The organism is Bradyrhizobium betae (genome assembly GCF_050632175.1).
Lineage (GTDB): Bacteria > Pseudomonadota > Alphaproteobacteria > Rhizobiales > Xanthobacteraceae > Bradyrhizobium > Bradyrhizobium betae_B.
Genome location: NZ_CP192576.1, coordinates 5,635,096 through 5,861,700, shown reverse-complemented (window position 1 = coordinate 5,861,700; position 226,605 = coordinate 5,635,096). Strand labels below are relative to the sequence as shown.

At 64.3% G+C, this 226,605-nt stretch carries 192 protein-coding genes, 1 tRNA gene and 30 pseudogenes (2 of these 223 cut by a window edge); 78 read left to right on the top strand and 145 right to left on the bottom strand.

All coding sequences use genetic code 11. The annotated features are described in order from the left end of the window. The 8 genes and pseudogenes from ACQ86E_RS28070 to ACQ86E_RS28035 all read right to left on the bottom strand — a co-directional run. Positions 1 to 591 carry the beginning of an NAD(P)/FAD-dependent oxidoreductase gene (locus ACQ86E_RS28070; RefSeq protein ID WP_431206578.1) on the bottom strand. Its footprint begins 630 nt before the window's first position, so the window shows 591 of its 1,221 coding nt (coding positions 1-591); it begins with the start codon at positions 589 to 591; its stop codon lies beyond the left edge, outside the window. Next, the gene (locus ACQ86E_RS28065) at positions 588 to 1,505 is read right to left on the bottom strand and encodes an SDR family NAD(P)-dependent oxidoreductase (protein WP_431202742.1); all 918 of its coding nucleotides are present in this window, start codon (positions 1,503 to 1,505) and stop codon (positions 588 to 590) included. The genes ACQ86E_RS28070 and ACQ86E_RS28065 overlap by 4 nt, the downstream gene beginning before the upstream one ends. 225 nt (positions 1,506 to 1,730) lie before the next feature. After that, the gene (locus ACQ86E_RS28060) at positions 1,731 to 2,207 is read right to left on the bottom strand and encodes a MaoC family dehydratase (RefSeq protein WP_431202741.1); all 477 of its coding nucleotides are present in this window, start codon (positions 2,205 to 2,207) and stop codon (positions 1,731 to 1,733) included. A gap of 6 nt (positions 2,208 to 2,213) precedes the next feature. Next, entirely contained in the window at positions 2,214 to 3,932 is a 1,719-nt protein-coding gene (locus tag ACQ86E_RS28055) for an AMP-binding protein (protein WP_431202740.1), read from the bottom strand. After that, positions 3,932 to 4,843, bottom strand: a pseudogene (gene mmsB, locus ACQ86E_RS28050) (3-hydroxyisobutyrate dehydrogenase); the annotation flags it as partial. The gene ACQ86E_RS28055 and the pseudogene mmsB, both read right to left, overlap by 1 nt. 10 nt (positions 4,844 to 4,853) lie before the next feature. After that, on the bottom strand, positions 4,854 to 5,921 hold the full coding sequence (locus tag ACQ86E_RS28045) for an enoyl-CoA hydratase/isomerase family protein (RefSeq protein ID WP_431202739.1): 1,068 nt from the start codon (positions 5,919 to 5,921) through the stop codon (positions 4,854 to 4,856). Further along, positions 5,918 to 7,062 (bottom strand): annotated as a pseudogene (locus ACQ86E_RS28040) (isobutyryl-CoA dehydrogenase). Before ACQ86E_RS28040 ends, ACQ86E_RS28045 begins: the two are co-directional and overlap by 4 nt. 151 nt (positions 7,063 to 7,213) lie before the next feature. Further along, complete coding sequence (locus tag ACQ86E_RS28035) at positions 7,214 to 8,710, bottom strand: CoA-acylating methylmalonate-semialdehyde dehydrogenase (protein ID WP_431202738.1); 1,497 nt, start codon at positions 8,708 to 8,710, stop codon at positions 7,214 to 7,216. Between the two features lie 102 nt (positions 8,711 to 8,812). On the opposite strand from ACQ86E_RS28035, the gene ACQ86E_RS28030 reads away from it, so the two are divergent. Beyond that, on the top strand, positions 8,813 to 9,721 hold the full coding sequence (locus ACQ86E_RS28030) for a LysR family transcriptional regulator (protein ID WP_431202737.1): 909 nt from the start codon (positions 8,813 to 8,815) through the stop codon (positions 9,719 to 9,721). Between the two features lie 112 nt (positions 9,722 to 9,833). On the opposite strand, the pseudogene ACQ86E_RS28025 reads toward ACQ86E_RS28030, so the two are convergent. Both ACQ86E_RS28025 and ACQ86E_RS28020 read right to left on the bottom strand, forming a co-directional pair. Further along, positions 9,834 to 10,454, bottom strand: a pseudogene (locus ACQ86E_RS28025) (TetR/AcrR family transcriptional regulator). A gap of 69 nt (positions 10,455 to 10,523) precedes the next feature. Continuing rightward, positions 10,524 to 11,054 (bottom strand): PaaI family thioesterase, encoded by a 531-nt coding sequence (locus tag ACQ86E_RS28020; protein WP_431202736.1) that lies wholly within the window; start codon positions 11,052 to 11,054, stop codon positions 10,524 to 10,526. 154 nt (positions 11,055 to 11,208) lie between these two features. On the opposite strand from ACQ86E_RS28020, the gene ACQ86E_RS28015 reads away from it, so the two are divergent. The 3 genes and pseudogenes from ACQ86E_RS28015 to ACQ86E_RS28005 all read left to right on the top strand — a co-directional run bounded on the left by ACQ86E_RS28015 (position 11,209) and on the right by ACQ86E_RS28005 (position 14,713). Continuing rightward, a complete protein-coding gene (locus ACQ86E_RS28015; RefSeq protein WP_431202735.1) occupies positions 11,209 to 11,979 on the top strand; it encodes an enoyl-CoA hydratase in 771 nt (256 codons plus the stop codon). A 130-nt stretch (positions 11,980 to 12,109) separates the two neighbouring features. Further along, positions 12,110 to 13,306 (top strand): acetyl-CoA C-acyltransferase, encoded by a 1,197-nt coding sequence (locus ACQ86E_RS28010; RefSeq protein ID WP_431202734.1) that lies wholly within the window; start codon positions 12,110 to 12,112, stop codon positions 13,304 to 13,306. A gap of 113 nt (positions 13,307 to 13,419) precedes the next feature. Then, positions 13,420 to 14,713, top strand: a pseudogene (locus tag ACQ86E_RS28005) (MFS transporter). 83 nt (positions 14,714 to 14,796) lie between these two features. Here the strand turns inward: ACQ86E_RS28005 and ACQ86E_RS28000 are convergent. Next, positions 14,797 to 15,291, bottom strand: a complete 495-nt coding sequence (locus tag ACQ86E_RS28000; protein WP_431202733.1) for a hypothetical protein — start codon at positions 15,289 to 15,291, stop codon at positions 14,797 to 14,799. Positions 15,292 to 15,420: 129 nt separating this feature from the next. Then, complete coding sequence (locus tag ACQ86E_RS27995) at positions 15,421 to 16,878, bottom strand: type II and III secretion system protein family protein (RefSeq protein WP_431202732.1); 1,458 nt, start codon at positions 16,876 to 16,878, stop codon at positions 15,421 to 15,423. A 498-nt stretch (positions 16,879 to 17,376) separates the two neighbouring features. Between ACQ86E_RS27995 and ACQ86E_RS27990 the strand changes: the two genes are divergently transcribed. From ACQ86E_RS27990 to ACQ86E_RS27970, 5 genes are all read left to right on the top strand, one after another. Continuing rightward, positions 17,377 to 20,181: an ATP-binding protein gene (locus tag ACQ86E_RS27990; protein ID WP_431202731.1), complete on the top strand. Its 2,805-nt coding sequence runs from the start codon at positions 17,377 to 17,379 to the stop codon at positions 20,179 to 20,181. A 152-nt stretch (positions 20,182 to 20,333) separates the two neighbouring features. Further along, a complete protein-coding gene (locus ACQ86E_RS27985; RefSeq protein ID WP_431202730.1) occupies positions 20,334 to 20,798 on the top strand; it encodes a (2Fe-2S)-binding protein in 465 nt (154 codons plus the stop codon). Between the two features lies 1 nt (position 20,799). After that, positions 20,800 to 20,955, top strand: a complete 156-nt coding sequence (locus tag ACQ86E_RS27980) for a hypothetical protein (protein WP_431202729.1) — start codon at positions 20,800 to 20,802, stop codon at positions 20,953 to 20,955. Beyond that, positions 20,952 to 23,054 (top strand): molybdopterin cofactor-binding domain-containing protein, encoded by a 2,103-nt coding sequence (locus tag ACQ86E_RS27975; protein WP_431202728.1) that lies wholly within the window; start codon positions 20,952 to 20,954, stop codon positions 23,052 to 23,054. The genes ACQ86E_RS27980 and ACQ86E_RS27975 overlap by 4 nt, the downstream gene beginning before the upstream one ends. A 168-nt stretch (positions 23,055 to 23,222) precedes the next feature. Beyond that, positions 23,223 to 23,696 carry a hypothetical protein gene (locus tag ACQ86E_RS27970; RefSeq protein ID WP_431202727.1) on the top strand — a complete coding sequence of 158 codons (474 nt, stop codon included), beginning with the start codon at positions 23,223 to 23,225 and terminating at the stop codon, positions 23,694 to 23,696. 306 nt (positions 23,697 to 24,002) lie between these two features. Here ACQ86E_RS27970 and ACQ86E_RS27965 read toward each other — a convergent pair whose 3' ends face one another. Together ACQ86E_RS27965 and ACQ86E_RS27960 are read right to left on the bottom strand one after the other, a co-directional pair. Continuing rightward, positions 24,003 to 25,562, bottom strand: coding sequence for an acyl-CoA carboxylase subunit beta (locus ACQ86E_RS27965; RefSeq protein WP_431202726.1), 1,560 nt, complete (start codon positions 25,560 to 25,562; stop codon positions 24,003 to 24,005). Continuing rightward, a pseudogene (locus tag ACQ86E_RS27960) lies at positions 25,492 to 26,467 on the bottom strand (IclR family transcriptional regulator). Before ACQ86E_RS27960 ends, ACQ86E_RS27965 begins: the two are co-directional and overlap by 71 nt. Positions 26,468 to 26,561: 94 nt before the next feature. Between ACQ86E_RS27960 and ACQ86E_RS27955 the strand changes: the two are divergent. The 4 genes from ACQ86E_RS27955 (at position 26,562) to glsA (ending at position 32,280) form a co-directional block, all read left to right on the top strand. Continuing rightward, positions 26,562 to 26,783: an acetyl-CoA carboxylase biotin carboxyl carrier protein subunit gene (locus tag ACQ86E_RS27955; RefSeq protein WP_431202725.1), complete on the top strand. Its 222-nt coding sequence runs from the start codon at positions 26,562 to 26,564 to the stop codon at positions 26,781 to 26,783. Positions 26,784 to 26,949: 166 nt separating this feature from the next. Further along, a complete protein-coding gene (locus ACQ86E_RS27950; RefSeq protein WP_431202724.1) occupies positions 26,950 to 28,116 on the top strand; it encodes a TAXI family TRAP transporter solute-binding subunit in 1,167 nt (388 codons plus the stop codon). 228 nt (positions 28,117 to 28,344) lie between these two features. Next, a complete protein-coding gene (locus tag ACQ86E_RS27945) occupies positions 28,345 to 30,417 on the top strand; it encodes a TRAP transporter permease (RefSeq protein WP_431202723.1) in 2,073 nt (690 codons plus the stop codon). 21 nt (positions 30,418 to 30,438) lie between these two features. After that, a complete protein-coding gene (gene glsA, locus ACQ86E_RS27940; RefSeq protein ID WP_431202722.1) occupies positions 30,439 to 32,280 on the top strand; it encodes a glutaminase A in 1,842 nt (613 codons plus the stop codon). 135 nt (positions 32,281 to 32,415) lie between these two features. On the opposite strand, the gene ACQ86E_RS27935 is transcribed toward glsA, so the two are convergent. From ACQ86E_RS27935 to ACQ86E_RS27870, 14 genes and pseudogenes are all read right to left on the bottom strand, one after another. Continuing rightward, positions 32,416 to 32,943, bottom strand: coding sequence for a carboxymuconolactone decarboxylase family protein (locus ACQ86E_RS27935; protein WP_431202721.1), 528 nt, complete (start codon positions 32,941 to 32,943; stop codon positions 32,416 to 32,418). A gap of 754 nt (positions 32,944 to 33,697) precedes the next feature. Next, on the bottom strand, positions 33,698 to 34,618 hold the full coding sequence (locus ACQ86E_RS27930) for a hypothetical protein (RefSeq protein ID WP_431202720.1): 921 nt from the start codon (positions 34,616 to 34,618) through the stop codon (positions 33,698 to 33,700). Positions 34,619 to 34,762: 144 nt separating this feature from the next. Continuing rightward, positions 34,763 to 35,137, bottom strand: coding sequence for a Zn-ribbon domain-containing OB-fold protein (locus ACQ86E_RS27925; protein ID WP_431202719.1), 375 nt, complete (start codon positions 35,135 to 35,137; stop codon positions 34,763 to 34,765). Then, positions 35,134 to 36,270 (bottom strand): thiolase family protein, encoded by a 1,137-nt coding sequence (locus ACQ86E_RS27920; protein ID WP_431202718.1) that lies wholly within the window; start codon positions 36,268 to 36,270, stop codon positions 35,134 to 35,136. Before ACQ86E_RS27920 ends, ACQ86E_RS27925 begins: the two co-directional genes overlap by 4 nt. Positions 36,271 to 36,276: 6 nt before the next feature. Continuing rightward, the gene (locus tag ACQ86E_RS27915; RefSeq protein ID WP_431202717.1) at positions 36,277 to 37,476 is read right to left on the bottom strand and encodes a CaiB/BaiF CoA transferase family protein; all 1,200 of its coding nucleotides are present in this window, start codon (positions 37,474 to 37,476) and stop codon (positions 36,277 to 36,279) included. 120 nt (positions 37,477 to 37,596) lie between these two features. After that, positions 37,597 to 37,803, bottom strand: a complete 207-nt coding sequence (locus tag ACQ86E_RS27910; RefSeq protein ID WP_431202716.1) for a hypothetical protein — start codon at positions 37,801 to 37,803, stop codon at positions 37,597 to 37,599. A 135-nt stretch (positions 37,804 to 37,938) separates the two neighbouring features. Next, positions 37,939 to 39,107: pseudogene (locus ACQ86E_RS27905) on the bottom strand (acetyl-CoA acetyltransferase). A gap of 67 nt (positions 39,108 to 39,174) precedes the next feature. Further along, complete coding sequence (gene eda, locus ACQ86E_RS27900) at positions 39,175 to 39,825, bottom strand: bifunctional 4-hydroxy-2-oxoglutarate aldolase/2-dehydro-3-deoxy-phosphogluconate aldolase (protein WP_431202715.1); 651 nt, start codon at positions 39,823 to 39,825, stop codon at positions 39,175 to 39,177. 36 nt (positions 39,826 to 39,861) lie between these two features. Further along, positions 39,862 to 40,854, bottom strand: a complete 993-nt coding sequence (locus ACQ86E_RS27895; protein WP_431202714.1) for a sugar kinase — start codon at positions 40,852 to 40,854, stop codon at positions 39,862 to 39,864. Between the two features lie 29 nt (positions 40,855 to 40,883). After that, on the bottom strand, positions 40,884 to 41,870 hold the full coding sequence (denD, locus tag ACQ86E_RS27890; protein WP_431202713.1) for a D-erythronate dehydrogenase: 987 nt from the start codon (positions 41,868 to 41,870) through the stop codon (positions 40,884 to 40,886). Positions 41,871 to 41,935: 65 nt separating this feature from the next. After that, positions 41,936 to 42,812: pseudogene (locus ACQ86E_RS27885) on the bottom strand (carbohydrate ABC transporter permease). A gap of 2 nt (positions 42,813 to 42,814) precedes the next feature. Next, entirely contained in the window at positions 42,815 to 43,762 is a 948-nt protein-coding gene (locus ACQ86E_RS27880) for a carbohydrate ABC transporter permease (RefSeq protein ID WP_151642203.1), read from the bottom strand. 66 nt (positions 43,763 to 43,828) lie between these two features. Further along, positions 43,829 to 45,142 carry an ABC transporter substrate-binding protein gene (locus ACQ86E_RS27875; protein ID WP_431202712.1) on the bottom strand — a complete coding sequence of 438 codons (1,314 nt, stop codon included), beginning with the start codon at positions 45,140 to 45,142 and terminating at the stop codon, positions 43,829 to 43,831. Between the two features lie 69 nt (positions 45,143 to 45,211). Continuing rightward, the gene (locus ACQ86E_RS27870) at positions 45,212 to 46,273 is read right to left on the bottom strand and encodes an ABC transporter ATP-binding protein (RefSeq protein WP_375309525.1); all 1,062 of its coding nucleotides are present in this window, start codon (positions 46,271 to 46,273) and stop codon (positions 45,212 to 45,214) included. Between the two features lie 202 nt (positions 46,274 to 46,475). Here ACQ86E_RS27870 and ACQ86E_RS27865 point away from each other — a divergent pair, with 202 nt between their 5' ends. The 4 genes from ACQ86E_RS27865 to ACQ86E_RS27850 all read left to right on the top strand — a co-directional run bounded on the left by ACQ86E_RS27865 (position 46,476) and on the right by ACQ86E_RS27850 (position 51,184). After that, positions 46,476 to 47,576: a LacI family DNA-binding transcriptional regulator gene (locus tag ACQ86E_RS27865; protein ID WP_431202711.1), complete on the top strand. Its 1,101-nt coding sequence runs from the start codon at positions 46,476 to 46,478 to the stop codon at positions 47,574 to 47,576. Between the two features lie 123 nt (positions 47,577 to 47,699). Then, entirely contained in the window at positions 47,700 to 49,529 is a 1,830-nt protein-coding gene (locus ACQ86E_RS27860) for an IlvD/Edd family dehydratase (RefSeq protein ID WP_431202710.1), read from the top strand. Between the two features lie 159 nt (positions 49,530 to 49,688). Next, a complete protein-coding gene (locus ACQ86E_RS27855) occupies positions 49,689 to 50,420 on the top strand; it encodes an SDR family oxidoreductase (protein ID WP_431202709.1) in 732 nt (243 codons plus the stop codon). A 17-nt stretch (positions 50,421 to 50,437) separates the two neighbouring features. Continuing rightward, complete coding sequence (locus tag ACQ86E_RS27850; RefSeq protein ID WP_431202708.1) at positions 50,438 to 51,184, top strand: SDR family NAD(P)-dependent oxidoreductase; 747 nt, start codon at positions 50,438 to 50,440, stop codon at positions 51,182 to 51,184. Between the two features lie 24 nt (positions 51,185 to 51,208). Here the strand turns inward: ACQ86E_RS27850 and ACQ86E_RS27845 are convergent, their stop codons facing one another. Continuing rightward, the gene (locus ACQ86E_RS27845) at positions 51,209 to 52,108 is read right to left on the bottom strand and encodes a DMT family transporter (RefSeq protein ID WP_431202707.1); all 900 of its coding nucleotides are present in this window, start codon (positions 52,106 to 52,108) and stop codon (positions 51,209 to 51,211) included. Between the two features lie 84 nt (positions 52,109 to 52,192). Between ACQ86E_RS27845 and ACQ86E_RS27840 the strand changes: the two genes are divergently transcribed. The 3 genes from ACQ86E_RS27840 to ACQ86E_RS27830 all read left to right on the top strand — a co-directional run bounded on the left by ACQ86E_RS27840 (position 52,193) and on the right by ACQ86E_RS27830 (position 54,312). Then, a complete protein-coding gene (locus tag ACQ86E_RS27840; protein ID WP_431202706.1) occupies positions 52,193 to 53,068 on the top strand; it encodes a LysR family transcriptional regulator in 876 nt (291 codons plus the stop codon). A 69-nt stretch (positions 53,069 to 53,137) separates the two neighbouring features. Then, positions 53,138 to 53,818, top strand: coding sequence for a site-2 protease family protein (locus ACQ86E_RS27835; RefSeq protein WP_431202705.1), 681 nt, complete (start codon positions 53,138 to 53,140; stop codon positions 53,816 to 53,818). 65 nt (positions 53,819 to 53,883) lie between these two features. Further along, a complete protein-coding gene (locus tag ACQ86E_RS27830; protein ID WP_431206577.1) occupies positions 53,884 to 54,312 on the top strand; it encodes a hypothetical protein in 429 nt (142 codons plus the stop codon). On the opposite strand, the gene ACQ86E_RS27825 is transcribed toward ACQ86E_RS27830, so the two are convergent. From ACQ86E_RS27825 to ACQ86E_RS27800, 6 genes and pseudogenes are all read right to left on the bottom strand, one after another. Further along, positions 54,300 to 55,094, bottom strand: coding sequence for a TonB family protein (locus ACQ86E_RS27825; protein ID WP_431202704.1), 795 nt, complete (start codon positions 55,092 to 55,094; stop codon positions 54,300 to 54,302). The two genes, ACQ86E_RS27830 and ACQ86E_RS27825, sit on opposite strands and share 13 nt — an antisense overlap. A 16-nt stretch (positions 55,095 to 55,110) precedes the next feature. Next, positions 55,111 to 55,581, bottom strand: a complete 471-nt coding sequence (gene exbD, locus ACQ86E_RS27820) for a TonB system transport protein ExbD (RefSeq protein ID WP_431202703.1) — start codon at positions 55,579 to 55,581, stop codon at positions 55,111 to 55,113. 3 nt (positions 55,582 to 55,584) lie between these two features. After that, a pseudogene (gene exbB / locus ACQ86E_RS27815) lies at positions 55,585 to 56,559 on the bottom strand (tonB-system energizer ExbB). Then, complete coding sequence (locus ACQ86E_RS27810; RefSeq protein WP_431202702.1) at positions 56,556 to 57,245, bottom strand: Fe2+-dependent dioxygenase; 690 nt, start codon at positions 57,243 to 57,245, stop codon at positions 56,556 to 56,558. The pseudogene exbB and the gene ACQ86E_RS27810 overlap by 4 nt, the downstream one beginning before the upstream one ends. A gap of 2 nt (positions 57,246 to 57,247) precedes the next feature. Beyond that, positions 57,248 to 59,659 carry a TonB-dependent receptor gene (locus ACQ86E_RS27805; RefSeq protein WP_431202701.1) on the bottom strand — a complete coding sequence of 804 codons (2,412 nt, stop codon included), beginning with the start codon at positions 59,657 to 59,659 and terminating at the stop codon, positions 57,248 to 57,250. A gap of 227 nt (positions 59,660 to 59,886) precedes the next feature. Then, entirely contained in the window at positions 59,887 to 60,126 is a 240-nt protein-coding gene (locus ACQ86E_RS27800) for a hypothetical protein (protein ID WP_063983861.1), read from the bottom strand. Positions 60,127 to 60,504: 378 nt separating this feature from the next. On the opposite strand from ACQ86E_RS27800, the gene ACQ86E_RS27795 reads away from it, so the two are divergent. The 3 genes from ACQ86E_RS27795 to ACQ86E_RS27785 all read left to right on the top strand — a co-directional run bounded on the left by ACQ86E_RS27795 (position 60,505) and on the right by ACQ86E_RS27785 (position 65,447). After that, complete coding sequence (locus ACQ86E_RS27795) at positions 60,505 to 61,677, top strand: efflux RND transporter periplasmic adaptor subunit (RefSeq protein ID WP_431202700.1); 1,173 nt, start codon at positions 60,505 to 60,507, stop codon at positions 61,675 to 61,677. Beyond that, positions 61,674 to 64,820, top strand: a complete 3,147-nt coding sequence (locus tag ACQ86E_RS27790; RefSeq protein ID WP_431202699.1) for a multidrug efflux RND transporter permease subunit — start codon at positions 61,674 to 61,676, stop codon at positions 64,818 to 64,820. Before ACQ86E_RS27795 ends, ACQ86E_RS27790 begins: the two co-directional genes overlap by 4 nt. A gap of 63 nt (positions 64,821 to 64,883) precedes the next feature. Beyond that, on the top strand, positions 64,884 to 65,447 hold the full coding sequence (locus ACQ86E_RS27785) for an invasion associated locus B family protein (protein WP_431202698.1): 564 nt from the start codon (positions 64,884 to 64,886) through the stop codon (positions 65,445 to 65,447). Between the two features lie 13 nt (positions 65,448 to 65,460). Here the strand turns inward: ACQ86E_RS27785 and ACQ86E_RS27780 are convergent. Next, a pseudogene (locus ACQ86E_RS27780) lies at positions 65,461 to 67,750 on the bottom strand (arylsulfatase). 107 nt (positions 67,751 to 67,857) lie between these two features. Between ACQ86E_RS27780 and ACQ86E_RS27775 the strand changes: the two are divergent. After that, positions 67,858 to 68,532 carry a TetR/AcrR family transcriptional regulator gene (locus ACQ86E_RS27775; RefSeq protein WP_431202697.1) on the top strand — a complete coding sequence of 225 codons (675 nt, stop codon included), beginning with the start codon at positions 67,858 to 67,860 and terminating at the stop codon, positions 68,530 to 68,532. Here the strand turns inward: ACQ86E_RS27775 and ACQ86E_RS27770 are convergent. The 6 genes and pseudogenes from ACQ86E_RS27770 to ACQ86E_RS27745 form a co-directional block, all read right to left on the bottom strand. Beyond that, positions 68,514 to 69,233, bottom strand: coding sequence for an ABC transporter ATP-binding protein (locus tag ACQ86E_RS27770; protein ID WP_431202696.1), 720 nt, complete (start codon positions 69,231 to 69,233; stop codon positions 68,514 to 68,516). The genes ACQ86E_RS27775 and ACQ86E_RS27770 overlap by 19 nt on opposite strands. Continuing rightward, the gene (locus ACQ86E_RS27765; protein ID WP_431202695.1) at positions 69,230 to 69,625 is read right to left on the bottom strand and encodes a hypothetical protein; all 396 of its coding nucleotides are present in this window, start codon (positions 69,623 to 69,625) and stop codon (positions 69,230 to 69,232) included. The genes ACQ86E_RS27770 and ACQ86E_RS27765 overlap by 4 nt, the downstream gene beginning before the upstream one ends. A gap of 60 nt (positions 69,626 to 69,685) precedes the next feature. Then, positions 69,686 to 69,998: pseudogene (locus tag ACQ86E_RS27760) on the bottom strand (ATP-binding cassette domain-containing protein); the annotation flags it as partial. After that, positions 69,988 to 70,959, bottom strand: a complete 972-nt coding sequence (locus ACQ86E_RS27755) for a branched-chain amino acid ABC transporter permease (RefSeq protein ID WP_431202694.1) — start codon at positions 70,957 to 70,959, stop codon at positions 69,988 to 69,990. The pseudogene ACQ86E_RS27760 and the gene ACQ86E_RS27755, both read right to left, overlap by 11 nt. Before the next feature lie 13 nt (positions 70,960 to 70,972). Beyond that, positions 70,973 to 71,836, bottom strand: a complete 864-nt coding sequence (locus ACQ86E_RS27750; RefSeq protein WP_431202693.1) for a branched-chain amino acid ABC transporter permease — start codon at positions 71,834 to 71,836, stop codon at positions 70,973 to 70,975. A gap of 67 nt (positions 71,837 to 71,903) precedes the next feature. Continuing rightward, positions 71,904 to 73,157 (bottom strand): ABC transporter substrate-binding protein, encoded by a 1,254-nt coding sequence (locus ACQ86E_RS27745; RefSeq protein WP_431202692.1) that lies wholly within the window; start codon positions 73,155 to 73,157, stop codon positions 71,904 to 71,906. Positions 73,158 to 73,357: 200 nt separating this feature from the next. Here ACQ86E_RS27745 and ACQ86E_RS27740 point away from each other — a divergent pair, with 200 nt between their 5' ends. Continuing rightward, positions 73,358 to 73,693, top strand: a complete 336-nt coding sequence (locus tag ACQ86E_RS27740; protein ID WP_431202691.1) for a hypothetical protein — start codon at positions 73,358 to 73,360, stop codon at positions 73,691 to 73,693. Between the two features lie 385 nt (positions 73,694 to 74,078). Here the strand turns inward: ACQ86E_RS27740 and ACQ86E_RS27735 are convergent, their stop codons facing one another. The 4 genes from ACQ86E_RS27735 to ACQ86E_RS27720 all read right to left on the bottom strand — a co-directional run bounded on the left by ACQ86E_RS27735 (position 74,079) and on the right by ACQ86E_RS27720 (position 75,532). After that, a complete protein-coding gene (locus ACQ86E_RS27735; protein ID WP_431202690.1) occupies positions 74,079 to 74,441 on the bottom strand; it encodes a DUF1428 domain-containing protein in 363 nt (120 codons plus the stop codon). Positions 74,442 to 74,609: 168 nt separating this feature from the next. After that, positions 74,610 to 74,683: transfer RNA gene (locus ACQ86E_RS27730), tRNA-Gln, on the bottom strand. A gap of 173 nt (positions 74,684 to 74,856) precedes the next feature. Then, positions 74,857 to 75,060, bottom strand: a complete 204-nt coding sequence (locus tag ACQ86E_RS27725; protein ID WP_431202689.1) for a hypothetical protein — start codon at positions 75,058 to 75,060, stop codon at positions 74,857 to 74,859. Between the two features lie 151 nt (positions 75,061 to 75,211). Continuing rightward, positions 75,212 to 75,532: a hypothetical protein gene (locus tag ACQ86E_RS27720; RefSeq protein ID WP_431202688.1), complete on the bottom strand. Its 321-nt coding sequence runs from the start codon at positions 75,530 to 75,532 to the stop codon at positions 75,212 to 75,214. 298 nt (positions 75,533 to 75,830) lie between these two features. Between ACQ86E_RS27720 and ACQ86E_RS27715 the strand changes: the two genes are divergently transcribed. From ACQ86E_RS27715 to ACQ86E_RS27690, 6 genes and pseudogenes are all read left to right on the top strand, one after another. Beyond that, positions 75,831 to 76,340, top strand: a complete 510-nt coding sequence (locus ACQ86E_RS27715; protein WP_431202687.1) for an AfsR/SARP family transcriptional regulator — start codon at positions 75,831 to 75,833, stop codon at positions 76,338 to 76,340. Next, entirely contained in the window at positions 76,306 to 76,485 is a 180-nt protein-coding gene (locus ACQ86E_RS27710; protein WP_431202686.1) for a hypothetical protein, read from the top strand. Before ACQ86E_RS27715 ends, ACQ86E_RS27710 begins: the two co-directional genes overlap by 35 nt. Further along, positions 76,482 to 76,691: pseudogene (locus ACQ86E_RS27705) on the top strand (hypothetical protein); the annotation flags it as partial. The gene ACQ86E_RS27710 and the pseudogene ACQ86E_RS27705, both read left to right, overlap by 4 nt. Beyond that, on the top strand, positions 76,692 to 78,032 hold the full coding sequence (locus ACQ86E_RS27700; RefSeq protein WP_431202685.1) for a tetratricopeptide repeat protein: 1,341 nt from the start codon (positions 76,692 to 76,694) through the stop codon (positions 78,030 to 78,032). Next, entirely contained in the window at positions 77,954 to 78,994 is a 1,041-nt protein-coding gene (locus ACQ86E_RS27695; protein ID WP_431202684.1) for a phosphatase PAP2 family protein, read from the top strand. The genes ACQ86E_RS27700 and ACQ86E_RS27695 overlap by 79 nt, the downstream gene beginning before the upstream one ends. Continuing rightward, the gene (locus ACQ86E_RS27690; RefSeq protein ID WP_431202683.1) at positions 78,981 to 79,964 is read left to right on the top strand and encodes a G1 family glutamic endopeptidase; all 984 of its coding nucleotides are present in this window, start codon (positions 78,981 to 78,983) and stop codon (positions 79,962 to 79,964) included. The genes ACQ86E_RS27695 and ACQ86E_RS27690 overlap by 14 nt, the downstream gene beginning before the upstream one ends. Before the next feature lie 28 nt (positions 79,965 to 79,992). Here the strand turns inward: ACQ86E_RS27690 and ACQ86E_RS27685 are convergent, their stop codons facing one another. The 5 genes from ACQ86E_RS27685 to ACQ86E_RS27665 all read right to left on the bottom strand — a co-directional run bounded on the left by ACQ86E_RS27685 (position 79,993) and on the right by ACQ86E_RS27665 (position 84,790). Next, on the bottom strand, positions 79,993 to 80,976 hold the full coding sequence (locus ACQ86E_RS27685) for an antibiotic biosynthesis monooxygenase (protein ID WP_431202682.1): 984 nt from the start codon (positions 80,974 to 80,976) through the stop codon (positions 79,993 to 79,995). 10 nt (positions 80,977 to 80,986) lie between these two features. Then, positions 80,987 to 82,384 (bottom strand): guanine deaminase, encoded by a 1,398-nt coding sequence (gene guaD / locus ACQ86E_RS27680; RefSeq protein WP_431202681.1) that lies wholly within the window; start codon positions 82,382 to 82,384, stop codon positions 80,987 to 80,989. Positions 82,385 to 82,398: 14 nt separating this feature from the next. Then, on the bottom strand, positions 82,399 to 83,616 hold the full coding sequence (locus ACQ86E_RS27675) for an MFS transporter (RefSeq protein WP_431202680.1): 1,218 nt from the start codon (positions 83,614 to 83,616) through the stop codon (positions 82,399 to 82,401). A 131-nt stretch (positions 83,617 to 83,747) separates the two neighbouring features. Beyond that, on the bottom strand, positions 83,748 to 83,993 hold the full coding sequence (locus ACQ86E_RS27670; RefSeq protein WP_431202679.1) for a hypothetical protein: 246 nt from the start codon (positions 83,991 to 83,993) through the stop codon (positions 83,748 to 83,750). A 23-nt stretch (positions 83,994 to 84,016) separates the two neighbouring features. Continuing rightward, entirely contained in the window at positions 84,017 to 84,790 is a 774-nt protein-coding gene (locus tag ACQ86E_RS27665; RefSeq protein ID WP_431206576.1) for an alpha/beta fold hydrolase, read from the bottom strand. Positions 84,791 to 84,935: 145 nt separating this feature from the next. On the opposite strand from ACQ86E_RS27665, the gene ACQ86E_RS27660 reads away from it, so the two are divergent. The 4 genes and pseudogenes from ACQ86E_RS27660 (at position 84,936) to ACQ86E_RS27645 (ending at position 89,358) form a co-directional block, all read left to right on the top strand. Beyond that, complete coding sequence (locus ACQ86E_RS27660) at positions 84,936 to 85,586, top strand: GntR family transcriptional regulator (protein ID WP_431202678.1); 651 nt, start codon at positions 84,936 to 84,938, stop codon at positions 85,584 to 85,586. After that, on the top strand, positions 85,583 to 87,112 hold the full coding sequence (locus ACQ86E_RS27655; RefSeq protein ID WP_431202677.1) for an aldehyde dehydrogenase: 1,530 nt from the start codon (positions 85,583 to 85,585) through the stop codon (positions 87,110 to 87,112). The genes ACQ86E_RS27660 and ACQ86E_RS27655 overlap by 4 nt, the downstream gene beginning before the upstream one ends. Before the next feature lie 74 nt (positions 87,113 to 87,186). After that, a pseudogene (locus ACQ86E_RS27650) lies at positions 87,187 to 88,555 on the top strand (MFS transporter). A gap of 217 nt (positions 88,556 to 88,772) precedes the next feature. Beyond that, positions 88,773 to 89,358 (top strand): annotated as a pseudogene (locus ACQ86E_RS27645) (DUF1349 domain-containing protein). A 32-nt stretch (positions 89,359 to 89,390) separates the two neighbouring features. Here the strand turns inward: ACQ86E_RS27645 and ACQ86E_RS27640 are convergent. Then, complete coding sequence (locus tag ACQ86E_RS27640; RefSeq protein WP_431202676.1) at positions 89,391 to 90,020, bottom strand: TetR/AcrR family transcriptional regulator; 630 nt, start codon at positions 90,018 to 90,020, stop codon at positions 89,391 to 89,393. A gap of 200 nt (positions 90,021 to 90,220) precedes the next feature. Here ACQ86E_RS27640 and ACQ86E_RS27635 point away from each other — a divergent pair. Then, positions 90,221 to 91,463 (top strand): annotated as a pseudogene (locus ACQ86E_RS27635) (efflux RND transporter periplasmic adaptor subunit). A gap of 146 nt (positions 91,464 to 91,609) precedes the next feature. Further along, positions 91,610 to 94,810, top strand: coding sequence for an efflux RND transporter permease subunit (locus tag ACQ86E_RS27630; protein WP_431202675.1), 3,201 nt, complete (start codon positions 91,610 to 91,612; stop codon positions 94,808 to 94,810). Here ACQ86E_RS27630 and ACQ86E_RS27625 read toward each other — a convergent pair. The 14 genes and pseudogenes from ACQ86E_RS27625 to ACQ86E_RS27560 all read right to left on the bottom strand — a co-directional run bounded on the left by ACQ86E_RS27625 (position 94,807) and on the right by ACQ86E_RS27560 (position 109,739). Beyond that, positions 94,807 to 95,535 (bottom strand): sulfite exporter TauE/SafE family protein, encoded by a 729-nt coding sequence (locus tag ACQ86E_RS27625; RefSeq protein WP_375314771.1) that lies wholly within the window; start codon positions 95,533 to 95,535, stop codon positions 94,807 to 94,809. The genes ACQ86E_RS27630 and ACQ86E_RS27625 overlap by 4 nt on opposite strands. A 188-nt stretch (positions 95,536 to 95,723) precedes the next feature. Then, a complete protein-coding gene (locus tag ACQ86E_RS27620; protein ID WP_431202674.1) occupies positions 95,724 to 95,981 on the bottom strand; it encodes a hypothetical protein in 258 nt (85 codons plus the stop codon). 235 nt (positions 95,982 to 96,216) lie between these two features. Then, positions 96,217 to 97,335, bottom strand: coding sequence for a helix-turn-helix transcriptional regulator (locus tag ACQ86E_RS27615; RefSeq protein WP_431202673.1), 1,119 nt, complete (start codon positions 97,333 to 97,335; stop codon positions 96,217 to 96,219). A gap of 110 nt (positions 97,336 to 97,445) precedes the next feature. Next, positions 97,446 to 98,564 carry a helix-turn-helix transcriptional regulator gene (locus ACQ86E_RS27610; RefSeq protein WP_431202672.1) on the bottom strand — a complete coding sequence of 373 codons (1,119 nt, stop codon included), beginning with the start codon at positions 98,562 to 98,564 and terminating at the stop codon, positions 97,446 to 97,448. Between the two features lie 143 nt (positions 98,565 to 98,707). Further along, positions 98,708 to 101,425: an autotransporter outer membrane beta-barrel domain-containing protein gene (locus tag ACQ86E_RS27605; protein ID WP_431202671.1), complete on the bottom strand. Its 2,718-nt coding sequence runs from the start codon at positions 101,423 to 101,425 to the stop codon at positions 98,708 to 98,710. A 339-nt stretch (positions 101,426 to 101,764) separates the two neighbouring features. Continuing rightward, the gene (locus ACQ86E_RS27600) at positions 101,765 to 102,013 is read right to left on the bottom strand and encodes a DUF6894 family protein (RefSeq protein ID WP_431202670.1); all 249 of its coding nucleotides are present in this window, start codon (positions 102,011 to 102,013) and stop codon (positions 101,765 to 101,767) included. Positions 102,014 to 102,057: 44 nt separating this feature from the next. Further along, the gene (locus ACQ86E_RS27595) at positions 102,058 to 102,474 is read right to left on the bottom strand and encodes a DUF3455 domain-containing protein (protein ID WP_431202669.1); all 417 of its coding nucleotides are present in this window, start codon (positions 102,472 to 102,474) and stop codon (positions 102,058 to 102,060) included. A gap of 190 nt (positions 102,475 to 102,664) precedes the next feature. After that, the gene (locus ACQ86E_RS27590) at positions 102,665 to 103,639 is read right to left on the bottom strand and encodes an AraC family transcriptional regulator (protein WP_431202668.1); all 975 of its coding nucleotides are present in this window, start codon (positions 103,637 to 103,639) and stop codon (positions 102,665 to 102,667) included. A gap of 228 nt (positions 103,640 to 103,867) precedes the next feature. Continuing rightward, positions 103,868 to 105,025: a LuxR C-terminal-related transcriptional regulator gene (locus ACQ86E_RS27585; RefSeq protein ID WP_431202667.1), complete on the bottom strand. Its 1,158-nt coding sequence runs from the start codon at positions 105,023 to 105,025 to the stop codon at positions 103,868 to 103,870. A gap of 392 nt (positions 105,026 to 105,417) precedes the next feature. After that, positions 105,418 to 105,885: a MaoC family dehydratase gene (locus tag ACQ86E_RS27580; RefSeq protein ID WP_431202666.1), complete on the bottom strand. Its 468-nt coding sequence runs from the start codon at positions 105,883 to 105,885 to the stop codon at positions 105,418 to 105,420. Positions 105,886 to 106,266: 381 nt separating this feature from the next. Then, positions 106,267 to 106,689, bottom strand: coding sequence for a hypothetical protein (locus ACQ86E_RS27575; RefSeq protein ID WP_431202665.1), 423 nt, complete (start codon positions 106,687 to 106,689; stop codon positions 106,267 to 106,269). A gap of 12 nt (positions 106,690 to 106,701) precedes the next feature. Next, positions 106,702 to 106,923, bottom strand: coding sequence for a hypothetical protein (locus ACQ86E_RS27570; protein ID WP_008137329.1), 222 nt, complete (start codon positions 106,921 to 106,923; stop codon positions 106,702 to 106,704). Positions 106,924 to 107,033: 110 nt separating this feature from the next. Continuing rightward, positions 107,034 to 107,849, bottom strand: coding sequence for a lytic murein transglycosylase (locus ACQ86E_RS27565; protein WP_431202664.1), 816 nt, complete (start codon positions 107,847 to 107,849; stop codon positions 107,034 to 107,036). Between the two features lie 35 nt (positions 107,850 to 107,884). Beyond that, positions 107,885 to 109,739: pseudogene (locus ACQ86E_RS27560) on the bottom strand (flavin-containing monooxygenase). 178 nt (positions 109,740 to 109,917) lie between these two features. Between ACQ86E_RS27560 and ACQ86E_RS27555 the strand changes: the two are divergent. Next, positions 109,918 to 111,543: a long-chain fatty acid--CoA ligase gene (locus ACQ86E_RS27555; RefSeq protein ID WP_431202663.1), complete on the top strand. Its 1,626-nt coding sequence runs from the start codon at positions 109,918 to 109,920 to the stop codon at positions 111,541 to 111,543. Positions 111,544 to 111,647: 104 nt separating this feature from the next. Next, a complete protein-coding gene (locus ACQ86E_RS27550) occupies positions 111,648 to 112,757 on the top strand; it encodes a glycoside hydrolase family 172 protein (RefSeq protein WP_431202662.1) in 1,110 nt (369 codons plus the stop codon). Positions 112,758 to 112,841: 84 nt separating this feature from the next. On the opposite strand, the gene ACQ86E_RS27545 is transcribed toward ACQ86E_RS27550, so the two are convergent. The 4 genes from ACQ86E_RS27545 to ACQ86E_RS27530 all read right to left on the bottom strand — a co-directional run bounded on the left by ACQ86E_RS27545 (position 112,842) and on the right by ACQ86E_RS27530 (position 115,523). Then, on the bottom strand, positions 112,842 to 113,198 hold the full coding sequence (locus ACQ86E_RS27545) for a porin (RefSeq protein ID WP_431202661.1): 357 nt from the start codon (positions 113,196 to 113,198) through the stop codon (positions 112,842 to 112,844). A 207-nt stretch (positions 113,199 to 113,405) separates the two neighbouring features. Next, complete coding sequence (locus ACQ86E_RS27540; protein ID WP_431202660.1) at positions 113,406 to 114,164, bottom strand: outer membrane protein; 759 nt, start codon at positions 114,162 to 114,164, stop codon at positions 113,406 to 113,408. Positions 114,165 to 114,217: 53 nt separating this feature from the next. Then, the gene (locus ACQ86E_RS27535; protein ID WP_431202659.1) at positions 114,218 to 114,745 is read right to left on the bottom strand and encodes a porin; all 528 of its coding nucleotides are present in this window, start codon (positions 114,743 to 114,745) and stop codon (positions 114,218 to 114,220) included. Between the two features lie 49 nt (positions 114,746 to 114,794). Continuing rightward, complete coding sequence (locus tag ACQ86E_RS27530) at positions 114,795 to 115,523, bottom strand: outer membrane protein (RefSeq protein WP_431202658.1); 729 nt, start codon at positions 115,521 to 115,523, stop codon at positions 114,795 to 114,797. 573 nt (positions 115,524 to 116,096) lie between these two features. Between ACQ86E_RS27530 and ACQ86E_RS27525 the strand changes: the two genes are divergently transcribed. Continuing rightward, on the top strand, positions 116,097 to 117,308 hold the full coding sequence (locus ACQ86E_RS27525) for an acyl-CoA dehydrogenase family protein (protein WP_431202657.1): 1,212 nt from the start codon (positions 116,097 to 116,099) through the stop codon (positions 117,306 to 117,308). A gap of 7 nt (positions 117,309 to 117,315) precedes the next feature. Here the strand turns inward: ACQ86E_RS27525 and ACQ86E_RS27520 are convergent, their stop codons facing one another. The 6 genes and pseudogenes from ACQ86E_RS27520 to ACQ86E_RS27495 form a co-directional block, all read right to left on the bottom strand. Next, a complete protein-coding gene (locus tag ACQ86E_RS27520; RefSeq protein ID WP_431202656.1) occupies positions 117,316 to 118,182 on the bottom strand; it encodes an efflux RND transporter periplasmic adaptor subunit in 867 nt (288 codons plus the stop codon). Then, the gene (locus ACQ86E_RS27515) at positions 118,179 to 118,385 is read right to left on the bottom strand and encodes a DUF1656 domain-containing protein (RefSeq protein WP_375309578.1); all 207 of its coding nucleotides are present in this window, start codon (positions 118,383 to 118,385) and stop codon (positions 118,179 to 118,181) included. Before ACQ86E_RS27515 ends, ACQ86E_RS27520 begins: the two co-directional genes overlap by 4 nt. Next, positions 118,382 to 120,434: pseudogene (locus ACQ86E_RS27510) on the bottom strand (FUSC family protein). Before ACQ86E_RS27510 ends, ACQ86E_RS27515 begins: the two are co-directional and overlap by 4 nt. 2 nt (positions 120,435 to 120,436) lie before the next feature. Next, the gene (locus tag ACQ86E_RS27505; protein WP_431202655.1) at positions 120,437 to 120,910 is read right to left on the bottom strand and encodes a MarR family winged helix-turn-helix transcriptional regulator; all 474 of its coding nucleotides are present in this window, start codon (positions 120,908 to 120,910) and stop codon (positions 120,437 to 120,439) included. 271 nt (positions 120,911 to 121,181) lie between these two features. After that, positions 121,182 to 122,091, bottom strand: a pseudogene (locus ACQ86E_RS27500) (amino acid ABC transporter substrate-binding protein). 172 nt (positions 122,092 to 122,263) lie between these two features. Next, positions 122,264 to 122,683 carry a nuclear transport factor 2 family protein gene (locus tag ACQ86E_RS27495; protein WP_431202654.1) on the bottom strand — a complete coding sequence of 140 codons (420 nt, stop codon included), beginning with the start codon at positions 122,681 to 122,683 and terminating at the stop codon, positions 122,264 to 122,266. Positions 122,684 to 122,834: 151 nt separating this feature from the next. On the opposite strand from ACQ86E_RS27495, the gene ACQ86E_RS27490 reads away from it, so the two are divergent. The 3 genes and pseudogenes from ACQ86E_RS27490 to ACQ86E_RS27480 all read left to right on the top strand — a co-directional run bounded on the left by ACQ86E_RS27490 (position 122,835) and on the right by ACQ86E_RS27480 (position 125,773). Further along, on the top strand, positions 122,835 to 124,076 hold the full coding sequence (locus tag ACQ86E_RS27490) for an amidohydrolase family protein (protein WP_431202653.1): 1,242 nt from the start codon (positions 122,835 to 122,837) through the stop codon (positions 124,074 to 124,076). Between the two features lie 31 nt (positions 124,077 to 124,107). Continuing rightward, positions 124,108 to 125,314 (top strand): annotated as a pseudogene (locus ACQ86E_RS27485) (amidohydrolase family protein). 141 nt (positions 125,315 to 125,455) lie between these two features. Beyond that, positions 125,456 to 125,773, top strand: coding sequence for a hypothetical protein (locus ACQ86E_RS27480; RefSeq protein WP_431202652.1), 318 nt, complete (start codon positions 125,456 to 125,458; stop codon positions 125,771 to 125,773). A gap of 13 nt (positions 125,774 to 125,786) precedes the next feature. Here the strand turns inward: ACQ86E_RS27480 and ACQ86E_RS27475 are convergent, their stop codons facing one another. The 6 genes and pseudogenes from ACQ86E_RS27475 to ACQ86E_RS27450 all read right to left on the bottom strand — a co-directional run bounded on the left by ACQ86E_RS27475 (position 125,787) and on the right by ACQ86E_RS27450 (position 130,648). After that, complete coding sequence (locus tag ACQ86E_RS27475) at positions 125,787 to 126,704, bottom strand: DUF1932 domain-containing protein (protein ID WP_431202651.1); 918 nt, start codon at positions 126,702 to 126,704, stop codon at positions 125,787 to 125,789. Continuing rightward, complete coding sequence (locus tag ACQ86E_RS27470) at positions 126,704 to 127,573, bottom strand: hypothetical protein (RefSeq protein WP_431202650.1); 870 nt, start codon at positions 127,571 to 127,573, stop codon at positions 126,704 to 126,706. Before ACQ86E_RS27470 ends, ACQ86E_RS27475 begins: the two co-directional genes overlap by 1 nt. 18 nt (positions 127,574 to 127,591) lie before the next feature. Next, positions 127,592 to 128,275, bottom strand: coding sequence for a 4-carboxy-4-hydroxy-2-oxoadipate aldolase/oxaloacetate decarboxylase (locus ACQ86E_RS27465; RefSeq protein WP_431202649.1), 684 nt, complete (start codon positions 128,273 to 128,275; stop codon positions 127,592 to 127,594). Beyond that, positions 128,272 to 128,985, bottom strand: coding sequence for a PIG-L deacetylase family protein (locus ACQ86E_RS27460; protein WP_011086622.1), 714 nt, complete (start codon positions 128,983 to 128,985; stop codon positions 128,272 to 128,274). Before ACQ86E_RS27460 ends, ACQ86E_RS27465 begins: the two co-directional genes overlap by 4 nt. A gap of 30 nt (positions 128,986 to 129,015) precedes the next feature. Continuing rightward, positions 129,016 to 129,907 (bottom strand): annotated as a pseudogene (locus tag ACQ86E_RS27455) (amidohydrolase family protein). Positions 129,908 to 129,937: 30 nt separating this feature from the next. Beyond that, positions 129,938 to 130,648 carry a TetR/AcrR family transcriptional regulator gene (locus tag ACQ86E_RS27450; protein ID WP_431202648.1) on the bottom strand — a complete coding sequence of 237 codons (711 nt, stop codon included), beginning with the start codon at positions 130,646 to 130,648 and terminating at the stop codon, positions 129,938 to 129,940. Between the two features lie 116 nt (positions 130,649 to 130,764). Between ACQ86E_RS27450 and ACQ86E_RS27445 the strand changes: the two genes are divergently transcribed. The 3 genes from ACQ86E_RS27445 to ACQ86E_RS27435 are packed head-to-tail and all read left to right on the top strand — an operon-like array spanning position 130,765 to position 132,930. Then, a complete protein-coding gene (locus tag ACQ86E_RS27445; RefSeq protein ID WP_431202647.1) occupies positions 130,765 to 131,742 on the top strand; it encodes a tripartite tricarboxylate transporter substrate binding protein in 978 nt (325 codons plus the stop codon). Then, the gene (locus tag ACQ86E_RS27440; RefSeq protein WP_431202646.1) at positions 131,739 to 132,104 is read left to right on the top strand and encodes a hypothetical protein; all 366 of its coding nucleotides are present in this window, start codon (positions 131,739 to 131,741) and stop codon (positions 132,102 to 132,104) included. Before ACQ86E_RS27445 ends, ACQ86E_RS27440 begins: the two co-directional genes overlap by 4 nt. Beyond that, positions 132,004 to 132,930: a PepSY domain-containing protein gene (locus tag ACQ86E_RS27435; protein WP_431202645.1), complete on the top strand. Its 927-nt coding sequence runs from the start codon at positions 132,004 to 132,006 to the stop codon at positions 132,928 to 132,930. Before ACQ86E_RS27440 ends, ACQ86E_RS27435 begins: the two co-directional genes overlap by 101 nt. A 15-nt stretch (positions 132,931 to 132,945) precedes the next feature. Here ACQ86E_RS27435 and ACQ86E_RS27430 read toward each other — a convergent pair whose 3' ends face one another. After that, positions 132,946 to 134,085: a mechanosensitive ion channel family protein gene (locus tag ACQ86E_RS27430; protein WP_431202644.1), complete on the bottom strand. Its 1,140-nt coding sequence runs from the start codon at positions 134,083 to 134,085 to the stop codon at positions 132,946 to 132,948. Positions 134,086 to 134,205: 120 nt separating this feature from the next. On the opposite strand from ACQ86E_RS27430, the gene ACQ86E_RS27425 reads away from it, so the two are divergent. Continuing rightward, positions 134,206 to 135,456 (top strand): DUF763 domain-containing protein, encoded by a 1,251-nt coding sequence (locus ACQ86E_RS27425; protein WP_431202643.1) that lies wholly within the window; start codon positions 134,206 to 134,208, stop codon positions 135,454 to 135,456. Here the strand turns inward: ACQ86E_RS27425 and ACQ86E_RS27420 are convergent. The 3 genes and pseudogenes from ACQ86E_RS27420 to ACQ86E_RS27410 all read right to left on the bottom strand — a co-directional run. Beyond that, positions 135,450 to 136,664: pseudogene (locus tag ACQ86E_RS27420) on the bottom strand (cytochrome P450); the annotation flags it as partial. The gene ACQ86E_RS27425 and the pseudogene ACQ86E_RS27420 overlap by 7 nt on opposite strands. A 98-nt stretch (positions 136,665 to 136,762) precedes the next feature. Continuing rightward, positions 136,763 to 137,089: a hypothetical protein gene (locus ACQ86E_RS27415; RefSeq protein ID WP_431202642.1), complete on the bottom strand. Its 327-nt coding sequence runs from the start codon at positions 137,087 to 137,089 to the stop codon at positions 136,763 to 136,765. A 105-nt stretch (positions 137,090 to 137,194) separates the two neighbouring features. Further along, positions 137,195 to 137,967: pseudogene (locus ACQ86E_RS27410) on the bottom strand (ferredoxin--NADP reductase). Positions 137,968 to 138,123: 156 nt separating this feature from the next. Between ACQ86E_RS27410 and ACQ86E_RS27405 the strand changes: the two are divergent. Together ACQ86E_RS27405 and ACQ86E_RS27400 are read left to right on the top strand one after the other, a co-directional pair. Continuing rightward, a complete protein-coding gene (locus tag ACQ86E_RS27405) occupies positions 138,124 to 139,320 on the top strand; it encodes an amidohydrolase family protein (RefSeq protein WP_015686884.1) in 1,197 nt (398 codons plus the stop codon). 126 nt (positions 139,321 to 139,446) lie between these two features. Then, positions 139,447 to 140,148: a hypothetical protein gene (locus ACQ86E_RS27400; RefSeq protein WP_431202641.1), complete on the top strand. Its 702-nt coding sequence runs from the start codon at positions 139,447 to 139,449 to the stop codon at positions 140,146 to 140,148. A gap of 4 nt (positions 140,149 to 140,152) precedes the next feature. Here ACQ86E_RS27400 and ACQ86E_RS27395 read toward each other — a convergent pair whose 3' ends face one another. From ACQ86E_RS27395 to ACQ86E_RS27355, 9 genes are all read right to left on the bottom strand, one after another. After that, positions 140,153 to 140,542, bottom strand: a complete 390-nt coding sequence (locus tag ACQ86E_RS27395; protein ID WP_431202640.1) for a hypothetical protein — start codon at positions 140,540 to 140,542, stop codon at positions 140,153 to 140,155. A gap of 41 nt (positions 140,543 to 140,583) precedes the next feature. Next, a complete protein-coding gene (locus tag ACQ86E_RS27390) occupies positions 140,584 to 141,051 on the bottom strand; it encodes a MarR family winged helix-turn-helix transcriptional regulator (protein WP_431202639.1) in 468 nt (155 codons plus the stop codon). Between the two features lie 25 nt (positions 141,052 to 141,076). Further along, a complete protein-coding gene (locus ACQ86E_RS27385) occupies positions 141,077 to 141,781 on the bottom strand; it encodes an ABC transporter ATP-binding protein (RefSeq protein WP_130362273.1) in 705 nt (234 codons plus the stop codon). Next, entirely contained in the window at positions 141,778 to 142,569 is a 792-nt protein-coding gene (locus ACQ86E_RS27380; RefSeq protein ID WP_431202638.1) for an ABC transporter ATP-binding protein, read from the bottom strand. The genes ACQ86E_RS27385 and ACQ86E_RS27380 overlap by 4 nt, the downstream gene beginning before the upstream one ends. After that, positions 142,566 to 144,455 (bottom strand): ABC transporter permease, encoded by a 1,890-nt coding sequence (locus ACQ86E_RS27375; RefSeq protein WP_431202637.1) that lies wholly within the window; start codon positions 144,453 to 144,455, stop codon positions 142,566 to 142,568. The genes ACQ86E_RS27380 and ACQ86E_RS27375 overlap by 4 nt, the downstream gene beginning before the upstream one ends. Positions 144,456 to 144,636: 181 nt before the next feature. Then, the gene (locus ACQ86E_RS27370) at positions 144,637 to 145,839 is read right to left on the bottom strand and encodes an ABC transporter substrate-binding protein (RefSeq protein WP_431202636.1); all 1,203 of its coding nucleotides are present in this window, start codon (positions 145,837 to 145,839) and stop codon (positions 144,637 to 144,639) included. Positions 145,840 to 145,871: 32 nt separating this feature from the next. Continuing rightward, positions 145,872 to 146,456 (bottom strand): amino acid synthesis family protein, encoded by a 585-nt coding sequence (locus ACQ86E_RS27365; RefSeq protein WP_431202635.1) that lies wholly within the window; start codon positions 146,454 to 146,456, stop codon positions 145,872 to 145,874. A 26-nt stretch (positions 146,457 to 146,482) separates the two neighbouring features. Beyond that, entirely contained in the window at positions 146,483 to 147,382 is a 900-nt protein-coding gene (locus ACQ86E_RS27360) for a UPF0280 family protein (RefSeq protein ID WP_431202634.1), read from the bottom strand. Beyond that, entirely contained in the window at positions 147,379 to 148,836 is a 1,458-nt protein-coding gene (locus ACQ86E_RS27355; RefSeq protein ID WP_431202633.1) for a 6-hydroxynicotinate reductase, read from the bottom strand. The genes ACQ86E_RS27360 and ACQ86E_RS27355 overlap by 4 nt, the downstream gene beginning before the upstream one ends. A 246-nt stretch (positions 148,837 to 149,082) precedes the next feature. On the opposite strand from ACQ86E_RS27355, the gene ACQ86E_RS27350 reads away from it, so the two are divergent. Both ACQ86E_RS27350 and ACQ86E_RS27345 read left to right on the top strand, forming a co-directional pair. After that, positions 149,083 to 149,565, top strand: a complete 483-nt coding sequence (locus tag ACQ86E_RS27350) for a (2Fe-2S)-binding protein (RefSeq protein ID WP_431202632.1) — start codon at positions 149,083 to 149,085, stop codon at positions 149,563 to 149,565. After that, positions 149,565 to 153,089, top strand: coding sequence for a molybdopterin cofactor-binding domain-containing protein (locus ACQ86E_RS27345; protein WP_431202631.1), 3,525 nt, complete (start codon positions 149,565 to 149,567; stop codon positions 153,087 to 153,089). Before ACQ86E_RS27350 ends, ACQ86E_RS27345 begins: the two co-directional genes overlap by 1 nt. 1 nt (position 153,090) lies before the next feature. Here ACQ86E_RS27345 and ACQ86E_RS27340 read toward each other — a convergent pair whose 3' ends face one another. Then, positions 153,091 to 154,059 (bottom strand): catechol 2,3-dioxygenase, encoded by a 969-nt coding sequence (locus tag ACQ86E_RS27340; RefSeq protein WP_431202630.1) that lies wholly within the window; start codon positions 154,057 to 154,059, stop codon positions 153,091 to 153,093. Positions 154,060 to 154,477: 418 nt separating this feature from the next. On the opposite strand from ACQ86E_RS27340, the pseudogene ACQ86E_RS27335 reads away from it, so the two are divergent. Continuing rightward, positions 154,478 to 156,233, top strand: a pseudogene (locus ACQ86E_RS27335) (ATP-binding protein). Positions 156,234 to 156,360: 127 nt separating this feature from the next. Further along, positions 156,361 to 156,942 carry a peroxidase-related enzyme gene (locus ACQ86E_RS27330; RefSeq protein ID WP_431202629.1) on the top strand — a complete coding sequence of 194 codons (582 nt, stop codon included), beginning with the start codon at positions 156,361 to 156,363 and terminating at the stop codon, positions 156,940 to 156,942. Between the two features lie 42 nt (positions 156,943 to 156,984). Here the strand turns inward: ACQ86E_RS27330 and ACQ86E_RS27325 are convergent, their stop codons facing one another. From ACQ86E_RS27325 to ACQ86E_RS27310, 4 genes are all read right to left on the bottom strand, one after another. After that, complete coding sequence (locus ACQ86E_RS27325; RefSeq protein WP_431202628.1) at positions 156,985 to 159,537, bottom strand: cation-translocating P-type ATPase; 2,553 nt, start codon at positions 159,535 to 159,537, stop codon at positions 156,985 to 156,987. Then, on the bottom strand, positions 159,534 to 159,701 hold the full coding sequence (locus tag ACQ86E_RS27320; RefSeq protein ID WP_168213610.1) for a hypothetical protein: 168 nt from the start codon (positions 159,699 to 159,701) through the stop codon (positions 159,534 to 159,536). Before ACQ86E_RS27320 ends, ACQ86E_RS27325 begins: the two co-directional genes overlap by 4 nt. 155 nt (positions 159,702 to 159,856) lie before the next feature. After that, complete coding sequence (locus tag ACQ86E_RS27315; protein ID WP_431202627.1) at positions 159,857 to 160,087, bottom strand: DUF6894 family protein; 231 nt, start codon at positions 160,085 to 160,087, stop codon at positions 159,857 to 159,859. Positions 160,088 to 160,096: 9 nt separating this feature from the next. Further along, positions 160,097 to 160,732, bottom strand: a complete 636-nt coding sequence (locus ACQ86E_RS27310) for a Crp/Fnr family transcriptional regulator (protein ID WP_431206575.1) — start codon at positions 160,730 to 160,732, stop codon at positions 160,097 to 160,099. A gap of 233 nt (positions 160,733 to 160,965) precedes the next feature. On the opposite strand from ACQ86E_RS27310, the gene ACQ86E_RS27305 reads away from it, so the two are divergent. Then, on the top strand, positions 160,966 to 161,169 hold the full coding sequence (locus tag ACQ86E_RS27305) for a hypothetical protein (RefSeq protein ID WP_431202626.1): 204 nt from the start codon (positions 160,966 to 160,968) through the stop codon (positions 161,167 to 161,169). 34 nt (positions 161,170 to 161,203) lie between these two features. Here the strand turns inward: ACQ86E_RS27305 and ACQ86E_RS27300 are convergent, their stop codons facing one another. After that, the gene (locus ACQ86E_RS27300; RefSeq protein ID WP_431202625.1) at positions 161,204 to 161,347 is read right to left on the bottom strand and encodes a hypothetical protein; all 144 of its coding nucleotides are present in this window, start codon (positions 161,345 to 161,347) and stop codon (positions 161,204 to 161,206) included. A 151-nt stretch (positions 161,348 to 161,498) separates the two neighbouring features. Then, positions 161,499 to 162,125 (bottom strand): ParB-like protein, encoded by a 627-nt coding sequence (locus ACQ86E_RS27295; protein ID WP_431202624.1) that lies wholly within the window; start codon positions 162,123 to 162,125, stop codon positions 161,499 to 161,501. A gap of 334 nt (positions 162,126 to 162,459) precedes the next feature. On the opposite strand from ACQ86E_RS27295, the gene ACQ86E_RS27290 reads away from it, so the two are divergent. The 6 genes and pseudogenes from ACQ86E_RS27290 (at position 162,460) to ACQ86E_RS27265 (ending at position 167,317) form a co-directional block, all read left to right on the top strand. Continuing rightward, a complete protein-coding gene (locus ACQ86E_RS27290) occupies positions 162,460 to 162,801 on the top strand; it encodes a hypothetical protein (protein ID WP_431202623.1) in 342 nt (113 codons plus the stop codon). Positions 162,802 to 163,024: 223 nt separating this feature from the next. Then, on the top strand, positions 163,025 to 163,312 hold the full coding sequence (locus ACQ86E_RS27285) for an acyl carrier protein (RefSeq protein ID WP_007592476.1): 288 nt from the start codon (positions 163,025 to 163,027) through the stop codon (positions 163,310 to 163,312). 10 nt (positions 163,313 to 163,322) lie between these two features. After that, complete coding sequence (locus ACQ86E_RS27280) at positions 163,323 to 163,793, top strand: 3-hydroxyacyl-ACP dehydratase FabZ family protein (RefSeq protein WP_431202622.1); 471 nt, start codon at positions 163,323 to 163,325, stop codon at positions 163,791 to 163,793. Then, positions 163,790 to 164,994 (top strand): annotated as a pseudogene (locus tag ACQ86E_RS27275) (beta-ketoacyl-ACP synthase). Before ACQ86E_RS27280 ends, ACQ86E_RS27275 begins: the two are co-directional and overlap by 4 nt. Before the next feature lie 100 nt (positions 164,995 to 165,094). Next, positions 165,095 to 166,373: pseudogene (locus ACQ86E_RS27270) on the top strand (beta-ketoacyl-ACP synthase). Between the two features lie 11 nt (positions 166,374 to 166,384). Beyond that, complete coding sequence (locus tag ACQ86E_RS27265; RefSeq protein ID WP_431202621.1) at positions 166,385 to 167,317, top strand: lipid A biosynthesis lauroyl acyltransferase; 933 nt, start codon at positions 166,385 to 166,387, stop codon at positions 167,315 to 167,317. A 40-nt stretch (positions 167,318 to 167,357) separates the two neighbouring features. Here ACQ86E_RS27265 and ACQ86E_RS27260 read toward each other — a convergent pair whose 3' ends face one another. Genes ACQ86E_RS27260 through ACQ86E_RS27220 form a run of 9 tightly spaced genes read right to left on the bottom strand, consistent with a single transcriptional unit; the run spans position 167,358 to position 176,024 of the window. After that, on the bottom strand, positions 167,358 to 167,849 hold the full coding sequence (locus ACQ86E_RS27260) for a GlcG/HbpS family heme-binding protein (RefSeq protein WP_431202620.1): 492 nt from the start codon (positions 167,847 to 167,849) through the stop codon (positions 167,358 to 167,360). Continuing rightward, positions 167,846 to 168,253, bottom strand: coding sequence for a hypothetical protein (locus ACQ86E_RS27255; protein WP_431202619.1), 408 nt, complete (start codon positions 168,251 to 168,253; stop codon positions 167,846 to 167,848). The genes ACQ86E_RS27260 and ACQ86E_RS27255 overlap by 4 nt, the downstream gene beginning before the upstream one ends. Further along, positions 168,250 to 169,044: an amidase family protein gene (locus ACQ86E_RS27250; RefSeq protein WP_431202618.1), complete on the bottom strand. Its 795-nt coding sequence runs from the start codon at positions 169,042 to 169,044 to the stop codon at positions 168,250 to 168,252. Before ACQ86E_RS27250 ends, ACQ86E_RS27255 begins: the two co-directional genes overlap by 4 nt. Before the next feature lie 55 nt (positions 169,045 to 169,099). Then, positions 169,100 to 170,713, bottom strand: coding sequence for an ABC transporter substrate-binding protein (locus ACQ86E_RS27245; RefSeq protein WP_431202617.1), 1,614 nt, complete (start codon positions 170,711 to 170,713; stop codon positions 169,100 to 169,102). A gap of 44 nt (positions 170,714 to 170,757) precedes the next feature. Further along, positions 170,758 to 172,212 (bottom strand): amidase, encoded by a 1,455-nt coding sequence (locus ACQ86E_RS27240; protein ID WP_431202616.1) that lies wholly within the window; start codon positions 172,210 to 172,212, stop codon positions 170,758 to 170,760. Further along, positions 172,202 to 173,194 carry an ABC transporter ATP-binding protein gene (locus ACQ86E_RS27235; protein WP_431202615.1) on the bottom strand — a complete coding sequence of 331 codons (993 nt, stop codon included), beginning with the start codon at positions 173,192 to 173,194 and terminating at the stop codon, positions 172,202 to 172,204. Before ACQ86E_RS27235 ends, ACQ86E_RS27240 begins: the two co-directional genes overlap by 11 nt. After that, positions 173,191 to 174,153: an ABC transporter ATP-binding protein gene (locus tag ACQ86E_RS27230; RefSeq protein WP_431202614.1), complete on the bottom strand. Its 963-nt coding sequence runs from the start codon at positions 174,151 to 174,153 to the stop codon at positions 173,191 to 173,193. The genes ACQ86E_RS27235 and ACQ86E_RS27230 overlap by 4 nt, the downstream gene beginning before the upstream one ends. Further along, positions 174,153 to 175,004, bottom strand: a complete 852-nt coding sequence (locus ACQ86E_RS27225; RefSeq protein WP_431202613.1) for an ABC transporter permease — start codon at positions 175,002 to 175,004, stop codon at positions 174,153 to 174,155. The genes ACQ86E_RS27230 and ACQ86E_RS27225 overlap by 1 nt, the downstream gene beginning before the upstream one ends. A gap of 3 nt (positions 175,005 to 175,007) precedes the next feature. Next, positions 175,008 to 176,024: an ABC transporter permease gene (locus tag ACQ86E_RS27220; protein ID WP_431206574.1), complete on the bottom strand. Its 1,017-nt coding sequence runs from the start codon at positions 176,022 to 176,024 to the stop codon at positions 175,008 to 175,010. Between ACQ86E_RS27220 and ACQ86E_RS27215 the strand changes: the two genes are divergently transcribed. After that, on the top strand, positions 175,963 to 176,220 hold the full coding sequence (locus ACQ86E_RS27215; protein ID WP_431202612.1) for a hypothetical protein: 258 nt from the start codon (positions 175,963 to 175,965) through the stop codon (positions 176,218 to 176,220). The genes ACQ86E_RS27220 and ACQ86E_RS27215 overlap by 62 nt on opposite strands. Before the next feature lie 109 nt (positions 176,221 to 176,329). Here the strand turns inward: ACQ86E_RS27215 and ACQ86E_RS27210 are convergent, their stop codons facing one another. The 9 genes from ACQ86E_RS27210 to ACQ86E_RS27170 form a co-directional block, all read right to left on the bottom strand. After that, complete coding sequence (locus ACQ86E_RS27210) at positions 176,330 to 176,905, bottom strand: cupin domain-containing protein (protein WP_431202611.1); 576 nt, start codon at positions 176,903 to 176,905, stop codon at positions 176,330 to 176,332. A 151-nt stretch (positions 176,906 to 177,056) separates the two neighbouring features. Further along, on the bottom strand, positions 177,057 to 178,181 hold the full coding sequence (locus ACQ86E_RS27205) for a polyamine ABC transporter substrate-binding protein (RefSeq protein ID WP_431202610.1): 1,125 nt from the start codon (positions 178,179 to 178,181) through the stop codon (positions 177,057 to 177,059). A 6-nt stretch (positions 178,182 to 178,187) separates the two neighbouring features. After that, positions 178,188 to 179,369 (bottom strand): aminotransferase, encoded by a 1,182-nt coding sequence (locus tag ACQ86E_RS27200; RefSeq protein ID WP_431202609.1) that lies wholly within the window; start codon positions 179,367 to 179,369, stop codon positions 178,188 to 178,190. Positions 179,370 to 179,376: 7 nt separating this feature from the next. Then, positions 179,377 to 179,703: a rhodanese-like domain-containing protein gene (locus tag ACQ86E_RS27195; protein WP_375309634.1), complete on the bottom strand. Its 327-nt coding sequence runs from the start codon at positions 179,701 to 179,703 to the stop codon at positions 179,377 to 179,379. A gap of 396 nt (positions 179,704 to 180,099) precedes the next feature. After that, a complete protein-coding gene (locus tag ACQ86E_RS27190) occupies positions 180,100 to 180,960 on the bottom strand; it encodes a prohibitin family protein (protein WP_431202608.1) in 861 nt (286 codons plus the stop codon). Further along, positions 180,957 to 181,772 (bottom strand): ATP-binding cassette domain-containing protein, encoded by an 816-nt coding sequence (locus ACQ86E_RS27185; protein WP_431202607.1) that lies wholly within the window; start codon positions 181,770 to 181,772, stop codon positions 180,957 to 180,959. The genes ACQ86E_RS27190 and ACQ86E_RS27185 overlap by 4 nt, the downstream gene beginning before the upstream one ends. Then, a complete protein-coding gene (locus ACQ86E_RS27180) occupies positions 181,769 to 182,668 on the bottom strand; it encodes a hypothetical protein (protein WP_431202606.1) in 900 nt (299 codons plus the stop codon). The genes ACQ86E_RS27185 and ACQ86E_RS27180 overlap by 4 nt, the downstream gene beginning before the upstream one ends. 12 nt (positions 182,669 to 182,680) lie before the next feature. Continuing rightward, positions 182,681 to 182,845, bottom strand: coding sequence for a hypothetical protein (locus ACQ86E_RS27175; protein ID WP_431202605.1), 165 nt, complete (start codon positions 182,843 to 182,845; stop codon positions 182,681 to 182,683). A 9-nt stretch (positions 182,846 to 182,854) separates the two neighbouring features. Then, a complete protein-coding gene (locus tag ACQ86E_RS27170) occupies positions 182,855 to 183,358 on the bottom strand; it encodes a YcjF family protein (protein ID WP_431202604.1) in 504 nt (167 codons plus the stop codon). Between the two features lie 239 nt (positions 183,359 to 183,597). On the opposite strand from ACQ86E_RS27170, the gene ACQ86E_RS27165 reads away from it, so the two are divergent. From ACQ86E_RS27165 to ACQ86E_RS27155, 3 genes are read left to right on the top strand one after another with little or no spacing between them, the layout of a single operon-like run. Then, entirely contained in the window at positions 183,598 to 183,918 is a 321-nt protein-coding gene (locus tag ACQ86E_RS27165) for an acyl carrier protein (protein ID WP_431202603.1), read from the top strand. Positions 183,919 to 183,935: 17 nt separating this feature from the next. After that, the gene (locus tag ACQ86E_RS27160; RefSeq protein WP_431202602.1) at positions 183,936 to 184,286 is read left to right on the top strand and encodes a nuclear transport factor 2 family protein; all 351 of its coding nucleotides are present in this window, start codon (positions 183,936 to 183,938) and stop codon (positions 184,284 to 184,286) included. Then, positions 184,283 to 185,575 (top strand): cytochrome P450, encoded by a 1,293-nt coding sequence (locus ACQ86E_RS27155; protein WP_431202601.1) that lies wholly within the window; start codon positions 184,283 to 184,285, stop codon positions 185,573 to 185,575. The genes ACQ86E_RS27160 and ACQ86E_RS27155 overlap by 4 nt, the downstream gene beginning before the upstream one ends. 72 nt (positions 185,576 to 185,647) lie before the next feature. Here ACQ86E_RS27155 and ACQ86E_RS27150 read toward each other — a convergent pair whose 3' ends face one another. From ACQ86E_RS27150 to ACQ86E_RS27125, 6 genes and pseudogenes are all read right to left on the bottom strand, one after another. After that, entirely contained in the window at positions 185,648 to 189,484 is a 3,837-nt protein-coding gene (locus tag ACQ86E_RS27150; protein WP_431202600.1) for an amino acid adenylation domain-containing protein, read from the bottom strand. Positions 189,485 to 189,522: 38 nt separating this feature from the next. Next, the gene (locus tag ACQ86E_RS27145; RefSeq protein WP_431202599.1) at positions 189,523 to 189,750 is read right to left on the bottom strand and encodes an MbtH family NRPS accessory protein; all 228 of its coding nucleotides are present in this window, start codon (positions 189,748 to 189,750) and stop codon (positions 189,523 to 189,525) included. Positions 189,751 to 189,906: 156 nt separating this feature from the next. Beyond that, positions 189,907 to 191,833, bottom strand: a pseudogene (locus ACQ86E_RS27140) (potassium transporter Kup). Positions 191,834 to 191,971: 138 nt separating this feature from the next. Then, the gene (locus ACQ86E_RS27135) at positions 191,972 to 193,870 is read right to left on the bottom strand and encodes a potassium transporter Kup (protein ID WP_431202598.1); all 1,899 of its coding nucleotides are present in this window, start codon (positions 193,868 to 193,870) and stop codon (positions 191,972 to 191,974) included. Between the two features lie 173 nt (positions 193,871 to 194,043). Then, positions 194,044 to 194,870, bottom strand: a pseudogene (locus tag ACQ86E_RS27130) (flagellar motor protein MotB). A gap of 23 nt (positions 194,871 to 194,893) precedes the next feature. Further along, positions 194,894 to 195,667 (bottom strand): motility protein A, encoded by a 774-nt coding sequence (locus ACQ86E_RS27125; RefSeq protein ID WP_015686922.1) that lies wholly within the window; start codon positions 195,665 to 195,667, stop codon positions 194,894 to 194,896. A gap of 333 nt (positions 195,668 to 196,000) precedes the next feature. Between ACQ86E_RS27125 and ACQ86E_RS27120 the strand changes: the two genes are divergently transcribed. After that, positions 196,001 to 196,291, top strand: coding sequence for a hypothetical protein (locus ACQ86E_RS27120; RefSeq protein WP_431202597.1), 291 nt, complete (start codon positions 196,001 to 196,003; stop codon positions 196,289 to 196,291). A gap of 4 nt (positions 196,292 to 196,295) precedes the next feature. Here ACQ86E_RS27120 and ACQ86E_RS27115 read toward each other — a convergent pair whose 3' ends face one another. The 4 genes and pseudogenes from ACQ86E_RS27115 to ACQ86E_RS27100 all read right to left on the bottom strand — a co-directional run bounded on the left by ACQ86E_RS27115 (position 196,296) and on the right by ACQ86E_RS27100 (position 200,843). After that, a complete protein-coding gene (locus tag ACQ86E_RS27115; protein WP_431202596.1) occupies positions 196,296 to 197,015 on the bottom strand; it encodes an RraA family protein in 720 nt (239 codons plus the stop codon). Positions 197,016 to 197,136: 121 nt separating this feature from the next. Beyond that, a pseudogene (locus ACQ86E_RS27110) lies at positions 197,137 to 198,020 on the bottom strand (CDP-alcohol phosphatidyltransferase family protein). Between the two features lie 87 nt (positions 198,021 to 198,107). Then, positions 198,108 to 198,806, bottom strand: coding sequence for a phosphatidylserine decarboxylase (locus tag ACQ86E_RS27105; protein ID WP_431202595.1), 699 nt, complete (start codon positions 198,804 to 198,806; stop codon positions 198,108 to 198,110). An 81-nt stretch (positions 198,807 to 198,887) separates the two neighbouring features. Then, positions 198,888 to 200,843, bottom strand: a complete 1,956-nt coding sequence (locus tag ACQ86E_RS27100; protein ID WP_431202594.1) for an ABCB family ABC transporter ATP-binding protein/permease — start codon at positions 200,841 to 200,843, stop codon at positions 198,888 to 198,890. A 200-nt stretch (positions 200,844 to 201,043) separates the two neighbouring features. Between ACQ86E_RS27100 and ACQ86E_RS27095 the strand changes: the two genes are divergently transcribed. Further along, the gene (locus ACQ86E_RS27095) at positions 201,044 to 201,649 is read left to right on the top strand and encodes a TIGR00730 family Rossman fold protein (protein ID WP_431202593.1); all 606 of its coding nucleotides are present in this window, start codon (positions 201,044 to 201,046) and stop codon (positions 201,647 to 201,649) included. A gap of 4 nt (positions 201,650 to 201,653) precedes the next feature. On the opposite strand, the gene ACQ86E_RS27090 is transcribed toward ACQ86E_RS27095, so the two are convergent. From ACQ86E_RS27090 to cysS, 4 genes are all read right to left on the bottom strand, one after another. Beyond that, entirely contained in the window at positions 201,654 to 202,031 is a 378-nt protein-coding gene (locus ACQ86E_RS27090) for a VOC family protein (protein ID WP_431202592.1), read from the bottom strand. Positions 202,032 to 202,167: 136 nt separating this feature from the next. Next, positions 202,168 to 203,766, bottom strand: coding sequence for a citramalate synthase (cimA, locus tag ACQ86E_RS27085; RefSeq protein ID WP_431202591.1), 1,599 nt, complete (start codon positions 203,764 to 203,766; stop codon positions 202,168 to 202,170). Further along, positions 203,763 to 204,254, bottom strand: coding sequence for a GNAT family N-acetyltransferase (locus ACQ86E_RS27080; RefSeq protein ID WP_431202590.1), 492 nt, complete (start codon positions 204,252 to 204,254; stop codon positions 203,763 to 203,765). Before ACQ86E_RS27080 ends, cimA begins: the two co-directional genes overlap by 4 nt. A gap of 115 nt (positions 204,255 to 204,369) precedes the next feature. Next, positions 204,370 to 205,752, bottom strand: a complete 1,383-nt coding sequence (cysS, locus tag ACQ86E_RS27075; RefSeq protein WP_431202589.1) for a cysteine--tRNA ligase — start codon at positions 205,750 to 205,752, stop codon at positions 204,370 to 204,372. 292 nt (positions 205,753 to 206,044) lie between these two features. Here cysS and ACQ86E_RS27070 point away from each other — a divergent pair, with 292 nt between their 5' ends. Continuing rightward, positions 206,045 to 206,350 carry a hypothetical protein gene (locus ACQ86E_RS27070; RefSeq protein WP_143846241.1) on the top strand — a complete coding sequence of 102 codons (306 nt, stop codon included), beginning with the start codon at positions 206,045 to 206,047 and terminating at the stop codon, positions 206,348 to 206,350. Between the two features lie 130 nt (positions 206,351 to 206,480). Further along, the gene (locus ACQ86E_RS27065; protein ID WP_431202588.1) at positions 206,481 to 207,668 is read left to right on the top strand and encodes a DUF2865 domain-containing protein; all 1,188 of its coding nucleotides are present in this window, start codon (positions 206,481 to 206,483) and stop codon (positions 207,666 to 207,668) included. Positions 207,669 to 207,863: 195 nt separating this feature from the next. On the opposite strand, the pseudogene ACQ86E_RS27060 reads toward ACQ86E_RS27065, so the two are convergent. The 3 genes and pseudogenes from ACQ86E_RS27060 to ACQ86E_RS27050 form a co-directional block, all read right to left on the bottom strand. Next, positions 207,864 to 209,622, bottom strand: a pseudogene (locus ACQ86E_RS27060) (NAD+ synthase). Positions 209,623 to 209,657: 35 nt separating this feature from the next. Next, the gene (locus tag ACQ86E_RS27055; protein ID WP_431202587.1) at positions 209,658 to 210,011 is read right to left on the bottom strand and encodes a diacylglycerol kinase; all 354 of its coding nucleotides are present in this window, start codon (positions 210,009 to 210,011) and stop codon (positions 209,658 to 209,660) included. Positions 210,012 to 210,015: 4 nt separating this feature from the next. Then, positions 210,016 to 211,404 carry a class II 3-deoxy-7-phosphoheptulonate synthase gene (locus ACQ86E_RS27050; protein ID WP_431202586.1) on the bottom strand — a complete coding sequence of 463 codons (1,389 nt, stop codon included), beginning with the start codon at positions 211,402 to 211,404 and terminating at the stop codon, positions 210,016 to 210,018. A gap of 180 nt (positions 211,405 to 211,584) precedes the next feature. Here ACQ86E_RS27050 and ACQ86E_RS27045 point away from each other — a divergent pair, with 180 nt between their 5' ends. Continuing rightward, entirely contained in the window at positions 211,585 to 212,481 is an 897-nt protein-coding gene (locus ACQ86E_RS27045) for an alpha/beta hydrolase family protein (RefSeq protein ID WP_431202585.1), read from the top strand. A gap of 2 nt (positions 212,482 to 212,483) precedes the next feature. Here the strand turns inward: ACQ86E_RS27045 and ACQ86E_RS27040 are convergent, their stop codons facing one another. Together ACQ86E_RS27040 and ACQ86E_RS27035 are read right to left on the bottom strand one after the other, a co-directional pair. After that, complete coding sequence (locus ACQ86E_RS27040) at positions 212,484 to 212,747, bottom strand: hypothetical protein (RefSeq protein WP_431202584.1); 264 nt, start codon at positions 212,745 to 212,747, stop codon at positions 212,484 to 212,486. A 129-nt stretch (positions 212,748 to 212,876) separates the two neighbouring features. Further along, the gene (locus ACQ86E_RS27035; protein ID WP_431202583.1) at positions 212,877 to 213,458 is read right to left on the bottom strand and encodes a response regulator transcription factor; all 582 of its coding nucleotides are present in this window, start codon (positions 213,456 to 213,458) and stop codon (positions 212,877 to 212,879) included. 624 nt (positions 213,459 to 214,082) lie between these two features. Here ACQ86E_RS27035 and ACQ86E_RS27030 point away from each other — a divergent pair. Genes ACQ86E_RS27030 through ACQ86E_RS27010 form a run of 5 tightly spaced genes read left to right on the top strand, consistent with a single transcriptional unit; the run spans position 214,083 to position 218,535 of the window. Next, positions 214,083 to 215,315, top strand: a complete 1,233-nt coding sequence (locus tag ACQ86E_RS27030) for an acyl-CoA dehydrogenase family protein (RefSeq protein ID WP_431202582.1) — start codon at positions 214,083 to 214,085, stop codon at positions 215,313 to 215,315. 28 nt (positions 215,316 to 215,343) lie between these two features. Further along, positions 215,344 to 215,892, top strand: coding sequence for an NAD(P)H-dependent oxidoreductase (locus ACQ86E_RS27025; RefSeq protein WP_431202581.1), 549 nt, complete (start codon positions 215,344 to 215,346; stop codon positions 215,890 to 215,892). A gap of 54 nt (positions 215,893 to 215,946) precedes the next feature. Beyond that, entirely contained in the window at positions 215,947 to 216,747 is an 801-nt protein-coding gene (locus tag ACQ86E_RS27020) for an alpha/beta fold hydrolase (protein WP_431202580.1), read from the top strand. Positions 216,748 to 216,773: 26 nt separating this feature from the next. Next, the gene (locus ACQ86E_RS27015) at positions 216,774 to 217,217 is read left to right on the top strand and encodes a cupin domain-containing protein (RefSeq protein WP_431202579.1); all 444 of its coding nucleotides are present in this window, start codon (positions 216,774 to 216,776) and stop codon (positions 217,215 to 217,217) included. Between the two features lie 40 nt (positions 217,218 to 217,257). Beyond that, positions 217,258 to 218,535, top strand: a complete 1,278-nt coding sequence (locus ACQ86E_RS27010; RefSeq protein WP_431202578.1) for an MFS transporter — start codon at positions 217,258 to 217,260, stop codon at positions 218,533 to 218,535. A gap of 140 nt (positions 218,536 to 218,675) precedes the next feature. Here the strand turns inward: ACQ86E_RS27010 and ACQ86E_RS27005 are convergent, their stop codons facing one another. Next, a complete protein-coding gene (locus ACQ86E_RS27005) occupies positions 218,676 to 219,248 on the bottom strand; it encodes a hypothetical protein (RefSeq protein WP_431202577.1) in 573 nt (190 codons plus the stop codon). A 160-nt stretch (positions 219,249 to 219,408) separates the two neighbouring features. On the opposite strand from ACQ86E_RS27005, the gene ACQ86E_RS27000 reads away from it, so the two are divergent. Continuing rightward, positions 219,409 to 220,347 (top strand): LysR family transcriptional regulator, encoded by a 939-nt coding sequence (locus ACQ86E_RS27000; protein ID WP_431202576.1) that lies wholly within the window; start codon positions 219,409 to 219,411, stop codon positions 220,345 to 220,347. 228 nt (positions 220,348 to 220,575) lie between these two features. Next, positions 220,576 to 221,394, top strand: a complete 819-nt coding sequence (locus ACQ86E_RS26995) for a helix-turn-helix domain-containing protein (RefSeq protein ID WP_431202575.1) — start codon at positions 220,576 to 220,578, stop codon at positions 221,392 to 221,394. 18 nt (positions 221,395 to 221,412) lie between these two features. Here the strand turns inward: ACQ86E_RS26995 and ACQ86E_RS26990 are convergent, their stop codons facing one another. From ACQ86E_RS26990 to ACQ86E_RS26975, 4 genes and pseudogenes are all read right to left on the bottom strand, one after another. Beyond that, positions 221,413 to 221,994: a TIGR00645 family protein gene (locus tag ACQ86E_RS26990; protein WP_431202574.1), complete on the bottom strand. Its 582-nt coding sequence runs from the start codon at positions 221,992 to 221,994 to the stop codon at positions 221,413 to 221,415. 33 nt (positions 221,995 to 222,027) lie between these two features. Beyond that, positions 222,028 to 222,666: a TerC family protein gene (locus ACQ86E_RS26985; protein WP_431202573.1), complete on the bottom strand. Its 639-nt coding sequence runs from the start codon at positions 222,664 to 222,666 to the stop codon at positions 222,028 to 222,030. 6 nt (positions 222,667 to 222,672) lie between these two features. Next, positions 222,673 to 223,023: a hypothetical protein gene (locus ACQ86E_RS26980; protein ID WP_431202572.1), complete on the bottom strand. Its 351-nt coding sequence runs from the start codon at positions 223,021 to 223,023 to the stop codon at positions 222,673 to 222,675. A 22-nt stretch (positions 223,024 to 223,045) separates the two neighbouring features. Next, a pseudogene (locus tag ACQ86E_RS26975) lies at positions 223,046 to 223,497 on the bottom strand (TerB family tellurite resistance protein). A 406-nt stretch (positions 223,498 to 223,903) separates the two neighbouring features. Between ACQ86E_RS26975 and ACQ86E_RS26970 the strand changes: the two are divergent. Together ACQ86E_RS26970 and ACQ86E_RS26965 are read left to right on the top strand one after the other, a co-directional pair. Then, complete coding sequence (locus ACQ86E_RS26970) at positions 223,904 to 225,664, top strand: MOSC domain-containing protein (protein ID WP_431202571.1); 1,761 nt, start codon at positions 223,904 to 223,906, stop codon at positions 225,662 to 225,664. A 38-nt stretch (positions 225,665 to 225,702) separates the two neighbouring features. After that, positions 225,703 to 226,299, top strand: a complete 597-nt coding sequence (locus ACQ86E_RS26965; RefSeq protein WP_431202570.1) for a redoxin domain-containing protein — start codon at positions 225,703 to 225,705, stop codon at positions 226,297 to 226,299. On the opposite strand, the pseudogene nhaA reads toward ACQ86E_RS26965, so the two are convergent. Beyond that, a pseudogene (nhaA, locus tag ACQ86E_RS26960) lies at positions 226,296 to 226,605 on the bottom strand (Na+/H+ antiporter NhaA); it runs 927 nt beyond the window's last position. The gene ACQ86E_RS26965 and the pseudogene nhaA overlap by 4 nt on opposite strands.

Genomic DNA, 226,605 nt, shown 5'->3' with positions numbered 1-226,605 from the left:
CGTGAAGCCGGAATTGGCGGGCCTCAGCTTCGAGATGGCAATGCCCTTTGCCGCGAGGAGTTCGACCCAGCCACCGTCCGACCCGAGCCGCGGCCAGCTCGCGCCGCCGAGCGCGAGCACGGTTGCCTTGGCGTCGATCGCAAGCGTGTCATCGGTTGTTTGGAATTTTAGCCGCCCCTGCTCGTCCCATCCGGTCCAGCGGTGCCGAAACGCGAATTGCACGCCGGCCGCATCGAGCCGTCGCAGCCAGGCGCGGAGCAAGGGGGACGCCTTGAACGTCTTTGGAAACACACGCCCGCTGCTGCCGACGAAGGTCACCTGTCCAAGTGCGGTGCTCCAGTCGCGTAGCGCATCGGGTGGAAACGCCTCGATCGCGGCACGCAGATGCGGCATCGCTTCCCGGTAGCGGGTGAGAAAATCCGGGAGCGGCTCGCTGTGGGTGAGGTTGAGCCCGCCGCGGCCGGCCATCAGAAATTTGCGGCCGGCCGACGGCATCGCATCGTACACAACGACGCGGGCACCGCCCTGCGCCAGCACCTCCGCCGCCATCAGTCCGGCGGGACCGGCACCGATGACGGCGACGTCAGTCAGAGCTTGATCCCCGCCCTCGCCGCGGCCTGCGCCACGTATTTCTGCGTCTGCTCGAACGCGCCCTGCAACGCCTTGGCGTTGGACATGTCGCTGATCTCGGCGAAATGCGCGGCGACCGCGTCCGGCGTCCACTCTGACTCCGGCAGGTTGATACCCTCGCTCTCGAGGATCTTGATCACGGCGAAGGAGCCGGCGCCGGCGCCCATGATGGTGCGGGTCGGCGCGTCCTCGCTCAGCATGTACTCGACGGCCGGCGTGATCGCGTTCGGCTTCATCAATTGCAGCGCCTGCGGCGGCAGCAGCTCTTCGGTCATGCGGGTCGCCGCCGTCGGCGAGATGATGTTGACGCGGATGTCGGTCTTGCGGCCTTCCTCGGCCAGCACGTTCATCAGGCCGACCATGCCGGATTTCGCCGCGCCGTAATTGGCCTGGCCGAAATTGCCGTAGAGGCCGGAAGACGACGTCGTCAGCACGATGCGGCCGTAATTGCGCTCGCGCATGCCGGCCCAGACCGCCTTGCAGCAGTAGAAGGTGCCGACGAGGTGCACGTCGAGCACCTTCTGGAAGTCGGCGGCTTCCATCTTGCCGAACGACTTGTCGCGCAGGATGCCGGCATTGGCGCACATCAGGTCGACGCTGCCCCACTCCTTGGTGGCGCGAGCGACCATCTCCGTGACCTGCTCGAAATTCGAAACGTCGGCGCCGTCGGCCATCGCGGTGCCGCCGGCCTTGCGGATCTCCTCGACCACGGCTTCCGCCGGCGACAGCGAGCCGCCGCTGCCGTCGCGTGCGCCGCCGAAATCGTTGACCACGACCTTTGCGCCGCGGCTCGCCAATCCCAGTGCATGCGCCTTGCCGAGACCATTGCCCGCGCCGGTGACGATGGCGACGCGTCCGTCGAACCTGATTGCCATTGTGCAGTTCCTGCTTCTTCTTCCTTCTCCCCTTGTGGGAGAAGGTGGCGCGAAGCGCCGGATGAGGGTCTCTCGCAACAGATGCGCTCGCGGAGAGAGACCCTCACCCGGCTTCGCGTTCCGCGAAGCCACCCTCTCCCACAAGGGGAGAGGGTAAGAGCGCTCCGCACGAGATTTGGACAGCTTTTGAGCAGCGATGGAGGGCTTGGTCAAGCCCACCCAGACTCACGCAAAATAGATCAGCCCGAGCCAGTCGGCGACCAGCGCGGGCTTGTCCTCGCCTTCGATCTCTACGGTCACGTTGGTGCGCGACTGCAATTCGTTGGGCTTGCGCAGCTTCGCTTCCGCCAGCACGAAGCGGCCGCGGATGCGCTTGCCCGAGCGCACCGGCGAGATGAAACGCAGCTTGTCGAAGCCGTAATTGACGCCCATCGTCGTGCCCGCGATCGCCGGCATCACTTCGTAGGACATCACCGACATCATCGACATCGTCAGGAAGCCGTGCGCGATCGTGGTGCCGAACGCGCTTTCCTTCGCCCTTTCGGGATCGACATGGATGAACTGGTGATCCTCGGTCACGTCGGCATAGGTGTCGATGCGGGGCTGGTCGATCAGGTACCACGACGAGACGCCGATCTCCTTGCCGACCAGAGCCTGATAGGCCTCCAGCGTGATCGGAGGCTTCTTCCAGATTTCGTTCATTTTGCTTCAGGTCTCACTTCTTGTCTTCGACAGCTCCGGAAAATCCTCCTCGCGGAATTCGCGGCCGCGCAGGGGATCATTGCGATCGTCGTCGCGTTCCAGCCGTCGTAGCTGGACGCGGCGGATTTTGCCAGAGATCGTCTTCGGCAGCTCGGTGACGATTTCGAGACGGCGGATACGCTTGAACGGCGCAAGGCGGCTGTGCAAGTGCTGGAAGATGGAGAGCGCGGTCTCGCCCGTCCGCTCGGCGTCTGCCGTCAGCAGCACGAACGCCTTGGGGATTGCGAGCCGGATCGGATCGGGACTCGGCACCACGGCCGCTTCAGCCACCAGCTCGTGCTCCAGCAGCACGCTTTCCAGCTCGAACGGGCTGATGCGGTAGTCCGAGGATTTGAACACGTCGTCGGAACGGCCGACGAAGGTGAGATAGCCGTCGTCGTCAGCGAATACGACGTCGCCGCTGCGATAGAGCTCGCCTTCGGCGCCGGAGAGTTGGCCGTCGTCCGCCTGATAGCCCTGCATCAGGCCGGCGGGACGGTCACCGCCCAGCAGCAGTGTCACCTCGCCCTCCTTTGCGGGATGGCCGTCGGCGTCGCTGACTTGCACGCGATAGCCCGGCAGTGGCCGGCCCATCGAGCCGATCTTGATTGTCTGTCCGGGTGAGTTGCCGGCCAGCGCCGTGGTCTCGGTCTGACCATAGCCGTCGCGGATGGTGAGGCCCCAGGCGGACTTGACCTGGTCGATCACTTCCGGATTGAGCGGCTCGCCGGCGCCGCAGACCTCGCGCAAGGCGACCTTGAACGCTGCCAGGTTCTCCTGGATGAACAGCCGCCACACCGTCGGCGGCGCGCACAGCGTGGTGACGCCGCAGCGGCCGATGGTGGCGAGCAGCGCCTTGGCATCGAAGCGCGGCTGGTTGACCACGAACACCGTTGCGCCGGCGTTCCACGGCGCGAAGAAGCAACTCCAGGCGTGCTTGGCCCAGCCGGGCGAGGAAATGTTGAGATGAACGTCGCCGGGTTTCAACCCGATCCAGTACATCGTCGAGAGATGGCCGACGGGGTAGCTGCGCTGGCTGTGCCGCACCAGCTTGGGTTTTGCCGTGGTGCCCGAGGTGAAATAGAGCAGCATCGGATCGTCGGCGTTGGTCGGGCCATCAGGCGCGAAGCTGTCGGAGGCACTCGCGGCGGCGTCATAACCGAGCCAGCCATCGGAGCCGGCACCGACCACGATGCGCACGACATTCTCGGCGCCAAGGCTCGCGAACTTCGCGACCTGGTCTTGCGCCGCGACCACCGCCTTTGCCCTGCCGCGATTGAGCCGATCGCGCAGCTCATCGGCGGTGAGCAGCGTGGTGGCGGGGATGACGACGACGCCGAGCTTGATAGCCGCCAGCATCGTCTCCCACAGCGGAACCACATTGCCGAGCAGCAACAGGAGATGATCGCCATGCTTCAAACCCTGTGCGCGAAGGAAATTCGCGACCTGGTTCGAACGCTTCGAGAGCGCCGCAAAAGACAGTTTCGTCTGTTTGTCCTGCGCTGCATCGACAATCCAGAGCGCGGGCAAATCCCGGCTGTCCGCATTCGTCGCCAGCTCGGCGTCGAACCAGTCGAGCGCCCAGTTGAAAGGAACGGGATCGGGCCAGCGGAAGCCCTTGACCGCGGTCTCGTAGTCGGTGCGGTGATCCAGCAGAAACGCGCGCGCTTCCTGAAATGTCGTCATTAGGTTTTCCCGGTGAGCCCCCTAACGTGCTTGATAATTCCGGAAAAATCCACCCCACCCTGGCCTGCCTTGTCGAAGGCCTGATAGATCTCCTGCGCATGCTGGCCGAGCGGCGTCGCAGCGCCCGTGGCCTTCGCGGCGTCCTGCGCCAGCGTCAGATCCTTCACCATCAACGCCGAGGCAAAGCCCGGCTTGTAGTCGTTGTTGGCGGGAGAGGTCGGCACCGGACCCGGAACCGGACAATACGTCGTCAGCGACCAGCACTGGCCCGACGAGGTCGAGGCGACGTCGAACAATGCCTGATGCGAGAGCCCGAGCTTTTCGCCGAGCGCAAACGCCTCGCTCACCGCGATCATGGAAATGCCGAGGATCATGTTGTTGCAGATCTTGGCCGCCTGGCCTGCGCCGGCGCCGCCGCAATGCACGATCTTCTTGCCCATCTTCTCCAGCACGGGCCTGGCCGCAGCAAATGCGCCCTCCTCGCCGCCGCACATGAAGGTGAGCGTAGCACCCTTGGCGCCGCCGGTGCCGCCGGAGACCGGCGCGTCGACCGAGAGCACGCCGTTCCTGGCGGCAAGCGCGTGCGCCTGACGCGCGCTCTCGACGTCGATGGTGGAGCTGTCGATGATCAGCGCGCCCTTGGCCATGACGGGGACGACCTCGTTCCAGACACCGAGCACGTGCTTGCCGGCCGGCAGCATGGTCACGACGACATCGGCGCCCTTCACCGCGGCTGATGCACTGTCGGCGATGCCGGCGCCATCAGCCTTGGCTTGCGCGCGCGAGGCCTCGACGAGATCGAACGCCACCACCTTGTGGCCAGCCTTGACCAGATTGGCAGCCATCGGGCCGCCCATGTTGCCGAGACCGATGAATGCGATCGTGGCCATCTCGATATCCTCCGCTGTGACGTTTCGTTGATTAGTTGAACTTCAATTCGTCGGCGCCGATCCCGGCGAGATATGGCGCAAGCATCTCCGGCGTCACGTCCTCGATCCGCGGCGGCGACCAGGTCGGGTTGCGGTCCTTGTCGATCACGGCGGCGCGCACGCCCTCACGGAAATCGTCGCTGCGGAACACCTCCAGCGCAGCGCGATATTCGCGCACCAGGCACTCTTCGAGGCTCGACGCATTGCGCGCCAGCCGCAGCAGCTTCAGCGTCACCACCATACCGCGCGGTGACTTCTCATTGAGCGTCTTCAGCGCGGCCAATGCGAACTCGGAGCCGTCGCGCGTCAGCGCAGCGACAATGTCCTCCATGCGGTCGAAACCGAACAACGCATCTATCATCGCCTGCTTTGCCGCGACCGGACCGGCCGCATCGCCGGTCGCGAAGCTGTTGATGAGCCTGCTGACGTCGGACGCGCTCGCTGCAGGACCAACCCGCGTCAGTGCCCCGCGCAGCTCCGGCCATTTGGCCGCGGGCACCACCGCATCGGCGAACTTCGCGTGGATCGCGTCGGGGCCGTTCATGGTCTGGCCGGTGAGACCGAAATAGGTGCCGATCTCGCCGGGCGAGCGCGACAGCAGCCAGGTGCCGCCGACATCAGGGAAGAAGCCGAGGCCGACTTCGGGCATCGCAAGCTTCGTCCGATCGGTGACGATGCGATGGCTGGCATGACCTGACAGCCCGACGCCGCCGCCCATCACGAGGCCGTCCATGAATGCGACATAGGGCTTCGGATACTTCGCGATCCGCGCATTCATGATGTATTCCTGGCGCCAGAACCGCGCGCCGAGATCGCCGCCCTCGCGCGAGCTCTCCCACAATCCGCGAATATCGCCGCCGGCACAGAGCCCGCGTTCTCCGGCGCCTTCCAGAATGATGACGGCCACGTCCGGATCGGTCTCGAACTTGTCGAGCGCCGCGTCGATGCCTTCGGACATTTCCAGCGTCATGGCGTTGATCGCCTTGGGACGGTTGAGACGGATCACGCCCGCCGCGCCCTCGCGGCGAACGATGAGGTCGCCCTCCTCCACTGCATTCATCGCGCGCCCTCGATCAGTTTGCGCGCCACGATCAGCCGCATGATTTCATTGGTGCCTTCGAGGATCTGGTGCACGCGCAGATCGCGCACGATCTTCTCGATGCCGTATTCGCTGAGGTAGCCGTAGCCGCCGTGAAGCTGCAGCGCCTGGTTGGCGACCTCGAAGCCGGCATCGGTGCCGAACCGCTTGGCCATCGCGCACAGCATGGTGGCGTCGGGGTCTTTCCGGTCGAGCGCAGCGGCAGCGCGCCACAGGAAGGTGCGCGCGGCCTCGAGCTCGATCGCCATGTCGGCGAGCTTGAACTGCAGCGCCTGGAATTCGTCGAGACGCTTTCCAAACGCCTTGCGCTCCTTCATGTAGGCGCGCGCCTTGTCGAGCGCCGTTTGGGCACCACCAAGAGAACACGCCGTGATGTTGAGGCGGCCACCGTCGAGGCCGGCCATCGCGATCTTGAAGCCGACGCCCTCCTCGCTCAGCCGGTTGGCCACGGGCACGCGGGCGTTCTCGAACATCACCGCACGGGTCGGTTGCGCGTTCCAGCCCATCTTCCGCTCATTGGCGCCGTACGACACGCCCGGCGTCTTGCCGTCGATGACGAGGGTCGAGATGCCGCCGGGGCCTTCACCGCCGGTCCGGACCATTGCGACCAGCAGATCCGTACCGCCGGCGCCGGAGATGAACTGCTTCTGGCCGTTGAGGACATAGTGGTCCCCATCGCGCACTGCGCGGCTGCGCAGGGCCGCCGCGTCCGAGCCGGCGCCCGGTTCGGTCAGGCAGTAGCTCGCAATCAGCTCCATGGTGCAGAGCTTCGGCAACCATGTGTGGCGCTGGGTGTCGCTGCCATAGGCATCGATCATCCAGGACGCCATGTTGTGGATAGAGATGAAGGCCGACGTGGTCGGACAGCCCGTCGCCAGCGCCTCGAAGATCAGCGCCGCGTCGAACCGCGTCATGGCGGAGCCACCGACATCCTCGCGGATGTAGATGCCGCCCATGCCGAGCGTCGCCGCCTCGCGCATCACGTCGACGGGGAAATGCTTTTCCTCGTCCCAACGCAACGCGTGCGGCGCGATTTTTCCGCCGCAAACGCCAACGCCATGTCGCGAACCGCGACCTGATCCTCGTTCAGAGCGAACTGCATGCTGGGCTCCTCACCTTCCTCGTCATTGCGAGGAGCTCGTGACAAAATTGCGGAGCAATTTTGCACTGAAGCGACGAAGCAATCCAGGCTGCCTCTACGGAAAGATTCTGGATTGCTTCGCTGCGTTCGCAATGACGGGCTGGGCTACAGCCTACTTCATCAGCGGGATCGAGAACTCCGCACCTTCCTTGACGCCGGACGGCCAGCGCGAGGTCACCGTCTTGGTCTTGGTGTAGAAGCGGACCGAGTCCGGGCCGTGCTGGTTGAGGTCGCCGAAGCCGGACTTCTTCCAGCCGCCGAAGGTGTAATAGGCGATCGGCACCGGGATCGGCACGTTGATGCCCACCATGCCGACATTGACCTTGGCCGCGAAGTCACGGGCGGCGTCGCCGTCGCGGGTGAAGATGGCAACGCCGTTGCCGTAATCATGCTCGGACGGCAGCGCCAGCGCTTCCTTGTAGTCGTGCGCGCGCACGACGGAGAGCACCGGGCCGAAGATCTCTTCCTTGTAGATCCGCATGTCCTTGGTGACGTTGTCGAACAGCGAACCGCCGAGATAGAAGCCGTTCTCGTAGCCCTGCATCTTGAAGCCGCGGCCGTCGACGGCGAGCGTGGCGCCTTCCTTGATGCCGATGTCGATGTAGCCCTTGACCTTCTCGACCGCCTCGCGCGTCACCAGCGGACCGTAATCGGCCGACGGGTCGATCGAGGTGCCGATCTTGAGCGACTCGACGCGCGGGATCAGCTTTTCCATCAGGCGGTCGGCGGTGGACTTGCCGACGGGCACGGCAACGGAAACGGCCATGCAGCGCTCGCCGGCCGAGCCGTAACCCGCGCCGATCAGCGCGTCGACGGCCTGGTCCATGTCGGCATCCGGCATGATGATGGCGTGGTTCTTGGCGCCGCCAAAGCACTGGCAGCGCTTGCCGGTCTGGGCCGCACGCTCATAGATGTACTGCGCGATCGGCGTCGAGCCGACGAAGCCGACAGCCTTGATATCGGGATCGTCGAGGATGGCGTCGACCGCTTCCTTGTCGCCGTTGACGACGTTGAGGATGCCGGCCGGCAGGCCTGCTTCCATCATCAACTCGGCGAGCATCATCGGCACGCCGGGATCGCGCTCCGACGGCTTGAGGATAAAGGCGTTGCCGCAGGCGATCGCGGGGGCGAACTTCCACATCGGGATCATCGCCGGGAAGTTGAACGGCGTGATGCCGGCAACGACGCCGAGCGCCTGGCGCATGGAATAGATGTCGATGCCAGGGCCGGCGCCTTCGGTGTACTCGCCCTTCATCAGATGCGGGATGCCGCAGGCGAATTCCGCGACCTCGAGGCCGCGCTGGATGTCGCCCTTGGCGTCCGGCACGGTCTTGCCGTGCTCACGGGCCAGCATCTCGGCGAGTTTGTCATAGTCGCGCTGCACCAGCTCGACGAATTTCATCATCACGCGGGCGCGACGCTGCGGATTGGTCGCGGCCCACTCGGGCTGTGCTGCGCGCGCGTTCTCGACGGCGGCGCGGACTTCGGCCTTGGACGCCAGCGCCACCTTGGCCTGGACGTCACCGGTCATCGGCTCGAAAACGTCGGCAGTGCGGCCCGAGGTGCCCTTGACCTCCTTGCCACCGATGAAATGTCCGACTGCGCGCATGGAATGAACTCCTTAGATCCCGGTCTGATCGCTTTGACAAATCCTATCGACCTGCATTTTATAGGATTCAAGTCTGAGATAATGCACCATAGATGTGCGGAAATGCTGGATCAAGGCGCTATCGACTGGGACGACTTCCGCTTCGTGCTGGCCATCGTGCGGGGCGGCTCGGTGTCGGCTGCAGCCAAGCAGCTCGGCGTCGACCATGCCACCGTGATCCGCCGTGTCGACCGGCTGGAAAAGCACCTCTCGGCCAAGCTGTTTGACCGGCGCAAGACCGGCTATCTCCTCACCGAGGCCGGCCAGCGGGTCGCCGACAGCGCGGAGGCCATGGAATCGACCATCGTCGCCAACCAGGAGCAGGTCGGCGGCTCGGTGGCACGGCTGACCGGGACGGTGCGGATCGGCGCGCCTGATGGCTTCGGCACCGCCTTCCTCGCGCCGCGGCTGGCGCCTTTCGCGGACCGCTATCCGGACCTCGATTTGCAACTTGTAGCCACCGCCCGGCTGTTCAGCCTCTCCAAGCGCGAGGCCGATATCGCCATCAGCCTCACCATGCCAAAGGAAGGCCGCATCGTCGGCCGCAAGCTGCTCGACTACCGCCTCGGCCTTTACGCGTCGCCCGCCTATCTCGACCGCGCCCCGACAATCACCTCGCGCGACGTGCTGCCGCAGCACCGCTTCGTCGGCTACATCGAGGAGCTGCTGTTCACGCCGGAACTCGACTACCTGCCGCAGGTCTCGCCGCGGATTTCCGCGCGTTTCCGCAGCGCCAATCTGATCGCGCAGCTCAATGCCACGCTCTCCGGCTTCGGCATCGCTGTGTTGCCGCACTTCATGGCGAGTGATTATCAGCAGCTTGTGGCGGTGCTGCCCGAGGAGATCTCGATCACCCGGACTTTCTGGATGCTGATGCACGCCGACAGCAAGGATCTGGCGCGGATCAGGGCGGTGGCGGATTACATCGGTGAGATCGTGGAGCGCAATCGGGCGTTGTTTGCAGGGCGATAGCGCAGGTCTCATAGGGCGGGCAAAGCGAAGCGTGCCCACCATATAAGTGGCGATCGTCGAGAGATGGTGGGCACGGCGCAAGCGCGCCTTTGCCCACCCTACGGTATCTCGCCTAGTTCTGCTTCCTCCGGGCCGTTGCAACCTTCGCAGGCTCGCGCTTCGCACCCTCGAGCCGCGCTGTCCTTGCCGGCCTTAAGCACCTCGTCCGACAGCTCGCCCGAGCCGGCGATCCGCGCCAGCAGCATGGTGCCGGCCATGGTCGCAAGCGTTGCGATGGCCTGCTTGCGGGCGGTCTTGCGCGGCAGGTTAGGGACGTAGTCTGTCATCATCTCGATCATCTCGTCGAGCTTGCCGGCAAAGGCCTTGCGGGTCTTCGGGCTCTCGCGCGCGATCTCGGCGCCGAGCGCTGGAATCGAGCAGCCGTGGCCGGGATTATCGCGATGCAACGTCGAGAGATAGGTCTCGACCATCTGGGGGAGCTGCTTCTCAGGGGGACCTGACCGGACTGCTTGCGCCAGTGCTCCATCCCGCGGTCCATCGCGTAGGCAAACGCCTCGATCACCAGCGCCTCACGAGAGTCGAAATGCGCGTAGAAGCCGCCATGGGTCAGGCCTGCCTCCTTCATGAGGTCGGCGACGCCGATGCCGTGGGCGCCCTTCTCCCGCAGCCGCACCGAGGCCTTCTTCACGATGCGGTCGTGGGTTTCCTGCTTGTGTTCCCGGGAATAGCGCATGCGCGTCTCATTGAATGTCGGAGATCATTTCATAACACAGGAACGGCCCGGCGTGTGCATTAATTCATGTTAAGTTGTTGCGCCGATCATTGAAAAGGTTGCAGTTGCATGGACTGCGAGCGCGCCCTTGCCGTCGCGCACGAAGCCCTCGGCGTAGCTGGTCTGGCGGCCCAGCTTCATCACTTTACCTTCGGCCGAGATCAGCCCCGACCGGACCGACAGCGGCCGCAGGAAGGTCATTTTCAGGTCCAGCGTGACCGACGACTGCCCCGCCTCCAGCCGCGTCGAGATCGCGCAGCCCATGGCGGTGTCGATCAGCGCCGCAGCCGTCGCGCCATGCAGCAGGCCGATGGTGTTTTCGAGGTCCTCGCGCGGCTCCAGCTCCATCACGATCCGGCCCGGCTCGACCACGGCCATGGTGAAGCCGATCAGTTTGGCGAAGGGCGGCGGCGGCAGGCGGCCATCGCGGATGCCGAGCATGGCATCCATGCCTGACAGCCCCATCGCCACTCTGGCGACCGGCGCGGGAACCTGCCAGTCCACCACGCGCTCGCGCCGCTGCGCAGGCGAAAACAGGTCGAGTTGATCGTCGCTGGTCATGATCGCCCCTTGGTATGATGTACATCATCCTATGCGACGGATTTCGCGCTGGCAACTCCGTCACCCTCCCGCTTGACAAGACGGGCGTTTCGGCCCGGAAGTGATCCCGACGGTCGCGCCTCGCGCCAGCCCACGAAACTCTCGAGATGTCACGATGGAAATGCTCAACAACCACTGCGGCGTGACGCGCGATGCGCGCGGCGTCGTTCACGTTGCGATCTGCAACGCCGGCTCGCTCAACATCCTCGGCTCGCCCGTGACCGACGCGGTTCGCGAGGGCCTGCAGCAGCTCAGTTCAGACCGTAGTATCCGCGTCGTGGTGCTGCGCGGCCAGAGCGAGAAGAGCATGATCGGCGGCGCCGACATCAAGGAAATGGCCAGGCTCGACCAGAAATCTGCCGAGGCCTTCATCAGCCGCCTGCGCGATCTCTGCGAAGCCGTGCGCCAGTTCCCGGCCCCCATGATTGCGCGCATGCCCGGCTGGTGCCTTGGCGGCGGGCTGGAGGTCGCGGCGGCCTGCGACTTCCGGGTTGCAGCGCACGATGCGCATTTCGGCATGCCCGAGGTCCGCGTCGGCATCCCCTCGGTGATCCACGCCGCCTTGCTGCCGCGCCTGATCGGCTGGGCCCGCGCGCGCTGGCTGGTGATGACGGCCGAGAATATCGACGCGCCAACGGCGCTGGCCTGGGGCCTGGTCGACAAGGTCGCGCCGGAGGGCGGACTGGATGCCGAGATCGAGCATCTCGTGAAGGCACTGCTCGAATGCGGCCCCGAAGCACTGCGCTCGCAGAAGGCGCTGCTGCGGCAATGGGAGGAACTGCCGCTGACGGAGTCGGTGAATCTCAGCGTCAAGGTGTTCGGCGAATCGTTCCTGACGGACGAGCCGACGCGGCTGATGCAGGCGTTCGTGAACCGGAAGCGGTAGAGCCTCCCGTTACCTCGAACGACCAATTCTCATCCGACCCACGACATTTTCTCATCCCTGCCGCGGTTGCATTTTTGCGCCGCATCATATGATGATCATAATCTTACCCGTCATCGCAGGGAATTTTGTCATGGCCGAAGCCGCCGATCCCGTCGTCATCGTCTCCGCCGCCCGCACTCCGCTCGGCCGCTTCATGGGCGAATTGTCGCCGCTGGCGGCGCACAAGCTCGGCTCGCATGTGATCGCCGCCGCGCTGGAGCGCGCAAAACTCGCGCCCGAGAAGGTCGATGAGGTCTTCATGGGCTGCGTCCTCCCCGCCGGCCAGGGCCAGGCACCGGCGCGGCAGGCCGCGCGGGCCGCAGGACTTCCCGATGCCACCGGCGCCACGACCGTCAACAAGGTCTGCGGCTCCGGCATGAAGGCGACCATGCTGGCGCACGACATCATCCGCGCGGGCTCGGCCGGAATCGTCGTCTCCGGCGGTATGGAGAGCATGAGCAACGCGCCTTATCTGCTGGCGAAAGCGCGCGGCGGCTACCGCGTCGGCCATGACCGCATCATCGACCACATGATGATGGACGGCCTCGAAGACGCCTACGAGACCGGCCGCTCCATGGGCGATTTCGGTGAGGCCACCGCGGAAGCCTATCAGTTCACCCGCAAGGACCAGGACGCCTATGCGATGGAGACGCTGAGCCGGGCGCGCAAGGCGGTCGAGGGCGGTGCGTTCAAGGCCGAGATCGCGCCGATCACGCTGACGGAGAAGGCTGGTCCGCGCATTGTCGCCAATGACGAGCACCCGCTGAAGGTCGATCCCGCAAAAATCCCCGGTTTGAAGCCGGCGTTCCGCGCCAATGGCACCATCACGCCGGCCGCCTCCTCCGCCAACGCCGACGGCGCCGCGGCGCTGGTGCTGACGAAACGCTCGCTCGCGGACCGCAATGGCCTGCCGGCGCTGGCCGTGATCAAGGGCCACGCCACCCACAGCCAGGAGCCGCAATGGTTCACCACCGCGCCGATCCCGGCGATCCGCAAGCTGCTGGACAAGGTCGGTTGGGCTGCCTCCGACGTCGACCTGTTCGAGATCAACGAGGCCTTCGCCGTCGTGGCGATGGCAGCGCAGCGCGATCTTGGCATTCCCCGCGACAAGCTGAACATCCACGGCGGCGCCTGCGCGCTCGGCCATCCCATCGGCGCCACCGGCGCGCGGCTGATCGTGACGCTGCTGCATGCACTCGAGGCCCAGAACCTCAAGCGCGGTGTCGCGGCGCTCTGCATCGGCGGCGGCGAAGCCACGGCGATCGCGGTGGAGCGTCTCGAGCACTGACGCACACACGTCCGAAAATGAGGGAACTCTGTCATTTCCGACAGACGCCGCCCGTGTCATTCTGCACACTCGCGCAGGTCTTTCGAAGACTGCCCATCAAACATTGAGGCCCAATGATCTCGAACTGGCTCGCGGCAGCGCATCCCGCCGCAACATTCATTACGGCTGGGTGATGGTGGGCGTGACCTTCCTCACCGCGTTGATCAGCGCGGGCACGGTCGGTGCGCCCGGCGTGTTCATCGTTCCCCTGCAGAAGGAGTTCGGCTGGAGTACAGCGCAAATTTCCTCCGCGCTTTCGATCCGCTTCATCCTGTTCGGGCTGATGGCGCCGTTCGCCGCGGCCCTGCTCAACCGCTATGGCCTGCGCAACGTCACGCTGACGGCGCAGCTCATCGTGGTCTCTGCGCTGGTCCTTTCGCTCGGCATGACCGAGGTCTGGCAGCTCGTCGCGTTGTGGGGCGTGGTGATCGGCATCGGCACCGGCATGACCGCACTGGTGCTGGGCGCGACCATCGCGACACGCTGGTTCGCCGCGCAGCGCGGCCTCGTTGTCGGTATCCTGACCGCGAGCGTCGCCACCGGCCAGCTCGTGTTCCTGCCGCTGCTCGCAAGCCTGACCGAACGTTACGGCTGGCGACTGGCGCTCGGCTTCGTCTGCATCGCGCTTGGCGTGTCCGCATTCGCCGTGCTTATGGTGATGCGCGACCGGCCGAGCGACGTTGGCCTGCGCCCGTTCGGCGACGTTGGCACCGAACCCCTGCCCGCCCCCCGGTCAGCCACGGCTCGATCACGGGCGTGGCGCTCGGCACGCTGCGCGACGCCTCGAAGTCGCGCGCGTTCTGGATCCTGTTCGCGACCTTCTTCGTCTGCGGCGCCTCCACCAACGGCCTCGTCCAGGTGCACCTGATCCCGATGTGCCTCGATTTCGGCATTCCGCAGGTGCAGGCCGCGAGTCTGCTCGCCGCGATGGGCATCTTCGACTTCTTCGGCACCATCATGTCGGGCTGGCTGTCGGACCGCTACGACAATCGCTATCTGCTGTTCTGGTATTACGGCCTGCGCGGACTTTCGCTGATCTTCCTGCCCTTCAGCGATTTCTCGTTCTACGGGCTGTCGCTGTTCGCGATGTTCTACGGACTCGACTGGATCGCGACGGTGCCGCCGACGGTGCGCCTCACCGCGCAGAAGTTTGGACCCGAGCGCGCCAATCTGGTGTTCGGCTGGATCTTTGCCGGCCATCAGCTCGGCGCCGGCACAGCCGCTTTCGGCGCCGGTTTCTCGCGGACGGTCTATCAGAGCTATCTGCCCGCGTTCTTCATCGCCGGCGCGCTCTGCGTGTTCGCCGCGCTGATCGTGCTGGCGCTGTCGCGGCAGCCGAAGCCCGAATCGAAGCCGGCGATGGCGTAAACAGGTCTAGCACCGGATCTTGGAGGTGACGCCAAACACCGCGGCGTCACCGGTTCGCAAGGTGCCGGTCGGACCGAGCCAAATCACTTCGCCTCCTTGTTCAGTTCGATCGCGACCTCCGACATCCAGGAGCCCGGGGCTTCCATCAGGAAGGACTGATGACTGGCTTTGGTCTGGATCGTCACCAGCGCGGCTACAGTGTTTCCCTCGATTCGCGCCTCGATCAGGCCATCCCTGTTCGTGCCGTAGACCTTGCCGCCCTGCCGGTATTCGCTCTCGAACCAGTTGCCGGAGAGTTCGGTTCCGCTCTGCTCGATGTTGGCAGACAGGACCATCTTGTACGCATCGCTCGCGCAGCGCAGGTCCAGCGTCAAAGACCGTCCGGGCCTGGTGACGTTGTAGGCCACCTTGCAGCGAACCTTCTCGCGTGGGCCGTCCGAGGGCTTCATCGTGCCGATGCCGAACCATGCGCCGGCCAAACCGTCGAACACTGGCTCCGCGCGCAACGGACAGATGCCGACGAGCGCGAGGCAAGCAGCACCGATGCCCATGCGCACCATGGGAACTTTCAAAAGCATATCGCCAATCCTGATCCGTAAACTCTTAGCGCCTCCTATGCCCGAACAGTCGCGGGATGTTGACGAAGATGTTTATGAATGTTGCTGCGATTGCCTGAACATTGCCGGGATCGATGCATGGATCGCGCGTCAATCGGTGATGAAGCCGACATCTCCGCGACGGGCGCCGGTCGATCCCGTTCGGCCATAAAGGCGATTGATGTTGCCGATGAGATTGGCTTGTGGATCGCTCGGGGCTGCAAAACCGTCATCGGGACGCGATAGCTCTCTCGGGCTCACGGCGCGAACGAGGTAAGGCGTCACGAGAACGACGAGCTCGGTCTGGTTGTTGACGAAGTCCTGACTCCTGAAGAGCGCGCCAAGCAGCGGCACCTGCATCAGCCCGGGCAAACCATTCACGGCTCGCTTCGTCTGGTCCTGAATCAGGCCGGCGATTGCCATGGACCCGCCCGAGGGGATCTCGAGCGTGCTCTCGGCCCGGCGCGTCTTGATGGAGGGGACGGTCAGGGAGTTGGTCGTGTTGTCGCTCACCGCCTGGGACAAGGTGATCGAATTCTCGTTCGAGAGGTCCGACACCTCGGTCATCAAATGCAGGCTGATGCGCCCCTCCGCCAGCACGACCGGCGTGAAGCTCAACGACATTCCGAATTTCTTGTAGCTGATCTGCGTCGTGCACACATGGGTCGTTGGGTCGCAGGAATACCCCGCGGGAACGGGAAACTCACCGCCGGAAACAAAGGTGGCGGCCTCTCCCGATATCGCCGTCAGCGTGGGCTCAGCCAGAGTGCGGACGACCCCCGCCTTCTCCATCGCTCTCAGCGTGGCCGTCGTTCCGCCAGCCGACAGGGACACGTTGTTGCCGTCGACAAGGTTCTTGCCGTAGGCCGTGAAGGGATTCGAGTTCGCCAGGATGACAACCGAAGTGCCCGAGCTGAGACTGGTGCTGAGATCGACGCCGAGCTGCTTCACGATCTCGCGTGAAATCTCGGCGACCGTCACCTTCAACATCACCTGGTCACGTCCCCGAACCGTGATCGAGTTGACAACCTTTTCGGCCGCGCCAGTGAGGCGCGTAGCAATATCGTTGGCCAGCTGGGCCTCGACGGGCGTCGCGGCGAATCCGGTCAGGATGACCCCGTCGCCCACGCCGTCAATCTGGACATTGGCCGCGGGAAGCGCCTGCTTCAGCGCGGCACGGACCCCGTTCAGGTCACGCTTGACGGCGATGTCGTAGGCGACGATCGCTTGGCCGGCGGTATCGAAGAACACCACGTTGGTCTGGCCGACCGCCGCGCCGATGATGTAGGCACGCTGCGCCGATCGCAGGACGACGTTGGCGGTCTTGGGGTCAGCGACCAGCACATCCTTCGCGTCGCGCGGAAGATCGACCACCATCGATTTGCCCACGCCGAGGGACACAAACCTCGCATCGGACTGGCCGATCGCGCCTCCTTGTCCCAGGTATCCGGGGTCCGCAGCGTTCGTTCCAGACGACGGTCCACATGATGCAATCGCCAGAACGAGCAGTACCAGAAGCCAGTGCCTCGAAGCACGTAACGATAGTCCGGCGCCCGCATACATGGCCATTGTCCTTGGCGTCTCATCCGAAAGAGGACGTCACGGATCCTTCGCAGGAGCACGTGGCGGCCAACACGGATTGAACGTCGCAGATCGGGCGTTCGGGCGCCTCCGGCGCAACCGAAACAAAATTGAGGTCACCGACATACGAGCGAAAAGAACGCCCCAATCCCGCCCCAATGACCGATGCGCCCCGAACGTAACCTTTGTTGCGGCCGGGTTTGGGATGGCTTCGCACAGTCCGTTATCCGGACGCGCCAGGCACGAACCGGTGGCTTGTCATCGGCCGTGCCTCGCGGCCGCACTGGCTGGCTCTTTGCCACTCTGACGGCCCAGACCGGACTTGCAAAATCGCACGACGCATCCGCTGCCGCGCCGATACGCAACATGGCCAGACCGCGCCCGATGCCATAAACTCTGCATCGGACGTGTTGGGAGGCCACCTTGCGCCCGATCAGCGAAGGCGCTTACTTTTTTGACGAGTATCGTTTTTTTCCCCGGAGACAGTTGCTGCTGCGGGGTCAGGCTCCGGTTCGGGTCGGGGCGCGCGCGCTCGATCTGCTTCAGGTCTTGCTCGAACGGCAGGGTGAACTGGTCAGCAAGGCCGATCTGATCCGGTTCGCATGGCCCGACACATTCGTGCATGAGAGCAATCTGAAAGTGAATATCGCGGCCCTGCGCCGATCACTGCCGCAGGACCAGGCCGGACTTCCCTACATCGTCACCGTTCCCGGCCGCGGCTATCGCTTTGCCGCACCCGTGCGGTTCGAGACGGCGTCTGCCTCGTCGGCAGCGCCCTCCCATGACGGCGGCTTGGAGCGGCAGCTGCAAGGGTCACACCTGCTGATCGGACGCGAAGACGATCTCGGCGAAGTCACCAGGCGCGTGTGTGATCGCGGCTTTGTCACCATCGTCGGTCCCGCTGGCGTCGGCAAGACGAGCCTCGCCGTCGCAGCCGCGCGGGAGCTGACAGAACGCTTCAACGACGGTGTCTGTTTCGTCGATCTCGCTGCGATCAATGATGCGCAGTTGGTGTGCGCGGCCATCGCGTCCGCCCTGGGCTCCGCCGCCGGCGTCATCGATCTGCTCGTCGGGATCGTCGACGCTGTCCGGTCCAAAAACATGCTGCTCATCCTGGACAATTGCGAGCACGTGCTGACGACCTCGACGCTCGTGGCCGAGCACATGCATCTCGCGGTGCCCGAGATCGGTATCATCGCGACCAGCCGCGAGCCGTTTCGATCGAAGACCGAGAATGTGTACCGGCTTGCCCCGCTTCGCTGTCCCTCGGATGAGGTCGGCCTCGACGGACGACAGGCCATGGCGTTCCCGGCGGTCGAGCTGTTCGTCACGCGTGCGCAGGAGGCCGCGGGCTATGGTCTGAGCGATCCCGACGTCTCCGTCATCGCCGAGATCTGCCGGCGGCTGGATGGAATTCCTCTCGCGATCGAGCTTGCGGCGCCGCGGCTGAAGAGCTGCGATCCAGCTTCCCTGTTACGACATCTTAAAGGCAGTTTCGATCTCCTGAACTACGGTCCGCGAACCGCGCCGCTTCGACACCAGGCCCTGCAGGCAACGCTGGACTGGAGTTATCGGCTTTTATCCGAGGCCGAGGCCTCACTGTTGCGTCACCTGTCCGTGTTCGCCGGACTGTTCACGACCGAGGACGTGCTCGGCATCACCAGCGACATCGTCGCGTCGCCGGGCGAGACCGCCGCTTGCCTCGACAACCTCGCATCGAAGTCGCTGGTCTCGCAGACACTCTCGGGCGGCAAGGCTGCGTACAGGCTGCTCGACACGACCAAAACCTATGCCGCAGAGCGGCTGCGTGCGGAAGGTGAACATAGGCGCGCCTGCGAGAGCCATGCCGTCTATATGCTCGACCTGTTCGAACGTGCCGAGGCGGAATGGACGTGGGTGGCACGGGAAGACTGGATGACGACCTACGGCCGGCGCGCCAACGACCTGCGCAACGCGATCGACTGGGCTTTCGGCGCGGATGGCGACGTCGAGACTGGCCTCCGACTATCCGCCGCAGCGATCCCGCTCTGGGATGAACTCTCGTCGGTGGCCGAATGCCGGCAACGCGTGCGCACGGCGCTGGACGCCGCAGAGCTGACGGCTCGTCCAGATCTCGAGGTGCGGATGAAGCTGGCGACTGCCCATGCCCGAAGCCTGACTTTCGCCGAACGGCTCGATCCGGAGGCCGAAGGCGCCTGCCGCGAAAGCGTGAGGCTGGCCGAACTGAAGGGCGATGCGGACTATCAGCTCCGTGCGGTGTGGGGCCTTGCGGTCCTCCAGTCATTCGCCGGGCGTCACCGCGACGTTCTGGCGAGCCTCGATCGCTTCGATGCGATCTGCGAGCGGACGAAGGATAGCGCCGCCGCATCCTCCGGCGCGCGGTTTCGCATCATGACGCAGTTTTATCGCGGCGATATCGTCGGCGCCCACGCTTCCCTGAAGCGGCTCGCCAGACAGCACGACAGTCCTGCGGAGCGCGCGCGCATATCGCGCTTCCAAGTCGATCCCTACGTGGTGATCCGCGTCTCGCTCGCCTTCGTCGGATGGGTACGCGGGGATACGCTCGAAGCCGTCAAGGCTGCCAGAGCCGCCGTCGACGGCGCCGCCGCAACCGAGCATCTGGTGACCCAGTCCAACGCTCTTGCCCTGGCCTCCATTCCCGTTGCGATCTGGAGAGGCGATATCGACACGGCCGAGCAGCATCTCAACCTGCTCGACGACAATCTCAACCGGAGAAACCTCGCGAGCTGGGCTCCGCTCAGCCACTTCTTCCGCGCTGTGATAGGGCATCACCGCGGAAGCGCGGATGCGGTCGAGCCGATGCGCGTCGCCGCCAACGAGATCCTCGACAGCAAATTCCTGATCCGCGCGCCGATCTACCTCGGCATGCTCGCCGAAGCGGCGCTGCAGCGCGGCCGGATCGAGCTTGCGCGCGAGAGCATTGCAGCGGCCATCACGCATGCGGACCAACTGGATGAGACCTGGTGCCGGCCCGAACTGCTACGGGTCCTGGGGTGTATCGAAGTTCAGCAGGGCGATCGCGCGCGCGGCGAGCAGGCCCTGATCGGCGCGGTGCAGACCGCCGGAGCGTCAGGCGCCCTCTCCTTCCAGCTCCGCGCCGCGACCGACCTCGCCAATATCTGGACGGAGAGCGGCGCTGCTTCTGCGGCCGGAGCGATGCTCGATCCAATCTGCCGGCAGTTTGCTCAGGACAGCACGGGCAAGGACGTCGCGAGAGCGCGTCGCCTGCTCGATCGTTTAGAGATCGAGGCCTCATCCGGCCGCGCGTAGTCTCCCTGAATGGACCGAACATGATTGCGTGCCGGCCGTGCTGGCCGCGCCGGTTCCATATGCCCTGACCGTACGTTTTTACCACATTTAACCGCAGGCCTTTCTTCGCCTCGCTAGATTGTCCTCGCAACGACTTGCAAGGACGCACCGACATGATCGAGCTCACCGTCAATGGGACCAGGCATCGAGTTGATGTCGTTCCCGAGATGCCCCTGCTCTGGGTCCTGCGCGACGAGCTCGGCATCACCAGTCCCAAATACGGCTGCGGGGTCGCGCAATGCGGCGCCTGCACCGTTCACATCGACGGCAAGGCGGTGCGGTCCTGCCAGTCGCATATCGGCGAGGTCGCCGGCAGATCGGTCGTCACGCTCGAAGGCCTCGACAACAAGGACCAACACCCGGTCGTGCAGGCCTGGATCGAGCATCAGGTTCCGCAATGCGGCTACTGCCAGACCGGCCAGATCCTGCAGGCGATCTCGCTGCTTACGAAGATACCCAAACCGACGGACGAGCAGATCGATCAGGTGATGTCGGGAAACCTCTGCCGCTGCGGCACCTATCCGCGCATCCGCGCGGCGATCCATGCGGCCGCGGCCAAGAAAATGGCGGAGAAGTGATATGGGCCATATGCAGAACCTGTCGCGCCGCGCCTTTGTCTTCGGCTCCGCCGCGATGGCCGGCGGCATTGCCTTCGGCTCCTATAGCGGTGCTGAAGCGGCCGCACCGGCGGCCGGTGACAATCCCTCTCCGCCGGCCTCGGGCCGAACTCCGTGACTTTCAATCCCTGGGTCGAGATCAGTCCGGACAAGATCACGCTGATCGCCCAGCATGCCGATATCGGGCAGGGTGTCGGCTCGGTGCAGCCGATCATGATAGCCGAGGAGATGGACCTCGATCCCGGCCAGTTCGAAGTTCGCTTCGCTGGTCCCAGTCCCGCCTATTTCAACACCGGGTTCAAGGAGGAACTGGCGCCGTTCCTCGCCTCGGATCAGAGCCCCGCGGCCGAAGCGGGTCGCGCCGCGGCGCTCGAAGGTCTTCGAAAGTCCGGCATGCAGATGACGGGCGGCTCAAGCACGATCCCCGACACCTATGAGAAGCTGCGCAAGGCCGGCGCCATAGCGCGTGAAACGTTGAAGGCCGCCGCTGCCAAGCGTTCGGGCATCGCGGTGGCTGACATCCGTACCCGATCCGGGCACGTGATCCTCCCCGACGGCAAGAAGATTCCCTATATCGAGCTCGCGGCCGACGCCGCCGGGATTCCTCCGGTGCTCGATGCGCAGACGCGCGATCCCTCCACCTGGCGCTTGATCGGCAAGCCGATGATGCGCCTCGACGTTCGCGCCAAGGTTCTGGGCGAGTTGAAGTTCGGCATCGACATGAAGATGGAAGGCATGCTGTACGCTTCCGTCAAGCTGAACCCCAACAAGGGGCAGCCGCTGAAATCCTATGACGCAAGCGTGGCGCAATCGATGCCGGGGGTCAGGAAGATCCTCGAAATCAAAAATGGCATTGCGGTGATCGCCACGAACAGCTGGTACGCGATGAGGGCCGCCGATGCCGTCAGGTGCGAGTGGGCGCCTTCAGTGTACCCCGCCGAGCAGGCGGACCATTGGAAGGTGCTGCAATCTTCGTTCAAGCCTGAGTTCCTGGGCAAGGAATGGCGCAAGCTCGGCGATGTCGAAGCCGGCCTGAAGACGGGAACGCGGATCGAGGCGGAATATCGCGCGCCCTATGTCGCCCATCAGCCGCTCGAGCCGCTCAACGGGATCGGTCTCGTCACCGACAAGGGGATGGAGATCTGGGTCGGCCACCAGAGCCCTCAATTCGTGCAGCATGTCGCGGCGACCGCGATCGGCTTGAAGCCGGAACAGGTCGCCTTCCACAATCAGTGGAGCGGCGGGAGTTTTGGCCACCGCCTCGAGTACGAGAACGTCCGTGTGCTTGCCGAGATCGCAAACCAGATGCGCGGCACGCCAATCAAGCTGGTGTTCTCGCGCGAGGAGGATTTTCTCCAGGACATTCCGCGGCAGATCGCGATCGCCCGGCACAGAGGCAGCATCGACAAGGGCAAGATCGTCGCGGCCGATCTGCAGCTGGCTTCGACGGCACCGCTCAAGGGGCTGCTCGAACGTTCGGGCGCCCCCTCGAAGGATCCCGACGCTCAATTGGCGGCCGGCCTCTGGAACGTCTACTACGACATCCCCAATTTCCGGGCCACGACTTACGAGGCGCAGGGGCTGTCGCCGAGCACCACCTGGCGGTCCGTGGGCGCCTCGACGGCCGGCTTCTTCACCGAGAGCTTCATCGACGAGTTGATCCACGCCGCCGGGCTCGATCCGATGAAGGCGCGGATCGCGATGTGCAACGTGCCGCACTATCGCAAGTTGCTGGAGACGCTGGCGGAGATGTCGAACTGGAAGGGGCCGCTCGGCAAGGGAAAAGGGCGCGGCGTTGCCTTCGTGGAGTCGTTCGGCACGCCGACGGCTGAAGTGGTCGAGGTCACGAAGACCGCCCGCGGCATCAGGATCGACAAGGTCTGGGCCGTGGCCGACGTCGGAAAGGTGATCGACCCTGTCAATTTCGAGAGCCAGATGCAGGGCGGCGTCGTCTGGGGGCTTGGCCACGCCATCAATTGCGAGCTCACTTACGCAAAGGGCGCAGTGCAGCAGACCAACTACAACCACCACGAAGCGATGCGGATCTACCAATGTCCGGTGATCGAAGTTCGCGGGCTTGAGAACGATCCAAAGGTGAGAGGCGTCGGCGAGCCGCCCGTCCCTCCTGCGGCACCGGCGCTCGCCAATGCGATCTTCGCGGCGACCGGGAAACGGATTCGCGAAATGCCCTTCAACAAGTTCATCGATTTCGTGTGAGGCGAGCCATGACGAGGTCTCTGATCGCGGTGATCATCGCCGCTTCATCGATCGCGGTTCTCACCGGGATCGTCGCAGCCAAAGACGAAGCCTCCAAGGGGGCGCCGCTGCCGGGCGGCGTCAGCCGCGCCGACGGGCTGGAGGCCTGGAAGCGAGATCGAAGCAGTGGTGACCCATCCGCGCTGCGCGAACTGCCACGTCGATGCCAAGGCAATCCCGATATGGACACCGGCAGGCGAAACCAAGCCCCGCGTTCATGGCATGAATATCCATGGCGGAGAGAGCCGCATCGGCGCTGAAAAGCTCGCCTGCTCGACCTGTCACATGACCTCAACCCAGGCGAACGAGCCGGCGCCGGCGCCGCCGCGCGCCGGAATCGACTGGCAGCTCGCCCCGGTGGCTTTCATCTGGTTCGGCAAGAGCGGCGCCGAGATCTGCGCGCAACTGAAAGATCCCAAACGCAATGGCGGTCGCGACGCGGCCGGTCTCGTCGAACACCTGCGGCACGATGCATCGTTAAATGGCTTCATCCCGCGCGGATGGGCCCCCGGCGCGGGCCGCACGACGCCACCGGGTACGTTCGAGGACCACGTCAAGGACATGGCTCTGTGGGGAGCCGCCGGACAACCCTGTCCGAATTGATGCTCTGTGTCACCGCAGGCCGAGCGCTTCTCGGCAGACTTCAGGTGCCGGAACCGAAGCGCTACGGCTTCCCCGAAACGCCCGTGCGTACCCGATCGGCGAACCAAACTGCAAGAATCGAAACGAACGACAGACAAAAGAATATGCCGGCCCAAAGCAGCGCGTTTCCCGCGTTTGTCATGACGTCTCTCCCTTTTAAGAGCGAGACGTTCGCAGAGAATTGGACGCGTGGCATTGCGCTGGATCAATTCTGCCCAGGCGCAATCGGGTCGAAAGCCGACACCAGCAGCTCGCAGCGATCGCGAGCTACGGCCTGATCGTCATGTTCTCCGGTGGCCCCGCCTTGCGCAGCGGCTCAGCGAGCCGCGCAAACTCGCACAGCAGCGACCTCGTCTTCCTGGGATCGATGATCTCCTCGACCCAGAACTTTTCGGCCGAGCGGAACGGAGAGCGCAGCTTGTTGAGGCGCTCCTCGATCTCCTTCAGCTTGCCTGCCTTGTCCTCGGCAGCATCGATGTCGGCGCGGTAGGCGGCTTCGATGCCGCCTTCGAGCGGCAGCGAGCCCCAATAGGCCGACGGCCAGGCGTAGCGGATCGAGAAGCGGTCCGCCGGCTGATGCACCACGCCGGCGACGCCGAAGGCGTTGCGCAGGATCACCGTGCACCAGGGCACCGTGGTCTGGTTGACAGCGGTCATGACGCGAACGCCGTGGCGGATGGTGCCCGCCTTTTCGGCATCGAGGCCGATCATGAAGCCGGGGCAATCCATGAGATAGACGATCGGCAGATGGAAGGTCTCGGCGAAGTCGACCCAGCGCACCACCTTCTGGCAGGCATCTGCGGTCCATGAGCCGCCGTAGTGGAAACTGTCGCTGGCCAGCACCATCACCGCCCTGCCCTCAAGACGGGCGAGACCAACGATGATCGGCTTGCCGAAATTCTTGCCGACCTCGAAGAACGAGCCCTTGTCCATGACAGACTCGATGATCGGCCGGATCTTGTAGACCTGCTTGCGGTTGCGCGGCACCGCGTTCATCAGCGCTTCTTCGCTGCGCTCGGGATTGTCGGCGCAAGGCAAAGTCGGCGGCAGCTCGTAGACCGATGACGGCAGATAAGAGAGGAAACGCCGTGCGCAGGCGAACGCCTCTTCTTCCGTGTCGACGGCATGATCGACCGCTCCGGCGCGGGTCTGGATGTCGGCGCCGCCGAGTTCTTCCTTCGTCAGGTCCTGCCCCAGCGCCTTCACCACGGGCGGGCCTGCGACAAACATCGCGGACTTCCTTGTCATGATGGAATAATGGCTGGCGGCCAGACGCGCGGCGCCAAGGCCGGCAACCGAGCCGAGGCCGAGCGCTACCACGGGAACGCGCGACAGGTTTTCTGTCGTGAAGCGATACCAGCGGGTGCCGCCGATGCCTCCCGGCAGATTCGCCGCGCCCTTGGTTTCGATGGTCTTGACCGAGCCGCCGCCGCCGGAGCCTTCGATGATGCGGATGATGGGCAGGCGGAAGTCGTGCGCCATCTCCTCCGCCATCAGCGGCTTGGCCGAGATCGACGCATCCGCCGAGCCGCCGCGCACAGTGAAGTCGTCGCCGACCACGACCACGGTGCGGCCGTCGATGCGTCCGCGGCCGAACACGCAGTTCGCCGGCGTCAGTTTCTGCAACTCGCCGCTGCTATCGTACTCACCGATGCCGGAGACGGCACCGATCTCGTGAAAGCTGCCTCTGTCAGTCAGCTTGTCGATACGCTCCCGAACAGTCAGTCGGCCCTGGTCATGCTGACGCTTGACCTTGTCAACGCCGCCCATCTCCCGCGCGAAGGCTTCGCGCCGGGCGAGCTCGTCGAGTTCCGGCTTCCAGTTCATTCACTCCCTCCGAATTGATCGGCTTGTTATTGTTATGCACGGCTATTGCGACCGGTTTGCGCGGGATACGGGCGTTGAAGACGTCGCCTTCCGCGCCTTCCATCAGGCTGCCGAGCGAGCGGCCGAGCGCGACCATCAGCGGCGCGACTTCGGCATGCAGACGCTGCTCGTCATACATCGCCGCCAGAAGGCCGATCGTGATCACCACGAAGGTCTGGTACTGCGGCGACCAGATCGGCACCGCGAGCCCGTTGATGTGCGGACTCCACAAGCCGCAGGCCACGACATAGCCCCGCTCGCGCAGCGACTGCCGGTTAGCTTCCATGCGGGGCCGCAGGATTTTTGCAGCTTCGGGGGCATCCCGCTCCATGTCGTTGACGAAGGCATCGCCGACTTCCGGCGACAAAGCAGCCGTGTAGGCCGCGCCCGCCGCGGTCGAGGCCATCGAAATGCGGCTGCCGGTGCCCTCGTGCAGACCGAGCGCGGCGGCGGAGCGCGCGAACTGGAGATAGACGAGATGAAGCCGATCCGGCACGACGAAGCCGACCGTACCAGGCAATTGCTCGGCGACTTCCTGGAGTCGCTGGCGGATCATGCTGCGGAGCTGCGCGCCCTTCATCATCGAGGCGCTCATCGCCACCGCGCTCGGGCCGATGCGATACTTCTGATCGCGCGGCAGATAGACGAGCTGTCCCATCCGCGTCAGCGTGTGCGTGAGCCGCGACACCGTCGAGCGCGGCAGACCGCACCGATTTGAAATCTCGAGATTGCCGAGGTCGAGCCTCGTGGCCCTCGAAGCATCGCAACACGTCGAACGCGCGCGACACCACCTGGATGACATCGCCCTCGCCGGCGTCGCCAGCGAGTGCACCTTGCCTACTCAACCGCTCCGAACGTCGTCCCATGTTCCCTACCAGTTGTTCCGCTGTGCGGAATTAAATTCCACTTGCAGACGACGCTACCTCACTCATTTTGCAACGACAACAAAAAGGCGATGGCATGCCAGAAATTAAGATCGTCACGGAGATCGCGGGTCGCATCTGCGCAACTCCCGTGCAAGTTGGAGGAACTGTTGCAGATGGCGATGAAATTGTAGTCGTCGAAGCGATGAAGATGGAGATCCCCGTGCCGTCGCCCGCGAGCGGCACGATCACGTCGCTACTCGTCAAGCTCGACGACGTCGTGGCCGAAGGACAGGCGATCGCGATGATCGCGAACTGACTGCATTCTTCTTCATTTCCGCGACAATGTGTCTGCTTCATTGCTGCGTTCCCGGTACGACGTTGCCATCGCTCGATCGCGGTGACATGATCGACTCGAATAAAAAACTGTTTCAAACAAAGAACGAAAATCTCCGCGGAAAAAGGCGGAGATCGTGGAGGGAAACATGCTTCGTGGGCTGATCATGCTCGCGCCTGCCTTGGTTGCGGGCGCTTCTTTTGTGTCTACACGCTATGCATTCGCCGATGACATCAAGCTGCCGGCGACATTGACGTTCACCGCCTATGACACCGGCACCGCCGGCTTCAATATCGCGGTCGGCGTCGGCAAGATGATGAAGGACAAATACAGCACCGACGTGCGCGTGCTCCCCGCAGGCAACGATGTCGCTCGTCTTGCGCCGCTGCGCGCCAAGCGCGCGGCGTCTGCCGCGATGGGATCAGGGACCTATTTCGCGCAGGAAGGCGTGTTCGAGTTCGGCTCCAGGGAATGGGGCCCGCAACCGCTTCAGATCATGCTCTCGTCCGTCGACTGCAATTGCGGCACGCTCGGCGTCGCAGCGGATACTGGCGTGAAGGAGCTGAAGGACCTCAAAGGCAAGCGCGTCGGATTCGTCGTGGGCTCACCGGCCCTGAACCAGAACTCGCTGGCGGTGCTCGCCTTCGCGGGACTGACGCAGAAGGACGTCAAGGTCGTCGAATTCGCCAGCTACGGCGCGATGTGGAAAGGCCTGATCAACAACGACACCGATGCGGCCTTCGGCACCACCATCACCGGTCCCGCCAAGGAAGCCGAGACCTCGCCGCGCGGACTGGTCTGGCCGCCGCTGCCCGCCAAGGACAAGGAAGGCTGGGCGCGAATGCAGAAAGTCGGCTCGTTCTTCTTCCCGCAGACCGCCACCTGCGGCGCGGGCATCACGCCCGAGAAGCCGATCGAGCTCGGCAACTATCCCTACCCGATCTTCGTCGCCTATGCCTCGCAACCGGCCGATCAGGTCTATGCGATGACGAAGGCGATGATCGTCAACTACGACTCCTACAAGGACTCCGCGCCCGGCGCCGGTGGACTTGGTGCCGACCGCCAGACCAAGAACTGGGTGGTGCCCGTGCATCCCGGCGCAGTGAAGGCCCTGAAGGAAGCCGGGCAATGGAACGACGCGCAGGACGCGCACAACAATAAGCTGATCAAGCGGCAGGAGGTGCTCGGCGCGGCCTGGGCCGATTACGGCAAGTCCAATCCGCCGGCGGATGACAAGGCGTTCCTCGACGGCTGGATGAAGGCGCGCGCCGCGGCGCTGGCCAAAGCCGACATGCCGAACGGGTTCGAGGAATAAAAACCAGATGGGCTTGTTGGCTGCGACACGTGAGGTGTGCTCCCTCCCCGCTTGCGGTGGAGGGTGTCTCCACAGCGGGATTTCCCCAGAGGAGAAAGCCCTCACCCGCCGCTTCGCGGCGACCTCTCCCGCAAGCGGGAGAGGCTCTGGAGCGCGCGGCTGCCCTCGTCTCAATCAACTGCTACTTCTCGTTAGCCGATTGTTACCAGCCCACGCGCGGGGTCGATCATGTCTGCTTCAATCTCCACCGCCCCGCAGGACGAGGCCAAGCGGATCGTGTTCGACGATCCGCATGGCGCCGCCGGCAACATGCAGGAAGCCGAGGTCACGCGCGTTCGCACGCTTCGCGGTGCATGGCGCTGGCTGCTGGTGGCTGCGACCGCGGCGACGATCCTGCTGTGCATCAATCAGCAATTCTCGCTGCGCTTCTTCATTGGCTACACCCAGCTCAACACCGAGTATTTCTATCTCCTGATTGCGCTGATGCTGCCGTTCACGTTCCTGGTCTTTCCGGGCACGGAGCGCGCGCCGCTCGACCGCATCCCCTGGTATGACCTCCTCTTCTTCGTCGCGACGTTCGCCGCCGCGCTGATGCTGATGTCGAACGTGCGCAAGGCGGCGGAGGCCGGCTGGGAATTCGGCGGCGCGCCCAACAATGTGATTGCCGCAGGCCTCGTCATGTGGGCGATGCTGATGGAGGCACTGCGCCGCACCGGCGGCTGGAGCCTGCTGCTCAGCGTGTTTCCCTTCACCGTCTATCCGCTGTTCGCGGAATCAGGTTGGCTCGGGCCATTCCGCGGCACGCAGTCGACGCTGGAGCAGGCGACCGCCTATCACGTGCTGTCGGGCGAGAGCCTGCTCGGTATTCCCATCCAGGCCTTCGCCGACACCGTGATCGGCTTCCTGGTGTTCGGCACCGCGCTGATGATGACGGGCGCCGGAAAGTTCTTCATCAACCTTGCCTTCGCGCTGTGCGGCACGTTCCGCGGCGGCGCGGCGAAGGTCTGCATCTTCGCCAGCGGCCTGCTCGGCATGATGTCGGGCTCGATCATCTCCAACGTGCTCACCGCGGGCACCATGACCATTCCCGTGATGAAGAAGAGCGGCTTTCGCGCGTCCTATGCCGGCGCGATCGAGGCCTGCGCCTCCACAGGCGCGGTGCTGGCGCCGCCGGTGATGGGCGCCACCGCCTTCGTGATCGCCCAGTTCCTCAATGTCAGCTATGCCGACGTCGCGCTCGCTGCGATCATTCCCGCCACGCTCTATTACATCGGCCTGTTCATGCAGGTCGATTCTTACGCCGCGCGGCACGGACTGAAGGGAATTCCGCGCGCCGAGCTGCCGCGGATCATGGATACGATCAGGGACGGCTGGTACTACGTCTTCGTCATCGCGCTGCTGGTCGTGATGCTGCTCTACTTCAAGCGCGAGAGCCACGCGCCGTTCTTCGCCACTGCGCTGCTGCTCGTGCTCAATCAGCTCTTCTCCAAGGACACGCGCTGGACGCTCGCAACCATCGGCAAATTCCTGGAGGTCAACGGCCGCACCTTCGTCGAGTTGGTCGGCATCCTCGCCGGCTGCGGCCTTTTGATCGGCGCCTTCTCGATGACCGGCGTGGTGTCGAGCCTTGCCAACGACCTCCTCCAGATTGCCGGCGACAATCCGCTCCTGCTGCTCGGCATGTGCGCCCTCACCAGCCTCATTCTCGGCCTCGGGCTGACGACGACGGCCTGCTACATCTTCCTGGCCATCCTGGTCGCACCCGCGCTGGAGAAGCTCGGGCTCAACAGGATGGCCGTGCACATGTTCATCTTCTACTGGGGAATGCTGTCGTCGATCACGCCGCCGGTCGCCATTGCCTCTTTCGCGGCCGCCGGCATCGCCGGTTCGCCGGCGATGAAGACGGGTTGGGAATCGATGTGGGTCGGCAGCATCATCTATTTCATCCCGTTCTTCTTCGTGCTCAATCCGGCTCTGGTGTTGCAAGGACCGAGCCCCTATCTCGTCGGTCTCGGCCTGATGGCGCTCGCCGCGTTCGGGACGCTGTTCATCTGCGGCGGCATCCAGGGATATCAGCCGTTCGTCGGCGATCTGCGGGGGGCCGGCGCGCTGGAATGGCCCTTGCGGGTGCTGCTGGTGATCGGCGGCTTCGTGGTGGCAACCCCGGGCGGCGGGATCATGCCGCTGTCGCAGATCCAGGTGACGATGCTCGGTCTCGGCATCCTCATGCCAACGGTCCTGGTCGCGCTCGTGCTGGTCAGGCGGCAAAGCCCGATTCCGAACGGGTTGCGCGTACCCTGATTGCGTTGCACAAGGGAGGCGATGACATCGCCGCCCGCCTCCGCCTGGACCCGCTCGAAACCGCCGCTGCTGCGGTTTCTCGACACCTGTCTCAACGAATTCTCGGCCGAAACCTCGGGCCACGTCGCCGACTACATCCCCGAGCTCGGAAAGGCCGACCCTGCCTATTTTGGCATCAGCCTCGCCACGCTCGATGGCCATGTCTACGAGGTCGGCGACTCCCGGGTGCCCTTCACCATCCAGTCGATGTCCAAACCGTTCGTGTTCGCGCTGGCCCTGGATCTTCTCGGCGCCGGCCGGGTCGAGAGCGCGATCGGCGTCGAGCCCTCGGGCGATCCCTTCAACTCGATCCGGCTCAATTCCGACAACCATCCGTTCAACCCCATGGTCAATGCCGGCGCGATCGCCTGCACCGGGCTGATCTACGACAGCAAGGGCGCGGATGCCTTCGAGCAGATCCGGCTCGCGCTCAGCCGCTTTGCGGGGCGCGACCTCGCCGTTGACGAGGCCGTCTACACGTCCGAGAGCCAGACCGGCGACCGCAACCGCGCCATCGGCTATCTCCTCAAGACCAACGCCGTGATCTCAGACAATGTCGCCGGCGTGCTCGACGTCTATTTCCGGCAATGCGCGGTGCTGGTCACGGCGCGCGACATCGCCGTGATGGCGGCAACGCTCGCCAACCGCGGCATCAACCCGGTCACGGGCGAACAAGTGATGAGCGCTTACGCGATCTCGCGCACGCTCTCGGTGATGACGTCATCAGGCATGTACGACTATGCCGGCGAATGGATCTACCGGATCGGCATTCCCGCCAAGAGCGGCGTCGGCGGCGGCATCCTGGCGGCGCTGCCCGCCCGGCTCGGCCTCGGCAGCTATTCGCCAAAACTCGACAAGCACGGCAACAGCGTGCGCGGCATCAAGGTCTGCGAGGCGCTGTCCTCGCACTACGACCTCCACATGCTCAACCGCAGCGACGACGCGCGCAATGCCGTCATCGCCGATTACGACATCGGAAAGAGCCCGTCCCGCCGCGTCCGCCGCCCGCAGGAGCGCGATATCCTCGCCGCCCATGAGCAGGAGGTGCGGATCATCGAGCTGGTCGGCACGCTGTCGCTGTCGGCGGTCGACTACGTTTCCCGGCGGCTCGCTGGACGGCCTCGGCCGCAATTCGTGATCTTCGATCTGCATCGTGTCACCTCCACCACGCGCGCCGGCGCGCGACTCGTGGCCGAAGCGTTCGAAGAACTCGCCGCGCTGAACGTGACGGTGGTGCTGTCAGGCGTCAGGCGCGCGTCGAAGGAATGGAACACGCTGCGGGAGTGGACCGCGGAGCTGAAGAACGTCCGCGACTTCTACCTGCTCGACACCGCGATCGAATGGGCCGAGGACCAGATCGTCTACCGCTATGGCGGCTCGATCGACTTCCACGAAACCACCGAGTTGTCCGAGCAGCCGCTGCTCGAGGGCCTCAGCGAGGAAGAGCTGACCGACCTCGCCTCGATCTGCAGCATCCGGACCTATCAATCCGGCGCGAGGATTCTCACCACCGGCGACCCCGCCGATTCCCTGTTCTTCCTGCGCAGCGGCGCCGTGCATGTCACCCTGCCTGACGGCGTGCGGCTGGCGACGCTCACCGCCGGCATGGCGTTCGGTGAGATGGCGCTGATCGAGACCACACGCTCCGCCGACGTCTTCGCAGACATGGCGGCGACCGCGTTCGAGGTCCCCCTGAAGGATTTTGAGCGTTTCCGCAGGCAGCACCCGCGCGCCAGCGAGCGTGTCATGCGCAACCTTGCGCTGCTCCTCGCCGACCGCCTGATCGTCGCCAACGCCAAGGTGGATATTTTGACATCGACGTGAGCTTTGTGGCCCCCTCTCCCGCGTCATTGCGAGAAGCTCTTGCGACGAAGCAATCCAGACTACCTCCCGGAAAGATTCTGGATTGCTTCGCTGCGCTCGCAATGACGGAGTATGCGGAGAAAGCTCGCGCTCTCTTCAGCCCACCACTTCGGTGACTGGCTGGAGATCAATCTCGAACGTCTCCAAAAACTTCGACGTCATGATGTAGAATCCGACCGAGAGCTGAAGCTCGACCAGCGCGGCCGGCGTCAGCTTTGCCGCGATCGCCTTGAAGGTCGCATCGGTCGGCTTCCTCAGCTTGACGATCTCGTCGGTGAAGGCGAGCGCGGCGCGCTGCAATTCATTGAAGCAGGTCGCGGCCTGCCAGTTCTCGAGCGCCTCGTTCTGCTCGTCGGTGACGCCGACATTCTTGCCGATGCGCTTGTGCGCGACGATCTCGTACGGTGCCTCGCACAGAATGCCCGTGCGCGTGATCGCGAGTTCGCGCACGACCGGATCGAGTTCGCCCTTGTGGCGGATGGCGCCGCCGAGGCGGCAATACTGCTCGAAATAACTCGGCGAATGCGACATCATCCGGAAGATGTTGGCATTGCGGTTCTTGTCGAGGATTTCGCGGGTACGGTCCGATGCCTTGGACGGGTCGCTGTAGTCGATGCGGGCCATGATTTTCCTGAGTTTTCTCTGCCTTGGGCTTTTGATGCTCTTTGTCGTTGCCGGAATAGGTCCCGGGAAACTCTATGCGCGCGCAACCTTGGGAGCAACATGATCGAGTCAAAATGCCGCCGCATTGCTGATCGACCTTGGCACAGTCGATATTCGCAGCATGGGGACACATTGCAGCGGATACTCGAAGTGGGGTGTTCCGAGTAAAAACAATTGGCCGTCGGGTGCGCAGCGCGCGCAACGATGAGTCACGCCCAAGTCTAGGGAGAAAAGGCATGAAGGAAGCCACCAAGGGGGCGGCCTCGGGAGCGCTCGCGCATATGCTGGCGGTGACGGCGATGCTGGTCATCGCCAGCATCTTGTTTTACGGGCGTTAGTAAGAGTTGCGTCAGAGTTTTCGTCATTCCGGGGTGGCTCTCGCACAAGCCAGGCCCAGAATTCCCGTTCCAGGCTCGGTCCTTTCGACCGCCCCCGAATGACGAATCCCGCCATGATTGATGCGAGCGGATAAAGGACTGATCCCTGGTGGGATGCAGGGTGAAGCGCAACGGACGTCCGCTCTAGCGACCCAGAGCAGACATTCCTGCCGGAATCGCGGCAAATGCCCATGTCAGGCCGCCGCCGGCATAATAGCTGGTTTGCGAACCGAACGAGATGCCGACTGGCGACGTCGTCCCTCCGAATGCAGCGATGGTTGGAGGCGCAACAGAAGGCGCCTGGCTGTCGTGATTCACGCCGACGAACCCCCGCACGATCAAAGCCGGCAGCGGCTTGAACGCCACCCCCGCTTCGGCGTTGGCGAGGAAGGGTGTCGAACTCCTTCCGATGCCGGATAGGGCGCTGGCGCCGTTATAAAATCCAAGAATATTGTCGACGTATATGTCGGAACCCGAGAGCGACGCCCTGCGCGAGGCGAAGCCAGCCCAGCCGCCGACGCCGATCTCCGCCCAGGAGTCACGGCGACTTTCAAATCCAGCCCCGCCCGAGCTCCGACGTCGGTCCAGCGGAGCGACGTGCTCGCGTTGTAGGTTGAAACGCGGGCAGGGTCGGCGAGGGTTGCCAGTGAGAGAACCGAGGTTGTCGATTGGTTGTTGTGCGCCTCTCCGCCGAACACGGCCAGCGAAGGCGTGAACGAGACCGCGCCGACGCGATAATCGCCAGCGGCTCTCCCATGGATCTGCCAGCTGGCATAGTCCGCCGCCGAATTCCCGTTGATCGTACAGACTTGAACGGGATTACAGGCCACCCCACCCGCACTGGGTACGCCGCCCAGCAGCAGACCGACGACGCCACCACCATCGGTTGAGACCCTGCCACTCGCCGAGCCGGAAGCATGGCCATAGAATCCGCCAATTTCCAGCCGCGTGTTGGATCCGAATACCGTATGCGTGACAGGCAGGAAGTATCCCACCGCCCCGCGAACCAGGTAGCCATCGAGACGCTGGCTGAGGGATAGCGCACCGGCGTCTGCAAGCGTACCGGAGGCGAGAAGATGGTGGCCGAGGGCGTAGTTTGGCAGGTCAAAGCGCTGCCACGAACCGTCAAGCGAGGCGTAAAAGCCGCCGCTGGAGACCGCGGTTGCGGCCGGTGCCTTGTAGGCCGGGACCGGGACGTCGGCGGCAAAAGCTGAAACGGCAAGCGACGAAAGCAGCGAAACGAGCAACAACGTCTTCATCGCAAAAATTCCCGGCCGAATTCCAAGCTTGAACCTAGCGGCTGATCCGCCTGGAGTCTGCGCTTATTATGCAACACAAACGCGAACTCGGCAGCGGCATGCCGCGTCGCGGGCAGAAGGCAGAGATGGATTCCGTGCAGGATCTTACGGCTTCTCCGCTCGGTCGATCCTGGTGAAATACGGCACGATTTTCCCGGCAAAGGTTACGAATTTCGCGCAGACCTCGTCACCAATGGCGAGATCCTTCTCGCCATGCGCCATCATGCGAAAACCCTCGGCGCAATCGACCAGCAGGATGTTGTAGGGCACGTGCGCGCGCGTCTCCGGCGTGGCGGCGCGGCAGACCAGTGAGGTCGCATAGACGCTGCCCTTGCCGCTGGCGCGCGCCTCGCGCGGATCGGAGCCGCCGCAGGCTGCGCAGAAGGCGCGATGAAAATACTGCACATGGCCGCATGCGTTGCAGGTCTGAAAAATGATGGCTTCTGCGCCCTTGGTCCAGTCCACCAGACGCTCGCTCATCGCACCCGCTCCAGGAACATGCTGACATGGGATGACAGCACGCCGCCGTCGCCGTGCAGCAGCGCGATCGAGGCGTCGCGCACCTGCCTTCCCGCCGCCCGGCCCGTCATCTGCAAATGCGCCTCGACAAGATGCGCCATCGCGCCGCCGACGCCGCAATGGCCGTAGCTGAGCAGCCCGCCATGGGTGTTGAGCGGCATGGCGCCGTCGCGGCCGAAATGGCCTGATCGCACGCGGGCCGCCGCCTCGCCGCGGCCGGCGAGGCCGAGGTCTTCCAGCAGCATGGCGAGCGTGATGGTGAAGCTGTCGTAGATGGCGGCATAGCGCACGTCCGAGATCGCAAGGCCCGTCGCCTCCTTCGCACGCGCAATCGAAATCTCGGCGCCGAGTTCGCTGAGCGCGGGCGCCGCCGTGACGTGCTGGTGGGTATGGGCCTGCGCGCAGCCGCGGATGCGGACGCCGGCTTCTCCGGTCCGCTCGCGGCTGATCACGAACGCCGCGCCACCATCGGACACCGGGCAGCAGTCGAGCAGCTTGAGCGGCATGGCGACCGGCTTCGAAGCCATCACGTCGGCGACCGTGATCGGATCGTGGAATTGCGCACCGGGATGGGTGCTGGCGTGGCTGCGCATCAGCACCGCGAACTCGGCAAGGTCCTCTTCGGTCACGCCGTATTCGTGCATGTAGCGCGTGGCGACGAGGCCGTAATAGGCGGGAATGGTCGGGCCGAGCGGCACCTCGTAGTCGGGATGACCGACCTGCGCCAGCGCCTGGATCGAGGCGTCGCGGCTCTGTCCGGTGAGACGGTTCTCGCCGGCGACCACGAGCACGTTGCGCGCAACGCCTGCTTCGACGAGATGATGCGCGAGCATGGTCATCGCCAGCCCCGTGGCGCCGCCGACCTGGACGGCGTGAGCATAGGACGGGCGGATACCGAAATGCTCGGCGAACACGGTCGCCAGCATGATGTGCGGCGAGACCGTTGAATAGCCGCAGAGGATGCCGTCGATGTCGGCGCGCTTGAGCCCGGCATCGTCGAGCGCGGCTTGCGCGGCCCTGCTCATCAGGTCGAGTGAGGATGAACCCTCGTGTTTGCCATAAGGCGTGAGGCCGACGCCGGTGACGAAGCTCATGTTGCCCTACTCCGGCGCCGAACGCGTGACGCCATCGCGGACCATGGCAGCAATCTCGTCCTGGGAGTATCCGATCTCGCGCAGAATCTCCGCGCCGTGCTCGTTGAGCCGGGGTGCCAGCCGTGCGGGCTCCGCCTCGGTCTCCGACCAGCTCGCAGTCACCTTCATGCTGCGGATCGCTCCTTCGGTCGGATGGTTCACGACCGGAAAGAACTTCGTCGCCTCCAGATGCTCGTCGTGGAGCACGCCCTGCAAATCATGCATCGGCATCACAGGCACATCGGCTTTGGTCAGCAGGTCGATCCACTCTGCCGTCGTGCGGGTCTCGAAAATGCGCGCGAGTTCGGCATAGACGACATCGATGTTGGCGGCACGGCCGGCGAAAGTCGCGAACATCGGATCGGCGCGCAGATCGTCGCGCCCCGTCGCCTTGAAGAAATTCTCCCACTGCTTGTCGTTATAGACGATGACGCTGAGATAGCCGTCCGACGTCTTGTACGGCCTGCGGTCGCGCGAGAGGTGGCGGGCGTAGCCGCCCTTGTCGAGCGGCGGCTCGAATGTGAGCCCGCCCATGTGGTCGCCCATGACGAAGCCGGCCATGGTCTCGAACATCGGTATGTCGACGCGCTGGCCGCGGCCGGTGCGATCGCGATGCACCAGACTGGCACAGATCGCGCCGACGGCGGTCAGGCCGACGATGCGGTCGACCAGCGCGTTCGGCACGTAGCGCGGCACGCCGTCGCCGGTCTGCGCCATCAACGCGGGCAGCGCCGTGGCGCCCTGGATCAGATCGTCATAAGCGGGTTTGGAGGCATAGGGCCCGTCCTGGCCGAAGCCGAACACGCCGGCATAGACGAGGCGCGGATTGACTTTCGAGACGACGTCATAGCCGAGCTGAAGCCGCGCCATCGCCTGCGGGCGAACGTTGTAGACGAGAACGTCGGCATCCTTCAGCAGCCGCAGCACGGCATCGCGCCCCGCAGGCTTCTTCAGGTCGAGGCAGATCGAGCGCTTGCTGCGGTTGGTGTTGAGGAACACCGGACCCATTCCGGTGTGCCGCATCGGGCCAATCAGGCGGGTGACGTCGCCGTCGAGCGATTCGACCTTGATCACGTCGGCACCGTAATCGCCGAGCATCTGGGTCGCATAAGGCCCCATCAGCACGGTGGTCATGTCGACGACCTTGATGCCCTTCAGCGGCCCCATCCGTTCGCTCCCGATTGCGCAAGGCCAGATCGGCCCCGCGATTTCGGTCCAACTAAGGGCAGTCACGCCATGCGCGCAAGGGCCAGCCGGGGTATGGCCGCATGCGCGACCATGCGGCGGCTATTTCTTCTGGCGGGATTCGCGGATCTTGATGAGGCGATCGAGGTCTTCGTTCTGCTGGTTGAGGCGGTCGGCAATGCGCGACTCGCTCTGCTCGCCCGAGGCCGCCGCAGCCTGCTCGATCAGCTGCCTGATATTATCCTCGAGGATCGCGATGCGATCGTTGAGTGCGTCCATCGACAGCGAGTCTTCGTAGTCATTGCTCATGATGCTTTTCCGCAAATCACCTGGGAGCCGTAGGGTGGGCAAAGCGAAGCGTGCCCACCATGATCTAGCGCAAAGAAGGTGGTGGGCACGGCGCTTTCGCGCCTTTGCCCACCCTACAGAACTACGGGACTGACCTTACTTCAGCGGCTCCAGCACGGAGACGTAGTTGGCAACCGCGGCGCCGCCCATGTTGAAGATGCCGCCGAGTTTCGCATTCTTCAGCTGCATGCCCTCGGGCGCCTGGCCTGCGAGCTGCATGGCGGTCATCACGTGCATGGAGACGCCGGTAGCACCGATCGGGTGGCCCTTGGACTTCAGGCCGCCGGACGGATTGACCGGCAGCTTGCCGTCCTTGAGCGTCCAGCCTTCCTTGATGGCGCGGGCGCCCTGCCCCTCGGCGTCAGGCCCATCGCTTCGTACTCGATCAGCTCAGCGACCGTGAAGCAATCATGGGTCTCGACAAAGGACAGATCGGAGAGCGTCACGCCCGCCTGCTCCAGCGCACGCTGCCAGGCGACGGTGCAGCCCTCGAACTGGAGGATGTCGCGCTTGGACATCGGCAGGAAGTCCTGGGCATGCGCGGTGGCGCGAAAGCCGATCGACTTGCCCATGGTCTTGGCGGTCTCGGCATCGGCCAGGATCAGCGCCGCGGCGCCGTCGGAGACCAGCGAGCAGTCGGTGCGCTTCAGCGGGCCGGCAACGTAGGGGTTCTTCTCGCTCTCGGCGCGGCAGAAGTCGAAGCCGAAATCCTTGCGCATCTGGGCAAAGGGATTGGCGACGCCGTTCTTGTGGTTCTTGGCCGCGATCAGCGCCAGCGCATCGGACTGGTCGCCGTACTTCTGGAAATAGGAGCTGGCGATCTTGCCGAACACTCCGGCGAAGCCGCCCACGGTGTCACCGTCCTCCGGCAGATAGGACGCCTTGAGCAGGTTCTTGCCGATCTCCGGGCCCGGCGTGCGCGTCATCTGCTCGACGCCGACGACGAGAACGATCTTGGCCGCCCCGGCGGCGATCGCGCGCAGGCCCTGATGCACGGCGGCAGAGCCCGTGGCGCAGGCATTCTCAACCCTTGTGGCCGGCTTGAAACGCAGCTTCGGGTCGGCCTGGAGCACCAGCGAGGCCGTAAAATCCTGCGGCGAGAAACCGGCATTGAAATGGCCGAGCACGATCTCGTCGACGTCGCCGGCCGAAATGCCGGCATCCGCCAGCGCCTCGTTGGCAACCTTCACCACGAGGCTTTCCACGGTCTCGGTATCGAACTTGCCGAACGGCGTATGGGCCCATCCGACGATGCTGGCGGTCATGGTCTCTTCTCCCTGGAGTCGTCTGATCTGGTTCTGACTTAAGTCTTAGCGCAGGGCTGGCAAGACTTCACGCGGCTTTCAGGGCCTGGAGGCTGCGCTGGCAGATGGCAGTTATGCCGGCCCAGTTCCCGGCCTTGATCTCCGCGGCCGGGCACAGCCAGGAACCGCCGACCGCGACAACATTGGGCTCGGCGAGCCAGGTTGCCGCATTGGCCTCTCCGACGCCGCCTGTGGGGCAGAACCGTACGTTCGGGAACGGGCCGCCGAGGGCACGCAGGCTCTTGATGCCGCCTGCCTGCTCGGCCGGGAAGAATTTTGCGACGTCGAAGCCGTAGGACAGCGCCATCATCAGCTCTGACGCGGTGGCAATGCCGGGTGCAAACGGCAAGGAGCTGTCGGTGGCGGCCTTCAGGAGATCGGGGGTCAGGCCCGGGCTGATGCCGAACGCGACGCCGAGCTTCTCGACACGGGTAAAGTCGGCCGGATTGAGAATCGTGCCGATGCCGACGACCGCCTCGGGCACCTCGGCCATCATCGCCCTTGCCGCCTCGATCGCGACGGGGGTCCGCATGGTCACCTCCAGCGTGCGGATGCCGCCCGCGACCAGTGCACGCGCCAGCGGCACGGCGTCCTGGATCCGCTCGATGGTGAGGACCGGAATGACGGTCGCGGCCTTGAACAGCGCGACGAGGTGGTTCTGTTGGGCGCTCGTGGTCATCTTGGCCTTCGTTTCACTTGGTCACTTGGTCGCAAATCACGTGGTGGCCTGACGCGTCGTCGCCGGCCGGTGCCGCTTCTTCGGCGGCATGGCATAGCCCGGAATGATGGCGCCGGCATAGCAGATCACGAGGCTGGCGAGACGATGCCCGGCCCGGGCCGCCTCGACCGGATCGGAGCCGGCGAGCCGTGCCGCGATATAGGCCGCCGCGAAGCTGTCGCCGGCGGCGGTGGTGTCGACCACCGGCTTGGTCATGGGCTCGGCGCGGACTTCGTAGGTAGTCCCGGGGAAGCGCAGCAGGCTCACGGGTTCGGCGAGCCGGAACACCAGCTCCGGGCTCGGGATCCGTGCCATCAGTTGCTCCCGGCTCTCGCCGGGATAGAGCGCGAGCAGATCCTCGGTCGAGGTCAGCACGATGTCGGCAGCCGCGAAGGCCGCGGCAAAGACCTCGCGGGCGACGTCGCGATCGGGCCAGCCGCGTGCGCGAAAATTGGTGTCGAACACGAAGCGGGTGCCGAGCAGCCGCGCCCGCTTGATCGCCGCGAACAGACGATCGCGCCCCGCCGCGTCGTAGATCGAGAGCGTGATCGCCGAGAGATAGATGATGTCGTAGCTCATCAGCGAGTTGAGCAGCTCGTCCGTCTCCGGCAGGTTCATCAACTGCCGCGCCGCCGCGCTGTCGCGCCAGTGGAAGAACTGACGCTCGCCGTTCGCATCCGTCTGGATCATGTAGAGGCCGGGCAGCTTGCCCGGCAACCGCACGACGCGCCTGGTGCCGACGCTCTCGGCGGTCCAGGCCGCGATCATCTCGTCGCTCAAGGCGTCATCGCCGAGCGCGGTGAGATAGTCGACCTTGACCTCGAGCCGCGCCAGATACACTGCGGTGTTGAGCGTATCCCCGCCGAAGCCGCGCGAGTACAGCCCGCCGCCCTGCCCGGCAGCGTGCCCGGTGGAGTGTCCCGAGGCATGTCCTCCCTGGGCCTGCCGAAGCTCGACCATGCACTCGCCGATGCAAGCAACGCTCGCCATCGTCATATCCAAGCTGTTCATCGGTTGGATCAGGCGACGAAGTTGCCGCCGAGTTCGTCTTCGATGTGAATGCGGATGATGTCGTCGAAGGTCTTCTCTTCCGTGGTGAAGCCGAGCTCGCGCGCCCGCTTTGCCTCGAAATTGCGCGGCCAGCCGCCGACGATGCCGACGATGAAGGGATCGGGCTGGTGCTTGATGCGCGCGGCCACCTTGTCGCCGGCCACCCGCCTGAGCGCCGCGATCTGCTCGCCGACCGTGGCCGAGAAGCCCGGCATGGTCAAATTGCGGCGCGGACCGACCTTGGCGAGGTCCATGGTGCCGGCATGGAGCAGGAAACCGACGGCCGAGCGCGGCGTGGCGTGCCAGTGGCGGACGTCCTCGGACACCGGGAGGATCGCTTCCTTGCCGGCCAACGGCTCGCGCAGGATGTTTGAGAAGAAGCCCGATGCCGCCTTGTTGGGCAGGCCGGGCCGGATGCAGATGGTCGGCAGGCGGATGCCGATGCCGTCGAGGAAGCCGCGGCGCGAATAGTCGGCGAGCAGGAGTTCGCCGATCGCCTTCTGGGTGCCGTAGCTGAGCAACGGCGTGTGGAAGAACTCGTCGCCGATCGCGTCGGGGAACGGCGCGCCGAACACCGCGATCGAGGACGTGAACACCACGCGGGGCTTGTAGCCGCCGCCGACAAGGCGGACGGCGTCGAGCAGCATCCGCGTGCCATCGAGATTGATGCGGTAGCCTTTGTCGAAATCGAGCTCGGCCTCGCCCGAGACGATCGCGGCGAGATGGAAGATCACGTCCGGGCGGCCGGCAATCAGCTTTTCGGCAGCGCCCGGCACGGCAAAGTCGCCCGACACGGTCTCGACGGGGAAACCAGCCTTCTCCGGCTTTTTGGGCTCGACCACGTCATGCATGGTCAATCTGGTGATGTCGCTCTTGCCGAGCCGGCCGTCGCGCAACAGCCGTTCAACCAATTTGCGGCCGACCATGCCGGCGGCGCCCAGAACCAGAATGTGCAAGAGCCTACTCCTTCTTGTTGTCGGAGCGCATCAGGCGAGAGGCGCTCTCAAGGCAGGCACCGCGATCATTCCTTCACGGCGCCAGTCATGGCCGACACATAATACTCCACGAAGAAGGAATAAAGGATAACTACGGGGACCGAGCCGGTCAGGGCCGCCGCCATTAGCGCGCCCCAATGGTAGACGTCGCCGTTGACGAGCTCGGTGATGGCGCCGACCGGGATGGTCTTGTTCTCCGACGAGGAGATGAAGGTCAGCGCGTAGATGAACTCGTTCCAGGACAACGTGAAGGCGAAGATGCCCGCCGAAATCACCCCCGGGAGCGACAGCGGCAGCGTGATCTTCATCAGGATCTGGAGCCGCGTCGCCCCATCGATCAGCGCGCACTCCTCCAGCTCATAGGGGATCGTGCGGAAATAGCCCATCAGCAGCCAGGTGCAGAACGGGATCAGGAAGGTCGGATAGGTCAGGATCAGCGCCAGATTACCGTCGAACAGCCCGAGCTGGAACACGATCGCCGCCAGCGGAATGAACAGGATCGAGGGCGGCACGAGATAGCCGAGGAAGATCGCAAGACCGACATAGCGCGAGCCTTTGTAGCGGAGGCGCTCGATCGCATAGGCGGCGCAGACGCTGGCGAACAGCGAGATGAAGGTGGAGGACACCGAGACGATCACCGTGTTCCACATCCACAGCGGATAGTCGGTGTCGAAGAACAGCTTCTTGATGTGCTCCAGCGTCGGATGGACGATCCAGAACGGATTGTACTTCTCGTAGTCGTACATCTCCGCGTCCGGCTTGAACGTCGCGATCGCCATCCAGTAGAACGGGAACAGCAGGAAGAAGATGATCAGGCCGAGCGGCAGGTAGACGCGCAAGAACTTCCGCGGGAAGCTCTCGGAGGTAGTCCATACCGACGCTTTGGTCGTCCGCGGTGCTCATGGTCAGTCCCTTCCGCCCTGCTGCCAGCGGGAGCGCTGAAGTCCGAAGAAGCTCAACAGAATTGCCGCGACCAGGAACGGGATCATCGCATTCGAGATCGCTGCGCCCTCGCCGAGATTGCCGCCGGTAATGGCGCGCTGGAACGACAGCGTGGCCATCAGATGCGTGGAATTGATCGGCCCGCCTCGCGTGATGGTGTAGATCAGCTGGAAGTCGGTGAAGGTCATCAGCACCGAGAACGTCATCACGACCGCGATGATCGGCGATAGCATCGGCAGCGTGATGTGGCGGAAGCGCTGCATGTTGGTGGCGCCGTCGAGATTGGCGGCCTCATAGAGCGATGGCGAGATGGTCTGCAAGCCCGCCAGCAGCGTGATCGCCACGAACGGGACGCCGCGCCAGATATTGGCGGCGACGACCGACCAGCGCGCATTCCAGGGATCGCCGAGGAAGTCGATGTAGCGCGTGATCAGGCCGGCTTTGATCAGCACCCAGGAGATGATCGAGAACTGGCTGTCGTAGATCCACCAGAACGCGATCGCCGAGAGCACCGTCGGCACCACGAACGGCAACAGCACGATGGCCCGGACCATCGACTTGAACGGCAGCCGCTCGTTGAGCAGCAGCGCCAGGTAAAGCCCGATGGCGAATTTCACGGCGCTCGCGGCGACCGTATAGAAGATGGTGTTGAACACCGACAGCCAGAACACCGAGTCCTTCGACAGCGAGACGAAGTTCTGGAAGCCGATGTAGCGCCCGGCCCCGCCGATCTTGGTGTCGGTCATGCCGAGCCAGAAGCCCAGCGCCAGCGGGTAAGCCAGAAACAGGATGAGAATCGCGATAGCCGGCACCATGAACATCGCGCCGAGAAAATGCCGGCTCTCGAATGCTCTGCTCCACAGGCTGCTGCGCCTTGCAGGCGCGACAACGGGCTCGGCCATGACTGCCATGTCGGATTCCTCTCGACGAATAGTCACGGCGTCCGGCGAACCGGACGCCGCGCGGATTGGACCTGATCAGACCTGATAGTAGCGCTTGGCCCGCTCGGCGGCGCGCGCGGCCGCCTGCTTCGGCGTCGCCGAGCCGGAGGCTGCTTCCGCGAACATGTCGACGACGACGAAGTCGCCCATCACGGCAGCGGAGGCATAACCGAGGTCGCCGGCAAAACCGTTGTCGCGGCTACGCTTCAGGCAATCGCGGAACGGCGTGATCTTCGGATCCGACGTCCAGACCGGGTTTTCGTTGTAGGCGGGCAGCGGCGGCGAAACGTAGCCGTTCGAGGAAACCTCCCAGGCGTCGTAGTTCTCCTTGTCCATCATGAACTTGATGTATTCCTTGACCGCCTTCGGATACTTCGAGTGCTTGTAACCGTAGTAGACCAGCACGTTCTGCTGCTCGGTCGGCACACCGACCGGGCCGATCGGCATCGCCGCGTGGTTCATGTCCTTGGCGATCTCCTGCTGCTTCGGATCGGTGGAGTTCTTGCCGACGGTCCAGATCGAGATGCCGTTCAGGGTCAGGCTGAGTTCGCCGTTGAGGAACGCCTTGTTGTTGTTCGAGTCGTTCCACGACAGCACGCCGGGGATGAAGGTTTCGTACAGCTGCTTGACGTATTCGAGCGCGGCGATCGTCTCGGGCGAGTCGATCACGACCTCGTTCTTGTCGTTGACGACCTTGCCGCCGAACGCCCACAGCGCCCACTGGCACCAGCCATTGGCATCGCCGGTGGCATGGCCGAGCGCGAAGCCGGCGGGCGTGTTGTTCTTCTTCAAGGCCTGGCAGAGCTTGAGGAAGCCGGCGGTGTCCTTGGGGAATTCCTCGAAGCCGGCAGCCTTCATGTGGCTGACGCGGTAGTTCAGGCAGCCGCCGGTCGCGCCCTGCGGGATGGCGATCCAGCTGTTGCCCTTCTTGCCGTAGCGTTCGGCGACCGGATACCAGCCGCCATACTGCTTGCCGAGATAATCGGCGATGTCAGTCATGTCGATCAGCTTTTCCGGGAATTTGTGGGGATCATCGAGCGTGCCGATGATCAGGTCGGGACCGGCGCCGACATTGGCGGCGACCGCAGCCTTGGGACGGATGTCTTCCCAGCTCTCGGCTTCGAGCTTGACCTTGACACCGGTCTTCTCGGAGAACTTCTTGGTCTGCTCGGCAAACTTGTCGAACTCGGCCTGGATGAACTGCTTCCAGCGCAGCACGCGGATCGACGCATTCGGCTCCGGCGTGTTGGTCCACTCGGCCGCGCGGACCGGGACGATGCCCGGGCCGGCGAGCAAGGCTGCGCCGCCCAGGCCAGCTTTAAGCACACTTCGCCTGTCGAAATTGCTCATCGTTCTCTCCCTAAGATTTTATATTTATGTTGTGTAGTTCTTGGGCAGTTCTTCGGCAGTTCGGCGTCGCTACATGCGTTTGCCCGTCGCCTCGTCGAACAAGTGAACCAGCGACGGGTCAGGCTTCAGCTTGACCTTGTCGCCCGGATTGAACTGGTGCCGCTCGCGGAAGACCGCGACGACCTGCTCGCCACCGACCTTGGCGAACACCTGCGTCTCCGAGCCGGTCGGCTCGACCACGATGATCTCGGCATCGGCGCCGTCGTCGGCGATGGTGAAATGCTCGGGCCGCACACCATAGACGGCCGGGCGGCCGTCGGACGCGGCCGGCGCGTTCTTGAGCGGCAGCTTGACGCCGTTCGGCCCTTCGAAGGTTGCAACGCCATTGACGCGCACATGCCCCTTGAGGAAATTCATGGCGGGCGAGCCGATGAAGCCGGCGACGAACTGGTTGTCGGGCTTGTCGTAGAGCTCGAGCGGCGTGCCCATCTGCTCGACGATGCCGTCATGCATGACGACGATCTTGTCGGCCATGGTCATGGCCTCGATCTGGTCGTGGGTGACGTAGACGGTCGTGGTCTTCAGCCGCTGATGCAGCTCCTTGATCTCGGTGCGCATGGCGACGCGCAGCTTGGCGTCGAGGTTCGACAAGGGCTCGTCGAACAGGAAGACCTGGGGATCGCGCACGATGGCGCGGCCCATGGCGACGCGCTGGCGCTGGCCGCCGGAAAGCTGGCGCGGATAGCGCTCGAGCAACGGCCCCAGCGCGAGAATTTCGGCGGCGCGCTTGACGCGCTTGTTGATCTCGTCGGAGCCCGCGTTCCGCAGTTTCAGCGAGAAGCCCATGTTCTCGGCCACGGTCATGTGCGGATAGAGCGCGTAGTTCTGGAACACCATCGCAATGTCCCGCTCCTTGGGCTGGACATTGTTGACGACGCGGTCGCCGATCGAGATCGTGCCGGAGGTAATGTTCTCGAGGCCTGCGAGCATGCGCAGAAGCGTCGACTTGCCGCAGCCGGAGGGACCAACCAGAACGACGAACTGGCCATCCTCGATCGGAATCGAGACGCCGTGCAGGACTTCAAAATTGCCGAACGATTTCCGCACGTCGCGGATTTGCACAGACGACATCTAGCTCCCTCCTCGAAAGTCCACGACGCCTTGAGCGCCGCGACCGTCTTGTTTTTTCAGACTTCACCAACCGAAGCCCGATCTTGGCGAGCGACATTGTCGGCAGTTTGTGCGGTTTTGGCAATTTGTCTTTGGTTAGTCGCTGCTGGTAGCGCTGTCAACGTTCCTTTGTTTGCGGGAGTGACTGTGTTAAGAGCAGCAAATGGGTCGAAAACGCACCAAGTCAGGCAAAATCCGGCTGGCGGAAGTCGCCGAGCTTGCCGGCGTCAGCCCGATCACGGCGTCGCGCTTCTTCCGTAATCCGGAGGCGCTGTCGGTGGCCAAGCGGACGCGGGTCGAGAGCGCCGCCAGGGAGCTTGGCTACGTGCCGAACCTCGCGGCACGCGCGCTGGCCTCGCAACGCACCGAGGTGATCGGTGTCCTGATTCCGTCGCTGACCAACAACGTATTCTCCGACGTGCTGCGCGGCATCTATGACGCCTCCGAAGGCAGCCGGTACTCGATCCAGTTGTCCAACACACGTTATAGTATTCTCCAGGAGGAGAAGCTGCTGCGCCTGTTTCTGGCGCAGAAGCCGGCCGGATTGATCGTCACCGGCATCGACCAGACCGCGGAATCGCGCGCGATGCTGGAGGCTGCCGACTGTCCGATCGTGCAGATCATGGAGATCGGGCCCGATCCGGTCGACATGATGATCGGCTTTTCGCACCATGATGCAGCGAGCGCAGCGATTACGCACCTGTTCGCGCAGGGCCACCGCAAGATCGGCTTTGTCGGCGCGCGCATGGACCCGCGGGTGCAGCGGCGCCTGGAGGGGTATGTCTCGGCCATGAAGGAAGCAGGCCTGTTCGAACAGCGCCTCGTGGTCACCACGGCGACGCCGACCTCGGTGACGCTCGGCTGCACCCTCTTCGCCGATCTTCTCGGACGCGAGCCCGGCATCGATGCGGTGTTCTGCGCCAATGACGACCTCGCGCTCGGCGTTCTCTTCGAATGCCGGCGGCGGGAGATCGCGATCCCCGAACAGATCGCGATCGTCGGCTTCAACGACCTCGAGTTCATGGCCTCTGCGGTCCCCACCCTCACCAGCGTGCGCACCAACCGCTACGAGATGGGCAACACAGCGGCCACCATGCTGATCGAGGCAATCGAGGGACGGCGCCCGGAACGACCCGTGCTCGATCTCGGCTTCAAGGTGATCGAGCGACAAAGCTCAGCGGCGCGGCGTTCGGACAGCAGGCCCGCCGCATCAGGTGCGGGCACCGCGAACAAAATGATAGCGTTACCAAGTGGCGGTGATTAGTATCGAAATTGTGAGGAAATGACCCGCTAACGGGCCTTTGAACCATCGATCGCGCCGTTGGGCATCGCACAAGCTGAAGCTGAGCCCCCCGACGCCAGTGCGTTTGCATTGCAGGAGAAACCAATGACAAAAAACCCAACCAATGGGCATGCGCCCGCCAGCAACGGCGCTCGCCGCCACCTCCGCTCCCAGGAATGGTTCAACAACCCGCATAATCCGGGCATGACCGCGCTCTATATGGAGCGTTATCTGAATTACGGCCTCACCCGCGCCGAGCTGCAGTCCGGCAAGCCGATCATCGGCATTGCCCAGACCGGCAACGACCTCTCGCCGTGCAACCGTCACCATATCGAGCTGGCGCATCGGGTGCGCGAAGGCATTCGCGAGGCCGGCGGCATCGCGATGGAATTCCCGACCCATCCGATCCAGGAGACGGGCAAGCGCCCGACCGCGGCGCTCGACCGCAACCTCGCCTATCTCGGCCTGGTCGAGATCCTCTACGGCTATCCGCTCGACGGCGTGGTGCTGACCACCGGCTGCGACAAGACCACGCCCGCCTGCATGATGGCGGCGGCGACCGTGAACCTGCCCGCGATCGTGCTGTCGGGCGGCCCGATGCTGAACGGCTGGCACGCCGGCGAGCGCACTGGCTCGGGCACCATCGTCTGGAAGTCGCGCGAGCGGCTCGCCGCCGGCGAGATCGACTATGAGGAGTTCATGGAGATCGTGGCGTCCTCGGCGCCCTCGGTCGGCCATTGCAACACCATGGGCACGGCGTCGACCATGAACGGCCTCGCCGAAGCGCTCGGCTTCTCGCTGCCGGGCTGCGCCGCAATACCCGCGCCCTATCGCGAGCGCGGCCAGATCGCTTACGAGACGGGAAAACGCGCCGTCGAGATGGTGTGGGAAGACCTCAAGCCTTCGGACATCCTGACCCGCAAGGCGTTCGAGAACTGCATCGTCATCAACTCGGCGATCGGCGGTTCGACCAACGCGCCGATCCACATCAACGCGCTGGCCCGCCACATCGGCGTCGAGCTGTCGATCGAGGACTGGCAGAAGGTCGGCCACGATGTGCCGCTGCTGGTCAACATGCAGCCGGCCGGCTTCTATCTCGGCGAGGAATTCCACCGCGCCGGCGGCGTGCCGGCCGTGGTGCGCGAGCTGATGAAGCACAAGCGCATCCATGAGGACGCGGTCACGGTGAATGGCCGCGGCATCGGCGAGAACTGCAAGGACGCGCCGAAGCCCGACAACGACGTGATCTGGGCCTATGACAAGCCGCTGGTGAAGGACGCCGGCTTCCTGGTGCTGAAGGGCAATCTGTTCGATTCCGCGATCATGAAGACCAGCGTGATCTCCAAGGAATTCCGCGACCGCTATCTCAGCAACCCGAAGGACCCGAATGCCTTCGAGGGCCGCGCCATCGTGTTCGAGGGACCGGAGGATTATCACGCGCGGATCGACGACGCTTCGCTCGACATCGACGAGCATTGCATGCTGTTCGTCCGCGGCACCGGACCGATCGGCTATCCCGGCGGCGCCGAGGTCGTGAACATGCAGCCGCCGGCGGCGCTGATCAAACGCGGCATTCTCGCGCTGCCATGCATCGGCGACGGCCGCCAGTCCGGCACCTCCGGCTCGCCCTCGATCCTGAACGCCTCGCCGGAAGCCGCCGCCAATGGCGGCCTTGCGATCCTCAAGACCGGCGACAAGGTGCGTATCGACCTCAACAAGGGCAGCGCCAACATCCTGATCTCGGACGAGGAGCTGAAGAAGCGCCACGCCGATCTGATGGCCAATGGCGGCTTCAAGCATCCGGCGAACCAGACGCCGTGGCAGGAGATCTATCGCAACACCGTCGGCCAGCAATCGACCGGCGCCTGCATGGAGCTCGCCACGCGCTATCAGAACGTCGCCGGCACGTTCGGTGTGGCGCGGGATAATCACTGACAACCACGCCGTCATTGCGAGGAGCTCGTGACAAAATTGCGGAGCAATTTTGCACTGAAGCGACGAAGCAATCCAGACTGCCTCAGCGGCACGATTCTGGATTGCTTCGCTGCGCTCGCAATGACGATCGGATAGACCTTTCAAAAGGAGACCAACAAAATGGCAGACCGCCTCAAGGGAAAACGCGCCGTCATCACCGCTGCGGCAGCTGGTATCGGGCGCGCCTGCGCTCTCGCATTCGCGCGTGAAGGCGCGACCGTCATCGCCACCGACATCAACGAAGCCGGCATCGCGGGCCTGACCAGGGAAGGCATCGCCGAGGTCGCAAAACTCGACGTCCGCAACACCGCCGACGTCAACGCCTTTGCCAAGCGCATCGGCAAGGTCGATATTCTGCTCAACGCGGCCGGCTTCGTGCATCACGGCACCATTCTGGAGTGCTCGGAAGAAGATTTCGACTTCTCGTTCGACCTCAACGTCAAGTCGATGCACCGGACCATCAGGGCGTTCCTGCCCGACATGCTGGCGGGCGGCGGCGGCAGCATCGTCAACATCTCGTCCTGCGCCGCGCTGCGGCCGCCGGCGAACCGTTACGTCTACAGCGCGTCGAAGGCCGCGGTGTCGCTGCTGACCCGCGCGGTCGCGCTCGACTTCATCACCAAGGGCATCCGCTGCAACAGCATCTGCCCCGGCACCGTCGAGACCCCCTCGATGCTCGACCGCGCCGCAGCGCAGGGCCCGCAGGGCAAGGAGATGTTCATCTCCCGCCAGAAGATGGGCCGGCTCGGCACCGCCGACGAGATCGCGTCCATGGCGGTCTATCTCGGCAGCGACGAAAGCGCCTTCACCACCGGCGTCGACCTCGTCGTCGACGGCGGCTACATGCTCTGACGCCAGAGGCTGCCAGCATGAACAAGATCGATCTCAACGGCCGCGTCGCAATCGTCACCGGCGGCGCGCAGGGCTTTGGCCGTGCCATCACCGAGCGCTTTGTCGCCTCCGGCGCCAGGGTCGCGATCTGGGACTTTGACTCAGGTCTGGCCGAGAAGACCGCCAAAGAGATCGGCGGCGAGACCAAGGTCTTCAAGGTCGACGTCACCGACACCGCGGCCGTCGAGCAGGCCCGCGATGGAACGCTCAAGGCCTTCGGCAAGATCGACATCCTCGTCAACAATGCCGGCATCGCCGGCGTCAACAAGCCGGTCTGGGAGACCGAGCTGGAGGAATGGCGCAAGGTGCTGCGCATCAACCTCGACGGCCCCTTCATCGTCTGCAAGGCGATCGTGCCGGCGATGCTCGCGCAGAAATACGGGCGGATCGTGAACATCGCCTCGATCGCCGGCAAGGAAGGCAATCCCAACGCCGCGCACTACTCGGCCTCAAAGGCCGGCCTGATCGCGCTGACGAAGTCGCTCGGGAAGGAGCTCGCGGCCCACGACATTCTCGTCAACGCCGTGACGCCGGCCGCCGCGAAGACCGCGATCTTCGACCAGATGACGCAGCAGCATATCGACTTCATGCTGTCGAAGATCCCGAAAGGCCGCTTCGTGCTGGTGGAAGAGCTCGCGGCAATGGTCAGCTGGCTCGCGTCGGAAGACTGCGCGTTCTCGACCGGCGCCGTCTTCGACATCTCGGGCGGGCGCGCGACCTATTGAGGTGACGACGGTCTCCGCGTGACGTCAGGCCTGGCCTGACGCCGCCTCCGTACGCCGGCCTGTTGTCGTCGCGATCCAGATCCCGGCGAACACTGCGACGATGCCAGCCGCCAGATTCCAGCGCAACGGCTCGTTCAGCAGCCAGGCCCCGACCAGCGAGGCCGTGATCGGGTTGACCGTCACCGAGATCGCGACGCGCGTCGGCGTCGTCCGCTCCAGCGCGAAGGCCCAGAGATAGAAGGTCAGCGCCGCCCCGAAGGCGCCGAGATAGAGAGTCGCCAGCCATTGCGGTGCGTCGAAGCCGGAAACCGGCGCAAAGCTGCCGCGAACGTATGAGAGAAGGATGAGGCAAACCGCGCCCGCGGCCATGCTCATCGTCGTAAATGCAATCGGGCTGGAGCGCCCGATCAACGGCTTTGACCAGATGCCGTAGAGCGCCATGCACAGCGCCGCCGCCATCATCAAGAGATCGCCGCGCCAGGCGCCCAGCGGGGCCGAGGTCAGGTCGGAGAGCAGAGCAACGGCAACGCCCAACGTCGCGATCACGACGCCGATCGATTTGCGCCAGGTCAGTGCTTCAGCGCCGAGCGCGGCCCCGATCACCAGCGACAACAGCGGCAGGGTCGACAAAGCGAGCGCGCCGCGCGCGGCGGTCGTGAAGATCAGCGACGCATTGAACAGGATCGGAAACAGCGCGAAGAACAGGACGCCGAGCCCGATCGCGGCGGCAAGATCCCCTTGCCCCGGCCAGCGATCGCCGCGCAGCAGCGTCAGCGGCAATAGCAGCAGAAAGCCGATGCCGAACCGGAACGAGCCGATCGCCAGCGGATCGAGACTGCTGACGAGATAGCGCGTCGCGCCAATCGAGGTGCCACCGAGGCCACTCGACAGCACGGCGGCCAGAACGCCGGAGATTTCGCCCACACTTCCTCCCTTCGTTGAAGTCAGCATACGAGCCGCGCCAAAACAGGGAATGGAGTTTCCGTCATGCTGGGATAAGTTTTCATCATGACCGCACCGGTTCTCGATCCCGATCTGCTGAAGGCCTTCCTTGCCGTCTCCGAGCATCACTCTTTCACGCGCGCGGCCGCGACGCTCAACCGGACCCAATCGGCCGTCAGCGTCCAGATCAGGCGTTTGGAGCAACGGCTCGGGACGAAGCTGTTTCAGCGCACAAGGTCCGGCGTGACACTGACCGCGGCGGGTGATGAGCTCCTCAACTATGCCAGGCGGCTGCTCGACCTCAATGCCAAGGCGGTCGATGCGCTCCGCGCGCGCAAGTACGAAACCGTCGTCCGTCTCGGCGTGATGGACGATTACGGCACGATCGTCATTCCGCCTTTGCTGGCGCGCTTTGCCCAAAACCATCCGGAGATCCAGGTCGAGATCGAGACCGGACTGACCGCGACCATGCCGGCGCGACTCGGCGAGGCCTATGATCTCGTCATCGCCATGCACCCGAAGGGACGCGGTGGCGGCGAGTTGCTACGAAGCGAGCAAGCGGTCTGGGCCGCGGCCGAGTCGTATCCAGCCGGGCCGCAACACGACACGCTGTCCGTCGCGCTATACCCGCCGGGTTGCCTGTTCCGGCAATGGGCGGCGGAGGCCCTCGATGCGGCTGGCCGGCCCTGGCGGCTGGCCTTTGTCAGCCGGACGCTCGCAGCGGTGGAGGCGATCGCGGCGCAGGGCCTCGCCATTACGGTCGTGAAAGCCGGCACCCTGCCCGCTCGCTTGCGCGTCCTGTCGTTGTGCGACGGCCTGCCGCCGCTGCCGTCGGCGGACATCCGCCTCCACCGCGCGCGCGATCTATCGCGCCCGGCGGCGCTGCTGGCGGATCATTTACAGCTTGGGATTTCGGAACCGGTGTCCCATATCCATGGCTGACGGGTTGCCCCCACCACCGGATCGGCCGGGTTGGCTGCAAGGCCGCAAGCGAACCGGGACGGACGAGACGTGAACATTTCCTTATATGAACTCTCCGTGTGGGTGCTGCCGCTGGTACTCGCGATCACCTTTCACGAGGCCGCGCACGCCTTTGTCGCGGACCGTCTCGGGGACAACACCGCCGCGCAGCTCGGCCGCGTCAGCTTCAATCCAATCAAGCACATCGACCCGTTCGGTACCGTCATCCTGCCGGCGATGCTGCTGTTCGCGCATTCGCCGTTCCTGTTCGGCTACGCCAAGCCGGTGCCGGTGAATTTCCGCAAGCTTAACAACCCCCGGCTCGACATGGTCTGGGTGGCGTTGGCCGGGCCCGCCACCAACATCCTGCTGGCACTCGCGGCGGCTCTTGCCCTCCACGCCCTGCCCTTGGCACCGGCCGGCTCTGCGCAGTGGATATTCGACAACCTCAAGAACGCGCTGCTCATCAACGCGGTATTGGCGGTCTTCAACATGATGCCGATCCCGCCGCTCGACGGCGGGCGCGTCGCGGTCGGGCTGCTGCCCCGGCCGCTCGCCCTGCCGCTGGCACGGCTCGAGCCGTTCGGGATGATGATCCTGATCGCGCTGCTGATCCTGCTGCCTTTGGCCGGCTCGCAGTTCGGTCTAAATCTTGATGTTATTTCAGCAATACTGCGAACGTTGACCGGTCATGTGATTCAGGCTGTTCTCTTTCTGACCGGCAATGCGTAGTTGAAGAGCGACACCCGCACACACAAGCCGAAGGGCCAGAGGCCGACTTGGTCAAAGCTGCCGATATGCTGATCGCGCGACGCGCCGACACCCGCGCCCGCGCCGATTTCGCCACCTGGAAGATGATGGCGAAGCTCAACGGGTCGTCCGCTCTGCCTCCGGAGGCCCAGGAGTTCCTCGCGAGCTACAAGAACCTGCTGGCGCAGATGAGCGAGGGCGAGGCCGGTGAGGCCACCATCGGCGCGATCTACAAGGCCTACTATGCCGAGATGGGCGGTGCGGGAGCTGCGCCCGACGTCCAGACGCGCGCAGCCGAACCTGCGGCGGACAATGTTACCGCCTTCCGGCGCCCGGAACCAAAGCCGAAACCAAAGAAGCTGGCCTTCTTCGGGACTGCGGCATCCAGCGGAACCCAGAATCGGCCTCTTCCGGTGGCGCTGATCTTCGTTTGTCTGGCCGTGGTCTATGTCGGGATTCGACTCTACTGGCGGTGAGACGACGACCGCGCCGCGGCCTCGGCCTTGGCGCCCTTCTCGTTCTTCCTGAACAGCACCGGCAAGACGAAGGTCAGCCCTTCGTCGGCAACAAGCGCCGGCGGGGTCGGGACGGGGTCGGAGCGCCTGACCATTCCGATGGCGGCCTCGTCGAACGCCGGATCGCCCGAGCCCTTCTCGATGGCAACCTCGACCACATGGCCAAGCCGGTCGAGCGTCAGCCGGACCGAGAGCTCGGCCGCCTTGAACAGGCCCTTGGGATAGCGCTTGTGCCGGTCGAGATGCGCGACCAGGTCCTTTTCCCAGCCCTGGCGAATGCGCACCGAACGGTCGCTCTTCTTTTCCGCATCGGAGGTCGGCATCGCCGTCGCTTCGGCCGCGGGCGAGGCCACCGAGGCGGCCGTGGGAACAACCGATTCCTTGGTTTCCTCCTCGACCGGTTTCTTGGTCTCGTTCATCGTCACGGCCCGGTCGGCTTCCTCGACCTCCATCGGGACGTCCTTGGGAAGGCTGCTCTCCTTGAGCTCGGCCTTCTGCTCGGTCAGCTCGGGCGAGGCCACCGACTCGTTCGAGTCAGGGCCAGGCGGCAATTCGCTGGGTTCACCATTGGGCGACATGGTCTCGAGCCCGACCTCGATTCCTTGCGGATCCGCGATGACATCCGGCTCCTCGTCGCGCAGATAGGCCAGCGCCAGCGCGGCACCGCCCAGATGAAGCGCGAGCGCGCACACTGCGGCGAACACCCACAGCTTGCGAGACGGTTTCAGTTCGTAATCGGACATCGGCGTCGGGCCTTCGTCACGGCTTCGGTGCTTCCGCCGGCGCGCCCGGCGATGGCGCTGCCCCCGGGACACCTTCCAACGTCACCAGCTTGACCTTGGAATAGCCTCCCTTGTTCAGGAACTCCAGCACGGCCATCAGCTCGCCATACGGCACGGCACGATCGGCGCGCAGGAAGATGTATTTGTCCCTGCTCATGTCCGGCGTGTTGTCGAGCGCACTGACGAGGTCGACGCGCTTGACGAAAGTCTCCCCGATCGCCACCGAAAGATCCGGCTTGATGCTGACATAGGTCGGCTTGTCGGGCTTTTTCTGCGGCGTCGATGTCGATGTCGGCAGGTCGATCGGCAGGTCGACCGTCGACAACGGAGCCGCGACCATGAAGATGATCAGCAGCACCAGCATGACGTCGATGAACGGCGTGACGTTGATGTCATGCGTTTCGTTGAAATCGTCGTCGTCATCGTTGTCCGTGATCGAAACGGCCATGGCTCACTCCGCCGCGCGCGAATGCACGCTGCCGTGGCTGCGGTCGAGATCGCGCGACAGCAGCCGCGCCGCCGCACCCGAGGCGCGGCTGACGAGTTCGAGATAGCCCTTCGTCACGCGCGAGAAGTGGTTGTAGATGATGACGGCGGGGATCGCGGCGACGAGGCCTATCGCGGTGGCGAGCAGTGCCTCGGCGATACCAGGCGCGACCACGGCGAGATTGGTGGTCTGCGACTTCGAGATGCCGATGAAGCTGTTCATGATGCCCCAGACCGTGCCGAACAGGCCGACGAAGGGCGACGTGGAGCCGATGGTCGCCAGCACGCCCATGCCGATCCGGATGCGCCGACCCTCGGCGCGCACTATCTCGGAGAAGCTCGAAGCGGCGCGCTCCTTGATGCCGGTATCACTGGAGATGCCCGCCGACATTCGCGCCTCGCGCAGCGCGGACGCGAGGAAAGACGGCAGCACCCCTGCTTGGCGCCGAGCGCCATCTGCGCCTCCGCCAGCGAGCGCGCTTCCGAAACCTTCTTCAATGCCGAACGAAGCTTGGCGGAGGCAACCGACAGCTCGATCGATTTGGCGATGAGGACGGCCCATGTCGTCAGCGAAGCGAACGCGAGCCCGATCATCACCGCCTTCACGATGATGTCGGCCGACATGAACATCACCCAGGGCGACAATTCCTTCATGGCCGGGGCGGTCGACTTCACCGAACGGCCGCCCGGCTCACCCGGCGCAGCGTCGGCCGGTGCGGAGGCCGTCGGGGAGTTCCAGGCGTAGCCGCCGTCGGGGCGGCAGCCGCAGGTGCTGCGGTCGAAGGCGAAGTCGCCGCAGGCGCCGGACCGGGCGCCGGAGCCGTCGATGACGGCGCTGCCGCGGGGGAGTTTGTTGCTGGGCAGAAACAGGGAATGCTAGCCAGGCGGCCGCCAGCATCACGGCTGCGGCAAGGCTTGCTCGGAAGGACATGATCTTCATACTTCGGCCCAGTGGCGAATGAGGTTGTGATAGATACCCGTCAATTTGACCGTTTCGGGATCGTCGCGCCCGAGCCGTTGCACCAGCGCCTGAATCGCGGTGTCGAGGTCAAAGATCATGCTCCGGGCTTGATCGTCCCGTATCATGCTCTGCAGCCAGAAGAAAGACGCAACCCGTGCCCCCCTCGTTACCGGCGTCACGAGATGCAGGCTGGTGGAGGGATAGAGCACACAGTCGCCCGCTGGCAACTTGACTTCGTGAGAACCGTAGGTGTCCTCGATCACAAGTTCGCCACCGTCGTATTCCTCCGGCTCGGCGAGGAACAGCGTGACCGACAGGTCCGTGCGGATGCGAAGGCCGGTCAGGCGGTCGCCGCGGATCGCATTGTCGACGTGCAGGCCGAAATGGTGGCCACCGCTCGCGGCGTAGCGATTGAACAGCGGCGGGAAGATCTGGAGCGGTATCGCCGCCGCGATGAAGCGCGGGTTCGACGTCAGCGCCGAGATGATGCGATTGCCGAGTTTTCGCGCGACCTCGCTATCCGGCGGCAGTTGCTCGTTGCGCTTGACCATCGCCGACTGCGCCCCCGCAGTCGAGCGGCCGTCTTCCCAATCACTGGCGTCCATGATGCGGCGGAAATCCGCCACATCATCTTTGCTCAGAACGCCAGGCAGGCACGTCAGCATGATCAGAACTTCGCCGTCGTGATGAGATAGAACGCCCGTCCCGGCGCGACCGCGACGAACGGAACGGCACTGCGATAGAGCGTATCGTAGTACAGCTTGTTGGTCAGGTTCTGCGCGTAGAACTTCATGGTCCAGTTCGCGTCGATCTTCTTCTCGACGAACGCGTCGAAGCGCCAGTAGCTCGGCAGTTCGTTGCCGGTATTGGCCGCGAACGTGCCGCCATAGACCTTCGAGCGGTACACCGCCTGCCCGCCGAGTTCCCAGCCGCCGTCGAATTTGTACTTGGTCAGCATGCTGAACGACTGGTGCGCCACGTTGGCAAGCTGTAGGCCGAGGTTGGAGGCAATGCCGCTCTGCGTGACCTTCGACTGCATCAGCACCAGGCCGCCGAAGATGCTCCAGCGGTCGGTGAGCTTGCCCTCGGCTTCGATGTCGATGCCCTGGATGCGGTAGGCCGCGCCCGAGGTGAGCAGACCGCTGACGGTCTCGCGGGCGTTGTCCTTCGTGGTCTGGAACAGCGCGGCGCTGACCAGCAGGTGACGATCCACCAGCTCCCATTTGGTGCCGAGTTCGGCCGCCTTGTTGCGCTCGGGCCCGAGCAGGATGGTCGAGTTGGCGGGAACGCCGCCGTAGTCGGTGCCAGTCGCGTCCAGCTCCGACCCGAACGGATTGGCCGAGGTCGCGTAGGCCGCATAGATGCTGCCGATCGACATCGGCTTGTAGACCAGACCGACGTTGTAGTTCACCAGATCGGCGTTCTGCTTCAGATAGGCCGAGTTCGTCGATGCGCTCTGGCTGTAGCCATCATAGCGAATGCCGCCGTTGACGATGATGGTGTCCTGCCAGTTCGCGGTGTCCATGACATAGACGCTGCTGGTGTTGACGCCATAACGCGTCGGGTTGCCAACCAGCGACGGCGTGTTGCTGAAGGGAATGTTGGTGTACTGCGGCGAATAGAGATTGACTCCCGTGACGGCGCCGCTGCTGGTCGAGCCGCCGCCGAACAGTTCCGACGACAGGCCGGTGTAACGGTCGATCGAGATGTTCTCGTTCGAATATTCGACGCCGAACACCGCCGTGTGCTTCACGCCGCCGGTGTCGAGCTTGAACGTGGCCTCGTTCTGGTTGGCCCACACGTCCACGTTCTGGTAGCGGCTCTGTGCGCTCGCCGTCGTGGTCCAGAGCAGCGGATTGGGGCTGGTCGTATTCGGGTTCTGCGGCAGCGTGCCGATATAGTTGAGCAGCGAGTGCTCGCCGCGCACCTTGCTGGTCAGCGTAATGGCCTCGTTGACCTTGTACTCGATCGTGCCGGTACCGAAATCCTGCCGCGCGGTCTGGAAGTCGCGATTGAGGAAACCGTACCAATTGCCACGCGGAATGCCGGCCGAGGTCACCGGCACGTTGCCCTGCTTGTAGTAGGGCACACCGAAATCCGGCAGGCCGCTGAGGTCGGTATGGACATAGTTCGTCGTGATCTTCAGATCGGTGGTCGGGGTGTACTTGGTCGAGATGAATGAGCCCCAGCGATTGTCGGTCACGTAGTCGCGACCGGCGACGTTGGCATCCTGGAACAGGCCGCCGGCGCGCACCGAGAAGGTCGGATCGATGACTTGGTTGACATCGAGCGTGACGCGCTTGGTTCTGTCGGTGCCGAACTCGGTATCCATCCGTTTGAAGTTGGTGTCGCCCGCCTGCTTCGTGACGATGTTGATGGCGCCGCCTGCAGTGCCGCGGCCGGCATAGGACGAGGCCGGCCCGCGCAGAATCTCGATCTGCTCGGTGAAGAAGTTCTCGCGGATGGAAACGGCGGGATCGCGGATGCCGTCGATGAACACGTCGTTGCGCGCGTCGAAACCGCGGATGAAGAAACGGTCGCCGAACGCGTTGCCGCCCTCGCCCGATCCCAGCGTCACGCCGGCGGTCGAGCGCCCGATCTCCTTCAGCGTGGTGGCGTTCTTGTCCTGGAGCACCTCCTTGCTGAGCACGGTGATGGTCTTCGGCGTGTTCAGCATCGGCTCCGGAAACTTGCCGGAGGCCTGGACGTGGTCGACCTTGTAGGGCGCTGCCGGATCGGCATAGGGATTGCGATCCACGGCGCCGGCAGCGCCTGGTGTGACGGCGGCGGACTGCTGCTGGGCCTGCTGGCGCTGTGCGGCGCGACGCAGAGCATTGCGCGCACGGACCTGATCTGCCGTCGGCTTCGAGGCAGCCGGACGCGGACGCTCGACGGGAGCGTCGACCGTCACCGGCGGCAGGTTCGATTGCTGCGCCTGCGCGCCCGTCGACACCGACGCGACCGCGATCAAGCTCGCGACCGCCGACGCCGTCTTGCCGGAACCTGCCGACGACTTCTCATCCATCGAATCGAACGCTGCGACTGAACGCAACGACCTCGGTGCCAACACCTGCCCCATCTCAACACGCCCCATATTCCTGTTCGTTCATTCACTTCGACGAACGATGAAGCTGTTGGTATCGGCGGCAAAATAGCGGGTCAATGCGAGCAAGCCGCGAGAACCCTTGAATAAGTCCAGATCAAAACGATTCTAAACTGGAGTTTGAAACGGTTCTAAATCGAGATTGGAGTCGTTCTAAATCGAACGGGAAAAACGCAGCAAAAATCAGCGTCGCGCGCGCGACGTCAATCGCTGCTCGGCGGCTTCATCAGCGAGAACAATTCGTCGACGGTCTTCTGCGCGACCGCGCGCACGCGATCGGAATTGTCCATGCCGGCGATATTAACGCCGCCAACGACGGCTTTGATCTCGTCGCGGAAGTCGGTGAGGAAGCGCAAGGGATCGCGCTGCTCGTTGGCGACGCGCGCGATCAGACCCGTGATCAGAATCTGACACGCGATCAGCTTGCCGTTCAGCTCGTCCATCCTGCACTCCCGTTGTGGCGGGCCGATATGACCGATGCAGATTTTCCTGACAACCGAAACGCCACCTCGACGGTTTAGAACCGTTCTCACGCGAGCCGGCGCGCTCACTGTCGGAGCAGGCTCTGCAGTCGACGCGACACGCCCGCCCACACCGGTTCCGAGCATTGCACAAGCTTTGCCCGTTGATCGTTCCTCACGGGAAAATGCAGCACTGCACACCGCTTCGCCAAAGGGCTGCCTACGCAGTGCAAAGCTTTCCAATTGTTTAGGATTCTCAGGCGATAGTGCTGTTTACACTCGAACTTGGCGTGTATTATACAAGCGCGCTGGAACCCTATGATTGGCCCATAATTCGCGACTATGGGCATGCGAGCCGATATGAAGACATCACGGCCGGTCCTCTGGATTCTGATCATCGCGGCTGTGGCCTCCGCGGGCTACTTTGGTTGGCAGAAATACGGCTCGGCCGAGGACGGAAAAGCCCAGACCGCCCAGAAGGGCCCGCCGCGCCCGTCCGCCGTCCCCGTCAGCATTTCACCGGTCCAGAAGGTCGACTTCCCGGTCTATCTGACCGGCCTCGGCACGGTTGCCGGCTTCAACACCGTACAAGTCCGGAGCAGAGTCGACGGACAGATCGACAAGATCGCCTTCACCGAAGGCCGGATCGCCAGGGAAGGCGAGCTTCTGGCCTCGATCGATCCCCGCCCCTATCAAGCCGCGCTCGACCAGGCCAAGGCCAAGAAGGCCCAGGACGAAGCGAGTCTGGCCAACGCCAATCTCGAGCTGCAGCGCGCCACGAAGCTCGGCGAATTCGCCACCGCACAGCGGGTCGACACCCAGCGCTCCACTGTCGCCCAGCTCACCGCGCAGATCGCCGCCGACGAGGCCGCCATCTCCAACGCCCAGACCCAGCTCGACTACACCCAGATCAAGGCGCCGATCACCGGCGTCGCCGGCCTGCGCCTGGTCGACGTCGGCAACATCGTCAACGCGTCCACGCAAACGGGAATCGTCACGATCTCGCAGGTCGAACCGATCTCGGTGATCTTCACCGCACCCGAGGACCAGCTGCCCTATATCAGCGAGGGCCAGAAGGCCGGTGCGCTGAAGGTGATCGCGTTCACGACCGACGGGAAAAAGACGCTTGCCGAAGGCAAGCTTGCGGTCATCAACAACCAGGTCGACACCACCAGCGGGACCATTCGGCTCAAGGCCGTGTTCGACAACAAGGACCATGCGCTGTGGCCGGGCCAGTCGGTTTCGACCCGCCTTCTGGTGCGGACCCTGAAGGACGCGACCGTGGTTCCGGACGACGCGGTTCAGCATTCGACCAACGGCCTCTACGCCTACACGGTGAACCAGGACAACAAGGCCGAAGTGCACAAGATCAAGGTCAGCTACGCCATCGACGGTCGTTCGGTCATCGATGAAGGGCTGACCCCGGGGCAGCAGGTGATCACCGGCGGCCAGTTCAAGGTGCAGCCCGGAAGTCTCGTCTCGACGGCCGTCGCGAGTTCGGATCCAAGCCAGAACAAGGTACGACGGGAATGAACCCGGGCGGGATTTCGGCACCTTTCATCCGTTATCCCATCGGCACCTCGCTGCTGATGGCCGGCATTCTCTTCGTTGGTCTCGTCGCCTACCCCCTGCTGCCGGTCGCGCCGCTGCCGCAGGTGGACTTCCCGACCATCCAGATCACCGCCAATCTGCCGGGCGGCAGCCCCGAGACGATGGCCTCGTCGGTGGCGCAGCCGCTGGAGCGGCAGTTCGCGCAGATTCCCGGCATCGCCCAGATGACCTCGACGAGCTATCTGGGAACGGCGTCGGTCACCATTCAGTTCGACCTCAACCGCAGTATCGACGGTGCCGCCAACGACGTGCAGGCAGCGATCAATGCGGCGTCGGGTCAATTGCCGAAGAATTTGCCGTCGCCACCGACCTATCGCAAGGTCAACCCTGCGGATTCGCCGATCCTCATTATGTCGGCCACCTCGGACATGCTGCCGCTGACCACCGTCAGCGACTCCGTCGATGCGCAGCTCGCGCAACAGATCAGCCAGATCTCCGGCGTCGCACAGGTCATCATCGGTGGCCAGCAGAAGCCGGCCATCCGCATCCAGATCGATCCGGCAAAGCTCGTCGCCAAAGGGTTGTCGCTGGAGGACGTGCGCAGCCAGATCGCGATCACCACGGTCGACAGCCCCAAGGGCAACATCGACGGCGCCAAGCGCGCCTACACGATCTACGCCAACGATCAACTGACGCAATCCAAGGACTGGAACGACGTCATCGTCGCGTACCGCAACGGCGGCCCCTTGCGTATCCGCGACATCGGTCAGGCCGTAACCGGGCCCGAGGACGCCAAGCAGGCCGCCTGGGCTAACGGCAAGCGCGGCGTGTTCCTCGTCGTGTTCAAGCAGCCCGGCGCCAATGTCATCGAGACCGTCGACAAGATCAAGGCGGCCCTGCCTCGTCTGGTGGCGGCAATCCCGCCCGTGATCAAGATCGAGGTGATCAGCGACCGCACGCAGACCATCCGCGCCGCCGTCGAGGACGTCCAGTTCACGCTGCTGCTGACCATCTTCCTCGTGGTCATGGTCATCTTCATCTTCCTGCGCAGCTTCTGGGCGACCGTCATCCCCGCCATTACCGTGCCGCTGGCTCTTCTGGGTGCCTGCTCGCTGATGTGGGTGGCCGGCTATACGCTGGACAATCTCTCCCTGATGGCGCTGACGATTGCGGTCGGATTCGTGGTCGACGACGCCATCGTCATGCTCGAAAACATCTCGCGCTACGTCGAAGAGGGCGAATCGCCGATGGCCGCCGCCTTCAGGGGCGCGAAGGAAATCGGCTTCACCATCGTCTCCATCAGCATCTCGCTGGTCGCCGTGCTGATCCCGCTGCTCTTGATGGGCGGCATCATCGGGCGCCTGTTCCGGGAGTTCGCCGTCGTGCTGGCGATGACCATCTTCGTCTCGATGATCGTCTCGTTGACGCTCACGCCGATGATGGCTTCGCGCTTCCTGCGTGCCCATGGCGAGGTTCAGCACGGACGGTTCTACCAGTGGAGCGAGAGCGGCTTCGACGCGTTGCTGCGCGGCTACGAGCGCGGCCTGGACATCGCGTTGAGCTGGAGGCGTACAACGCTTCTCATCTTCTTTGCGACCCTCGCCCTGTCGGTCTATCTCTTCGTCCTGATCCCCAAGGGCTTCTTTCCGCAGCAGGACAACGGCCTGATCACCGCGACGTCCGAAGCGTCGCAGGACATATCCTTCGCGGCGATGAAGGAGCGGCAGGAAGCGGTTGCCAAGATCGTCCAGGCAGATCCGGGCGTTGCCACCATCGCCATGGCGATCGGCGGCAGCGGCAGGGCCGGCAACAACGGCAGCCTTTTCATCACCCTGAAGCCGCGCAACGAGCGTGATGCATCCGCGCAGCAGATCATCGCGCGCCTGCGTCCCCAGCTCGACAAGGTGCCGGGCGTCCGCCTCTACATGCAGGCCGCGCAGGACGTGCGGCTTGGTGGCCGGCCGACGCGGACGCAATTCGAATTCACGCTGCAGGACGCGAACCTCGACGAACTCAACGACTGGGCGCCGAAGATCCTCGCCAAGATGCAGACGTTGCCGGAGCTGCGCGACGTCGCGACCGATCAGCAGACCCAGGGCACCACGGTCCAGCTCAAGATCAACCGCGACACCGCGGCGCGCTACGGCATCCAGCCGCAGCTAATCGACGACACGCTCTATGACGCCTTCGGCCAGAGGCAGGTCACGCAGTATTTCACCCAGCTCAATACCTACAAGGTGATCCTGGAGATCCTGCCGGAGATGCAGGGCAATCTCGATAGCCTGAACAAGCTCTATCTGAAGTCGCCGCTGACCGGGGACCAGGTGCCGCTATCGACCTTCGCGACATGGAGCACCGATCCCGTCCGCCCCCTTTCGATCAGCCACCAGGGCCAGTTTCCGGCGACCACCATCAGCTTCAACCTGGCGCAAGGCGTCGCGCTGGGCCAGGCCACGCAGGCGGTGCAGAAGGCGATGGCCGATCTCGGCGCGCCGCCGACGCTCAATTCGAGCTTCCAGGGCACCGCTCAGGCGTTTCAGCAGTCGCTCGGCACCGTGCCGCTGCTGATCCTCGCCGCGCTGGTCGTGGTCTATCTGATCCTCGGCATTCTCTACGAGAGCTACATCCATCCGATCACGATTCTGTCGACCCTGCCCTCGGCCGGTGTGGGCGCGCTGCTTATCCTGATGGCCGCGGGCTTCGACTTCAGCCTGATCGCGCTGATCGGCATCATCCTTCTCATCGGCATCGTCAAGAAGAACGGCATCATGATGGTCGATTTCGCCATCGCCGCCGAACGCGACGAGCACAAGACGCCGGAGGAATCGATCCGCCAGGCCGCGTTGCTGCGCTTCCGGCCCATCATGATGACGACGATGGCAGCCCTGCTCGGCGGCGTGCCCTTGATGCTCGGTCACGGCACTGGCGCCGAGATCCGCCAGCCGCTCGGCTACGCCATGGTCGGCGGCCTGATCGTCAGCCAGGCGCTGACGCTGTTCACGACGCCTGTCGTCTATCTCTACCTCGACAAGCTCAACAACTGGTTCTCGGGCTGGGGCCGTTCGGGTGACGGCGAAGGCCATGAAACGCCCGAGCACGGCACCGTCAAGGAAGCCGCCGAGTAGGCTTGCACCGCGGCGCCCGCGACGCTACAGCGAGGCCCCCGGTCACGCCAACGCGGTTTCGCCATGCCCATGCAATCCCGACTTGTCGCCCTTGCCGCCGCGCTCCTGTTGTCGACGAGCGCAGCCTATGCCCAGCAGGGCGCCAGGAAGAATGCAGCGCCTGCCGCACAGCCCGCACCAGCCCCGACGCAGCCGCACGCTGACGGGGCTCCGGCGCAGCAGGCCGGCTGGGTTGCGCGTTGCACCAGCCCCAGCCGCGACGCGCCGCTCGAATGCGCGATCGAGCAAAACGCGGTGCTGACCAAGACCGGCCAGACCATCGTCCTGATCAACATTCGCATCGCGCCCGACACCCGCACGCCGATTGCGCTGCTGCAATTGCCGCTCGGCCTCAACCTGCCCGTCGGCGCCAAGCTGCAGGTCGACGAGGGCAAGACGGTCGACCTCCAGATCCAGACCTGCGAGAACCGCGGCTGCTACGCCTCGACCCCGATCGCGCCGGACCTGCTCGCGAGCCTGAAGTCGGGCAAGCAGTTGAAAGTCTCCTTCCAGAACATGGCCAAGGAGACCATCGCGATCCCGATGCCGCTTGGCGATTTCGCGGCCGCCTACGACAAGATCAAGTAACGCCCTTCCGTCGCTACTGCCGGGCCATCTGCGCGTTGCCGACGGCGTCGCCGTCGAGCTTCTGGTCGGTATGCATGGTGACGGTGACGCGGAGCAGCCGTCCCTCAAATTCGAACGGCGCATCGTAGTGCGACACCGGGCTGCCGCGATCGCGGCCGATGTCGAGGCCGGACCACGAGATCAGCGTGTGGAAGCCGAGCTGGGTCTGCAGCGATCCCGCCGGCGCTCCGTCGATCAGCAGCGTGTACTCGGTGACGCCGGTGCGCGAGCCCTTCGCCGGCGGCTCCTTGCGCACGAGGCGCTCGACATGCACGCCGAGCCGCTGCGCACCCGACGGCACCTTCTGGTCCGAGCGCACGATCTGATGACTGCCGCCGATGTTGAGGTCATGCACGAGGTGACCGTCCTTGACGTAGAGGCTGTAGCCCGAGGTCGCATCGCCATGCGAGATCAGCACGCCGTCCGCGCCTTGCTCGCCGATCTCGACATGCGCCTCGATCGTGTAGCTGCGGCTGCGCACGTCGGGGGCGACGTCGGTCGGCACATGGCCCATGCCGGCGTGGAAGACGAAATGATGCCGCGCACCGTGGAAGCGCGCGGCGTTTTCGGCAAAGCGCGGCCCGAAGCGGTCGTCGAGCGGCAGCACGTTGCGCGTCCTCGGCCTCCGCCCACCATGTCGCGATCATCGCGGCCAGACGCTCCGGCTCTTTTGCAGCAAGGTCGTTGGTCTCGGAGAAATCCTCGTCGAGGTGGAACAGCTCCCATTTGTCGCTCTCGAAGGGCGTGCCCGACGGATGGAACGCGACCGCCTTCCAACCGCCGTGCCAGAGGCCGCGATGGCCGAACATCTCGAAATATTGCGGCGAGCTTTTCGAGGGCGCCGAGGCATCCACGATCGAGCGCGCAAAGCTCTCGCCTTCCAGCGGCATCTGCGGGCAACCCGCGATCTCCGCGGGCGCCGCGATGCCGATCAGCTCGAGCAAAGTCGGCGCAAGGTCGCAGGCGTGGACGAACTGGTGCCGCAGCTCGCCCTGGCCAGCGATCTTCCTCGGCCAGTTGATCACGAAGGGATCGCGGATGCCGCCGCCATGGGTGTTCTGCTTGTAGCGCCGCAGCGGCGTGTTCGAAGCCATCGCCCAGCCATGCGGAAAATTGCTGTGGGTGTCGGGCCCGCCGATGTCGTCAATGCGGGCAAGCTTCTCCGCGATCGGCTCCGGCTTGAAGTTGAACGGCCCCATCGCGTTGACGAAGCCGAGCGGCCCGCCCTCCTGGCTCGCGCCGTTGTCGGACATCACGATGACCACGGTGTTGTCGCGAATGCCGGCGGTTTCCAGGAACGCGACCAGCCGCGCCAGATGCCGGTCGGAATGATCGAGCATACCGGCGAAGGCCGCTTGCAGGCGGGTGAACACGCGGCGCTCGTCGGCTGAATGCTCCTCCCAGGCCTTCACGCCGTCGTTGCGCGGCGGCATCCGCGTGTCCGGCGGCACCAGTCCCATCGCCTTCTGACGGGCCAGCCGCTGCTCGCGCTCGACGTCCCAGCCATGCGCGAAGGCGGCATCGTAGCTGCGGATGATATCCATCGGCGCCTGATGCGGCGCATGGCAGGCGCCCAGCGCAACCCAGGTCAGCCAGGGAATGTCAGGACGATCGGCAACATGATCGCCGATGAAACGGATCGACTGGTCGATCAGATCCTCGGTCAGATGATAGCCGTCGGCGTAGCTGCCCGGCGGATCAATATGCGTGTTGTCCGAGACGAGCTCCGGCGCATATTGGTCGGTCTCGGCGTCGAGGAAGCCGTAGAAGCGATCGAAGCCGCGCCCGAGCGGCCAGCCGTCGAACGGACCGGTGGCGCCGCTCTCGGTCAGCGGCGTGACATGCCACTTGCCGACCATGTAGTTGCGATAGCCGTGCACGCGCAGCATCTCGGCCAGCGTCCCCGCCTCGCGCGCGATCTTGCCGCGGTAGCCGGGATAGCCGGAATCGAAATTGGCGAGACATCCGACGCCGACTGAATGGTGATTGCGCCCGGTGAGCAGCGCCGCGCGCGTCGTCGAGCACATCGCCGTGGTGTGGAAACCGCTGTAACGCAGACCCTCCGCGGCGAGCCTGTCGATGGTCGGCGTCCTGATCGCCGAGCCATAGCAGCCGAAATCGGAGAAGCCGACATCGTCGAACAGCACGACAAGAATGTTCGGCGCGCCCTCGGGCGGCCTTGCCGCCTCCGGCCACCAGGGCTTCGAGTCCTTGACCGTCCTGCCGACGGTGCCGCGAAACGGCGTGCCGCTGCCTGCGCTCATCTGCTCCTCCCTGTTTGCCGCGTGAACCGCACGGTTGACCCGCAGCCCCGTCACGGCTAAATTATAATCAGAACTATGATTATGATTTAAGCCGGATGCAAGCGCGGATGCGACCCTCGCCGGAACAGCCCGAGCCTGGCGATTTTGACCTGCCTGGGGTCGCCCCGTCGCGGCAGAAGCGCAGCCGCGAAACCACGCTGGCGCTGCTGCGCGCGGGCGCCGGCATGCTGCGAACACGCAGCCTCGCCGAACTTTCGATCGAAGCACTCTGCACTGAAGTGGGCGCGACCGTCGGCGCCTTCTACAGCCGCTTCGAGAGCAAAGAGGCCTATTTCAACGCGCTGATGGCACTGGCCGCGCGCGACGGCGAGCAGAGGCTGGGCGAGATCAGGCGGCCGTCACCGGAGGTGAGCCTGGACAAGCTCTGCACCATCATCGTCAACGGCCTCATCGGCTGGATGCGCAATCACGAGGGCGTGCTGCGGGCCGCGCTCCAGCACGACGACACCCGCCCCGACACGTGGTCGCCGTTCAAGGAGCTCGCGAAGGTGACGACCGAACGCGCCACCCCTCTCCTGCTGCCGGCCATGGGCAAGGGCCGCAAGGCGGCCAAGACTCGCACCATCGCGTTCGGCTTCCAGGTCGTGCTCGGCACGCTGGTGAACGCGATCCTCAACGATCCCGGCCCGCTGGCGCTTTCGTCGAAAGAGATGGAGGCGAGGCTCGCGGGCTGCCTGTTGCTGCTGCTTCGCGCAGAGGCGGATCACCCCACCCCGAGATAAGCCTTCTGCACCTGCGGATCCTCCGCGAGCGCCGCGGCGGTGCCCGACAGCACGCTCTTGCCGACCTGCAGCACGGTCGCAAAATCCGACACCTCCAGCGCCAGCTCGATCGACTGCTCGGCGAGCAGGATGGTCAGGCCTTCGCGATGCAGGCGGCCGAAGGTCTCGTACATCGATTCAACCACAGCCGGCGCGAGGCCCAGCGACGGTTCATCCAGCATCAGCAGCTTCGGATCGCTCATCAGCGCACGGCCGACCGCGAGCATCTGCCGCTCGCCGCCGGACATGGTGCCGGCACGCTGGTTGCGGCGCTCCTTGAGGCGCGGAAAGAACTCGTAGACGCGTTCGAGCAGCACGGCCTGGCGCGACTTGTCGTGCAGCGGCGTCGCACCCAGGATGAGGTTGTTCTCGACGCTCTGCTGCACGAACAGGCGCCAGCCCTCGGGCGACAGCGCCAATCCCTTGCGGACGATCGAAAAAGCCTTCTGGCCTGCTATCTCCTCGCCGCGAAAGCTGATCGCGCCGGAATGCACGGGAATGAGCCCGGCGATCGCGTTCAGCGTCGTGGTCTTGCCGCCGCCATTGGAGCCGAGCAGCGCGACGACGCTGCCTTCCGGCACCTCCAGCGAGACGTCGGAGACGCCGATGAGGTCGCCATAGCGCACTTCGAGGTGCTCGATTTTGAGAAGCACCCCGCTCATAGGTCCGGTCCGCCCATCAGTTCGATCGGCGTATGGCCGGCGGCCGCCTTGGCCGCGCGCTTGCCGAGATAGGCCTCGATCACGGCCGGATTGGAGGTGACGTCGCGCGGTGAGCCGCGGGCGATCTCCTTGCCCTGGTGGAACACCATCACGCGGCTCGCCAGCGACATGATCACTTCCATGATGTGCTCGACGATGACGAGTGTGATGCCGGAGCGGTGGATGTCGCGGACGAGATCGATCGCGAGCTTCACCTCATGCGCGTTGAGCCCGGCCATGGCCTCGTCGAGCAACAGCACCTTCGGCTCGGTCGCCAGCGCGCGCGCGATCTCCAGCCGCTTGCGGCCGGGCGTGCCGAGCGAGCGCGCCGGCGAGTCCGCGAGCCTGATCATGCCGACACGCTCGAGCACAACGCGTGCTTTTGTCTCGGCCTCCTTGCGATCTCGAAGTGCGGAGGAACGCTCCGATCATGACGTTCTCGAGAACCGTCATGCCTTCGAAGGTCTGCGGCACCTGGAAGGTGCGGGCGAGCCCTAGCCCGGCGCGCTGCTCCGGCGTGAAGTCGGTGATGTCGGTCCCCTCAAACAGCACGCGGCCCGAGGTCGCCTGGAGGTCGCCGGTGAGGCAGTTGAAGAAGGTGGATTTTCCGGCGCCGTTCGGCCCGATCAGGCCGAGGATGTCGCCCTGCTCCAGCGTCGCGGAGGCATCGTCCACCGCCCTGAAGCTTCCGAATGCCTTGGTGATGCCGCGCGCCTCAAGGAGCATGGCCGGCTCCCGTGTCGGTATTCGGTTTGCTGCGGCGCGTGAACAGCGCGAGCAGTCCGCCCGGCTGGAAGCGCGCGATCAGCACGATGATCGCGCCATAGAGCACGAAGGTCAGTCCCGCGCCCTTGCCGCCGAGCCAGCTGTTGGAGATCTCCTCCAGCGGCACCAGGATCGCGGCTCCCACCAAGGGCCCGAACAGCAGCCCTGCCCCGCCCAGCGCCGCCATGATCAGGATTTTCACCGAGATCAGGATGCCGAGCCCGGACTCGGGATCGACGAAGCCGAACATCATCGCATAGAGCGCACCGGCGACGCTCGTCAGCGCCGCACTCAGCATGTAGGCGTAGAGTTTGGTGCGTGCGGCCGGCGCGCCCAGCGAACGCGCGGCGCGTTCGGAATCCTTGATCGCGCGCAGGTAGAATCCCATCCGGCTGTTGGTCATCCACCAGGTGACGAGCAGCGTGATCACGAGCACCGCGAGAAAGAGATAGTAATACGGCAGCGACGACAGGAACGAGAGATCGAAGACGTTGCGCGGCACGGTCGGCCCGGACAGGCCGACGGCCGCCCCCAACCATTCGGTGTTGGTCACGATCAGCCGTACCGTCTCGGCGACCGCGATGGTCGCCATGCTGAAATAATGACCTGACAGCCGCAGTGTCGGCACGCCGATGATCGCGGCGAGCCCAACCGCCAGCACGATGCCGCCGGGAATGCCGAACAGCGGCGACAGGCCGAATTTGGCGTAGGAGGCCATCGCGGCATAGGCACCGCAGCCGAAGAACACGACATGGCCGACCGAGACCTGCCCGGCATAGCCGCCGACGATATTCCAGGCCGAGGCCGCGATGGCGTAGAGCAGCACCAGCGCGCCGAGGCGCTGCTGGAACGGCGAGGACAGCAACAGCGGATAGGCGATCGCGAGGGCCGCGACCACCGAAAGCCAGATCAGGCGACGCATCACATCTTCCTCATCAGGTCTTGCCCATCAGGCCTTGCGGCCGGAACCAGAGGAAGAGCAGGAACAGGACATAGACGACGATGTCCTTGTAGACCGCGCCGATCAGATAGCCGGACAACGACTCGATCACCCCGATCAAGAGCCCTGCGACGAGTGCGCCGGGCACGCTGCCGAAACCGCCAAGCGACACCGTGACGAATGCGACGATCCCCAGCGTCTCGCCGACCGTCGGCACGATGTAGAAGAAGTTCGCGATCAGCGCGCCGGCAAGACCGGTGGCGCCGGCCGCGATGCCCCAGGCGATCGCCTGCATGGTGTCGGGCCGGATGCCCATCAGCTGGGCCGCGGTCTGGTCCTCCGCCACCGCCAGCATCTTCGAGCCGAGCGAGGTGCGCGTCAGCAGCAGATGCAGGCCCAATGTCACCAGCAGCGCGACCACGCCGGCCAGCAGCCGCGAAGCCTCGATGCGCAGGCCGGCGAACGCGTAGGTGCCGCCGACGATATCAGGCGGCATCGACAGGAAGTTGGCGCCGAACCACCAGAACACGGAATAGCGAAGCAGCAGCGCGAGCCCGAAGGTACCGAGGATCTGGGCCAGCATCGGCCCCTTCATGATGTCGCGGATCAGGGAGAAATAGACCACGACGCCGACAGTCGCCAGCACCAGCGTCGCCAGCGGCGCGCCGAGAAGCGGCCCTCCTCCCATCAGGGTGTAGACGACATAGGCGACATACATACCGAGCATGACGAAATCGCCATGCGCGAAATTGACGATGTTCATCATGCCCCACACCAGCGTGAGGCCCGAGGAAAACAGGGCGTAGACGGCGCCAAGCAGAAGCCCGCCGACGATCACCTGCACGAGGACAAAGGACATGAGCTGCGTTGCTCTGATCAAATCACGTAAGGAGTGGCGGGACGCACAGTCCCGCCTCTAGGCGATCTCACCAGCCCTTGTAGGGCAGCATCGGCGCTTTTCCGCCGCTGGTCTTCGGCCACACCGAGACGTAGTTCTCGCCATCCTGAAGCTGGATGATGGCGCCGGAGGCGAGGACGTTCTGGCCCTTGTCGTCGAACTTCACGCCCTTGTAGCCGATCATCAGTTGATCGGGCTTCAGGTCTGTCGCCTTCAGTGCGGCCTGGATCTTGGCAGGCTCGGTCGACCCGGCGCGCTCGATCGCGTCGGCCAGCACGAAGAAGCCCTGCATCTGCCGGGCGACCGTGTCGTCCATCTCCTCGCCGCTCTTCTTCTTGTACATGTCGGCGATAACGGCGGATGCCGAACCGGGCGGTCCCACGACCCAGGACGAGCGATTGAAGACGCCCTGCGAGATCTTGCCGACTGCCTTGGTGAAGGAGGGATCGGAGTAACCGGCATCGTCGGCCAGCAGCACGGACGGCTTGTAATCGAGCGACTGCATGGTCTTGGCGAACAGGATCGCGTCCGACGTGTAGCTGATCATGATGACGACGTCGGGCTTCTTGTCCTTGAGCTGGAGCACCTGCCCCTGCACGTCGGTCGCGTTGACGGGATAGGCGACGTCGAGCGCGATCGGCTGGCCCTTCTCCTTGAAAGCGCCGGCAATCGTGTTCGCGACCGAGGAGCCGTATTCGGTGTTGTCGTGAACCAGCGCGACGCTGTCGGTCTTGGCGCCCTGTGCCTTGATGTCGGCGAGGAAGTCGACATAGATCCTGGCGAAGTCGGTGGCGATCGGCGTGGTGCGGAAGAACCATTTGAAGCCGCGCTCGGTGAGATTGGCGGCAACCGATTCGGAGTTCAGGAACGGCACACCGTATTTCTCGGCGATCGCGCTCGTGGTCAGCGTAACTCCGGATTGATAGGAGCCGAACAATGCGGCCACCTTGTCTTCCGTGATCAGGCGCAGCGCCTGGTTCTGGCCGGTTGCCGGGTTGCCCTGATTGTCGGCGATCACCACCTCGACCTTGGCGCCGCCGAGGCCGGCAAGCCCTGGGTTCTTCGCCAGCGGGAAATTGCCGAGTTCGGGATGCGCGTTGTTGATGATGTCGGTGGCGACCTCGATCGCCGCCTTGGCATGCGCGCCGATCGAGGCGGTGCCGCCGGACATCGGCAGGATCACGCCGATCTTGACGACCTTGTCCTGGGCCTGCGCGCCGGAGCCGGACGCAAAGGACATTGCGGCCGCGCAAAGCAGCCCGGTGACGTGCTTCAAATTCATGAAATCAGACCTCCCAAAGGGTTTCCCCGACCAAGGTTTTTGGAAGCTGTGGCTGGCGCCCGCTTCCGCTTGTTTATGCCTGGCTGACCCTAGGATGGCATGCCATCCGGATACCGGCAAGGTGAAACGGACTTGCGCAATGCTGCATAAAGAAGCTGCGAACGCGGCGCCATGTGCGATGTTCAATCTGACGTCGCCTGGTGCACGAAGGACAACTGCTGCGGCTACGAGATCTTGCGTTGCCCGTCGGGCAAAACACCCAAGCTATCGGTCAATGCGCGCGGCCAAAAATATTCGCCTTTACAGAAATTCGGAAACAGCGGATATTTCGCTCACTTCGGCCCAACGAAGAGGGGCGTATCGCGATCGTCACGAACGCGGGCCGGATGGCGGTGGACGTGGGTCACGTCGGCGCGGAGGGTTTTGCAGGGCGGGCAACCGTGAGCGAAGCCGCCGCGCACACGATCGGTGTGATCGGCGTACGGCAAAATCGTGTGGTCCTGGCGCCCGCAGGCTGGTGCCAAGCGTTGCGGTGATGTAGCGGCCCGACCGGGCACGCGCATCGTCAGCCGCAAGGCGACGGGGGCAAGAGTGCATCGCTCCCCGAGGAGAGTACGACATAAGCCGTCAAACCACTGCGCAGGGAAGGCCGGATGTCTGGCTACACCTGTATGCCGCTGTGCAAATTCTTGTTGCCACCTTTCGCACAGTGGACCGTGGGTGCCCGGCCGGCACCCGGTCTTCCCTGCGCCCTCTTTCATTCGAGGGTGAGACGACCAGGCAAAGCTCGGGCAAAACACGCCGCGAGGATGCGAAGCCGTGTCTGCAATGACGGGGATGATGCAGTTGCGCGCGAAAACTCAGGTCTCGGGCCGCTACGTGCTGCGTCGCATCCGGAACACGAGAGAAACAGATGCCCCCTCAACCGACCACTTCGCTCGCCCGCAACAGCGTGGTGAAGCCGCCATAGATCATCCGCTTGCCGTCGAAAGGCATGTCGGCGCCATGGAACTGCGGGTCCGCCATCACCTTCGTGTTGACGGCATCGCGGGTCTGCCGATCGCGGTAGACGATCCAGGAGAACACCACGACCTCATCCTCCTTCGCGATCACCGCGCGCGGGAACGACGTCAGCTCGCCATAGGGCACGTCGTCACCGATGCATTCGACGTAGTCGAGTGCGCCGTGCGCCATCCACACCGCGCAGGCCTTTCGCGCCAGCGCCTTATAGGCCTCGATCTTGTCCTTGGGCACGGCGAGCACGAAGCCATCGACATAGGGCATTTCGGATCTCCTTGGGGATACATCCCCCAAGGACGAAGCGGCCGACGGCGATCCGACCGGGCACATGCGCATTTCAGGTGAGGCAAACCGCCGCGAGTTGCGGCCCGCCGAGCCGGGCCCCGGTCGCCGGCCGCGAGGTCAATTTGAGTCTGAAGAAGCGCCCGGAATTGGCTGGGGAACCTGGATTCGAACCAAGACAAACAGAGTCAGAGTCTGTTGTGCTACCGTTACACCATTCCCCAACGGAATAGCCAAACAGATTCAATGACTTACCGATCTGTCCGGCTGTGGCCGGCAGCGCGTTCGGGCGCAAATCACGGCTCAGGCGTGGCAGCGTTCTACCCGCTCGTCCGGGGACTGGCAAGCGCTGCGGTGCACGGAGCTGTTGACCCCGACTGTGGGCGTGGGGACGCGCCTATTTCGGCGCGAGCGTGGCAAGCCCGGCCTCGATGATCGTGATCTCCTCGTTGACCTGCGCGATGGCCTGCCTCGGGTCGACGCCGGTCACTGATACAAGCTGCCGCAGCAGGTCCTGCCGATGCGTCAGGATATCGTGGAGCGCATCGCGATCATTCAGCCGCACATATCCTTCGACGATCAATTCAACGGAACGAGACATCGTACTCTCAAAACATGGGTTACTGTCCAGGCACCGAAACTATCGCGATCGGCGTCCCCATGTGAGCGAGATGTCACGTCAACCTTGACCGGTAAGGCTAACGCGCGGACCCGGACCGCGATGCGCCGGGTCGCGCCCCCTTCCCGCCCGGCTAATGCGGGCGCCCGATGTTGACGACGATTTCGCCCTTGCCGGTCGCGATCATCACCTGCCCGTACTCGTCCTGCGGCGGACTTTCCTCGTAGCGAAGCGGGATCGTGGTGATCTCCTCTGGCGCTTCGTCGCCCGGCTGCTGCGTATTGACGTCGAGGATCAGGATCTTCGGGTTGATGCCTTGCGGCGAGCGCTTGGTCAGGCGGGCCTGGCAGCCATTGGTCGGCACCCGCACGTCCCCGATCATGACCAGTTTGGGCGGAGCGCCCGGTGCGCGGTCGATCCAGGCCTTGAAGGTGTCTCTCAGCAGGACAGTCATGACGCGTCCCTCCTTTGCCAAGTTGCGCGATCCTTCAGTCACGGACGCAACATAGGCCAGCCAGGCGAAGCGGAACGTGAATGGCCCGTGAATCCGGCACGTGTGCGAGGCGAACAGGTCAAGCTAACACGCGGCCACGCAGGTCACCCAAGACTACCCCACTCAAGACTACCCCACGCGAGACTCGCCATTCACGCTCATTTCACGCTCGTCGGCTCGAAATGAGAAGCGCTTTTCATTTCGCCCCTCAGGTCGCGTGTCGATCATTCAGCAACCCTTGACCATCTGACAATCCAAGATGTACCATTCAAGCATTGCACAAGATCTGGCGGGCTGTACTCCTGAGCTCACGTGTCATTGGTTTCGCGAACAGCGCAACCCAATCATTCTCATCTCGCCAAGCCTAAGCTCCCGGGACCTGCCCTCCTGCACTGTGGTCGACTTTGTCGACGGGGGATGGGACGGGATGTCGGAAGTCAACGATGACAAGGCAGTCGGCAAGGCCGAGACAGGCCGGCTGAGACTCAACATCATCGGAGCATTTTCGGCGTCGGTGGACGGTCACGAGATCGGCCTCAGCCGCAAGGCGCAAGCGCTTCTCGGCTACATGATGCTCTCCTCCGCGCGCCAATTGCCCAGGACCAAATTGGTCGGGCTGCTCTGGAGCGAGAAGGAAGACCCGCTCGCGAAAGGCTCGCTGCGTCAATCGCTCAGTCAGATCCAGCGCGAGTTCAAGGCGCGCGGCTGCACGCATTTTCATGCGGACCAGATGCATGTGGCGGCTCGAGATCGAACGGGTGGCCTGTGATGTGATGGAAATCGTCGCGGATGCCGAACGCGGCATCGTCCATCCGACCCTGCTGGCACGCGAACGCCTGGCCGACGACATTCTCGACGATCTGGAGGGGTTGATCCGGCGTTTTCGGAGTGGCTTGCGGAGACGCGACCGCTGATCCACGAGCGGCTGATCGATGCGCTGACAAGGCTGCTGCCCGACGAGGCCGCGACAATTGTTACGGCTTCCGCGGAGGCTGCGGCGAAGGCCATCCTCCGGCTGGATTCGGAGAACGAGCGGGCCGTTCGTGTCCTCATCAGGAGCCACATCGCGGCCGGCAGTATCGGCGCGGCGCTCGCGATCTACGCGCGGCTCTGGCGCCAGTTGGAAGACACTTACGATATCGAGCCGCACAAGCTCACGCAGGACCTGATAGCCGGCTTGCGGCAGCAGCAGCCCGAAATCGTCGTGCGGCCGGCGCCGCTCCCCATAGCGACACCCGCGGTCGGCCTGGTTGGATTTGCGGCCAGCCGACCGTCGGTCGCCGTTCTCCCCTTTCGCGCACTGTCGCCAACGCTGGAGCCTCAATTCACGATCGGCATCGTCGACAGCGTCGTCCAGGCCTTGTCGAGCTTGAAGGAGCTGCTCGTCATTTCCCGGGGATCGACGATGATCCCGATATCGCAGACACTGGATCTGCGCGCAATTGGCCGCGATCTCAACGCGCAATATCTGCTTCATGGAAGCATTCAGCGCGCCGGAGATCAGATCCGGATTTCGACCGAACTCGTTGCCGCCGAGACGGTTGAAGTCGTCCGCGTCGACCGTCTCAGCGGAACCGCAGCCGACGTCTTCGACCTGCAGGATCGCATCGCTGTCGAGGTCATACGCTCGCTGGCGCCCCAGGTCCGCGACCGGGAGCTTCATCGTGCAATGCAAAAGAGGCCCGATGATCTCGACGCCTACCAGCTGGCCCTGGTCGGCTACGATCAGATGTTCAGTCCGGACTACACCACGTTCGTGACGGCGCGAACCAATTTCGAGCGCGCGCATGTGCTCAGCCCGGGCTGGGCGCCGCCTCTCTCCTACAGCGCCATCTGGCACATGCAGCGCGTGGCGCGCGGATGGTCCGCGAACGCGCCGGTCGAACTCGACACCGCGCGGTCGCTCGCCGAACGCGCGCTGGAGCGCAATTCGTCCGATCCACTCGCCAATGCCGTCGGCGGCTACACGCTGTCGCAATGCAAGCATGATCACGCCGGAGCCCTCAAGCAGCTCGACCGTGCGATAGAGCTTACCCCCAACCTGGCGCTCGCATTCGCATATCGGGCTGCGGTCCATGTTCGCTGCGAACAGCACCAGGAAGCACTGTTCGATACGACCATCAATCTGCGCCTGTCGCCGCGGGACCGGCACGCCTGGTTTGCGGAGATGATTGCGGCTCAGGCACACTTTGCCAGGAACGATCTCGACCTCGCGATAGAACACGCGACGCGCGTCGCGACGCTGCTGCCAAGCAATCAGGTGAACCTGCGCGTTCTCGTAGCCGCACTCGTGGAGAGCGGACGTTTCGACGATGCGCAGATCTTTGCTCGGCCGCTCGTGACCGGAGGCGCGTTCGACCTGAAGTGGATCGCGACGTCGCCTTGGCCGAAGCCGACCCTGGCGCGCATCGAAGCTGCGCTCTCACGGCTGGCATCGACACTCCGGCATGGAAACATCTGATCGCAACTGAGGAGGCAGATATGGCAGGCGGATATGGCGGTTATGGCGGCTACGGGGGCTATGGCGGATACGGGGGCTACGGTGGGTATGGAGGATACGGCGGGACTGGCGGATCAGGCGGCGGCGTGTTCGCCGATCGTGTCAGTCTCCCGTTCGCGGGGGATCCCGGAATCGAGGGCGCGAGGTTCAATTCCAGCGGCTTTGGCACGAGGCTTTGGTCGACCCGGTGGTACGCGTGGGTCGTGATGTCCGATCTTGCCCGCCGGGCAGATTGGTTCGACCGCCTCGGCGGATTTTCACTGTTCGGCACGGGGCCGACACCATGGGCCGGAGACCTCGAAGCCGACATTGCCGCATTGAGAAAGATGACCGAGACACCCTTCTCCGAGCGTGCCGATGCAATCGACGAAATCGTAACGGAGGCCGACGAATTCATCAGCAAGTTCCTGCACCTCGTATCCGCGAATGCGACGACCCACCCGGCGACATCGCGCATGCTGATCGTCGCCGACGCGCTCACGGCCTTGATCACCATGCACTACAAGGCTCATTTCAATCGTCCACGCCCCACGCAGGTGGCTCCCGCATTGATGTCGCCGATCCAACATGGCGGGCACGCGTCATTCCCCAGCGGCCACGCGACCCAATCTCACGTCTTCGCGGCGCTTCTGGCGGAAGTCATGCCGAAGTCGCTCGGTACCCCTGCATCGGACGCTCCCGAGAGAACCACGATCGAGAAGTCGCTTGGCGCCCTTGCTGACAGGATTTCGCGGAATCGCGAAATCGCCGGCCTTCACTATCCCTCCGATACCAGGGCCGGAGTAACGCTTGCAGCAGCGATGACCGCCAAGATCTTCCTGGATCGGACCTACCTGCCGAAGTTCGCGGAGCTCGTCGAGAATGCGCGGCGCGAGTGGAAGGACACCGGTGTCTTCTCGGGAGGGAAAGATGTCGGAGAATGACAGCTACGGCTTCTACGAAGTCGTGCCCGACGGGTTCAATCTCCTCGACGCGACACCTGACAAGCTCGACCTCTACGGCATTCCGCAAAGGCCGGATGCCGTCACCGAACCGCGCCTGTTCGCATTCTGGAAACGGCTCGTCTCTTCGCCTTTCACAGCAAGGCAACCGACGTTCAGCAGCATCGATCCCCCGTCGCTCGGAGGTCCGGCTCAATCGCTGCTGAATTGGTCGGGCGCGCTCATCTCCTCGCCCTCGCCGGAGCGCATCGTCTTCGCGACCGCCGGATGGAAGGCACCGAGCGTGAGTCTACCGTCCGCACCGGCACTTTTTACACCCACGAACGATCCAAGATCGTTGTTGTGGATTGGCCTCGACGGCCACAATGGCGCGTTGCCGAACATTTCTCTCCCGCAAATCGGCACCGCTCACTGGCCCAATCACGAACCCCAGCATTTTGCCTGGTGGGAGTGGTGGCGCAACTCTTCGTCGGATGAGACGCCAAGGATGTCACAGCAAGCGATTACGATGATCGCCAACCTCCCGATCAATGCCGGCGACGAGATTCTCGCAGGGCTTGCGGTTCAGGTCAGTGGAGACGTCCTGTTCTTCATCAAGAACCAGAGCACTGGTGAATTTCGTTCATTTCTCGCTCGGCCGCCCGGTGTGATCCTGCCGCTCGGATCATCGGTGGAATGGGTGGTGGAGCGGCCGACAGATCCGCCTAGCCGCAAATTATTCCCGCTTCCCAATTATGGTTCTGTCGATTTCAGATACTGCCTGGCAAGAGCGGCAGCCGATGGGCCACTCGCGCCAGGGCGTTTGATGACGCTGAACGAGAAGGCCCTCATGATCCATATGCGCGAAGCTTTCGCAGATCCCTATCGCACCGTCACGGTCTCGAGCCCGGCGCTACGCCAGGACCCGGACGGATCGGTTGGCGTGACATGCAGGTTCAAGGAACCGACATGAACGCCCACTGGCCGCACCCGAGCGGGCCTCACCGTCCCCAGTGCCACGCGATCAGCAGCGCGTAGAGGCCCATCGATCCCGCATAGAGCGCGGCGAGCAGCGCGTATCCCGCGATCTGGCGGCCGAGCGCTGCCTTCGGCGTAATCCACCAGTCCAGTGCCCTGAAGGCAGCAGGCACCAACCACCAGCCAAGCAGCTGGGTGCTGACGAGATTGCCTGCGAACAGCGACAGCCAAACCGGCACGCCGTGGCTGTCGATCAACGGAGCACTGACAAAAAAGCCCCAGAGGAAGACGACGGGATAGAGCACCAGCAGGACGATCAGGTTGCTCTTCCAGATCAGGGCCGGTCCCTGCTCCGGAGCCTGCGTCTTGCCGGCCGGGAACCAAAAATTGAAGCCATAGCTCGCCCGCTTCACGCTCATGCCGGCGTTGAAGCGCGCACCGTCCCTCAGCAGGGTCTGCCGCAAGGACGAGTCGAGCCACGCATTGAGATTGGCATCGCCGTCGAACGACAGGATGATGATCCATTCATCGTGCAGCCCCGGGATCGGCCGCTCGATCTTGTGGCGCAAGAATCCCTTGAACTCGGCCTCCGCGGCCTGGATACGCTGCTGCCATTTCAGGAACGCGTCCTCGAGCCCCTCAGGAACCTTGAAGGAGATGACGGCGGAGACTGCGCTGTCGCGTTGAACGCCGGAGTCGGGGAGGATATGGACATCCTCCGAACCGACGAAGAAGCGCTGCACCTCAGCGATCAGCCGCGCCCGCACCTCGCTCTGAAGCCAAGCACGCGCCGCGGCCGGGCTGGCGAAGCGCAGAATCGTCACCCAGTCGACATGCGCGGGCGGCTGCGGCGGCACGACCTCCTGGCCGAGGAAGCCGGGCCATGCCTTGAGCACCTCGCCGACCTCGCCGTTCCAGCGCGCGAACGCGGCAAAGCCGTCGTCGGCGATGCGGCGCTGGATGACGAGCGCGACCGGCTGGCCGGCCCTGTCCGGTGAACCGTTCATCGCGTCCGCTTCAGCCCTTCTTGTAGAGGCGCTTGCCCATCACCCAGGTCTCGTCGACACAGCGATCGTCGCCGACCATCATGACGGCAAACAGCATGCTCGCGGCCTCGTCCATCGTGCGCGGTCCGCCACCATCGGCGATCAGCGACTGGTGCCAGGGCTGCGCGGCCGGACCGCCGTTCGGATCGAGCGCGACGAAATCGGCTTCCTTGCCCGGCTCGAAATTGCCGAGCTTGTCGTCGATATAGAGGCCCTCGGCACCGCCGAGCGTGATCGACCAGAAGCCGCGATAGGGCGACAGCTTGTTGCGCTCGGCTTCGGCGAGATCCTTGCGCACGGGATCGATGCTGCCGTCGAGCAGCGTGTTGTTGCACATGCCGACCTTGTAGGCGTCGTCCAGCACGTTGATCATCGAGAAACGGTTGCCGCCGCCCATGTCGGTGCCGAACGACATCTTCACGCGGTGCTCCGGATCGGTGGCGCGGCCGAGGCGGAACAGGCCGCTGCCGAGGAACAGGTTCGAGCACGGGCAGAATACCACCGCCGCGCCCTTCTGCGACATGCGGCGGAACTCGTTGTTCGAGAGATAGACGCCGTGGCCGCCCGAGAATTTCGGACCGACCAAGCCGAACTTCTCGTAGACGCCGAGATAGTCCTGGCAATCCGGATGCTCGACCAGCACGCCGCTGCACTCGGCTGGATTCTCGGAGATGTGGGTATTGACCCAGCAGTCCGGATGCTCGTGCTTGAGACGCTGACACGCCTTGAGCAGCTCAGGCGAGGCGCCGAATGCGAAGCGCGGCGTGATGGCGTAGAGGTTGCGGCCCTTGTTGTGATACTGCGCGATCAGCCGCTTGCTGTCGCGATAGAAATTCTCGGGCGTATCGACATAATCGGCCGGCGCGTTGCGATCGATGCCGGTGAGGCCCGCGATCACGCGCATGTTGCGGCGGGCGGCCTCCTCGAACAATTCTTCGGTCGAGACCGGCGAAGAACTGGTGAACGCCTGGCAGGTGGTGGTGCCGGACGCAAGCAGCGCATCGAGGAAGCGCTTCACGCCCTCGCGCGCGTAGTTGCGATCCTTGTATTTGAGCTCTTCGGGATAGATCCACATTTGCAGCCACGGCAAGAGCTGCTCGCCATAGGCGCCGAGCACCCGGGTCTGCGGCAGATGGATGTGACCGTCGATGAAGCCCGGGACGATGATGCGGTCCTTGATATGGGTGATCTGGACTGCGGGATGCGCGGCGGAGATCTTGTCATAAGGACCAAACGCCTTGATGACCCCGTCGGTGACGATCATGAGGCCGTCCTGGTGAAAGCGTGCTGCGGCCTGCTCGTTGCCGATGTGCTTCCAGGGATCGTCGACGAAATCGAAGAACGTGCCGCGAATACCGACGGTGGTCATGACTGAGTCCTTCCTCAAGGCTGTGTGGCGTGGCGCGCCGAAGGCAGCGAGATCGCGAGCAGCATGCCGGCGATGGCGCAGAGGCCGAGATAGAGCCAACCGATCGGAGCCTGCGTCGCTTCGGGCAGCACCGCCGCGATCGCCATGGCACCGCTCACCGCGAGATAGCAGAGCGCGCTGATGAGGCCGCCGATCAGGCCATGGTCGCGCTCGAACAGGCCGAGCGCCATGCCGTACATCATCGGACACAGCACGCCGCAGCCGCCGAGCACCAGCGCGCCGCCGATGGTGATCGACGTGAAATCGAGACCGAGGGTCATGCCTGTGACGGCCAGCACCGCGGCACCGGCAAGAAACAGCGCGAAGGCGCCAAAGCCCATCACCCGGGCCGGCATGAAGTGCGCGAAATGCGCGCAGCCGAGCTCGCCGGCGAGATTGACCCCGCCGAGGCCGAGCGCAACGAGGCCATAGATGGCCGCCGAATGGCCGAGGCCGGTCTGGTAGAAGAACGGCGCGACTACACCGAATGCCAGTTGCGCGCTTGCTGCCGCGGCAAAGACCAGGACGAAGGCCAGGAAGCCTGGGCGCATGAGCGCGTCACGGAGAATGCCGGCAGTCCTGCGCGGATCGAACGGCGCGCGCCGCTCGGTGGGCAGTGTTTCGGGCAGAAACAGCACGACCACCGCGGCGACGATGGCCGCGGCGACAGCGATGATGATGAAGACGCCGCGCCAGGACGTCAGCTCGACAATGAAGCCCCCGGCGGCAGGTGCCAGCACCGGTGCGAGACCCCAGGCAGCGCCCAACAGGCCGGAGATCGCGGTGAGCTCACGGCCACGAAAACAATCGGCCGCTACCGCATAGGCGACCACGAGGCAGGTGCAGCCACCGATGCCCTGCAGGAACCGTAGCGCCAGCAGCAGCGAGGCGCTGGTGGCGAGCGCGCAGGCAATGCTCATGGCGATGAGCACGGTCAGGCCCGCGAGCAGAACGATGCGGCGGCCGAGCGTATCGGAGGCGATTCCGACCGGCACCAGCGCCAGACTCATGCCGAGCATGTAGGCGGTGACGGTGTTCTGCATCGACGCGGAATCGGCGGCGAGGTCCACCACCATCTGCGGCAGGCCGGGCGTATAGGCGTCGAGCGGGATCTGGCTGAATGGCACGACGCACAGCAGGATCGGCACGATCCCGCGCTTGGCGCTACCGGCGTCCGAAGCAAGTGCAGTCATGAAGCAACGCCCCCTCAGTGTCCGCGGGACTGTCTTTTCGTGCACGCGTTGAGACGTGACGATGCAGGTAGCGGATCTCGACGCGCGGGAGCGTGCCAGAACTGTGTATAAAAACTCTTAGGGGTTCCCGTTCAATCCGGCGGATGGTGCCCCGAACCATGCGGCGTGGTGAGCTCCCCAACACCAAAAGCGAAAACAACCCCATGCACAGTAGAGATGGGGTCGGAATCATTGACCTTTTTATATTTCGGCAAGATCGAAATTTCCACTTGCGCCGTCGGGCAAAACAGGCGCAGATTTGCATCATTCCCGATCGTGATTTCGCCGCCGCGCCAACGCTGGTAGCCGTTCGCAAGGCATCGCGGTTTCTCACGCAAAGTCGGCTTCGACCACGCCAAAATCAGATCAAGAAGTCCTTGAGAGCTCCGAGAAACTGCAGCGGCGATTGAAGCTGCGGCACGTGCGCACATCCCGGAATGATCTTGAGTTCGGCGTGCGGCAATCCCGCCGCCAGCTCGCGCGACATCGGCGGAGGCGTTGCCTCGTCGTGCTCACCGACCAGAACGAGCACCGGGACCTTCACCGCGGCAAGCTCAGCGCGAAGATCAAGGCCAGCCAATGCATCGCATGCGCTGCGAAACACGTCGGGATCCGTCCGCAAAAATGCTTCACGACGATCCCGCATCAGCTCAGGGTGCTGTGCCTGAAAGTCCGGCGCAAACAGACGGCGCATCGCAACGTCAGTGATGGCCTCCAGCCCTTTCTCACGCGACACTTTCGCCATGTTGCGAAATGCTTCGCGACCGGGCTCCGAGAAGGCTGCGCCGCAGTCGGCAAGGATGAGCTTGCTGGAGATACCGGGGTGGCGGATCGCCATCTGTAACGCGACGAAACCACCATAGCCGTTGCCGAGCACGATCGCCGGGACGCCGGCCGCAGCATCCACCACGGCCTCGGCCATCCGATCGGCGACGGCGGCAAGTCCGCCATTCACCGCACGTGAGCTGCCGAAGCCCGGCAACTCCGGCACGACGGTCCGAAACGATCGCTCCAGTTCGGGCACGATCGCATCGAAACTCGCGCGATCCGACAACAGCGAGTGGAACAGGAACAGCGGCGTCCCCTCGCCCGATTGCGCGGCGTTGACGGTCCCGTTGGCAAGAAGCCTGTCCATGTCCGGTCTTTCTCTAACTTCATCGGTCGCTTGCGCGCCTTGGCGCGCTCCCACTGATAAATCAACTGTCAGGGAATTCAAGCTTTTGGCTCTTGACGTGAAATATCACGACTGAGATATTAGCCGCAGGGAGACACCAATTAGCATGCTTTTGCGCGAAGATATCTACGATCGTCTCAGGTCTGATATTTTAGCCTGCCGTCTCGTGCCAGGCGGTGAAATGCGCGAGCAGGATCTGGCCGAGCGCTACGACGTGAGCCGGCAACCGGTCCGGGATGCGCTTTTGCGGCTGCAGCGCGAGCACCTCGTGACGGTGCAGCCGCGCCAGGGCTACCGGGTCACTCCGATCTCGCTGTCCGATGCCCGCGATCTCCTGCGCTTCCGCCTCGCACTCGAGCCGGCCTGCGTTGCCGAGGCGATCGAGAGCGCCCCTGACAGCGTCTTGAAATCGCTCGACGAATTTCGCCGCTTCTCGGGCAACCACGAGGACTTCATCGCCTACAATCGCGGCTTCCACACAGCGCTCGCCAACGCATCCGGCAATCGCCGTATGGCGACGGCGCTGTGCGACCTGATCGGCCAGGCCGACCGGCTGGTCCGCGTCAGCGTGTCCAACCTGAAAGGGCACGACCCGGCAAAGCTCGTCGGCGAGCACGTCGCCCTGATCGACGCCATGCAACAGCGCGAGACACGAACCGCCGCGCGCATCATCAAGGCCCACATCGGAGCCACAGAAAAACGCGTCCTGCCGGCGCTCAAGCGCAACGCCGTCATCGTGGAAGAGAGGTCGTCATGAACATCCCGTCAAAACCTGCGTCGATCGACGTCGAAATCCACGGCAATTTCATCGACGGGCGTGAAGTCGAGGCAGGAGGCGGCGCGATGCTTGACGTTCGCAATCCCGCGACCGGCGACGTGATCGCCCGCATCCCCAATTCCACCGCTGAGGACATCGACCGCGCCATGAAGAGCGCGCGCGCCGCGTTCGAAGGCAAGGCCTGGGGCGGCATGGACACACGCGCGCGTGCCAGACTGGTCAACAGGCTCGCGGATGCTTTCGAGGCCAATCTCGACAGCCTGTACCGGCTGGAAACCCTCAACAACGGCCGCCCGATCAACGAGACTCGCGCGCAGCTCTCCCGCCTGCCCGACTTCTTCCGTTACTTCGCGGGCGTTGCGCTCGCACGTCGGGACTCCGTGATCCCCGTCGAAGGCGCGTACCTGAACTACACGCTGCGGACGCCGATCGGCATCGTCGCCAATTGCACGCCGTTCAATCATCCCCTGATGATCCTGTGCAAATCACTCGCCGTGGTGCTGGCGACCGGATGCGTCACCGTGGTCAAGCCGTCCGAATACACGCCGCTGACGACACTGAAGCTGGCGCAGATCTTCACCGAAGCGGGCCTTCCGCCCGGCGTCTTCAACATCGTACTCGGCCTGGGCCAGAGCGCCGGCAAGATGCTGGCCGAGCATGGCGACATCAACAAGCTGGTCCTGACCGGCGGCACCGAGGCCGGCCGCACCGCCGGAAGCGCGGCTGCAAAAGTGTTCGCGCATCAGACCATGGAGCTCGGCGGCAAGACGCCGGTGATGGTGTTCGACGATTTCGACGTCGACCGCGCTGTGAACTATGCCGCGTTCGGCGCTTTCATCGGCGCCGGACAAACCTGCGTCTGCGCCTCGCGACATATCGTCCAGGCCTCGATCTACGACGAATTCGTCGAGAAGCTGCAGGCCAAGACCCGCACGATCCGCGTCGGAGATCCCTTCGATGCGACCACCCAGATGGGCCCCGTGATCTCCGCCCGGCAGCGCGATCGCGTTCTCGCCTATGCAGGCTACGGCCATGCGGACGGCGCGCGTCTCGTCACCGGCGGCGTTGCCGCGAAGGTGCCCGGCCATGACAACGGCTATTTCGTCGAGCCGACCGTGTTCGCCGACGTCACATCCGACATGCGCATCTTCCAGGAGGAAGTGTTCGGTCCCTTCACGTCGGTAACGCCGTTCAAGGACGAGGCCGATGCGCTTCGGCTTGCGAACGACTCGCCGTTCGGCCTCGCCGCCGCGATCCGCACCCGCGACGTCGGGCGCGCTCATCGCGTCGCCGCGTCCGTCAAGGCCGGCATCGTCTGGATCAACGATCACCACCGACTCGATCCGGCCTCGCCCTGGGGTGGCGTCGATGATTCCGGCATCGGCCGCGAATGCGGCACCGAGAGTTTCAACGACCACTTCAACACCAAGAGCGTGATGGTCGCGACCCACGAGCAGCCGTTCGATTGGTATCGCGACACGGCCAATCAGAAACGGCTGAACTAGCAGAACTGCAAGCGACCGACCGCCCATAGAAGGCGGCCCGCATCAACCAGAACAACAGTCAGGGGAGAGCATACATGTCGACATCGGTGAACGCAGGCGGCCGTCTGGATCGGCTGCCGATCGGGCCATTCCATCGCCGCATCATGCTTCTGATCGGCATTGGAATGTTCTTCGACGGTTTCGACATCTATATCGCCGGGACCGTCCTCAGCGTCACCCTGAAGACGGGCTTTTCGACGCTTGCCCAGAACGCGGCCTTCATCTCGGCGACCTTCGTCGGCATGATGCTGGGGTCGTTCGGCACCGGCTTTCTCGGCGACCGCTACGGACGCCGCTTCACCTACCAATTCAATCTGCTCCTTTTCGGCATCGCTTCCCTCGCCGCGGCGTTCTCTCCCAACATGGCCTTCCTCATTGCCTGCCGCTTCGTGATGGGCGTTGGGCTCGGGGCCGAGAACGTCGTCGGCTATTCGACGATGACGGAGTTCGTGCCGGCGCGCACCCGCGGCAAATGGCTCGGTTTGACGGCCGTGTGCGTGGTGACGGGCCTGCCCGTCGCGCTGCTGGTCGCATCCGTGCTGGTGCCGCAATTCGGTTGGCGCTCCATGTTCGTGCTCGGCGGCATTGGCGCGCTCGTCGTATGGTACATGCGCAAGTCGCTGCCGGAATCGCCGCGCTGGCTGGAGGCCGTGGGACGCACGACGGAGGCGGAAGCGCTCATGCAGGCCATCGAAAAGGAGGCGGCCCAGGGGCAGCCCCTGCCCGCGCCTGCGACAACGACGCCCGTGCCGGTGTCTCCCGATCTCGGCACGCTGTTCACTGCTCCCTTGCTGTCGCGAATGATCGTCGGCGCCGTCTGCCTGATCACGATCAACACCCTGCTCTATGGCTTCGTCACCTGGCTGCCTGTGTTCTTCGTCAAGCAGGGTCTCTCGATCGCGACCTCGTTCAGCTATTCGCTCCTGATGGCGCTCGGTGCACCGATCGGCGCAGCCATCGGTGCATTGACCGCCGACCGCTGGGGCCGGAAGCCGACCATCATCGGCGCGTCCCTGATCACGGTAGCGCTCGGCATTCTCTATCCGATGATCTCGGATCCGATCCTGCTTCCGGCCGTCGGCTTTGCACTGACAGTGCCGATCTACGTGCTGGTCGCCCTGCTGTTCGGCATCTACATCCCGGAACTGTTTCCCACCGAGGTCCGCCTGCGTGCGTCCGGCATCGTCAACACGCTGGGACGCGGCGCGACCATCGTCACGCCATTCCTCGTCGTGTCGCTATTCGAGGTCGCGCGGCGTGGCCGGGGTGATGGCGCTGATGATCGGACTGCTGTTGGTGCAGATCGTCACGGTCTGGGCGATGGGCATCGAGCCGCGGCATCGCAGTCTCGAGGAGATGAAGGCGGAGGAAACGGCAGCGCCGGTGCTCAAGGAAGCTTCCTGACGATTGTTGGCCCGCACAGCGACGCTCCGATGCTTTCATTGGAGCGTCATGCGTTGCGGTGCTCGGGGATCGCGACCTCGTTCCGCGCTGATGGCACTTCCCACGCCGCAGCGAAAAATCCGGACCTGCGAGGTTGCCTCCGCGATCTCATTTGGCACAATGCCACGCTCGTCCAGCAATGGACCCCGCGGCAGGCCCAGGGCCATCGAGGTTGGAAATGACTCTCCGGAGAAGTGACGGTGTGTGGCTGAATGAACCGGAACGATGGACGGCAGAGGGTGATCGTATCAAGCTCGTCACCGACAAAGGCTCTGACTTCTGGCGGGGAACCCACTACGGATTCAATCGCGACAGCGGGCATTTCCTGGGTTTTCCAACCGGGGAAGCGTTCACGGCCAGCCTGCGCGTTCAAGGCGACTTCCGGGCCCTCTACGATCAGGCGGGCATCATGGTCCGCATCGACGCGCACCATTGGGTCAAGGCCGGGATCGAACTCTCGGACGGTCGCGCCATGCTCTCAAGCGTGCTGACTCATGAGCGATCGGACTGGGCAACGGCACCCTATGAGCATGATGCCGGTGACTTCTGGATCCGCGCAACCGTCGCCGACGGGGTGCTTCGTCTGCAAGTTTCGGCCGACGGCAATTACTGGCCTCTCATGCGGCTGGCGCCGTTTCCGAACGCAAGCTCATACCTTGTGGGGCCGATGGCCTGCACGCCAGAGCGGGCCGGGCTCGACGTCGTCTTCTCCGCATTTCGTCTCGACACCGCCGCTTGGCAAGGACCTGCACGACCTGAGCTGAAAAGTTGTCAGCGCCCCCATGAGCAGATGTGTTCACCCCCGAAACCCTGTCGTTCGTTTCTCCTCCGCCGTCGACTGCGCCTCGACCGCCTGCACGGCAACGTTCGCGACCTGGCGTAGCGCCTCGCGATCCGAGCCCGAGGACGCCATCACGCCCATGCCGACTGATACCGCCGACACATAGCGCGCGAGCGCGGCGGGATCGGAGGTCGGCTTGAGATCGCCTTCGGCCTTGGCGCGAACGAAACGGTCGCGGAGTTGGGCTTCGTTTTCGGCGCGGCGGGCCGCGAGTTCGAAGGGGACGTTCTCGGAGCCGCTGCCGCAGGCGATGCCGCCCTGCACGAGCAGGCAGCCGGGCGGATTGGCGGGATCGGTCTGTTTCTCGGCGATGCCCATCAGCATGCGTTCGGCGACGTCGCGAGCCGTCGAAGCCGCCACCACCTCGTTCATCCAGACATTGCGCAGTTTGGTGTAGCGGTCGAGCGCCGCTTTGAGCAGGCCTTCCTTGTTGCCGAAACAGGCGTAAAGGCTGGGCGGATTGATGCCCATGGCCTCGGTGAGCTGGGCGATGGTGGCGCCCTCATAGCCATGCCGCCAAAACACTTCCATCGCCTGGTCCAACGCCGTTTCGGCGTCGAATTCGCGGGGGCGTCCCATGCCCATGTGGCTGTTCTCCTCGGAATCGGCGTCGTCTCTCAGCTAACGCCCGATCCTATCTATTTGTTCTCGCTTTATTTTCTCTTGCGCTTGCCAACTCTTGCGGTAAGCGGCTACAATTTTCTTAGTGGATGGTACATAAGTATCTTGCACTGCGGCATCCAGCTTCACATCTGTAGTGAACACTACATATCTGGAGCGCGCAAATGCATCCCTCGCAAAACTCCCCCGCGCCGGCCGTTTCCGCCGCCTTCTTGGCGGTGTCGCGGTCGTAGGCACCCTGGCCGTGGCCGGCTCGATCGCGACCGGCCATTATCTTCGTGCCGCGCAGGCGACCGCAACGGCCGCCGCAGCCGAGCAGGCCGTGCCCGTCACGGTCGCGCTGATCGAGCCAAAGCAGACCGTGCTGTGGGACGACTTCTCCGGCCGGCTCGAAGCCATCAACCGGGTCGAGCTTCGCCCCCGCGTGGCCGGCGCAATCATGTCGACCAACTTCACCGAAGGCGCGCTGGTGAAGGCCGGCGATGTGCTGTTCAAGATCGATCCGGCGCCTTACGCGGCCGAGGTCGACAAGGCCAACGCCCAGCTCGAGGCCGCCAAGGCCCGCGTGGTGTTCACCCAGAGCGAGCTCGAGCGCGGCGCCCAGCTGGTCGGCAACGCCGTGGTCACGCGGCGCGACTACGACCAGCGCGACAACGCCAATCGCGAAGCGATCGCCAATGTGAAGGCCGCCGAAGCAACGCTCCAGACGGCAAAGCTCAACCTCGACTACACCGAGGTGCGCGCGCCGGTGGATGGCCGCGTCGGCAAGTTCGAGATCACCGTCGGCAATCTCGTCGCCGCCGGCACCGCCTCCCCGTGCTGACCTCGCTGGTCTCGGTCAACCCGATCTACGCCTCGTTCGACGCGGATGAAGAAGTGGTGCTGCGCGCGCTGAACTCGATCGCGGATGCCTCCGGCCAGCGCGGCAAGCTCGACCAGATCCCGGTCGAGATGACGACCTCGGGCGGTCTTTCCGCCAAGGGCCACATCCAGCTCATCGACAATCAGGTCAACGGCCAGAGCGGCACCATCCGCGTCCGTGCGGTGTTCAGGAACGACGACGGGCGTTTGATCCCCGGCCAGTTCGCCCGGGTTCGCATGGGCCAGCCGAAGCAGCAGTCGCTGGTGATGATCGACGAGCGCGCAATCGGCACCGACCAGGACAAGAAGTTCGTGATGGGGGTCGGTGACGACAGCCGCGCCGTCTACCGGCCGATCACGCTCGGCGGTTCGGTCGATGGCCTGCGTATCGTGACGACGGGGCTGAAGCCCGGCGACCGCATCGTGGTCAACGGCCTGCAACGCGTGCGTCCGGGCGCTCTCCTCAAGACCGAGGTCGCACAGATGGGCGCGCGTGGGCCGCAGCAGGCGTCGAACCACAGCAACCAGGACTTTGTGCAACGCTGATTGCCTCATTCCGGGCCGCACCCGGAATGATCAAGTCTCGAAACTCCGAGCACATCAACTCCGGATTCCGGGGTCGCGCTCTGCGCACCCCGGAATGACGGCGGAGCTGTGCGGAGACGACCAAGATATTGCCCAGGGGCAAAGCCATGAATCTCTCGAAATTCTTCATCGATCGTCCGATTTTCGCAGGCGTGCTGTCGGTCCTGATCTTCCTCGCAGGGCTCATCTCGCTGTTCGCGATGCCGATCTCGGAATACCCTGATGTGGTGCCGCCCTCGGTGCTGGTGCGCGCGACCTATCCCGGCGCCAATCCCAAGGTGATCGCGGAGACGGTGGCGACGCCGATCGAGGAGCAGATCAACGGCGTCGAAGGCATGCTCTACATGTCGAGCCAGGCCACCACCGACGGCGCGATGACGCTGACGGTGACGTTCCGGCTCGGCACCGACCCCGACAAGGCGACCCAGCTGGTGCAGAACCGCGTGCAGCAGGCCGAGCCGCGCCTGCCGGCCGTGGTGCGCCAGCTCGGCATCATCACCAAGAAGTCCTCGCCCGACCTCACCATGGTCGTGCATCTGTTGTCGCCGAACGGCCGCTACGACATGACGTATTTGCGCAACTACGCGGTGCTCAACGTCAAGGATCGGCTGGCGCGCATTGACGGCGTCGGCGATGTCCAGCTCTACGGCGCCGGCGACTATTCGATGCGGGTCTGGGTCGATCCGCAGAAGGCGGCCGAGCACGGCCTGACCGCGAGCGATATCGTCAAGTCGATCCAGGCGCAGAACGTCGAGGCCGCCGCCGGCGTGGTCGGCTCCTCCCCGAACGTCAGGGGCATCGACCTGCAAATGTCCGTCAATGCGGAAGGGCGGCTTGCGAACGAGGAACAGTTCGGCGACATCGTCGTCAAGACCGGCACGCGCGGCGAGGTGGTGCGGCTGCGCGACGTCGCACGCATCGAGCTCGGGGCCTCCGAATACGGCCTCCGCTCGCTGCTCGATAACAAGCAGGCGGTGGCGATTCCGATCTTCCAGGCGCCGGGCTCCAACGCGCTGGAGATATCCGACCACGTCCGCGCCACCATGGCGGAGATCAAGAAGAACATGCCGGAAGGCGTGTCATACCAGATCGTCTACGATCCCACCCAGTTCGTGCGTTCCTCGATCGAGGCCGTCATCCATACGCTGCTGGAGGCGATCGCGCTGGTGGTGCTGGTCGTGATCCTGTTCCTCCAGACCTGGCGGGCTTCGATCATTCCACTGCTGGCCGTGCCGGTGTCGATCGTCGGCACCTTCGCCGTGATGCATCTGTTCGGCTTCTCCATCAACGCGCTCAGCCTGTTCGGCCTGGTGCTCGCGATCGGCATCGTCGTCGACGACGCCATCGTCGTGGTCGAGAACGTCGAGCGCAACATCGAGGGCGGGCTATCGCCGCGCGACGCCACCTATCAGGCCATGCGCGAAGTCTCCGGACCGATCATCGCCATCGCGATGGTGCTGATCGCGGTGTTCGTGCCGCTCGCCTTCATCTCCGGCCTCACCGGGCAGTTCTACAAGCAGTTCGCGCTGACGATCGCGATCTCGACCGTGATCTCCGCCGTCAACTCCCTGACCTTGTCGCCGGCGCTGTCGGCGCTGCTGCTCAAGGGCCACAACGAGCCGAAGGATCGGCTGACGATCATCATGGAGAAGGGCCTTGGCTGGTTCTTCCGCGGCTTCAACAAGGCGTTCACGCGCTCGTCGGAGAATTACAGCGGCACCGTCACCAAGGTGATCTCGGGCAAGGCGGCGGTCATGGGTCTCTATGTGGTGCTGGTCGGCCTCACCGCCCTCCTGTTCCAGCAGGTGCCTGGTGGATTCGTGCCGGGCCAGGACAAGCAATATCTGGTCGGCTTCTCGCGCCTGCCCGATGGCGCCGCGCTCGACCGTACCGAAGAGGTGATCCGCAAGATGAGCGACATCGCGCTGACCCAGCCCGGTGTCGAGAGCTCCGTGGCCTTTCCGGGCCTGTCGATCGCCGGCTTCACCAACTCCTCCAACGCCGGCATCGTGTTCTCGACGCTGAAGCCGTTCGACGAGCGCAAGAGTCCGGCCCTGAGCGGAAATGCCATCGCCGCCGACCTCAACAAGAAGTACGCCGGCATCCAGGAAGCCTTCATCGCCATGTTCCCGCCGCCGCCGGTCAACGGCCTCGGCACCATCGGAGGCTTCAAGCTTCAGATCGAGGACCGGGCCGGTCTCGGCTATGAGGCGCTGAACGAGGCGACCAAGGCCTTTACGGCGGCGATGCAGAAGGCACCAGAAATCGCCGGCGTGTTCTCGAGCTTCCAGGTCAACGTGCCCCAACTGTTCGCCGACATCGACCGCACCAAGGCGCTGCAACTCGGCGTCCCCGTGACGGAGGTGTTCAACACGCTGCAGATCTATCTCGGATCCTACTACGTCAACGACTTCAACAAGTTTGGCCGCACCTACTCCGTCTATGTTCAGGCCGACGCGCCGTTCCGCGCCCGTGCCGACGACATCAGGCAGTTGAAGGTGCGCTCGTCCTCGGGTGACATGGTGCCGTTGTCGGCGCTGCTCACGATCCGGCAGAGCGCGGGTCCTGAGCGAGCGATCCGCTACAACGGCTTCCTGTCGTCCGACATCAACGCGGCGGCAGCGCCCGGCTTCTCATCGGGCCAGGCGCAGGAAGTCGCGACACGGATCGCGGCGGAGACGTTGCCGCCCGGCTTTGCCTTCGAATGGACCGACCTGACCTATCAGGAGTTCATCGCCGGCAATTCCGGCCTCTGGGTCTTCCCGCTGGCGATCCTGCTGGTGTTCCTGGTTCTGGCCGCGCTCTACGAGAGCCTGACCTTGCCGTTGTCGATCATCATGATCGTGCCGATGGGATTGTTGGCCGCGATGTTCGGCGTCTGGATCTCGAAGGGTGACAACAACGTCTTCACCCAGATCGGCTTGATCGTGCTGGTCGGCCTCTCCGCCAAGAACGCGATCCTGATCGTCGAATTCGCACGCGAGCTCGAATTCGCCGGGCGCACGCCGATCCGGGCCGCGATCGAGGCGAGCCGCCTGCGGCTACGGCCGATCCTGATGACGTCGATGGCGTTCATCATGGGCGTGCTGCCGCTGGTACTCTCGACCGGCGCAGGCTCGGAGATGCGACGCGCCATGGGCGTCGCCGTGTTCTCCGGCATGATCGGCGTCACCGTGTTCGGCCTGTTCCTGACACCGGTGTTCTACGTGCTGCTGCGGACCGTCACCGGCAACAAGCCTCTGGTGCATCACGGCAGCGACATCAGCGCGGCGCCGGTCCAGGGCTCAGTCGCAAGCCCGAGTCACTAGATCAGGGAGATCCCCGACAGCAACAACAGGACGAGCACGGTCTTGCGAAAGACCGTCTCGTTGACCCGGTGAAAGGCGATCACGCCGAGCGCTGAGCCCGCAAACAGCGCCGGCAGGCTGATCGCGAGGTCGACGAAGACCTTCGACGACAGATCCTGGTGTCCGACCAGCAGCGCGATCGCGAAGATCTGCATCGCGGCGATGAACGGCTGCACCAGGCCGCGCTGCTCGCTCTTGGGCATGCCGCGCATGTCGCACCAGATCGTCGGGATCGCGCCGGGCATTGCAGTCAGGCCACCGACCAATCCTCCCCCAAATCCAATCAGCGCCACCCAGTGCCGGCCGACGGCCTCGCCGGCCGTGACCAGCGTCGGCCGCAGCAGCATGTAGGCCGCATAAAGCGCGACGATGATGCCGAAGCCGCGGCGCAGCAGATGTGTATCCGTGCTCTGCAACAGCGACACCGCGATGGGAACGCCGATCAATCCACCGACGATCAGCAGCAGGCTGCCCTCCCAGCGGATGCTGCGCCGAAGCGCCCACAGATTCGTGGCCTGCACGCCAATGCTGCACGCCATCATCAACGGCACCGCCTCCAGCGGCTGAAACACACGGAGCAGAATGGCGCCCGCCACCGCGGAGAAGGCAAAACCCGACAGACCGGAGACGAAGGCTCCGGCAAAGACGGCGACGCTGAGCAGAAGGCTGGTCGTGATGTCAGGCACCATGTCTCTCCGCTCAATCGTAGGGCGTCTGTGTCGTGGGAACTTCGGCGCTCTCGGCGCAACTCGTCTGGGACGGCTTCACCAGCGATGGCGGAACCGGTTGTGCGTGCGAGCGCTCCAGCATTGCCAGCCCGACCAGTTGAAGCATCACCAGTGCGGCGGTCAGCGCGATGGCGACGATGTTGCCGTTACGCGCGTTCGAACTTGGACTGCCGGGCCGCGCGCTCGCGCGGATCAATTCGGTTGGCATGTCTGGAATTATCCTCTTCACTGGCGACGGGACTCATTTCATTCGGATGCGGCGCGTCGTGCGGCTCCGCCAGCAGATGGCGATAGCGCTGCAGCGCGCGCCGCGCGTCGATTTCGCGCTGCGCACGGAATGCCGCGCCGATACGCGTGACGATGTCGCGGAACCTGCCTGACAGGACTGATGACGCCGTTGGCATGACAATCTCCTCTCAACCTGCACGAGAGATTGCTGGGATTTACTTCTGCCTGCTGTGAGTTGCTTCACACGACAATCGAATGCGTCGAACAAGAAGCCGTGTGACGCTCTCGTAAGTGAGAACGTGAAACATCGCGTCATTCGATCGAACGACGTGCGATAACTTTCTAATGATGCTTCTGATTGAACCTAATGCGAAGCTCGAGCGACTCGCCTCGTGCGCCCTGGCGCGCGCGTCAGTGCACGAGCGGATTGGAGAATCCCGCGGCGAGCTTGACGAGATCGGCCTGACGGGAGACGCCGGTCTTGGCGAACACGCGATGCAGATGCGTCTTCACCGTCGTCTCGGCGATGCCAAGCGCAACCGCCGTCTCCGGCACGCCGCCGACGTCGACGATCGACTGCATGACCCTGAGCTCCGCAGGCGTCAGCTCGAACGTGCGGTCGAGGACATCCGCACATGAGCGGCCGTCGAGTTCCGCCTTCCACACGAACAGCGCGCCGACCGCCGACGTGCGCTCGGCCGCGGCTTCACGCAGCAGCGACGGCAGCGCGATGACGTGCGCGATGTAGTGGGAGCCGTCATGCGACATCAGCGAGATCTTCCGCCCCGCCGCCGCCGCCAAAGCCACCTCTCCCGCATCACGAAAGACATTGCGCAGCGCTGCATTCGCCGCAGCGGATCTCGCCACGAGCCGGCCGGCGACGGACCGCAGGACATCATCGGCGCCGAGCAGCATCTCCGCGGCCGGATTGCTGTGGACGATGTGACAGGCCGTGTCGAGCAGGATGACACCGGCATTGAGCTGATCGACGACGTCGGCGAGTGCGATCGCCCGTCGCTGCTTTCGCTCGATCGCCCGGTTGATCAGCAGCGCCCGGCTGACATGCGGAACGAGGAACCCCATTCGCGCGCGTTTCTCGGCATCGAGCATGTCCCTGCCCGGAATGACGGTCATCAACATCGGACTGGGTGACTTCGACTGCTCCAGCACCACATTGGCGACATCGACGCTGCCCTGCGGGCGCAACCATTCCTGGTAGAAGCGGCCACGGCGATATTCGTCGTAGTTCACGAGATCAGGGATGTTCCGCACCTCGCCGTAGCGCGGAAGCCGGGCAAGCGGATCGTACCGGGCGTAGGTCTCGGCATAGAGCCGGATGTAGAGCGGATCGACACCGCAGTAATAATGCGTCGCGCCGGACTTGCTGACGGGGTCCTTTGAAATCAGGCCGCAGGCGCGGCTGCCGATGAACGCATTGATCGTGACGATGACGTCGCTCCACGACTCCGGGTGGAGGCCGGCATCATAGATGCTCTCGATCAACTCGGACTGTCTTGGAGGTCGGGGCATCGGAACAGCCAATCATCACACACGGAGATTGCGAAATCTCGTTCATGCCTTGCGGCTCCTGTGAGTCGGTCACGCCAGCAAAAGGTTCAATCGCGGGATTGATCGGCCGGTCAGTTCACGAGCGGATTGGAGAATCCCGCTGCGAGCTTGACGAGATCGGCCTGCCGGGACACGCCGGTCTTGGCGAACACGCGATGCAGATGCGTTTTGGTCGTCGTTTCCGCGATTCCGAGCGCCGCCGCCGTCTCCGGGACTCCGCCAACCTCGACGATCGAGAGGAAGACGCGGAGTTCCGCCGGTGTCAGGTCGAAAGTCCGCGCGATCAGCTCGCCATAGGACTGGCCGCCGAGCGACACCCTGCGCAGCAGCAGCGCGCCCGCGGCGTCGGCGACCTGCTCGCTGCCATTGCGAAGCACCGACGAGAGCGGCAGGACATGCGCGACGTAGCGCTCGCCGCTCGGCGACAGCAGCGGAATCGCGTGGCCCCTCGCGGCGAGCAAAGCAATGTCGCTGCCGGTCGCAAACGCCTCACGCAGGGTCTGATTGGCTTCCAGGCTGCTGGTCACGAGCTGCCCGGCAACGGATCGGACCACGTCGTCGGCCGCGAGCAGGGCGTGCCCCGCGGAATTCGCATGCACCACCCGGCAGGAGGCATCGAGCAGGAAGATGCCGGAGACCAGATTGTCCAGGACATCCGCCAGCGCGGTCGCCAGGGTCAGTTGCGAGGTGATCGCACGGTTGATCAGAAGCGCGCGGCTGGCGTGCGGCACGATCAGCGAGAGCCGTTGCTTCATCGCGGGATCCACCATGCGCCGGCCCGACAGCACCGTCATCATCACGGGGCAGTTCGCATTCGACTTGTCGAGCACGACATTGGCCGCGTCGCTGCAGCCCTGCGGCTGCATCCATTCCTGGTAAAAGCGGCCTCTGCGGTATTCGTCAAAATTGACGAGATCTGGGATGCTGACGATCTCGCCCTGCGGCGGCAGGACGCTCAGCGGATCAAACTTCGAGTGGGTCTCGGAATAGAGCTGGATGTAGTGCGGGTCCGCTCCGCAGTAGTAATGCGTGACGCCGAATTTGCTGATCGAATCCTTGGAAAATAGCCCGCAAGCCTGCCCGCCGACGAAATCGCGGATGCCGGCGACGACGTTATTCCACAGCGAGGGATCGAGCCCGGCGTCATAGATGGACTCGACCAGGTCCGGCAGCTTCCGAGATCCGCGCATGGCTGTAATTGCCTGAGTGATCAATATCACCCAACATAGCACAACCACAGCATGCGGCATCCTCCGATCGGATGAGGCGCCGGCCGGGCGGAGGCGCCCGGCCGGGGTGCGTCGCGCTCAAAGCCGCCGGGGCTGATGCCGGCTCAGAACGCGACGCGAACGCCGCCCTTCGCCGTGCCGGTGCGGCTCTGGTCGGACATCAGTATGCCCTCGACCGCGCCGAACACGGACACGTTGCCGCTGGTGCGATAGTCGAAGCCGAAGCCGGCGACGGCGCCGACGGCGCTGCTTCTGCCGGGCGTGACGAAGGACAGATTCTGGCCGATGAGCACCGCATTGATGTTGGTGTCGCCGACGCGCTGGAGCGCGATGACGCCGCCATGGATGTTGGCCTTGAGCTCACCGCCGGCGAGGCTCGTGACTCGCGACAGATCCACCTCGCCCCGCTCCTCGAAGTCCTGCAGCGTGCGGCCGCCGATCGAGAGCCCCTGCGCCGAGCCGGTCTCGCTATAGCCATCGAAGCGGCCCGCGACGTAACGCAGCCGTGCCGTCGGGGTCAGCAGATAGCCGTTGCCGAGAGCGAGCTTGTAGCCGTAAGCGACTTCCGGGCTGACATACCAGCCACTGTAGTTGGCGGTCGCCGTCTCCATGCCGCCGACGGCAGCGCTGTTCAGCACCAGCCGGCGCGACTTGTTGTCGGCGTTGCCGCCCTGGAAAGTGAAGTCGAAGAATTGCGACGCCCATTCGAAGCGGCTGTAGACACCGGCGAACGCGTAGTTGGTATCGACCGACTGCGAGTTGAGAGCGACCGAAAGGCCGCCCTGCCCGCCGCCGAGGAAGGCGCCGACCAGCCAGTTCGGCTGCACCTTGCGGTCGATGCCGATCGCGCCGCCCCACGCCGTCGAAGTCGCGCGCAAGGTTGCCGCCGTCTCGTCCTGAATGCGCTGGCCGCCAAAGCTGTTGACCCAGACCGTGATCGGCGCCGGATCGGTCCAGAGGCTGCGCGGCGCCTTGGTGAAGGGACCGGCCTGCGCCGTCTCCGGCGCATAGGCCATCGCCATCATGTTGCTGCCACCAGGACCGGCGCCGCCGTTCAGACGGCCCTGCACCAGCGAAGAGGCGCCGCCGGTGAAGTCCATCAATGTGCGATCGGTCTGTGCCAGCGCGGTGGGGTCGAGGGTTGCGAGCGTCAGGCCGGACACGGCCGACGGAGCATTACCCCCGCTCGAGACGTTGGTGTTGATGGTGCCGTTGAAGTTGACGAAGGTCGGCAGATCGATGGTCGTCAACGACGACACCCGGCTGTTTGGCGCAGTGAGGTTGATATTGACGACGTCGTTGCCGAAGCCGAAATCGACCACACCGTTGATCTTCGAGCCCGGCAGCAGCGTCAACGTGTCGGCCGCATTCGACAGCCTGATCGCGATGCCGCTGGTGCCGGTGATCGTGCCGGAGTTCGTGATATTGGCAGCACCAGCGGATAGAAGCCCTATCGTGCCGATGACGGAGCCGCCGTTGCTGATGTTGACGGACTGCGCATTTACAGCGACACCATCATTCGGAAACACCCCACGAATAAGACCCATATTGGTAATGTTCACCGTCCCGGCCGACGCCACACCGTCCGCTCCGACAATCGAGCCGGACGCCGTATTGGTAATTTCCAGAGCCTTGGTGCCGCCGGCTTGATCTAGGATCGCCGCGGCATCTGCTGCAATACTCCCGGAGTTGACGATCGTCCCTCCTGCCGCGAGGCGAACGGCGGTCGCCCCCGGTCCGGCGACCTTGATTATTCCCGAATTGTTCAGATCGATAGCATTCGACGCGATTGCAAATCCTCCGCTGCCGGCGGTCACCAGACCGGAGTTCACGACCGTTGCATTGTTGCTAGCGAATATGCCCAGGAAGTCTCCGGCGATTGTGCCGGAATTCGTAACCGAGACATCGGTACCTGAGACACCCCGCGATCCCGAGATGGAGCCTGTGTTGACGATCGTTATCTCGAGACCCTGAATTGCAACGCCGTTTGCGGCAAGGGACGCGATCTTTCCCTCGTTTGTAAGCGTCACGGACCTGCCTATGACGCCTCTCAGATCCGCTTGGATCAGTCCGGTATTGCTCAGGTTGACGGTGTCGGCATCGATCGCAAGGCTGTTGCTGCCAAGTCCAACGATCTGCCCGGCATTCGCGCCGGTGAGCTTCTCGACGGATATCACACTACCGTTCGGATCAATTTGACTGATCCGGCCCGCCCGGTCGTTCACCAGGTTGAGCGTGAATGCCGCGATCGCAAAGCGCCCTCCAATAATAGTGCCCGTGTTGCCGAGAAGGTTCACGTTGGTGCTGCTGAAAATTGCCGTTCCACCGGGAACAGAGGCTTCTATCCTGCCGGAGTTCGTCACGGCGATCGTTCCGACGCTTCTGATGGCAACTGCGGTTCCCTCTATGGAGCCTGAGTTGAAGACCTCGCTCCGATTAGTGTTGTCCCTCGCATCGACCGCGATTCCGTTGGTCCCTGATGCCGTGATGGAGCCCTCATTCCGGAGATGCAGCTCAAATCCCGAGACGGCAGAGGCATCGTTTCCGGTGGCAGAGATAACCGAAGACGTTCCGATGTTATTGATGACGCCATTGCTATCGGAAAAGACTGCAAAGTTGCCACCCGTGATGGTGCCGGAATTGTTGACAGTACCGGTTGCGAAAACCAGCCCATGGTCTGTTCCGGTCAGCGTCGCGCCCGATCCGATCACATAGGTGTTGCCAACATCGGTACTCGTGCCGTAGCCGTCGGATCCATTCGAATTCGTCGTCGTCCCTGTGCAGCTCACCGTGGCGTTGTTGACGGGGAAGCCGGCGAACAAGCGGCTTCCACCCGCTCAATCACCAAGCAGGGCGCCAGCAGCAGCGCGGACGCAGAGACCTGCAGCAGGCGGTAACTGACGGTTGTGAGAAGCTTTCGTTTCATTTTCATTCCCCGGCGAGACGCTTGCGGCCCTTGCGGGCGCAGCGCGGAATTGCCACCGGCCTCCTTCAATCGGAGGAAATCCGGTGCAGCGAACTCTGAATCGCTGAACGCCAAGGTAGAAAAGGCTCTCGTAACCGACTTGGACGGAAGCGACCGGGACTTCGCTTCAAGCGCACCGGCCGCCACTTGGTGCCGCACTGATGCACAGCAGCGACAATTTCATCCCCCAATTGGACTACGCCTGATCCCAGCCGACCTTTTCCTCGCTCTCCGCCCAGACCGCGGCGCGGTAGATCTCGCGCCCGCCATTGTCCCTGACTCGGATCCAGGCATTGCGATCGCGCAGGTCGTCGCGCCATACAAACAAATGGCGCGCCATCTCGTCGGCGACGACGAATGTCGCCCGTGCCTGTTCGAAGACCATGCCACCGGGATCGATCTTCACGACATTGTCGACCAGCAGATCAAAGAAGAAACGGTGCATTCCAAACTCCAACTCTCGACGCCGCCCAGGACGCGGGCGTCGCGCTACTCCGCACGCCAGAAGACGTAGTCGGCCGAATACGGCACGTTGCGATACGTCCCCGCTTGATCGCAGGGACCGCGAATGAGCCCGCCTTGCGTATTGATGCGCTGGACGTGGGTGACGCCGTAGAACAGGCCATTTCCCGTCTGAGCCATGACCTTGAACTTCAACCAGGGAAGATCGTCGGCGGAGCGACCGGCGACGCGGGCGACGATCTTCGCCTTCACCGAACTGCCGTCCTTGTGCTCCCAGAGCAGCGTGCTCGCGTCGACGGTCTCCCAATGCAGCGCCGCGTAGTGACGGCCGACGGAGTTTCCGCCGTCTATCAAGGCCGCTGCGGGCTCACGCGGCTGCCACACAAGTTGCTTCGCCGCATCAGGCTGGCATTCGTAGATCTGCGCGCCCTCGGCATGCAGCACGGTGGCGGAATCTCGCCGGGCACCCGGATCTCGTCGGGCGTCCCCGCCGACGCCGAAGCCCCGTAGAGAAGCCCAGCAAGACTGAGACTGCGGCAAAGGCACTGCGCTATGGCCATGACGCTGCGATCAAGGATCATGTCAAATCATTCCCTGCTGAACCGGTCTTTCGCTGAAATTCAGTTGGGCGCGGTCACAACGCCTCGCCGCTCCTGACCCCGCTCGGCGTCGCACCATAGGCGCGCCGGAAGCAGCGGTTGAAATAAGAGAGATCGCCGAAGCCGACGTCGTAGGCGATCGAGCTCACCGGCCGCCCGGCAAAATCGGGCTCGCGCAGCATGCGATGGGCGCGCTTGAGACGCTGCTCGGTCAGGAAGGACGAGAAGGTCTTGCCGTCGGCCTCGAACAGCCGTTGGAGATAGCGCGTGGTCACGCCGAACTCCTGCGCCACGGTTGCGACCGAAAGATCCTGCTGCCAGCAATTGTTGACGATGAAGGACTTCACCTTGCGCAGCCGCGCCGCCCTGACCCCTCGCCGCCCGGCCTCCTCGTGCACGTCATCCGTTGCGCCGAGAACGCGCGCCATCAGATCGTGCAGATGGGTCACGCCCAGCTGGCGCAGCGCGGGCACACAGAACGCGCGCTCCCTCACCAGAGCCGTCGCGTAGTCGACGAGCAGGCGAAGCCCGGCGGCGCGCTCCGGAATGACGCGCATCACCGCGTCGTCGATATCTACGATCATGGGCGCCAACACCCGCCGCGGCACGCGCAACGACAGGCAGTTTCCCAGCGAGAACCGTTCGTAGGTCGTCACGTCCTCCGCGCTCGTCAAGATCGCATCACCCGGATGAAGCAGGAGATCTCGCCCCCGCGCGGATATCCCGACGACGCCAGAACGATTGACCATCAGGCCGAGGCTGTCGTCGCCGTCGATGACCAGTTGCCTGGTCCGGATGACGCGCGCTCCGATCAGCCCGCCGATCACGAGCTGGGCGTCCGGCACACCGTGGGATATGAGGCTCGCCGCGAACAACTTGCCTTCGGTCGCCTCGACTTCGGCCTTCAGCACGCCGCGGCAGTAGAACTCTCGCAGCAGCGGCACGCGCTCGTCTTCGGGAATATGGTCCGTTGAAACGTTGAGAATGGAAACTTCTTCCTTGCCGCTCACTGCAATTTCTCCAACCGACGAGCAAGCCTGGCCATGCGCTGTAGCATCCCGGCACCTGTTCGGTGCCGGTGCGCTCCGTTCCGTGGCACACGCTGCCCTTCTCATTTCAAGTCGCGCCATATACGAAAGTCTCAACCGGCATGCGTCCTGCGATCGGAGGACCTGACAGTCCTGCTCATCACAATGGATTGAGATTGCATCGTCCGACGGCGTGCGCTGTGAAATGAATCACACGTCGTCGTCGTTGCGGATCGCTCGCTGCGCGAACGGCGCGGAGAATCCTGCCGCTATCTTCACGAGATCTGCCTGCCTTCCGGCACCGGTCTTCTCGAACAGCCGGCCAAGATGCGTCTTCACCGTGGTCTCGGCGATTCCGAGCTTCGACGCGATGTCGGGAACGCCGCCAATCTCGACGATCGCCATCAATACGCGCAATTCGGACGGCGTCAGCCTGAAGGCGGTGGCAATGGCGTCGGGCACAAGCGACGGCGTCATCGTTGCCTTTTGAACGAGCAGCACCGCTACGGCGCTGTCTCTCGACTGGAGCCGTTCCCGTTTCAATGGCGAGGCGCAGAGGAGATAGTGTTGACCGGCCGCCGATGTCACGAGTTCGATCCGGCGCGGACCAGACACATGAGTTCCATCATCAGCAGCAATTTCGAACAGGCTGCGGAATATTTTGTCCGTCTGGGTGTTGCGAGCCACGATCCTGTCGCCGACCATCGACAACAGACTGCCCTCAACGAACAGCTCGCGGCACGCCGCGTTGGCATGGACCACCCGGCCGTCCGGGTCGAGCAGGCAGATCGCCGTGCTCAGGCCGTCGAGGACATCAGCGAGATTGTCCACGGTATGAGAACGTGCCCTGATCTGCCGGCCCATGATCCTTGAACGCTGGATGTGCGGCGCGAGCAGCCGCATGCGCTCGCGCATCGGCTCGTCGACCGTCCCGCGCGACCGGTGACGCAGCACCTGGAGGATCGTCGTGCGCGCGTCCGACTTCTCGATCGCGATCGTGGCGAGGTCGATCGCTCCCTGCGGCTCGACCCACTCGCGATAGAAGCTCGTCGCCAGAAACGCCGCGTGCGGCATGATATCGGTGACACCGATCGTCTGCTCGGCGGCAAGATCGAGATGACGGTCGAGCAAGGGATCCTGCTCGACATAGCGGTCACGATAAAGCTGGCGGAAGCGGGATTCGGTACCGAAATGCTGGTGAATCTCGATCGAGAGCCTGGCGGCATCACGGGACAGGATGGTCGCGGCGCACCCGCCGACGAAGTTCGAAACCTGCTCCAATACGCCGCTGCGCAGCGCGGGGTCGGCCGCCGCGTCGTAGATCTCGCCGACCAGCGAGGAAAACCGGTTTGCCTGATGGATCGTCATCGAAGCGGCGATACGATCGGCGTGCTGCCCCGGTGACAACGGGGGCGCGCACACGGATAATTTGCAAAAAAGACAGGCCGGCCAATCGTCAATCTGGACGATGAAAAATAGTTACAACGAGATGCTGGAGTATCGAACATCGTCCTTGCGTAACGTCAACCGCAGGGTGCGGCTTGGACGGTTTCGCCAAAGACTAGGATAAATGCGAACAGCGCGCGGGGCTGTGTGCGTTGTATCACGCGGGCGCATTGCCACCGAACTTCATCGCCACCAATTCCCGCCAGACATCGCAGCCGGCGCCGGCAATTTACTTCCGGTTCTCCTCGCAGAACTTCAGCGCGGCGAGCGCTCCGCCGGCGCGCGGGATCTGCATCTCGATGCTGTCCTCGTCATCATCCTCGAAATCGAGCGACAGGCACCCGCCTGGGGACGATGGCGATCGGGGTGAAGGTGTAAACCTCCTCGTCGTTCTGGTTGAACATCGTCCATTTCACCAGCGCGACGCCCTGCGGCTTCGATTTTGACGGCGTCAGGCTCATGACCTCGCCGACCAGATGCAGGCGGTCGTTCGGTCGCACCGGAATAGTCCAGCGCAGGCCGTCGACGCCGGCGCCGATCAGCGGATGCGGGCCAAACGGGCGGGCCTGGATCGCGAGGTTCATGGCGATCGCAGCGGTATGCCACCCGGACGCGGCCAGCCCCTTGAACAGGGTCTCCTTAGCGGCCTCATGGTCGAGATGCATCGGCTGCGGATCGAATTCGGCCGCGAAGCGCTTGATGTCGGCCTCGGTGATCTCGACCTCGGGCGATCTGAACCGCATTCCGATGGTGAGATCGTCGAACCACTCGACCTGCGCCATGATCTTGCCTCGCAACGTAGATGCGGCCCGCGGGGCGCGGGGCCGAAGGGACGGATTGGAAGCGGGATGTAGCCGGTTCGCAGCGCCCAAACCAGCCCCGGGGTTCCCCGCGAAACCCGTTTCCCCAAACGACGAAACACGCCTGAAACAGATGGCCGGTTAAGTAGTTGTCAAAACAAGTACAGGGACGGCCACCATGCAATTCCTCCTCGAGCTGATCTATGATTTTTCCTGCTGCCGGAACCTCGTCGCAGAGCCGCTGCGGGAGGACGAGTCATGATCGAGCTGATCTCCGCCCTCCTCGTCCTCTGCAGCGTCGGTATCTTTGCGGCACACGCGCTGGATGCCTATCGTACAACCCACTTCTGATCATCCCGGGCGCTAGAATGGGCGCCGATAGAAGTGTTCCGAATGCGTCGCCGGCGGAAACCGGTTGGCGAGCGTGAGTGCGCCTTTTTCATCCGTCTCAAGCGCTAACTTTTGCGCCAACATCACGTCGCCCGGCACCAGGAAGCCCGACGGCACGAAGCACCAGCCCATCGTCGCGTGCCCGTCGCGGTCAATCTCGTGGACGTTGGCGGCGGTGCCGTAGTGAATGCGATAGGTCGTGCCGGTATCGCAGCCGATGACATCGAAATAGCGATGCTGCTCGAACTGCGCGCGTTGCGCCGGCGATAGCCATTCAGCCAAAAGGCGGCGGCCCCGCGCATCCGGCGTGTTCTCGCCGAAGAAGCGACGGTAGAGTTCGCGCAGCGCATGCAGACGCGCACGCGCCGGCGTGCGGAACCAGTATGCCGCGAACATGATCAGCTCGGATCAGCCGCCGACCAGACGGGGATAGAACAGCGTTTCCTGTGCGGTCGGATCGAATGATTTGATACGGGTCACTTCGCCGGGCCCGGTCCGGAAAGCGGCGGTGAAGCCGGCTCCCGTCAGTTCCCGAAAGCGCTGTTCGGCCCGCGCCAGCGCTTCGGCATTGCCAGGATCAAACTCGTGGCGTGTGTCGCCGGTCTGATCCATCACGATCTGGGTTGCCATTGTGAGTCTCCTCATGCCCAGCCCCGAACCTGTTCAAAGCAAGCCTCATGCCGTGTGTTCCTGATGGCAACAACTTTCTCGCGCCGGCGCATCACGCCTTGCTGAGCAATCTAGCGCGAAGCGGCCGCACCTCCCTCATCGATCTGCCGCCCCATCAGCGCGATCGCCTTCTGATAGACGCCCGCGGCGTTCCAGGCTTCGATGGCAACGAAGTTCGGCTCGCCCGGCTGGTAACCGGCTCCCGCCTTCCAGCCATGGGCCTTGAGGAAATTCGCGGTCGAGTTCAGCGCGTTAGCGGCGACCTCGAGATTGCCGGTGCCATAGGCCAGGATGTTTTTCGGCATGAACTGGGTCTGACCGACCTCTCCATGCATGGAGCCGCGGGTTGCCCCTGACAGCGTGCCGCGGTCGATCAGCTTCAGGGCGGCATAGAGCTGGTCGGTGAAGAATTCGGGACGGCGGCAGTCATAGGCCAGGGTCGCGATCGACGAGAGCATGTTCTGGTTGCCGCGCTGGCTCCCGAAACCGGTCTCCATGCCCCAGATTGCGATGAGCGGCCCCGGCGGAACGCCGTAGCGCTGCTGAATCGAGGCGAACAAGGCGGCCTGCGACTGCTTGAGCTGCCGCCCCTTGGCGACGATGGTGGTGGCGCCGCGCTTGGCGAGGAACTGATCGAGCGTCAGCTGGAAGCTGCGCTGACCGCGATCGGCGGCGATCGTGGCGCTGGCGTAGTTGGTCTGCATCAGCGCCGACAACGCGGTCTGGCCGACGCCCTTGCCCTGCGCCTCCGCGCTGAACTCGCGCTTCCAGGCTTCGAAACCCGCCGGAGAGCTGCCGCATTGCGCGGCGTTGGCCGAGGATGCCAGGCAACCCAGCAGCGCCATCGCGCCAAAAAACGCCCCCGCAAGAACCCTGTCTCTGATCATGTCCGATATCCTCCGCGGCAGTCCGATACCCGAGCTTACCCGCTCGAAGGCGCCGACTCCATGGCACGATCATACGACAGTTCGAGGCCTGCCAGATTGCCCTCCTTGCGCCACTTGTCGAGCAGCCTCAGGAACGCCACCGGCCCGCGCCAATATTGGCTGTTTCTCGCCGCGATCGGATCGAACACGCCTTCATTGTTGTAATAACCGGGCGTGCATTCGGCCAGATAGGTCTGACGGCCGAGTGCGGCCTTGACGACTTCCTCGACCCAGGCGTTCTCGGCATCAAGCGTCGGCTCGAGCGTCCGCGCCTTGCGCTTGCGCGCTTCCTTGATGACGTAGGCGATGTGCTGCGACTGCTCATCGATGATATGCGGAAAATTGGCGCTCTGGCCGGCCTGCACCGTGACGATCAGGAAGCAGTTCGGAAAGCCGCGGCTGTAGAAGCCGTGCATGGTCTTGACGCCATCGCGCCAGCGCTCCGACAGACTCTTGCCGCCCCGGCCGTAAACCTCGAAGCCCATGCGCCGGGCATAGTCGGTCCCGACCTCAAAGCCGCTGGCATAGATCAGGCAGTCGAGCTCATAGGCCTTGCCGTCGACCACGACGGCATTTTCGGTGATGCGATCGACGCCCTGCCCCCTGGTGTCGATGAGATGTACGTTGGGCCGGTTGAACGTGTCGAGATATTCGTCGTGGAAGCACGGCCGCTTGCAGAACGCCTTGTACCAGGGTTTCAGCGCCGCCGCGGCCGCCTCGTCCTTCACCACGGCATCGACGCGGGCGCGGATCTCCTCCATCTTGCGATAGTCGGCCTGCTCGATCACCTTCAGCGCCTCCTCCATGGAGGTCACCGGCTGCGGCTGACGGCGCGGCGCCAGCAGGATCTCGCCGAGCAGGCCGGTCCAGCCGTCCTGCACCAGATCCTGCTCGAACGGCTCGCCGGAGATGACGGCGGTGAAATTGTCCATGCGCTCGCGCTGCCAGCCGGCCTTGAGGCTCTGCGCCCAATTTTGGTCCGTCGGCCGGTCGTCGCGGACGCCGATTGCCGATGGCGTACGCTGGAAGACATAGAGCTCTTTTGCGGAGCGGCCGAGATGCGGCACGCATTGCACGGCGGTGGCGCCGGTGCCGATGATGCCGACGCGCTTGTCGGCAAGACCGGTGAGACCGCCTTCGGCGGTCCCGCCGGTGTAGCCGTAATCCCAGCGGCTGGTGTGGAAGCTGTGGCCCTTGAACGTCTCGATGCCCGGAATGCCCGGCAGCTTCGGACGGCTCAGTGGGCCACCGGCCAGGATGACGAAGCGCGCGCGGATGCGATCGCCGCGATCGGTCTCGACCAGCCAGCGCCCCTCCGCCTCCTGCCATTCCATGCGCGCGATGACGGTCTGAAAGAGCGCGCGCTCATAGAGGCCGAAGTGACGGCCGATGCGGCGGGAATGTTCGTAGATCTCGGGGGCCCGCGCATATTTGCGCACCGGCATGTAGCCGGTCTCCTCCAGCAGCGGCAGATAGATGTAGCTCTCGGTGTCGCAGGCCGCACCGGGATAGCGATTCCAGTACCAGGTGCCGCCGAAATCCGCAGCCTTTTCCACCATGCGAAAATCGTCGATGCCGGCTTCGCGCAGGCGCGCGCCGCAGAGCAGGCCGCCGAAGCCGCCGCCGACGATGAGCACCTCGGTCTCTTCGCTGACAGCTTCGCGCGCAAATGCGGGATCGGCCCAGGGATCGTCGAGATAGCGGCCGAAGCCGCCGGTCACTTCGACATATTGCGCCTTGCCTTCGGTGCGCAGACGGCGGTCGCGCTCGTCGCGATAGCGCGCGCGGAGTGCGGCAATGTCGATCCTAGATCTCGCCGGCTGCACCGGTCTTGTGTCTTTCCGCTGACATCGATCTCCTCCACCGCGAGCGCTGCTTCGCCGGCAGCTGAAATCAGTTAGCCTCGAAAAAGCGCCACACGCAATCGTGCCCCTCGCTTTTTGCGTGAACGCCGCGTGGCGTTCCGCTAACCTCAAGCGCAAATCACAAGCATACGCCCACGCAACGACGCGGCGGACTGGAGGAGAAGATGCAGGGATTGATGATGGACATGCCGCTTCTGATCAGCGGCCTGATCCAGTATGCCGCCGACTATCACGGTGAAGCGGAGATCGTCGCGCGCGAGATCGAGGGCGACATCCATCGCTATACCTATGCCGACGCGCATCCGCGCATCAAGCGCATGGCGCTGGCGCTCGAGCGGCTCGGCATGAAGCAAGGCGATCGCGTCGGCACGCTGGCCTGGAACACCCACCGTCATTTCGAGATGTTCTACGCCGCGCCGGGCATGGGCTATGTGCTGCACACCGTCAATCCGCGGCTGTTTCCCGAGCAGCTCGTCTATATCATCAATCACGCCGAGGACCGGCTGCTGTTCGTCGACCGCGCCACGCTGCCGCTGGTCGAAGCGATCGCGCCGCAGCTCAAGACGGTCGAAGCCTACGTGATCATGTCATCGCGCCAGCGGATGCCGGAGACGAGGCTTGCGAACGTGCATTGCTACGAGGAGCTGCTGCAAAAGGAGAACGACGCCGGCTTCACCTGGCCGGAGTTCGACGAAAAATCGGCCTCTACCATCTGCTACACTTCGGGCACGACGGGCAATCCGAAGGGCGTGATCTACTCCCACCGCGCGGCGATCCTGCAGACCATGACCTGCAGCAGTTTCGACTTCCTGCCCGGGCACGTCGAAGGCGTGCGCGAGGTGATGATGCCGATGGCGCCGCTATTCCACGGCAACGGCTGGAACATGCCGTTCACCGCGCCCTATACCGGCTCGAAGCTGGTGCTGCCCGGCCGCAACTACGAACCTGACAAGCTCTATGAATTGCTCGAAGGCGAGAAGGTGACGCTGTCGGCGGGCGTGCCCAGCTTCTGGCTGATCCTGCTCGACTGGCTGAGCCGCACCGGCAACAAATTCTCCACCTTGCGCGCGACGCTGTCGTCGGGCTCCGCGCCACCGCGCGCGATGGTCGAGAAGCTCAAGCGCGACTATGGCATCGACTATATCCAGGCCTGGGGCATGACCGAAGCGCTGGGCTGCTCGATGCCGGGCTTGAGGCCCGGCTCGGAGCATCTCAGCGACACCGAGAAATTCGACCGGCGCCAGGTGTCGGGCCGCGCCTGTTTCGGCACTGCGCTACGCATCGTCGACGACGGCGGCAATGAGCTGCCGCGCGACGGCAAGACCGTCGGTCATCTGCGTGCGCGTGGCCCGTGGGTGGCCTCCGGCTACATGAAGCTCGACGAAGGCCTCGACCGCGACGGCTGGCTGATCACAGGCGACATGGCCGTGATCGACAGCCAGGGCCACGTGACGCTGACGGACCGCTCCAAGGACGTCATCAAGTCCGGCGGCGAATGGATCTCCTCGATCCAGCTCGAGGACGTCGCCCTGTCTCATCCCGACGTGCTGCAGGCCGCGGTGGTCGCGATCAACCACGAGAAATGGCAGGAGCGTCCCCTGCTCCTCGTCGTCCGCAAGAAGGGCGCGTCGGTCGACGGCAAGACGCTGCTCGACCACATGCGCCCGAAGGTCGCGAGCTGGTGGATGCCGGATGCTGTCGAGTTTCTGGATGAATTCCCGATGACCGGCACCGGCAAGGTACTCAAATCCGCGCTGCGCGAGAAATTCAGGGAGTATCGCGTGGGTTGACGACGCGGTCGTGCAAAGGCTTCACCTTGCGCGATCATCTTCACCTTTTGGTCAATTCGGGGACGATATACCGGAACGTCGCCAACTTTCATGTTGAGGATACCATGGCGTTTTCCGGACTGGGCCTGCATCTCGGCAATCTGTCGCGCCTGTCGAATGCGCAGACGCGCTCGATCAGCCCCGAGAACTTCACGGGCGAGAAGGGCAAGGGCGGCATGGCGATCGACGGTGCCGCCGCACGGCAGGCCCGCGACCTCGGCCAGGGCTGGAAGGTCTCGCCCTATGTCGTGATCGAGCCGGGAGCGACCTTCACGCTCGCCGACATCGAAGGCCAGGGCGCGATCCAGCAGATCTGGATGACGCTGGCGCGCGGGCGGCTGCGCCATTCCATCCTGCGCGTCTACTGGGACGACCAGACGCTGCCGAGCGTGGAATGCCCGGCCGGCGATTTCTTTGCCTGCGGCTGGGAGGAGTTCGCGCAAGTGTCCTCGCTCGCGGTCTGCGTCAATCCCGGCCGCGCCTTCAACTGTTACTGGGAGATGCCGTTCCGCAAGCGCGCGCGCGTCACGCTGGAGAACCGCAGCGAGGAGGCCCTCACCGTCTACTACCAGATCAACTATGCGCTGACCGACGTGGCCGAAGACTGCGCCTACTTCCATGCGCAATTCCGGCGCACCAATCCGCTGCCTTACAAGGAGGTCTACACCATCCTCGACGGCGTCCAGGGCGCAGGCCATTATGTCGGCACCTACATGGCCTGGGGCGTCAACAACAACGGCTGGTGGGGCGAAGGCGAGATCAAGTTCTTCCTCGACGGCGACGGCGAATTCCCGACCATCTGCGGCACCGGCACCGAGGACTATTTTTGCGGCGCCTATAATTTCGATCCCCATGTCGCGCATGGCGGCCAAGGGCAATCGCGCTACCAGGAATTCACCACGCCCTATGCCGGCCTGCCGCAGGTGATCCGCCCCGACGGCGTCTACAAGTCGCAGCAGCGGTTCGGCATGTACCGCTGGCACATCCCCGACCCCATACGCTTCCGCTCTGATCTGCGCGTGACGATCCAGGCACTGGGCTGGCTACACGGCGTCAAGGAGGCAAAGTATCTTCCGCTGCAGGACGACATCGCCTCGGTCGCGTTCTGGTATCAGACGCTGCCGACGGCGCCGTTTCCGCAACTGCGCGGCCCGGACTATCTCGAAATCGTCTAGGCTGCCCTTCCCTCCGCTCTCGAGATCTGCGCCACCCGGACGTCAAGGCGATCGTCCGGGTGGCGCCTTCGCATTCAGGACCAGCTACCAGGAGTACTGGAGGCCGACCCGTCCAAGCGCCCTGATGTCGCTCCACGACTGTGCCGGGATCGCCACGCCGAACTCCGTCGCGGTCCGGTTGGAGTTGGACGTCAGGCTGCCGCGATCGAGACCGAGCGCGATGCCCATGGTCAGGGACAGGTTGCCCTGGATCCTGATCATGCCGACGGCGCCGGCGGCATGCTGCCCGTCGAACACGGCCCAATGGGTCGAGATTGCGTAGTTGGTCCCGTCAGGCAGAAACGGATTGACGAGCGAAGCGGCCATCGCCGTTCCAGTCGCTGCACGGGTGACCTGCCTCGCAAGGTCGAACTGGCTCTGCACGGTCTGCTGCGCGTTCACGCAGGTGTCGGTGCCCGGGATGTAGAAAAGCCGGCGCCGTAGAGCGAACAGACCTTTTCGTATTCGACCGCGGCGTGGCCCGGCGTCGGGATCGCCAGAGCCAGGGCAGCAGTCGCTAGCATCGCGCGCAAGCTTCGCCCGAGGACGCCTCGTGCCGCGTTGATTTGCTTCCACATGGTTGTCTCCAATCAATGATGGGAACGCGGCTCAGTAACGAGCAACGATGGCATCGCCGTTGAAGCGGTAGTTCACGCCGAGCTTCACGAGGTGCAGCTCATGGTCGACGTTCTGGGTGCTGATCCGCGTGCTCAGCGCGAGCGCGGCCGGCCCGAAATACAGGTAGTCGTACTCGAGGCGCGCCGAGAGATTGCGCGTCAGCGCGTATTCAAGTCCGACGCCGCCGGTCAAACCAGTCCGCTGATGGTTTATGTCGGTTGGAACGGGCGTGCCGACGAAGGCCTGATAGGCAATGTTGGCCCATGCCACGCCGCCCTTGGCGTAGACCAGCGCGTTGTCAAACGCGTAGCCGATGCGACCGGTGCCCGTCGCCAGTGCCTGGTACGACACTGACAGGCCGGACAAGATGGGGTTCGCGGGATCGACCGGCCGATTGCCCTTGATCGACGCCCAGGAGAGATCGAGTTCGGCACCGACCACGATGTTGTCGAACTGCCAATTGCCGCCGACCTGCGCACCGGCGATTGCCCCCTTCGTGTCCATCGTGAAGCGGTCTTGCGCGAAGGCGAAGCTCGGGTCGACCAGACGGCTGCTGCCGGCGCCATAGCCGCCGTGAGCGCCGATGTAGAAGCCGTTCCAGAGCGGCACCGGAGCGACGACCGGAGCCTTCACGGTCATATCGGCCGCATTCGCGGACGTGGCGGTGAGCGGCATGGCCGCGAGAAGCGGCGCAACGGCAGCAGCACAGGCGAGGAAGCGGCGTGCCGATCGGAGGATTGAGATTGTCATGAGATGATCTTTCAAAATACCGGAATGAATTATCGGATCAGGTTTCGCGCGCTTCACCAGGCGTACATGAAGCCCGCGCGGCCGAGGCCGCGAACGTCGCTCCACGATTGCGCCGGGATGGCCGTACCGAATTCCGTCTGCGTCCGTGCGGAATTGGACGTGAGACTCCCCTTGTCCAGGCCAAGCGAGAATCCGCCCGAGAACACGAAATTGCCGGACACCCGCATCAGGCCGGAGAAGCCTGCGGCATGCTGGCCGTCATAGGTCGCCCAGTGGGTCGAGACCGCGTAGTTGGTGCCGGTGGGAAGCCACGGCGCGACCAGCGAGGCGGCCATCGCCGTGCCCGTCGAGGCGCGGGTCTGCGCACGCGCGAGGTCGAACTGGTTCGTCATGATCTGGTTGGCGTTCGAACAGGTGTCGGTGCCCGGAATGTAGAAGAAGCCTGCGCCGTACAACGAGCAGATCTTGACGTACTCGACCGGAGCCGCGTGGCTCGGGGCTGCGATCACGGCGGCAAGTCCGATGGTGGCGGCGGCAGCGACCGCAAGGACCGCACGACGGTTGTTGAAAATAGTGGACATGATGTTCTCCAAATTTCTGCTGAATGCTGTTTCGATTGAGTTCGGGGCGTTAGCGCAGCGGGCCATCGTCGCCGTTGAAGCGGATGTTGATGCCGGCCTTCACGACCTGGACGAAATGCTTGATCTCGGACGTCGTGTCCGGGCTCACCCAACGGAGCGTCTCGGTCGGCAGGAAGATCGCGTTGTATTCGACCTTGGCCGAGACGTTGCGCAGGAAGGCCACTTCCAGGCCCACGCCGCCCACGGCACCGAACAGATCTCTGTCGTAGTTGGTGACCTCGGGCGTAAACCGCGACGAAAGCTCCATGCGGGCATAGGCCGCGCCGCCCTTCGCGTAGGCGAGCCATTGGCCCGACGCGTAACCGACGCGTCCCGTTGCGGTCGCAAGTGCGGTGTAGCCGACCCCGTTGTTGGTGCTCGACGTGATGAGGGGCGAGGTGCTGGTGTTGCCCTTCACGAACGACCAGGAGCCATCGATCTCGGCGCCGATGACGTAGTTGCCCTGCTGCCAGTTGTAACCGAGCTGCCCGCCCGCGAGCGGCCCGTTGTAGTAGGCAAAGAACGGATTGTTGGCGGGGCTGTTGAGCGGATCGCGAAACTCGCTCTTCCCCCAGCCCCAACCACCGTGAACGCCGGCATAGGCGCCAGTCCAGGAGACGACGGGCGGAGGCAGCGGACCGCCAGCGAGAGCGGGTGAAGCGATGATCGCGCTCGCCGTTGCAACGGCGGTCGCGAATCCAAGGCGGCAAATTACCGAGCGTCCTGAGTGAGTGTGCATGTCGAGGTCCACTTCCTTCTCTTGATTTAAAATTGTCTTGTATATTATTGCTATTTTAGATTGCAGTTGAGGTCGTGACATTTGGATCAAGCCCCTGCTGGTTTTTGAACGAACGAAACCGGCGATCACGCACCAGCGGATCGACGGGAAGAACTATCGGTTTTGGAAGAGCCCGAGCGCGGTCTAGGAAAATGCGCTCCGCGGCTGGTCGATGGGCGAACTAAAGACGAGCGAGTCGCACGGATGCTCGTCCATAGCCCCCTTGTCTTGTCATGATGCAGCCCCCCGCTTCTAATTAAGGCTGATCTTAGGCACCGCGCAATGAATAGCCAGTACCGCGGATGCAACAGTTGCCATTTGTTGCTGCTGGTTGTCCTGCCCGCTTCCTGATCGCGGCACAACGCAAGACAGCCTGTGAATGACCGTTGATATGGCAACGCGCCAAAGTCGGCTCTGACGCAAGTTGGGGGCTGCACAATGGATGAAGATACGGCCCAGTGCCGGGAAATACCGGCATGATTCTGGAGCCAACCTGCCTGAACGCAGACCCTGATTGCCCGACAGGAGACCCAGATGCTCTACCCGATGTCGCCCAAAGTCGTCGAGCTCAAGCGCAAGCTCGAGAGTTTCATGGACCGGCACATCTATCCGAACGAGGAGCGCTTCTATCGCGAGGCCGAGGAGCTCGGACCGTGGAAAGTCTATCCCGTCGTCGAGGAGCTGAAGCCGCTGGCGCGCGCGGAAGGCCTGTGGAATCTGTTCCTGCCGGAGTCCAGCCATGGCGCAGGCCTCACCAATCTCGAATATGCTCCGCTTTGCGAAGTGATGGGCCGCTCGCATCTGGCGCCTGAAGTCTTCAACTGCTCGGCGCCCGACACCGGCAACATGGAGGTGCTGGAGCGTTACGGCACCGAGAGGGACAAGGAGCGCTGGCTGAAGCCGCTGCTCGCGGGCGACATCCGCTCCTGCTTCGCCATGACCGAGCCCGCGGTCGCATCCTCCGACGCGACCAACATCGAAAGCTCGATCGTGCGCGACGGCGACCATTACGTCATCAACGGGCGCAAATGGTACACGACGAATGCGACCGACCCGCGCTGCAAGATCTGCATCTTCATGGGCAAGACCGATCCGGACAATCCAGACCGCCACAAGCAGCAATCCATGATCCTGGTCCCGATGGAGACACCAGGCGTCGAGGTGAAGCGTCCCCTGCCGGTGTTCGGCTTCTACGGCGTGCCCGACCGTGCCTCCGAAGTCGTCTTCACCAACGTGCGGGTGCCGAAGGAGAACATGCTGCTCGGCGAAGGCCGCGGTTTCGAGATCGCACAGGGCCGCCTCGGCCCGGGCCGCATCCACCACTGCATGCGGCTGATTGGTCTAGCCGAACGCACGCTGGAGAAAATGTGCCGCCGGGTGCGCAGCCGCGTCGCCTTCGGCAAGCCGGTGTCCGAGCAGACGGTGACGCAGGAGCGCATCGCGGAATCCCGCATCATGATCGAGCAGGCCCGTCTGCTGACGCTCAATGCCGCCTACGCGATGGACACGGTCGGCAACAAGGTGGCGAAGGCCGAGATCGCGATGATCAAGGTCGCCGTGCCCAACATGGCCTGCCAGATCATCGACTGGGCCATCCAGGCCCATGGCGGCGGCGGAACGTCGAACGATTTCGGGCTGACGCAAGCCTATGCGACCGCGCGTCTGCTGCGTCTTGCCGACGGGCCGGACGAGGTGCACAGGAACCAGATCGCACGGTTCGAGCTGAAGAAATATTCGAACGCCTAGGAAGATGCTAGTCCAACACCTCCACCGTCGCCGACCGCCCTGCGACCAGCGACATCCCCGCCGGCACCGGATCCAGCGCGATGCGCACGGGCACTCGCTGGGCGAGGCGCACCCAGCTGAAGGTCGGGTTGACGTTGGCGAGCAGGCTGGCGCCGTCGGCGCGGTCGCGGTCCTCGATACCGGCGGCGATGCTCTCGACATGGCCTGACAGCGTCACCTTCTCGCCCATCAGGCGGATCTGCACCTTGTCGCCCACACGAATGCGCGCGAGTTTGGTCTCCTCGAAATAGCCTTCCACATGCAGCGTGTCGGTATCGACCAGCGCCATCACGCCCTTCCCGGCCGTGACATAGGCCCCCGGACGCAGATCCATATTGGTGATCACGCCGTTCACGGAGGCGTGGACCTCGCTGCGGTCGAGATTGAGCTGGGCCACCGCACGGTCGGCCACGGCCTGATCGACCGCCGCCTTGGCCTGAAGCTGGGTCGCCAGCACCTGTTCCTGCTTCTGCTGCGACACCGCGTCGGTCGTCAGCGCGCTGTAGCGCTTCAGATCGGCATTGGCCTGATCGAGCGTGGCCTGATGACCGGCCACGGCGGCTTCGGCCTGCCGCAGCGCCAGCGCGAAACGTTCGCGGTCGATCCGGAACAGCACATCGCCACGATGGACCTTCTGATTGTCCTTGACCAGCACTTGCGTCACGAAACCGGAAACGTCGGGCGCGACCTGCACCACGTCGGCGCGGACGCGGCCGTCGCGGGTCCACGGCGATTCCATGTAATACACCCAGAGCTCGCGGCCGACGGCGAGCGCCGCGACGACGGCAAGCACTGTCAGTGCGAGGCGGCCGAGCCAGGAAAAATTCCCTTTCATGAGAGATACTCCGAGAGATAGACGACGCCGCCGAGAAGGCAGACGAAGATCGCGAAATCGAACAGCGCGCGGTGCCAGACCAGCCGGTAGAGATCGAAGCGATGCATGAGCCGGCGGAGAATGGCGCTCAGGACATAGGCGACGATGATCCACAGCAGCAGCGCCGGCACGAGCACGCCATAGATGTCGATCACATATCTCATGCCGCAACACTCTCGCCTGCGCGCGGCCGGTACGCAGGCGCGTCCGGGAACAGGCCGCGGCGGATGCCGACGAGGCCGATCAGGGCATCTTCCCGCGCCTTGTCGTTGGGATCCTTCACCGACTGGGCCAGCGCCCGGTCGATGCTCGTCAGCAGTTCGACCGGCATCCCGTCGCTTGCAAATCTGCGGCAGGCGATGGCGAGCTGGTCGAGCATGTGGTCGATCACGGAAATGGTCGATGCCGCGAGCCCGTAGCGGGCGCGGCGGAGGTCGATGATATTCAGACCGATGCGGAGCTGGACGAGGCTGTCGGTATCGCGGCGATCACTCTCGGAGAGAAAGGCGATTCGCTGCACCAGGAGCCCGAGCCGGTGCAGCATGAGGCCGGCAAATTCCGCGCGATCACGCTTGCCGCGGCGTTCGGCGGCGACCGCAAGCGTCATCCAGTTCGACAGCACCAGGCGATTGGCGACCCACTCGGCGCCAACGCCGCGCGCGATCCGCGTCACGAACTCGGCAATGACGACGCCGACGAAAAAGGCGACGGCGGAATTCGCATAGGACGCAAAGTCCGCACTGTAGGTCGATTGCAACGCCAGCAGCGTCGCCGTGTTGGCCGCCAGCGCCATGCCGGTGCCTGCCGTCGCCGGCCGCGCGATCAGAAAGCCGTAGAACAAAAAGGCCGGGGCCAGCGCCACGACCAGGACCTCGAGATGGGAGATCGCCGGCACCAGCGCGAACAGATAGATCGCGACCACCACGATCGCAACCAGCGACCACAGGCCGAAGCTGCGGATGAAGCGCGCGGGCTCATCTTGCGCAGCGAAGAACGAGCACGCCACCGCCGCCATCATCGGCGCCGACGCGCCGTCGGGCCAGCCGGTGGCGATCCAGAACGCGCAGCAGATCAGGATCGCGCCGGCCGCACCGGCCGCGGACCACAGCGCGAGGCCGCGGTCGCGATGGCGCACGGGCGCGGCGCCGGCTTCGGAATGGAAAGCAAGATCGAGCGTCGAGACGTCCTGGCCCTCGGCAATCGCCTCGGTCAGCGCGCGGCAGTCGCGCGAGAGGTCGACCAGCTCGCGTAGCCGCGACAACAGGCTGGTGGTGATGATCCGCTCCCAGGAGGCGTCGTCATCGAGCACCGCTTGCCGCTCAGCAATCATGGAGCGGATCTGCTCGGCCGGCTGCCGCGCACCGACGTCGCTGACGATCCATTGCGCAAGATCCTGCAGCAGCCGATTCAGCTCCGGCTGCCGGCGCAGGGCCTCCTCCCCCAGCGCAGCCAGACGGTCCTCGAGCCGAAGCGACGACAGGCAGCAGCATCAGCATGCGCAGACGGATTTCGCCGAGGCTGCTCACGGCATTGCGATCCGCCAGCCGGTCATAGGCAAGATGGGTCGAAAGCGTATCGATCTCGACGATGTCGGTTGCGAGCTTGAGGCGCCTGGCGCGGTGCGCTTCGCTCGTACCGTCGCGCAGGAGCACGGCCCGGCTGAGATTGCGCGCATCGGACAACCAGCTGTCGACGCGGTGCGCGACGGCGGGCGCGACGCTGCGGGGGAACACCATGGTGGAAACGAGGCTGGCGCAGATGATGCCGAGCGAGATCTCCTCCAGCCTCGCCACCGCCGTGTCGAAGATGGCGGCCGGCTCAGACACGGACGGAAAGCCGATCAGCGCCACGGTGTATCCGGCCAGCATGAAGACGTAGCTGCGTGGTGTGCCGTCGAGCAGCGACAGATAGAGGCAGGCCCCAACCCAGAGCGCGATCGCGAGGCAGAGCAGCTCGGGCGCATCGATCAGGTTCGGCACGAGCGCCACCGTCATGATCGCGCCGACCAGCGTGCCCATGACGCGAAAGAACGCCTTGGAGCTCGTCGCGCCCGCAAGCGGCTGCGAGGTGATGTACACCGTTGCCATCGCCCAATAGGGCCGCGGCAAGTCCATGGCCAATGCGATGACGAGCGCAAGAATCGACGCGGCAAACGTCTTCAACGCGAAAATGCGGTCCGCGTGGCGGACCAGAAAGGGCTCGTCTGAGCGCATGGCTACTTCGCCTCTGGACCGGTCTTGCCGTCCTGCAGGCGACCGGCCCGCCGCTCGATGCGCTGAAGCGTCTCGAACGTTATCGCAAGTTCGTCCGCGCCGATATCCTTCAACAGGCTCGCCCGCACCCCGCGCAGCACCCGGTTGGTCTCCTCGACCTTGGCCTCGCCGGCCCTGGTCAAATGAAGCGTCTTGGCGCGTCGGTCGGTCGGGTCTTCCCTGCGTTCGACCAACCCCTCGGCCTGGAGCAGGTCTATCAGGCGCACGAGCGACGGCCCCTCGATACCGAGTTCGTCGGCAAGTACGCCCTGACGGACGTTATCACCCTGCCTCGACAGCACCAGAAGCGGAATCGCGGTCGCATAGGACAGGCCATGATCGGACAAGGCCTGGTCGGACTCGCGGCGCCAGATGCGGGCCAGGCGCGCGATGAGCCGGCCGAGTTCGGCATGGATATGAGTCTGTGAGGGAGCCATCCAAATTAGATAGGACGCGAACTATTAGCTTGCAACTATATAGCCCGGCTTATCTCGGCTGTTCACGCAAAAGCGACCGAGGACAACGCAGATGGAACTCGGGTCTCAGTCGCTGATGTCCGGCGCCACCATCAGTGCCCAGCTGGTGAGCAGGTCGCTGATCAGCCATCAGCTGTTCGTCCCGTGGGCTGGTCATGGCATTGATCGCTGTGATCGGCGCGGCGCTGGCCGGCCAGTTATTGGATATGCCGCGGACGCGCCAGCCCTCGCTTCAGTTCACAACATAAACATCCGGATCGGCGCTCGAGCTCGGCTTCTTGAAGGCATTGCGCAGGGCCGGCGAGATCGGGACGTTGTAGTTGAGGCCGTTCGGCGGCGTCGGGGATTCCAGCCACTTCCGGTAGAGGACCTCGATCTCCGGGCTGGCGTAAAGCTCTGCCGTGGCGCGATCGGCCAGAGCCTTGAACGGCGCGTCCTCCCGTCGCAGCATGATTCCGAACGGCTCCGGCTTCGAGAACGCCTCCTCGCTGATCATGAAGAGCTGCGGCTCCTTTGCGCGCGCGATTGCGACGGCGAGCTGGACGTCGTCGAGCGCGTAGGCCTGGGCGCGGTCGGTCTCGAGCAACAGGAAGGCCTCGGCCTGGTCCTTGGCCGGCATGATGTTGATGCCGAGATTGCGCTCGGTGTTGACCTTGGCGAGCTGGGTCAGGTTGACCGATCCGGCCACCGCCGTGACGGCCTTGCCCTTGAGATCGTCGATGGTGTTGATCTTCGCCGCCTTCTTGGCCGCGAGATCGCGTCGCACTGAGGAAATGCGTGTTGGTGAAGGCCACCTGCTTCTGGCGGTCAGCATTGTTGGTGGTCGCCGAGCAATGCAGATCGAGCGTGCCGTTGACCATCAGCGGTATGCGGTTGGACGAGGTCACCGCGAGATACTCGACGCCGATGTCGGGCATGGCGAGCTGCTTCTTCACGGCATCCACGATCTTCAGGCAGATGTCCATGGCAAAGCCGACAGGCTTCTGGTTGCCGTCGAGATAGCTGAACGGCACGGACGCTTCCTGGTAACCCAGCGTGATCTTCTTCGTTTCCTTGACCTTCTGGAGCGTGCCCGACAGGTCCTCGGCTGACGCTGCGCCCGCAAGACATGTCACGGCCAGGATAACGGTGGGAAGACGCATCGAAAGCTCCTCGGTGGGCCTGCGCCTCCGTAGCGGGCGCAATCGAACGGTTGATAGCGCAGGCGTGCACAAGCCGCCAGCCCAGCCCGCGTCTGTCAGCCATCGCGACTTTCGCTATGACGGCGGCCGTTCCCCTGGCCGACGCGGCGCGGCGCAAACGACGACATGGCACCTATGCGTCGATGCCCTGTTGCACCAGTATACGCTCGGCGCTGTCGTTCCAGACATCCATCTTGACGATCTGCCCGCTCCTGACGACAAAGCGATCGACATAGCGGTTGCCTTCAAACGGCGTACCGTCCATCCACTCCCCGTAGAGCGAACCGATGCTGTAGACGACGGTCTCGTCCGTGCCGGGGCAGACATCGAAGCGGTCCATCTTCTTCTTGACCCAGCGATAGCGCTTGGCGTTGAAGCCCGTCGGCCCGCGCGGGTGGTCGAACTCGCGGCCGCCGGTAAACGTGATCACCGTCCCCGGCTTCATGTAGGCCGCCGCGGCATCGGGATCTGGAATCATCGAGGCCGTGAGATACGCCTCTACGATCGCGGCGTCCGACAAGGACCCATTTGGGCTTTTCGCGGTGACGGACATGACTAAATCTCCGGGACGAACTTACCAAATAGTACCCTCCGGGCCTGGGAAATCATGCGTATAATTTGATCACGCCTCCAATGATTTGCCGCCGAACTGAACCTGGCGAAATTCGCCGTCTGCTATAGGTTCATCCCAGAGATTCATTGTCATGACAACGCAGACCGCCTTCGACCTGGTCTTCCGCAACGCGCTGTTGCGATCATCCGCCACTCCCGTCGATATCGGCGTGAAGGGCGGCCGCATCGCCGCGATCGAGCCAAAACTCGCCCGCGAGGCCGTCGAGGTCGATCTCGGCGGGCATCTCGCCCTGCCCGGCTTCGTCGACACTCACATCCATCTGGACAAGGCCTGCCTGCTCGGCCGCTGCGGGCACAATCACGGCAGCGTCTCGGAAGCCATCCGCGCCGTCGCCGGGATGAAGAAGGACTTTACGGTCGAGGACATCTACGCGCGTGGCGCCCGCGTGCTCGAACGCGCGATCGTGCACGGCACGACGCGCATGCGGACGCATGTCGAGATCGACCCTCGCATCGGCTTGCGCGGCTTCGAGGCAATCAAGGCGCTCAAGCGCGACCATGCCTGGGCCATCGACCTCTCGCTCTGCGTCTTCCCACAGGAGGGCCTGACCAACGATCCCGGCAGCGAGGAGCTCTTGATCCAGGCGCTGCGCGACGGCGGCGAGGTGATCGGCGGCTGTTCCTATATGGACACCGACCCGAACGCCCATCTCGAACGCATCTTCGACCTCGCTCAGGAGTTCGACGTCGACGTCGATCTTCATCTCGATTTCGATCTCGATCCGTCCTGGTGGCACCTCGACGAGGTCTGCCGGCAGACCGAGCGGCGCAGGTATCAGGGGCGCGTCGCGATCGGCCATGCGACGAAGCTTTCGGCGCTGCCACCGGAGCGCTTGAAAGCGGCCACCGCGCAACTCACAAATGCCGGCGTCGCCGTCACCGTGCTGCCCGCGACCGACCTCTATCTGATGGGACGTGAGGCCACCCACAATGCACCGCGCGGATTGACGCTCGCACACAAGCTCGTCGAGAATGGCGTGCTGTGCTCCGTCGCCACCAACAACGTGCTCAACCCCTTCACCCCGTTCGGTGATGCTTCGCTGCTGCGGATGGCGAACTTCTATGCCAATGTCGCGCACGCCTCGGTCAGCGACTTCGACACCTGTCTCGATCTCGTGACCGACCTCCCGGCGCGGCTGATGAACCTTGGCGATTACGGCATCAAGGTCGGAAATCCCGCCGATCTCATCGTGCTCGATACGAAGGACAGCCGCTTCGCCATCGCCGAGCTGCCGGATATCCTGATGGGGTTCAAGAACGGCCGGCAGACGTTTGAGCGGAAGCGCCCGACGCTGTTTTCGCCGCGGAGCTGAGCGGCTCCACAACGATCAACGGAGGAACCAGATGGCCTTCGACACAATCTTCCTCAACGCGCGCTTCGACGGCGGGTCCCGGCATCACATCGCGGTCAAGGGTGGGCGCATCGCCGCCATCACGCCGGTTGACCAGCCGCCTGCCGGCGCCAAGACAATCGACCTCGGCAACGCCCTCGTCGCCCCCGGCTTCGTCGAGGGACATATTCATCTCGACACCAGCTTCTATGGCGATGCCTGGCGTCCGCACAAGCCGTGCACCAACGGGTTCGACGTGCACGAGCGCGTCGCCTTCCAAGCGCAGAACATGGCCGAGGCTGCGCCGATGGACGTGCGGGCGCGCAGCCAGCTCGATCTTCTGCATCGGACACGGCACCACGCAGATGCGCAGCCATGTCATGGTGGACGGCTCGGTCGGGCTGAAATCGCTCGAGACGATTTTGGGCGTACGCGAGGAATACCGGGGCTTGATTGACATCCAACTCGTCGCCTTCCCCCAGAGCGGAATCCTTTCGAGCCCGGGCACACCGCAATTGCTGGATGAAGCCATCGGCCTCGGCGCCGATCTCGTCGGCGGACTCGATCCCGCGAGTTTCGACCGCGACGTCGAAAAACATCTCGATGTCGTGTTCGGCGTCGCCAGCAAGCACGGCGTCGATGTGGACATTCATCTGCACGACATGGGCACCCTCGGCGCCTTCGAGATCGAGCAGATCGCGGCGCGCACGCGCGCGCTCGGCATGGAGGGTAGTGTTGCCATCAGCCACGCCTACGGGCTCGGCGATATTCCGGCAGATCACCTCAAGAAGATGGCCGAGGTTCTTGCCCGCTCGGGCGTCGCAATCATGACCAATGCGCCGGGGGCGCGGCCGTTTCCACCGATTCTCGCCCTGCGCAACGCCGGCGTCACCGTCTTCAGCGGCAACGACAACATCCGCGATTCCTGGTGGCCCTATGGCGACGGCGACATGCTGCGCCGGGCAACCACGCTCGGCTATCGCTCCGGCTTCAACATCGACGAAGAACTGCGCGTCGCATTTGACGTCGTCACCGCATCAGGCGCCAAGGCGCTGCGTCTCGAAGGCTACGGCCTGCGTGTCGGCGCCAAGGCCGACTTCGTGACGCTGAATGCGGCCCATATCCCCGAGGCCGTCGTCGCGGTGCCGCAGGGGCGCTCCGTGTACAAGGAGGGGAAACTTGTCGCTCTAAACGGTCAGGTTGTCGGCAAGCGCGCCTGACCGTTCAATCGTACCGTCACGCCCTCCCCAAAACCCCGAGTCCGGTAGAATCCCGGACCGTAACCCAACGCGTTGCGGCAAGGGACAGGTAATCTTACTAAGGCCTTGCACTGACCATCTGCGTACACGGGGAGTTTGGTTATGTTCAGCGCATTCAGCAGTATCGATTATCATTCCATCCGGGCCAGCACGCCTGCACAGACCGCCGTCAAGCGCCTGAATGGAATCGGCGAAGTCCTGTCGGGCCTCGACATCACGGCAATCCACACACAGGACGAGATGGCACACGCGCTGTGGACGCTGGATACGGCCGACAAATGCGTTCGCCTGATCCTGACCGAGTTCCGCAGCGAGCGGACGACGGACATCGTGCGCAAGGCCAACAGCCTGATCGATCTGATCGAGGCCGCCCGCGACGAAGTCTCGGGATATCGCGGCGGCAGCAGGGTCCTGAGCTGAATGCGCCCGGTCGTCAACGCTTGATCTTCGCGAGGATCCTGTCCGCCTCGGTGCGCCAATCGGCGCTGCGGGCGAACTCCTTCGTGCCCCTGGTGCCGAACAGGCCCTCGTCGGCGAGATCGGCCACCCAGGCCTGACGCTCGGCCGTGCCCTGCGCCGACCATGGCGTCAGCCCCGCCTCGCGCACGGTCTCCGCGACCTCGCGCACCTCTTCGGCACGGCGACGGCCGTGCTCGATCACGCGCTGGAAGAAATAGGCGCCCTGCTTCTCCCAATTGATACTCGGGAAGGTTTCCGTGAGCGACGCCAGCACCGCATCCTCGACGCCATAAGCGCGCGCGGTGGTGAAGCTTTCGATGACCATGGCCTCCAGCCCCTTGATCATGATGCTCCGGCACATTTTGACCGCCGACGACACCCCGAGCTTGTCGCTGGCAACCTTCGCCGCAAAACCGATCGCGTTCAGCAACGGCTCCAGCTCTTTCGCGCCGGGGCCGCCGAGCAGCAGCGGCACCTTGATGCGATACGGCGGCACCGAGGTCATCACCGCGCCCTCGACATAACGCCCCGCGGCGCCATCGATCAGCGCCGCGGCGCGCTGCTTGGCGCCGGGAGAGGCCGAGTTGAAATCGAGGAACCATGTGCCCTGGTTGATCGCGGCCGCGCAGGCCTTTGCGACCGGAACGGCCTGGCTCGCCGTGACCGCAGAGATGATGAAATCGGATCTGGCGGTCAGCTCGGCATGAGAGGATGCCAATGCCACTCCGAACCTGGCGGCATGCTCCCTGGGCGCCGCGCCCTGCTCGCCTCCGAGCTTGATGTCGTAAGCGACAACCTTGATGTCCTGCTGGCGTAGATCTTCGGCCAGAATCCGGCCAACTTCGCCATAGCCGACCAGCCCGATCTGCCAGCGTTTGGGATCACCCGCCATCAGTTCAGTCCTCGCGTCGTTTCGTCGAAAAGCTCCTCGACCGCATAGCGGCGCGGGATCAGCGCCTGCTGGAATGCGTAGTCGACAATCAGCTCGAGCGGCTTCCTGTTCGCCTCGATGCCGAACGGCAGAAGATCGGGTGTCGGCGCAGGCCCGCCCTGGGCCTTGTTCTGCTTCAGGAGATCATAGACCCCCGTAACCACATCAGGCCGCGATTTCGCGAGCTTCTCCGTCACGACAACGAGATGATTGACCGGGACGGCGCCACGCCGCTCGTACCACTTTGCGGCCTCGGCGGCCGGATCGGGGAAGAGCGACTTCAGCTTGGGATCTTTCGTCGTCTCGCCGAGGACCGCATCGAGCTCCCCGTCGAGCAGCATCTGCAGGATCTTCTTGTCCTTTGGCGCTCGCTCGGTGGTGTCGACATATTCGGCGACGTGCGGGTCTTCGAACGTCACCCATTTGATCTTGTCGAGGTTGACGCCATAGTCGTTGGCGAGGATGCCCCGTATCCAGGCGCCGGTCGTGGTCGTGAATGAGCGGATGCCGACGCGCTTGCCTTCGAGATCGGACGGCCCGAGCATCCCCTGCACAGGATTGTAGAGCGCGTAAGCATGCTGGAAGCGGCCGAGCATCGTCGCCGGCAGCAGCACCAGCGGCTTGCCATGCGCCTTGGCCATCAGATAGGTGACGATCGCCATCTCGCAGACGTCGAAGGCCTGCTCGCGCACCATCGGCTTGAACGCCGTATTGGTCGGCGTGTACTCGATGAAGTCGAGGTCGAACAGGTCGGAGCGGAGCTCGCCGCTCTTCACCGCCTGGACATGGGGATGACTGCCGAGCACGGCCTTCAGCTTGAGACGTTCCATCCGCTGCTCCGGTTCTCTTCAGACGTCCTCGGGATCGTCGACGTAGACGAGCCCGGCCTTCGCCAGCGCCTCGCGCATGCTGTACATGTCGAGGCCAAGCTCGCCCGAGGCGAGGCGCGTGCGCTTGCCGCCTTCATCCGCATTGCGCTTCTTCGCTTTCTCGGCGACTTCGGCCGCATAGCGTTTCGGCACCACCACGACGCCATCATCATCAGCGACGACGATGTCACCGGGATCGACATTGACACCGGCGCAGACCACGGGGACGTTGACCGAGCCGAGCGTCGCCTTCACCGTGCCCTTGGCCGAGATCGCGCGCGACCACACCGGAAAATTCATCTCGTGCAGCGCTTTGACGTCGCGGCAGCCGGCGTCGATGATCAGCCCCTGCACGCCGCGCGCCTGGAGCGAGGTTGCGAGCAACTCTCCGAACATGCCGTCGGTATTGTCGGTGGTGCAGCCGACGACGAGGATGTCGCCCTTCCTGCACTGCTCCACCGCGACATGGATCATCCAGTTGTCGCCGGGCTGCGCCAGCACGGTGACGGCCGGACCGGCAATCGACGCACCCGCCCAGACCGGGCGCAGATACGGTTTCATCAGGCCGATACGTCCGTAGGCCTCGTGCACTGTCGAGACGCCATACTCCGACATGCCGGCGGGATCAGCTCGCTTGATATTGCGAACGACGACGGGCTTCATGCCAATTCCTCCGCAACCGTCGGGAACAGGCGCTGATAGGCCTCGCCATAGGTCATGGGCACGCCGGTGTTGCGGCTGCCCTGGATGCCGCGGTTGAGCGCGACACGCTCATAGTAACCCCAAAGATGCTTCTGTGCGGCGAGGATCTGGAACGCCTCGTACTTCTCCTTCCAGACCTCGTCGATCTTGAGGAGCAGGTCAGGCTTGTAATTGCACTGCTCGGGCTGGTGCGGTTCGAACAGGAATACCGGAGGCGCGGAGTATTTGTACTGCGCGCCGGGCTTGTGGCCCATCGCCTGCGCGACCACGCGGGTCTCCTGCGCGAAATGCGCGGCGTTCGGGTGGTCGAAATTATAGGGATCTTCCAGCGCGTGCGTCAGCACGAAGCTCGGATTGAGCTCGCGGTAGATGTCGACCATGCGGTCGAAATGCGCCTCGGTGAGCTTGAGCGGATAGTCGCCGCAGTCGAAGAACTCGATCTCGGCGCCGAGCAGCTTTGCCGCCCGCTCCGCCTCGTCCTTGCGGCCGGCCTTGACCGATTCCAGCGTCGCGCCCTTTTCCTTCCAGGCGAACTGGCTCTCGCCGCGCTCTCCGAAGGACATGCAGACGATCTTCATGCGATAGCCCTTCTTCGCATGCAGCGCGATGGCACCGCCGGCGCGCCAGACGAAATCGCCGGGATGGGCGGTGACGACAAGACCTGTTTTCATGGGACTGCTCCCCTCTCTCATTGATAAGTTTTATTGAGACGCGCCAAACCCGAACAGGCGTGCTGGATTGTCGACGAGGATCTTTTGCTGATATTCCGCCTCCGGCGCGAACTGCGGGATCAGATCAACCAGGTCGCCGTCATTCGGCATCATTTTGACGTTGGGATGCGGCCAGTCGGTCCCCCAGATGACGCGGTCTGCTGCGGTCTCGACGATCTTTCGCGCGAACGGCACCGCGTCGGTGAACGGCGGACCACCGGAGGACACCCGCTCCGAGCCGCAGATCTTGACCCAGCATTTTTCGTCGCGCTTCATCAGTTCGATCAGGATTCTGAACGGCAATTGATCGAGCCCTTCGGCCGCCTTCACCCGCCCCATATGGTCGATGGTGTAGCTCAGCGGCAGCCTCGCCAGCATGTCCGCATAGTCAGGCAGGTCGATCGCGTCGAAATGCAGGTCGATGTGCCATCCGAGCGGTGCGACCATCGCGATGACGCGGTTGAACACGCTCTTGTCGGGGACGCCGCCGAGATGGCGGACGAAATTGAAGCGGCATCCACGGAAACCGCCCTCATGCAGCACGCGAAGCCCGCGTTCGGTGATAGTGTCGTCGATATTGGCGACCGCGCGATAGGCGCCGTTGCTCTGCGCGATGGCGTCAAGCGCCACGGTGTTGTCGATACCGTGCACGCTGGCGTTGACGATGACGGCACGCTCCACTCCGAGCTTGGCATGCAGCGCGCGGAAATCCTCGAGCCGGAGCGTCCGGCGGCGTGTAGGACCGATCCGGCGCGTAAGGGTACTTCGCGCCGGGCCCGAAGATGTGGCAATGCGCATCGCAAGACAGCTTTGGCAGCTTGAACTTCGGACTGCGCGTGTTCGGATCGGGCGGTGGAATGGTCGGCGTGTACATCATCGTCATCAAGTGAACCGCCGAACGAGAACGCTTCTTTCAAGCCTTGCTGCCGACGACCGGCCGCCGCCGCGCCGGAGCGGCCTGATCCAACGCTGGCGCCTGGAACGCAGCAACGGTCGCCTGCACCAATTGCTCGATGGCGCTGGCAGCATCGCTGCCGTCGGCCTCGCCGCGCGACAGGCGCGAAACGCGGTCCGGCGTCACCAGCGAGTAATACAGCGCGCCGAGCAGGAAGTGACTGCGCCAGACGATATCGGTGCGCGGAATCTGCGGCAGGCTGTCGTGCACCGCATCGATGAAGGCGTGGCTGGTGTCGTCAAAGGTCTGCGCGATGATTTTTCGCGCGACTTCGTTGCCCTCGGCCGACATCACGGCGCGCAGCCGCGTGAAGCGCGCGCCGCCGCCGGCAAGATCACTGCCCGAGGTGAAGGCCGGCACGACATAGGCCCGCACGATCGCCTCCAGCCGATCCTGGAGATCGCGCACGCGTCTGGCGGCGGCGAGCAGTTCGGAACGGCGGAGATTCATCGGCCCGCAATGACGCCGGTAGATCTCCAGCAGCAGCCCGTCCTTGGTCTTGAAATGATAGGTGACGCTGCCGGGATTGGCGCCGGCGGCCTGCGCGATGTCGCGCACCGAGACGGCATTGAAGCCGTTGGTGGCAAACAGCTCCTCAGCCGCGACGAGGATCGCCTCGCGCATGTTCGGCTTGCGGGCCGTTTCCTTGCTGGTGGACTTGCGTGCCATGTAATTTGTACTATCGTACAAAAGATCAGGTCTCGTCAACAAAAACCGCGGGCCGCGTCCGGACCACCCGAATGACCGACGGCAGGGACGCGAACGCCCGCAAGGAGTGCTGGACTATGCTGGGTTTGAACACGACGATCAGCCGCTTGATGCTGGGTGCCGGCCTGTTGCTGGCGGGAAGCACCGCGCAGGCCGCCGACTATCCGAGCAAGCCGGTTCACATCCTCGTGCCCTACGCCGCAGGAGGCGCCGTCGACGTGCTGGCGCGCACGCTCGGCCAGGCGCTGGCCAAGACCTGGGGCCAGCAGCCCGTGGTCGACAACCGTCCCGGCGCCGGCGGCATCGTCGCCTCGCAGGCACTGACGCAGGCGGCGCCCGACGGCTACACCCTGATCCTGGTCGCAAGCGGCCATCCGCTCAACCAGTTCATCTATCCGAGCGTGCCCTACGACACATTCAAGGATTTCACCGCGATCAGCGAAATCGCCTCCTCGCCGCTCGCGATCGTCGTTGCCAAGGACAGCCCCTACAAGACGCTCGGCGATCTCCTCGCCGCCGCCAAGAAAGAGCCGGACAAGCTCTCCTACGGCATGTCCGGCAACGGCACCTCGGCGCATCTCGCCGGCGAGCTGCTCAAATACATGTCGGGCACCAAGATCGTCGCGATCCCATACAAGGGCGGCGCCCCGGCGCTCACGGCGGTGATTGCCGGCGAGATCCCGCTCAGCATCAATCCGCTTGCAGAGGCGATCGGCCAGCTCGAAGGTGGTCCTGTTCGCGCGCTCGCGGTGACCTCCGCGGAGCGCTCCAAGGCGCTGCCAAATGTCCCGACCGTCGCCGAGTCCGGCGTACCGGGCTACGATGTCTCGGTGTGGTGGGGCGTGCTTGGGCCCGCAAAAATGCCGCCGGAGATCGTGGCAAAGCTCGAGACCGATCTGAAGGCTGCGCTGCAGGACCCGAACGTGCTGTCGACGCTCGGCAAGATCGGCGCCGCTCCGATCGGCTCCTCCGCCAAGGATTTCGACGCCTATATGCGTGCCGAGGCGACCAAATGGGAGCCGGTGCTGAAGGCCGCTAACATCCGCGCACAGTGAGGAAAGTCGCCGATCGCGGCGACCATATCAGCGACACGCTGCAGCCTGACCTGGGCTCGATCGCCGAAGTCGAGCGCGCGACGCGGCTGCTGCACAAGCTGCTCGTGACGCTCGAACCTGCGAACGATTGGCATTCGCTGACATCGCTGCGCCGGGCACTGATTTCGTTTGCTTCAGGTCAACGCAACAAGATGGATAAAGCGTCATTTGTCTTCCGCGTCGCGCTGAGCGACCAAAGCTGCGCATCGCAGGAGACCGGGAATGAACAAGCATTTGTTGTTGACACTCCACCGCTGGATCACGCTGGTCTTTGCGCTTCCCCTGCTCGCAATCATCGCGACCGGCCTCATCCTGTCCTTTGAGCCCCTGGCGCAGATCAGCGCCGTTGACGGCCCGCCGCTCACCTCCACCCGCATCGTCGACCTGGTGAAACGATATGATCCGGATGGCAAGGCACGCGGGCTTTCGATCAATGCCGCCGCCCAGCGGATGACACTACAGGGCGCGGGAACGCCGGCGATCGATCTCGCCACCGGCGAACCCGCGGCTACCAGTTCCAGCCTCTCCGATCTCTTCGTATGGGCACGCGGCACACATGAGCGGCTGCTCGGCCAGGCATGGCTCGTCACGAGTTCGACCGTCGCCATGGTCATCCTGATGATGCTTGGCATTTTCATGGGACTGCCGCGGCTGCGCAACACACTGTCCGGATGGCACAAGGGGACCGCCTGGTTCGCATTGCCGCTGATCCTTTTGAGCCCGCTCACCGGCCTCTGCCTGGCGTTCGGCCTGACGTTTCAGAGCGCGTCCGCTCCTGCCGGCGGCGGCGGCCGTCCGCTCCCGCTGCCCGAGGCGGTCGGCATCGTTGCTGCTTCCCACGACTTGTCGCACGTGATCTCGATCGGCGTTCGCGGCGGACGCATGATGGCGCGGGTCTACGAAGGCGGAGAGCTGCGCGCCTATGCCGTCAGTTCGTCAGGCGTTACGCCCCTGCCGCGTAACTGGCCGCGCCTGATCCATGAAGGCAACTGGTCGGCCCTGGTCGCCTTGCCGCTCAATGTCGTGACGTCGATCGCGCTGCTCACACTGCTCTCGACCGGCCTGCTGATCTGGGCGCGCCGAAAGCTGCGCAAGTCGCGATCGCGTCAAGGCGGGCGGGCGGATACCACCGTCGCGAAGGCCGCCTGATCGCAGCCGTTAATTCTACGCCCTCGCCCGCATTTTCTCCGGTGCAGCGGGGCGCTGCAGAAACTCGGTGTCATCGCCGCCCCCTGACGGAATCAGGATCGCGCGCTCGCGCGGCAGGGCTTCCGGCATCTCGTCGCGAATGAAGGCGATCAGCCTTTCCCTCATCTCGCAGCGCAGGTCCCAGGATTGCGGCGCATTCCGCGCGCTGACCAGCGCCCGCAGCTCGATGGTGCGCGAATCCGCGTCGATCACCTGGAGATTGACCACCGCACCGTCCCAGAGCTTGGACTCCTTCACCGCCCCCTCCAGCCAGCGCCGGATGCGCGGCACGTCGGCGCGATAATCGACATGAAGCGCGATGACCCCGATCAGGGACGCGGTATCGCGAGTCCAGTTCTGGAACGGCTTTTCGATGAAGTAGGACAGCGGCACCACCATGCGGCGCCAGTCCCACAGCCGGATCACCACATAGGTCGCGGCGATGTCCTCGACCCAGCCCCACTCGTTCTCGATGATGACGGCATCCTCGATCCGGATCGGCTGGGTGATCGCGATCTGCAAACCTGCGATCAAATTGCTGAGCAGCGGCCGCGCCGCAAGACCGACAATGAGGCCGGCGGCGCCGGCGGAGGCGAACAGGCTGACACCGTATTGTCTCACCGAGTCGAACGTCATCAGCGCGGTCGAGACCGTGATGATGACGATGATGGTGTCGGTGACACGCTTGAACACGCGGACCTGGGTGACGTGCTTGCGGGCCACGAAATTCTCGGCGACGTCACGAAAATTCTGGAGGTAGCGCGCCGCGCTCATGTCCACGATACGGATCGAGATCCAGCCGATCAGGGCAATGAAGGCGACGACGAACAGGCGCGTCAGGGGCGTGAGGAACACGTCATCGAGCGGCGCAAGGGGCAAAACCAGCGCAACGGCAGCCAGAGACAGCGCCAGTTGCGCGGGGCCGGAAGTGCGCTCGATGAACACGCCCAGGAGTGGAAGCCGGGTTCCGAAGGCGCGGGTCAGGAGCCACACCGCGAGCCGATAGAACGCCAGCGCAAGCAGGATCGCGCCCGCGACCAGGCCAAGCCCTACGAACCACGACGGTATCCAGCCGAGCATCCTGTCGATGTCGGCCATGACGGCCTGCCAATTCATGGAAATCCCCGCACGTCCATCGCGTCTCAACGCGTTTCGCGAGGCTTCGCTCCCCCGCTGGGTGCAATGCAGCATCCCGCTGGTGCAACCGTCGCCGAACTGCGCTATTCCTAGGCAATCATGACTCTCCGCACCGGCAGCGCCGATCTTCCCCTGCATACCGGCCGTGTTCCGCCTTGGCTTGCGACGCGCATGTCGTCGCTCGGCGCGATCGTCACGCAGGCAATCGTGCATCATTACGGACGCGATGCGTTTCTCCAGCGGCTGTCGCATCCGTTCTGGTTCCAATCGTTCGGCGCCGTGATGGGAATGGACTGGCACTCCTCGGGAATCACCACCTCCGTGATCGGCGCGCTGAAGCGCGGGCTCGGCCCGCTCCAGGACGAACTCGGAATTTATGTGTGCGGCGGTCGCGGCCAGCATTCGCGCAAGACGCCGGACGAGCTGATGCAACTCGGCGAGCGCGTCGGCTTCGACGGTGCAAAACTCACGCGCGCCAGCCGCCTGGTGGCCAAGGTCGACAGTGCGGCCGTGCAGGACGGTTTCGATCTTTATCTGCACGGCTTTTTCGTCACGGCCGACGCGAAGTGGACCGTGGTGCAGCAGGGCATGAACGGCGACAAGCGGCAGGCCCGCCGCTACCACTGGCATTCCGAGGCCTTGAAGAGCTTCGTCGATACGCCGCACAGCGCGATCGAGGGGCCGCGGCAGGGCGAGATCGTCAATCTCACCGACCATCGTGCCGGCGTCTCGCGCAGCGCGCAACTCGAGCTGCTGAGCGATCTCGGCCCCGATCGCATCCTCTCCGAATTCGAACGGCTCACCGGCACGGCGTCCGAGCCGGCGCAGCCGATGCTGCCGCACCTGATCATGCCCGCCCATCACGACGTCAGGCCGAAGGACGTGTTCGCGCGGCGCCTGCACGGCACGCTGGCGGCCGCCGCCGAGCGCGGCCCGGTCGATTTCCCGGAGCTCTTGCTGACGCCGGGTGTCGGCGCGCGCACCGTGCGCTCGCTGGCGATGGTCGCCGAGGTGGTGCACGGCGCGCCCTATCGCTTCGACGATCCCGCGCGCTTCTCGCTCGCCCATGGCGGCAAGGACCGGCATCCCTACCCCGTCCCGATCAAGGTCTATGACGAGACCATCCGCGTGCTGAAGGGCGCGATCCAGAATGCAAAGCTCGGACGCGACGAGGAGATGCAAGCAATCAAGCGTCTCGACGATCAGGCACGTCGGCTGGAGCGCACCGCGCGCGGCCCGTCGGTGGAGTCGTTCATCGCAGGTGAAAGCGCCGCATCGCCGGAGCTCGACGGCCGGTCCGTGTTCGGCTGGGAGCGCGACGTCGTGGCGTCACGGAAATCGACCGGCTGACGATCCGATGCGACGACCGGTAATTTTGCAATCATGCGAATCCCCGGCCGCTCGCGCCAGTGAATCTGCGAGGCATCGACCGCGAGGCCGAGCCGCGGCCAGCGCGTGAACAAGGCCTGAAGCGCGCACGTCACCTCGATCCTTGCGAGCTGATGCCCGAGGCAAAAATGGATTCCGGTCCCAAAGGACATGTGGCGGTTGGGCTTGCGTTCGAGGTCGAGCCGCTCCGGCAGGTCGTGCACCGACGGGTCCATGTTGGCTGCGGCAAGCATGACCATGACGCGATCGCCCTTCTTCAACCGCATGCCTTCCAACTCGACATCCCGCCGTACATGGCGAGGCTTTGAGAATTGCACAGGCGAGACGAATCGCAGGAACTCTTCGACGGCGAGCGAGGCGCGGCTCCAGTCCGCTTCCAGCCAGTCGCGCAAACCGGGAGTCCTGAGCAGTTCGTAGACCGAACCGCTGATGAGATGCGTGGTGGTCTCGGAGCCCGCCGCGAGCAGCAGGAACACCATCGCAACCATTTCATCTGGCGTGATCTGCCCTCCCTCGCGCTCGACCTGAACCAGCTCCGCAATCAGACCCTCGCCGCCCTGCTCGCGCGCGAGACGCAATTGCTCTTCGAGATAGCGCCGCATCTTGCGGAGCGCGAACAACAATCGCACGAAGCGCGCGACATTCGTCAGCGATGACATCGCATTGGCCCAGGCGATGAATTTAGGACGATCGGCTAGGGGCAGGCCGAGAAGTTCGGAGATCACGGACAGCGGCAGGATGCGTGCGTAGCGCTCGACGAGGTCGGCCGGGCTTCCATCGTCGAATAGCTTGGCCGCGAGATCATCGGCGATGGCGCGGATGCGCGGCTCCATCGCGACAATGGCGCGGCGGCGGAACGCTTCGTCCACGATGCTGCGCAGCCGGGTATGATCCGGCTCGTCCATGGTCAGCATGTTGCTGGCGATCGTGGTGACGAGCTTCGGCATCCACCAGCGGACACCCGCGACCGCACCGTCTTCCTTCCGCAACGTGAAGGTCGCACTGTCCTTCAGCACCCGCGCGGTCGCATCATGGGTCGTGGTGATCCAGACGTCACCGACCAGGGGAAAGCGCGTCGAGACCACGGGGCCTTGCGCGCGCAACTTGGCGATGGCCTTCGGCGGATCGCGAAAGAAGGCCTCGCTGGTAAAATCGAGGCGCGGTGCCATGGGATCCCCGGGACGGTTGGTGGCGCCTCAACCAGATGGGACGCGGAACGCGCCGCGCAAGAGCCGGAACCGGGCCAGCCCGCAGGAGCAAGACGGACCTATCCGCGTCCCGGCGCACGCGGCGCGGTCTTGCGCTGCTGCTGGCTGGTGTAGGCGTCCCAATGGCTCCAGCTGCCATCGCTGAGGCTCCGCAAGTCGGTCGTGAGCGGACGCCGCGTGCGCTTGTCGTGGTCCGCGATCACGCGCTCCGACTGCGCGATCTTGCGCTTGAGGTCCGCGATCGTCTTCTGGGACTGGCCCGTCCGCTTGGAGGACGCGATCTCGCCCATCGTGAAGCGCGCGGTCTCGAGCGCCTTCAACTCGGCGCGGTTCTTCTTCAACTGGACCCGGTGCCAGGCGATGTTGCTGTCGCTGTCCGCAACCATGTGGGAACTCCGCTGATTCGCTCCCGCAGTGTAGCGCGCGCCGAATCGGCGCCGCAACGCCGCGCGGCGGCGAAACGACGGTCTTATGACGCGGGAATTCCGCGCTTAGCGCTCGGCAAAGGCCTTTTCGACCACGAACTGGGCCGGCTCGCCGTGATTGCCCTCGACAAAGCCCCGCTCGCCCAGAAGCGTGCGGGTGTCGGCAACGAGCGCCGGGCTGCCGCAGATCATGACGCGGTCGTGGGCGGATCCAGTGCCGGCAGGCCGATATCGGCAAACAGCTTGCCGGAGGTGATAAGGTCGGTGATGCGGCCGCGGTTGCGGAAGGGATCGCGGGTCACGGTCGGATAATAGATCAGCTGGGCGCGGATATAGTCGCCGAGCATCTCGTCGTTCGGCAGATGCTCGGTGATCATCTCGCCGTAGGCGAGTTCCTTTACATGCCGGCAGCCGTGCAGCAGCACGACCTTCTCGAACCGCTCATAGGTCTCGGGGTCCTTGATCACGCTCAGAAACGGCGCAAGGCCAGTTCCCGTGCCGATGAGGTAGAGGTTGCGGCCCTCTTCCAGATTGTCGATCACCAGCGTGCCGGTGGCCTTGCGGCTGACGATGATCTCGTCGCCTTCCCTCAGGTGCTGGAGGCGCGAGGTCAGCGGACCGTCCGGTACCTTGATCGAGAAGAATTCGAGGGTGTCCTCGTAATTGGCGCTGGCGACGCTGTAGGCCCGCAGCAGCGGCTTCTCGCCGACCTTGAGCCCGATCATGGTGAACTCGCCATTGCGGAAACGGAAGGTGGGGCTGCGGGTGGTCTTGAACGAGAACAGCGTGTCGGTCCAGTGATGGACGCTCAAGACGCTTTCCTGGTTGAAATTGCTCATCTCACCCTTCCGTGTCGCTTCCAGTGCGGTTCGAGGCGGTCAGCTATGCGTCGTTTGTACACGATCATTCGTATACTAATGAATAATCCCGCTTGCTCCCGCGGTCAAGGCTGCCCAAGATCGCGAGCGTTGCAGTTAAGGACAAGGACCCCTTCCATGGCGCATGACGCACCCCAGGCCACCGGACCCTCGAAACTCGTGATCCGGAATATCGGTCTGATCCTCTCCGGAGCGCTGGAAAAGCCGATCCTGGACGGCGACACCATCGTCGCCGAGAACGGCAAGATCACCGCGATCGGACGCCACAAGGACCTCAACACCGAAGGCGCGACCACCATTGTCGATGCCAACGGCACGACGGTGACCCCGGGCCTGATCGACAGCCACGTCCACCCCGTCGCGGGTGACTGGACGCCGCGGCAGAACCAGACCGGCTGGATCGACAGCTCGCTCCATGGCGGTATCACCACCATGATCTCGGCGGGCGAAGTGCACATGCCCGGCCGCCCCCGCGACGTCGTGGGGTTGAAGGCGATGGCGATCTTCGCCCAGCGGGCGTTCTGGACCTTGCGTCCGGGCGGCGTGAAGGTTCACGCCGGTGCCCCCGTCATCGAATGCGAGATGGTCGAGGAAGACTTCAAGGAATTGGCGGCCGCCGGCGTCAAGCTGCTCGGCGAGGTCGGCCTTGGCGGCGTGAAGGACGGACCGACTGCGCGGAAAATGGTCGGCTGGGCACGCAAATACGGCATCCAGAGCACGATCCACACCGGCGGCCCTTCGATCCCCGGCTCCGGCCTGATCGACAAGGACGTGGTGCTGGAGGCCGACACCGACGTGGTCGGCCACATCAACGGCGGCCACACCGCCCTTCCCGACGATCAGATCCGCTGCATCTGTGAGGGCTGCAAGCGCGGTCTCGAGATCGTTCACAACGGCAATGAGCGCTCGGCGCTCTATACGCTGCGCATCGCGCGCGAAATGGGCGACCTGCATCGCGTCATCCTCGGCACCGACGGGCCGGCTGGCTCCGGCGTGCAGCCGCTCGGCATCTTGCGCATGGTCTCGATGCTGTCCTCGATCGGCGAGCTGCCCGCCGAGATCGCGTTCTGCCTGGCCACCGGCAACACCGCGCGGATGCGGCAGCTCGACTGCGGCCTGATCGAGGTGGGCCGCTCCGCCGATTTCGTCATCATGGACAAGGCGCAGCACTCGCCCGGCAAGACCATTTTGGAGAGCGTGCAGCTCGGCGACCTCCCCGGCATCGGCATGACCATCATCGACGGCATTGTGCGCACCCAGCGCAGCCGCAACACCCCACCGGCCGGCAGGGTGCCCGAGGTGGTGGCGAAGTGACGCAGCCGGAGCGGCTCGCCGCTCCGCGTCAGCCCTCGACAGCATTGAACAAGTCGCCGGCCCGCTGCGTCTAACGCAGGCAGCCCTCGGCGGCGGCAGTTCATTTGCTGGACCATCGAGCGAGACATGACAAACTCATCCCGGGTAGGTGCCGGCGTCGCCGGCGCGGTCGTGGGCTATATCGCGATCTTCGTGCTGTTTTCGGTCCTCGACTTGGGCAACCGGGCAGATCCGATCACGTCGGGCCTGCTGGCACTGTTCGTCTACTCCCCCATCGGCGCGGTCGCCGGTGCTGTGCTTGCCAGCTGGCTGGTGACGCGTTCAGGCAACGCAGGCGAAAAGGATGCAGACAATGGGGGCGTCGCGCGCAACAGCCTGAAGTCGCTCGGGATCGTCGTCCTGCTCTGCGCCGGCGGCATCGGCGCCTACATTGCCTATGCCTATGCGACCGCGACGCCCTGGCTCAACCGGAACGGCTACAGTCCCCTGCTCGTATTCGAGATTCGCTTTCCGGCGGGGGTCGCAGTGCCGACGTCAGCCCAGGGCATCACCGTCGAATTGCAGACCGACCTCAACACCATGCCGGGCGAAGTGACCCCCGCCGCCTTCTACCGCGACGGCGACCAGCCCGTCATCGCAGGCAAGGTTGAACTCGCGTTTCGAACCTCGCACCGGCAACTCGCCGTCACTATCGAAGGCCAGCCGAGCCGGATCTATCCGATCGATCTGACGTCACGGGCGCCGCATACGCCGGAGTTTGGAACGTGGCGGCACCTCGCCGACGGCAGCGAAATCCGCTACCGTGCCAAATGGCCGGGCAAAACGTAGGGGATCAGCGCTTTTTCGTGATCTCACACCGCAGATAGGTCTGGCGCCTGGCCTGCCCGACCGGACCGTTGTCCATCACCAGCCTGCCGTCCGCCGCGATGGACACGCGCGGACTGGAGCGAAACTTCTCGCCCTCACCTTCGCAGGCGAGCTTCATCTTCCAGCTGAGCTTCCCGTCCGCGATGATCTCGCTGGCCCGGCATCGTGTCTCGTACCAATAGAGGCGATTGCCGCCCTCGATGCTCATGCGGTTCGCGCTATCCTGATCGCGGCAATCTTTCTTCGTTGACGCCCAGAACCCTTCATAGGGTTGTGCGCCCCAAGCGGGAGCGCATTCGCTCGCCAGCGCTGCACCGAAGCTCAAAGCCATTGCGATTCGTGTCGCTGCTCTCATGCCGGAAACCTCGACAAACCTGGATCGAGATTAGTCGCCGCTCACCGCAGCTTGTTCAACAGCGCCATCAGCGTCTCGCGCTCCTTCGGCTCGAGCGGCGCCAGCGTCTCACGCGTGATCGCGAGCGCATTCGGCGCAGCCTTCTCCGCAAGCTGCTGACCGGCCCGCGTCAGGCTGACCAGCAGCCGCCGCCCGTCCTCGGGATCCTGGCTGGTCTCGGTGAGGCCGCGCGCCGTCAGCCGGTCGATCACGCCCTTGATGGTCGCGACATCCATCGCCGTCAGCCGTCCCAACTGGTTCTGGGAGCACGGCCCACTCTCGGCCAGCTTCGACAGCGCCGCCCATTGCGTCGGCGTGATGTTGGTACCGATATCGCGCGAGAAGATCGAGCTATGGCGCTGCCAGACCTGGCGCAGGATGAAGCCGACCTGCTCGTCGAGCACGTAAGACGACTTGTTGGACGATTTGGCCAGCTTGACGCCCTTCTTCACCGCGACGCTTCTCGCCATCCGCTCGCTGCCCTTCCCCATGCCCTCACAACGACAAATGCGCGTCGCGGATATCCGGACGCGCGTCGAGCTCGGCCATGGTGCCGCCGAAACAGATGCGGCCGCGCTCGATGATATAGGCGCGATCGGAGATCAGCCGCGCAAAGTGCAAATTCTGCTCGGAGACGACGATGCTGACACCCTCCTTCTTCATGGTCAGGATGGCATCGACCATCTGCTCCACGATCTTGGGCGACAGGCCCTCCGAAGGCTCGTCCAGCAGCACCAGCGACGGATTGCCCATCAGCGTGCGCGCGATCGTCAGCATCTGCTGCTCACCGCCGCTCATGCGGCCGCCCGGGCGGTTCTTCATCTCGCCGAGATTTGGAAACAGCGCGAACAGCTTTTCGCGAGTCCAGTGTGGCGCGTTCGGGCGCTTCGGCTGGCGGCCGACTTCGAGATTCTCCTCCACCGTCAGATCGGTGAAGATGCGCCGCTCCTCGGGCACGTAGCCGAGCCCATCGCGCACGATCTCATGCGTTGGCCGCGCCGAGACATCCTTGCCCTCGAACATGATGCGCCCGGTGCGTTGCGCGACGAGGCCGACGATCGAACGGAACGTCGTCGACTTGCCGGCACCGTTGCGGCCCAGCAGCGCCACCACCTCGCCCTCGCCGACCTCGAAGCCGATGTCGAACAGGATATGCGCCGGGCCGTAATGGCTGTTGAGGTCCTGCACCGTGAGCTTCATGCGGAGGCTCCCTCGCGATGCCCGGCCTCGTAAAGCAGGCCCTCGCCGAGATAGACCGCCTGGACCTGCGGATTGCCGCGGACCTCGGCCGGCGTGCCCTCGGCGATCAGCGTGCCGCGATTGAGCACGATGATGCGGTCGGCATGCTCGAACACCACGTCCATGTCGTGCTCGGTGAAAAGCACCCCGATCGATTTTTCCCGTGCGATCTGCGCGGTCAGGCGCATCAACTCGACGCGCTCCCGCGGCGCCATGCCGGCGGTCGGCTCGTCCATCAGCAGCAGTTTCGGCTGGTTGGCGAGCGCCACCGCGAGCTCGAGCCGCTTGAGGTCGCCATAGGCGAGTTCGCCGCAGGGCCGGTCCGCATAGCCGCCCATGCCCACGAGTTCGAGCAGGCGTGCGGCCTCGCCGCGATCGTAATTCGGCGCCGAGCCCCAGAGATTGAACAATTGCCTGCCGTGCGAGACCAGCGCGACCTGCACGTTCTCGCGCACGGTCATGGTGGCGAAGGTCGCAGTAATCTGGAACGTGCGCCCGACGCCGAGCCGCCAGATCTCGCGCGGCATCTTGCCGGTAGTCTCTTCACCAAGCAGACGCACATGGCCCGAATCCGGCCGGTTCTGCCCGTTGAGCATGTCGAAGCAGGTGCTCTTGCCGGCGCCGTTGGGGCCGATCAGCGCCAGAATCTCGCCGGCGCGCAACGAGAACGAGACGCCGCGCACGGCGTGGATGCCGCCATAGGATTTGGTCAGGCCTTCGACCGCGAGAAGTGGGGATGCGACGCTCATTCGGCTGACTCGATCGGCTTGGCAATGAGAGGCGATCCCGGCGGCGAGGACTTCCTGCGCCGCTGTGCCAGCATCTCCAGCATGCCGACGATGCCCTTGGGGAAGACCACGACAATCAGCACGATGAAGCCGCCGAGCACGAGCTTCGACAGATCGGTCTGGCTGACCAGCCAGATGTTGAGCGCCTTGTAAACGATGGCGCCGATCACCGCGCCCGACACCGTCTCGACGCCGCCGAGCAGCACCATGACCAGCGCGTCGACCGAGAGCGAGATGCCGAGATTGTCCGGGAAGACGCTGCCCTTGAGGTAGGCGAACAGGGCGCCGCCGATGCCGGCGGTGGTGCCCGCGATCACGAAGGCCGTCCACTGAATGCGCTTGGCGTTGATGCCGATCGCCTCGCTGCGCAGAAGCGAGTCGCGCGTGGCCCGGAGCGCATAGCCGAACGGCGAGAACACCATGGCGCGCAGCGCGATCGTGACGAGCGCCGCGACGCCAAGCGCCAGCCAGTAGAAATTCGACGGGCTCGCAGCCCATTTCTCCGGCCAGATGCTCAAGATGCCGTTGTCGCCGCCTGTCACGCTCACCCACTGGAACGCGATCGACCAGACGATCTGCGCGAAAGCCAGCGTCAGCATCGCGAAATAGACGCCGGAGAGCTGCACGGCGAAGAAGCCGAATACGGCGGCGCCCATGCAGCCGAGCAGCGGGCCGAGCAACAGGCACACGATCATCGGCAGCCCCGCCATCTTGGCGAGGAAGGCGACGCCGTAGGCGCCGAGGCCGAAATAGGCGGCGTGCCCGAACGAGGCGAGCCCACCAACCGACATCAGGAAGTGCAGGCTGACGGCGAAGATCACGAAGATTGCGATCTCGGCGCCGACGGTCAGCGCATAGTTCCCGGCGAACAGCGGCAAGGTCGCCGCGATGACGAGCGCTGCCAGCGCGGCCAGCCGCTCGTTCGACGTCAACGGCCGCCACGGATTGACTGACAGCCCCGGCGTCTTGCGCGCGGGCGCCTCGGGCTTGCCGAACAGGCCCCAGGGACGGACGATCAGCACAGCCGCCATCACCAGGAAGACCAGGATGATGGAAATCTTCGGGAAGATCAGGATGCCGAACGCGTTGAGCTCGGAGACCAGCACCGCCGCGACGAAGGCGCCGACGATGCTGCCGAGGCCGCCGATCACGACCACGACGAAGACTTCGACGATGATGCGCAAATCCATCGCATGATGCACGGCATCGCGCGGGATCTGAAGCGCGCCGCCGAGGGCGGCGAGGAAGACACCGACCGCGAACACGCTCGTGAACAGCCATTTCTGATTGACGCCGAGGGCTGCAACCATGTCGCGGTCCTGCGTCGCCGCGCGCACCAGCACGCCCCAGCGGGTCCGCTGGAACAGCAGCCAGAGGATGCCGAGCACGACGGGGCCGAGCACGATCAGGAACAGATCGTAGCTCGGGATGTTCTGGCCGAAGAAATCGACCGCGCCACGGAAGCCCGGCGCGCGGCGGCCGACGAGATCGTCGGGACCCCAGACCAGCACGACGAGGTCCTCGACCATCAAGGTCAGGCCGAAGGTCGCGAGCAGCTGGAACAGTTCCGGCGCGTGATAGATGCGGCGCAGCAGCACCATCTCGACGAGCACGCCGATCAGCGCCACGGCCAGCGCCGCCAGCACGATCCCGCCCCAGAACCCGAACGTGCCGGAGAGGCGCTCGGTCAGCGTGAAGGCGATGTAGGCGCCGATCATGTAGAAGGCGCCATGCGCGAAATTCACGATCCGCGTCACGCCGAAGATGATCGACAGGCCCGAGGCCACCAGAAACAGCGACGCTGCGCTGGCGAGGCCGGTCAGAAACTGTACGACATAAAAGGCCATCGGCGGTCCGGGTTAGTGTTGCCTCACTTCGCCCGCGCTTGCGGGGGTGAGAGCTTCGTAGGGTGGGTTAGCGAAGCGTAACCCACCAACTTCGTGTCGCGGGGCAGACCGTGGTGGGTTACGCCCTGCAGCCTGCGCGACGCGCAGTCCGCAGGGCTAACCCACCCTACGGCAGCGGAGATCAGTCCTTCGGGCGCAGCTTCGCGACTTCGGCATCGCTCGGCAGATAGTCGGAACCCTTCTTGTAGACCGAGTCCACCATCACGCCCTTGCCGTCCTTCAGCGCGGTCTTGCCGACATAGGCACCGAGCGTCGACTGGTGGTCGATCTTGCGGAAGGTGATCTCGCCGAGCGGCGACGGCATCGACAGGCCTTCCGCCGCGGCGATCAGCTTCTCCGGATCGGTCGAGCCGGCTTTCGCCAGGATCGCGGCGGCGGCCTTGATGGTCTGGTAGCCGACGATCGAGCCGAGGCGCGGATAGTCGTTATACTTGGCCTGATAGGCCTTCAGGAACGCGTCGTGCTCGGGCGTTTTGATCGAGTACCAGGGATAGCCGGTGACGATCCAGCCCTCGGGGGTCTCGTCCTTGAGCGGATCGAGATATTCGGGCTCTCCGGTCAGGAACGACACGACTTCGCGCCCCTTGAACAGGCCGCGGGTATTGCCTTCACGCACGAGCTTCACGAGATCGGCGCCGAAGGTGACGTTGAGGATCGCCTCGGGGTTGGCGGCGGCAACAGCCTGCACCACTGGACCCGCATCGATCTTGCCCTGCGGCGGCCACTGCTCGTCAACCCACTGGATGTCGGGGCGCTTTTCCGACATCAGCTTCTTGAACACCGCAACCGCCGACTGGCCGTACTCGTAGTTCGGCGCGATCGTGGCCCAGCGCTTGGCCGGCAGCTTGCTGGCTGCTTCCACCAGCATCGCCGCCTGCATGTAGTTGGAGGGGCGCAGGCGGAAGGTGTACTTGTTACCCTTCGACCAGGTGATGGCGTCCGTCAGCGGCTCGGCCGCAAGGAAGAACACCTTCTTCTGGTTGGCGAAGTCGCTGACGGCAAGGCCGATGTTCGACAGGAACGTGCCCGTCAGCATCGCCACGCCCTCGCTCGAGACGAGCTCGTTGGCGGCGGTCTGCGCATCCGCCGGCTTGCCGCTGTCGTCCTTGGAGATGACGACCAGCTTCTTGCCGTTGATACCACCGGCCGCGTTGATCTCCTCGACCGCAAGCTGCCAGCCCTTGCGATAGGGCTCGGTGAACGCCGGCAGCAGCGAATAGCTGTTGATCTCGCCGATCTTGATGTCCTCAGCCATGGCCGAATGAGCCATGCCGCCCGCCAGAAGCGCGAAAGCCGCACCGACGAAATAATTCCTAGCTCGCATCCCAACCTCCAGTTTTGAACTCTCTACGTGTTCTATCTCAAACCGTCTTCGCCCTTGACCTCGGCAACCGTCAGCCCGCCGACGCGCGGCAGCGGACGACCGCTGTCGGTGACGGCGACCGCCACCATGATCTCGTTGGCGCGCGGCGCATCGTTGATCTGCACCTCCATGCCATCGAAATGGCTGCGCACGAAGGCGGCGTCCTTGTGCCCGAGCGGAATGTCCAGCGTGGTGCCGGGACCGCTGCGCTTTTTCGAGGACGGGATCAGCGCGACGCCCTTGCTCAGCACCTTGCGCACCGGCGCGCCCATCTTCGGATGCAGAATGGCTGCGGCATGTTCGAGCTCGCCGTTCTCACCGACGGCCGCGGCCTTGCCGTAGCTCTGGGCCATCGAACCGTCGATGCCGAGCGCGGCAACCGCGCGCTTCGACAGCAACTCGCCGAGTTCCTCGCCGATCGCGATCAGCGGCGAGAGATCCTCGACATATTGTCCAGCAAAGGGGTTCTCGATCACCGCGATCGCCGCAGCGCGGCGCGTCGGCGGCGAGACCTGGCGGCCCATTTCCATCTGCGTCTCTTCGACGACAGTGACGATCTTGCGGATGATCGCGCTCATGACTGCTTCCCCGGTCTCTTCCCTGCTCAGGCATGAACCGCGTTCTCCAGTACCAGCGGGCGCGATTTCTGCCGTTCAATATCTTTCGGTCCGATGACAAGCATATCACCACAAAGCTGCAACACGGCACCCTCGATCAGTCCGCGATCGAACAATAGCCGTGCATGTTCCGCGCCAGATTCCAGCGCGGCCGCGATCTCGTCTTGCGACAATTCACCGACCGCGCGGGTGACAAAACGCGGGCCAAGATCGCTGTCGGGCTGAAGCTCGTTCGCCCGCTGCCTCGTGATGGCGGAATGACCGGGCAGATCGACGGCATTGGCGATGACGGTGGCCGCCGCGTCGGCCTGCGAGGCCGTTGCCGCCAGCACCGTCACGGCATCGGCAATGCCGAGCGAAAAACTGCGGCCGTGGCGGCCGCTGGTCGCGACGCCGCGCGTTCGGTCGTCCGAATCGATCCGTATCCTCCGCATCACGCCGTCGCGGTCCGGTCGATCCATCAGGCCGACTGAAAAATGCTCGGCTGCCCCGAGGTGCAGGGCGATGTCGCCGCCGTTGTTGACATAGGCCTGATCGAGCGTCGCGACGTGAAGCATGGCGCCGAGAATTTCCTCGGCTACGCTGCCAGCGACCGCGGCCATCGGCGTGATGAAGCGATCCCAGGCGTAGGGCGCGACGGCAGCAAACATGCGCCGAGCCACCGTGCCCTCCAGCGAAGACGCAGCCGGCAGTGCAGCCCGCCGCAGTTCCGTCAACTCCGCGCAAAGCTCATCGAGCAGGCCGGTGAAACGGCGCGCCGCCGCCTCATAGGCAGCCCGCACCTCGTCCGCACGTCCCCTCGCCTCGACGATCAGATCGATCGGTCCATCCTGCAAATGCAGCCGCCGGCCATCGGACAGCAACGCGATCTGCGGGAGCCTTCTCATGCCCGCGGCCCCGGGATCGGAGTCTGCCACGGCAACTGGCGGACGTCGTCGCCGCTCTGCACTTCGGAGAGCGGTTTGACATAGTCCATGTGTCCGCCGAGCGCAGCGTAATCGGTGAGCTTCATCGTGAACTCGATCGGCGCGACCAGCGCCGGTGTCGGAACATAGCCGAAAGCACCTGACGGCATCTGCGTCACATCGACCATGTAGGTGATGCCGCCGCCCGGCCAGACATAAACAGGAGCGCCGCCGCTGGTGACGCGCGTCAGCGCGTCCTTCACCGAACGTGTCAGCCGCACCGGATTGTCGGTGACCCCGGCGCGGAGCGAGCCGCCTGCACCAGCCATGAACAGCACCGTGCACAGCGCCGGCTCGCAATTCTCCTGGATGCGCTCGACCGAGAACTTCAGATCATCAGGCATCTCGGTCTCGACCGGCTTCAAGGTCTCGTCGAGCACATAGTAGGACGAATGCTCGCCAGTCGTGGAGACCATCAACATCGAGAGACCCGCCTTGGCTTCCTTCGGATCGAAGGGACCGAGAATTGACAACGGATCGGAGATGTTGGTGCCGCCCCAGCCCGTGCCGGGATCAGCGACCTGAAAATAGCGGCCAGGCGTCGATCGCCGCCCCTTCATCTTGATGCCGGTGTCGGCGATGTCGAGCAGCTTGCCGGCCTGGTGCTCGCTGAGCACGCCGGTGATGTGGTCGTCGACCACGACGACTTCATCCACCTTGCCGAGCCATTGCTTGGCGAACATGCCGATCGTCGCCGAGCCGCAGCCGACGCGCATGCGTTCTTCCTTCATGCCGTTGACGATCGGCGGCTGGCCGGCCTGCACCACGACGCTCGCGCCACCGTCGATGGTCAGCTCCACCGCCTTGCAATTGGCGAGGTCCATCAACGTGTCGCAGGTGACGCGGCCCTCCTTCTTGGAGCCGCCGGTGAGATGATGCACGCCGCCGAGCGACAGCATCTGCGAGCCGTATTCGCTGGTCGTGACGTGGCCGACCGCCTCGCCTTGTGCGCGCACGGTCGCGGTCTCCGGTCCGAGATAGCGATCGGTGTCGATCTTCACCTTGATGCCGCAATAGGAGAAGATGCCCTCGGTGACTACTGTCACCATGTCGACGCCGTCGACCTCCGCGGAGACGATGAACGGCGCCGGCTTGTAGTCGGGATATGTCGTGCCCGCGCCGATCGCCGTCACGAAGGTCGAGGGCTCGTGGACGATCTTGCCGTCCCAGTCCTCGGTGCGGCTGAACGGGACGAGCTTGCCGCCATGCGAGACCGTGCGCTCCAGGATCACATGCGGATCGACGCGAACGAGCTTGCCGTCGTGGTTTGCGTAGCGATCGCAGGCGCCCGCGGCGCCCGGCTTGATGTAGCACATCACCGGACAGGCATCGCAGCGGATCTTGTCGATGGCAGCGCTCGTCGTTTCCATCACCATGTCAAAAGCCAGCGGGCACCGCGGTTATCATTCGTATACGAACGATGGTGCGCGCGCTCCCGAAAGCTGTCAAGCGGCGGTGCAGCGCAAAAGATGCGCCTGCCGCATAAAACCTCATTTGCCTATCCGCCCTGTCCACAAAGCGGGCAATCGCGCTGCACCGCGGCATGCCGACTTGCACGTTTGTGTACAAACGGTATCGTCGCGACTTAGAATTTTTGAGATTGCAGAGTTTTGGGAACGAGGATGACGCTGACACCGATCCGCCTCACCGTGAACGGCAGGATCCACGACGTGACAGCTGCGCCGCAAACGCCGCTGCTTTACGTGCTGCGCAACGATCTCGGGCTCAACGGTCCGAAATACGGCTGTGGCCTGGGCGAATGCGGCACCTGCACTGTCCTGATCGACGGCGCGGCCGCACGCTCCTGTGTGATTCCGATCGGCGGTTGCGCCGGCCGCGACATCGTGACGCTCGAAGGCCTCGGCACGCGCGACAAGCCCGACGTGGTGCAGCAGGCATTTATCGACGAGCAGGCGGCGCAGTGCGGCTACTGCCTCAACGGCATGATCATGACCACCAAGGCGCTGCTCGCGATCAATCCGCAGCCGAGCGAGCAGGAGGCGCTTGCGGCGCTGCGCTACAATCTCTGCCGCTGCGGCACGCATGTCGAAATCCTGCGTGCCGTGATGCGCGCTTCGGGCCAGCTCGCCGAGGCCGGTGATTGATGGCCTCGCCCCTCTCGAACGGAGCTGAACGGCAACCAGGGTCTCTCGTCGTCGTCCACACGGTGGACGAGGTGACATCCGAAACTTTCGTCCGGATCACCGCCGACGGTTCGGTTACGGCCTATAACGGCCATGTCGATCTCGGCACCGGCATCCGCACCGCGCTCGGCCAGATCGTCGCCGAAGAGTTGGACGTGTCTTTTGCCCGCGTCGTCGTGGTGCTCGGCGATACCGCATTGGTTCCGAATCAGGGCGCGACGATCGCCAGCGAAACCATCCAGATCACCGCCGTGCCCCTGCGCAAGGCCGCCGCTCAAGCCCGCCATTTCCTGATCGCGCGCGCGGCCGAGCGACTGGAGCTGCCGGCCACGGATCTCAGGATAGAGGACGGCCTCGTCCGCGGGCACGACAACCGCAGCGTCAGCTATGGCGAGTTGATCGGCGACGAGACGATCCGCCTCGAGCTGAGCGAAGACATCGCGGTGAAGCCCGTCGGCGACTACGCCATCGTCGGCCAGTCGATGCCGCGCGTCGACCTGCCGGCCAAGGCCACGGGCGAACTGACCTTCGTGCACGATATCCGCGTGCCCGGAATGCTGCACGGCCGCGTGGTGCGTCCCCCTTATGCCGGCGTCGATGCCGGACCGTTCGTCGGCACCAGCCTGATCTCGGTCGACCGGTCGTCGGTGCACGACATCCCCGGCCTCATCGCCGTCGTGCACATCGGCGATTTCGTCGGCGTGGTCGCCGAACGCGAGGAACATGCGATCCGCGCTGCGGAGCAGCTCGCGGTGAGTTGGCGGCCGACGCCTGCACTCACCGACCTCGCCGATGTCGAGACCGCGCTGCGCGCCAATCCCTCGACGCCGCGCACGCTGATCGACAAGGGCGACGTCGACGCCGCAATCGCCGGCGCGGCCAGGCCGATGCAGCGCACTTACGTCTGGCCGTACCAGATGCACGCGTCGATCGGCCCATCCTGCGCAGTTGCCGATTTCAGGGACGGCAATATCCGCGTCTGGTCGGGCACGCAGAATCCACATTTGCTGCGTGGCGATCTCGCGCTGCTGATCGAGCGTCCCGAGAGCGAGATCGAGGTCATCCGGCTGGAGGCTGCCGGATGCTACGGCCGCAACTGCGCCGATGACGTCACCGCAGATGCGCTGCTGCTCTCACGCGCCGTTGGCCGGCCCGTCCGCGTGCAGCTGACGCGCGAGCAGGAGCACGCCTGGGAGCCAAAGGGCACCGCGCAGCTCATCGACGTCAATGGCGGCCTCGACGCCGACGGCGGCATCGCCGCTTACGATCTCGCCACGCGCTATCCGTCGAACGCAGCCCCGACGCTGGCGCTTTTGCTCACCGGTCGCGTCTCATCCGAACCCGCGGTGCTGCAGATGGGCGACCGCACCGCGATCCCGCCATATGACTACGACAACATGCGCGTTGTCGCGCATGACATGGCGCCGATCGTGCGCGCGTCCTGGTTTCGCGGCGTCTCGGCGCTGCCAAACACCTTTGCGCATGAATCCTACATCGACGAGGCCGCAACCGAGGCCGGTGTCGACCCCATCGAATACCGCCTGCGCTATCTCAAGGACCAGCGCGCGGTCGATCTCGTCAACGCGATCGCCGAGCGCGCGGGCTGGGCGCCGCGGCCGGCCCGCGAGGAAAGAGACGGCGAGATCGTGCACGGTCGCGGCTTTGCGTACGCGCTCTACGTCCACAGCAAGTTTCCCGGCTATGGCGCGGCGTGGTCGGCCTGGGTCGCGGACGTCGCGGTCAACAAGACCACCGGAGACGTCAGCGTCACCCGCGTGGTCGCCGGGCAGGATTCCGGCCTGATGATCAATCCGGACGGCGTGCGCCACCAGATCCACGGCAACGTCATCCAGTCCACCAGCCGCGCACTGATGGAGGAGGTCTCGTTCGAGCGCGGCGCGGTGGCGGCGCGGGAATGGGGCGCCTATCCGATCATCCCTTTCCCCGACGTGCCCAAGATCGACGTCCTGATGCTGCCGCGGCCGGACCAGCCACCACTCGGCGTCGGAGAGTCCGCGTCGGTGCCGAGCGCGGCTGCGATTGCCAATGCGATCTTCGATGCCACCGGCGTGCGCTTTCGCGAGCCGCCATTCACACCAGAGCGTATTCTGAGGGGACTGCACGGCGAAACATCGCCTGAGACGCAAGCCCTGCCCGCACCGGCTGCGGCGCCACCGTCGCGCATCTGGGAAAACCCCTTCGTCCGGCGCGCCGGCATCGTCACGACCATTGCGGCCGTCTGCACCGCTGCGATCGGCATTGGTGCAGCTCTCATGCCCGGCCGCGCCATCGCACCGATCGCCCGCCCTGATGCGTCGGTCTATTCCGCCGCGACCATCGCCCGCGGCCAGCAGCTTGCCGCGCTCGGCAATTGCGCCGAGTGCCACACCAGCCTCACCGGCGCGCTCAACGCCGGCGGCCGCGCGCTGGAGACGCCGTTCGGGACGATCTACAGCACCAACATCACGCCCGATGTCGAGACCGGCATCGGCGCCTGGTCCTATCCCGCCTTCGAGCGCGCGATGCGCGACGGGCTGCATCGCGACGGGCGGCAGCTTTATCCCGCATTCCCTTACACGCATTTTGCGAAAACCAGCGACGCAGATATGCAGGCGCTCTACGCCTACCTGATGGCGCAGCCTGCGGTGCGGACGACTGCGCCGGCGAATGCGCTCGCCTTCCCGTTCAATCTGCGCCCGTTGCTCGCCGGCTGGAATGCGCTGTTCCACGACACGAAAGAGTTCAAGCCCGATCCCGCCAAATCCGAAACCTGGAATCGCGGCGCCTATCTCGTCGAGAGCCTCGGCCATTGCAGCGCCTGCCATTCGCCGCGCAATGCGCTCGGCGCCGAGCAGCGTAACGCCTATCTCGCCGGCGGCTTTGCCGAGGGCTGGGAGGCGCCGCCACTGACCTCGCTCTCGCACGCGCCGATCCCGTGGAGCGAGGATGAGTTGTTCACCTACTTGCGCACCGGCCATTCGCGCTATCACGGCGTCGCGGCCGGTCCGATGGCGCCGATCGTGAGGGATCTCAAGGCCCTGCCCGATCATGATATCCGCGCAATGGCAGTGTATCTCAATTCGTTCAACGCCACGGCGACCGAGACACCGGACGCGCTTGCGGCACGTCTCGAAAGCGCAACGCAAGTCGCCACCGCCGCCTCCACCGGCGCACGCCTCTACCAGGGCGCCTGCGCCGTCTGCCACGAGGTCGGCGGCCTGCCGCTGTTCGGCAGCCGACCCTCGCTCGCGCTCAACAGCAATCTGCACAGCGCAAAAGCGGACAATCTCGTGCAGGTGATCCTGCACGGCATTGCCGATCCGGTGTCGAGCGATCTCGGCTACATGCCGGCGTTCAAGAACAGCATGAGCGACGCGCAAGTCGAGGAGCTCGTCACCTTCCTGCGCCAGCAATTCGCGCCCGACAAGCCGGCATGGACCGGTGTGCGCGAGGCGATCGCGCGCGTGCGAGCGGCCGCGCACTAAATCAAGCGTGCTTCTTCGCCTCCACCGGCGGCGTGCCGTGGGTGTGGAAGGACTCGATGGTCTTCAACCCCCAGGCCTGGCCCTTCTTGCGCTCCTCTTCGGTCCACACGATCGGCTTCCAGTCGGGTGCGAGGATGAGGCGCGCACCGGCATTGGCGACCTCGACGCGGTTGCCGCCGGGCTCGTAGACATAGAGGAAGAAGGTCTGCTGGATCGCGTGCTTATGCGGGCCGGTCTCGATGTGCACCCCGTTCTCCAGGAAAATATCGGCAGCGCGAAGAATCTCCTCGCGGCTGTCGAGCGCGTAGGTGACGTGGTGGAAGCGGCCGGGCGTGCCTGAGTGGTCGAGCGAATAGGCAAAATCGTAGCTCTTGTTCGACATCGTCAGCCACATCGCGGCTTCCCGCCCGTCATTGAGCACGATCTGCTCGGTGAGGCGGCAGCCGAGGTAATTCTCGAAGAACTCGCGGTTGGCCTTGATATCGACGGCGAGGCAGTTGAGATGGTCGAGACGGCGGACATTGACGCCGCGCGCGGGAAAGCGCTGCGCCTGATTCTTCAGCGCAGGTTTTAGTTCCGGCGGCGCTTGATACCATTCGGTCTCGTAGTAGAGTTCGACGATGTGACCGTCGGGATCGCGGCAGCGGAAGGTCGGCCCCTGCCCCATGTCGCCGTCGATCCATCCGATGTCGAAGCCGGAGCCCTTGAGCGCAGCGACGCGCCGCTCCAGCGCCTGCTGGCTGCGCGCGCGCAGCGCCATGTGCTCCATGCCCGATGTCTTCGAAGCCGTGAGCTTGAGCGAATAGCGCTCGTAGTCGTCCCAGCCGCGCAAGTAGACGGAGTCGCCCTTCTGTCCGCTTACCGTCATGCCCATGACGTCGACGAAGAATTTCAGGCTCTCGTCCGGCTTCGGCGTCAGCAGTTCCATGTGACCGAGATGGGCGAGATCGAGGATCGGTTCGGGCTGCATGGTCTCCTCCAGGGCGTGGCTGCGATCTGCCGGACCGGGTCGCGCATTCGGATGCAGACCTGCAACTGCCTGATACATCCGGGCCAGCACCGACCGCGGGCTTTATTTGTACTAATGTACAAATGATTAGGTCCCGTCAACAAATCAACGTGTGCAGCTCCGTGCAGCCTGGTGCGCACCTCCGTGACCAGCCGTCCTCCGAACGGCCGACGGAGTGCCCGGATGGTAAAATCTTCCTTAATTGAACTTCAGTTCAAGGGCCTCGAAAAGCAGCATTTTCCGGCTGATTCCGCTGACAAGTATGCATTCAGAACAAACCTATCGTCCGAATTGTCGCAGATTTAAGAAAACGCCTGCACCTGCTGCTTAACCGTTTGTGCAGCCCCGCCTCTCATAGTCGGGGTTAAACTCCTCGCTCATGCCAGGTTCATTCATCGTGACATCCTTTGGACGCGTGATTTCGGTTCGCGGGTCGCTCGCCCGGGTCGGACTTCTGGCGGAAAGCCAGATGCCGGTCTCGGAGGTCCGGGCCACCGTCGGCCGCTTCGTCAGCATCCGCTGCGCCAGCTCGGTCATCGTCGCCATGATCACCGAGGTGTCGTGCGAGAACCTCTCGAACGCCGACTACATCGCCATCGCGTCCGTCGACCTGCTCGGCGAAATCCTCAATGCCGCCGACAAGGCCAAATTCCAGCGTGGCGTCACCAATTATCCGACCATCGGCGATCCCGTCGACCTGATCACCAGCCAGGAGCTGCGCACGATCTACGCGCCGACCGGGTCGGACCAGATCAACGTCGGTTTCCTGCAGCAGGACCGCTCCGTCGTCGCTTATGTCGACGTCGAGGAGATGCTGTCCAAGCATTTTGCGGTGCTCGGATCGACCGGCGTCGGCAAATCCACCGGCGTGTCGCTGCTGCTCAACGAGATCCTCAAGGCGCGTCCGAATCTGCGCATCTTCCTGCTCGACGTGCACAACGAATATGGCCGCTGCTTCGGCGACCGCGCGCTGGTGCTCAACCCCCGGAACCTGAAGCTGCCGTTCTGGCTGTTCAATTTCGAGGAAATCGTCGACGTCTTGTTCGGCGGCCGTGCCGGCGTGCCCGAGGAGCTCGACGTCCTCGCCGAGGTGATCCCGATCGCCAAGGGCATCTACACCCAGTACCAGAACACCGACCGCCTCGGCCTGAAGCGTGTCGACCCAAAGCAGATCGGTTTCACCGTCGATACGCCGGTGCCCTACCGCCTGGTCGACCTGATCTCGCTGATCGACGATCGCATGGGCAAGCTCGAAAATCGCTCCTCGCGCATCATCTATCACAAGCTGATCTCGCGCATCGAGGCGGTGCGCAACGACCCGCGCTACGCCTTCATGTTCGACAACGCCAATGTCGGCGGCGACACCATGGCAGAGGTGATCAGCCATCTGTTCCGTCTGCCTGCCAACGGCAAGCCGATGACGGTGATGCAGCTCGCCGGCTTTCCCGCCGAGGTCATCGATTCCGTCGTCTCGGTGCTGTGCCGCATGGCCTTCGATTTCGGCCTGTGGAGCGATGGCGTCTCGCCGATGCTGTTCGTCTGTGAGGAAGCCCACCGCTACGCCTCTGCCGACCGCAATGTCGGCTTCGGGCCGACCCGCAAGGCGGTCTCGCGCATCGCCAAGGAAGGCCGCAAATACGGCGTCTATCTCGGCCTCATCACCCAGCGCCCTGCCGAGCTCGACGCGACCATCATCTCCCAGTGCAACACGCTGTTCACGATGCGTCTTGCCAACGAGCGCGACCAGGCGCTGCTGCGTGCCGCGGTGTCGGATGCGGCCGCGAATTTGCTGTCCTTCGTGCCCTCGCTCGGCACCCGCGAGGTGCTGGCATTCGGCGAAGGCGTCGCGCTGCCGACGCGCCTTCGCTTCAAGGAGGTGCCGCCGCATCAATTGCCGCGCGGCGAAGCCACCATCAGCAGCGTGCCGTCCGTCACCTCGGGGCACGACATGCATTTCGTCGGTGCGGTGCTCGAGCCGCTGGCGCGGCGCCACTTCGCAGCGCGACGTGCCGAACGATCCGGTGTTCTCTGCTCCGCCGGCCAAGACGCTCGCCCCCGCCGAAGCACCGATGCTTCAACCGTCGATGGGGCTCGATCCGGACCGCTTCTCGCTCCTGAAGAAGCCGCTGCGGTAAAATCCTTTCGTGTCCCGGACGCCCGCAGCGTGCAACGCTGCTGCGCAGAGCCGGGGCACGGGAGCCGCGCGTTGAGCAGGCCGTCCGCATCGACTATGGTTGCCGGCCCCAAGCCGGAATCATGCCCATGACAAAGCCCACAGCTCCACGCTTCCCCGCACCCGCCCTCAACACGCTTCCCGACGACATCCGCACGCGCCTGCTCGCCGTACAGGACAAGAGCGGCTTCGTGCCGAACGTGTTCCTGACGCTGGCCTATCGGCCCGACGAATTTCGCGCCTTCTTTGCCTATCACGACGCGCTGATGGAGAAGGACGGGGGACTCACCAAGGCCGAGCGCGAGATGATCGTGGTGGCGACTTCGGCCGCCAACCAGTGCCAGTATTGCGTGATCGCGCACGGCGCGATCCTGCGCATCCGCGCCAAGAATCCGCTGATCGCCGACCAGGTCGCGGTGAACTACCGCAAGGCCGACATCACGCCGCGGCAGAAGGCGATGCTGGACTTCGCGATGAAGGTCTCGGCCGATGCCCAGCGGATCTCCGATGAGGATTTCGCCGCGCTCGCACCCCACGGCTTCAGCGACGACGACATCTGGGACATCGCCGCGATCTCCGCCTTCTTCGCGCTGTCGAACCGGCTGGCAAACTTCGCCGGGATGCGGCCGAACGAGGAGTTCTATCTGATGGGACGCCTGCCGAAGAAATAGCTGAGAAGAAAAAGCTGAGAAGCAGGATTCAATCGGCCGATGCTAGAATCGGAGCCGCTGCCCCCACAGCGGCTTCAGCAGCTCGAGCACCGTCAGCACCAGCAATCCCGCGCCGAGCGTGACCATCAGATCGTCGACGTGCAAGGGACCGAAGCGGAACAGGCTGGACGCCGGGGGCCACAGCAGCGCCGTGGCGAGAACGAGCGCGACCGCCACGAAGATCAAGGCCAACGCCGGATTTGGACGGAAGAATGCGGACACGAGCGACGCGCTGAAGGACCGGTTGACCAGGACCAGGGCCAGGATACAGACGACGAGGGAGACAAACGCGAGCGCCCTCGCCTCGTCGGACGCGAGGCCGGAGCGAAGCGCGCCGACGAATATGGCGGCGGTTGCGGCAAATGCCAGGGCGCCCTGAAGCACGCTCCAGCCGATCAGGGGCCACGAGAACAATTCGGAATCGGCCCGCCGCGGCGGACGCGTCATCGCATCGTGTTCGTCCCGCTCCGCCTCGAACACGAGCGCACACACGGGGTCGATGATCAGCTCCAGAAACGCGATGTGCACCGGACTGAAGATCAACGGCAGCCCGAACACCAGAGGCAACAGCGCAAGGCCCGCGATCGGAACATGGACGGCAAAGATGAAGGCCATCGCCTTTCGCAGATTGTCGTAGATGCGCCGGCCCAGGCGAATAGCCGCTACGATCGAACCGAAATCGTCGTCGAGCAGAACGATCGACGATGCCTCACGGGCGACGTCGGTCCCGCGCCCTCCCATCGCAATACCGATATGGGCGGCCTTGAGCGACGGAGCGTCGTTGACGCCGTCGCCGGTCATCGCGACGATCTCGCCGTTGCGCTTCATCGCCTGGACGATGCGCAATTTCTGCTCCGGCAAGACCCGGGCGAATACATCCGCATGCCTGACACGGTCGGCGAGCTCCGGATCGTTCGCCAGCTTGAGCTGGTCGCCGGTCACGACGTCGCGGGCGTCGAGTCCGGCCTGGTTTGCGATGGCAACGGCCGTTGCCGGATAGTCGCCCGTGATCATGACGATGCGGATCCCCGCCGCGCGGCATTCGCGAACCGCCTCGGAGACCTCTGGACGGAGCGGATCGGCCAGCCCGACAAGACCGACGAAGCGATAGGCGAAATCCGTCTGGGACGATGGAAGCTGCGTGCCATTGCCAGCCGCTACGGCGACTCCCAACACGCGCAGCCCATCCCTGGCCATCGCTCCAACCGCATCTCGCACCGCCTCCTGGTCGGCATCGCTCAGCCGGCACAGCCGTGCGATCGCCTCGGGGGCGCCCTTGGCGCAGACGACGAGGTCGGCTCCGCCGGGGGTACGCCAGACCTGAGACATGGCCAGCAGCTCGGGACGCAGACCGTAGGTCCGCACCAGGGTCCGGGGACCGCCCAGCGCATCGCCCTCCCGCAAGGCATCCCGCGCGAAGGCGTGCAGGGCCTTCTCCATCGGATCGAACGGCTCGGGCGAGCTCGCCAGGGCGCCGCAGCGCGCCAGCTCGACGAATTCGGGGCCGGCACGATCTTGTCCGGCCGTCGCCGGACGCATCGATACCCCATTGAGCAGCCACAGCTCAGCGACGGACATCTGGTTCTGCGTCAGCGTCCCGGTCTTGTCGGTGCACAGCACGGTCGCAGAACCGAGGACCTCGATGGCGGCGGCGCGGCGCGTCAGGACGCGGGCCTGCGAGATCCGCCATGCCCCCATCGCCATGAACACCGTGAGCACGACGCTGAATTCTTCCGGCAGCATGGACATGCCGATTGCGATGCCTGCGAGCAGCGCCTGCAGCCAATCCCCGCGCAGGGTGCCGTAAAGCGCGACGGCCGCCAGGCTGATCACCGCGCCGCCGAGAAAGCAGAGCCGCACCAGTCGCGCCGTCTGTTGCCGGAGCCGCGGCGGCTCCGCCTGCAGACCGCGCAGCGACAGCCCGATCTTCCCGATCTCGCTACGGGGGCCGGTGGCCTCGACCCGCGCCAGCCCCTCACCGCGCACCACCATCGAACCGGAATACACGAAGGGCTGATCCTCGCCGCCGGGCCGGTGATCGACTGATGCCGCCTTGTCCGCGACCTGCTTGCGAACGGGTACCGACTCTCCGGTCAGCAGGGACTCGTCAATTTGCAGATCGCGCGCGTCCACCAGTCTGGCGTCGGCGGGAATCCGGTCACCTTCGCCGAGAACGACGAGATCGCCGCGGACGACCTCGCGGCCTGGAATCCGGCGGCGCGCGCCGTCCCGTATGACGAGCGCGCGCGGGCTGGTCAGGTCCCGCAAGGCCTCCAGCACGCGCTCGGTCCGGCTCTCCTGCACCACCGTGATCACGATGGACATTGCACCGAATGTCAGCAGGATGATGGCTTCCTTGAGATCGCCGAGCGCGAGGTAGACCAGTCCGCCACCGAGGAGCAGCGCCAGCATCGGTTCGCGCAGCACCTCGAGCACGATGCGCATGGGGCTGCGCCGGTCGGGTCGAGGCAATTCGTTGTAACCGTCGTCCGCGAGCCGCGCCCGAACCTCGGTCTCGCTCAGTCCGGCCGGGCTTCCGCGCTCCGTGCCGCTCACGTCTTCCGCCGCAGGCTCCAGAGGCTCCCGGCGAGCAGGACCGCGGTCACGAGCAGGATGGCGACGAAGGTCTGGATGATGGTGAAGTTCAGCGCATCTCGCGCGACGAACAGCGCGGTGACGGCTCCGGCAAGGACAAACAGAAGGCGAAAAATCAAACTCATCGTCACGTCTCCAGGTCGGCATGATGCACCCACCTGGCGCTTCGACATCAAACGCTGTTCGGCATCATGCCGGCGGACCTTAGCGGCCTGTACCGGCGTCGATTTGCGATACGTCAAGCCGGCCTGTGCCGTGGGGGCCGCAGGCACGGCATGCCCTACGCCTCCTCGACCTCGAGCGTGATCGAGACTTTCAGGCACGGAGTGCCGTCCTCGCGGACATCGACCACGACGCGGTGCGCGCTCCCGGCGACGAAGACGTCACGCGCGATCGCGGCTCCCGTCAGCACGGCCTCCTTGCGCGCATCCCCGGCATTCGCGAGTTCGTGCCCATCGTCGTCCGCGATCAGGCGGCCGTTCTCTCGAATATCGAAATGGAATCGCGGCATCGGGCGCCCTCAAAGCGTTGGCGACTGATGCAGGTAACGGCCGTCGAAATCCGCCAGTTCCAAAAATTTCCGCTCGTCCAGCACGGTCACCCGGCCTCTCTGCAGCTCGACGATGCCCTCCTGGCGCAATTGCTTGATGACGCGGTTGGCGTGGACGGCGGTGATCCCCAGCGCTTCGCCGATCTGCTCCTGGGTCAGCGGCATCTCGAAATCGTTGCCATCCACGCGCCCGATGATTCTCAGCCGTTCGCGAAGTTCGATCATGACGTGGGCCAGCCGCGCGGGCGCGGCGCGCTGGCCGACATTAACGATCCATTCGCGGAACATCGCGGCATCGATCAACGTATCCCGCCAGAACATTTCCGCGACAGTCGGCCGTCGGCGATGCAGCTTCTGCAGCGTCTCGTGGCTGATGAAGCCGAGAGTCGATTGTGTCAGCGTCGACAGATCATGGTCCATCACAGGCAGGAACAGGCTCATTAAATCCGGTATCTCGCCGGGAATATGGATCGAGAGGATCTGCCGCTTACCGCTCGCGATCGTCTTGGAGCGCACGCAGAAGCCGTCAGCGATCAGGCAACAATTGGTCGCCCGCTCGCCATCGCGTACGACCGGCGTTTCCGCCGGATACTGCCGGACCGAGATGGGAAGGGCCTCGATCTGCCGGATGTCTTCCTCCGCAATCGAGGAGGAGATGCGCAGGCGCCTGATGAGCGCCGCGCGGATCGGATCGCTGGGCACGCGGGGAGCTCCGGTTGGTTTGAGGGCGCAAAGCCGCGCTCGCAGTCAAAAACCCGCGATCCACTCACCCGGTTCCAACAAAAGTTAAGGACGCAGCTCGCGTCCGCATGATTGGTTTGCGCCGGAGAGGCCAAGCCATGACCAAGAAACGCAACCGCACACGACCGACCCTGACACTGCAGGAGCGCCTGAACAAGTTCACACAGGAAGCCCGCGCCGCCGCCAGGAACCTTCCAGCCGGTTCCGAGCGCCACACGTTGCTGCAGAAGGCACGCGACGGCGAAGCCGCTGCGGAAATGGAACGCCTGCTGTCCGCACCCGGCCTGCAACCCCCGAAGTAAGCCGCGTTGCCTTCCGCCGTGACTCGCTAAGCCGCTAGCGCTTCGCCATCAACTCGAGCGCCGGCGCGAAGCGCTCGGAAAACGTCAATGTCTTGGCGTGGTGAACCGCGGCAAACGATGCCGATATCCCTGCTGAAGCGACCGCGAGCAAGGCAATGATGAAAACCAGACGGCGCATTTTGGCCTCCTGTGTGAGCTCGACTACCCCACACAGATGGGGCCGCTCTGTTTCAGGACGGCTTCATGGGCGCCGAAAATGATGTTGCTCAAGAGGCTGTGATGAGGCCCGGTTTGCGGGCCGCCTGCCGTCCTGATGGGTGCGCTCCCGCCTAATCGTCCGACGCCGGGCCACACCAGCCGGGCAGGTAGATCGCATCCTTGCTCTTGGCTGCGGACAAGGCCTTCTCGAGGGCCTTGTCGAAATTGGCGTCCACCTCCTTGCGCAACAGTTTCCGGCGCAGATAGTCGGCCCACAGGAATTCGGAGAACGGCGTGGTGTCCTTGGCGAAACCGCCCATGCGGCGGAGTTCGCCGGCGAGGCTGCGGAAGGGGTCGTCCTTCAGATCGACGACCGATTTCGGCAGATCGCGGAAGGGCCGCCGTTCGCCCTTGGCGTCGTAGGGATAGACCCAGCGCTTGTTGTCCATCACGCCCCAGAAGGCCTCCCGCTCGACCATCCTGAGATCGCCAACCACGGTCACCAGCACCTCCTTGACGCCCTCGTCGTGCAGGGCGCGGCCAAGATGATGATGATCGATCACGTAATAGCGCTGGTCCGGCCCGTAGACGACGGGAATCATGTGGCTGCCGAGCAGCTCGGATTGCTTTTTCTTGCCGTGCTCGCGCCAGCGCTTGCGCTTCTCCTTGACCTCGCGCATGCCGACCGTCATCTGCGTCGGCCGCAGCGACAGGATCGGCACCGGATGCACTCTTGGCTCGCGCGCGTTGCTGGTCATGGTCGAGGCCCCTCACAGGATTGCAGCCGGTGGTCCAGGTTTCCCGACTATGCCATGGGGCCGGCGGCGACAAAATGCGTTCGGCCCCGGCACGGAGATCACAAGCCGATGCTCATGGGCGGGACGGCGTGTGCTTCGGACTGTTGCTGCAGCGCAACCCGCACGTGCCGGACACCAGGATGACGCCCGCCGCCACGATCGTTCGCTACGCCCCAGGACATCCCATGAAAGATAGTGCAAAGGCGCAATGAACGTGCGCGTTGAGAAGATTTTCTGCAACGCGTTCGTCCCGTATGCTATCTAAAAATCGCTGCTTCGGAGTGATCCTTGCACCATGAAAACCCAGCGGCCCATCAGCTCGGATGACGAGCACCGGGTGCTCCAGTTCAGGCCGCGCACCTCGCCTTCTCCGGCCACCCACCGGGGCGACGGTACCGTGCAGCCGCTCCGCGCCGCCCCCGAACCGCTCGACCTGTCGCGCTACGAGCAGCCTCGCCCCGAGCCGGACGATTTCCGCCACCGTATGCTTGCGAATATCGCTGCACTCGCCTTCACCATCGCGCTGACAGCGGTCGGAATCTGGCTCGCGGTCAGCATCGCCGACCTCAGGCGGACCCAGGATTGCGTGCTGATGGGCCGCCGGGATTGCGCCAAGATCGTCACGCCGCAGATCTAGTCACGGCCTGCCAGCTTGGCCCGCGAGCCGAAAGGACGCCGGCGCGCATCCCCAGCCCTGTCCCCGCCCCTGCCCGGCTCCATTGAACTCAGGGCGGCGCTCCGTTATACGGGCACTCAACCCGGCCAGAGGGGGTTTGAGGGCGTCATCAGGGGCGCGATGCCCACCCACCATGCCACTCTGGAACATCTGACAATATCCGCAATATATCAAAGGCTTAGTGATGTCATCCACATTCGATCAGGTCGCTACGATCATCGCTGAAACCTGCGACATCCCCCGCGACACGATCACGCCGGATAGCCACGCCATCGATGACCTCGGCATCGACAGCCTCGATTTCCTGGACATCGCGTTTGCGATCGACAAGCAGTTCGGCATCAAGCTGCCGCTGGAAAAGTGGACCCAGGAGGTCAACGACGGCAAGGCGACCACCGAGCAGTATTTCGTGCTGAAGAACCTGTGCGCGCGCATCGACGAACTGGTTGCCGCCAAGGGCGCAAGCGCCTGATCGGGCGGTCATGCAACTCGAATATTTTCACATGATCGATCGCATCGTCGACCTCAAGGTCGACGAGAAGACGATCGTCGTCGAAGCCTTGGTCCCGCAGGAAAGCACCGTCTTCGAGGGACACTTCCCGGGCTATCCCCTGATGCCCGGCGTGCTCCTGATCGAATCGATGGCGCAGGCCTCGGGCTTTCTCCTGCTTGGCGTGCTCAAGTTCGAGCGCATGCCGATCCTCGCTGCCGTGAAGGAAGCCAAGGTGCGCGGCTCGGTGTTTCCGGGCGAGATGATGACCCTCGAGGCAAGCGTGGCCCATGAGGGCTCGGGTTATGCCATGACCGAAGCCAAGATCAGGGTCGGCGGCAAGCTGCGCGCGAATTCATCGCTGACCTTCACGCTGATCCCCTTCCCCAATGCGGATATGCGCGGGTACATGACGAAAGTCGCCGAGCGAGTCGGCTTTCCGCAACAGGCCGTATCGCCATGACCGACACCCCTTCGAAGTCCGGCCAGACGGAAGTCTGGATCACCGGCATTGGACTTGCGACCTCGCTCGGCGAGGGCCTGGACGCCAACTGGACCGCGCTCCAGGAGAAGCGCATCAATGTCGACGAGAAGGGCTTTGCGCCCTACATCGTGCACCCCTTGATGCCTGTTTCCTTCGACAGCCAGATCCCGAAAAGGGCGACCAGCGCCAGATGGAAGCCTGGCAGCGGATCGGCACCTATGCCGCCGGCCTTGCGCTCGACTCCGCCGGCATCAAGGGCAACAAGGACATTCTGTCGAAGATCGACATGGTGGTCGCCGCCGGCGGCGGCGAGCGCGATCTCAACGTCGACACCGGCGTGCTCACGGCCGAGGCCAAGGGTGCGAACGCGCCCGGTTTCCTGAACGAGCGGCTGATGAGCGATCTCAGGCCGACGTTGTTCCTGGCCCAACTCTCCAACCTGCTCGCCGGTAACATCGCCATCGTGCACGGTCTCGGCGGCACCTCGCGCACCTTCATGGGCGAGGAAGTCGCGGGCGCCGATGCCGCCCGCATCGCGCTGGCGCGCATCGCCTCGGGCGAGAGCGACATCGCGCTGATCGGCGGCTCGCATAACGGCGAGCGCAAGGACCTCATGGTCCTCTACGAATTCGGCGACTTCAACCTGAAGGACAAGTTCGCCCCCGTCTGGGCGCGCAAGGATCACGCCGGCTTCGCGCTCGGCTCGGCTGGCGCCTTCCTGGTGCTGGAATCTAAGGCGCACGCCGAGGCACGCGGCGCCAAACCGTTCGCAAAACTGTCGAGCGTCGTCGCTGACCTCGCCCGGCGCAAGCAGCCCGGCGACATGGCGGCAACGCTGGAGAAGCTTTGGGCCAAGCTGCCCAGGCGTGAGGGCAAGGGCGCGATCATCACCGGAGCGACCGGCGCGGAGCCGGCGACGTCGGAAGAGCGTGGCTTCCTCAAGAGCCATGCCGAATTCCCGGTGCGCTCGACCGGTACGATGTTCGGCCACACCATGGAAACGCAATTCCCGCTTGGGCTCGCACTCGCCGCCCTGTCGATCTCCCGTGGCGCGCTGTTCCCGCCGAACGATTCCACGGGACTTGAGATTGAAATGCAGGGGGCACCCACCCAGATTGTGGTGGTGGGAGCCGGACACTGGCGCGGCGAAGGCATGGCGCTGGTCGAGGCGATCGGCTGAGGCGTGGCGCGCTTCGGCTGATGATGTTTGAGCATGATCCTTCGGAAAACCGCGTCACACTTTTCCGGGATCATGCTGTAGCTCTTATCGGGGGATCGACATGACTGCACCACGCGACAAACTCGGGCGTCCCGTCGTCGTCGTCACCGGCATGGGCATCATGACTTCGCTCGGCGCCGGCAAGGCCGACAATTGGGCGAAGCTCGTCGCCGGCGAATCCGGCATCCGCACCATCACGCGCTTTCCGGTCGACGGCCTCAAGACCACGATGGCCGGCACCGTGGATTTCGTCAGCGTCGATCCGTTCTCCTCCACCGGCCTGTCCGAGCGGATGGCCGAGCTCGTGACGGAGGAAGCGCTCGAGCAGGCAGGCATCGGCGCCAAGGCCGATTTCCCGGGTCCGCTCTTCCTTGCGGTTGCGCCGGTCGAAGTCGAATGGCCGCAGCGCCGCGAACTCGGCCGCGCCGTCGGCTCGCCCGATTTCACCTATGACGATCTGCTGCGCATTTCCGGCGGCGGCAAGTACGCCGCCTATCACCACCGATTCATGTTCGGCTCGGTCGCGGCACACCTCGCCGAGACGTTCGGCACCAAGGGCTCGCCGATCTCGCTGTCGACGGCCTGCGCCTCGGGCGCGACCTCGATCCAGCTCGGCGTCGAGGCGATCCGCCGCGGCGAAACCGATGCCGCGCTGTGCGTCGCGACCGACGGCACCGTGAACCCGGAAGCGCTCGTGCGCTTCTCGCTGCTCTCGGCGCTGTCGACCCAGAACGATCCGCCGCAGGCGGCCTCCCGCCCCTTCTCCAAGAACCGCGACGGCTTCGTCATGGCCGAAGGTGCCGGCGCGCTGGTGCTCGAAAGCTATGAAGCCGCCACCGCGCGCGGCGCAAAGATCCTCGGCGTGATCGCCGGCTGCGGCGAACTCACCGATTCTTTCCACCGCACCCGCTCTTCGCCCGACGGCAAGCCGATCATCGGCTGCATGAACAAGACGTTGGCCGATGCCGGCATGACGCCGGACCAGATCGACCACATCAACGCGCACGGCACCGCGACGCCCGAGAACGACAAGATGGAGTACAACACGACATCGGCCGTGTTCGGCGATCTCATCTCGAAGATCCCGGTCACCTCCAACAAGTCGATGGTCGGCCACACCATCTCGGCCGCCGGCGCGGTCGAGGCGATTTTCTCGCTGCTGACGGCTCGAGCATCAGCGCATCCCGCCGACGATCAACTACGAGACGCCGGATCCGACGATCCTGTTCGACGTCGTCGGCAACAAGGCACGCGATGCCCGCGTCACCGCGGTGATGTCGAACTCGTTCGGCTTCGGCGGCCAGAACGCCTCGCTGATCCTGACCCGCGAACCGGCCTGACCGGACGCGGCATGGCGCTGATTCCTATCAGCACGAAGATTCGCGCGCGGAATGCAGCCAAATCCATCGGCGGAAGCCTGATCGGTGCAGCCACCGTCGGCATGCTGCGCACCACGCGCTATTTCGATCCGGCCAAGACCTCGGACTTCTTCGCGCGCGTCACCAAGCTGATCGGCCCGCGCCTGCGCGAGCACCGCATCGGCCGCGCCAATCTCACCGCGGCGTTTCCCGAGAAGTCCCCGGAAGAGATCGACCAGATCCTGATGGGCGTGTGGGACAATCTCGGCCGCGTCGGCGGCGAGTTTGCGCACATGGACCACGTCTGGGACTACGATCGCGACCATCCGGAAACGAGCCGGATCGAACTGCCCCAGCGAAGCATCGAGCTGTTCGACCGCATCCGCGACGACGGCAAGCCGGCGCTGATCTTCGCTGCGCATCTGTCCAATTGGGAACTGCCGGCGCTCGCCGCCGTCGCGCATGGGCTCGACACCGCGATCCTCTACCGCCGGCCGAACATCGCCTCGGCCGACCGCATCATCCAGGAGATGCGACAGGTCAACATGGGCACGCTGATCCCTGCCGGGCGCGACGCGCCGCTGCGCCTCGCGCAGGCGCTCAAGGACGGCAAGCACGTCGCCATGCTGATCGACCAGTATCTGACCGGCGGCGTCGAGGTCACCTTCTTCGGCCGCAAGACCCGCGCCAACCCGATGCTGGCGCGCCTGCTCCGCCAGGTCGAATGCCCGATCCATGGCGTCCGCATCATCCGCCTGCCCGGCAATCGTTTCCGCGCCGAACTGACAGAGGAAATCCCGCCGGTGCGTGACGCCGACGGCAAGATCGACATCCAGGGTACGACGCAGGCGATCACGAGCGTGGTGGAAGGCTGGGTGCGGGAGTATCCGGAGCAATGGCTCTGGCTGCACCGCAGGTGGCGGTAGCTGGCGGGCGGTTTCCGGTCAGCTCGATCCCATGCCGGTCTCAGATCGCCGCCTCAGGCGACGTGCCCCTGATGATCCCGGTATCTTCCGCGCCCATCGGCTTGAAATCGACGCACATGTCGGCTCCCGCGATAGCGGCCGCACCTGCCCGGGCCACAGCGAGATCCTGCGCACCGGATCCAGAGCCCGCGGCCACCGCGCCAAGGATAAAGCCATCGATGCGGATCGGGAGACCACCGATCAGATTGGTCCAGCGGTTTTCATGCGCGAGGGTGACCTGGATTTCCACGTCCGCATGAGCGCCGCCGGTCGGCGAACCCGACAGCGCCGACGTCCGTGCCTTGTTGATGGACGAGGTCACGCTGAGTCCCTTCGAGCCGTCCATGCGTCCGAACGCCAGCAGATTGCCGCCGGTATCGACCACGGCGATGCACATCGGCTGTCCAATGCGGGTCGCCTCGCCGATGGCCGCGTTGAGCACCTTGAGCGCGCCTTCGAGCGTCAGGGTCCGTGCTTCCTTGACGTCGGTCATGCCGGCTCCTCTAAAAGACCAATCGAGAATTCTCGTGCCAGGGTACGCGCTGTTGCGACCAGCGCCGCATCGCCGCCGCGCCAGCCGATGAGGGACAGCCCGACGGGGATCGAGCCGGATCTCGCAACGGGCAGGCTGACTTGCGGAAGACCTGTTAGGCCCGCGATACCGGTCAGGTCGACAATCCGGTGCACCGCCGCGCGGATGTCTGACAGGCGCGCGTTGCGGTTGATCGGCAGAATGGGCGATGTTGGCAGGCACAGCATGCGCCGCCCGTCGAGCAGATCGTCAAGGCGTTTCGATGCATCTTCGCGGAAGGTTCTGGCGGCGGCGAGATCGCTCGATGGGATGAGGCCGTCGTCGGCAAACGCGCCGGCGACCTCCGCGGAGAAGCGCGGGTTCACGCGATCAATCCAAGCGCGGAACGTGTCGTGGAATTCGCTTTTTGCAGGATGCGCTGGTGGCGCGCCCAATCGGGAAGCGCTGCCCCGGCCAATGGCGACGGGGTGGTCGCCACAGCATCGTGCAGCCGATCGACAACCGGCTGCAACGCACGCCTTATTGGCTCGTCGGCCAAGGCAAAACAGTCGGTCGCAACGACGAGATCAGCGGGCAAGGCGTCGGGAATTTGTTCTTCAAGCAGCACGGCGCCAACCCGACCGAAGGTCAGTGCGTCGCGGGTGAAATAGCCCACCGTGTCGAACGACGGAGCCTGGGTCATCATGCCAGCGACGGAAATACGCCCATGCGTCGGACGCAGGCCATAAAGCCCGCAGAAGCTCGCAGGGATCCGCACCGAGCCGCCCGAGTCGGTACCTAGCGCAATATCGACCAGACCGCCGGCAACGGCGGATGCCGAGCCGCTCGACGAGCCGCCCGGTACGCGGTCCGGCGCGCGCGGGTTGAGCGGCGTTCCGTAAAACTTGTTGATGCCAAGCAGACCCAGCGAGATCTCGTCGGTGATGGTCTTTCCCGTCAGCTCAGCGCCGGCGCCCAGCAGAGTGTCGACGGCCCAGGCATCCTCCTTCGCCGCCTCGTGGGTGGCGGCCCAGTCGGGGTTGCCGCACCCAGTTACGCTTCCCGCAACGTCGAACAGGTCCTTCACCGCAAAGCTCAGGCTCGAAAGCGAGCCTCGGCTGAGCGGCATTCGTTTGACGACGGGACCTGGAACGAAAGCGCCGAGCGGGTCTTGCACGATGTTTTCCCGATGTTGGGGCGGGCGCGCCCGATCGAGCGCGCCTGCCGTCGTCTCACTCCTTGTAGAGCTTGCGGAAGTCCGGATGCGTGTGGAACCAATACTCGAAACCCTTCACATTCTTCTGCACCGCATAATCGGCAAAGCGGGTGTAGAGCGGGATGCGAGGCAGATCGGTCATGACGATGTCGACCATCTTGTTCAGGCTGGCCTTGTAGATCTCGGGGTCGCGGGTGAAGCGCGCTTGGTCGATCACCTTGTCGAGGTCGGGATTGACATAGTTGGCTGTGTTGAACACGGAGTTGTTGCCGCCGTGGAAGGTCCAGAAGAAGAAATAGTCGGGATAATCGAGCCAGCCATAGAATTCGGCAATCACCATCGGCATCGTCTTGCTGGCCATCTGGGCAAACCAATTCGAGCCCGGGACCTTCTCGATCGTAAGTTCGACGCCGATCGTCTTCAGTGCTTCCTGGATCAGGATGGCAGTCGGTTCGCGCACGGTGGATTCGCTGAGATCGATCGACAGTGTGGTCTTGAAGCCTTTGGGGAAGCCGGCCTCGGTCAGCAACTGCTTGGCTTTCGCGAGATCCTGGCCATGCTTGATCGGAACCGGCCACGTCGCATCGGGATAGGACTTGTCGGGGTCGCCACCGAACATCGGCTTGGCGCGATTATAGAGCGCGGAGCTGATGATCTCCTTGTAAGGGATGGCGTAGGAGATCGCTTCGCGCACCTTGGGATTGTCGAACGGCGCGATCTTCACATTCATGTCGACGAACACGAGGTCGTTCTGGACCGGCACGCCGATGATCGTGACCTTCCCCTGCTCTGCCAGTTCGGCGTAGTCCTTCGGTGGCAGACCAACCGACATATCGACATCGCCCTTCTCCAGGAGCGCACGACGCGTACCGGCCGAGGCGATCTGCCGATACACGACGCGCTTCAATTGGGGCAGCGGGCCTGACTTCCAGGCATCGAAGCGGGTGAATACCGTCTGCTGGCCGGGCGACCAGGATTCCACCTTGTAGGCGCCGCCACCGCAATCGTTGCGTGAGACCCACTCGAACGCCCACGGGTCCTGTGTCGTCGCGTGCTTCTTCGCGAGCTCGGAATTGACGATGACGGGCACCGGCACGACCAGGTCGGGCATCGTCAGCTTGTTGAATTGATCGAACGTTGCCTTGAAGGTGTGGTCGTCGACAACAGTGAACTGTTCAGGCTTGACGAGAGATCCCGCCGCCATTTGCACCGCCGGAAAGCCGCCGGCCGCGATGGCGCGATCGAACGACCATTTGACGTCCTTGGCGGTGACCGGGCTGCCGTCGTGGAAGGTCGCATCCTTCCGCAGATGGAAAACGTAGGTCTTGCCGTCGTCGCTGGCTTCCCAGCTCTCGGCGAGCTCCGGCGTCATGACCTTGGCATCGTATGATACCGTCCCGTCGGCCAGCTTCTTCTCGCCGTGGCTGACAAGACGATCGTAGGCCTGCCACACCACCATGCGGCTGTGATCGTTGGCGGTCGGCACCATCGTGTCGAGACCGTTGGGGCCCATTTCGGACACGATCACCATCGTGTCCTTGGCAATTTCGGCCGCGCGCGCGGATGCGCCGGGCCAGGCAACGGACGCTGTGAGCAGCGCCGCTGTAGCGAGACTACGATCGAGCTTCATATCGTGCATCCTTTCTGGAGTTCGGTTAAAAAGTCGAGACAGCGTCAAAGTCCGAGATCGCCCAGCAGTTTCGGCCATTTGTGGGCCCACGGACGCGCTTGTTCGAATGCGCCGGAGGCGGCGAGCACGGTGCGGTCCGCCAGATGACGACCGATGATCTGCATGCCGACGGGCAAACCTGCTTTGGTGAAGCCGGCGGGAATGGTCGCCGCCGGCTGGCCGGTCAAATTGCAGATGAAAGTGAAGCAGAGCCAATCGCCGGTAGAGACCATCTTCTCTTCGATGATCTCGGGTCCCTGCATGTAGAGCGGGAATGCCGGCACCGCGAGCGTCGGCGTGATCAGCAGGTCGTAGTTGGCCATGAACCGCCACATGCGGTTGCAGACCATTTGCCGGATCATCTTGGCGTCGGTGAATTCTTCCGCTGTCCATTGTCGTTGCAAAAGGCCGACAAGGTGCGGCGACATTTCCTTTTCACGGCCCTTCATCATGCGGCGCATGCCGGTAAGGTCGGTGTCGCCGGCAACGATGGTCCAGAAATGCGGGAACGGATCTTCCCATCCCGGATTGGCTCGCTCGACCGTGCAGCCGAGATCAGTCTCGAACACACGCACTGCTTCCGACACGACACGTCGGACTTCCGGATCGACCGGCGCGTAGCCCCAGTCTTCGCTATAGGCAATGCGAAGGCCCTTGATGCTCTCCTTCACGGCGCCGACATAGTCGAAATCGGCGGCCGGAATCGAATAGCGATCGCGCGGATCGGGTCCGGTGATCGCCTTCAGCATCAGCGCCGAGTCGGTCACGGTGCGGCTCATCGGACCGACATGCTCAAGCGATTCCCAACTCGAGACGCCTGGATAGCGTTCGTCCCGGCAACCCGGATAGAGCGGCACACGGCCCATCGATGCCTTGATTCCGTAAAGCCCGCAAAGGGCGGAAGGAATGCGGATCGATCCGCCGCCATCAGAGCCGATTGCGAATGGCGCGACGCCGGCAGCGACCGACGCTCCTGAGCCGGCACTCGATCCGCCGGATGTCATGTCGAGATTCCAGGGATTGCGCGTCGCCGGAAAGACCGGGTTGTGGCCGACACCGCTGTAGCCGAATTCCGGCACGTTGGTCTTGCCGATGATGACTGCGCCGGCGTCCTTCAACCGCTCGACCACGATGTCGTCCTCATCGGGCACGAAGTCCCGGTAGAGCGGCGACCCCATCACGGTCAGGATGTCCTTGGTCGCGACGAGGTCCTTGATGCCGATCGGTACACCTGCCAACAGGCCGGGATCCTTGCCGGCCGCGATCTTGGCGTCGACCGCGGCGGCCGCGGCGCGCGCCACGTCGGGCGTTGGCGTGCAGAAGGCATGGATGTGGGGTTCGAGCGTCTCCATGCGCCGCAGGACGGCTTCGGTAACCTCGGCGGCGGATAGTTCCTTCTGCTTGACTTTCGCCGCGACGGTCGCGGCGTCCATGCGGCAGATCTCATTGTCAGCGCTCATCGATTCCTCCATCGGGTGAAAGAGCGAAGTGGCAGGCGGCGAAATGATCCGGCCCGACAGCGCGAAGCGGTGGCATCGCCTTGGTGCAGATGTCGGCCCCCTTGGGACATCGGCCGTAGAAGCGGCAGACGTTGGGGTCCGGATCGATCGGGCTTGTCGGGCTGCCGTCCAGGCGAGGCCGTGCTTCACCACGCCGCGCCGGATCCGGGATCGCGGCGACCAGCGCTTGCGTATAGGGATGTCGAGGCGCAGTGAACAGCGTCTCCGCCGGCGCGATTTCGACCATCTTGCCGAGATACATCACGACCACGCGCGAACAGAGAAGTCGGACCACGTTGAGATCGTGCGACACGAACAAGTAGCTCATCGCCAATCGTGCGCGCAGGTCGGCGAGCAAACGCAGGATCACGGCCTGCACCGACACGTCGAGCGCCGAGGTCGGCTCGTCGAGGATCAGCAGCGAGGGTTCGACGGCAACGGCGCGCGCAATGCCCACGCGCGCGCGCTGGCCGCCCGACAATTGATGCGGGTAACGCTGCAACAACTCTTCCGGCAGCCCAACCAGCGCAGCGGTGGCGCGAACGCGCTTGTCCAGCTCGGCGCCGTTATTCATGCCGAGCAACCGTTTCAACGGATCGGCGATCGCGTGGAAAGCGCGGAACGAGGGATTCAGGCTTTCGGTTGCGTCCTGAAACACCACCTGAACACGTCCACGGCTCGCCGAGGACGCGAATTTCGCCTGCGTCATCGCGGTGAGATCCTCACCGCCGAGAAGAATCTGGCCTGAGGTAGGGTCGATCAGCCGGCCAAGCAGACGCACCATGGTGGATTTGCCGCAGCCGGATTCGCCGACAAGGCCCACGCTCTCTCCGGCACCGATGGTCAGATCCACATCATCGACCGCGTGGAGCCTGGCGCCACGCGCCGCCCGCTTGATCGGATATGATTTGGAAAGCGACTTGACTTCGAGAAGCGGCGTCATGACAGGGGAAACCGGCAGCGCACGACATGCGAGGGCGACAATTCGGTCCAGGGCAACTCCGCTTCGTCGCAGATCGGCTGCCTCCGCTCGCAGCGCCCGCTGAAGCGGCACGGCGGCAAAGCGCCGCGCAGGTCGGGCAAATGGCCGGGAATGGAATTGAGGTCGTCCAGACGCGTTTCCGGAACGGGCGTGGCGGCAAGCAGCTGACGCGTGTAGGGGTGCGCCGGACGATCGAGCAGTTCCTCCGTCGCCCCGATCTCGACGATGTGCCCGGCATGCATGACGGCGATCCGGTCGCAATATTCGCCGGCGAGCCCGAGATCGTGGGTGATCAGCAGCGTCGACATCCGCGCCGAGCGGCTCATGTCCCGGATCAAATCCATAATCACCGCCTGGGTCGTCACATCGAGCCCTGTTGTGGGTTCGTCCGCGATCAGGACCGATGGCGTGCACGCAAGCGCCATGGCGATCATCACGCGCTGGCACATGCCGCCCGAGAGCTCGAACGGATAGGCTTCAGCCCTCCGTTCGGGATCGGGAATGCGGACCCGTGCTAGTGCGGCGATTGCCGCTTTCCTGAGATCACGACTCGGCAGCCCTGCATGCTCCTGCAGCACATCCTCGATCTGCTTGCCTATCTTGCGGATCGGATTGAGCGCTGTACGGGGGCTCTGGAAGATCATCGCCATCTCGCGACCGCGCAGTTCACGCATCGCTTCCGGCCGCGCCGCCAGCAGATCGATGCCGCCCATGGTGATGTTGCCTTGGGTGATCTGCGCAGCTTCGTCGTTCAGGCCCATGACGGTGTAGGCCGTGACTGATTTTCCGGATCCACTTTCACCGACCACGCCGACGATCTCGCCGCGGCTGACCGACAGGCTCACGCTGTCCAGCGCCCTCACCACGCCGTGACGAGTGCGAAATTCAACCGATAGATTGTCGATCTCGAGCTGCGCCATTACACGCGCTTCCTCGGATCGAGCAGATCGCGCAGTCCGTCGCCCAGCATGTTGAAGGAGAACACCGCGAGCACGAGAGCGGCGCCCGGGAACATAAAGGCCCACCACTCGCCGGAGATGATGTAGCTGGCGCCTTCCGAGACCATGATGCCCCATTCCGGCGTGGGCGGCCGGACACCGAGCCCGATGAAGGACAGTCCAGCGGCATTGAGGATCGCCCATCCCATGTTGAGCGACGCCTGCACCATCATCGGCGGCAAGATGTTCGGGACGATATGGTTGAGCAGGACGCGCAGCGAGCCGTTGCCGCCCATGCGCGCGGCCTCGACATAGCCAAGCTCGCGCCGCACGTTCACCTCGGCGCGTGCGAAGCGGCAATAGAACGGCAGATTGATGATCATCGTGGCGATGATGATGTTGGCAACGCTGTTGCCGAGCGCCACCACGATGCCCATGGCGAGCACAAAGAGTGGGAACGCCATGATGGTATCCATCGCGCGGCCGATGATGCGGTCGGTCCAGCCGCCGAAATAGCCGGCGAGCGAGCCGAGCCCCAGGCCGAGCACGAACGACAGCACCACCGCCGACACTGCCATCCCGAGATCGAGCCGCGTCGCGACGATGACACGGCTGAGGATGTCGCGTCCGAGTGCGTCGGTCCCGAACGGATGCAGGACGCTGGGCCGCGCCAGTTTGGTAGTGGCGGAGGTGACCAAGGGATCGTATGGCGCAATGTAAGGCCCGAAAATCGCGCAAACCGCCAACAGGGCCAGGATGATCACGGCCACGAGTGTCAGGCGGTTCTCGCCAAAGGCATAGCCGGTGTTGCGGGCGAGCGTGATCATACTCATCGCTCAGCCCTCGAACCGCACGCGGGGATCGACCAGCGTCGCAAAAATATCGACGGCGAGATTCAGCAGCACGTAGAGCACCGCCATCATCAAGACGAAGCCCTGCACCGCCGCGTAATCGGACGCGATGACGGCAGAAACCGCGTAGGCGCCGACACCCTGCCAGCCGAACACCTGCTCGATCAGAACGTTGGACCCGAGCAGGAAGGAAAACACCATGCCAAGCACGCTGCTGACCGGCAGCAGCACGTTGCGGAATGCGTAAGTCATCAGGATCTTCCGCACCGGCAACCCGCTGGCGCGCGCGGTACGGATGAAGTCGCTGCCAAGAGCCTCCAGCATCGCCGCCCGCGTGATGCGCGCGATCGGCGCCAGCGCGAACAGACCGAGTGATACCGCGGGCAGGATCAACTGGGACAGCGACGCGCGGAGAACCGGCCAGTCGCCCGCGATGAGGGCGTCGATGGTGTAGGCACCGGTGACGCGCGGCGGCGGCGAGAAGGCGATCTCGTTCAGGCGGCCCAGTGGCTGCGGCGCCCAGTCGAGCAGGAAATAGAAAATGTAGACGAACAGCAGGCCGACGAAGAAAGTCGGAAAGGCAGCGCTCACGGTGACGATCCCGCGGCAGGCATGATCAACCCCACCATTGATGCGGGTCGCGGCCCACACCCCCATCGGAATGGCGATGCTGATCGCGAACAACAGCGCGAAGGATGACAATTCGAGCGAAGCCGGCAGCCGCTCGATCAGATCGGTCAATACGGGTTGGCCGGTGGTGAGCGAACGGCCGAGATTGCCCTGCGCGAGGTCAATCACATAGTGCAGGAACTGCACCGGAAGTGGACGATCGAGCCCCAGCGTGGTGCGGATGTTCGCGATCGAGTCGGCGTTCGCGGCTGGACCGGCGAAGAATGCCGCCGGGTCGCCTGGCAGCGCATGAGAAATGAAGAAGGTCAGAATGACCACGCCGATCAAGCTCGGGATGGTGCCCAGCAGTCGTTTCCAAACGAAGGCCATCAGCGGTTCGCCTGCCGTTATTCGTCGGCACGCCGGCAGCTTTGCCGAAGCGCATCAACGTGATCCGGGCCCCATCGACGTCGGACGCAGCCAGGGGCAATGGGCATGCATCACAGTCATGTCAAAGACGAAGCAAGCGCTGTGCCAGCCTGGTCATTGCCGCGATTGCGAGGCAAGCTTCACTTTTGGCAAGTTTTAGCGACGCAACGACGTCACTTCCGCACTCGAAAAACTGGGGTATTGAAGCAATGATGCTTTAGTTTTCGTCACATGCATTAAATTCATGCACTGACAAGGTGACATCCGGCTCAGTGAACCTGCGGCGTGTTCACCCAGACGATCCGAGCCTCGTCCGATCCAACATTGCGATAGCTGTTGGTTAGATACGCCTTGAAGAAGAAGGAGTCGCCGGCCGTCATCAGATATGTCGTGTCGTCGATGGTGAGTTCGATCGTACCCGACACGAGATAGCCTACGGCTTCGCCTTGATGGGTGATGAGATCGATCTTCTCGCCTCCCGGGGCCACCACATGGACGTTCCCCTCAAGCAGATTACCCGCGGCTATCGGCACCAAGCGCTCATAGGTCACGCCCAATCCGCCGCGCAGAGCGTCCACACTGACTTTGAGCCGATCCTCTGGCTTCTGCACCAGCTTGTAATCGTCGATTTTCAGGCCAAAGAACGAAGCCATGTCGCGGTCGAGCGCCTGGACCATCTTGTCAAGCATCGGTAGCGACGGCATCACCTTACCGGCCTCGATCTTCGAAATCATGCTCTCGTCGCAGCCGACGACCTGCGCCAGGTCCCGCATGCGGAGCCCCTTGGACAAGCGGGCACGCCGGAGGCGCGGGCCGATTTTCAAGGTGCCGTTTTCAGAGCTCACGCAGCGTCTTCCGGTGATTTGGACAGGGGCCAATTGTATGCATTAAAATCACATGATTTTCCAGCATGCCGTTAGCATAAAGAACGCGGTTCTACTGTGCATGGGGTTGTTTTTGCGAAAATTGGCCTCCGGGCCGGTCCCGGAACGCCCTCTACCTACCCGTCTTCACCTTGGTCCACAGCCGGTTGATCACCCGCTGCGTCGCCGGCTCGCGCGCCGTGATGACGAACAGCTTTGCCAGCGTCGCCTCGTCCGGATAGATGTTCTTGTCGCCCAGTATCTTCGGATCGACCAGCTTCTGGCTGGCGAGGTTGCCGTTGGCGTAGGACAGGAAGTCCGAGTTCTTGGCGGCCACGTCAGGACGGTAGAGATAGTTGATCAGCTCGTAGGCCTCGCTGACATTCTTCGCATCTGCTGGGATCGCGAGATTGTCGAAGAACATCTGCGCCCCTTCCTTCGGGATCGTGTAGCCGATCTCGATGCCGCTGCTGTCGTCTTTCTTGGCCTCGGCGGCGCGGGCGCGGGCCTGCATGATGTCGCCGGACCAGCCGACCACGAAGCAGATCTCGCCGGTGGCGAGCGCGCTCAGATATTCGGACGAGTGGAACTTGCGAACGAAGGGGCGGACCTTGGCCACCACGTCGGCGGCCTTTTCCAGGTCCGCCTGCCTGGTCGAGTTCGGATCGAGCCCGAGCCAGCTCAGCGCCGCCGGAAAGATGTCATCGGCGGAGTCGAGCATGTGCACGCCGCAGTCTTTGAATTTTGCGAGGTTCTCCGGCTTGAAGACGATGTCCCAGCTGTCGATCCTGGCGTCGGGTCCGAGGATCTGCTTCACCTTGGCGACGTTGTAGCCGATGCCGGTCGTGCCCCACATGTAGTTGACGGCGTAGACGTTGCCGGGATCGTAGATGCCGAGTCGCTCAGTCACCACGGGCCAGGCATTGCCGAGGTTCGGCAGCTTCGACTTGTCGAGCTTCTGGAAGATGTTGGCCTTGATCTGGCGCTGCAGAAAATAGGCAGTGGGCACCACGACGTCGTAGCCGGACTTGCCGGCCATCAGGCGCGTCTCCAGCGTCTCGTTGGCATCGAAGGTGTCGTAGACCACCTTGATGCTGGTCTCCCTGGTGAAGGCCTCCAGCACGTCCGGCGCCATGTAGTTGGACCAGTTGTAGAAGTTGACGACGCGCTCCCCGGCCCCGGCGTGAGGCGAAAGCAACGTCAGCGCCGCGGCGATTGCAAAACCGAAGCAAAGCTCGGAGCGGCTGACGTTCGTCATCTTCGACTACCTCTTGCGTCCACGCACCGCGTCCGACAGCCGCTCCAGTGCGGTGTCGAGCGTCTGGTCCTTCTTGGCAAAGCAGAAGCGAACCACCGAGGTCACGGGGTCCTGCTCGTAGAAGGCAGAGACCGGGATCGCAGCGACCTTGTAGTCCTTCACGATACGCCAGCAGAATTCGGTGTCGCTCTCGTTGAGCCCGAGCGGCGACAGGTCGACGGTAAGGAAGTAGGTTCCCTGCGACTTCAGCACCGGGAAGCCGAGGCTCTCCAATCCCTTGGTCAGGCGGTCCCGGCTCCGCGTCAGGTCCTTGCGCATCGACAGGAAGTAGTCGTCGGACTTGCCGAGACCATAGGCGACGGCGGCCTGAAGGTTCGGCGCGGTGGTGAAGGTCAGGAACTGGTGCACCTTGGCGGCGACGCGCAGCAGCGGCGGCGCAGCGCAGACGAAGCCGATCTTCCAGCCGGTCAGCGAGAAGATCTTGCCGGCCGAGCCGACCTTGATGGTGCGATCGCGCATGCCGGGAATGGTGATCAGCGGGATGTGCTTGTGCTCGTCGAAAGTGACGTGCTCCCACACTTCGTCCGTGATCGCGATGACGTCGAACTCCTGGCAGTAGCGCGCCAGCAATTCGAGGTCCTCGCGCGGATAGACCACCGCGGACGGATTCAGGGGATTGTTGAAGAGCACCGCCTTGGTCTTTGAATTGAAGACGCTTTTCAGCATGTCCTCGTTAAGCCGCCAGTGCGGCGGCTCGAGCCGGACGAGGCGCGGAATGCCGCCGGCTTGGCGGATGATCGGCAGGTAGGAATCGTAGACAGGCTGGAAGCAGACCACCTCGTCGCCGGGCTGGACCACCGCGAGGATGGCCGAGGTCAGCGCCTCGGTGCCGCCGGAGGTCACCATCACCTCGCTCATCGGGTCGAGCTTGAGGCCGTGCCAATGGCCGTAATGGGTCGCGATCGCCTGGCGCAGCTCCGGGATGCCCATCATCGACGGATACTGGTTGTAGCCGTTGAGCGAGGCGTCGGCTGCGGCGCGGCGGATGTCCTCCGGACCGGGATCGTCAGGGAACCCTTGGCCGAGATTGATGGCGGCATTGTCGCGCGCGGCCTGCGACATCGCCTCGAAGATGGTGACGGGAAGATCGGCGAAGATCTTGTTCAGGGACGAGCTTTTGGTCGTCATCGCGAGGTCAGCCACCGACCTTGCTGGGAAGACCCGCCGCCTTCCAGCCGAGCATGCCGCCGGCCAGATGCTTGTCATAAGGCAGGCCCGCTGCCTGCGCCGCGAGCGAGGCCGTCACCGAGCGCTTGCCCGAGCGGCAGGCGAACACGACCTCCTTGCCGGCGGGATCCGGGATCGCCTTGGGATCGAAAGTCGAGAGCGGCACGACGATGCCATAAGGATAGGCCTCGGCTTCGACCTCGTTCGGCTCGCGCACGTCGACGAGCAGATAGCGCCCTTCCGCGACACCCTTGGAGACCTCGTCCGGGGTCAGATCCTGTACTTGATTTGCCACATCATCCTCCAACGTCGCGGGGCCGCTGCCGGGGCGATCCCGGCGGCCGGCAACCTCGCCTCTCGGCAGGCGAAAATCAAGCGCTACAAAGGCTTGAGGCGCATGCTGGAAGTTAAAGCCAAATCGCAGCGACTTGAAGCGCAGCTTTCAGACGGCCTCGGGAGGCCTGCGGCGGGGACTATGGGGTGGCGCTTGGGCTCGGCCGCGGGACCGGTCCCTCCCGCCGTCGCGTCGGTCCGCGCCGCGGGGTAGGAACTGGCGACGGCGCGACCGCGGGTTCGGTTCGTTCGGTCGTCTGGGACTGGATGGCTGGCGGCGGAGGGATTTCAGGCGCCTTCTTCGCGGCCTCTGCCTCCGGCGCCGCAACTGCGGCCGGCTTTGTACTCTCGAAGCCGTTCAGGATGACCGGAATGCCCCCGGTCCGTTGCCCACCATGACCACCTTGCTGTTCGGCGACTGCGCCAGCTTCAAGGTGGCCTCGATCCCCGTCCAGCGGAGATAGGCGTCGGAAATGGTCGGCGTGACGATCTCCTGGAACCTGCGAATGCCGTTCGCCTCAACCTCCTTGCGCTGGCTCTCGAGGATCTCGCTCTGCACCTTGAAGCGGTACTCCTCGACGTATTCGGCCTGCGCGAACTTGCGTTCCACGGCCGCCCGAAGCGTCTCGGGAAGCTTCACCTCCGATATCAGGACGTCGGTCAACGAGATCGGAGCGAGCGGGCCCTGCTCCTCGGTCGCGCCGCCAATGTTTGAGGTCCGGGACGAGACGAGCGTCCGATAGATCGTATCCTGGATGGCGTGACGGTCCTTGGCATACAGATCCTCGGCCCTGGATCTGGATATCGTTTCGCGCAGGATGGAGCCCACCTCGGGAATCAAAAGCAGCCTGACATAGTCCGGACCGATCGAGCGGTGCAGCGCGCCCAGCTGATTGCGTCTTGCCCGCCAACGGACGCTCGCGGTCACCCGCAGGTTCAGTCCGTCATTGGACACGACCCCGAATTCCTCGGTGAACTCCTGCAGTCTCGTGTCGTAGACAATGAGTTGGTCCCACGGGAAGATCAGATGAAGGCCTTCGTCTCTGACAGGACTGACCATGTCGGTACCGCCGAAAAAGCGCCACCACATCACGCCTGCATGTCCTGCCGGGACCGTGATGACCATGTGACGCCAGAGCATGAACACGACGAAGAGCGTGAGCAGGATCAGGAAAATCAAGCCTGTCGACAGCTGACGGATCGTGCGTTGAACATTCATGCCGGGTCGACCGGCTTTAGTCGCCCGTCCTCCATGTGGTAGCGCCGGTCCGCCAGTTCGAAATAGCGCTCGTCATGCGTCACCGCGATGATCGCCTTGCCGGTCGCCTTGATGCGAGGAAGAATGGTTCGATAGAAACGCTCCCGGTAGCCGGGATCCTGATCCGCGGCCCACTCGTCCAGGACCAGGATCGGGCGTGCGTCGGCCATCGCCAGCGACAGCGCCAGCCGCTTGCGCTGGCCGGTGGAGAACGCCTCGGGGTCGTACCCCTGCTCGAAATCCGGCGGCAATTTGTCGGCGATATCGAGGTCCTGCGCGTTCTGCCGAAACAGCGCCAATCCCGCCTCGTCCAATCCGTAGGGCTTTCGAAACGTGTGGAAGTCCGAAAAGACGGTCGAGAACAGACCACGGTAGCTCTCCATCGTCGCTTCGGACATCACCTGGCCGTCGACGGAGATCGTACCGTGCCCGGCCGGATAGAGCCCCGTCAGCACCCGCAGCATCGTCGTCTTGCCGGATCCGTTGTTGCCGGTGACGAACACGAGCTCGCCCGGCGCCAGTTCGAATGTCACGTCGCGGATCGCAAATCCCTCTTCGCCGATGCCGCGCCGATGAGCATAACCGACGCGATCCATCTGCATGCGCTCGAACGTCCGCGGCGCCGGGGACGCAACCTGCGCCACCTTGCCACGCTGGTCGAGCGAGGCCTCGAATTCATCGATACCGCTGAGGGAGAAACGCGCAATGGAAAGCGGCTCGGCGGCCCGCACCAGCGCTCCCAGCGGCCCAAGCAGGAACAGCTCGGTGGTCACGATCTTGGAGAGCTCCTCCCCGCGACGCTGGAGATCAGCGGAAGGATGAAGACCACGGTCGCGCCGAGCATGTAGGACGTGGAGCCGGCCAGGATGACGAGATCGCTGATCACGGCCGCGCCCTTGGTGCGGCACCGCGCGACATTGCCCGAGAGTTCGACGATCTCCCGGTGGATCGCATCCTGCTTCAGCCGGCTCAGGCGCAGTTCCTTGAAGCCGTCGACCAGGTCCTCGGCGGTCGCGCGCAAGGCCGCATCCGCGCGCGCGGCCCCGATCATCTGCGTCTTCAGCTCGCCTTCGCGGTTCAGATAGTACTGAATGATCAACCCGACAAAAATCACGGTGAGAACGCCGGTGACGAACGATTGCCAGAACAGATCGACAATGACGAGCAGCAGCAGGATGCCGTTCTGAAATCCACTCAGCATCGGCATGATTGCCTGCGACACCGCCTCGTAATGGCGAGCCATGCCATCCAGCAAGGCCGTCCGGCTGACCTGATTGAGATCGCTCAGGTCGAGCTGCAGGACCTTGACCGCGACACGCACCCGCTGCTCATGGAGCGCATCCTCGATCGCCCGGGCGCTTTTCCTCAGCAGCAGTGTCTGGGCATAGCGATAAATCAGCAGCAAGCCGACGAATGCCAGCCCCAGTTCAAGGGACTTGAATTCGTCGTTCTGCTCGCTGACGCCGGCCGTGATCACCATGATGATGAACGTTCCGGAGACTGCCGACAGCATTGCGACCAGCAGCAGGTCCAGGGGCGAAGCCAGCGCAATGACGGGAAGTCGCTTCGGAACCGAGAGCCGGATATCCCGACTCTTCAGCAAGAGCCCGATCAGCCGCCTGCCCAGGTTCGAACCTGGCTCGGCCGCGGATGACTCGGATGTACTCATTTTGAAATCCGGCTAGGACGCGCTGCGCCGCATTCCGAGAATAAAGACGATTAACATGACCAGCGGCGTCAACACAAAAGACAGCAGGAAAAAGCCGGCGAAACCGATCACCCGGTCGCGGGCGAGATACCCGACCAGCAGGCAGCAAGCCAGATAGACGAGGAATGGCCCGACCATCGGGCGGCGCTACGTCGCCGCCGTCGGCTTGCCGCGCCTGAATTCGGCCTTCAGGTCATCCGCAATCGATGTGGCGCTGAAATCGCCGGGCTTGCCGCCTCCCGCCAGATGACGGGCGAAGACCTTGCCGACGGCGTAGGTGGCGGCGGCACCGAATGCCGACACCGACGCAATGCCCGCCAACGTGCCGACACCCGGTACAGCCTTCATCACCGCCCCGGCCGCCGCGCCCGGTATCAGCGTGCCGAGGAGAACGGACACGATGGCATTGGCTGCTTCCTTGCCGAATGAATGGCCATACACATTGCTGAGATCCATCAGCATCCGCGTCTGAACGGCTCCGAGGGCAACGAGGTCCACGAACGGAAGCGGCACGAGACCGGCCGCGGCCGACCATTTCACGGCCGACGATACGATCTGGCCGACATTGTCCAGCTTGGCTTCGTCGAGGCCGCCATCGTGAACATCGGCATCACCAGTGGTTGCGCCGGTCACGGTCGATACGGTGGTCATCGCTGCAATCCCCCAATAAAGCTCGCGACCATACACTCGATTCTAAACCAAGACAAAAGCCGCAGTTGTATGCGCAGGGGTTTTCCACGTCATTGCGAAGCTGAGAATTTTGAGCGCACATACGACACACGCAGCGAATCGTAACGGGCTGCTCTATGCTGAGACGTTCTTTATGCAACTCCTTGTTGCGTCCGCCATTGCTTTACCGAAAATGCATCCGGAGCCCCGAGAAGCGCCAAATGATTAACACCCAGGAAGTCAGAAGTACCGTCGATGGCATCATCGTCGAGGTCATGAAATCGTCAGGGGCCGGGCGAAGCCGTCTTGGCAACTGCCAGTCCGTCGAGCCGCAAATGCAGCTGAAGGACTTCGGCCTCGACAGCCTCGACATCGTGGAGCTGGTCAGCGTACTTGAGACCAAGTTCGACGTCGAAGTGTCGGACGACGTCTTTGAGGCTGTCAAGACGGTCGACGACCTCTACACCTACATGTCCGCGACATTGGCGCAGAAAGCGGCACTGGCGCAGAAGGCGACACCGGCGCAACTCAAAGCAAGTTGATGCCATCGCATGTCGACTTGGCGAAACTCTTCCTGAACATCCTGGGAAGCGGCAATCTGTCTTCGCTAAAGGACATCTTCAGCGAAGACATCCGGATCGAATATCCCGGGCTGCGCGCCGTGACGGGCAGCGGCAAGGTCGTGCTGCTGCTGAAGAGGATATTCTCGCAATTCGAAACACTGCGGTTCGAAGCGCTCGACTTCATCCAGGACGGAGAGAAGCTCTGCGTCACCTGGAAGAACGATGGACTGTTGAAGACGGGGGATGCGTTCCGTAACGAAGGCGCCACCGTCCTCCACATCAAGAATGGCGCAATAGATTACGTCAGCGACTATTTCAAGTACGATCGGAAAGATACGCAGCCATGACGATCGAAGGATCTGCTTCAGCGATGCCCAATCCCGCATTCCGCAAGTCGGTGGGCGATGGGCACGCGGCGATCGACCTGAAAGATCCCGATTTTCATTCCCGTCCCGATCAATATCAACTGCTCAAGCAGCTGCGCGACAACGATCCGATCTACTGGAATCCGGAGGTTGGCGGCCCCGGCTTCTGGGCGGTGACACGCTTCGACGATGTCGAGGCCGTCACTCGCGCCCGCGACATCTTCTCCACCGACTACAGGCGGGGCGGAATGCGCATCTTCGACGCAAAGAACGTGACGGCGAATCCCCGTCCGGACATCTTTGCCATCGACCCGCCGGACCACACCACCTTCAGGAAGGCATTTCAGCCGGTCTTCTCCGCCGAAGCGGTTGCGACCTTCAAGGACAGGGCCCGGCAGCGAATCCGGCGTCTGATCGCCGGTATCGCCCCCAGGGGGCGCGCAGAGTTCGTCTCTGAGATTGCCAATCCGGTCGCCGCAGGCCTGCTGACCGACCTCCTCGAGGTCCCCGAGGCTGACGGGACGACGCTGATGACATGGTCGAACGCCATGATCGGAGACGACGACGATGACTACGTTCCATCCATCGACTACCGCATTCAGTGCGTCCGCGCGCTGGACCGGTATGTCGAGGCGCTGATCAAAGAGCGTGCGGGAACGGACCGGACCGATTTCCTGACCGTCGTGACTCGCCTGACGATCGACAACAAGCCGCTGGACCTCGATGCACTCTGCGAGAATTTCGCGAGTTTCGTGGTCGCCGCCAACGAAACCACACGGCATACGATGACGCGCTCCATCGTCGCGCTCACCGAGAATCCGTCCGAGCGCGCCAAACTTCAGGCCGATCCCGCCCTGGTGCCCCAGGCAACGAAGGAATTCGTGCGCTGGGCCACACCGCTCATTCACGCACGCCGGACCGCCACCCGGGATACCGTGCTGGCAGGCCAGAACATTCGCGAAGGCGACAAGGTCGTGCTTTGGTACAAATCTGCCAATCGCGACGACAGTCGTTGGCCGGATGCCATGCAGTTCAAGGTCGATCGCTATTGCAGCAAGGACGCGCCGAACCACATCTCATTCGGCTCGGGGATCAATCACTGCCTGGGCTGGCGATACGCCGAGATGCAGATCACGATCCTGTTCGAGGAACTGCTCGCGACGCTGCCCGACATTCACGCCATCGACGCCCCGAAGCTGCTGCGGTCGAACTTCATCGCCGGCATCAAGGCGCTCGATGTGGCCTTTACCCCGGTCGATCGTCCGGCCTGACCCACGAATTGACGTATTCAGCCGCCGCTTCCGATCACGATTCTCCGGTGGCTGCCCGAACCATGTTGCTGCTCAAAATGGCGCCAACGCGGGCCGCGTGCGGCGGTTCGAACAGCGAATAGTGGCCGGTGTCCGCCCCCACGATTTCGATGGCGCCGCTGGTCGCCGCCCCGAGCGACGCGCGCAGGTCCGCATCGAGATTGTCGGTGGCGCGGACGAAGACGAGCGGCGCGCGGACGCGACCCGGCGTGTGGTCCGCAAGCAACCGACCGCTCCATTCGAATGCCGCGGCGATCCGGTCAAGCAGAGCCTCCGACATTTCATCGCCACCGGGCCGCGACGCATCCCCTCTCCTCCCAACATCGAGCGCGGCACGGCGCGCGGACCGGCGACGTCGGCGCTGACATTGGAGAAGTAGGAATCAATCAAAAACAGAAGAGCTACCTCATCGCCCTCGGCCTCCAGCAGGCGCGTCATGTCGTGGGCGACAACTCCGCCGAACGACCAGCCCATCAAATGATAGGGACCGCGAGGCTGCACAGTCCGGAGAGCGGCGACATACCCCCGCGCCATGTCGGCAATTGACGCGGGCGACGGCGCCGCATCCACGACACCAGCCGCCTGCAGCCCATAGACGGGAATCCGGACGTCGATGTCCTCCAGCATGCGATAATACACTTGGGCCAGCCCCGCGGCGGGAGGGACGCAGAACAGCGGCCTCAGCGAACCGGAGGCGCGCAGACGCACAAGCTGGTGATGGGCCACGGCGAATTCGCCCGCGGTGATCGCCCTCGCCAGAGCCCTCGGAGTCGGATTGTCGAAAACCAGTTCAAGCGGCAATTCGTGGCCGTGGTCGGCCCGCAGACGCGAGGCCAACTGCATCACCATCAGCGAGTGCCCACCGAGAAAGAAGAAATTGTCCAGGACGGTCACCCGGTCGACCCCGGTGAGCGAACCGAACAGCCGGCAAATGTCCGCCTCGAGATCGCTCTCGGGCTCAACACGATCAGCCGACACGTCCCGCTGACCTCTCGGCAATGACCTGCGGTCGAGCTTGCCATTGGGCAGGAGCGGCATCGTCTCCAGCACGACCACTATCGACGGCACCATCACCGGCGGCAGCATGGTGGCCAGCAACGCGCGCAAACCGGAGCCGTCGAGCCGGACGCCGGCGGACGGCACCACATAAGCCATCAGGCGCGCGTCCGCGCTGCTGTCGTCGAGGATTGCGGCTGCTTCGGCGACCCCGGCCTGCGCCAGCAACGCCAGCTCGACTTCTGCCAGTTCGATCCGCACGCCTCGAAGCTTGACCTGCTCGTCCTTGCGACCGCAGAAAACGATCTCGCCATCCGCATCGCGATAGGCGCGATCGCCCGTGCGATACATGCGCTCCCCGGCTGCGCCGAACGGACACGGCAGAAAACGCTCCGCCGTCAATCCGGGCCGCCGCCAATATCCCCGGGCAAGGCCAGCGCCGGAGATATAGATCTCGCCGACAACCCCAAGCGGCATTGGGCGCAGGCATTCGTCGAGAATGTGGACGCCATAGTTCGGCAGGGCGCGACCAATCGGGATGGCCTGGTCAACGGCAACCGCGGCAATCTCGAACGCAGTTGCGTCGATGCACGCTTCCGTCGGCCCGTACATGTTGAAGAACCGGCAGGATGACAGGCGCGAACGGAGCTTCTCCAGCAACGGCGCCGGCAGCACTTCGCCGCCCAGGATGAACACCCGAAGCGCCGCAAATCCGATCGGAATGGAATCGGCGATCACGGCGGCGAATGACGGAACGACATCGATATGCGTAGCGGCCAACGAGACCACAGACCGCATGAACAGCGCCGGATCACGCGTCTCGGCCGGCGACAGGACGATGCAGGTTGCTCCCGCCACCAGCGGGAGGAGCATCTGATGGATACTCGGATCAAAACTCATCGAGCTGGAGAACACGAAACGCGACGATGGCCCGACATCCCATAGCCGAAGCTGGTCGCCGAGCTTGCCGACCAGGTTCTGATGCGTGAGCGCCACGCCCTTGGGCCTGCCTGTCGAACCCGATGTATAGATCAGGAATGCAATGTTCTGCGCCTGCAACGGCGCCGACCGGTCCGACTGGCGCAATGGCCCCGGATCGTATGCCGCGATCCCCTCTTCCACCGCGCCATCGCCAAGCACGATCACCGCAATGTCGTGTCCTGCGAACATGTCCGCGTTGCCGCGCTGAGTCAGCATGAGCACAGCGCCGCTATCCGCGATCATATGGCTCAGCCGCTCGGCCGGATGCTGCGGATCCAGCGGCAGACAGCCGCCTCCCGCCTTCAGCACCGCCAGCACGGCCACCACCGCCTCCAGACTGCGGTCCAGTCCGATGGCGACCACTGTTTCCGGGCCAACGCCGCGATCGATGAGATAACGTGCGAGGCGGTTCGAGCGCTTGTCGAGTTCGTCATAGGTCTGCGACTGGCCACCGCCGACGATGGCGACCCTGCCGCTGGCGGCAGCGAATGCAGCAGCCAAAACGTCAGGGAGCGTCTCGCCGATTGTCGCGGTGATCGTTGCCGGATCGGCTCGCGGCTCGTCGATATCGACCGGCAGCGCGAGCGCACCGACTGGACAGCCGGTCGTCGCGACCTGAGCGGCGACGGCGACGATCCGCGACAAATGCGCATGCAGATCCGTCCGACGATAAAGGGCGGCATTGCCATCCAGATCCATGCGCAATCGTCCCTCCGCCTGGTTGTCGATCAGGCTCAGGGACAGGTCGCGTACGGGACCGTAAGAGAGATAGTGCGATGAAGACTGCGCGCCGCCGAACTGCAGATCCTGGTCCACCAGCATGATGTTCACGGACAGACTGAAATAATCCGGCTCACCCGGCAGCAGCTCAAGGTCGTTGCGGACATGTTCGAAGCGGTAAGCTTGATGGCGCAGCGCAAGCCGCATCTGCCGCGAGATATCCTTGGCGATCACGTCGAAACCAAGCGCCGGCGAAACATTGACCCGGAGATGGCATTCGTTCGACGCCATTGCCGGGAAGGCTCGCGCCGCGCTTGCCAGGCGGCCAAGCAGTTGCGTGCCGAGCACGACCTCGTGCTGCCCCTGATAGACCGACTGCATGACCGCGGCGGCGGCCATCAGCAGGTGCTCGGGTCTGACCCCCGCCTGTCGCGCCAGTTCGCGCAGTTGATCGGAGACTGACGTCGGAAGATAGCAGGTCTCGCGCAGAACGGCATCGGACGAGCCTCCGGCGCGGGCACCGGTCGCGGACCAACTGCTCATCTTGTCGGCGCCGGCCAGAGTGGTCTCCCAGTAGCGGCGGTCGTCGAGACATCGGGATGACTTGCTGTAAGCCTGCGCTTCGCCCGCCATCGCGGCCGTGCCGCCCAGCGGATAGTCGGGACAAGGCCGCCCTTCTCGCAGTGCTGAATAGGTTTCCGCCAGCCGATTGCCGGTGATCCAGGCCGACTGACCGTCGAAGGCAATGTGATGATAGATCTGGCCCCAAAGCCAGCGCGCGTCGGCGGTCTGAAGCAACAGCCAGCGGAACGGCGGCTCGGACTCCAGCCGGAAGGGACGGCGGAGCTCGGAATTGATCCGACCGACCGCTGCTGCTGACGGATCCGGCGCCTGCCTGACATCGATGATCGGCAGTATCTCGCCGCGGGCGGCGACCACTTCCTGCCATAGCGCGTCGTCGCGCGCATAACACCTGAGGCGGAGCGACTCGGTATGGTCGACGACATGCTCGGCGGCCCTCGCCAGGGTCCGCAGATCCAGCTCACCGACGATCTCGGTGTACAGCCCTATGTTGTAAACACAGCCCGTCTTGTCGAGCAGCTGTCCAAACCAGATGTCACGCTGGGCGACCGACAGCGGAAAACGTTCTGGCGCAACCGACGCTTCCCTCATCGCCCCGAACCTCCCGCGGATCTGCAAGATTCAGCCGTTCAACGCTGGACGGACCGGTCCGGGAGGTTACCGGCACGCATATCGATCCAGCACCTTTCGACGAAGGCCAAGCAATCAGCCTTTTGCGCGACCGCATGTGCTTGATTCCAGCCAGCCGGAATCGGCTTGGCCGCCGGCCAGATCGCATACTGCGCGTCACGATTGACAAGGACGACGAATTCATCGCCGTCGATTGACCAATTGCCAGACGCTGGCTCCCCCTCCATCGCGCCTTACCTGATCATGGCCTGACCGATCACGCCGGACGGCATCGATTTTCCTCTCGCACGGCCGATGATTCGAGTCCAGCAGCGGCCCTTCATCGTTGCCACAGCGATGCGAGCCTCGCGCGCATCCACGATCGCGAATTTCGCCCCAGGCCGCTAGATCGTCACCTGCGTTCCGACCTCGACCACGCGGCCGGAGGGGATCTGGAAATAGTCGGTGGCGTCGTTGGCGGAGCGGCTGAGCGAGATGAACAACCGGTCCTGCCAGCGCGGCATGCCCGAATGGGCGGCGGGCTTCAGCGTCCTGCGCGACAGGAAGAACGAGGTCGACATGATGTCGAACTGCCAGCCCAGCTTGCGGGCGATCGCCAGCGCCTTGGGCACGTTGGGCGATTCCATGAAGCCGAACTTCAGCGTCACCTTGGAGAAGGTCGGGCTGATCTGCTCCAGCCTGACCCGCTCGGCCGGATCGATGCGGGGGTCTGCGCGGTCTCGATGGTGAGAATGACGTTCTTCTCGTGCAGCACCTTGTAGTGTTTCAGGCTATGCATCAGCGCAGTCGGCGCGCTCAGCGGATCGCTGGTCAGGAACACGGCGGTGCCGGGCACCCGCTGCGGCGGCCGCTTCTCCAGCATCGCCACGAGATCGGCGAGCGGAAATTCGAGCTTGCGCGACTTCTCGAACAGCAGCCGGCTGCCGCGCCGCCACGTGTACATCAGGATGATCATGAGCGCTCCGAGCGCCAGCGGCACCCAGCCGCCCTCGAACACCTTGAGCAGGTTCGCCGCGAGGAAGGTCAGGTCGAGGAACAGGAACGGCGCGATCAGCGCGGCGGCCGCAAACGGCGACCACTTCCAGACCTTCCAGATCACGACAAAGCCCATCATCGCCGTGACCACCATGGTGCCGGTCACGGAAATTCCATAGGCCGAGGCCAGCGCGCTGGAGGAGCGGAACAGCAGCACCAGCAGCACGACCGCGAGCAACAGCAACTGGTTGATGCGCGGGATGAAGATCTGGCCGGAATGGGCTTCGGACGTATGGCGAATTTCAAAACGCGGCAGCAGGCCGAGCTGAATCGCCTGGCGTGTCAGCGAATAGGCACCGGTGATGACGGCCTGGCTCGCGATCACGGTTGCGGCGGTGGCGAGCACGACCATGCAGCCGCGGAAAAACCCTGCGGGAAGAGCTGGAAGAACGGACTCACAATCGCGCCGGGATCGCCGAGGACGAGAGCGCCCTGCCCCAGATAGTTGAGCGCCAGCGACGGCAGCACAATGAACAACCAGGCCGTCTGGATCGGCCGCTTGCCGAAATGGCCGAGGTCGGCATAGAGCGCCTCGGCGCCGGTGACGGCCAGAAACACCGCGCCCAGCGTCACGAAGCCGATGATGCCGTGATGGAGCATGAAGGACACGGCGTAGAGCGGGTTCAGCGCATACAGCACCTGCGGCTGCTGGATGATCGGATGGATCGCCGCCACTGCGATCACCGCGAACCACACGCACATCACAGGGCCGAAGAAGGCGGCGACCCGGGCGGTGCCGCGCGACTGAACGGCAAACAAGCCGACCAGAATCACCACAGTCAGCGGCACGATGTAGGGCTCGAACCGCAGCGTGACGTCCTTCATGCCTTCGATCGCCGACAGCACCGAGAGCGCCGGCGTGATCACGGCGTCTCCGTAAAACAGAGCGCCGGAGATGATGCCGAGTATGACGATAGTCGCCCCGCCGGTGCCGACCGCGCGCTGCGCCAGCGCCATCAGGGCGAGCGTGCCGCCTTCGCCGTTATTGTCGGCGCGAAGCAGGATCACCACGTATTTCAGGGTCACCACCACGACCAGCGCCCACAGGATCAGCGAGAGCACACCGAGCACGGCGGCCTGGGTCGGAGCCCCTTCCGTCCCCGACGCGGCCATCACGGCCTCCCGGAACGCATAGAGCGGGCTGGTGCCGATATCGCCGTAGACGACCCCGATGCTGCCGAGCGTCAGCGCACCGAAACGGGCGGTCGTATGGGCTTCGCCATGCCCATTGGCCGCCGCCGTTTCCGGGGCGGAAATCGCTACATCACTTGTCATGGAGAGCCCAGTGGCCTCTAAAATGCTTCACTGCACAACGGCGGAGGAGCGCGCGGCTTATAGTCCTGCGCTACCGGCATAGCCTAGCCCGATTTTGGGCCTTGGCCATGCAAAATTTGCATAGATCGCCGATGGCGCTCAGATGGTGACTTGTGTGCCGACTTCAACCACCCGCCCGGTGGGAATCTGGAAATAGTCGGTGGCGTCATTGGCGGACCGGCTCAGCGCGATGAACAAATGGTCCTGCCATAGCGGCATGCCGGATTGCGCCGAGGCCTTCAGCGACCTTCGCGACACGAAGAACGACGTCGACATGATGTCGAACTGCCAGCCCTGCTTGCGCGCGATCGCGAGCGCCTTGGGCACGTTCGGCTGCTCCATGTACCCGAACCGCAGCCGGACCTTCGAGAACTTGTCGCTGACCTTCTCCATCCTGAACCGATCAGCCAGATCGACCCGCGGTGTCTGCGCGGTTTCGATGGTCAGGATCACATTGTGCTCGTGAAGCACCTTGTTGTGCTTGAGATTGTGCAGCAGAGCGGTGGGTACAAACGAAGGATCGCTGGTGAGGAATACCGCCGTGCCCTTGACGATGTGCGGCGGCCGCTTCTCCAGACTCTTGATCAGGTCGTCCAGCGGCACCTCGATCCGGCGCGTCTTCTGGATCAGGATCCCGGTGCCGCGCCGCCAGGTCCAGATCGTCCCGGCCATGACGATGCCGAACAGCAACGGCACCCAGGCGCCCTCGAGCAGCTTGAGCAGATTGGCGCTGAAGAAAGTCATGTCGACGACGACGAAGGGCACGATCACGGCGGCCGCCGTCGCGGCGCGCCAGTTCCACAATTTCCAGATGACGACGAAGCCCATGATGCCGTCGGCAACCATGGTGGTGGAGACCGCGATACCGTAGGCCGAAGCCAGGTTGCTGGAGGTGTGGAACAACAGCACCAGCAGCATCACCCCGATCAGGAGCAGCCGGTTCACCCGCGGCAGATAGATCTGGCCGGCATGGGTTTCGGAGGTGTAGCGCACCTCGAAGCGCGGCAAGAGGCCGAGTTGCACCGCCTGATAGACCAGCGAATAGGCGCCGGTGATCACCGCCTGGCTCGCGATCACTGTCGCGGCGGTCGCAAGTCCGACCAGCGGCAACACCAGATACTCGGGCACCATGCGGTAGAAGGAATGCTCGATCGCGCCGGGATCGGACAATACCAGCGCGCCCTGACCGAAATAGTTGATCAGCAGCGAGGGCAGCACGAAGAACATCCAGGCCGACTGAATCGGCTTGCGGCCGAAATGGCCGAGATCGGCATAGAGCGCCTCGCCGCCGGTCACCGCCAGAAAGACGGCGCCCAGCGTGACGAGGCCGATGGTGCCGTGCGTGAGCAGGAATTGCAGCGCGTAATAAGGATTGATCGCAGCCAGGACCGACGGATCGTCGGCGATGTGGACGGCGCCCATCACCGCCAGGCAGGTGAACCAGATCACCATCACCGGCCCGAATGCCGATGCCACCATCGCCGTCCCCTTGCTCTGGACCGCGAACAGCAGCACCAGAATGAAGACGGTGAGCGGCACGACGTAGTGCTCGAAGGCGGGCGTGGCGAGCTTGAGACCTTCGACCGCCGACAACACCGAGATCGCCGGTGTGATCATGGAATCGCCGATGAACATGGAGGCGCCGACCACGCCGAGCGCGAGCAGGAACCAGCTTCGCCGCCCGAGCGCGCGCTGGCCGAGCGCCATCAGCGAGAGCGTGCCGCCCTCCCCGTTATTGTCGGCCCGCAGCAGCAACAGGACATATTTGGCGGTGACGACGATAAAGAGCGCCCACAGGATGAGCGACAGCACGCCGAGCACGATGACCCGCGACACCGGCTCGCCATGGGCCGCGCCTCTGACCGCCTCGTGGAATGCGTAGAGCGGCGAGGTGCCAATGTCGCCAAAGACGACGCCGATGCTCCCGAGCGTAAGGGACCAAAAGCCCGAAGTGACCGGCCCGTCCTGGGTCTCGGTCGTTGTGATGCTCGCGGTCATGTGGATGAAAAACGCTTCGTCCCTGGAATTGATCCGGCGCCTTTTGACGCTTCCGGTGCGGCTGTCAATCGGCACAGCACCTTAGCAGGCGGCGAGGCAGATGCTGTGACGCCGCAGCAACGGTTGCCGCCAGCGCGACGACATGCCTCAGGTAAGATGGTAGCGCAAGACCTCTAGGGCTTCAAATTCGGCGGCAGCGGCGGATCTTCCCGCATCAGGGTGATCGTCACCCGGCGGTTGGCCGCCAGCGAGGGGTCGTCCGGAAACAGCGGCTGGGTGTCCGCCTTGCCCGAAACGGCGAAGACATGCGACGGCGGCAGGCCCTCGCGTTCGAGTATCTGGCGCACTGCATTGGCCCGATCGGCCGACAGATCGAACGCGCCGTAGTCGCTGCGGCTCGGCACGAAACCGGCTGCGGTGTGGCCGGCGATGGAGACGCGGAGCGGCGTGGCCTTGAGCGGAATGGCGAGCTTCTCGATCAGGCGGCGGGTGCGGTCAAGGGCACCTTTGAGCCGTCGGCGAACATCGAGCGGCCGTCCTGGTCGACGATCTCGAGGTTGAGTCCCTGCTTGGTCTCCTCGAACATGATGTGCTTGGACATCTCGGTCAGTTCCGGCATGTCCTGCAAGGCCTGACGCAGCGATGCTGCGGCGAGCGCGAAACCGCGGTCGACCTTGAGCCGCGCGCCGGACGTCTTGTCGTGATCCTCCTGGTCCGGTGTCGGCGTGTTCGACGAGTCCTCAGGCTGGATGTGGTCGACGTTCTTCAGCCGCGCGCGGGTCGGCAGGCCGTCGGATTCGATGATGCCGGCGTAGCGCGCCTCGCTCTGGACGCCGAAGGCCTCGCGCATGGAGCCTGCGACGATCTTCAGCTTGTTGGAGTCCTGGGTGGAGAATGCGACCAGCATCACGAAAAACGCCAGCAGCAAGGCCATCAGATCGGCAAACGTAACGAACCAGCCATGGCCGCCATGAGCTTCTTCGCGTTTCTTCTTTGCCATCGGTCAGATCCCGGCGTCCGGCGTTACGCAGGAACCGGCTCGCCCTCGGCGTGGCGGTGCTTCTCGGGCAGATAGGCCAGCAGCATTTCGCGTACCAACGTCGGACTCTTGGAGTCGCGGATCATCAGAATGCCGTCGATGATCAGCGTACGATTGGTTTCCTCGTCGATCAGCTTGCCATGCAGCTTGTCGGCGATCGGCAGGCAGAGCAGGTTCGCAACCAGCGCGCCGTAGAGAGTTGCCAGCAAGGCGGTCGCCATGAACGGGCCGAGCTTCGAGGGATCTGACATGTTCGAGAACATCTGCACCATGCCGATCAGCGTTCCGATCATGCCGAACGCAGGCGCGCAGTCGCCGACGGCGCGGTAGATCTTGCTGCCTTCGTTGAGATGCAGCAGGAAGTTGTCGCGGTCGCGCTCCATATTGTCCCTGATAAAATCGAGGTCGTAGCCGTCGGCGACGTAGCGGATCCCCTTCGCGAGGAACGGCTCGTCGGTCTCGACCTTTTCCAACCCCACCGGGCCCTGCTTGCGGGCGATCTCGGCGATGCGGGCGAGTTCGTCGACCAGGTCGTGCGCCGACAGCCGGCTCATCGTGAAGGCGAATTTCATGCCGAGCGGCAGACCATGCATCAGCACCGAGAGCGGAAAGCGGATCATGGTCGCAGCGGCCGAGCCGCCGAAGATGATGATCGCAGCATGATCGCTGATGAACATGTGCAGATCGCCGCCCATGAATACCATCAGCGCGATAACTGCGAGGCCGCCCACAAGCCCGGCGCCCGTCATGATATCCATGGGAGACTCCAACGCGAACGCAACAACGGCCGTCCTGGCCGATGGCGCGGCCCAACCCCGAACCGCATTGGAAACCGTAGTGAGCCGCGATTAAAGACGCGTAAAGGTTAAGTCCGGACAGCGTGTCCCGCCGCTGCCGATGGTACCGCGATTGCCGTACAGCGACATGAATCTCAACACTTCGCTAACCATGATCGTCCGCGATCAGCTCCAGGCCGAGCGCGCGACCTTCATCGAGCGGACAGTTCGGCTGCGGCCCTGCGCCACATCCTGAGAGAAGGATCAATTGGTATTGTGAAGCGGGGCGGCATGTTCGTGGCAGGAGCCATCGCTATGCTGACGCTTTTCAGTCTTCTCACCGCGCTTCCCGCGGTGGTGGCGCTTCACCTGCTCGAGCCGGGGCTCGTCCTGCCGGCGTTCAGCCTCCTGCTCTTTGCCGAGGCCACCTTCGCCATGATCGCAGCGCGCCTGCTTCACGTGCAAGGCAGTGCAGGCGACATCACGCTGTGGGATCTCGCCGGCAGCTTCACCCTGATCGGATGCGCAGCAGCGATGTTCGGCGAGCCGGATCAGGCCGCCCTGCTTCTGGAACAAGGCGGCCCGCGGCCGGCGCCGCGGCCGTAGAAAGTCAGTGGATTTCCGCGGAGCGCTTCAGCGCGGCCTTCAGCTTCTCCAGCGAGAAGTCGGGGCTGCGGGCAATCTCGAGGATCGGCGTCTCGCGGCGGCCGCAGAGTTCGGCGGCCTCCGGCAGCTTCGCGGCGATGTCGAGCGGGATCACGATGGCGCCGTGCTGGTCGGCATGGATCAGATCGTCCGACTTCACGGTCATCCCGGCAACGCGAACCTCGCCGCCAAAACTCTCCGCATGCACCCACGCGTGTGACGGGCCGATCGAACCGGCCAGCGCCTGGAATCCAGGGGCCCATTGCGGGATGTCGCGGATCGAGCCGTCGGTGATGACGCCGAGGCAGCCGAGCGCCTTGTGCACGTTGCTCTGCACCTCGCCCCAGAACGCGCCGTAGCCGACGTCGGGACCGTCGATGTCCTGGATAACGGAGATGCGCGGACCGTGGCCGGTGCCGACATATTCGTAATAGTCGATGCGGCGCTTCGACTGCTCCTCGGCCGGCAGCGAGGATTTCAGCACCGAACGGATCGCAACCGTGCGGGCGTAGCCGACGATCGGCGCCAGATCCGGGAACGGGCAGACGAGTTGCTTGGTGGTGTAGCCGATCAGCCGGCGCTCGGGCGCGACGATCTCCATGGCATTGCAGATCGTCGGGGTGTCGTAGCGGCCCAGCGCTTCGAGGACGGCAGCGGGCAGCGGCCCGGTCGCGGAATTGGTCACGGCGTTCTCTCCCAGATTGGCGGCCGCTGTTGGCGCGGTGCCGCCTGCACGGGGGATATAGCCGAGATCAGGCTTCAACCCAACTCAGCACGCCCTCATGGCAGATATCCGTGTCTTGCCGCTAGTGCAGCCGTCCGGGCCGGTCGTCCTCGTCCGGCGGCTCCGCCAGGTTTGCCAGTGTCGGCGCCGAGGGGGCGACGGGACCTCGCCTCCTCCTTCCGGCGCCGCGGCTGCCAACGCGCGAGCCTGGTCGCGATAGGATTTGTAGCCGAGCGGCAGGCAGAGCAGATACAGCACCGTGCCGATCGAGAGCACGTACCAGGGATAGCTGATCAGGAGCGCGATGAAGAAGATCACCGCGACGAAGGCCGGCAACACCAGCTCCGGCGGCACCCGCATGCGCATGCTCTTGCCGGAGAACACCGGCAGGCGCGACACCATCAGGAAGGCAATCAACAGCGTGTAGCCGGCCGTCAGCGACGCGGGCCAGCGCCCCAGATCCAGGAATGCGGCATAGATCGGCAACATCACGGTAATTGCACCGGCTGGTGCCGGCATGCCCGTGAAAAAATTGGCGGCAAAGGCCGGTTTGTTCGGATCGTCCAGTGTCGCGTTGAAGCGCGCAAGCCGCAGGCACATGGAGATCGCAAACACCATGGCCGCGATCCAGCCGGCATTGCCGAGCTCGTGCAGCTGCCAGAAATACAGCATCAGGCCGGGGGCCACGCCGAAATTGACGAAATCGGCGAGGCTGTCGAGCTCGGCGCCGAACTTGGACTGCCCCTTGATCAGCCGCGCGACGCGGCCATCGATGCCGTCGAGCGCGGCGGCGAACACGATGGCATAGACGGCGAGCGTCATCCGCCCTTCGATCGACAGCCGGATCGCCGTCAGGCCGGCGCAGATCGCCAGCAGCGTGATGACGTTGGGCACCAGCATCCGCACCGGGATCGGGCGGAACCGGCGGCGGCGCACATCTGGATCTCTGGAGTCGTAGGGCGTCATGGATCGTCCTCACCTCAAGGCGAGATATAGCAAGCCACGCTCCCCTCCGCCATTGCGGCGGAAGGCCCTCATGGACCGACTTATTGGTTAATTGGCGCGGTAGGCGCGGCTCGGGTCGTCGCCTGCAAGGTCGGCCAAAATCGTCTCGCCGGCGATTGCGGTCTGTCCTTCCGAGACCAGCGCCCTGGTGCCGACGGGAAGATAGACGTCGAGGCGCGAGCCGAATCGGATCAGGCCGAAGCGCTCACCGGCCCCGATCGCCTGCCCTTCCTTGACGAAGCAGACGATGCGCTTGGCGATCAGCCCTGCAATCTGGACCACGCCGATCCGTGCCGTCGGCGTCGTGATCACCAGCGAGTTTCGCTCATTGTCCTCGCTCGCCTTGTCGAGCTCGGCATTGATGAAGAGGCCGGGCCGGTAGGCGATGCGGTCCACCCTGCCCGCCAATGGGGCGCGGTTCACATGACAGTTGAACACGCTCATGAACACCGAGATGCGCGGCAGGGGGCGGTCGCCGAGCCCGAGCTCGGCCGGCGGCAGCGCCATGGTGATCATCGAGACACGGCCGTCGGCCGGCGACACCACGAGCCCCTCGCGCACCGGCGTCACCCGTACGGGGTCGCGGAAGAACAGCGCGCACCACACGGTCAGGATCGTGCCGATCCACCCGAGCGGCGACCACAGCCAGAACAGGATCAGGCTTGCCAGCGCAAAGCCGCCGATGAAGGGATAGCCCTCCTTGTGGATCGGCGGGATCTGACGCTGAATCGAATCGAGAATGGACATCGCTATCTGCCGCCTGGGGGTTTATGGCACGCGGGGTGCCCCGCGCGGTTGTTTAGGCCAGAGTTGGGACCGGAGACAAGGTCACTCCGCGGCTGCAGGCGCCGTCAGGGCGTCCTGGACCGGCGGCGGCTCCCGGTTGGGCGCCTCGCTGGTATCTGCCATTTTAGCCAGCTTCTCGCGCGCGGCCTCCGCCTCGCGCTGCCTGTTCCACATGCTGGCATAGAGGCCGCCCTGCGCGAGCAGCATGGCGTGGGTGCCGCGCTCGGCGATGCGGCCCTGGTCCAGCACGATGATCTCGTCCGCGCCGACGATGGTGGAAAGCCGGTGCGCGATCACAAGCGAGGTGCGGTTTTTCGCCACCCGCTCGAGCGCGCCCTGGATCTCGTGCTCGGTGTGGGTGTCGAGCGCCGACGTCGCCTCGTCGAGCACCAGGATCGGCGGCGCCTTCAACACGGTACGCGCGATGGCGACCCGCTGCTTCTCGCCGCCGGAGAGCTTCAGGCCGCGCTCGCCGACCTGGGTCTCGTAGCCCTTCGGCGCCATGCGGATGAAATGGTCGATCTGCGCCAGTTGTGCCGCTTGCTCCACCTCTGCATCGCTGGCGTCCCACCGGCCGTAGCGGATGTTGTAGCGTATGGTGTCGTTGAACAGCACGGTATCCTGCGGCACCATGCCGATCGAGGCGCGCAGGCTGGCCTGCGTGACCTCGCGGATGTCCTGGCCGTCGATCAAAATCCTGCCGCCCGAGATGTCGTAGAGGCGGAACAGAAGCCGCGAGATGGTCGACTTGCCCGCCCCCGACGGGCCGACGATCGCCACCGTCTTTCCGGCCGGCACCTCGAAGCTGATGCCCTTCAGGATCGGGCGCGCAGGCTCATAGGCAAAGCGCACGTCCTCGAAACGCACATTGCCGGCGGAGACTACCAGCGGCTTTGCATCGGGCTCGTCCTTGATCTCGGCTTCGCGGCCAAGGACGTTGAACATCTTCTCGATGTCGATGATCGCCTGCTTGATCTCGCGATAGACCATGCCCATGAAATTCAGCGGCTGATAGAGCTGAATCATCATGGCGTTGACCAGCACGAAATCCCCGACCGTGTTGGTGCCGTTGCGCACGCCGATCGCGCACATCAGCATCGTCGCGGTCAGCCCCATCGTGAAGATCACCGCCTGTCCGGTGTTGAGCACGGCGAGCGACGTATAGGCCTGGACGCTCGATTCCTCGTAGCGCGCGACCGACTTGTCGTAACGCTGCGCTTCGCGCGCCTCGGCGCTGAAATATTTCACGGTCTCGTAGTTGAGCAGCGAGTCGATCGCCTTGGTGTTCGCCTCGGTGTCGGAATCGTTCATCTTGCGACGAATGCCGATCCGCCATTCGGTCGCGATGTAGGTGTAGTACATGTACACCGCCACCGTGATCAGGGTTGCGACCACGTAGCGCCAGTCGAACTGCCACAACAGCACGGCCAGCAGCAGCGAGACCTCGACGATGGTCGGGATCAGCTGGAGGATCACCATGCGCACGATGACCTCAATGCCCTCGCGGCCGCGCTCGAGCACCCGCGTCAGGCCGCCGGTCTTGCGCTCGAGATGAAAGCGCAGCGACAGCTCGTGCATGTGGACGAAAGTGATGGTCGCGAGCTTGCGTACCGCATGCATGGCCACGCGGGCGAAGATGCCGTCGCGCCATTGCGTCAGCACCGCCATCATGATGCGCATCACGCCGTAGCTCGCGGTCAGCAGCAACGGCGAGGCGATCACCCAGAGGTGCCAATTGTCGGCCTCAATCGGCGCGGTGTTGGCGCCGGTCAGCGCATCGGTGGCCCATTTGAAGCTGAAGGGAACCGTGAGCGTGATCAGCTTGGCGGCGAGCAGCAGCACCATCGACCAGACCACGCGCATCTTCAGATCGAAGCGGTCGCCCGGCCAGATATAGGGCCACAGATGCGCCAGTGTGCCCATCAGCGTGGCCCGTTCCAGCGGTCCGCCGGCCGGCTCGGGCGCGTCGGCGCCATGGGGCGAATGGGGAGAGTTCATCAAAACAGCCTGAAAGTCCGCCGGATGCGGGCCGCGTTGCGATTAACGATTTCGCTCGTCATATAGAAGCTTCCCGAGGCGAGCGCACCCCGCCAGATGGCGAATCTTCGATTGTTTGTCGCCATTTACCGGTAGATTCCGGGTGCTCCGAATCACCGATTAGGCTTGACGGCCTTTCGCTGCGATGCATCATGCTACCAATGAGCACCATCAAAACCGTTTGTGTCTATTGCGGCTCCGGCCCCGGAACCAATCCACGTTTCACCGAAGGCGCCAAGGCGCTCGGCAAGGCGCTCGCGGAGAACAACGTCCGCTTGGTCTATGGCGGCGGCTCGGTCGGCCTGATGGGCGCGGTCGCGACATCCGTGCTCGATCACGGCGGCACCGTCACCGGCATCATTCCCGAATTCCTGCGCAGGCGCGAGAATGCGCTGACGCGCGTGCAGGAGATGATCGTCACCCCCGACATGCATGAGCGCAAGCGGCTGATGTTCGAGCGCTCCGACGCCTTCGTGGCATTGCCGGGCGGCGTCGGCACGCTGGAGGAACTGGTCGAGCAATTGACCTGGAAGCAGCTCGGCCGTCACGCCAAGCCGGTGCTGCTCGCCAACATCGATAATTTCTGGGAGCCGCTGTTCTCGCTGCTGTCGCACATGCGCCAGACCGAGTTCATCCGCGCCGGCCTGTCGGTCGACATCCTCAAGGCCGATCGCGTCGAGGACATCCTGCCGAAGCTGAAGTCCGCCGTGGCACAGCTCGCCGAAGCCGAAAAGCAGCTCGCGCCGGACGTCGCGCGCAAGCTCTGACGTCCTACTCCGGCGGAAACGTCACGGCCTCGATGCGATTGCCGTCGGGGTCGACGACGAACGCCGCGTAGTAGCGCACGCGGTCGTGCGGGCGGATACCGGGAGCGCCTTCCGATGTCCCGCCGCTCCCGAGCGCGGCGGCGTGAAACGCATCGACCTCCGCTCTCGTCTTGGCCCGCAGGCAGATGTGCACGCCGCTCTCCGGCGCCACGCGCGGCATGCCTTCGCGCAAGTTGATCCAGAATTCGGGATAGGCCTTGCCGAAGCCGATCGTCCGTGGCCGCGTGACGACCCGCGCAAGTCCGAGGGCCGCGAGCGTGGCTTCGTAAAATCTTGCCGAGCGTTCGAGATCGCTGACGCCGACGGAAATGTGGTCGATCATGTGCGCGCCCCTCTCTCCTCGTCATTACGAGCGCAGCGAAGCAATCCAGAGTCTTTCCGCGGCAGCAGTCTGGATTGCTTCGCTGCGCTCGCAATGACGGCGTTCGTGGCGCCGCCATGCCTCGAATTGCCGTCCCCTACGCCGGCGCGCCGGACTTCACGAGCTTGTAGATCACCGAATCCATCAGCGCCTGGAACGAAGCATCGATGATGTTCGGCGACACGCCGACCGTGGTCCAGCTGTCGCCGTTCTCGTCCTCGCTCTCGATCAGCACGCGCGTGACCGCGCCGGTGCCGCCATTGAGGATACGCACGCGGTAGTCGATCAGCGTCAAGCCTTCGATGTATTTCTGGTACTTGCCGAGGTCCTTGCGAAGCGCAACGTCCAGCGCGTTGACGGGGCCGTTGCCTTCTGCAGCCGAGATCAGATGCTCGCCGGCGACGTCGACCTTGACCACCGCAAGCGCCACCGTCACCCGCTCGCCGAGCGCGTTGTAGCGCTGCTCGACATTGACGTCGAACTGCTCGACCTCGAAATAATGCGGCACCTTGCCGAGCGTGCGGCGCGCCAGCAAGTCGAACGAGGCGTTGGCGGATTCATAGGCGTAGCCGGCCGCCTCGCGCTCCTTCAACTCCTCGACCAGCCGCGTCAGCTTCGGATCGCTCTTCTCATAGGCGATGCCGGCGCGGTCGAGCTCGGCGATCACGTTGGAGCGGCCGGCCTGGTCGGACACCAGCACCTTGCGGTGGTTGCCGACCGTCTCGGGCCGCACGTGCTCATAGGTGTGCGGATCCTTCAGCACGGCGGAGGCGTGGATGCCGGTCTTGGTGACGAAGGCGCTTTCGCCGACATAGGCCGCATGCCGGTTCGGCACGCGGTTGAGCATGTCGTCGAGGGTGCGCGAGACCTTGACCAGCGTCGCCAGCTTCTCAGGCGTGACGGAGATCTCGAAAGCGTCGGCAAACTCCTGCTTCAGCTTCAAGGTCGGGATCAGCGAGCAGAGATTGGCGTTGCCGCAGCGCTCACCAAGGCCGTTCAGCGTGCCCTGGATCTGCCGCGCGCCCGCGCGCACGGCGGCGAGCGAATTCGCCACCGCCTGCTCGGTGTCGTTATGGGCGTGGATGCCGAGATGATCGCCCGGGATGTGCTTCGTCACCTCGGCGACGATGGCCTCGATCTCGTTCGGCATGGTGCCGCCATTGGTGTCGCACAGCACCACCCAGCGCGCGCCGGCCTCATAAGCGGCCTTGGCGCAGGCGAGCGCAAAGCCGGCATCTTCCTTGTAGCCGTCGAAGAAGTGCTCGCAGTCGAGCATGACCTCGCGGCCGGCCGCCTTCGCGGCCGCGACGCTGTCGCGGATGGAGGCGAGATTTTCCTCCTTCGTGGTCTCCAGCGCGACACGTACCTGATAGGCGGAGGACTTCGCGACGAAACAGATCGCATCGGCTTTCGCTTCCAGCAGACCTGCAACACCGGGATCGTTGGAGACCGAGCGCCCTGCCCGGCGTGTCATGCCGAAGGCTGTGAAGCGCGCATGGGTGAGCTTCGGCTTGCTGCCGAAAAACTCGGTGTCGGTCGGATTTGCGCCGGGATAGCCGCCTTCGACATAGTCGATGCCGAGATCGTCGAGCAACGCCGCGATGACCTGCTTGTCTTGAAGCGTGAAATCGACGCCATTGGTCTGCGCGCCGTCGCGCAGCGTGGTGTCGAACAGATAAAGACGCTCCTTGCTCATGATGCGGCTCCGAGCGTCTTCTTCATCGTGGTATTGGCAAGCCACTCGTCGCCCACGGTGATACTGTTGCGCTGCATGGCGACGTAGCCGCGCTTGGCGAAGAAGCCCTGCGCGGTGTCGCTGGCGTCGACCGAGAGGCCGGTCGCGCCGCGGCCGCCGGCAAGCTTCTCCAGCGCGTCGACCAGCACGGTCGCGATGCCCTGTCCGGTCACGGCCGGATGCACGTAGAGCATCTGGATGTGATCGGCCCCGCGCAGCGACGCGAAGCCGACGGGCGAGCCTTCCAATGTCGCGACCAGCGTCAGGTCGGCAGCAAGCCGCTTGCCGAACTCTTCGCTGTCCGCCGCCTCCATCCAGGCCTGCTGCTGCGCCTCGTTGTAGTCCTCGCCGGTCAGCTCCTCGATGCTGGCCGCAAAGATCGCGGCGAGCACGGGCACGTCATCGGGCAGGAAGGGCCGCAAGCCGGGCTTCGGCAAAGTCTGTCCCATCGTCTTCACCATATCCCATAAAGCTTCAGCACGATCGCCACAGCGGCGCCGAGCAGCAGGATCTTCAGCGCGATGTAATAGAGCCAGTGCCGCGGGAACGGCGTGTCGGGCCGCGTCATCGCGTGACCTCCCAGGTCGTGCCGTCCTTGGAATCCTTGATCGCGACGCCCATCGCGGCGAGCAGATCGCGGATGCGGTCAGACTCCCCAAAATCCTTGCGGCCACGGGCCGCCGTCCGCTCCGAGAGCAGGCGCTCGACCTCCTTGGCATCGACGCCACTGGCCTGCTGCTTGCGCCCTTCCCACTGCGCAGCGCTCTCGGACAGGAAGCCGAGCAGCCGCAATGAACCTGCCAGCGCGGGTACGTCGCTGCTGCGCAGACCGTGCAGCGCCGCAATCGCGAGCGGCGTGTTGAGGTCGTCGAGCAACGGATCGACAACGGACCCAGCTGGCTTGCCGGGCGCGACGTCGGCCGCGACGCGATACCAGTCGTCGAGCGTCTTGGCACTCTCTTCCAGTGACTTCATGGTCCAGTCGATCGGGGAACGATAATGCGTCTTCAGCATGTTCAGGCGCAGCACCTCGCCCGGCCAATCCGCGAGCAGCTGGTGGATCGTGATGAAGTTGCCTGATGACTTCGACATCTTCTCGCTCTCGACCTGCAGGAAGCCGTTGTGCATCCAGTAATTCGCCATGCGCTCGCGGTGGAAGGCGCAGCAGGTCTGCGCGACCTCGTTCTCGTGATGCGGAAACACGAGATCGATGCCGCCGCCATGGATGTCGAAATGCTCGCCGAGATGCTTCCAGGCCATCGCCGAGCACTCGATGTGCCAGCCCGGGCGCCCCTCGGCCTTGATGCCGGCCGGCGACGGCCATGACGGCTCACCGGGCTTGGACGGCTTCCACAGCACGAAGTCGGTGTTGTCCTTCTTGTAGGGCGCCACATCGACGCGGGCACCGGCGATCATCTCGTCCAGCGAACGATTGGACAACGCGCCGTAGCGCGGCAACACCGAGTTGGCTGCGTTCATCGCCTGCGGCGAGAAAAGCACGTGGTCCTCGGCGGCATAGGCAAAGCCGCCCTTGACCAGTCGCTCGATGATCTCGCGCATCTCACCGATATGCTCGGTCGCGCGCGGCTCGACGCTCGGCCGCAGCGCACCCAGCGCATCGACGTCGGCGTGAAACTGCTGCCCCGTCTGCTCGGTGACCTTGCGGATCGCCTCGTTCAGCGGCAGGCCGGGGAAGTCGCGCGCGGCGCGGTCGTTGATCTTGTCGTCGACGTCGGTGATGTTGCGGACGTATGTGACGTGCGCCTCGCCGAAGAGATGACGCAGCAGGCGGAACAGCACGTCGAACACGATCACCGGCCGCGCATTGCCGATATGGGCGAAGTCGTAGACGGTCGGTCCGCAGACATACATGCGGACGTTGTTCGGATCGAGCGGCACGAAGGTGCGCTTTTCCCGGCTCAGCGTATCGTAAAGGCGCAATTCCATAGGGACACCCGTCGGCTGTTGGCCGGGCGTCCAGTGCTCTCAATGGTTTTGAGAAAAGACGGCTCCAGCCAGCGAATCGCTAGCTCGTAATCTCGCGGCAAATGGCGCAAATGACGAGGAGACCGTTCATGGCGGAACATATGGGCTATGAGGCGCCCCCGCGTCAAGAGTGCGGCGGAAATGCCATTTTGTCTCCGCACTGCGCCCTCGCCGGCCCTAATGGTTCATGATCCTTAACTATTTGCGCCCATTCTGGAACTGGCAGTTCCTTCTTTTTGCCCCCGGTGTTCTCATGCGATCATTGCTCGCGCTCATTTCCTGCGCCTCCATCATTTCAGCATCCAGCGCTTTTGCCGAAACCCGCGTCTTCATCATTCCCAACCAGGCGGACGGCTACGGCGTCGATCATTGCTTGGCCAAAGGCGACAAATGCGGCGCGCAGGTCGCCCGGACCTACTGCCAGTCACGAGATTTTGCCCAGGCATCAAGCTACCGCCGGGTCGATCCCGACGAAATTACCGGCTCTGTCCCCAAAACCGGCGCAAACTGCTCGCATGGCCATTGCGACGAATATGTCGCAATCACCTGCCAGCGCTGAATTCGCTCGGAACTGGCGTATCTTAGGCCCGGTCTTTGGCCCCGAAACGACGTGACGATGCCGCGGGAAGCGGCTATGGGAGGGCGCGCTTCGGCCCTCCAATGTCACATGGGACCGTGACCTCGCTAGAATGGCGGATATGCCTGAATTCTTGTCTCCCTCCCGTGCCCGCTTCCTCTCTGCCTGCACCGTGCTTCTGAGCACCGTCGTGCTCGCCACCGGCGCTTTCGCGCAGGCCGGCCCGCCCGGTCCGCCGCCGCAGCAGCCCGGCCAGAATGGGCTCGGGCCAAATCCGATGTGTGTACGACTGGAAGGCCAGCTCGCTGCGCTCGATCGCGGCGGCGGCGGTGATCCCGCGCGCGACGACCAGATCCGTCGCTATCAGGACTCCCAGACCAGGCAGCAGGCCGAGCTCGACCGCGTCACCATGCAGGCCAAGCGCATGGGCTGCGATTCCTCCGGCTTCTTCTCGCTGTTCAACGGCCAGTCGGCGCAGTGCGGTCCGGTCAACACCCAGATCCAGCAGATGCGCGCCAATCTGGACCAGATCACCGGCAATCTCGAACGCCTGCGCGGCGGCGGCCCCGGCGGCTTCAGCCCGGAGCGCGACAGCCAGCGCCGCTCGGTGCTGGTGGCGCTCGCACAGAACAATTGCGGCCCGCAATACGCCAACGCCGCGCAATCACAAGGCGGCGGCAACTTCCTGAGCAATCTGTTCGGCGGCAACAACCCCAACAATCCGCAAGGCGGCCCGCCCTCCGATCTCGGCCCGCAATCCGGCACCTACCGCACCGTGTGCGTGCGCACCTGCGACGGCGCCTATTTCCCGGTCTCGTTCGCAACCGTGCCGGCGCGCTTCCCCGACGACGAGAAGACCTGCAAGGCGCTGTGTCCGGCGGCCGAAGCCTCGCTCTACACCTACCGCAATCCCGGCGAGGACATGAACTCGGCGGTCTCCGTCAGCGGCCAGCCCTACACGGCGCTGCCGACTGCGTTCAAATTCCGCAGCGAGTTCAACCCATCCTGCTCCTGCAAGGCGGCGGGGCAGACCTGGGCCGATGCGCTGAAATCGGCCGACGACAAGGCCGCAGCCGAGCAGCAGGGTGACATCATCGTCACCGAGGAGAGCGCCAAGAAGATGCAGCAGCAGCGGCTGAGCAAGGGCGCGCCTGCTGCGACAACCAAGAAGGGCGCGGCGCCGACGACCGCGGCTGCACCGGCGGCGACTCCGCCTGCGGATACGGCCCCCACGACCTCGTCGGAGAACAAGCCGATCCGCTCGGTCGGCCCGACCTTCCTGCCGCAGCAGCAGAAGTAGGTGTAGCGGCAGGCCGCCGCCTCCCACTCAGTGTCATGCCCCGCGAAGGCGGGGCATCCAGTACTCAAGGCGGCAATTGGTTTCACGATGACGGCCGCGGAGTACTGGATCATCCGCTTTCGCGGATGATGACAGCGCAATGTGTGGCGACAGCGCCCACCCAATCAGCAGCGCCAACGATAGACCGCGCTAACCCTACCCCTCGAACGCGTCGGTCGACGCCCTGCTCCCGCGCGACACCAACGTCTCATCGTGCACTGGCAGCCCCTCGCCCCTTTCGCGAAAGCGGTTGGTGATGGGATAGCGGCGGTCGCGGCCGAAATTCCTCGCCGTCACTTTCACGCCCGGCGCGGCCTGGCGGCGCTTGTATTCGGCGACGTTGAGGAGATGGTCGATGCGGAGCACCGTCTCGCGGTCGAAGCCGGACGCGATGATCTGATCGAGCGGCTCCTCGCGTTCGATGAGACCCTGCAGAATGGCATCGAGCACCTCGTAGGGCGGCAGCGAGTCCTGGTCAGTCTGGTTCTCGCGCAGCTCCGCGCTCGGCGGGCGCGTGATGATGTCGGGCGGGATCACCTCGCCCGCGGGACCCAGCGCGCCGTCCGGCTTCCAGGCATTGCGCAAGCCTGCCAGCCGGAACACCTGCGTCTTGTAGATGTCCTTGATCGGGTTGAAGCCGCCGTTCATGTCGCCATAGAGCGTGGCGTAGCCGACCGACATTTCCGACTTGTTGCCGGTGGTGACCACCATCAGCCCGGTCTTGTTGGAGATCGCCATCAGCAGCGTGCCGCGGGTGCGGGCCTGGAGATTTTCCTCGGTGATATCGGGCGGCAGGTTCTTGAAGATGCCGGACAGGATCGTCTCGAAGCCGGTCACAGCTTCGGCGATCGGCAGCACCTCGTAGCGGATATCGAGACGGCCGGCGAGCTCGCCGGCGTCGGCGATCGAATGTGCGGCTGTGTAGCGGTAAGGCAGCATCACGCCGTGGACCTGGTCGGCGCCGAGCGCATCGACCGCGATCGCCGCGCAGAGCGCCGAATCGATGCCGCCGGAAATTCCGAGCAGCACGCCGGGAAAGCCGTTCTTGGCGACGTAGTCGCGCAGGCCGAGCACGCAGGCGGCGTAGTCGGCGTGGTCGCCCTCGGGCAGCGGCGCGATCGGCCCCGCGCAACGCCAATCGTCGCCGGTGCGCGTGAAGCGCAGTGTGGTAATGCTCTCGGCGAACGCCGGCAATTGCGCGGCGAGCGAGAGATCGCCGTTGAGCACGAAGGACGCGCCGTCGAACACGAGTTCGTCCTGGCCGCAGACCTGGTTGAGATAGACCAGCGGCAGCCCGCTCTCCGTCACCCGCGCCACGGCCACCGAGAGACGCACGTCGTTCTTGTCGCGGGCGTAAGGCGAGCCGTTCGGCACCAGGATGATCTCGGCGCCGGTCTCGGCCAATGTCTCGACCACGTTCTCGTAGTCTTCGGACTCGCTCGAGCCAGATGTCCTCGCAGATCGGCACGCCGATCCGCACGCCGCGCACGGTGACGGGGCCGGCCGCGGGGCCGCGCGAAAACAGCCGCTTCTCGTCGAACACGCCGTAGTTCGGCAGATTGCACTTGAAGCGCAAGCTCGCGATACGGCCGCCGTCGAGCAGCGCGCAGGCATTGTAGAGCCTGCCATCCTCGACCCAGGGCGTGCCAACCAGCATCGCAGGGCCGCCGTCGGCGGTCTCGCGCGCGAGGCTTTCGATCGCAGCGCGGCAGGCGGCCTGGAAGGCCGGCTTCTGCACCAGATCTTCCGGCGGATAGCCGGCGATGAACAATTCCGGAAACAGCACGAGATCGGAGCCGTCGGCGATCGCCTGCGCGCGCGCGGCCCGCACCTTGGCGGCATTACCGTCGATGTCGCCCACGGTCGGGTTGAGCTGGGCGAGCGTAACCGCGAATGCGTCGAGACGTTCGGTCATGGCCACCGCGTTCCGATCCCTTGGGATCCCCTTGGCTAGACGAAGCCCAATCGTTCGACGATGGCAAGAATCCAGAACGCGCCGGCCATCAGGAGCGCGACGCCGACCGCGGCGGAGCCCATGTCCTTGACCCGGCCGATCTGCTTGTCATGGTCCATGGTCAGGCGGTCGGCGAGCTTCTCGATCGCGGTGTTGAGCAGCTCGACCACCAACACGAAAGCGACCGCGCACACCAGCTCGACCGCGCGCGTTGCGGTCGAGCCGACGAACCACGCGAGCGGAAGCGACAGCAGCAGCGCAACCACTTCTTCGCGAACGGCCTGCTCCGAGCGGAACGCAAAGGCAAGACCATTGCGGGAGTTGATCGTGGCCTTCCAGATCCGCAGCAAGGTCCTAGAGCCCCGCTGCGACCGGCATCGGCCTCGCCTTGCCCGCGCGTTCCTGCTTGAGGAGCTCGGCGACCAGGAAAGCCATGTCGATGGACTGCTCGGCGTTGAGCCTGGGATCGCAGACCGTGTGGTAGCGGTCGTTGAGGCCCTCGTCGGTGATGGCGCGGGCGCCGCCGATACATTCGGTGACGTCCTGGCCGGTCATCTCCAGATGCACGCCGCCGGCGTGGGTGCCTTCCGCGGCGTGGATAGTAAAGAACGACTTCACCTCGGACAGGACGCGGTCGAACGGCCGCGTCTTGTAGCCGGACGTGGAGGTGATGGTGTTGCCGTGCATGGGATCGCACGACCAGACCACGACCCTGCCCTCGCGCTTCACGGCGCGGATCAGGCCCGGCAGATGGTCGGCGACCTTGTCGGAGCCGAAGCGGTTGATCAGCGTCAGCCGGCCCGGTTCGTTGTCGGGGTTGAGCACGTCGATCAGCTTGAGCAGTTCGTCGGGCTTGAGTGACGGGCCGCACTTCAGGCCGATCGGGTTCCTGATGCCGCGGAAATATTCGACGTGGGCATGGTCGAGCTGACGGGTGCGGTCACCGATCCAGATCATGTGGCCCGAGGTCGCGTACCAGTCGCCGGTCGTGGAGTCGACGCGGGTCATGGCCTGCTCGTAGCCGAGCAGCAGCGCCTCGTGGCTGGTGTAGAAATCGGTGGCGCGCAGCTCGGGATGGCTCTCGAGGTCGAGGCCGCAGGCACGCATGAAATTGAGCGCGTCCGAGATGCGGTCGGCGAGCTCCTTGTAACGGCGGGACTGCGGGCTATCCTTCAGGAAGCCGAGCATCCACTCATGCACGCTGCCAAGATTGGCGTAGCCGCCGGTCGCAAACGCGCGGAGCAGGTTCAGCGTCGCGGCCGACTGGCGATAGGCCATCAACTGACGCTGCGGATCCGGGACCCGCGCTTCCTTTGTGAAGGCGATATCGTTGACGATGTCGCCGCGATAGCTCGGCAGCTCGACGCCGCCGATCTTCTCGGTCGGCGAGGAGCGCGGCTTGGCGAACTGGCCGGCGATGCGGCCGACCTTCACCACCGGCACGGCGCCGGCATAGGTCAGCACCACCGCCATCTGCAGCAGCACGCGGAAGAAGTCGCGGATGTTGTTGGCGCCGTGCTCGGCAAAGCTCTCGGCGCAGTCGCCACCCTGTAGCAGGAAAGCCTCGCCGGCCGCCACGCGTGCCAGCGCCTTTTTCAGATTGCGCGCCTCGCCCGCGAACACCAGCGGCGGAAAGGTCGCAAGCTGCGCCTCGACGTCGGCCAAAGCCTTGGCGTCGGGATAATCGGGCACCTGGAGCACCGGCTTGCTGCGCCAGGACTCGGGCGTCCACCGCTCGGACATCGCAATCTCTCCGTGAAGCAAAAACACAACCTGATCTGTGGGTTGCGAGGGCCGCCTTATACACAGGCTGGCCACGCCCCGCCAGTTGTAAATCCATTTCGCACTGCAAACCCTTGCGGGAAAAGCTGAATTCGCATTTGCTAGGGGCGGTAGAAGAAACTGGCAGCACAGCCTCCGCCCATGGACGCCGCACCGGACGACGTTTTCATCGACGAGATCAGCTTCCCGGCGACCGACGGGTATGCGCTGACCGGCACGCTGTTCCTGCCGCGCGGCGCCAAGCGCCATGCCGTGCTGATCAATTCGGCCACCGCCGTCCCGCGAAAGATCTATCGCGGCTTTGCCTCCTACCTTGCCCATCGCGGCTGCGCGGTCATGACCTACGACTATCGCGGCATCGGCGACTCCCGCCAGCCGGCGATGGTCGGCTACAACCAGCCGAAATCGCTGGTCGGCTTCAAGGCCTCGATGTCGGACTGGGCGGCGCAGGACGTCACCGCCGCGGTGCGCTGGATGCGCGAGCGCTACACCACCCTGCCCCTTGCCTATGTCGGCCATTCCTTCGGCGGCCAGGCGCTCGGGCTGATCGCGAACAACACGGAAATATCGCGCGCCGCGTTCGTGGCCTCGCAGGCCGCGACCTGGCGGCTGATGACGTCGCCGGAGAAATACCGCGTCTTCGCCTTCATGAATCTCATTGGCGTGCCGCTCGCCCACGCGCTCGGCTACGCACCGGGCTGGGCCGGCATCGGCGAGGACCTGCCCAAGGGCGTCTTCCTGCAATGGGCGGACTGGGTCTCGAGTCCGCGCTATCTCTTCGATTCAAAGCTGCCCGCGCTGGAGAATTTCGCGAAGTTCAAGGGCGAGCTGCGCGCGCTGTGCTTCTCCGACGATCCCTGGGCGACGCGGCCGGCGGTCGAGCTGCTTACCGGCGGGTTCAGCGCGATCAAACCGGAGGTGTTGACGGTGAAGCCGTCCGACGTCGGCGCCAAGGCGATCGGCCATTTCGGCTTCTTCCGCCCCGAGCACCGCGACACGCTGTGGCGCGGCGTAGCGGAATGGGTCCAGGGGGAGTGACGTCAGCGGATGATCGTCGTCAGAGACGAATAGCGCTTGTTCGGCTTTGCTTCGCCTGGCGCGAATTGCGCAAAGGCGTCGCTGACGCGAACCGCCGGCGGCGTGTCGCCGGCGAAACGAAACTCCTTCGGTCGCGGCGCGTAGTAGCTGGCGCTGTAATAGCTGTCGTCGAAACGCGCCTCGCCGACGCCGAACACTGCGTCGCACACGAACAAGAGCGCGTAGACTCCCGTCACTGCAACGACGATCTCCCTCAGAACTGACATGCTGATGCCCCACCCTTTGCAGGGCAAGATGCACGTCAGGTCCAAACCCAGGGTTTAAGGCAGCACATTTCTTGTCCGCAGGGTATGCCGCCGCTGAGCGGATTGCAGACAATTTTATCGATTCGGCACCTATTGCCGCGCGCTCGTGCTCAGCAGGCAGGCCGCCAGCTCGGTACGATTGTGCACACCGAACCGGCGGCACAGGTTCGCGACATGCTCCTTCACGGTCTGATCGGAAATCCCCATATCGCGCGCAATTTCCTTGTTGGTTTGGCCGCGGCAGACACGGATGGCAACGTCCGCAGACCGCGGGGGAAGTGATGCTGAGAGCGTCGCAGCCGGCGCGGCCGCTGGCTCGGGGACCCGGATCGCATCGCGATGGGTGTCGAACTCGCCCGCGTTCGTCATGTTGGTCAAAGCGAGAGAGCCGGCCCGACACAGCATGTCCATGCGCTGCCGCGACCGCACCGTGTAGGGCGCGTCAGACTCTGTCGTCGCGGTGAAAAGCACGCCGACGATCCTGGGGCCGCACCACAGCGGGCCACCCATGTTGTGGGCAAAACCCCACTCGTGCAGCATCTCGAAGGATGGGCTGTGCCGCCACTGCTGCGGGCCGATTACCGTTTCGCCGTCAACCGCGCGGCCTCTGGTCATGATGCAGTCGAGCACGGGATCGTGCTTCCAGAAGCCGGCCTTGTAATTGTCGAGCAAACCTTCCGCGACGAACCGGCTGTAGACCAGCTCCGGCTCGAGCTCCGTCGAGCAGATAGAGACCAACGGTCGGCGACCCCGTCAATTCCGAGATCGCCGAGCAGCAGGCGATGCCGAGCGAGCGGACCGAGCGGCTCTCGGCGATGGACATCAGCCGATCTGCGAGCTGGCGCTCGGGCAGACCATCCAACGGCTCCTGCTCGGCTCTCATCGCTATTCCTCACGCGATCGCGCCGTGCCCAAGGCACAAGCGTTCCATTGCCGATTATTATAGGCTTAAAACTTCTCCCTCGCCGGTTCTTTGGTCAAGCGAAAAGAAGCGGCAAAGCGCTGCTCTCCCGGCCCAGCTTTGCGGCAGCACCTCACGACCAACACCCCCCATGATGGGGGATTGCCGGTCTAGCAGCTTCATCTCTAGCATCCCCGCCATCGTGATCGCGCAACGACATTCGCGCGGTTCCGACGGGGACACGACGACATCGCGAGCCGTTCGTCACGCGCGCCAATCGCATCGGCGCGTGAGGGCGGAGTCATGCCCGCGAGCGGCTCTTCCTCGCCGATCCGAGCTTTCGCGGACGGAGACGTGCGCGAAAGGACCAACAGCCCGACCTGGAGACACCGACCATGAGCCCTTCCGCGCAGCTCGCCGTAAAGCCTTCCGCGACCCCGACGGTGGCCGAATTTCATGCGCGTCTCGATGCGCTGCTGCCGCTGGTGGAATCCAGGGCGGCTGAGGCCGAGGCGCAGGGTTATCTCACCGACGACGTGGTGGCGGCGCTGCGCAAGGCCGGCATCTACACCATGCTGTTCCCAAAGGAGGTCGGCGGCGCCGAGCTTCTGCCCTATGACGCCATGACCGTGATCGAGCGCCTCGCCTACGCCCACGCTTCCGCAGGCTGGTGCGTCATCGGCAACAACATGGAAGGCACCACGCTCGCCATCTACATCGAGGACGAAGGCATCAAGAAGGTGTTCGCCGGCGGGGCCGACATCACCATCGCCGGCAACGGCGTGCCGCGCGGCTTCGCCCGCCCGGTCGATGGCGGCTACATGATCCGGGGCAACTGGGCCTATGGCAGCGGCATCCAGCACGCTGAATGGGTGCATTCGGGCTGCTTCGTCACCGACGCATCCGGCAAGGACATGGTGTTCGGCCCGGGCGGCCAGCCCAAGATCGTCGTCACCCACCATCCGCGATCGACCATCAAGCTGATGGGCAATTGGGACGTGCTCGGCCTGCGCGCCACGGGAAGTTTCGACTACACCCTGAGCGAGGGCGACGAGCTGTTCGTGCCGACGCACATGACCTACGATTTCGACATCGGTGCGCCGCGGCGCGGCGGCGCGCAGGGCGCGCTCGGACTTGCCGGCTACAGCGCCTGGGCGCATTCCGCGTGGGCCGTCGGCGTCGGCCGCCGCATGCTCGACGAGCTCATCAAGGTCATCGTGCAGCGCACGGATCCCTTCGGCAAGTCGTGCGACAGCGCCAGCTTCAAGTTCCAGTTCGCCCAGGCCGAAGCGCGCTTTCGCGCCGCGCGGGCGCTGGTGCATGAAACCTGGAAGGAGGTCTCGGAGACCTGCGCCATCGGCGAAGGCCCGTCGCTGCAGCAGATGACCATGATCAAGCTGTCGCTGCGCCACATCCACGACGTGCTGTCCGATGTCGCCACCTTCGCGCATCGGGCCGCCCGCGGCGCCTCGCTGCACAACACACCGATGCAGCGGTTCTATCGCGACATCCATTCCGGCACGCAGCACATCCTGATGGCCGACCAGATTGTCGAGGAATGCGGTCGCGCGCTGCTCGGACTCCCCGGCCCGGGTGCGCAATGGACGGTGTTCGGCGTGACGGGCTGAGCATGCAATCAGGCATGAGGGCGTCGAGATGAGGACATCCCGCATCGTTGGCTTCTGCGGCAACAGCTGGCGCCCGGCCAAGTCGCGCGTGCTGGTCGAAGCCGTCGCTGCCGACCTGCTGACGCGGCACGGACTCAAGACCGACGTTCTCGACCTCGTCGATGCCGGCTGCGGCATCGCCGCCTTCACCCGCGTCGGGCTCGACGACAGCGCCCGCGCCGTCGTCGAGGCGATCGAGCAGGCCGATGGCCTCGTGATTGGCTGCCCGGTGTTCCAGGGCTCCTATCCCGGGTTGTTCAAGCACGTGTTCGACCTGATCGAGCCGGACGTACTGCGCAATCGCCCGGTTCTGTTAACCGCGGTCGGCGGCGGCCTGCGTCACTCACTTGTGGTCGAGCATCAGCTTCGCCCGCTGTTCGGCTTCTTCGAGGCGTGCACCGTCTCGAGTGCGATCTACGCCAGCAGCGCCGAGATCATGCCGGGCGAACCGCTGGCTCCAATGACCGCCACGCGGCTCGCCAACGCCGTCGAACAACTCGCCTCGCTGCTCGGTGGACGCCAGGCGGACGCCGCATGACCTTCCCTCCGCCTCACCGCCCCGACCTGCCGCCTTCAACCGGAGATTTCGATCATGCTTGATACCGTCAAACCTTCGCCCGATCTCACCGGCTTCACCCGCGCGGAATACGACATCAACGGCGTGCGCACCGTCGTTCACAGCATCGGAAGCGGCCCGGCGTTGGTGTTCCTGCACGGCACCGGCACCTTCACCGGCTTCGAGATGGCGCGCGACTGGGCGAAACATCACACCGTCATCATTCCCTATCACGCCGGCTTCGGCGACTCCGGTGATGCGGAGGCGATCGACACCATCGAGGATCACGTCCTCCATTCCATGGACCTTTTCGACAAGCTTGGGCTGACCCAGTTCGACCTCGCCGGGTTTTCGCTGGGCGGCTGGATTGCCGCGGAATTCGCGATCCGCCAGCCGCAACGCGTGCGCAAGCTGGTGCTGGTTGCTCCCGCCGGCCTCGTGGTCGCGAGCGCACCCGCACCGGGCTTGTTCGAGATCGCACCGCAGGAGCTGCCCGCCTATCTCACGCACGATCCGGCCGCTGCTCTCCGTTACTTTCCCAAAGCACCCGACCCCGCCTTCGATGCCCGCCTCGGGCGCGAGGTCACGGGCTTTGCCAAGCTGATCCGCAGCGAACCGCAAGGTAATCCCAAGCTCGCGCATTGGCTGCATCGGATCACGATGCCGGCGCTGGTGTTGTGGGGCGCAGCAGACCGCTTGCGCCCCACGGCTCAGGCAAACGCCTGGAAAGCCGGCCTTCCCGACGCGCGCGTCACGCTGGTGCCAGCGACTGGCCACCTCGTGTTCGAGGAAACGCCGGCCGCCGCGAGCCACGTCACCGACTTCCTTGCCAACTGACACCGCATCGAAAAGAGGACACCGCCATGATCGAGATGCCTCCGGGGGTGACCCCTGCCAATGACGGCTTTGACAACATCGTCTGGAACATTCTGGGCCAGACCTACACGCTGAAGCAGCACTCCGAAGCATCGATGGCCTGGCATGCCGTGTTTCCGGATGGCACCTTCGTGCCGCCGCACGTGCATCCAAACCAGGACGAGTTCGTCTATGTGCTGAGTGGCCGCTACGACCTCTGGCTCGACGGCAAGGATTTGGTCGCCAAGGCCGGCGACCTTGTCCGCATGCCCAAGGGGATTCCCCACGGGATATTCAACAAGTCCGGGGAAACCGCGACCAGCCTGTTCTGGGTCGCACCGACGCGGTCGCTCAAGGAGCTGTTCGAGCGCATCCACAACCTTCCCGATCCGCAGGAGGTGGTTCGGCGTGCTGCCGAGCACGAGGTCAATTTCTTGCCGCCCCCGGCCTGATGCTTGCCTTCCGCCGAAGCTCAAACCGCGAGGATCGATCATGACGACCAACTGGACCACCATCTCCGAGAGCGAACGCCGGCGGATTGGCGCGTGGCAGAAGGGCATGCTGGCGCTCGCCATCTTCTGCGAGATATTCCTCGCAGCCGATTGGTACGCGTTCGCGGCCGTGCTGCCGTTCGTCTCGGAAAGCCTCAAGCTCAATCCCGCGGAAGCCGGTCTGGCGCAAGGCATCTTCGCCCTGACCTACGGCATCGGCATGGTGGTCTGGTCACCGGTCAGCCGGGGTATGACGGCGCGCAACATGCTGCTGATTGGGCTTGCCGGCACTGGCCTCGGGATGGTGCTGCAGGTTTTCGTCCAGACCTATACCCAGCTCATTCTGCTGCGGCTGGTGATCGGCTTCTTCGACGCCGGCATCTTCATCGGCAACATGAAGCTGATCTTCGGCTGGTTTCCGCAAAGCCGCCGCGGCTCGGTGGTGGGCATCATCCTCGCCGCCTACAGCCTCGCAATCACCCTGGATTTCGCGCTGGGCATTCCCCTGACGATTGCGACGGGATGGCGGACCTTCTTCGCGGTACTTGCGATTGGCACCCTTATGATCGCAGCGATTGACGCTTTTGTCGTCCGCAACAGCCCGCGCGAGCTCGGCCTCGCCAATTTTACGTGGGGCAACGAGACCACACAGCAGCACCTGCCGCTCGGCGAGATCTTCCGCTCGAAATGGATCGCGGTCGGCGGCTTCGGCATCGTGGCGTGCACTTTCGCGATCGCCGGCACCGCCACCTGGGTGGTGCCGGCCTTCATCACCGTGCAACACATGCCCCCGGAAGCCGGCGCCGTGATCGGCACCGTGATGGGGCTGTCGCAAGTGCTGTTCCTGGTGATCGGCGGTTACATGTCCGACAGGCTCGGCAAGCCCTTCATGATCAAGCTCACCGCCTGTCTCGCGTTCCTGACCGCGCTGATGTTCCTGTGGACCGTGGTGACGCCGATGCCGTTCCCGATGCTGGTGCTATTTGCTGCGCTAAGCGGCGTGGCGCTGCTCGGCGGCGGCGCGATCTTCGCACTGCTCAGCGAAAAATACTCCGACGCACTCGCACCGGCCGCGATCGGATACGCCGAGGTGTTCGGCATCTTCTCGGCGTTCGTGGCCCCTTGGATGATGGGCGCCATCATCAACGTCTCCGCCGGCTCATTCACCGGTGCCTTCGTTGCCTTCGCGGTCGTCGAGTTCATCATCGTCGGCATCCTGATGATCCTCGCCCGCGAGGACGTCAGTCAGGGCGCTGTGATCGAGAGCCCGGCGGAATAAGAGAATCGCGGGTCCGGGCTTCTCTCCCATGTCCGCAGCCCTGCCAACGTCCAGCATCGTTTGGCTGGAATCGTATCGACCTCGACGACGATATCGCCTGTCCGCGCAGGTCCTGATCAGGTCGGCCGCTGTGCGCCCGGTCAGATCACCGGCTCGTCCTTCAGCGCCGAGATCACATGCTCGCCTTGCGTGGTCAGGCGATAGGTCACGAGCGGACGGCTCGACGGCGGCTTGCGCGCGACTTCGACGACATAGCCGCGGACCATCAGGGCTTCAAAGCTTCCGTAATAGCCGTACATGCTGATCTGGTTCTGCTTGAGCAACTTGAACTCGCGTAAGAGACGAATCTCGTTGCCGGACAGCAACGACCGCCGCACACGCTGCACGAAACTCGCCCGCCGCTCGAACCAGGCCTGATCAGGCAATTCGTGCGAGACCGGCGCCAGGTCTCGTTCACACGGGCGCGCATCCGGCGCAGCGCCGACCGCGACCTCAGGCAGGGCCGGCATGCTGCTGACGACCGCGTCCCTGGCGACATCGAGCAACGCGAGCGGCCAGCGCCGCTTGTTGTCCACCATAACTGGCGGCGGCACGACATTGTCGCGCACCAATTGCTCGAAGCGTCCGGCGGTCACGCCGACATAGGCGGCAGCCCGACGGCGGTCGACCATGCGGGTGTCCCGCACGACCTCGCAAGCAACGTTCTCGTCCACCCCAATATCCCCTGGCGCCTCGTTGCGCAGGCCTGGCGTCGCCCCGGCAAGGCCGGCCAAGCCGGCGGCAACCTAGGCAGGACAAGCGCTCTCGAAAAGCAGAGAATTTCGTACATGTTGATGCCGTTTCGGCAACAGCTATAGTCGGACCGGGAGTTCCATGCGCTTTCACTCACCATCCATCCAATATTTCCACGCGGTCCGCCGCACCGGCTCGATCCGCGCCGCGGCGCGCGTCCTGAACGTCGCCTCGTCGGCGGTGAGCCGTCAGATTCTCAAGCTCGAACAAGAAGTTGGATCGCCTCTCTTCGAGCGCAGTGCGCGCGGCCTGACGCTGACCACGGTCGGCGAGATGCTGGCCCGGCACGTCATGAACGTGCTCCAGGACCTCGACCGCTTCCGCTCCGACGTCGCGTCGCTCTCCGGTGCCTGGCACGGCACGGTCAGCATCGCCTGCATCGAGTCCCTGACCGAGTCGGTGCTGCCGGACCTGATCGCTTTGCATCGCGGCCGCGCCCGGCGCGTCAGCTTCACCACCGAGGTGAAGGGATCGTCGGACGTGCTGGAAGCGCTCAGCCGCGGCGAGGCCGACATCGGCATCGCTATGGCGCTGCGGCATCCGCCGGACCTGCGCCAGGTCGCCTTGAAGCGGTTTCGCCTCGGCGCCGTCGTCGCCCGCGAACATCCGCTGGCGCGCCGCAAGACGGTCACGCTGGCACAATGCCTCGCCTTTCCCGTCATCAACGCACTGCCGGAGCTGTCGATCTATCACCTGCTCCAGCCGCTGATCGCTCAGCTCCCGGAAACGCCGGAGCCGGCAATCCAGGCCAACTCGATCGACCTGATGCGCGAGCTCGCCGCGCGCGGCGTCGGCGTCGCCTTCCAGACCCAGCTCGGCATCGGCCGCTTGTCGCGCGACAGCCAGCTCGTGTTTCTGCCGCTCGACAATGCGGGGAGCCCGGTCTGGTCGGATCTCGGCATCTATGTTCGCGCCGAGCGCACCCTGCCCGCCTACACCGAGTCGTTTCTTCAAGAGCTCATGCGTGAGCTCGGCGAGCGCGAGCGGCGGGAAAACGCGTCCTATCCGCAGATCGCCTGATCCCAACAACGTATAGCAGAATAATGCCGGTGGTCCGCGGAGCGGTTCCTGATTATTGTAAAGACGGGCTCGCTCCCCGACGCTCGCCCAGGATTCCGGATGCCGGTACGTCAGCTCACGCCTTCACGACTTCTCCAGATCCAACGCTTTTCGAACTTCGATGAATTTCGCGCTCATGAAGTTCTCGGCGTCGGCACAAGTACGCCACTTCAACCTGACAATTCCTCGATGTCGCGCGCTATCTTGCCGCTTGCGGATGGACTGTTCGTGCTCCAACGCACGTTCGCCCGGCGCTTCGAAGCCGATATCGGCGTCCCCTGGGGTATCGGCCTTTCCGTGCCGTTTTCGTTTCACACGATCACCAACGGCCACGAACTCGACAGCTCGACGGTCAGCGTCGTTCGCGGCAAGGCGCCAGTCGAGATCGATCGCCCATGGCCCGAACACCTATCTGATGATGCGCTTCAACTCGGACATGCGCCAACGCGGCTGGGCGGATTACGACACCGGACTGACTTTCTTTCGCTCGCCCGACCCGGCGATGGCGCGCATGCGAGCCACGATCTCGAGCATGTTCCGCCTTGCCTCGGACATCGATTCCCCGCAGAGTTCGACGCAATCGCGCGGCCGATCCAGGAGACGCTGCTCGCGTGCCTCGACGACACGCTGGTACCGGCCGACATGCTGACCGCGCGGCGCGGATCGTTCGACACGCACCGCAAGCTGATGGCTCAGCTCGATGAAGTCGCCGCACTTGCCGGCGACAAGCCGCTCTACAGCGAAGACCTCTCCCGCGCGCTCGGCGTTGCCGTGCGCACACTCCAGCTTGCTGCCCGCACGATGCACGGCATGAGCTTGCACCAGTATCTGCGCCTCAAGCGGCTGTGGTCCACCCGCATCCAGCTCATGACAGGCGGCCCCGGCTCGAGCGTCAAGGCCGCAGCGCTCGGCAACGGCTTCTGGCACCTCGGCGATTTCGCGCGGAGCTACAGGACGACGTTCGGCGAAGCGCCGTCCGAAACGCTGGCGCGGGGCCGGCGTCTCTGAGCGCGGCCCGATCGCACGTCAGCCGTGACCGGCCTTGCCGTGCCCGCTATCGCTGAGACGGTCGACCCAGGCGATGCCGATCGCCGAGATGATGAAGGTCAGGTGGATCAGCACCTGCCACATCACGCCGCTCTCGGTGAAATTGCTGCGCGTCGTGCCGAGATTGCCGGCCTCGATGAAGGTCCGCAGCAGCGAGATCGAGGAGATGCCGATGATCGCCATCGCCAGCTTGATCTTGAGCACGCTGGCGTTGACGTGACTGAGCCATTCCGGCTCGTCGGGATGACCGCTCAGGTTCAGCCGGGAGACGAAAGTCTCGTAGCCGCCGACGATCACCATGATCAGAAGGTTCGAGATCATGACGACGTCGATCAGCCCGAGCACGACCAGCATGATCTGCTGCTCACTGGCGTCGAACGAGTGCAGGACCAGGTGCCAGAGCTCTTTCAAGAACAGCAGCACATAGACGGCCTGCGCGACGATGAGGCCGACATAGAGCGGCACCTGCAGCCAGCGCGAGCCAAAGATGACCTGGGCAAACAGGCCGATCGGCGGCGGCGGCAAAGGCTCGGCCGAAGGTGCTTTGGGTTCAGACGTCATCGATTACTCCGGTGTGCAGCAGCAAACGTCACCTCAGAGACTCGCGATCACGGGCGCAAGCTCGAGCGAGCCCCGATAGATCATTTCGAAGGCGACGTAAACGATGATGGCAAGACCGACATAGGCGATCCAGCGCTGCTTCTGGAGCACGCGGCCGAGCAGGTCGGCGGCTACGCCCATCAACCCGACCGACAAGAGCAGGCCGAAGGCGAGAATATAGGGATGCTCGCGCGCGGCGCCGGCCACCGCAAGCACGTTGTCGAGCGACATCGAGATGTCGGCTGCGACAATCTGCGCGGCCGCCTGCCCGAACGTCTTTCGCGGCGCCTCCGCGGTGCCCGCGCTGCTGCCATGGCTGAACGCGAGCTGGCTGGAATGCGCGGCCTGCTCGCGCAGCTCGCGCCACATCTTCCAGCAGACCCACAGCAGCAGCACGCCGCCGGCGAGCAGCAGGCCGATCACCTGCAGAAGCTGGGTTGCAACGCCGGCAAAAACGATGCGCAAACCGGTGGCGGCAATGATGCCGACGACGATGGCGCGGCGGCGTTGCTCGGCCGGCAGGCCCGCGGCGGCAAGGCCGATGACGACGGCGTTGTCGCCGGCCAGCACGAGATCGATCAGGATGACCTGGAGTAGCGCGGACAGCGCATCGGCGGTGACGAATTCAAACATGTTTGATCATTTTTTCGGTGCGGACGGATCGAGCCAATGCGGCTTCTTCCGCTCGATCCAGTCGAAGACCTTTGAACGGGAGGAGCGCAACACGGGCACGTCCTCGGCGAGCAGAGCAAGTCCGAGCGGCAGCATCCAGACGCCGAGCACGGGAAGGAACGACAGCACGCCGCCGACGACGAGCAGCGCACCCGAAGGGATCCTCACCCAGCGGCTGGAAGGCTTGAGCAGATAGGAGACGGTGTCGCCCACGCGCGCCGGCATCCGATCGACGAGCTTGTCAAGGCGCGGGTCGCCGCCGGCCATCTGACTGGTGTCCTTGGTTGCCGTCGTACGGTCGTCCGATGCTGCGCTCATGTTCGCTCCATTATGCGGTGCGTCATTCGGCACGCACCGCGCTCGGCTTGACCTGCTTGGCCCGCGGCAACACCAGCGTCAGCAGGCGCAGCAGCTTGATCGCCTGCACTTCGTGCGGATGCACGTCCTCGTCCGCAGCCGCAACGCGCTCCGACAGCTCCATCAGATGCGACGAGAGCGGAAGATTTGAGACCGGCCGCAGCGTGTCGATCACCACATTGGCAAAGTCGGGCTCCTCGAGTCGTTCCGCCATTTCGTCGAAGATCGCAAACAGGCGATCCTCGCTCATGTGGGGGCCAGACCGCGATCCCGGATGAAGCGGATCACCTCGTCGCGCTCGACCGGCGAGACTTGCCGGTCGGCGACCGCGACAAGCGCGCCGGCAATCACCAGCGCCGCCGCAGCCTGCTCATTGAGGCGGGACGGCTCTGTGATCTCGGGCTCGATCGGATTGGAAGTGGCGGCGTCGGACATCATAGCTCCTCGTTTTGCGAAATGACCGCGCGGAGCTTCGATGGGGACGATGGAGTCGGAGGGAACAGAGAAGGCCCGACGATCGGCCAATCCATCGCTTTCGCGCGGGACAGGTCATCCGACATCGCGAGGTTCGCTGACATCGTCAGCGGCCTCGCCAGAGGGGCCCGGATTCGTGTTCGTTCCACACATAAAGATGGCACCGCCGGAATCAAGGCGGCAGCGCTGCGACCAGCCGCCGCATCGGGTTCCATATTGTCGGCCCTGGTTGAGCAATGGTGCGCGTGTCCGGATGCAGCGCCGCTCGCAACGTCTAACAACGGCTAACGAGCCAACAATCCGATTTGGATGCAGATTGGCTCGGGCGCCTCGCTGTATCGGGGCGCGCGCACAGGAGCGGGAACCGATGGCACGGCTGCTTTCAGTGAATGTCGGCCTGCCGCGCGACGTCGCGTGGCAAGGCAAAACCGTCCATACGGGCATCTGGAAAACGCCCGTCGAAGGCCCGCGAATGGTGCGCCGGCTCAACATCGACGGTGACGGCCAAGGCGATACGGCAGGTCATGGCGGCGAGCAGCGCGCCGTCTATGTCTATCAGCGCGAGTCCTATCTGTTCTGGCAAAAGCATCTGGGGCGATCGAACCTGGTTCCTGGACAATTCGGCGAGAATTTCACTGTCGATGGCCTCGCCGACACCGACGTCTGCATCGGAGACCGCTACAGGATCGGCTCTGCCCTTTTCGAGGTGACCCAGCCGCGCGTCACCTGCTACCGGCTCGGCATTCGCATGGAGGAGCCTGACATGGCCGCGCTGCTCGTCAGGCACGGCCGGCCTGGCTTTTATGTCCGCGTGATCGAGGAAGGCGACGTGGAAGCCGGTGACGAGATTACGCGGGTCGCCGATGGCCCCGAGCGCATGAGCGTGTCGGACATCAATGCGTTGCTCTACCTGCCGCCCCACCCGCGCGAGCAACTCGAGCGCGCGCTGCGCATTCCGGCGTTGAGCCGCGGCTGGCGGCATTCGTTCGAAGCGCTGCTCGCGCAGCAGCACAACGACAAGACGGCCGCGGGAAATGCCGGCCTGGGCCCGACAGCAAGCCCACCTCCGGCCTGGCATGGATTCCGCCCGTTCCGCGTCTCGCGCAAGATTTCCGAAAGCGGCACTGTGACGTCGCTGATCCTCGATCCCACGGACCAACATCCCGTCGCTGCTGCCCTGCCTGGCCAGTTCATCGTCGTACGGCTCGGACCGTCGGCGGCACCCGCGATGACGCGCAGCTATTCGCTGTCGAGCCACTCCGATGCCGCGTCCTATCGCGTCAGTGTCAAGCGGGAGGCGCATGGCGTGGCCAGCCAATATATCGCCGACACGCTCCGGATTGGCGACGTGGTCGAGGTCGGCGCGCCACGCGGGAGTTTCACGCTGCGCCAGGACGCGCGGCCGATTGTCTTGCTGAGTGCCGGCATCGGCGCGACGCCGGTGCTCGCCATGCTGCAGGCGCTTGCCGCGGAAGAAGCGACACGAGAGGTTTGGTGGCTGCATGGCACCCGCAACGGCCACGAACACGCGTTCGCCGCGGAGGTGCGCGGGCTGCTGGCTGGGCTCGCTCACCATCGCAGCCACATCTGCTACAGCGCGCCCGATCCCGGCGATCGCGCCGGGACCGATTTCGACACCGCCGGACATCTGGATGCTCGCTTGCTCCAAAGCCTCAACGTGCCGCGCGACGCCGATTTCTATCTCTGCGGACCGGCTGCATTCATGACAGATCTTGCGGCGGGTCTCGGCGCTTTGGGCATCGCGCCGGATCACATCTACACCGAGCTGTTCGGCACCAAGCCTTCACTGACGCCTGGTATTGCAGCGGCGCCCAGGATTGCCGCACATCTGCCGGCTGGAGCCCCCGGCCCGGGTCCGATGGTCAGTTTCGTCCGCAGCGGCCTTAATGTCTGCTGGGGCCCGGCCTATGCCAGCCTGCTCGAGCTCGCCGAAGCGTGTGACGTGCCGGTGCGCTGGTCGTGCCGGACGGGCGTGTGCCACAATTGCGAGAGCGGGCTCGTGGCCGGCGACGTCAGCTATGCACCGGATCCGCTCGACCCAGCGGCGGACGGAAATGTGCTGATCTGCTGCTCACGGCCGCGGGGCGACGTCGTCATCGATCTTTAGAAACGTCGGCATATGCGCAACTGACATGGGAGAGCTTGATGCGAACTGACATCGCGCCGGGAGCGGCTTTCCCGGACTATGAGCTCAGCGACCATACCGGCAAACACCGCAAGCTCTCGGAGTTGCAAGGAGGCGACCCTATGGTGGTCGTTCTCGGCCGTGGCGGCTTTTGTCCAAAGGACCGACGGCAGGCCGAAGGACTGCTGCAGCTCCATCGGGAGATGGAAGTCGGCTATTGCCGGATGGTCACGATCACGACCGACAATATCACCCAGACGAACGAGTATCGCAGCGGCGTGGGAGCACACTGGCCCTTCCTGTCCGATTCCCGGCGGATCATTCAGAAGGATCTCGACATCGCCGAATACACCGATCCCGTCCACAATCCGATGATCCCGCATGTCGTCGTGCTGGAGCCCCGCCTCGTCATTCACAAGGTCTACAACGGCTACTGGTTCTTCGGGCGTCCGACCGTCGAAGAGCTTCGCCAGGACCTTCGGGCCGTCACCATGAAATGCCGCCCGGATTGGGACATCACGGCCCCCGGTCTCAAGACGTTATGGGACCAGGGCCGCAAGGAGCATTTCTATCCCTACGGCAAGGCTTACGTCGAAACTCTCGGCGAACGGGATTAACCCTCGGCCTCCTTGCGCCGGCGCTGGGCGTATTCCGCGCCCCATCCGAGGCCGAGCGTCACGGAAATCAGCGAGCCGAGCAGCACGCCGAGCTTCGCAGCATCCAGCAGCTTGTCGTCGGTGAACGCGAGCATCGCGATGAAGATCGACATGGTGAAGCCGATGCCGGCCAGAAGCCCGATCAGGCAAACGCCGCCCCATGACACGCCGGGAGCGAGGCGGCACCAGCCGGTGCGCACCGCCAGCCACGTTGCACCGATCACGCCGACCGGCTTGCCCGCACACAGGGCCAGGGCGACACCGAGT

Excerpts from the sequence above, each read along its gene's own strand:
- ACQ86E_RS27245 (WP_431202617.1), bottom strand. The coding sequence starts at position 170,713 with ATGAAGCTCGATCGTAGTCTCGCTACAGCGGCGCTGCTCACAGCGTCC.
- ACQ86E_RS27935 (WP_431202721.1), bottom strand. The coding sequence starts at position 32,943 with ATGGCCCGCATCGACTACAGCGACCCGTCCAAGGCATCGGACCGTACC.
- glsA (WP_431202722.1), top strand. The coding sequence starts at position 30,439 with ATGACATCGCCGCCCGCCTCCGCCTGGACCCGCTCGAAACCGCCGCTG.
- ACQ86E_RS27010 (WP_431202578.1), top strand. The coding sequence starts at position 217,258 with ATGACGACCAACTGGACCACCATCTCCGAGAGCGAACGCCGGCGGATT.
- ACQ86E_RS27265 (WP_431202621.1), top strand. The coding sequence starts at position 166,385 with ATGGCGCTGATTCCTATCAGCACGAAGATTCGCGCGCGGAATGCAGCC.
- ACQ86E_RS27430 (WP_431202644.1), bottom strand. The coding sequence starts at position 134,085 with ATGAATTGGCAGGCCGTCATGGCCGACATCGACAGGATGCTCGGCTGG.
- ACQ86E_RS27380 (WP_431202638.1), bottom strand. The coding sequence starts at position 142,569 with ATGAGCGTCGCATCCCCACTTCTCGCGGTCGAAGGCCTGACCAAATCC.
- ACQ86E_RS27345 (WP_431202631.1), top strand. The coding sequence starts at position 149,565 with ATGGCCTCGCCCCTCTCGAACGGAGCTGAACGGCAACCAGGGTCTCTC.
- ACQ86E_RS27200 (WP_431202609.1), bottom strand. The coding sequence starts at position 179,369 with ATGACGACCAAAAGCTCGTCCCTGAACAAGATCTTCGCCGATCTTCCC.
- ACQ86E_RS27755 (WP_431202694.1), bottom strand. The coding sequence starts at position 70,959 with ATGCGTCGCCTGATCTGGCTTTCGGTGGTCGCGGCCCTCGCGATCGCC.
- ACQ86E_RS27520 (WP_431202656.1), bottom strand. The coding sequence starts at position 118,182 with ATGAAAGGGAATTTTTCCTGGCTCGGCCGCCTCGCACTGACAGTGCTT.
- ACQ86E_RS27360 (WP_431202634.1), bottom strand. The coding sequence starts at position 147,382 with ATGAGAAGGCTCCCGCAGATCGCGTTGCTGTCCGATGGCCGGCGGCTG.
- ACQ86E_RS27070 (WP_143846241.1), top strand. The coding sequence starts at position 206,045 with ATGCGATCATTGCTCGCGCTCATTTCCTGCGCCTCCATCATTTCAGCA.
- ACQ86E_RS27285 (WP_007592476.1), top strand. The coding sequence starts at position 163,025 with ATGTCATCCACATTCGATCAGGTCGCTACGATCATCGCTGAAACCTGC.
- ACQ86E_RS27390 (WP_431202639.1), bottom strand. The coding sequence starts at position 141,051 with ATGGCGAGAAGCGTCGCGGTGAAGAAGGGCGTCAAGCTGGCCAAATCG.
- ACQ86E_RS27735 (WP_431202690.1), bottom strand. The coding sequence starts at position 74,441 with ATGCCCTATGTCGATGGCTTCGTGCTCGCCGTGCCCAAGGACAAGATC.
- ACQ86E_RS27425 (WP_431202643.1), top strand. The coding sequence starts at position 134,206 with ATGACTCTCCGCACCGGCAGCGCCGATCTTCCCCTGCATACCGGCCGT.
- ACQ86E_RS27350 (WP_431202632.1), top strand. The coding sequence starts at position 149,083 with ATGACGCTGACACCGATCCGCCTCACCGTGAACGGCAGGATCCACGAC.
- ACQ86E_RS27850 (WP_431202708.1), top strand. The coding sequence starts at position 50,438 with ATGAACAAGATCGATCTCAACGGCCGCGTCGCAATCGTCACCGGCGGC.
- ACQ86E_RS27685 (WP_431202682.1), bottom strand. The coding sequence starts at position 80,976 with ATGAACGGTTCACCGGACAGGGCCGGCCAGCCGGTCGCGCTCGTCATC.
- ACQ86E_RS27920 (WP_431202718.1), bottom strand. The coding sequence starts at position 36,270 with ATGAGCTTCGTCACCGGCGTCGGCCTCACGCCTTATGGCAAACACGAG.
- ACQ86E_RS27305 (WP_431202626.1), top strand. The coding sequence starts at position 160,966 with ATGACCAAGAAACGCAACCGCACACGACCGACCCTGACACTGCAGGAG.
- ACQ86E_RS26990 (WP_431202574.1), bottom strand. The coding sequence starts at position 221,994 with ATGACGTCTGAACCCAAAGCACCTTCGGCCGAGCCTTTGCCGCCGCCG.
- ACQ86E_RS27340 (WP_431202630.1), bottom strand. The coding sequence starts at position 154,059 with ATGCAGCCCGAACCGATCCTCGATCTCGCCCATCTCGGTCACATGGAA.
- ACQ86E_RS27795 (WP_431202700.1), top strand. The coding sequence starts at position 60,505 with ATGAAGACATCACGGCCGGTCCTCTGGATTCTGATCATCGCGGCTGTG.
- ACQ86E_RS27565 (WP_431202664.1), bottom strand. The coding sequence starts at position 107,849 with ATGATCAGAGACAGGGTTCTTGCGGGGGCGTTTTTTGGCGCGATGGCG.
- ACQ86E_RS27875 (WP_431202712.1), bottom strand. The coding sequence starts at position 45,142 with ATGAGCAATTTCGACAGGCGAAGTGTGCTTAAAGCTGGCCTGGGCGGC.
- ACQ86E_RS27105 (WP_431202595.1), bottom strand. The coding sequence starts at position 198,806 with ATGTCCATTCTCGATTCGATTCAGCGTCAGATCCCGCCGATCCACAAG.
- ACQ86E_RS27295 (WP_431202624.1), bottom strand. The coding sequence starts at position 162,125 with ATGACCAGCAACGCGCGCGAGCCAAGAGTGCATCCGGTGCCGATCCTG.
- ACQ86E_RS27620 (WP_431202674.1), bottom strand. The coding sequence starts at position 95,981 with ATGCCAACGGCGTCATCAGTCCTGTCAGGCAGGTTCCGCGACATCGTC.
- ACQ86E_RS27665 (WP_431206576.1), bottom strand. The coding sequence starts at position 84,790 with ATGGACAGGCTTCTTGCCAACGGGACCGTCAACGCCGCGCAATCGGGC.
- ACQ86E_RS27225 (WP_431202613.1), bottom strand. The coding sequence starts at position 175,004 with ATGAGTATGATCACGCTCGCCCGCAACACCGGCTATGCCTTTGGCGAG.
- ACQ86E_RS27610 (WP_431202672.1), bottom strand. The coding sequence starts at position 98,564 with ATGCGCGGATCTCGGAAGCTGCCGGACCTGGTCGAGTCCATCTATGAC.
- ACQ86E_RS27145 (WP_431202599.1), bottom strand. The coding sequence starts at position 189,750 with ATGGAGGGGGAGCCAGCGTCTGGCAATTGGTCAATCGACGGCGATGAA.
- ACQ86E_RS27150 (WP_431202600.1), bottom strand. The coding sequence starts at position 189,484 with ATGAGGGAAGCGTCGGTTGCGCCAGAACGTTTTCCGCTGTCGGTCGCC.
- ACQ86E_RS27865 (WP_431202711.1), top strand. The coding sequence starts at position 46,476 with ATGGGTCGAAAACGCACCAAGTCAGGCAAAATCCGGCTGGCGGAAGTC.
- ACQ86E_RS27585 (WP_431202667.1), bottom strand. The coding sequence starts at position 105,025 with ATGACGATCCATCAGGCAAACCGGTTTTCCTCGCTGGTCGGCGAGATC.
- ACQ86E_RS28035 (WP_431202738.1), bottom strand. The coding sequence starts at position 8,710 with ATGCGCGCAGTCGGACATTTCATCGGTGGCAAGGAGGTCAAGGGCACC.
- ACQ86E_RS27925 (WP_431202719.1), bottom strand. The coding sequence starts at position 35,137 with ATGAGCGAGCGTCTGGTGGACTGGACCAAGGGCGCAGAAGCCATCATT.
- ACQ86E_RS27135 (WP_431202598.1), bottom strand. The coding sequence starts at position 193,870 with ATGACCGCGAGCATCACAACGACCGAGACCCAGGACGGGCCGGTCACT.
- ACQ86E_RS27655 (WP_431202677.1), top strand. The coding sequence starts at position 85,583 with ATGAACATCCCGTCAAAACCTGCGTCGATCGACGTCGAAATCCACGGC.
- guaD (WP_431202681.1), bottom strand. The coding sequence starts at position 82,384 with ATGACCACCGTCGGTATTCGCGGCACGTTCTTCGATTTCGTCGACGAT.
- cimA (WP_431202591.1), bottom strand. The coding sequence starts at position 203,766 with ATGAGCAAGGAGCGTCTTTATCTGTTCGACACCACGCTGCGCGACGGC.
- ACQ86E_RS27710 (WP_431202686.1), top strand. The coding sequence starts at position 76,306 with ATGTGGCGGCTCGAGATCGAACGGGTGGCCTGTGATGTGATGGAAATC.
- eda (WP_431202715.1), bottom strand. The coding sequence starts at position 39,825 with ATGACCACGAGCGCCCAACAGAACCACCTCGTCGCGCTGTTCAAGGCC.
- ACQ86E_RS28020 (WP_431202736.1), bottom strand. The coding sequence starts at position 11,054 with ATGACCAGCGACGATCAACTCGACCTGTTTTCGCCTGCGCAGCGGCGC.
- ACQ86E_RS28045 (WP_431202739.1), bottom strand. The coding sequence starts at position 5,921 with ATGAATGCAGTGGAGGAGGGCGACCTCATCGTTCGCCGCGAGGGCGCG.
- ACQ86E_RS27155 (WP_431202601.1), top strand. The coding sequence starts at position 184,283 with ATGACGATCGAAGGATCTGCTTCAGCGATGCCCAATCCCGCATTCCGC.
- ACQ86E_RS27045 (WP_431202585.1), top strand. The coding sequence starts at position 211,585 with ATGGACGCCGCACCGGACGACGTTTTCATCGACGAGATCAGCTTCCCG.
- ACQ86E_RS27020 (WP_431202580.1), top strand. The coding sequence starts at position 215,947 with ATGCTTGATACCGTCAAACCTTCGCCCGATCTCACCGGCTTCACCCGC.
- ACQ86E_RS27465 (WP_431202649.1), bottom strand. The coding sequence starts at position 128,275 with ATGAAGCCCGTCGTCGTTCGCAATATCAAGCGAGCTGATCCCGCCGGC.
- ACQ86E_RS26965 (WP_431202570.1), top strand. The coding sequence starts at position 225,703 with ATGCGAACTGACATCGCGCCGGGAGCGGCTTTCCCGGACTATGAGCTC.
- ACQ86E_RS27495 (WP_431202654.1), bottom strand. The coding sequence starts at position 122,683 with ATGTCCGTCACCGCGAAAAGCCCAAATGGGTCCTTGTCGGACGCCGCG.
- ACQ86E_RS27870 (WP_375309525.1), bottom strand. The coding sequence starts at position 46,273 with ATGTCGTCTGTGCAAATCCGCGACGTGCGGAAATCGTTCGGCAATTTT.
- cysS (WP_431202589.1), bottom strand. The coding sequence starts at position 205,752 with ATGGAATTGCGCCTTTACGATACGCTGAGCCGGGAAAAGCGCACCTTC.
- ACQ86E_RS27125 (WP_015686922.1), bottom strand. The coding sequence starts at position 195,667 with ATGGATATCATGACGGGCGCCGGGCTTGTGGGCGGCCTCGCAGTTATC.
- ACQ86E_RS27770 (WP_431202696.1), bottom strand. The coding sequence starts at position 69,233 with ATGAGCGGGGTGCTTCTCAAAATCGAGCACCTCGAAGTGCGCTATGGC.
- ACQ86E_RS27475 (WP_431202651.1), bottom strand. The coding sequence starts at position 126,704 with ATGGCGGGTGATCCCAAACGCTGGCAGATCGGGCTGGTCGGCTATGGC.
- ACQ86E_RS27260 (WP_431202620.1), bottom strand. The coding sequence starts at position 167,849 with ATGACCGACGTCAAGGAAGCACGGACCCTGACGCTCGAAGGCGCGCTC.
- ACQ86E_RS27720 (WP_431202688.1), bottom strand. The coding sequence starts at position 75,532 with ATGACTGTCCTGCTGAGAGACACCTTCAAGGCCTGGATCGACCGCGCA.
- ACQ86E_RS27950 (WP_431202724.1), top strand. The coding sequence starts at position 26,950 with ATGCTTCGTGGGCTGATCATGCTCGCGCCTGCCTTGGTTGCGGGCGCT.
- ACQ86E_RS27330 (WP_431202629.1), top strand. The coding sequence starts at position 156,361 with ATGACAAAGCCCACAGCTCCACGCTTCCCCGCACCCGCCCTCAACACG.
- ACQ86E_RS27930 (WP_431202720.1), bottom strand. The coding sequence starts at position 34,618 with ATGAAGACGTTGTTGCTCGTTTCGCTGCTTTCGTCGCTTGCCGTTTCA.
- ACQ86E_RS27660 (WP_431202678.1), top strand. The coding sequence starts at position 84,936 with ATGCTTTTGCGCGAAGATATCTACGATCGTCTCAGGTCTGATATTTTA.
- ACQ86E_RS27715 (WP_431202687.1), top strand. The coding sequence starts at position 75,831 with ATGTACCATTCAAGCATTGCACAAGATCTGGCGGGCTGTACTCCTGAG.
- ACQ86E_RS26985 (WP_431202573.1), bottom strand. The coding sequence starts at position 222,666 with ATGTTTGAATTCGTCACCGCCGATGCGCTGTCCGCGCTACTCCAGGTC.
- ACQ86E_RS27630 (WP_431202675.1), top strand. The coding sequence starts at position 91,610 with ATGAATCTCTCGAAATTCTTCATCGATCGTCCGATTTTCGCAGGCGTG.
- ACQ86E_RS27215 (WP_431202612.1), top strand. The coding sequence starts at position 175,963 with ATGACCACGCCGATCAAGCTCGGGATGGTGCCCAGCAGTCGTTTCCAA.
- ACQ86E_RS27765 (WP_431202695.1), bottom strand. The coding sequence starts at position 69,625 with ATGATCAGGCTCGCGGACTCGCCGGCGCGCTCGCTCGGCACGCCCGGC.
- ACQ86E_RS27400 (WP_431202641.1), top strand. The coding sequence starts at position 139,447 with ATGACAAACTCATCCCGGGTAGGTGCCGGCGTCGCCGGCGCGGTCGTG.
- ACQ86E_RS27745 (WP_431202692.1), bottom strand. The coding sequence starts at position 73,157 with ATGAATTTGAAGCACGTCACCGGGCTGCTTTGCGCGGCCGCAATGTCC.
- ACQ86E_RS27555 (WP_431202663.1), top strand. The coding sequence starts at position 109,918 with ATGCAGGGATTGATGATGGACATGCCGCTTCTGATCAGCGGCCTGATC.
- ACQ86E_RS28030 (WP_431202737.1), top strand. The coding sequence starts at position 8,813 with ATGCTGGATCAAGGCGCTATCGACTGGGACGACTTCCGCTTCGTGCTG.
- ACQ86E_RS27615 (WP_431202673.1), bottom strand. The coding sequence starts at position 97,335 with ATGCCCCGACCTCCAAGACAGTCCGAGTTGATCGAGAGCATCTATGAT.
- ACQ86E_RS27180 (WP_431202606.1), bottom strand. The coding sequence starts at position 182,668 with ATGAGTACATCCGAGTCATCCGCGGCCGAGCCAGGTTCGAACCTGGGC.
- ACQ86E_RS27955 (WP_431202725.1), top strand. The coding sequence starts at position 26,562 with ATGCCAGAAATTAAGATCGTCACGGAGATCGCGGGTCGCATCTGCGCA.
- ACQ86E_RS28060 (WP_431202741.1), bottom strand. The coding sequence starts at position 2,207 with ATGAACGAAATCTGGAAGAAGCCTCCGATCACGCTGGAGGCCTATCAG.
- ACQ86E_RS27945 (WP_431202723.1), top strand. The coding sequence starts at position 28,345 with ATGTCTGCTTCAATCTCCACCGCCCCGCAGGACGAGGCCAAGCGGATC.
- ACQ86E_RS27030 (WP_431202582.1), top strand. The coding sequence starts at position 214,083 with ATGAGCCCTTCCGCGCAGCTCGCCGTAAAGCCTTCCGCGACCCCGACG.
- exbD (WP_431202703.1), bottom strand. The coding sequence starts at position 55,581 with ATGGCCGTTTCGATCACGGACAACGATGACGACGACGATTTCAACGAA.
- ACQ86E_RS27965 (WP_431202726.1), bottom strand. The coding sequence starts at position 25,562 with ATGAACTGGAAGCCGGAACTCGACGAGCTCGCCCGGCGCGAAGCCTTC.
- ACQ86E_RS27190 (WP_431202608.1), bottom strand. The coding sequence starts at position 180,960 with ATGAATGTTCAACGCACGATCCGTCAGCTGTCGACAGGCTTGATTTTC.
- ACQ86E_RS27775 (WP_431202697.1), top strand. The coding sequence starts at position 67,858 with ATGCGACCCTCGCCGGAACAGCCCGAGCCTGGCGATTTTGACCTGCCT.
- ACQ86E_RS27120 (WP_431202597.1), top strand. The coding sequence starts at position 196,001 with ATGCTGACGCTTTTCAGTCTTCTCACCGCGCTTCCCGCGGTGGTGGCG.
- ACQ86E_RS27095 (WP_431202593.1), top strand. The coding sequence starts at position 201,044 with ATGAGCACCATCAAAACCGTTTGTGTCTATTGCGGCTCCGGCCCCGGA.
- ACQ86E_RS27675 (WP_431202680.1), bottom strand. The coding sequence starts at position 83,616 with ATGACTGCACTTGCTTCGGACGCCGGTAGCGCCAAGCGCGGGATCGTG.
- ACQ86E_RS28000 (WP_431202733.1), bottom strand. The coding sequence starts at position 15,291 with ATGCTTTTGAAAGTTCCCATGGTGCGCATGGGCATCGGTGCTGCTTGC.
- ACQ86E_RS27090 (WP_431202592.1), bottom strand. The coding sequence starts at position 202,031 with ATGATCGACCACATTTCCGTCGGCGTCAGCGATCTCGAACGCTCGGCA.
- ACQ86E_RS27785 (WP_431202698.1), top strand. The coding sequence starts at position 64,884 with ATGCCCATGCAATCCCGACTTGTCGCCCTTGCCGCCGCGCTCCTGTTG.
- ACQ86E_RS27800 (WP_063983861.1), bottom strand. The coding sequence starts at position 60,126 with ATGGACGAGCTGAACGGCAAGCTGATCGCGTGTCAGATTCTGATCACG.
- ACQ86E_RS27405 (WP_015686884.1), top strand. The coding sequence starts at position 138,124 with ATGGCGCATGACGCACCCCAGGCCACCGGACCCTCGAAACTCGTGATC.
- ACQ86E_RS27600 (WP_431202670.1), bottom strand. The coding sequence starts at position 102,013 with ATGCACCGTTTCTTCTTTGATCTGCTGGTCGACAATGTCGTGAAGATC.
- ACQ86E_RS27580 (WP_431202666.1), bottom strand. The coding sequence starts at position 105,885 with ATGGCGCAGGTCGAGTGGTTCGACGATCTCACCATCGGAATGCGGTTC.
- ACQ86E_RS27040 (WP_431202584.1), bottom strand. The coding sequence starts at position 212,747 with ATGTCAGTTCTGAGGGAGATCGTCGTTGCAGTGACGGGAGTCTACGCG.
- ACQ86E_RS27415 (WP_431202642.1), bottom strand. The coding sequence starts at position 137,089 with ATGGTTGCGGACAGCGACAGCAACATCGCCTGGCACCGGGTCCAGTTG.
- ACQ86E_RS28010 (WP_431202734.1), top strand. The coding sequence starts at position 12,110 with ATGGCCGAAGCCGCCGATCCCGTCGTCATCGTCTCCGCCGCCCGCACT.
- ACQ86E_RS27050 (WP_431202586.1), bottom strand. The coding sequence starts at position 211,404 with ATGTCCGAGCGGTGGACGCCCGAGTCCTGGCGCAGCAAGCCGGTGCTC.
- ACQ86E_RS27825 (WP_431202704.1), bottom strand. The coding sequence starts at position 55,094 with ATGTCCGATTACGAACTGAAACCGTCTCGCAAGCTGTGGGTGTTCGCC.
- ACQ86E_RS27550 (WP_431202662.1), top strand. The coding sequence starts at position 111,648 with ATGGCGTTTTCCGGACTGGGCCTGCATCTCGGCAATCTGTCGCGCCTG.
- ACQ86E_RS27915 (WP_431202717.1), bottom strand. The coding sequence starts at position 37,476 with ATGGGGCCGCTGAAGGGCATCAAGGTCGTCGACATGACCACCGTGCTG.
- ACQ86E_RS27000 (WP_431202576.1), top strand. The coding sequence starts at position 219,409 with ATGCGCTTTCACTCACCATCCATCCAATATTTCCACGCGGTCCGCCGC.
- ACQ86E_RS27460 (WP_011086622.1), bottom strand. The coding sequence starts at position 128,985 with ATGAAAACAGGTCTTGTCGTCACCGCCCATCCCGGCGATTTCGTCTGG.
- ACQ86E_RS27880 (WP_151642203.1), bottom strand. The coding sequence starts at position 43,762 with ATGGCAGTCATGGCCGAGCCCGTTGTCGCGCCTGCAAGGCGCAGCAGC.
- ACQ86E_RS27840 (WP_431202706.1), top strand. The coding sequence starts at position 52,193 with ATGACCGCACCGGTTCTCGATCCCGATCTGCTGAAGGCCTTCCTTGCC.
- ACQ86E_RS27165 (WP_431202603.1), top strand. The coding sequence starts at position 183,598 with ATGATTAACACCCAGGAAGTCAGAAGTACCGTCGATGGCATCATCGTC.
- ACQ86E_RS27805 (WP_431202701.1), bottom strand. The coding sequence starts at position 59,659 with ATGGGGCAGGTGTTGGCACCGAGGTCGTTGCGTTCAGTCGCAGCGTTC.
- ACQ86E_RS28055 (WP_431202740.1), bottom strand. The coding sequence starts at position 3,932 with ATGACGACATTTCAGGAAGCGCGCGCGTTTCTGCTGGATCACCGCACC.
- ACQ86E_RS27100 (WP_431202594.1), bottom strand. The coding sequence starts at position 200,843 with ATGAACTCTCCCCATTCGCCCCATGGCGCCGACGCGCCCGAGCCGGCC.
- ACQ86E_RS28065 (WP_431202742.1), bottom strand. The coding sequence starts at position 1,505 with ATGGCAATCAGGTTCGACGGACGCGTCGCCATCGTCACCGGCGCGGGC.
- ACQ86E_RS26995 (WP_431202575.1), top strand. The coding sequence starts at position 220,576 with ATGTCGCGCGCTATCTTGCCGCTTGCGGATGGACTGTTCGTGCTCCAA.
- ACQ86E_RS27860 (WP_431202710.1), top strand. The coding sequence starts at position 47,700 with ATGACAAAAAACCCAACCAATGGGCATGCGCCCGCCAGCAACGGCGCT.
- ACQ86E_RS27985 (WP_431202730.1), top strand. The coding sequence starts at position 20,334 with ATGATCGAGCTCACCGTCAATGGGACCAGGCATCGAGTTGATGTCGTT.
- ACQ86E_RS26970 (WP_431202571.1), top strand. The coding sequence starts at position 223,904 with ATGGCACGGCTGCTTTCAGTGAATGTCGGCCTGCCGCGCGACGTCGCG.
- ACQ86E_RS27280 (WP_431202622.1), top strand. The coding sequence starts at position 163,323 with ATGCAACTCGAATATTTTCACATGATCGATCGCATCGTCGACCTCAAG.
- ACQ86E_RS27235 (WP_431202615.1), bottom strand. The coding sequence starts at position 173,194 with ATGACGCCGCTTCTCGAAGTCAAGTCGCTTTCCAAATCATATCCGATC.
- ACQ86E_RS27015 (WP_431202579.1), top strand. The coding sequence starts at position 216,774 with ATGATCGAGATGCCTCCGGGGGTGACCCCTGCCAATGACGGCTTTGAC.
- ACQ86E_RS27320 (WP_168213610.1), bottom strand. The coding sequence starts at position 159,701 with ATGAGTTTGATTTTTCGCCTTCTGTTTGTCCTTGCCGGAGCCGTCACC.
- ACQ86E_RS27525 (WP_431202657.1), top strand. The coding sequence starts at position 116,097 with ATGCTCTACCCGATGTCGCCCAAAGTCGTCGAGCTCAAGCGCAAGCTC.
- ACQ86E_RS27065 (WP_431202588.1), top strand. The coding sequence starts at position 206,481 with ATGGCGGATATGCCTGAATTCTTGTCTCCCTCCCGTGCCCGCTTCCTC.
- ACQ86E_RS27395 (WP_431202640.1), bottom strand. The coding sequence starts at position 140,542 with ATGAGAGCAGCGACACGAATCGCAATGGCTTTGAGCTTCGGTGCAGCG.
- ACQ86E_RS27530 (WP_431202658.1), bottom strand. The coding sequence starts at position 115,523 with ATGCACACTCACTCAGGACGCTCGGTAATTTGCCGCCTTGGATTCGCG.
- ACQ86E_RS27640 (WP_431202676.1), bottom strand. The coding sequence starts at position 90,020 with ATGGGCATGGGACGCCCCCGCGAATTCGACGCCGAAACGGCGTTGGAC.
- ACQ86E_RS27895 (WP_431202714.1), bottom strand. The coding sequence starts at position 40,854 with ATGGCGAGCGTTGCTTGCATCGGCGAGTGCATGGTCGAGCTTCGGCAG.
- ACQ86E_RS27315 (WP_431202627.1), bottom strand. The coding sequence starts at position 160,087 with ATGCCGCGATTCCATTTCGATATTCGAGAGAACGGCCGCCTGATCGCG.
- ACQ86E_RS27830 (WP_431206577.1), top strand. The coding sequence starts at position 53,884 with ATGCTGATCGCGCGACGCGCCGACACCCGCGCCCGCGCCGATTTCGCC.
- ACQ86E_RS27980 (WP_431202729.1), top strand. The coding sequence starts at position 20,800 with ATGGGCCATATGCAGAACCTGTCGCGCCGCGCCTTTGTCTTCGGCTCC.
- ACQ86E_RS27490 (WP_431202653.1), top strand. The coding sequence starts at position 122,835 with ATGACAACGCAGACCGCCTTCGACCTGGTCTTCCGCAACGCGCTGTTG.
- ACQ86E_RS27370 (WP_431202636.1), bottom strand. The coding sequence starts at position 145,839 with ATGCGAGCTAGGAATTATTTCGTCGGTGCGGCTTTCGCGCTTCTGGCG.
- ACQ86E_RS27575 (WP_431202665.1), bottom strand. The coding sequence starts at position 106,689 with ATGTTCGCGGCATACTGGTTCCGCACGCCGGCGCGTGCGCGTCTGCAT.
- ACQ86E_RS26980 (WP_431202572.1), bottom strand. The coding sequence starts at position 223,023 with ATGAGCGCAGCATCGGACGACCGTACGACGGCAACCAAGGACACCAGT.
- ACQ86E_RS27750 (WP_431202693.1), bottom strand. The coding sequence starts at position 71,836 with ATGTCCTTTGTCCTCGTGCAGGTGATCGTCGGCGGGCTTCTGCTTGGC.
- ACQ86E_RS27355 (WP_431202633.1), bottom strand. The coding sequence starts at position 148,836 with ATGGTGATGGAAACGACGAGCGCTGCCATCGACAAGATCCGCTGCGAT.
- ACQ86E_RS27480 (WP_431202652.1), top strand. The coding sequence starts at position 125,456 with ATGTTCAGCGCATTCAGCAGTATCGATTATCATTCCATCCGGGCCAGC.
- ACQ86E_RS27170 (WP_431202604.1), bottom strand. The coding sequence starts at position 183,358 with ATGACCACCGTATCGACCGTGACCGGCGCAACCACTGGTGATGCCGAT.
- ACQ86E_RS27725 (WP_431202689.1), bottom strand. The coding sequence starts at position 75,060 with ATGTCTCGTTCCGTTGAATTGATCGTCGAAGGATATGTGCGGCTGAAT.
- ACQ86E_RS27230 (WP_431202614.1), bottom strand. The coding sequence starts at position 174,153 with ATGGCGCAGCTCGAGATCGACAATCTATCGGTTGAATTTCGCACTCGT.
- ACQ86E_RS27570 (WP_008137329.1), bottom strand. The coding sequence starts at position 106,923 with ATGGCAACCCAGATCGTGATGGATCAGACCGGCGACACACGCCACGAG.
- ACQ86E_RS27365 (WP_431202635.1), bottom strand. The coding sequence starts at position 146,456 with ATGAGCGCGATCATCCGCAAGATCGTCACTGTCGTCGAAGAGACGCAG.
- ACQ86E_RS27025 (WP_431202581.1), top strand. The coding sequence starts at position 215,344 with ATGAGGACATCCCGCATCGTTGGCTTCTGCGGCAACAGCTGGCGCCCG.
- ACQ86E_RS27175 (WP_431202605.1), bottom strand. The coding sequence starts at position 182,845 with ATGGTCGGGCCATTCCTCGTCTATCTGGCTTGCTGCCTGCTGGTCGGG.
- ACQ86E_RS27435 (WP_431202645.1), top strand. The coding sequence starts at position 132,004 with ATGAACAAGCATTTGTTGTTGACACTCCACCGCTGGATCACGCTGGTC.
- ACQ86E_RS27690 (WP_431202683.1), top strand. The coding sequence starts at position 78,981 with ATGTCGGAGAATGACAGCTACGGCTTCTACGAAGTCGTGCCCGACGGG.
- ACQ86E_RS27810 (WP_431202702.1), bottom strand. The coding sequence starts at position 57,245 with ATGCTGACGTGCCTGCCTGGCGTTCTGAGCAAAGATGATGTGGCGGAT.
- ACQ86E_RS27470 (WP_431202650.1), bottom strand. The coding sequence starts at position 127,573 with ATGGAACGTCTCAAGCTGAAGGCCGTGCTCGGCAGTCATCCCCATGTC.
- ACQ86E_RS27445 (WP_431202647.1), top strand. The coding sequence starts at position 130,765 with ATGCTGGGTTTGAACACGACGATCAGCCGCTTGATGCTGGGTGCCGGC.
- ACQ86E_RS27450 (WP_431202648.1), bottom strand. The coding sequence starts at position 130,648 with ATGGCACGCAAGTCCACCAGCAAGGAAACGGCCCGCAAGCCGAACATG.
- ACQ86E_RS27855 (WP_431202709.1), top strand. The coding sequence starts at position 49,689 with ATGGCAGACCGCCTCAAGGGAAAACGCGCCGTCATCACCGCTGCGGCA.
- ACQ86E_RS27300 (WP_431202625.1), bottom strand. The coding sequence starts at position 161,347 with ATGCGCCGTCTGGTTTTCATCATTGCCTTGCTCGCGGTCGCTTCAGCA.
- ACQ86E_RS27995 (WP_431202732.1), bottom strand. The coding sequence starts at position 16,878 with ATGGCCATGTATGCGGGCGCCGGACTATCGTTACGTGCTTCGAGGCAC.
- ACQ86E_RS27515 (WP_375309578.1), bottom strand. The coding sequence starts at position 118,385 with ATGAGATATGTGATCGACATCTATGGCGTGCTCGTGCCGGCGCTGCTG.
- ACQ86E_RS27080 (WP_431202590.1), bottom strand. The coding sequence starts at position 204,254 with ATGGGACAGACTTTGCCGAAGCCCGGCTTGCGGCCCTTCCTGCCCGAT.
- ACQ86E_RS28015 (WP_431202735.1), top strand. The coding sequence starts at position 11,209 with ATGGAAATGCTCAACAACCACTGCGGCGTGACGCGCGATGCGCGCGGC.
- ACQ86E_RS27910 (WP_431202716.1), bottom strand. The coding sequence starts at position 37,803 with ATGAGCAATGACTACGAAGACTCGCTGTCGATGGACGCACTCAACGAT.
- ACQ86E_RS27540 (WP_431202660.1), bottom strand. The coding sequence starts at position 114,164 with ATGACAATCTCAATCCTCCGATCGGCACGCCGCTTCCTCGCCTGTGCT.
- ACQ86E_RS27535 (WP_431202659.1), bottom strand. The coding sequence starts at position 114,745 with ATGTCCACTATTTTCAACAACCGTCGTGCGGTCCTTGCGGTCGCTGCC.
- ACQ86E_RS27790 (WP_431202699.1), top strand. The coding sequence starts at position 61,674 with ATGAACCCGGGCGGGATTTCGGCACCTTTCATCCGTTATCCCATCGGC.
- ACQ86E_RS27505 (WP_431202655.1), bottom strand. The coding sequence starts at position 120,910 with ATGGCTCCCTCACAGACTCATATCCATGCCGAACTCGGCCGGCTCATC.
- ACQ86E_RS27375 (WP_431202637.1), bottom strand. The coding sequence starts at position 144,455 with ATGGCCTTTTATGTCGTACAGTTTCTGACCGGCCTCGCCAGCGCAGCG.
- ACQ86E_RS27290 (WP_431202623.1), top strand. The coding sequence starts at position 162,460 with ATGAAAACCCAGCGGCCCATCAGCTCGGATGACGAGCACCGGGTGCTC.
- ACQ86E_RS27385 (WP_130362273.1), bottom strand. The coding sequence starts at position 141,781 with ATGAAGCTCACGGTGCAGGACCTCAACAGCCATTACGGCCCGGCGCAT.
- ACQ86E_RS27205 (WP_431202610.1), bottom strand. The coding sequence starts at position 178,181 with ATGACGAACGTCAGCCGCTCCGAGCTTTGCTTCGGTTTTGCAATCGCC.
- ACQ86E_RS27240 (WP_431202616.1), bottom strand. The coding sequence starts at position 172,212 with ATGAGCGCTGACAATGAGATCTGCCGCATGGACGCCGCGACCGTCGCG.